At 44.1% G+C, this 230,686-nt stretch carries 200 protein-coding genes, 7 tRNA genes, 1 other RNA gene and 1 pseudogene (2 of these 209 running past the window's edge); 110 read left to right on the plus strand and 99 right to left on the minus strand.

Going from position 1 to position 230,686, the window contains the following annotated elements; all coding sequences use genetic code 11:
* From F7R58_RS10330 to F7R58_RS10360, 7 genes are all read right to left on the minus strand, one after another.
* Window positions 1-654, minus strand: the 5' portion of a protein-coding gene (locus F7R58_RS10330; protein ID WP_158064842.1) for a TatD family hydrolase. The gene continues 114 nt to the left of window position 1, outside the view; 654 of the gene's 768 nt are visible here — the first part of the coding sequence; its start codon is at window positions 652-654; the stop codon falls past the left edge of the window.
* A gap of 4 nt (window positions 655-658) precedes the next feature.
* Window positions 659-1,630: a GSCFA domain-containing protein gene (locus F7R58_RS10335; RefSeq protein WP_158064843.1), complete on the minus strand. Its 972-nt coding sequence runs from the start codon at window positions 1,628-1,630 to the stop codon at window positions 659-661.
* Window positions 1,631-1,656: 26 nt separating this feature from the next.
* The gene (locus F7R58_RS10340; RefSeq protein WP_158064844.1) at window positions 1,657-2,628 is read right to left on the minus strand and encodes a polyprenyl synthetase family protein; all 972 of its coding nucleotides are present in this window, start codon (window positions 2,626-2,628) and stop codon (window positions 1,657-1,659) included.
* Window positions 2,629-2,739: 111 nt separating this feature from the next.
* A complete protein-coding gene (locus F7R58_RS10345) occupies window positions 2,740-3,882 on the minus strand; it encodes an inorganic phosphate transporter (RefSeq protein ID WP_158064845.1) in 1,143 nt (380 codons plus the stop codon).
* A 23-nt stretch (window positions 3,883-3,905) separates the two neighbouring features.
* Window positions 3,906-4,544: a DUF47 domain-containing protein gene (locus F7R58_RS10350; protein WP_158064846.1), complete on the minus strand. Its 639-nt coding sequence runs from the start codon at window positions 4,542-4,544 to the stop codon at window positions 3,906-3,908.
* An 88-nt stretch (window positions 4,545-4,632) separates the two neighbouring features.
* Entirely contained in the window at window positions 4,633-5,352 is a 720-nt protein-coding gene (locus F7R58_RS10355; RefSeq protein WP_158064847.1) for a DUF2490 domain-containing protein, read from the minus strand.
* 156 nt (window positions 5,353-5,508) lie between these two features.
* Window positions 5,509-7,242, minus strand: coding sequence for a DEAD/DEAH box helicase (locus F7R58_RS10360; RefSeq protein WP_158064848.1), 1,734 nt, complete (start codon window positions 7,240-7,242; stop codon window positions 5,509-5,511).
* A 148-nt stretch (window positions 7,243-7,390) separates the two neighbouring features.
* Between F7R58_RS10360 and F7R58_RS10365 the strand changes: the two genes are divergently transcribed.
* A complete protein-coding gene (locus F7R58_RS10365) occupies window positions 7,391-8,062 on the plus strand; it encodes a DUF2461 domain-containing protein (protein WP_158064849.1) in 672 nt (223 codons plus the stop codon).
* Between the two features lie 9 nt (window positions 8,063-8,071).
* On the opposite strand, the gene F7R58_RS10370 is transcribed toward F7R58_RS10365, so the two are convergent.
* From F7R58_RS10370 to F7R58_RS10380, 3 genes are read right to left on the minus strand one after another with little or no spacing between them, the layout of a single operon-like run.
* Window positions 8,072-8,623 carry a TlpA family protein disulfide reductase gene (locus tag F7R58_RS10370; RefSeq protein ID WP_158064850.1) on the minus strand — a complete coding sequence of 184 codons (552 nt, stop codon included), beginning with the start codon at window positions 8,621-8,623 and terminating at the stop codon, window positions 8,072-8,074.
* A 19-nt stretch (window positions 8,624-8,642) separates the two neighbouring features.
* Window positions 8,643-9,320, minus strand: a complete 678-nt coding sequence (gene trmD / locus F7R58_RS10375; RefSeq protein ID WP_158064851.1) for a tRNA (guanosine(37)-N1)-methyltransferase TrmD — start codon at window positions 9,318-9,320, stop codon at window positions 8,643-8,645.
* Complete coding sequence (locus F7R58_RS10380; protein WP_158064852.1) at window positions 9,317-10,579, minus strand: NAD(P)/FAD-dependent oxidoreductase; 1,263 nt, start codon at window positions 10,577-10,579, stop codon at window positions 9,317-9,319. Before F7R58_RS10380 ends, trmD begins: the two co-directional genes overlap by 4 nt.
* Before the next feature lie 169 nt (window positions 10,580-10,748).
* On the opposite strand from F7R58_RS10380, the gene F7R58_RS10385 reads away from it, so the two are divergent.
* From F7R58_RS10385 to htpG, 14 genes are all read left to right on the plus strand, one after another.
* The gene (locus F7R58_RS10385) at window positions 10,749-11,612 is read left to right on the plus strand and encodes a glycoside hydrolase family 25 protein (protein WP_158064853.1); all 864 of its coding nucleotides are present in this window, start codon (window positions 10,749-10,751) and stop codon (window positions 11,610-11,612) included.
* A 65-nt stretch (window positions 11,613-11,677) separates the two neighbouring features.
* Window positions 11,678-13,564: an ABC-F family ATP-binding cassette domain-containing protein gene (locus F7R58_RS10390; RefSeq protein ID WP_158064854.1), complete on the plus strand. Its 1,887-nt coding sequence runs from the start codon at window positions 11,678-11,680 to the stop codon at window positions 13,562-13,564.
* Between the two features lie 251 nt (window positions 13,565-13,815).
* On the plus strand, window positions 13,816-16,047 hold the full coding sequence (locus tag F7R58_RS10395; RefSeq protein ID WP_158064855.1) for a TonB-dependent siderophore receptor: 2,232 nt from the start codon (window positions 13,816-13,818) through the stop codon (window positions 16,045-16,047).
* Between the two features lie 33 nt (window positions 16,048-16,080).
* Window positions 16,081-16,608 carry a hypothetical protein gene (locus F7R58_RS10400; RefSeq protein WP_158064856.1) on the plus strand — a complete coding sequence of 176 codons (528 nt, stop codon included), beginning with the start codon at window positions 16,081-16,083 and terminating at the stop codon, window positions 16,606-16,608.
* A 78-nt stretch (window positions 16,609-16,686) separates the two neighbouring features.
* The gene (locus tag F7R58_RS10405; protein ID WP_262714087.1) at window positions 16,687-18,036 is read left to right on the plus strand and encodes a hydroxymethylglutaryl-CoA reductase, degradative; all 1,350 of its coding nucleotides are present in this window, start codon (window positions 16,687-16,689) and stop codon (window positions 18,034-18,036) included.
* Complete coding sequence (locus F7R58_RS12970) at window positions 18,036-18,206, plus strand: hypothetical protein (protein ID WP_187695231.1); 171 nt, start codon at window positions 18,036-18,038, stop codon at window positions 18,204-18,206. Before F7R58_RS10405 ends, F7R58_RS12970 begins: the two co-directional genes overlap by 1 nt.
* Window position 18,207: 1 nt before the next feature.
* Window positions 18,208-18,594: a DUF423 domain-containing protein gene (locus F7R58_RS10410; protein ID WP_158064858.1), complete on the plus strand. Its 387-nt coding sequence runs from the start codon at window positions 18,208-18,210 to the stop codon at window positions 18,592-18,594.
* A gap of 146 nt (window positions 18,595-18,740) precedes the next feature.
* Window positions 18,741-18,998 (plus strand): hypothetical protein, encoded by a 258-nt coding sequence (locus F7R58_RS10415; protein ID WP_158064859.1) that lies wholly within the window; start codon window positions 18,741-18,743, stop codon window positions 18,996-18,998.
* 284 nt (window positions 18,999-19,282) lie between these two features.
* The gene (sucC, locus tag F7R58_RS10420; RefSeq protein ID WP_158064860.1) at window positions 19,283-20,479 is read left to right on the plus strand and encodes an ADP-forming succinate--CoA ligase subunit beta; all 1,197 of its coding nucleotides are present in this window, start codon (window positions 19,283-19,285) and stop codon (window positions 20,477-20,479) included.
* 223 nt (window positions 20,480-20,702) lie between these two features.
* Window positions 20,703-21,689 carry a 6-phosphofructokinase gene (gene pfkA, locus F7R58_RS10425; protein WP_158064861.1) on the plus strand — a complete coding sequence of 329 codons (987 nt, stop codon included), beginning with the start codon at window positions 20,703-20,705 and terminating at the stop codon, window positions 21,687-21,689.
* Between the two features lie 57 nt (window positions 21,690-21,746).
* A complete protein-coding gene (gene gap / locus F7R58_RS10430; RefSeq protein WP_158064862.1) occupies window positions 21,747-22,751 on the plus strand; it encodes a type I glyceraldehyde-3-phosphate dehydrogenase in 1,005 nt (334 codons plus the stop codon).
* 274 nt (window positions 22,752-23,025) lie between these two features.
* Window positions 23,026-24,231, plus strand: coding sequence for an oxygenase MpaB family protein (locus tag F7R58_RS10435; protein ID WP_158064863.1), 1,206 nt, complete (start codon window positions 23,026-23,028; stop codon window positions 24,229-24,231).
* Window positions 24,232-24,303: 72 nt separating this feature from the next.
* A complete protein-coding gene (recA, locus tag F7R58_RS10440) occupies window positions 24,304-25,305 on the plus strand; it encodes a recombinase RecA (RefSeq protein ID WP_158064864.1) in 1,002 nt (333 codons plus the stop codon).
* A gap of 128 nt (window positions 25,306-25,433) precedes the next feature.
* The gene (gene htpG / locus F7R58_RS10445; RefSeq protein ID WP_158064865.1) at window positions 25,434-27,329 is read left to right on the plus strand and encodes a molecular chaperone HtpG; all 1,896 of its coding nucleotides are present in this window, start codon (window positions 25,434-25,436) and stop codon (window positions 27,327-27,329) included.
* Window positions 27,330-27,404: 75 nt separating this feature from the next.
* Here the strand turns inward: htpG and F7R58_RS10450 are convergent, their stop codons facing one another.
* Entirely contained in the window at window positions 27,405-27,710 is a 306-nt protein-coding gene (locus F7R58_RS10450; protein ID WP_158064866.1) for an MGMT family protein, read from the minus strand.
* 52 nt (window positions 27,711-27,762) lie between these two features.
* Between F7R58_RS10450 and F7R58_RS10455 the strand changes: the two genes are divergently transcribed.
* Window positions 27,763-28,737, plus strand: a complete 975-nt coding sequence (locus F7R58_RS10455) for a deoxyhypusine synthase family protein (protein WP_158064867.1) — start codon at window positions 27,763-27,765, stop codon at window positions 28,735-28,737.
* 71 nt (window positions 28,738-28,808) lie between these two features.
* Here the strand turns inward: F7R58_RS10455 and F7R58_RS10460 are convergent, their stop codons facing one another.
* The 3 genes from F7R58_RS10460 to F7R58_RS10470 form a co-directional block, all read right to left on the minus strand.
* Entirely contained in the window at window positions 28,809-29,189 is a 381-nt protein-coding gene (locus F7R58_RS10460) for a GreA/GreB family elongation factor (protein WP_158064868.1), read from the minus strand.
* A 317-nt stretch (window positions 29,190-29,506) separates the two neighbouring features.
* On the minus strand, window positions 29,507-29,902 hold the full coding sequence (arfB, locus tag F7R58_RS10465; RefSeq protein WP_158064869.1) for an alternative ribosome rescue aminoacyl-tRNA hydrolase ArfB: 396 nt from the start codon (window positions 29,900-29,902) through the stop codon (window positions 29,507-29,509).
* Entirely contained in the window at window positions 29,886-30,944 is a 1,059-nt protein-coding gene (locus tag F7R58_RS10470; protein WP_158065469.1) for an AMP-binding protein, read from the minus strand. The genes arfB and F7R58_RS10470 overlap by 17 nt, the downstream gene beginning before the upstream one ends.
* Window positions 30,945-31,039: 95 nt before the next feature.
* Between F7R58_RS10470 and F7R58_RS10475 the strand changes: the two genes are divergently transcribed.
* Window positions 31,040-31,110 (plus strand) — tRNA-Gln (locus F7R58_RS10475).
* 133 nt (window positions 31,111-31,243) lie between these two features.
* Here the strand turns inward: F7R58_RS10475 and argS are convergent.
* The 3 genes from argS to F7R58_RS10490 form a co-directional block, all read right to left on the minus strand.
* Window positions 31,244-33,007, minus strand: coding sequence for an arginine--tRNA ligase (argS, locus tag F7R58_RS10480; RefSeq protein ID WP_158064870.1), 1,764 nt, complete (start codon window positions 33,005-33,007; stop codon window positions 31,244-31,246).
* Window positions 33,008-33,100: 93 nt separating this feature from the next.
* Window positions 33,101-34,690, minus strand: coding sequence for a SusD/RagB family nutrient-binding outer membrane lipoprotein (locus tag F7R58_RS10485; protein WP_158064871.1), 1,590 nt, complete (start codon window positions 34,688-34,690; stop codon window positions 33,101-33,103).
* A 5-nt stretch (window positions 34,691-34,695) separates the two neighbouring features.
* Entirely contained in the window at window positions 34,696-37,620 is a 2,925-nt protein-coding gene (locus F7R58_RS10490; RefSeq protein ID WP_158064872.1) for a SusC/RagA family TonB-linked outer membrane protein, read from the minus strand.
* A gap of 175 nt (window positions 37,621-37,795) precedes the next feature.
* Between F7R58_RS10490 and F7R58_RS10495 the strand changes: the two genes are divergently transcribed.
* Window positions 37,796-38,446 (plus strand): ribonuclease HII, encoded by a 651-nt coding sequence (locus tag F7R58_RS10495; RefSeq protein ID WP_158064873.1) that lies wholly within the window; start codon window positions 37,796-37,798, stop codon window positions 38,444-38,446.
* A 58-nt stretch (window positions 38,447-38,504) separates the two neighbouring features.
* On the opposite strand, the gene yidC is transcribed toward F7R58_RS10495, so the two are convergent.
* Together yidC and F7R58_RS10505 are read right to left on the minus strand one after the other, a co-directional pair.
* Entirely contained in the window at window positions 38,505-40,301 is a 1,797-nt protein-coding gene (gene yidC, locus F7R58_RS10500) for a membrane protein insertase YidC (RefSeq protein WP_158064874.1), read from the minus strand.
* Between the two features lie 153 nt (window positions 40,302-40,454).
* Entirely contained in the window at window positions 40,455-42,059 is a 1,605-nt protein-coding gene (locus tag F7R58_RS10505; RefSeq protein ID WP_158064875.1) for a CTP synthase, read from the minus strand.
* Window positions 42,060-42,316: 257 nt separating this feature from the next.
* On the opposite strand from F7R58_RS10505, the gene F7R58_RS10510 reads away from it, so the two are divergent.
* From F7R58_RS10510 to F7R58_RS10530, 5 genes are all read left to right on the plus strand, one after another.
* Window positions 42,317-43,120, plus strand: a complete 804-nt coding sequence (locus tag F7R58_RS10510; protein WP_187695232.1) for a phosphatase PAP2 family protein — start codon at window positions 42,317-42,319, stop codon at window positions 43,118-43,120.
* 102 nt (window positions 43,121-43,222) lie between these two features.
* Entirely contained in the window at window positions 43,223-44,569 is a 1,347-nt protein-coding gene (radA, locus tag F7R58_RS10515) for a DNA repair protein RadA (protein ID WP_158064877.1), read from the plus strand.
* Between the two features lie 72 nt (window positions 44,570-44,641).
* Window positions 44,642-44,833 carry a hypothetical protein gene (locus tag F7R58_RS10520; protein ID WP_158064878.1) on the plus strand — a complete coding sequence of 64 codons (192 nt, stop codon included), beginning with the start codon at window positions 44,642-44,644 and terminating at the stop codon, window positions 44,831-44,833.
* A gap of 177 nt (window positions 44,834-45,010) precedes the next feature.
* Window positions 45,011-46,177 carry a zinc-dependent metalloprotease gene (locus F7R58_RS10525; protein ID WP_187695233.1) on the plus strand — a complete coding sequence of 389 codons (1,167 nt, stop codon included), beginning with the start codon at window positions 45,011-45,013 and terminating at the stop codon, window positions 46,175-46,177.
* 94 nt (window positions 46,178-46,271) lie between these two features.
* Window positions 46,272-46,850, plus strand: coding sequence for an ACP phosphodiesterase (locus tag F7R58_RS10530; protein WP_158064880.1), 579 nt, complete (start codon window positions 46,272-46,274; stop codon window positions 46,848-46,850).
* Here the strand turns inward: F7R58_RS10530 and F7R58_RS10535 are convergent.
* Window positions 46,847-47,347: a DUF6702 family protein gene (locus tag F7R58_RS10535; RefSeq protein ID WP_158064881.1), complete on the minus strand. Its 501-nt coding sequence runs from the start codon at window positions 47,345-47,347 to the stop codon at window positions 46,847-46,849. The genes F7R58_RS10530 and F7R58_RS10535 overlap by 4 nt on opposite strands.
* 53 nt (window positions 47,348-47,400) lie before the next feature.
* Between F7R58_RS10535 and F7R58_RS10540 the strand changes: the two genes are divergently transcribed.
* Window positions 47,401-47,979: a HupE/UreJ family protein gene (locus tag F7R58_RS10540; RefSeq protein ID WP_158064882.1), complete on the plus strand. Its 579-nt coding sequence runs from the start codon at window positions 47,401-47,403 to the stop codon at window positions 47,977-47,979.
* Between the two features lie 87 nt (window positions 47,980-48,066).
* On the plus strand, window positions 48,067-50,433 hold the full coding sequence (locus F7R58_RS10545; protein WP_158064883.1) for a M1 family metallopeptidase: 2,367 nt from the start codon (window positions 48,067-48,069) through the stop codon (window positions 50,431-50,433).
* A 53-nt stretch (window positions 50,434-50,486) separates the two neighbouring features.
* Here F7R58_RS10545 and F7R58_RS10550 read toward each other — a convergent pair whose 3' ends face one another.
* A complete protein-coding gene (locus F7R58_RS10550) occupies window positions 50,487-52,601 on the minus strand; it encodes a hypothetical protein (RefSeq protein ID WP_158064884.1) in 2,115 nt (704 codons plus the stop codon).
* 446 nt (window positions 52,602-53,047) lie between these two features.
* Here F7R58_RS10550 and groES point away from each other — a divergent pair, with 446 nt between their 5' ends.
* Window positions 53,048-53,326, plus strand: a complete 279-nt coding sequence (gene groES, locus F7R58_RS10555; RefSeq protein ID WP_158064885.1) for a co-chaperone GroES — start codon at window positions 53,048-53,050, stop codon at window positions 53,324-53,326.
* 109 nt (window positions 53,327-53,435) lie between these two features.
* Window positions 53,436-55,061: a chaperonin GroEL gene (groL, locus tag F7R58_RS10560; protein ID WP_158064886.1), complete on the plus strand. Its 1,626-nt coding sequence runs from the start codon at window positions 53,436-53,438 to the stop codon at window positions 55,059-55,061.
* Window positions 55,062-55,736: 675 nt separating this feature from the next.
* Here groL and ssrA read toward each other — a convergent pair.
* Together ssrA and F7R58_RS10570 are read right to left on the minus strand one after the other, a co-directional pair.
* Window positions 55,737-56,134, minus strand: a transfer-messenger RNA (tmRNA) gene (ssrA, locus tag F7R58_RS10565).
* 97 nt (window positions 56,135-56,231) lie between these two features.
* Entirely contained in the window at window positions 56,232-60,617 is a 4,386-nt protein-coding gene (locus F7R58_RS10570) for a choice-of-anchor L domain-containing protein (protein ID WP_158064887.1), read from the minus strand.
* A gap of 196 nt (window positions 60,618-60,813) precedes the next feature.
* On the opposite strand from F7R58_RS10570, the gene rpsU reads away from it, so the two are divergent.
* From rpsU to rplL, 16 genes are all read left to right on the plus strand, one after another.
* Window positions 60,814-61,011 carry a 30S ribosomal protein S21 gene (rpsU, locus tag F7R58_RS10575; protein ID WP_158064888.1) on the plus strand — a complete coding sequence of 66 codons (198 nt, stop codon included), beginning with the start codon at window positions 60,814-60,816 and terminating at the stop codon, window positions 61,009-61,011.
* An 81-nt stretch (window positions 61,012-61,092) separates the two neighbouring features.
* A complete protein-coding gene (locus F7R58_RS10580) occupies window positions 61,093-61,968 on the plus strand; it encodes a tyrosine-type recombinase/integrase (RefSeq protein ID WP_158064889.1) in 876 nt (291 codons plus the stop codon).
* Between the two features lie 41 nt (window positions 61,969-62,009).
* Entirely contained in the window at window positions 62,010-62,303 is a 294-nt protein-coding gene (hpf, locus tag F7R58_RS10585; protein ID WP_158064890.1) for a ribosome hibernation-promoting factor, HPF/YfiA family, read from the plus strand.
* Between the two features lie 100 nt (window positions 62,304-62,403).
* A tRNA-Thr gene (locus tag F7R58_RS10590) sits at window positions 62,404-62,477 on the plus strand.
* Window positions 62,478-62,495: 18 nt separating this feature from the next.
* Window positions 62,496-62,578, plus strand: a tRNA-Tyr gene (locus F7R58_RS10595).
* Between the two features lie 84 nt (window positions 62,579-62,662).
* Window positions 62,663-62,735, plus strand: a tRNA-Gly gene (locus F7R58_RS10600).
* Between the two features lie 107 nt (window positions 62,736-62,842).
* A tRNA-Thr gene (locus tag F7R58_RS10605) sits at window positions 62,843-62,914 on the plus strand.
* Between the two features lie 322 nt (window positions 62,915-63,236).
* On the plus strand, window positions 63,237-64,424 hold the full coding sequence (gene tuf / locus F7R58_RS10610) for an elongation factor Tu (protein ID WP_158064891.1): 1,188 nt from the start codon (window positions 63,237-63,239) through the stop codon (window positions 64,422-64,424).
* 52 nt (window positions 64,425-64,476) lie between these two features.
* Window positions 64,477-64,547 (plus strand) — tRNA-Trp (locus F7R58_RS10615).
* A 13-nt stretch (window positions 64,548-64,560) separates the two neighbouring features.
* Window positions 64,561-64,764, plus strand: a complete 204-nt coding sequence (gene secE / locus F7R58_RS10620; RefSeq protein WP_158064892.1) for a preprotein translocase subunit SecE — start codon at window positions 64,561-64,563, stop codon at window positions 64,762-64,764.
* A gap of 19 nt (window positions 64,765-64,783) precedes the next feature.
* A complete protein-coding gene (nusG, locus tag F7R58_RS10625) occupies window positions 64,784-65,326 on the plus strand; it encodes a transcription termination/antitermination protein NusG (protein WP_158064893.1) in 543 nt (180 codons plus the stop codon).
* Between the two features lie 74 nt (window positions 65,327-65,400).
* On the plus strand, window positions 65,401-66,579 hold the full coding sequence (locus tag F7R58_RS10630; RefSeq protein ID WP_158064894.1) for a hypothetical protein: 1,179 nt from the start codon (window positions 65,401-65,403) through the stop codon (window positions 66,577-66,579).
* Window positions 66,580-66,758: 179 nt separating this feature from the next.
* Window positions 66,759-67,202, plus strand: a complete 444-nt coding sequence (gene rplK, locus F7R58_RS10635; protein WP_158064895.1) for a 50S ribosomal protein L11 — start codon at window positions 66,759-66,761, stop codon at window positions 67,200-67,202.
* A 12-nt stretch (window positions 67,203-67,214) separates the two neighbouring features.
* On the plus strand, window positions 67,215-67,907 hold the full coding sequence (rplA, locus tag F7R58_RS10640) for a 50S ribosomal protein L1 (RefSeq protein ID WP_158064896.1): 693 nt from the start codon (window positions 67,215-67,217) through the stop codon (window positions 67,905-67,907).
* A 13-nt stretch (window positions 67,908-67,920) separates the two neighbouring features.
* Window positions 67,921-68,502 (plus strand): 50S ribosomal protein L10, encoded by a 582-nt coding sequence (rplJ, locus tag F7R58_RS10645; protein ID WP_158064897.1) that lies wholly within the window; start codon window positions 67,921-67,923, stop codon window positions 68,500-68,502.
* A gap of 48 nt (window positions 68,503-68,550) precedes the next feature.
* Window positions 68,551-68,919 (plus strand): 50S ribosomal protein L7/L12, encoded by a 369-nt coding sequence (rplL, locus tag F7R58_RS10650; protein ID WP_158064898.1) that lies wholly within the window; start codon window positions 68,551-68,553, stop codon window positions 68,917-68,919.
* Window positions 68,920-68,997: 78 nt separating this feature from the next.
* Here the strand turns inward: rplL and F7R58_RS10655 are convergent, their stop codons facing one another.
* From F7R58_RS10655 to hutI, 3 genes are read right to left on the minus strand one after another with little or no spacing between them, the layout of a single operon-like run.
* Entirely contained in the window at window positions 68,998-70,290 is a 1,293-nt protein-coding gene (locus F7R58_RS10655) for an aldehyde dehydrogenase family protein (RefSeq protein ID WP_158064899.1), read from the minus strand.
* 60 nt (window positions 70,291-70,350) lie between these two features.
* Entirely contained in the window at window positions 70,351-71,280 is a 930-nt protein-coding gene (gene hutG / locus F7R58_RS10660; RefSeq protein WP_158064900.1) for a formimidoylglutamase, read from the minus strand.
* A complete protein-coding gene (gene hutI / locus F7R58_RS10665) occupies window positions 71,273-72,505 on the minus strand; it encodes an imidazolonepropionase (protein ID WP_158064901.1) in 1,233 nt (410 codons plus the stop codon). The genes hutG and hutI overlap by 8 nt, the downstream gene beginning before the upstream one ends.
* A 127-nt stretch (window positions 72,506-72,632) precedes the next feature.
* Here hutI and ruvB point away from each other — a divergent pair, with 127 nt between their 5' ends.
* From ruvB to coaE, 5 genes are all read left to right on the plus strand, one after another.
* Window positions 72,633-73,655 (plus strand): Holliday junction branch migration DNA helicase RuvB, encoded by a 1,023-nt coding sequence (gene ruvB, locus F7R58_RS10670; RefSeq protein ID WP_158064902.1) that lies wholly within the window; start codon window positions 72,633-72,635, stop codon window positions 73,653-73,655.
* Window positions 73,656-73,704: 49 nt separating this feature from the next.
* Window positions 73,705-74,337: an FMN-binding negative transcriptional regulator gene (locus F7R58_RS10675; protein WP_158064903.1), complete on the plus strand. Its 633-nt coding sequence runs from the start codon at window positions 73,705-73,707 to the stop codon at window positions 74,335-74,337.
* Window positions 74,303-74,527, plus strand: a complete 225-nt coding sequence (locus tag F7R58_RS10680) for a GxxExxY protein (RefSeq protein ID WP_229723806.1) — start codon at window positions 74,303-74,305, stop codon at window positions 74,525-74,527. Before F7R58_RS10675 ends, F7R58_RS10680 begins: the two co-directional genes overlap by 35 nt.
* A gap of 84 nt (window positions 74,528-74,611) precedes the next feature.
* Complete coding sequence (locus F7R58_RS10685) at window positions 74,612-75,478, plus strand: MBL fold metallo-hydrolase (protein ID WP_158064904.1); 867 nt, start codon at window positions 74,612-74,614, stop codon at window positions 75,476-75,478.
* Window positions 75,479-75,547: 69 nt separating this feature from the next.
* Window positions 75,548-76,183, plus strand: coding sequence for a dephospho-CoA kinase (gene coaE, locus F7R58_RS10690; protein ID WP_158064905.1), 636 nt, complete (start codon window positions 75,548-75,550; stop codon window positions 76,181-76,183).
* A 143-nt stretch (window positions 76,184-76,326) separates the two neighbouring features.
* On the opposite strand, the gene F7R58_RS10695 is transcribed toward coaE, so the two are convergent.
* From F7R58_RS10695 to F7R58_RS10705, 3 genes are all read right to left on the minus strand, one after another.
* Entirely contained in the window at window positions 76,327-80,721 is a 4,395-nt protein-coding gene (locus tag F7R58_RS10695) for a GEVED domain-containing protein (protein WP_158064906.1), read from the minus strand.
* A gap of 342 nt (window positions 80,722-81,063) precedes the next feature.
* Window positions 81,064-84,003, minus strand: coding sequence for a reprolysin-like metallopeptidase (locus F7R58_RS10700; protein WP_158064907.1), 2,940 nt, complete (start codon window positions 84,001-84,003; stop codon window positions 81,064-81,066).
* Window positions 84,004-84,227: 224 nt separating this feature from the next.
* The gene (locus F7R58_RS10705; protein ID WP_158064908.1) at window positions 84,228-86,261 is read right to left on the minus strand and encodes a M43 family zinc metalloprotease; all 2,034 of its coding nucleotides are present in this window, start codon (window positions 86,259-86,261) and stop codon (window positions 84,228-84,230) included.
* Window positions 86,262-86,396: 135 nt separating this feature from the next.
* On the opposite strand from F7R58_RS10705, the gene F7R58_RS10710 reads away from it, so the two are divergent.
* Window positions 86,397-86,867: a hypothetical protein gene (locus F7R58_RS10710; RefSeq protein ID WP_158064909.1), complete on the plus strand. Its 471-nt coding sequence runs from the start codon at window positions 86,397-86,399 to the stop codon at window positions 86,865-86,867.
* On the opposite strand, the gene F7R58_RS10715 is transcribed toward F7R58_RS10710, so the two are convergent.
* From F7R58_RS10715 to F7R58_RS10735, 5 genes are all read right to left on the minus strand, one after another.
* Window positions 86,868-87,527: a DUF6048 family protein gene (locus F7R58_RS10715; RefSeq protein ID WP_158064910.1), complete on the minus strand. Its 660-nt coding sequence runs from the start codon at window positions 87,525-87,527 to the stop codon at window positions 86,868-86,870. It lies immediately after the preceding gene.
* Window positions 87,493-87,966, minus strand: coding sequence for a DUF6452 family protein (locus F7R58_RS10720; protein ID WP_158064911.1), 474 nt, complete (start codon window positions 87,964-87,966; stop codon window positions 87,493-87,495). Before F7R58_RS10720 ends, F7R58_RS10715 begins: the two co-directional genes overlap by 35 nt.
* Entirely contained in the window at window positions 87,966-90,476 is a 2,511-nt protein-coding gene (locus F7R58_RS10725) for a zinc-dependent metalloprotease (protein WP_158064912.1), read from the minus strand. The genes F7R58_RS10720 and F7R58_RS10725 overlap by 1 nt, the downstream gene beginning before the upstream one ends.
* Window positions 90,477-90,552: 76 nt before the next feature.
* Window positions 90,553-91,965: a 23S rRNA (uracil(1939)-C(5))-methyltransferase RlmD gene (gene rlmD, locus F7R58_RS10730; RefSeq protein ID WP_158064913.1), complete on the minus strand. Its 1,413-nt coding sequence runs from the start codon at window positions 91,963-91,965 to the stop codon at window positions 90,553-90,555.
* Window positions 91,966-92,153: 188 nt separating this feature from the next.
* Window positions 92,154-93,134: a tyrosine-type recombinase/integrase gene (locus tag F7R58_RS10735; protein ID WP_158065471.1), complete on the minus strand. Its 981-nt coding sequence runs from the start codon at window positions 93,132-93,134 to the stop codon at window positions 92,154-92,156.
* A gap of 524 nt (window positions 93,135-93,658) precedes the next feature.
* On the opposite strand from F7R58_RS10735, the gene F7R58_RS10740 reads away from it, so the two are divergent.
* Together F7R58_RS10740 and F7R58_RS10745 are read left to right on the plus strand one after the other, a co-directional pair.
* The gene (locus F7R58_RS10740) at window positions 93,659-94,816 is read left to right on the plus strand and encodes an ImmA/IrrE family metallo-endopeptidase (protein ID WP_229723807.1); all 1,158 of its coding nucleotides are present in this window, start codon (window positions 93,659-93,661) and stop codon (window positions 94,814-94,816) included.
* Window positions 94,813-95,388, plus strand: coding sequence for a DUF4411 family protein (locus F7R58_RS10745; protein ID WP_158064914.1), 576 nt, complete (start codon window positions 94,813-94,815; stop codon window positions 95,386-95,388). Before F7R58_RS10740 ends, F7R58_RS10745 begins: the two co-directional genes overlap by 4 nt.
* A gap of 164 nt (window positions 95,389-95,552) precedes the next feature.
* Here F7R58_RS10745 and F7R58_RS10750 read toward each other — a convergent pair whose 3' ends face one another.
* On the minus strand, window positions 95,553-97,088 hold the full coding sequence (locus F7R58_RS10750; RefSeq protein WP_158064915.1) for an IS1182 family transposase: 1,536 nt from the start codon (window positions 97,086-97,088) through the stop codon (window positions 95,553-95,555).
* Between the two features lie 260 nt (window positions 97,089-97,348).
* Between F7R58_RS10750 and F7R58_RS10755 the strand changes: the two genes are divergently transcribed.
* Window positions 97,349-97,846 carry a hypothetical protein gene (locus F7R58_RS10755; protein WP_158064916.1) on the plus strand — a complete coding sequence of 166 codons (498 nt, stop codon included), beginning with the start codon at window positions 97,349-97,351 and terminating at the stop codon, window positions 97,844-97,846.
* Between the two features lie 236 nt (window positions 97,847-98,082).
* Here F7R58_RS10755 and F7R58_RS10760 read toward each other — a convergent pair whose 3' ends face one another.
* Window positions 98,083-98,373, minus strand: a complete 291-nt coding sequence (locus tag F7R58_RS10760; protein ID WP_229723808.1) for a transposase — start codon at window positions 98,371-98,373, stop codon at window positions 98,083-98,085.
* Between the two features lie 92 nt (window positions 98,374-98,465).
* Between F7R58_RS10760 and F7R58_RS10765 the strand changes: the two genes are divergently transcribed.
* A complete protein-coding gene (locus tag F7R58_RS10765) occupies window positions 98,466-100,868 on the plus strand; it encodes an alpha/beta hydrolase family protein (RefSeq protein ID WP_187695284.1) in 2,403 nt (800 codons plus the stop codon).
* Between the two features lie 848 nt (window positions 100,869-101,716).
* Here F7R58_RS10765 and F7R58_RS10770 read toward each other — a convergent pair.
* The 5 genes from F7R58_RS10770 to aspS form a co-directional block, all read right to left on the minus strand.
* Window positions 101,717-103,312 (minus strand): TlpA family protein disulfide reductase, encoded by a 1,596-nt coding sequence (locus F7R58_RS10770; RefSeq protein WP_158064918.1) that lies wholly within the window; start codon window positions 103,310-103,312, stop codon window positions 101,717-101,719.
* 135 nt (window positions 103,313-103,447) lie between these two features.
* Window positions 103,448-104,215 (minus strand): succinate dehydrogenase/fumarate reductase iron-sulfur subunit, encoded by a 768-nt coding sequence (locus F7R58_RS10775; RefSeq protein WP_158064919.1) that lies wholly within the window; start codon window positions 104,213-104,215, stop codon window positions 103,448-103,450.
* A 22-nt stretch (window positions 104,216-104,237) separates the two neighbouring features.
* A complete protein-coding gene (locus F7R58_RS10780; protein WP_158064920.1) occupies window positions 104,238-106,250 on the minus strand; it encodes a fumarate reductase/succinate dehydrogenase flavoprotein subunit in 2,013 nt (670 codons plus the stop codon).
* Between the two features lie 56 nt (window positions 106,251-106,306).
* Window positions 106,307-106,969: a succinate dehydrogenase cytochrome b subunit gene (locus F7R58_RS10785; RefSeq protein WP_158064921.1), complete on the minus strand. Its 663-nt coding sequence runs from the start codon at window positions 106,967-106,969 to the stop codon at window positions 106,307-106,309.
* A gap of 107 nt (window positions 106,970-107,076) precedes the next feature.
* Window positions 107,077-108,837 carry an aspartate--tRNA ligase gene (gene aspS, locus F7R58_RS10790; RefSeq protein WP_158064922.1) on the minus strand — a complete coding sequence of 587 codons (1,761 nt, stop codon included), beginning with the start codon at window positions 108,835-108,837 and terminating at the stop codon, window positions 107,077-107,079.
* A 153-nt stretch (window positions 108,838-108,990) separates the two neighbouring features.
* On the opposite strand from aspS, the gene F7R58_RS10795 reads away from it, so the two are divergent.
* From F7R58_RS10795 to F7R58_RS13070, 3 genes and pseudogenes are all read left to right on the plus strand, one after another.
* Window positions 108,991-109,170 carry a thermonuclease family protein gene (locus tag F7R58_RS10795; protein WP_158064923.1) on the plus strand — a complete coding sequence of 60 codons (180 nt, stop codon included), beginning with the start codon at window positions 108,991-108,993 and terminating at the stop codon, window positions 109,168-109,170.
* Window positions 109,171-109,230: 60 nt separating this feature from the next.
* Window positions 109,231-109,482: a thermonuclease family protein gene (locus F7R58_RS13175; protein ID WP_158065475.1), complete on the plus strand. Its 252-nt coding sequence runs from the start codon at window positions 109,231-109,233 to the stop codon at window positions 109,480-109,482.
* A gap of 59 nt (window positions 109,483-109,541) precedes the next feature.
* Window positions 109,542-109,616, plus strand: a pseudogene (locus tag F7R58_RS13070) (30S ribosomal protein THX); the annotation flags it as partial.
* Window positions 109,617-109,821: 205 nt separating this feature from the next.
* On the opposite strand, the gene F7R58_RS10810 reads toward F7R58_RS13070, so the two are convergent.
* The 3 genes from F7R58_RS10810 to F7R58_RS10820 all read right to left on the minus strand — a co-directional run bounded on the left by F7R58_RS10810 (window position 109,822) and on the right by F7R58_RS10820 (window position 112,274).
* Complete coding sequence (locus F7R58_RS10810; RefSeq protein ID WP_158064925.1) at window positions 109,822-110,427, minus strand: DUF937 domain-containing protein; 606 nt, start codon at window positions 110,425-110,427, stop codon at window positions 109,822-109,824.
* 77 nt (window positions 110,428-110,504) lie between these two features.
* Window positions 110,505-111,758, minus strand: coding sequence for a glycosyltransferase family 39 protein (locus F7R58_RS10815; RefSeq protein ID WP_158064926.1), 1,254 nt, complete (start codon window positions 111,756-111,758; stop codon window positions 110,505-110,507).
* Window positions 111,759-111,764: 6 nt separating this feature from the next.
* A complete protein-coding gene (locus tag F7R58_RS10820) occupies window positions 111,765-112,274 on the minus strand; it encodes a DUF2480 family protein (protein ID WP_158064927.1) in 510 nt (169 codons plus the stop codon).
* A 42-nt stretch (window positions 112,275-112,316) separates the two neighbouring features.
* Here F7R58_RS10820 and lpxB point away from each other — a divergent pair, with 42 nt between their 5' ends.
* Both lpxB and F7R58_RS10830 read left to right on the plus strand, forming a co-directional pair.
* Complete coding sequence (lpxB, locus tag F7R58_RS10825; protein ID WP_158064928.1) at window positions 112,317-113,453, plus strand: lipid-A-disaccharide synthase; 1,137 nt, start codon at window positions 112,317-112,319, stop codon at window positions 113,451-113,453.
* Between the two features lie 57 nt (window positions 113,454-113,510).
* On the plus strand, window positions 113,511-115,259 hold the full coding sequence (locus tag F7R58_RS10830; RefSeq protein ID WP_158064929.1) for a ComEC/Rec2 family competence protein: 1,749 nt from the start codon (window positions 113,511-113,513) through the stop codon (window positions 115,257-115,259).
* A gap of 43 nt (window positions 115,260-115,302) precedes the next feature.
* Here the strand turns inward: F7R58_RS10830 and F7R58_RS10835 are convergent, their stop codons facing one another.
* Together F7R58_RS10835 and F7R58_RS10840 are read right to left on the minus strand one after the other, a co-directional pair.
* Window positions 115,303-115,638 carry a DUF3276 family protein gene (locus F7R58_RS10835; protein WP_158064930.1) on the minus strand — a complete coding sequence of 112 codons (336 nt, stop codon included), beginning with the start codon at window positions 115,636-115,638 and terminating at the stop codon, window positions 115,303-115,305.
* A 115-nt stretch (window positions 115,639-115,753) separates the two neighbouring features.
* Window positions 115,754-117,415 carry an ABC transporter ATP-binding protein gene (locus F7R58_RS10840; RefSeq protein ID WP_158064931.1) on the minus strand — a complete coding sequence of 554 codons (1,662 nt, stop codon included), beginning with the start codon at window positions 117,413-117,415 and terminating at the stop codon, window positions 115,754-115,756.
* A 132-nt stretch (window positions 117,416-117,547) separates the two neighbouring features.
* Here F7R58_RS10840 and F7R58_RS10845 point away from each other — a divergent pair, with 132 nt between their 5' ends.
* From F7R58_RS10845 to yajC, 3 genes are read left to right on the plus strand one after another with little or no spacing between them, the layout of a single operon-like run.
* On the plus strand, window positions 117,548-118,453 hold the full coding sequence (locus F7R58_RS10845; RefSeq protein WP_158064932.1) for a transcription antitermination protein NusB: 906 nt from the start codon (window positions 117,548-117,550) through the stop codon (window positions 118,451-118,453).
* Window positions 118,454-118,466: 13 nt separating this feature from the next.
* A complete protein-coding gene (locus F7R58_RS10850) occupies window positions 118,467-118,976 on the plus strand; it encodes a DUF1573 domain-containing protein (protein WP_158064933.1) in 510 nt (169 codons plus the stop codon).
* A 10-nt stretch (window positions 118,977-118,986) separates the two neighbouring features.
* A complete protein-coding gene (gene yajC, locus F7R58_RS10855; protein ID WP_158064934.1) occupies window positions 118,987-119,316 on the plus strand; it encodes a preprotein translocase subunit YajC in 330 nt (109 codons plus the stop codon).
* Between the two features lie 52 nt (window positions 119,317-119,368).
* On the opposite strand, the gene F7R58_RS10860 is transcribed toward yajC, so the two are convergent.
* The 11 genes from F7R58_RS10860 to F7R58_RS10910 all read right to left on the minus strand — a co-directional run bounded on the left by F7R58_RS10860 (window position 119,369) and on the right by F7R58_RS10910 (window position 130,049).
* Window positions 119,369-119,444: transfer RNA gene (locus F7R58_RS10860), tRNA-His, on the minus strand.
* A gap of 34 nt (window positions 119,445-119,478) precedes the next feature.
* Window positions 119,479-120,198, minus strand: a complete 720-nt coding sequence (gene bshB1 / locus F7R58_RS10865; protein ID WP_158064935.1) for a bacillithiol biosynthesis deacetylase BshB1 — start codon at window positions 120,196-120,198, stop codon at window positions 119,479-119,481.
* Between the two features lie 67 nt (window positions 120,199-120,265).
* Window positions 120,266-121,939: a tetratricopeptide repeat protein gene (locus F7R58_RS10870; protein WP_158064936.1), complete on the minus strand. Its 1,674-nt coding sequence runs from the start codon at window positions 121,937-121,939 to the stop codon at window positions 120,266-120,268.
* Between the two features lie 97 nt (window positions 121,940-122,036).
* Complete coding sequence (locus F7R58_RS10875) at window positions 122,037-122,906, minus strand: PstS family phosphate ABC transporter substrate-binding protein (protein WP_158064937.1); 870 nt, start codon at window positions 122,904-122,906, stop codon at window positions 122,037-122,039.
* Entirely contained in the window at window positions 122,896-123,093 is a 198-nt protein-coding gene (locus F7R58_RS10880; protein WP_158064938.1) for a C4-dicarboxylate ABC transporter, read from the minus strand. The genes F7R58_RS10875 and F7R58_RS10880 overlap by 11 nt, the downstream gene beginning before the upstream one ends.
* A 69-nt stretch (window positions 123,094-123,162) precedes the next feature.
* On the minus strand, window positions 123,163-124,002 hold the full coding sequence (locus F7R58_RS10885; protein ID WP_158064939.1) for an energy transducer TonB: 840 nt from the start codon (window positions 124,000-124,002) through the stop codon (window positions 123,163-123,165).
* 23 nt (window positions 124,003-124,025) lie between these two features.
* Complete coding sequence (locus F7R58_RS10890; RefSeq protein WP_158064940.1) at window positions 124,026-124,589, minus strand: ExbD/TolR family protein; 564 nt, start codon at window positions 124,587-124,589, stop codon at window positions 124,026-124,028.
* Window positions 124,590-124,593: 4 nt separating this feature from the next.
* Complete coding sequence (locus tag F7R58_RS10895) at window positions 124,594-125,199, minus strand: ExbD/TolR family protein (RefSeq protein WP_158064941.1); 606 nt, start codon at window positions 125,197-125,199, stop codon at window positions 124,594-124,596.
* A gap of 81 nt (window positions 125,200-125,280) precedes the next feature.
* The gene (locus tag F7R58_RS10900) at window positions 125,281-126,150 is read right to left on the minus strand and encodes a MotA/TolQ/ExbB proton channel family protein (RefSeq protein WP_158064942.1); all 870 of its coding nucleotides are present in this window, start codon (window positions 126,148-126,150) and stop codon (window positions 125,281-125,283) included.
* 259 nt (window positions 126,151-126,409) lie between these two features.
* Window positions 126,410-129,436 carry a leucine--tRNA ligase gene (locus F7R58_RS10905; protein ID WP_158064943.1) on the minus strand — a complete coding sequence of 1,009 codons (3,027 nt, stop codon included), beginning with the start codon at window positions 129,434-129,436 and terminating at the stop codon, window positions 126,410-126,412.
* Window positions 129,437-129,596: 160 nt separating this feature from the next.
* Entirely contained in the window at window positions 129,597-130,049 is a 453-nt protein-coding gene (locus tag F7R58_RS10910; RefSeq protein WP_158064944.1) for a lipocalin family protein, read from the minus strand.
* Between the two features lie 187 nt (window positions 130,050-130,236).
* On the opposite strand from F7R58_RS10910, the gene F7R58_RS10915 reads away from it, so the two are divergent.
* Window positions 130,237-130,848 (plus strand): deoxyuridine 5'-triphosphate nucleotidohydrolase, encoded by a 612-nt coding sequence (locus F7R58_RS10915; protein WP_158064945.1) that lies wholly within the window; start codon window positions 130,237-130,239, stop codon window positions 130,846-130,848.
* Here the strand turns inward: F7R58_RS10915 and F7R58_RS10920 are convergent.
* The 5 genes from F7R58_RS10920 to F7R58_RS10940 all read right to left on the minus strand — a co-directional run bounded on the left by F7R58_RS10920 (window position 130,837) and on the right by F7R58_RS10940 (window position 134,838).
* Window positions 130,837-132,072: a 3-deoxy-D-manno-octulosonic acid transferase gene (locus F7R58_RS10920; protein ID WP_158064946.1), complete on the minus strand. Its 1,236-nt coding sequence runs from the start codon at window positions 132,070-132,072 to the stop codon at window positions 130,837-130,839. The genes F7R58_RS10915 and F7R58_RS10920 overlap by 12 nt on opposite strands.
* Before the next feature lie 14 nt (window positions 132,073-132,086).
* Window positions 132,087-132,545: a DUF1648 domain-containing protein gene (locus tag F7R58_RS10925; protein ID WP_158064947.1), complete on the minus strand. Its 459-nt coding sequence runs from the start codon at window positions 132,543-132,545 to the stop codon at window positions 132,087-132,089.
* A gap of 9 nt (window positions 132,546-132,554) precedes the next feature.
* Window positions 132,555-133,268 carry a C40 family peptidase gene (locus F7R58_RS10930; protein WP_158064948.1) on the minus strand — a complete coding sequence of 238 codons (714 nt, stop codon included), beginning with the start codon at window positions 133,266-133,268 and terminating at the stop codon, window positions 132,555-132,557.
* Between the two features lie 12 nt (window positions 133,269-133,280).
* Entirely contained in the window at window positions 133,281-133,928 is a 648-nt protein-coding gene (locus tag F7R58_RS10935; RefSeq protein WP_158064949.1) for an O-methyltransferase, read from the minus strand.
* A gap of 73 nt (window positions 133,929-134,001) precedes the next feature.
* Complete coding sequence (locus F7R58_RS10940; protein WP_158064950.1) at window positions 134,002-134,838, minus strand: flagellar motor protein MotB; 837 nt, start codon at window positions 134,836-134,838, stop codon at window positions 134,002-134,004.
* Between the two features lie 79 nt (window positions 134,839-134,917).
* Between F7R58_RS10940 and tilS the strand changes: the two genes are divergently transcribed.
* Complete coding sequence (gene tilS / locus F7R58_RS10945) at window positions 134,918-136,213, plus strand: tRNA lysidine(34) synthetase TilS (RefSeq protein ID WP_158064951.1); 1,296 nt, start codon at window positions 134,918-134,920, stop codon at window positions 136,211-136,213.
* Between the two features lie 58 nt (window positions 136,214-136,271).
* On the plus strand, window positions 136,272-138,350 hold the full coding sequence (locus F7R58_RS10950) for a protein-disulfide reductase DsbD family protein (protein WP_158064952.1): 2,079 nt from the start codon (window positions 136,272-136,274) through the stop codon (window positions 138,348-138,350).
* A gap of 35 nt (window positions 138,351-138,385) precedes the next feature.
* On the opposite strand, the gene F7R58_RS10955 is transcribed toward F7R58_RS10950, so the two are convergent.
* Window positions 138,386-138,748 (minus strand): rhodanese-like domain-containing protein, encoded by a 363-nt coding sequence (locus F7R58_RS10955; RefSeq protein WP_158064953.1) that lies wholly within the window; start codon window positions 138,746-138,748, stop codon window positions 138,386-138,388.
* Window positions 138,749-138,867: 119 nt separating this feature from the next.
* On the opposite strand from F7R58_RS10955, the gene F7R58_RS10960 reads away from it, so the two are divergent.
* From F7R58_RS10960 to F7R58_RS10975, 4 genes are all read left to right on the plus strand, one after another.
* On the plus strand, window positions 138,868-139,794 hold the full coding sequence (locus F7R58_RS10960) for a YeiH family protein (protein ID WP_158064954.1): 927 nt from the start codon (window positions 138,868-138,870) through the stop codon (window positions 139,792-139,794).
* Between the two features lie 61 nt (window positions 139,795-139,855).
* The gene (locus tag F7R58_RS10965; protein ID WP_158064955.1) at window positions 139,856-140,353 is read left to right on the plus strand and encodes a hypothetical protein; all 498 of its coding nucleotides are present in this window, start codon (window positions 139,856-139,858) and stop codon (window positions 140,351-140,353) included.
* Between the two features lie 46 nt (window positions 140,354-140,399).
* Window positions 140,400-141,182, plus strand: coding sequence for an alpha/beta fold hydrolase (locus F7R58_RS10970; protein ID WP_158064956.1), 783 nt, complete (start codon window positions 140,400-140,402; stop codon window positions 141,180-141,182).
* A gap of 42 nt (window positions 141,183-141,224) precedes the next feature.
* Entirely contained in the window at window positions 141,225-141,590 is a 366-nt protein-coding gene (locus F7R58_RS10975; RefSeq protein ID WP_158064957.1) for a DUF1304 domain-containing protein, read from the plus strand.
* Between the two features lie 29 nt (window positions 141,591-141,619).
* Here the strand turns inward: F7R58_RS10975 and F7R58_RS10980 are convergent, their stop codons facing one another.
* Complete coding sequence (locus F7R58_RS10980; protein ID WP_158064958.1) at window positions 141,620-142,627, minus strand: DHH family phosphoesterase; 1,008 nt, start codon at window positions 142,625-142,627, stop codon at window positions 141,620-141,622.
* Window positions 142,628-142,929: 302 nt separating this feature from the next.
* Between F7R58_RS10980 and rpmH the strand changes: the two genes are divergently transcribed.
* Both rpmH and F7R58_RS10990 read left to right on the plus strand, forming a co-directional pair.
* The gene (rpmH, locus tag F7R58_RS10985; RefSeq protein WP_076385307.1) at window positions 142,930-143,088 is read left to right on the plus strand and encodes a 50S ribosomal protein L34; all 159 of its coding nucleotides are present in this window, start codon (window positions 142,930-142,932) and stop codon (window positions 143,086-143,088) included.
* 139 nt (window positions 143,089-143,227) lie between these two features.
* Window positions 143,228-143,938 (plus strand): cell division ATP-binding protein FtsE, encoded by a 711-nt coding sequence (locus F7R58_RS10990; protein WP_158064959.1) that lies wholly within the window; start codon window positions 143,228-143,230, stop codon window positions 143,936-143,938.
* Between the two features lie 20 nt (window positions 143,939-143,958).
* On the opposite strand, the gene F7R58_RS10995 is transcribed toward F7R58_RS10990, so the two are convergent.
* The 3 genes from F7R58_RS10995 to F7R58_RS11005 are packed head-to-tail and all read right to left on the minus strand — an operon-like array spanning window position 143,959 to window position 146,697.
* Window positions 143,959-144,660 (minus strand): tRNA1(Val) (adenine(37)-N6)-methyltransferase, encoded by a 702-nt coding sequence (locus tag F7R58_RS10995; RefSeq protein WP_158064960.1) that lies wholly within the window; start codon window positions 144,658-144,660, stop codon window positions 143,959-143,961.
* On the minus strand, window positions 144,660-146,114 hold the full coding sequence (locus F7R58_RS11000) for a sensor histidine kinase (RefSeq protein WP_158064961.1): 1,455 nt from the start codon (window positions 146,112-146,114) through the stop codon (window positions 144,660-144,662). Before F7R58_RS11000 ends, F7R58_RS10995 begins: the two co-directional genes overlap by 1 nt.
* On the minus strand, window positions 146,104-146,697 hold the full coding sequence (locus F7R58_RS11005; RefSeq protein ID WP_158064962.1) for a riboflavin synthase: 594 nt from the start codon (window positions 146,695-146,697) through the stop codon (window positions 146,104-146,106). The genes F7R58_RS11000 and F7R58_RS11005 overlap by 11 nt, the downstream gene beginning before the upstream one ends.
* A gap of 97 nt (window positions 146,698-146,794) precedes the next feature.
* Between F7R58_RS11005 and pdxA the strand changes: the two genes are divergently transcribed.
* The 11 genes from pdxA to F7R58_RS11060 all read left to right on the plus strand — a co-directional run bounded on the left by pdxA (window position 146,795) and on the right by F7R58_RS11060 (window position 156,852).
* Window positions 146,795-147,886, plus strand: coding sequence for a 4-hydroxythreonine-4-phosphate dehydrogenase PdxA (gene pdxA, locus F7R58_RS11010; RefSeq protein ID WP_158064963.1), 1,092 nt, complete (start codon window positions 146,795-146,797; stop codon window positions 147,884-147,886).
* Window positions 147,887-148,027: 141 nt separating this feature from the next.
* Window positions 148,028-148,549: a YceD family protein gene (locus F7R58_RS11015; RefSeq protein WP_158064964.1), complete on the plus strand. Its 522-nt coding sequence runs from the start codon at window positions 148,028-148,030 to the stop codon at window positions 148,547-148,549.
* Between the two features lie 26 nt (window positions 148,550-148,575).
* Entirely contained in the window at window positions 148,576-148,779 is a 204-nt protein-coding gene (rpmF, locus tag F7R58_RS11020; RefSeq protein ID WP_158064965.1) for a 50S ribosomal protein L32, read from the plus strand.
* Window positions 148,780-148,904: 125 nt separating this feature from the next.
* Window positions 148,905-149,390 (plus strand): acetyl-CoA carboxylase biotin carboxyl carrier protein, encoded by a 486-nt coding sequence (gene accB, locus F7R58_RS11025; protein ID WP_158064966.1) that lies wholly within the window; start codon window positions 148,905-148,907, stop codon window positions 149,388-149,390.
* 84 nt (window positions 149,391-149,474) lie between these two features.
* Window positions 149,475-150,827: an acetyl-CoA carboxylase biotin carboxylase subunit gene (gene accC / locus F7R58_RS11030; RefSeq protein WP_158064967.1), complete on the plus strand. Its 1,353-nt coding sequence runs from the start codon at window positions 149,475-149,477 to the stop codon at window positions 150,825-150,827.
* A gap of 245 nt (window positions 150,828-151,072) precedes the next feature.
* Window positions 151,073-152,311 (plus strand): ornithine--oxo-acid transaminase, encoded by a 1,239-nt coding sequence (rocD, locus tag F7R58_RS11035; RefSeq protein ID WP_158064968.1) that lies wholly within the window; start codon window positions 151,073-151,075, stop codon window positions 152,309-152,311.
* A gap of 3 nt (window positions 152,312-152,314) precedes the next feature.
* A complete protein-coding gene (locus F7R58_RS11040; RefSeq protein ID WP_158064969.1) occupies window positions 152,315-153,064 on the plus strand; it encodes a glycosyltransferase family 2 protein in 750 nt (249 codons plus the stop codon).
* Window positions 153,061-154,029: a hypothetical protein gene (locus F7R58_RS11045; RefSeq protein ID WP_158064970.1), complete on the plus strand. Its 969-nt coding sequence runs from the start codon at window positions 153,061-153,063 to the stop codon at window positions 154,027-154,029. The genes F7R58_RS11040 and F7R58_RS11045 overlap by 4 nt, the downstream gene beginning before the upstream one ends.
* A gap of 79 nt (window positions 154,030-154,108) precedes the next feature.
* Window positions 154,109-155,140 carry a hypothetical protein gene (locus F7R58_RS11050; protein ID WP_158064971.1) on the plus strand — a complete coding sequence of 344 codons (1,032 nt, stop codon included), beginning with the start codon at window positions 154,109-154,111 and terminating at the stop codon, window positions 155,138-155,140.
* Window positions 155,130-155,963: a glycosyltransferase family 2 protein gene (locus tag F7R58_RS11055; RefSeq protein WP_158064972.1), complete on the plus strand. Its 834-nt coding sequence runs from the start codon at window positions 155,130-155,132 to the stop codon at window positions 155,961-155,963. The genes F7R58_RS11050 and F7R58_RS11055 overlap by 11 nt, the downstream gene beginning before the upstream one ends.
* Window position 155,964: 1 nt before the next feature.
* On the plus strand, window positions 155,965-156,852 hold the full coding sequence (locus F7R58_RS11060; RefSeq protein WP_158064973.1) for a glycosyltransferase family 2 protein: 888 nt from the start codon (window positions 155,965-155,967) through the stop codon (window positions 156,850-156,852).
* 16 nt (window positions 156,853-156,868) lie between these two features.
* On the opposite strand, the gene F7R58_RS11065 is transcribed toward F7R58_RS11060, so the two are convergent.
* Window positions 156,869-157,810: a glycosyltransferase family 90 protein gene (locus F7R58_RS11065; protein ID WP_229723809.1), complete on the minus strand. Its 942-nt coding sequence runs from the start codon at window positions 157,808-157,810 to the stop codon at window positions 156,869-156,871.
* Window positions 157,811-157,830: 20 nt separating this feature from the next.
* A complete protein-coding gene (locus F7R58_RS11070; protein WP_158064974.1) occupies window positions 157,831-158,187 on the minus strand; it encodes a phosphomannose isomerase type II C-terminal cupin domain in 357 nt (118 codons plus the stop codon).
* A gap of 88 nt (window positions 158,188-158,275) precedes the next feature.
* Between F7R58_RS11070 and gltX the strand changes: the two genes are divergently transcribed.
* Window positions 158,276-159,787, plus strand: a complete 1,512-nt coding sequence (gene gltX, locus F7R58_RS11075; protein ID WP_158064975.1) for a glutamate--tRNA ligase — start codon at window positions 158,276-158,278, stop codon at window positions 159,785-159,787.
* Between the two features lie 43 nt (window positions 159,788-159,830).
* Window positions 159,831-160,787: an acetyl-CoA carboxylase carboxyltransferase subunit alpha gene (locus F7R58_RS11080; RefSeq protein ID WP_158064976.1), complete on the plus strand. Its 957-nt coding sequence runs from the start codon at window positions 159,831-159,833 to the stop codon at window positions 160,785-160,787.
* 85 nt (window positions 160,788-160,872) lie between these two features.
* Here F7R58_RS11080 and F7R58_RS11085 read toward each other — a convergent pair whose 3' ends face one another.
* Window positions 160,873-161,466: a DUF6759 domain-containing protein gene (locus F7R58_RS11085; protein ID WP_158064977.1), complete on the minus strand. Its 594-nt coding sequence runs from the start codon at window positions 161,464-161,466 to the stop codon at window positions 160,873-160,875.
* Window positions 161,467-161,609: 143 nt separating this feature from the next.
* On the opposite strand from F7R58_RS11085, the gene tsf reads away from it, so the two are divergent.
* From tsf to F7R58_RS11110, 5 genes are all read left to right on the plus strand, one after another.
* Window positions 161,610-162,431 carry a translation elongation factor Ts gene (tsf, locus tag F7R58_RS11090; RefSeq protein ID WP_158064978.1) on the plus strand — a complete coding sequence of 274 codons (822 nt, stop codon included), beginning with the start codon at window positions 161,610-161,612 and terminating at the stop codon, window positions 162,429-162,431.
* Window positions 162,432-162,535: 104 nt separating this feature from the next.
* Complete coding sequence (locus F7R58_RS11095; RefSeq protein ID WP_158064979.1) at window positions 162,536-166,684, plus strand: T9SS type B sorting domain-containing protein; 4,149 nt, start codon at window positions 162,536-162,538, stop codon at window positions 166,682-166,684.
* A 78-nt stretch (window positions 166,685-166,762) separates the two neighbouring features.
* The gene (locus tag F7R58_RS11100) at window positions 166,763-169,852 is read left to right on the plus strand and encodes a T9SS type B sorting domain-containing protein (RefSeq protein WP_158064980.1); all 3,090 of its coding nucleotides are present in this window, start codon (window positions 166,763-166,765) and stop codon (window positions 169,850-169,852) included.
* Between the two features lie 123 nt (window positions 169,853-169,975).
* A complete protein-coding gene (locus tag F7R58_RS11105; RefSeq protein ID WP_158064981.1) occupies window positions 169,976-173,089 on the plus strand; it encodes a T9SS type B sorting domain-containing protein in 3,114 nt (1,037 codons plus the stop codon).
* Window positions 173,090-173,198: 109 nt separating this feature from the next.
* Entirely contained in the window at window positions 173,199-176,621 is a 3,423-nt protein-coding gene (locus F7R58_RS11110) for a gliding motility-associated C-terminal domain-containing protein (RefSeq protein ID WP_158064982.1), read from the plus strand.
* A gap of 47 nt (window positions 176,622-176,668) precedes the next feature.
* Here F7R58_RS11110 and F7R58_RS11115 read toward each other — a convergent pair whose 3' ends face one another.
* Both F7R58_RS11115 and F7R58_RS11120 read right to left on the minus strand, forming a co-directional pair.
* Window positions 176,669-177,235 carry a DUF2892 domain-containing protein gene (locus tag F7R58_RS11115; protein WP_158064983.1) on the minus strand — a complete coding sequence of 189 codons (567 nt, stop codon included), beginning with the start codon at window positions 177,233-177,235 and terminating at the stop codon, window positions 176,669-176,671.
* Between the two features lie 52 nt (window positions 177,236-177,287).
* Window positions 177,288-177,797: a dihydrofolate reductase gene (locus tag F7R58_RS11120; protein WP_158064984.1), complete on the minus strand. Its 510-nt coding sequence runs from the start codon at window positions 177,795-177,797 to the stop codon at window positions 177,288-177,290.
* 80 nt (window positions 177,798-177,877) lie between these two features.
* Between F7R58_RS11120 and F7R58_RS11125 the strand changes: the two genes are divergently transcribed.
* The 3 genes from F7R58_RS11125 to F7R58_RS11135 are packed head-to-tail and all read left to right on the plus strand — an operon-like array spanning window position 177,878 to window position 179,718.
* Complete coding sequence (locus tag F7R58_RS11125) at window positions 177,878-178,486, plus strand: LemA family protein (RefSeq protein WP_158064985.1); 609 nt, start codon at window positions 177,878-177,880, stop codon at window positions 178,484-178,486.
* Between the two features lie 7 nt (window positions 178,487-178,493).
* Complete coding sequence (locus tag F7R58_RS11130; RefSeq protein WP_158064986.1) at window positions 178,494-178,922, plus strand: TPM domain-containing protein; 429 nt, start codon at window positions 178,494-178,496, stop codon at window positions 178,920-178,922.
* Complete coding sequence (locus tag F7R58_RS11135; RefSeq protein ID WP_158064987.1) at window positions 178,903-179,718, plus strand: TPM domain-containing protein; 816 nt, start codon at window positions 178,903-178,905, stop codon at window positions 179,716-179,718. Before F7R58_RS11130 ends, F7R58_RS11135 begins: the two co-directional genes overlap by 20 nt.
* A gap of 1,140 nt (window positions 179,719-180,858) precedes the next feature.
* Here the strand turns inward: F7R58_RS11135 and F7R58_RS11140 are convergent.
* Complete coding sequence (locus F7R58_RS11140; RefSeq protein ID WP_158064988.1) at window positions 180,859-182,691, minus strand: T9SS type A sorting domain-containing protein; 1,833 nt, start codon at window positions 182,689-182,691, stop codon at window positions 180,859-180,861.
* 255 nt (window positions 182,692-182,946) lie between these two features.
* On the opposite strand from F7R58_RS11140, the gene F7R58_RS11145 reads away from it, so the two are divergent.
* The 4 genes from F7R58_RS11145 to F7R58_RS11160 are packed head-to-tail and all read left to right on the plus strand — an operon-like array spanning window position 182,947 to window position 187,387.
* Window positions 182,947-183,471 carry an NAD(P)H-dependent oxidoreductase gene (locus tag F7R58_RS11145; protein WP_158064989.1) on the plus strand — a complete coding sequence of 175 codons (525 nt, stop codon included), beginning with the start codon at window positions 182,947-182,949 and terminating at the stop codon, window positions 183,469-183,471.
* Complete coding sequence (locus tag F7R58_RS11150; protein WP_158064990.1) at window positions 183,472-185,364, plus strand: monovalent cation:proton antiporter-2 (CPA2) family protein; 1,893 nt, start codon at window positions 183,472-183,474, stop codon at window positions 185,362-185,364.
* 53 nt (window positions 185,365-185,417) lie between these two features.
* On the plus strand, window positions 185,418-186,311 hold the full coding sequence (locus F7R58_RS11155) for a DMT family transporter (protein ID WP_158064991.1): 894 nt from the start codon (window positions 185,418-185,420) through the stop codon (window positions 186,309-186,311).
* On the plus strand, window positions 186,308-187,387 hold the full coding sequence (locus F7R58_RS11160; RefSeq protein ID WP_158064992.1) for a PorV/PorQ family protein: 1,080 nt from the start codon (window positions 186,308-186,310) through the stop codon (window positions 187,385-187,387). Before F7R58_RS11155 ends, F7R58_RS11160 begins: the two co-directional genes overlap by 4 nt.
* 14 nt (window positions 187,388-187,401) lie before the next feature.
* Here F7R58_RS11160 and ygiD read toward each other — a convergent pair whose 3' ends face one another.
* On the minus strand, window positions 187,402-188,229 hold the full coding sequence (gene ygiD, locus F7R58_RS11165; protein WP_158064993.1) for a 4,5-DOPA dioxygenase extradiol: 828 nt from the start codon (window positions 188,227-188,229) through the stop codon (window positions 187,402-187,404).
* 77 nt (window positions 188,230-188,306) lie between these two features.
* Entirely contained in the window at window positions 188,307-188,816 is a 510-nt protein-coding gene (locus F7R58_RS11170; protein WP_158064994.1) for a YceI family protein, read from the minus strand.
* A 202-nt stretch (window positions 188,817-189,018) separates the two neighbouring features.
* Here F7R58_RS11170 and F7R58_RS11175 point away from each other — a divergent pair, with 202 nt between their 5' ends.
* The 3 genes from F7R58_RS11175 to F7R58_RS11185 are packed head-to-tail and all read left to right on the plus strand — an operon-like array spanning window position 189,019 to window position 192,598.
* Window positions 189,019-189,735 carry a phosphatase PAP2 family protein gene (locus F7R58_RS11175; protein ID WP_158064995.1) on the plus strand — a complete coding sequence of 239 codons (717 nt, stop codon included), beginning with the start codon at window positions 189,019-189,021 and terminating at the stop codon, window positions 189,733-189,735.
* Between the two features lie 46 nt (window positions 189,736-189,781).
* Window positions 189,782-191,923 (plus strand): S9 family peptidase, encoded by a 2,142-nt coding sequence (locus F7R58_RS11180; RefSeq protein WP_158064996.1) that lies wholly within the window; start codon window positions 189,782-189,784, stop codon window positions 191,921-191,923.
* A 48-nt stretch (window positions 191,924-191,971) separates the two neighbouring features.
* A complete protein-coding gene (locus tag F7R58_RS11185) occupies window positions 191,972-192,598 on the plus strand; it encodes a DUF4919 domain-containing protein (protein WP_158064997.1) in 627 nt (208 codons plus the stop codon).
* 39 nt (window positions 192,599-192,637) lie between these two features.
* Here the strand turns inward: F7R58_RS11185 and F7R58_RS11190 are convergent, their stop codons facing one another.
* Complete coding sequence (locus F7R58_RS11190) at window positions 192,638-194,779, minus strand: M3 family metallopeptidase (protein ID WP_158064998.1); 2,142 nt, start codon at window positions 194,777-194,779, stop codon at window positions 192,638-192,640.
* 74 nt (window positions 194,780-194,853) lie between these two features.
* Here F7R58_RS11190 and F7R58_RS11195 point away from each other — a divergent pair, with 74 nt between their 5' ends.
* From F7R58_RS11195 to trmB, 4 genes are all read left to right on the plus strand, one after another.
* Window positions 194,854-195,663: a GIN domain-containing protein gene (locus F7R58_RS11195; protein WP_158064999.1), complete on the plus strand. Its 810-nt coding sequence runs from the start codon at window positions 194,854-194,856 to the stop codon at window positions 195,661-195,663.
* A gap of 123 nt (window positions 195,664-195,786) precedes the next feature.
* The gene (locus F7R58_RS11200; protein WP_229723810.1) at window positions 195,787-196,584 is read left to right on the plus strand and encodes a hypothetical protein; all 798 of its coding nucleotides are present in this window, start codon (window positions 195,787-195,789) and stop codon (window positions 196,582-196,584) included.
* Between the two features lie 59 nt (window positions 196,585-196,643).
* Complete coding sequence (locus tag F7R58_RS11205; protein ID WP_158065000.1) at window positions 196,644-197,543, plus strand: DUF6759 domain-containing protein; 900 nt, start codon at window positions 196,644-196,646, stop codon at window positions 197,541-197,543.
* A gap of 74 nt (window positions 197,544-197,617) precedes the next feature.
* Window positions 197,618-198,301, plus strand: a complete 684-nt coding sequence (gene trmB / locus F7R58_RS11210; protein ID WP_158065001.1) for a tRNA (guanosine(46)-N7)-methyltransferase TrmB — start codon at window positions 197,618-197,620, stop codon at window positions 198,299-198,301.
* A gap of 77 nt (window positions 198,302-198,378) precedes the next feature.
* Here the strand turns inward: trmB and rpsB are convergent, their stop codons facing one another.
* From rpsB to F7R58_RS11230, 4 genes are all read right to left on the minus strand, one after another.
* The gene (gene rpsB / locus F7R58_RS11215; protein ID WP_158065002.1) at window positions 198,379-199,140 is read right to left on the minus strand and encodes a 30S ribosomal protein S2; all 762 of its coding nucleotides are present in this window, start codon (window positions 199,138-199,140) and stop codon (window positions 198,379-198,381) included.
* Window positions 199,141-199,319: 179 nt separating this feature from the next.
* Window positions 199,320-199,706, minus strand: coding sequence for a 30S ribosomal protein S9 (gene rpsI / locus F7R58_RS11220; RefSeq protein ID WP_158065003.1), 387 nt, complete (start codon window positions 199,704-199,706; stop codon window positions 199,320-199,322).
* A gap of 5 nt (window positions 199,707-199,711) precedes the next feature.
* Complete coding sequence (rplM, locus tag F7R58_RS11225; protein WP_158065004.1) at window positions 199,712-200,167, minus strand: 50S ribosomal protein L13; 456 nt, start codon at window positions 200,165-200,167, stop codon at window positions 199,712-199,714.
* 171 nt (window positions 200,168-200,338) lie between these two features.
* Window positions 200,339-200,671, minus strand: coding sequence for a hypothetical protein (locus F7R58_RS11230; protein WP_158065005.1), 333 nt, complete (start codon window positions 200,669-200,671; stop codon window positions 200,339-200,341).
* Between the two features lie 75 nt (window positions 200,672-200,746).
* On the opposite strand from F7R58_RS11230, the gene F7R58_RS11235 reads away from it, so the two are divergent.
* Window positions 200,747-201,121: a hypothetical protein gene (locus tag F7R58_RS11235; protein WP_158065006.1), complete on the plus strand. Its 375-nt coding sequence runs from the start codon at window positions 200,747-200,749 to the stop codon at window positions 201,119-201,121.
* Window positions 201,122-201,214: 93 nt separating this feature from the next.
* On the opposite strand, the gene F7R58_RS12975 is transcribed toward F7R58_RS11235, so the two are convergent.
* The 7 genes from F7R58_RS12975 to F7R58_RS11270 all read right to left on the minus strand — a co-directional run bounded on the left by F7R58_RS12975 (window position 201,215) and on the right by F7R58_RS11270 (window position 211,929).
* Window positions 201,215-201,610 carry a type ISP restriction/modification enzyme gene (locus F7R58_RS12975; RefSeq protein WP_229723811.1) on the minus strand — a complete coding sequence of 132 codons (396 nt, stop codon included), beginning with the start codon at window positions 201,608-201,610 and terminating at the stop codon, window positions 201,215-201,217.
* 206 nt (window positions 201,611-201,816) lie between these two features.
* On the minus strand, window positions 201,817-204,309 hold the full coding sequence (locus F7R58_RS11245) for a T9SS type A sorting domain-containing protein (protein ID WP_158065007.1): 2,493 nt from the start codon (window positions 204,307-204,309) through the stop codon (window positions 201,817-201,819).
* A 4-nt stretch (window positions 204,310-204,313) separates the two neighbouring features.
* Window positions 204,314-206,707 carry a T9SS type A sorting domain-containing protein gene (locus F7R58_RS11250; RefSeq protein WP_158065008.1) on the minus strand — a complete coding sequence of 798 codons (2,394 nt, stop codon included), beginning with the start codon at window positions 206,705-206,707 and terminating at the stop codon, window positions 204,314-204,316.
* A 62-nt stretch (window positions 206,708-206,769) separates the two neighbouring features.
* Window positions 206,770-207,225 carry a hypothetical protein gene (locus F7R58_RS11255; RefSeq protein ID WP_158065009.1) on the minus strand — a complete coding sequence of 152 codons (456 nt, stop codon included), beginning with the start codon at window positions 207,223-207,225 and terminating at the stop codon, window positions 206,770-206,772.
* 81 nt (window positions 207,226-207,306) lie between these two features.
* Window positions 207,307-209,193 carry a hypothetical protein gene (locus tag F7R58_RS11260; protein WP_158065010.1) on the minus strand — a complete coding sequence of 629 codons (1,887 nt, stop codon included), beginning with the start codon at window positions 209,191-209,193 and terminating at the stop codon, window positions 207,307-207,309.
* Window positions 209,194-209,287: 94 nt separating this feature from the next.
* Window positions 209,288-209,926, minus strand: coding sequence for a response regulator (locus tag F7R58_RS11265; RefSeq protein ID WP_158065011.1), 639 nt, complete (start codon window positions 209,924-209,926; stop codon window positions 209,288-209,290).
* A complete protein-coding gene (locus F7R58_RS11270) occupies window positions 209,923-211,929 on the minus strand; it encodes a sensor histidine kinase (RefSeq protein WP_158065012.1) in 2,007 nt (668 codons plus the stop codon). Before F7R58_RS11270 ends, F7R58_RS11265 begins: the two co-directional genes overlap by 4 nt.
* Before the next feature lie 194 nt (window positions 211,930-212,123).
* On the opposite strand from F7R58_RS11270, the gene F7R58_RS11275 reads away from it, so the two are divergent.
* Complete coding sequence (locus F7R58_RS11275; RefSeq protein ID WP_158065013.1) at window positions 212,124-215,486, plus strand: methylmalonyl-CoA mutase family protein; 3,363 nt, start codon at window positions 212,124-212,126, stop codon at window positions 215,484-215,486.
* A 222-nt stretch (window positions 215,487-215,708) separates the two neighbouring features.
* Here the strand turns inward: F7R58_RS11275 and F7R58_RS11280 are convergent, their stop codons facing one another.
* Entirely contained in the window at window positions 215,709-215,933 is a 225-nt protein-coding gene (locus F7R58_RS11280) for a four-helix bundle copper-binding protein (protein WP_317132560.1), read from the minus strand.
* A 240-nt stretch (window positions 215,934-216,173) separates the two neighbouring features.
* On the opposite strand from F7R58_RS11280, the gene F7R58_RS11285 reads away from it, so the two are divergent.
* Complete coding sequence (locus F7R58_RS11285; RefSeq protein ID WP_187695235.1) at window positions 216,174-217,268, plus strand: serine hydrolase domain-containing protein; 1,095 nt, start codon at window positions 216,174-216,176, stop codon at window positions 217,266-217,268.
* 15 nt (window positions 217,269-217,283) lie between these two features.
* Here F7R58_RS11285 and F7R58_RS11290 read toward each other — a convergent pair whose 3' ends face one another.
* From F7R58_RS11290 to F7R58_RS11320, 7 genes are all read right to left on the minus strand, one after another.
* Window positions 217,284-218,267: a lipoate--protein ligase gene (locus F7R58_RS11290; RefSeq protein ID WP_158065016.1), complete on the minus strand. Its 984-nt coding sequence runs from the start codon at window positions 218,265-218,267 to the stop codon at window positions 217,284-217,286.
* 94 nt (window positions 218,268-218,361) lie between these two features.
* Entirely contained in the window at window positions 218,362-218,970 is a 609-nt protein-coding gene (locus F7R58_RS11295) for a DUF1989 domain-containing protein (protein WP_158065017.1), read from the minus strand.
* Window positions 218,970-219,650 carry a guanitoxin biosynthesis heme-dependent pre-guanitoxin N-hydroxylase GntA gene (gene gntA / locus F7R58_RS11300; protein WP_158065018.1) on the minus strand — a complete coding sequence of 227 codons (681 nt, stop codon included), beginning with the start codon at window positions 219,648-219,650 and terminating at the stop codon, window positions 218,970-218,972. Before gntA ends, F7R58_RS11295 begins: the two co-directional genes overlap by 1 nt.
* Window positions 219,651-219,835: 185 nt before the next feature.
* A complete protein-coding gene (locus F7R58_RS11305; protein WP_158065019.1) occupies window positions 219,836-220,756 on the minus strand; it encodes an MBL fold metallo-hydrolase in 921 nt (306 codons plus the stop codon).
* Window positions 220,757-220,788: 32 nt separating this feature from the next.
* Window positions 220,789-221,514, minus strand: coding sequence for a hypothetical protein (locus F7R58_RS11310; protein ID WP_158065020.1), 726 nt, complete (start codon window positions 221,512-221,514; stop codon window positions 220,789-220,791).
* Window positions 221,514-222,221 carry a hypothetical protein gene (locus F7R58_RS11315; RefSeq protein WP_158065021.1) on the minus strand — a complete coding sequence of 236 codons (708 nt, stop codon included), beginning with the start codon at window positions 222,219-222,221 and terminating at the stop codon, window positions 221,514-221,516. Before F7R58_RS11315 ends, F7R58_RS11310 begins: the two co-directional genes overlap by 1 nt.
* A 3-nt stretch (window positions 222,222-222,224) precedes the next feature.
* Window positions 222,225-222,548 carry a PadR family transcriptional regulator gene (locus F7R58_RS11320; protein WP_158065022.1) on the minus strand — a complete coding sequence of 108 codons (324 nt, stop codon included), beginning with the start codon at window positions 222,546-222,548 and terminating at the stop codon, window positions 222,225-222,227.
* An 86-nt stretch (window positions 222,549-222,634) separates the two neighbouring features.
* Between F7R58_RS11320 and ruvC the strand changes: the two genes are divergently transcribed.
* Both ruvC and F7R58_RS11330 read left to right on the plus strand, forming a co-directional pair.
* Window positions 222,635-223,189, plus strand: coding sequence for a crossover junction endodeoxyribonuclease RuvC (ruvC, locus tag F7R58_RS11325; RefSeq protein WP_158065023.1), 555 nt, complete (start codon window positions 222,635-222,637; stop codon window positions 223,187-223,189).
* 286 nt (window positions 223,190-223,475) lie between these two features.
* Window positions 223,476-224,561, plus strand: a complete 1,086-nt coding sequence (locus F7R58_RS11330) for a DUF4407 domain-containing protein (protein WP_158065024.1) — start codon at window positions 223,476-223,478, stop codon at window positions 224,559-224,561.
* A 53-nt stretch (window positions 224,562-224,614) separates the two neighbouring features.
* Here the strand turns inward: F7R58_RS11330 and F7R58_RS11335 are convergent, their stop codons facing one another.
* From F7R58_RS11335 to F7R58_RS11350, 4 genes are all read right to left on the minus strand, one after another.
* Window positions 224,615-225,028 carry a DUF6759 domain-containing protein gene (locus F7R58_RS11335; protein WP_158065025.1) on the minus strand — a complete coding sequence of 138 codons (414 nt, stop codon included), beginning with the start codon at window positions 225,026-225,028 and terminating at the stop codon, window positions 224,615-224,617.
* A 1-nt stretch (window position 225,029) separates the two neighbouring features.
* Window positions 225,030-226,490, minus strand: a complete 1,461-nt coding sequence (gene guaB / locus F7R58_RS11340; RefSeq protein WP_158065026.1) for an IMP dehydrogenase — start codon at window positions 226,488-226,490, stop codon at window positions 225,030-225,032.
* 129 nt (window positions 226,491-226,619) lie between these two features.
* Complete coding sequence (locus F7R58_RS11345) at window positions 226,620-227,780, minus strand: GlmU family protein (protein WP_158065027.1); 1,161 nt, start codon at window positions 227,778-227,780, stop codon at window positions 226,620-226,622.
* A gap of 94 nt (window positions 227,781-227,874) precedes the next feature.
* Window positions 227,875-228,126, minus strand: coding sequence for a type B 50S ribosomal protein L31 (locus F7R58_RS11350; RefSeq protein WP_158065028.1), 252 nt, complete (start codon window positions 228,124-228,126; stop codon window positions 227,875-227,877).
* 180 nt (window positions 228,127-228,306) lie between these two features.
* On the opposite strand from F7R58_RS11350, the gene F7R58_RS11355 reads away from it, so the two are divergent.
* The 3 genes in view from F7R58_RS11355 to F7R58_RS11365 are tightly spaced (at most 19 nt apart) and all read left to right on the plus strand, a layout consistent with a single transcriptional unit that may run on beyond the window.
* The gene (locus tag F7R58_RS11355; RefSeq protein WP_158065029.1) at window positions 228,307-229,707 is read left to right on the plus strand and encodes a hypothetical protein; all 1,401 of its coding nucleotides are present in this window, start codon (window positions 228,307-228,309) and stop codon (window positions 229,705-229,707) included.
* A gap of 19 nt (window positions 229,708-229,726) precedes the next feature.
* On the plus strand, window positions 229,727-230,062 hold the full coding sequence (locus tag F7R58_RS11360; protein WP_158065030.1) for a nucleotide pyrophosphohydrolase: 336 nt from the start codon (window positions 229,727-229,729) through the stop codon (window positions 230,060-230,062).
* A protein-coding gene (locus F7R58_RS11365; RefSeq protein WP_158065031.1) for a hypothetical protein crosses the window boundary here: on the plus strand, window positions 230,062-230,686 show its 5' portion. 611 nt of this gene lie beyond the right edge of the window; 625 of the gene's 1,236 nt are visible here — the first part of the coding sequence; it begins with the start codon at window positions 230,062-230,064; its stop codon lies off the right edge, out of view. The genes F7R58_RS11360 and F7R58_RS11365 overlap by 1 nt, the downstream gene beginning before the upstream one ends.

Raw genomic sequence — 230,686 nt, forward strand, 5'->3', positions numbered from 1 at the left:
TTCATTCCTTTTGCCGCGGAAAGGCACCGGCGCCAGGTACGGAGAGTCAGTTTCCAGCACGATATTAACCAGGGGAATTTCATGCAGGAACTGATCAACCTTTCCGTTTTTAAAGGTGACCACTCCACCGATTCCAAGCAGGAAGTTGAGCTCGACGGCATGGCGGGCCTGTTCCAGATTTCCGGAAAAGCAATGAAAGATTCCGCGCAGTCCCGGATGCTTTTTCCTTTCCAGGACTTCAAAAACCTCATCAAAGCTTTCGCGCGTATGGATGACGATGGGCAGATCGCGTTCAATTGCCCAGTCTATCTGTGTTTCAAAAGCTTTCACCTGAATATCCAAAGTTGTCTTATCCCAATAAAGGTCAATGCCAATCTCCCCGATGGCCGGAAAGTTTCGCTTATTCAGATATTCCTCTACAATTTTAAGTTCGTGCTCCCAGGTTTCGGGTTTTACATAACATGGGTGCAGACCCATCATGGAAAATATCCGGTCCGGATAATCCTGTTCCAGCGCCAGCATTTTATCATGGGTTTCGGAGTCAATTGCGGGCAGGTAAAACTGACTCACGCCTTTTGCGACAGCGCGGTCAATTACTGCCGCACGGTCTTCGTCAAATTCTTCAGAATACAGATGGGTATGGGTATCAATCATTTTGTTATTGTTGAGGAAATGCGTCTGAAAAAACCGTGTGCTTTACAACGGTTTGCTGCAGGGCAATCCTGCCTTTCAGATTCTCCAGGAAATCCTGGTACCTTGGGTCAGTTTCGTCTGACGGTCTGTGGGCAAGTGCGCGGCTGATCCTAAAGTTTTCTTCCACAAAATCCATGGTTTGGTCGCTGAAATACGCGCTTCCAAATTTTTCCCAGATATATTGGACCGCCCGGTTGCTGGGGTGAATTAGGTCGTCTTTATAAAAACGATAGTCCCGGAGGTCATCCATCAGTATTTCATAAGCAGGTAAATAATGGCAGTCATCAAACTGCTCTGTGACTTCATGTACCGCAGTAATAAGTTTGGCCTTGCTGAGTGTATTTTCTTCCATCCCATCCCTGGTGTGACGTACCGGAGAAACGGTGAAAAGGATCTGGACACCCTCAGGACAGATGTCTTTCAGATGGGTCACGGTTTCATACATCGCATCCGCCAGCTCCAGATTGGTAAGCAGTCTTTTTTTAAAGAATTTTCCGGGAATTTTGTGGCAGTTGGCCACAAGTTTATTTTTTGGAAGAAATTCGTAGACGAATGAAGTTCCATAGGTAATGATCACCCATTTTGTATTCTGCAAGAATAAGTTAGCCTCCTCTATCCCATGGTTAATAAGCTCCAGGGTCTGATGGGCATACCTTGAGTTGAATTTGGTATGATGGTCCAGCGAGATTACCTGATCGTCATAAGCCACCAGATCCTCCTGGTCGTAAAAGGCGGAGTCGTGCAGCCTTTGCACCGCCGTCTTAATTGAATATGGATTAAAGATGGTGCCGAACGGATTGCTCAGCGTCTGCAGCTGACCTGTGGCCAAAAGCGCTGAAATTTCTTCGGAAAAGCAGGAACCAATTGCAAAGATGCGGTCTTCAGGCTCTATCTTAACGGTGGAATCCTTTATATTAACCTCTGTTCTGAATTTCATAAACAATGTAACGCGGATAAGACGGTTTAGCTTTCTCTTCTGAGCAGATAGTTGGCCAGTTCAATAAAAGGTTTTTTCTTCTCATCCGAAATGTCAATCTTCATCAGATAATCGTGAGCGATCTGATTATGCTTCTCAACCAAACGGAGTGTTTTCTCATCGACCTTGGTTCTGCGGAAAATTTTCTCCACACCATAGACTTTATCCACATTATCCGTTTTCTTGCTATACCAGAATTCCAGTTCCTTACGCTCTTCCGGTGTACTGTGTTCCTTAGCGAGAAGATAGAGGACCGTTTTTTTGTTCTCGTAAATATCGCCGGCATGCTTCTTACCAAAATCTTTCTGGTTACCAAACACATCCAGGTAGTCATCCATAATTTGGAATGCAATACCGATATGCTTACCGAAGTTGAAGATATTCTTTGCATCCTTAAATTTCGCTCCTGCAATCAGTGCTCCAATTTCAAAAGACGACGCACTGAGGACGCCCGTTTTGTAAGTGATCATGCGGATATATTCCTCGTAGGTCACATTGTCCTGCGTTTCAAAGTTGATGTCGTACTGCTGACCTTCGCAAAGCAGAAGTCCGGTATGAGTAAATACACGTACACAGGCTTTATAAAGATTGGGTTCCAGGTCTTCAAAGAATTTATATGCCTTAAGCAATAGTCCGTCACCGGAAAGGATGCCCGTGTTAAGGCCGTACACAGTATGTATGGTGGGGACATTTCGCCGCAGCGGTGCCTCATCCATAATATCGTCATGAATAAGTGTAAAATTATGGAAATACTCTATGGCCAGTGCAGGTTTTACCGCTTTTGATAACTCACCGCCAAAGAGGTCGCAGGCCATCAGTACCATAATGGGACGGAGTCGTTTTCCGGCGTTGGAAATGATATAATTCATAGGCTCATACAGCTCCTGAGGTTTATCCCTGAAGGAATATTTTGTAATGGCCTCCGAAACGATTTCCTGATACTGATCTAAAAATTCCATACTTTATTCTTTGATGCAAAAATACGGTTTTATAGATGTTTTAGGTAAGGTTATAAACAAAAAACCACTCCAAATAAAGGAGTGGCTTGTCTATATAATGAAACTAATTTCTTAAATCATCTTCACTAAAAGGTAAGTGATACCTGCCACCATGGCCGAAATAGGAATTGTTAAGATCCAGGCCCACAGCAGGCTTACTGTAATTCCCCAGCGAACGGCTGAAACTCTTTTGGTAAGACCTACACCAATAATGGCACCTGTAATGGTGTGCGTGGTGGAAACCGGGATACCCAGATGATCGGTCAGGAAAAGGGTAATGGCTCCGGCAGATTCTGCGCTTACTCCTTCCAGTGGGGTAACCTTGGTGATACGTGTACCCATGGTTTTTACGATTTTCCAGCCACCACTCATGGTTCCCAGAGCGATCGCAAGGAAGGAAACAAAAGGTACCCAAACATAATCCGTAGTAAAATGCTTGAAACGCTCAGATGAGTCCATCATTGCATATTCGTCGGTGCCACCAATCATTACCACGTGGTAATAAATTACCGCGGCACCAATGATACCCATAACTTTCTGCGCATCATTAAGACCGTGACCTACGCTGAAAAGTGCAGATGAAACCAGCTGCCATCTCTTGAACTGCTTGTCGGCCTTACGCGGGTTACTTCTTCTTGCAAAGTAAACGATGGCGAGTGTAATAAGTATTGATACCAACATACCGATGAAGGGTGCCATGAAAATGAAGAGGAATATAGGAATCACCTTTTCATATTTTACCACATTTTGGGTAAACAGCTGCTGGAAAGCCAGCTTGAGTGTATCCCAAATTCCCAGGTGAGGCATACTGGCCACCACATGCTGATAATCCATTACGAGCGCATTCATAAGAGCGGCACCCAGGAAACCTCCGATAAGGGTGTGCGATGAAGATGATGGGATGCCGAACCACCAGGTAAGTAAGTTCCAGAATATCGCTGCTACCAGACCCGCGAGAATCACCTCCAGGTTAATGAAGTTTTCATTTACAGTCTTGGCGATGGTGTTTCCGATCTTAAACTCGCCAATGACATACATGGCAAGGAAAAAGGCGGCAAAGTTCCAGACAGCAGCCCAAAGTACAGCCTGGAACGGCGTTAGAACCTTAGTAGACACGATGGTTGCAATTGAGTTTGCAGCATCGTGAAATCCGTTAATATAATCAAAGATCAGCGCGAGGACAATGATTATTATGAGGAGAATTGGTAATTCCATTCTTTCGTAAAAAATTATTGCACTTACGCGTACTTGATAATAATGTTCTCAATAGTGTTGGCCACATCCTCGGCCTTGTCGGTCACGATCTCAAGATATTCAAGAACGTGTTTGGTCTTGATGATGTTGATGGCATCTCCCGTCTCAAAAAGTCTTACCAGACCCTGGGACAGCACATCATCAGCAATATTCTCAAAAGAATTGATCTTGATGCATGATTCCTTCACTTCTGCAGGGTTGGTAAATCCTTTCAGATGCTGGATCGCATTTTGGATCTCGACGCAGGATTTGTGAATAAGCAGGGAAAATTCAGAGAATTCCTTTACATCCGGTGTCTTGTAGAGGAAGATGTATTTGGATGAAGCATAAATGTAATCCGCAATATCGTCCAGGCCGGCTGCAAGCATGTTGATGTCCTCGCGGTCAAAAGGCGTGATAAAGTTTTCGCCCAGCTGTACAAAGATCTCATGAGTAAGATCGTCCATTTTATGTTCATAATCACTCATCTTTTTAAGGAGTGAATCGTCATTCAGGTCGAAATCAAGCATTCCGTCGTGAAATTCCTGAGACATCTGCACAAGAGTGTCTGCTACCTTTTCGAACAGTACGAAGAAGACTTTGTCTTTTGGCTGAAATGCCTTGAAAATGTTACCAATTCCCATTTTGTCTGTTGTTTAATTTAGAGTTGCAAATATCCGGATAACCGGGCACAAGGTTTTTATGTTTTATATTAAGTTTTGTTCACATTTGTCAGTCCGCTACCGGATAGGACTGCGGCACATCTTTAAGCCTGTCCAGCGTGAAGTTAAGTGCAAAATAAAGGAAATGGAGATTCCGGGTATTGTCTGCGGTGAATTCGCGCTGCCACATATAGGCCAGGTTGGCACTCACATTGTGGTTGTACACGTATCCAATTCCAGTCAGAAACCTGTTTCTCTTGAAGGTGGGTTCTTCAGGGCCCACAAAAACTTCGTTGAAGGCATTTACAAAGAAGGTATTGGCTTCCAGTTTTTCCCTGTTAATCGGCAAGGTGGCGGAGAGCCTGTAACGGTAACGTTCTGTATTGGCTTCCGTATCCGTTTGAGGGTAATAATAGAGACGTTTTTCGGCACGAACCCTATGATCCAGTTTCAGGCGGTCCAGGTTGTGCGAGTAGGTGTATTGCAGCCACAAACGGGTTTCGCGCTGATAAAAATCGCTGTTTCTGTAAGTTCCGTAAGTTCCGATTCCTACAAAAGGTTGGTGTTTGCCTATATTGTAACCCAAACCACCTTTAACTTCATAATAGTCGATCTTTACAAAATCCTCGATGCCGCGTGTCTGAAGTTCCAGATACGCCAGCCAGTTCTTGTCATGTTTATAGGAGAACGACATCATATTGAATGATGAAATATGTTCGCGCGGATTGGTCTGCGAAAAACCTGCGGTAAAAGTCAGAAGGAGTACCAGTAAGTTCAGCGATTTTTTCATAGCTTGATTTAAGCGACAAAGGTACTAAACTTGAAATGTTAACAATGTTAATTTAATATTAAGTTAATTGATGTGTAACATCAGAAGGTGCACAGAATTTTTGGCATAAAAAAAGCACGGCTGACCGTGCTTCAAATTATCTCTGCAAAAGAAAGTTTAGTTGGCCTCTTCAGCTCTCATTTCCTTTCCTTTAAACTTCTGGGTTTTCAGGCCTTTTATAACCTCATCCTTGAAGGATTTCTCAACTTCAAAGAAGGAAAACTTCTCCATGATTTCAATATCACCGATGTCCGGACGTTTTTTGGATTTTGCGGTGGCCTTGTTCAGGATTTCAAGCATATCCATTTTTTTCAGGTGGTCTCTTTTTCCAAGGTTGAAGAAAAATCTCACCATATCGCCGTTACTTCTTTTCGGTTTCCTGTCCCGGCCAAAATCACGGCCACCGTCTCTGCCACCGTCACGGAAACTGTCCCGGCGGTCATTACCACGGTCACGATCACCTCTTCCCCTCTCATCGCGGTCGCGGCGGTTACGGTCGCGGCGGCTTTCACCACGGTCGTCACTGCTGAATTTCTGGTCTACCATGTCGTTCTTATCCTTATAGAACATCGCCAGGTCCCTTAGCTGCAGCTGCAGAAGTTTGTGTACCAATTCTTCTTTACTGAAATCGGAAAGATCCGGAATCAGAGCATCATCAAAAGTGAAAAACTCCTCGTGCTCGGTAAACAGTTTTTCGAAAACACCACCTACCTGTGCTTTAATGATTGCGTCACCTGTAGGAATTTTCTTTTCAATGATGTCAATTTTGGTGGACATCTTTATCTGCTTCAGTTTTCTGGACTCCTCAGGCTTGATAAGCGCCATGGAGATTCCGTCTTTTCCGGCACGTCCTGTCCGGCCGCTACGGTGTACGAATACTTCTGGATCGTCCGGCAGTGAATAATGGATTACATGGGTAAGGGAATTCACATCAAGACCACGGGCAGCCACATCGGTAGCTACCAAAATGTCAATATTTTTCAGTCTGAATTTCTTCATCACCGTATCCCTCTGTGCCTGGCTAAGGTCGCCATGAAGTGCATCTGCGGCATAACCGTTCTGCATCAGGAAATCTGCAACCTCCTGAGTTTCCATACGGGTACGGCAGAAAATGATGGAATATTGATTTGGGTTGGCGTCAATAAGTCTTTTCAGCGCTTCTTTCTTATGACGGTAACCTACCACATAATATTCATGCTGAATGTTTTTCTTCACCTCATTTATTGAACCCACAGAAATGCGGTGAGGTTCTGTAAGGTAGTTTTTAGAGATCCTCTCCACCTCCTTGTTCATCGTTGCCGAGAAAAGGTAGGTATGTTTGGTTTCAGGGGTCTCTCTCAGTATCGTTTCCAGGTCATCTTTGAAACCCATGGAAAGCATTTCATCAGCTTCGTCCAGAACAAGCCACTGTATCTCTGAAAAATCAAGTGCTTTTCTGTTGATAAGGTCGATCACACGCCCCGGTGTACCCACAATAATCTGTGGTTTATCACGCAGGGAGCGGATTTGGTCGGAAATACTCGATCCACCATAAACCGCAGTGGTCTTGATGTCTCTCATGTATTTCGAATAATTTTTAATGTCTTTGGTAATCTGCAAACAAAGTTCTCTGGTAGGACAAAGCACCAAAAATTGGATTTTGCGACTCCCGTCGTCAATCATATCCAAAATCGGAAGCGAAAATGCTGCTGTTTTGCCTGTTCCTGTTTGCGCAAGTGCGATGAGATCGCGTATATCTGTAGAGATAAAAGGAATAGTCTGTTTTTGGATTTCTGTTGGGCTTACAAAGCCCAGTTCGCCAACTGCCTTCAAAATTTCAGGACTTAAGTTGGTCTCCGTAAATAAATTCATGTAAAAGATCGTCTATAATTCTGCCGCAAAGATACTTATTTTATTTTTGATAAAAAATAACTGCTTTTATTAAATAAGTGTTAAAGATGTAAAGCATACTAAGTTTAGCGGTAAATTCTTTTTGTATACTTTTATGTAAAATATTTTTATGGCTGATGCATTATCTAAGGAGACATTAACCTTCCTTACAGACCTTAACAAAAACAACAACCGCGAATGGTTTACTTGCAATAAGTCACGGTATCTGGTTGTGCAGGAAAATATGGTAAATTTTGTTGATGCCCTTATTCAGGAAATTTCGGACTTTGATGAAGCTGTCCTAAAAATTGACGCTAAGAAGTCCATTTTCCGAATTTACCGCGACACGCGCTTTTCCAAAGACAAAACGCCGTATAAAACCAATTTCGGTGCCGGACTGGGCATGGGCAAAGGTTCAGAGATTGCGGGCTACTATCTTCACATCGAACCGGGTAAGTCCTTTCTGGCGGGAGGTGTCTATCAGCCTGACAGCAGTATCCTGAAAGAAATTCGCAGGGAAATTTCCGTGAACGCTGATGAATTTTTGGCCATCATCAACGGCAGCGAATTCCGCAAATACTTTACCGGACTCTCTGAGGAGGATAAGCTCATACGGGTTCCGGCGGGATTTGACAAAGATGACCCCATGGCTGAAGTACTGAAACTAAAAAGCTACATCGCAGTTTACAACTTAACAGACAGGGAAATATTGGAAAAGGACGCAGTTAAAAAATTGGCAGATATGTTCAAACAGGTTAAACCTCTGAATGATTTTTTAAGTGCCCCGTTTAAAAAGCAGTAGGAATAAAATTTACCTTTGGGTAAGCTTTTTAACTGTGGCCAAAAGTTCAGGATCGTCAGGGGTGATTGCGTAATAATCAGCAATTTTACCGCTTTGATCAACCAAAATAAAACGCGGCACCCAGTTCAGCTCAATATAATCGTTGAACTTGTTTTTCCAACCCTCATCAAACCAGTAATTGATCCCGCCGGCGATTCCGTATTTATCCAGACCGCGCTTCCATTGGTCATGTGTACGGTCCAGTGAAAAATAAATGACAACCAAATCGGGATTTTCTGATTTAAGCGCATTGGTTTTGGGCAAGGCAAGTATGCAGTCCCGGCACCAGCTGGCCCAGAAATCGATCAGTACCACCTTCCCTTCATAAGGTTTCAGCACCTGCGCTACGGTTTGCTTCTTACCGTCCGCGCCAATGAGCTTTTGGCTGAGGACATCGGCTGTAAATTCGGATTTGATATCCTTCACCGGTTTCTGCGCATAACTCAGACTGAAAAAAAGAAGTGCCAGCAGGCAAACAAGTTTCTTAGTTAGAAACTGATCATTATGTAATAGAGCCTTCATATACAAATTATCATTCGGGTTAATCTTTCAGCAGATCAGGGCGGCGTTCCTGGGTAATCCGGACCGCTTCGTCGTGACGCCACTCCTCAATTTTGGCGAAGTGACCGCTCAGCAGAATTTCGGGCACTTTTAAACCTTTATATTCTTCAGGTCTCGTATAAATAGGTGGCGACAGCAAATTATCCTGGAAGGTATCGGTAAGCGCACTCTGTTCATCATTCAGCACACCCGGCAGCAGGCGGATTACAGAATCTGCAAGTACACAGGCAGCCAGTTCGCCGCCGGTAAGCACATAATCACCGATTGAGATTTCTTTTGTAATATGCAGGTCCCGCACGCGCTGATCGATCCCTTTATAATGTCCGCACAGAAAGATAAGGTGTTTCTTTATGGAAAGTGAATTGGCCATTTTTTGATTTAGGGTTTCGCCATCAGGAGTCAGGTAAATCACCTCATCATAGTCACGCTGGGATTTCAGTTCAGAAATGCAGAGATCCAGAGGCTCCACCAGCATTACCATTCCGGCACCACCGCCATAGGGTTCATCATCCACTTTCCGGTGCTTCCCCACACTCCAGTTCCGCAGCTGATGGAAGTGTACCTCGGCTAGGCCTTTCTGCATGGCTCTTTTCAGAATGGAAGTCTGGAAGGGACTTTCCATAAGTTCCGGCAGCACACTTATTATGTCAATTCTCATTGTTCAGTCTTGTTTTTTTTGTTTGGGACGATTATCAGGCGCAAAGATGAATCTTTATTCACATAACTCCACATCCAGTTAAAGAAAATTGCCAGTTTATTGCGCACCGAAAGGATGAGCATAAGGTGCAGGAACATCCAGAAGTACCAGGCCAGGAAACCCTGAAACTTAAAACCGGGTAAATCCACCACGGCCCTGTGCTTCCCGATGGTGGCCATACTGCCCTGATCCACATATTCATACTCCACCCAATCAGCTTCATTTTTCCTGACTAAATTCCGCGCAAGGTTTTTACCCTGATTTATGGCTACATTGGCAACCTGGGGATGGCCCTGCGGATATTTTGGAGTTTCCATATGTGCAATGTCGCCAATCGCAAAAATATTTTCTGTTCCCTTCACCCTATTGTAGCGGTCTACAATATATCGGTTGCGCAAAATCTGGTTCTCGCTTAATCCGTCTATAATATTGCCCGTAACACCGGCTGCCCAGATTACGTTGTTAGCGGGTATTTCTTTACCGTTGGCCAGCAGCACACGGTCGCCGTCATAAGCGGTCACAATTTCGCCCTTCATGAAAATAACGCCCAGTTCATTCAGATATTTCTCGGACATTTTCTGCGATTCCGCACTCATATTGGAAAGGGGCGTCTCCGTAGAACTTACCAGAATAATGTTCAGATTCTCAAAGTTCATGTGCGGATAGTCACGTGGCAGAATTTCACGTTTCATTTCGGAAAAGGCTCCGGCCAACTCCACACCAGTGGGTCCGCTGCCTACGATTACGATGTTCCAGTTGCCGTCGTCACTGCGTTTTCTTTCTATGATAAGTTTCTCAAATGTAAGCAGCACATGGTTCCTTATGGCTATGGCCTCCTGGGTATTCTTCATGCCAAAGGCCAGCTTCTCCATCTCGGCATTTCCAAAGAAATTGGTCTTGCAGCCTGTCGCAATTACCAGTTTGTCATAGGTAAATTCGGAATCTTCTGTAATAATCTTGTTCTGCTCGGGTACAATGCGCTGTACTTCCGTCATGCGGTACTGGATGTTCCTGGAGCGCTGAAAAATCTTGCGGAAAGGGAATGAAATATTGCTGGGCTCAATCCTGCCGCAGGCTACCTGATAGAACAGCGGCTGAAACATATGATGGTTTACTTTATCTATCATAAACACCTTCTTGTTCTTGTTATTGAGCGACCTGGCGAGCTGAAGCCCTGCGAAACCTCCGCCTACGATTACAATTTTCTCCCGTGTTTCCATAGTACAAATTTACCTAATTAATAATTGATACCCTGCAGGTCCGCCTCACTACTGTGAATTGAATCCGGCAGGGTTGCGATGATTAGTTGGGAACGAACATTATACCATACCGAAATCAAAAGCTGTAAAATTCGTTATTTATACTTCTTAAAGTTACTTTTGCAGTATAATGCCAAATAAGAAAACCAGAGGGAAGGTCCGTAAAAGAATCCACGAAAGCCGGCGGCGCAAAATCATAGTTCGCAGAACGGTTTTGCTGATTGTACTTGCTTTAAGCCTTATGGGCACCGGTTATTATCTTAAGGAAAAAATCTCTTTTTATTACGCCATGCATTTCCGACCTTTTAAGCATAAGAAACTCACCAATTCTGAATTTGAGGAGCAGCGGATTAACAGGATCATTGGCGATTATGCTGATAAAACTTTTGGAATAGACATCTCCCATTACCAAAGGCCCGAAGATATTACGTGGGACAGCCTCAGCGTCGGCAACCGTTCCATCCCCATCCGGTTTGCCGTGCTTCGTGCTACCATGGGTAACCGAAACACTGATAAGCATTTTGATGAATACTGGAAACTGGCTAAAAAACACAATCTGATAAGGGGTGCCTATCACTTTTACCGTGCCGATGAAGATCCTGTACGTCAGGCCAATAATTTCCTGGAAAATGTAAAGCTGGAGTCCGGTGACCTGCCGCCGGTGCTGGATATCGAACGTATTCCGAAGCGGAAAACCAACGCCAAACTGCTTGAAGACTTAAAAATCTGGTGCAGGATCGTAGAAGAAGCCTACGGCCAGAAACCCATTATCTACACCTATTATCATTACTACAAAGATTTCCTGGACGGTGAGTTTGAAGAATATCCGCTTTGGCTGGCTAATTACAACGATGTTCCTCAGCCAACTCCTACCGGACGCTGGGATTTCTGGCAGTTCACCGAAAACGGCATTGTTTACGGCATCAACACCAAGGTGGATGTAGACGTTTATAACGGAAGTTTGTGGTCACTGAAAAGGCTCACGCTGGATTAAGATCATTTATCGTATTTTTGCTGGTTTAATCTCACGCCTTACACCGCGTACAAAATCCCGTTTCCATGAACTACGTCAGCGCTGAAAATCTCACCAAATCATTTGGCATGAAGGTCCTTTTTAAAAACATTTCATTCAATGTGAATGAGGGGGACAAAATTGCCATTGTGGCCAAGAACGGCAGTGGGAAATCTACGCTTCTTAAAATCCTAATGGGAAAAGAGATCGCAGATTCGGGTAATGTTGTCATCAACAAAGACATCCAGGTGGTACTTTTTGATCAGGAAATTGAATTTGATTCAGATCTTACCGTAGAGGAATTTATGATGACACTGGATTCAGCACCTATTGTAGCAGTAAAGAATTACCACCACGCATTGCACACCGAGAATCCCGACGATATGGAAAAGGCTCTGGCCGAAATGGAAATCCATAAAGCCTGGGACCTGGAAAACGAGATGAAGCAAATCCTTTCGCAGCTAAAGATCACCGATCTTGAAGCCAAAATGGGCACGCTTTCCGGTGGGCAGATCAAACGTGTGGCCCTGGCAAAACTTCTTACTGAAACGCGCGCTGAACACCGCCATATCCTCCTCATCATGGATGAACCTACCAATCACCTGGATGTGGAAATGGTGGAATGGCTGGAAAATTATCTTTCCAAGGCTAAGATCACGCTCCTGCTTGTTACTCACGACCGCTACTTCCTGGATGCGGTTTGCGATCTGATTTGGGAGATGGAAGACCAGAACCTCTATGTTCACAATGGAAGCTATGCGACTTACCTGGAGAACAAAATGATTCGCGAAGACAACCTGAATGCTACAATAGACAAGGCGAACAACCTGTACCGCAAGGAACTGGAATGGATGCGCCGCCAACCCAAAGCCCGCACCACGAAATCCAAATCGCGGATCGACGATTTCTACGAAACCGAGAAAGTGGCCAAAACGGACACCCGCAAGGAAAAACTGGAACTCGATTTCGAAATGAAAAGGCTGGGCAATAAAATCCTGGAGCTACACAATATAAGTAAAAGTTACGGCAAAAAAGTCCTCCTGAAGGATTTCTCCTACCAGTTCCAGCGTGGCGAAAAAGTAGGAATCGTGGGCAAAAACGGTGCAGGCAAATCCACCCTGCTTAATATCATCCAGGGTCTGGAACCTTATGACAGTGGCTCCATAGAAACGGGCGAAACCATAAAATTTGGCTATTTTTCGCAGAAAGGTCTTAAATATAAGGAAGAAGAACGCGTAATTGATTTCATAAAGGATATTTCTGAGAATTTCCCGTTGGCCAACGGCCGTACGATTTCGGCGTCACAGTTTCTGCGTCTGTTTCTTTTTGATGACCAAACCCAGTACAGCCCTATTTCAAAACTTTCCGGTGGCGAAAAAAGAAGACTTCACCTGATGTACGTACTTTATCAAAATCCTAACTTCCTTATTTTTGATGAACCAACCAACGACCTGGACCTTCCAACACTTACCGTTTTGGAGAATTTCCTTCAGCAGTTTCAGGGCAGTTTGATTATCGTATCGCATGACCGTTATTTTATAGACCGCGTTGTAGATCACGTATTGGCATTTGAAGGCGAGGGCAAAATCAGGAACTTTGTGGGTAATTTCTCGGAATACCGCGAGATGAAAAGCCAGGAAAGCAAAAAACTGGCTGAGCAACCCTCAATGCAGGCACCCAAAGTGGCAGAAATTGCACAAGCCGTTCCCAAATCTCCTTCGGCACAGCGCAAACTCTCCTACAAAGAGCAGCGCGAACTTGAGATGATTGACAGGGAACTACCTGTTATTGAAGAAAAGCGTGCAGCTATTATGCAGCAACTTACTACAGAAACCGAGTATGGAGTGATCTCCAATTTGTCCGCCGAACTGGAATCGCTTACTTCCAAACTGGAAGAAATGGAACTGCGCTGGCTGGAACTCCAGGAAATTTAAGTACTTCTTATCCTTCAAGCGGAGATCTGCCCAAAGAACTTCCTGTATTTTGGGTATGAAGATGTGACGGATTGTCGCGCATACAGTGTTACATGACAAATCTCATTTCCGCGCTACCAGCAATGCTTTCAGGAAGTTAACACATTTCCATTAAAACTATTTAGAATAATTAAAAATAAGCTTGCAGAAAAGAGCAGGCTTTATTACATTTGCGGTCGTTATTTTAATTCATTCTAAATAAAGACTAGGAAATGAAAAGAAGACTTGTTTCTGTTGGCCTTTTGGCCCTTACTCTTCCCGCATATGCTCAAATGAAATTTGTAGAGGATTCCGACACCCTTCGGGTGCAGCAAATTGAGGACATCAATCTGCATAAGACAGGAAACCCGAATAATGCGCGAACACTCACTACAAAATCCAATCTGACAGTCATGGAGAATCCGCAACCCATAGCCATCGTAACCCACGAAATCATAGAGCAACAGCAGGCGAAGCAGTTAAGTGAAGTACTTCAGAACGTAAACGGTCTTTATATTACCTCAGCACGCGGAAATTCCCAGGACAGTTTTGGTGGACGCGGATTCAACTTCGGAAACGATAATATTTTTAAGAATGGCGCCCGTGTAAACAGTGGTGTTTTCCCTGAAGTTACAGGTCTGGAGCGTGTGGAAGTACTGAAGGGTGGAAACGCGATGCTTTACGGAAATGTAGCCGCTGGCGGAGTGGTTAATCTGATCACCAAAAAACCACGTTTCAGTTTTGGTGGCAGCATCGGCATGAACGCCGGCAGTTGGAACTCTTATAAACCTACAGTTGATTTTTACGGCCCACTGAGTAAAAATGTTGCTTTCCGCGTGAACGGCACCTACGAAACTGCCGAAAGTTTCCGCGATGTGGTAGAGTCCCAGAAGTATTATTTCAATCCGTCTGTACTGTTTAACATTGGCGAAAAATCTCAGCTTATAATAGAAGCCGATTACCTGAAACATGACCTAACGCCCGATTTCGGCATTGGCGCCATTGAAAATAAAGACAAATCTTACGCACTAAACACCTTCCTGCCAAGAAATGCGTTTGTTGGCACCGACTGGCAGTACCAGAATGTAGAGCAGGTTACTGCAGGACTCACCTTCAATCATCAGTTCAATGATTTATGGACATTGAATACGGTGGCTTCTTTTCAAAACTACACCAAGGATTTCTTTTCCACTGAACGTGTTACCTGGTCTTACGACAATGCAAACCGCCTGAAATGGAACAGACCTCTGAACAAGACTTACAACGAGCAAAATTACACTTCACTTCAGCTAAACCTGAACGGGGAACTGAATACAGGCAAGCTGAACCATAAAATCCTGATCGGGACCGACGGAGATTACGGCGTAGCCGACGCTTACACCTTCCGGAATCCGGAAACCGGCAAAAACTTCGGAACGTCTTACACTTATGGCAGTAATGGAGGAACCGGCTTGCTGTATATGGATGATCCTTCCACGTGGGCCGGAGGCGCCATGCCAATGTCTGAAAATAAGGACAGAACACGCATACCTACACAGCGTTTCGGGATTTACGCTCAGGACTTCATCAGCCTTAACGAGCAGTTCAAGGTACTTGCCGGCTTAAGATGGTCTTATATTGAAAGTGAGAGTACCAAAAGCGATTATCTGGACAATACGGACAGCCCGGGCGGCAAAACGGTAGACCGTGCATTTTCGCCAAAAGCAGGTATCGTTTATATGCCGAATGACAATCTTTCTGCCTTTGCAACTTACACCAATTCTTTTGTAGCCAATACCGGCCGCGATATTTACGATAATGTGCTGAAACCATCGATTATAGATCAGTTTGAGGTGGGCATGAAAAAGAATTTCTGGAATAATGCTGTAGCACTCAACCTGACGGTTTATCAGATAGATAACCGTAACTTCTACCAAACAGCTGAATTCACAGCAGAGGGAAATCCTAATTCGGATACCACAGTTAAGGATTTTGCAGGTAAGATGCGCAGCCGTGGTGTAGAACTTGATATTACCGGCAACCCGCTTCCAAACCTGTCCATCATTGCCGGGGCATCCTATAACCATTCTGTATATCTGGATACACCGGAGACCTTCGGTTATGTAGAAAATCAGCGGTTGGTCCGCACACCTGCCACAACGGCTAATGCATCAGTATTTTACACTTTTGCCAAATATGTGAAAGGCCTGAAAATCGGCGGCGGCGTTTACTTTGTGGGAGACCGTATCGCGGGCTGGAACGATACCAAAGAACTGCTGGACAGCCGTAACGGCGTCTCCCGTATGCTTGAGGTGGGCGACTATGCCACCGCATCACTAAGTTTCGGATACGAATGGAAAAAATTCTCCCTGATGGGAAAAATAGGAAACCTGTTTGATGCTGTGGAATACAATTACCATGAGAATTACTCGGTGAACCCCATCACGCCGCGCAATTACTACCTCACCCTTACCTACAAACTTTAAGAAATCTACTGCATTCAGCTATAAAAACAAACTATGGAAAAAAAGAAAAAAACAGGCAATTTAACGTCCACCATGCGTATCCTGCACCGCTACCTGGGTTATTTTACAGCCGGCATCATGGCGGTGTATGCCATCAGCGGCGTACTGCTCATTTACCGCGACACCAATTTCCTGAAAAAGGAGAATAAATACGAGGTCGTTCTGAAGCCAAATCTAACAGAGAAGGAACTTGCAAAAGAAATTAAGGTACGTAATGTTGAATTTGAATCTGAGGAGGGAGCTGTCAGGAAATTTAAGGACGGCACCTATAATTTAAGTACAGGCGAAGCGAAATATTCCAAAATGCAGCTGCCATTTGTGCTGGAGAAGTTCAATGAACTGCACAAATCCACCTCCAAACACAGATATGCCTCACTGAACACCCTGTTTGGGCTTGTGCTTTTCTTCTTTGTAATCTCTTCCTTCTGGATGTTCAACTTTAAATCCAAAGCATTCCGGCGCGGAATGATGTATGCGGGTATCGGCTTCATCCTGGCCCTTATCATGGTATTTTTCCAGTAAAGTTCCGTAGTCATCTGTCTTAGGACGCTTGCCTTTTTATAAACCCTCCCCGTTATTGTAGCTGCAAAATCCATATCTTTGGAATTCAAATCATCTTACATGAATCAGCAACCGGTGGAGGGTTTTTCCAAACTTTCGAAGCAGCGCAAAATAGACTGGCTAATTAAAGAATACCTAAGCGGTGACCGCAGTTACGAGCAAATTCTGCAGCAGTACTGGAACGGTGACGCTGTTTTACAGAAACTTCATGAAGAGTTCTCGGAGAATACCATCTCTAATTTTTATATGCCCTACGGCATTGCTCCCAATTTCCTTATAGACGGCAAACTGCTGGCACTTCCCATGGCCGTAGAAGAGAGTTCGGTAGTAGCCGCTGCCTCCAAAGCCGCAAAATTCTGGATTGATAAAGGAGGTTTTAAGACGACCATCATCAACACCAAGAAACTGGGGCATACCCATTTCATTATTAATGTTGAGCCGCATAAACTGCAGCACTTCTTCAACTTCAAACTCAAGAAAAGGCTTTTTGAGGCTACTGAAGAGATTACGAAGAACATGCGTAACCGTGGTGGCGGCATACTGAACATCCGTCTTATTGACAAAACCGCGGATCTGGAGAATTACTTCCAGCTTAAAGCCAGTTTTGATACCGTGGATTCCATGGGCGCCAATTTCATCAATTCCTGCCTGGAGCAGTTTGGCAAAACTTTAACGGAAGAGGTAGCAAAAGATGAAACCTTTACCCGGGAGGAAAAAGAATCGCTGCAGATTGTGATGAACATCCTGTCCAATTTTACGCCCGACTGTATTGTAAGGGCTGAGGTTTCCTGCAAGATTGAAGACCTGAAAGATGACAGCGGTATATCGAATGAAGAGTTCGCCACCAAATTCAAACGTGCCGTCACCATTGCTGAGATCGAGCCTTTCCGTGCGACCACGCATAACAAAGGAATTATGAACGGTGTAGACGCGGTGGTGATTGCCACCGGCAACGATTTCCGTGCTACAGAAGCCTGCGCACATGCCTACGCCGCAAAAGACGGTAAATATTCAAGTTTAACACACTGTACCATTGATAACGGAATTTTCAGATTCTGGATAGACCTGCCTATCTCGGTGGGAGTTGTAGGTGGCCTCACCAATCTGCATCCTTTGGTGAAATTTTCCCTGGCGCTGCTGGGCAAACCGTCAGCACAGGAACTGATGAGCATCCTGGCAGTTTCGGGACTGGCGCAGAATTTTGCAGCCATCCGTTCACTTGTTACCACCGGTATCCAGAAAGGCCATATGAAAATGCACTTACTGAATATCCTGAATCAGTTAGGCGCTACAGAAGAGGAGAAGAATCATTTTGTCACTTATTTCAAGGACAAAACGGTGACACATCACGAGGTGATCACTCAATTTAACAGCTTAAGGGCAAAATAATGTTCGGAATCACTTTGGCTGCGCTTCTGCTGGCATTCGGCATTTTCCTGAAGACTACGGACGATCCCGGATTTGCCTCAACAAAGAAGTTTTCCTGGCTGCTGATCGCAATTGGTGCCATTACACTGGCGGGGAAATTAATTATCATGTATCAAAAAGGAGAAATATAATATGAAGACATTTACATTGGTTGTTGGTGCAGTTTACGGACTTTTGTCTGTAATTTTAGGTGCATTTGGCGCACACGCACTGAAGAAGATCATTTCTGCAGAGAAGCTGGTAAGTTTTGAGACCGGCGTAAGGTATCAGATGTACTCTGCCCTATTCCTGCTCATCGTGGGGTATATCCTGAAATTTGAAAGTCCTTCTGAAAAATGGATTTCCATCCTGATGATTGCGGGAACTTTTATTTTCTCATTCAGCATTTATTTACTCAGTATGAGTGAGGCCTGGAATATGAATTTCAAATTCCTGGGACCCATTACCCCAATTGGAGGACTCATGATGATAATTTCCTGGGCCATGCTAATCTTTTATTTTCTGAAAAACCGGGTTTAAGATGGCAGATGGCAGATATCAGATATCAGACGTGAGATTTTTGATTCTAGATTTTTGATTTTTGATTTAGTGGGAAAATGATAAAATGTCTGAGATCTGATGTCTCATGTCTGATATCTCATGTCTAACCTCTAATTTCTAAAAAAATGTTTTTCATCTTCGGACTGAACAGGAAACCGGTAGGTAAGGAAACCCGCACCATCCGCAAGGGTGGCTTTGATGTGAAGGCCATTATAACCGTTTACAAACTGTATGTAGAGCTGTTCTTTATTCCGCTGATACCCTTGGGCAAAAGGTACAGCATTTACATTCCGCATAGCGATGAGTATTATGAGCAGGGCTTCCGCTCCAAAATCCCGGATGAGTACCTGGACGTTTGTAAGGATGTGGGGAGGTTGTACTGAGGAAGAACCGAAATGAATAGGCCCGTCCCGCGCCCCGGATTGAACGGCCTGTTTGAGCTCTTTTTGTTAGCTTCGGCCCCAAGGCAGGCACAAAAAAGCGAGTAGTGAAAGCCGGAATTGGCGCCCATAATTTTTCGTTTAAGAAGAAAATCCGCAGGATGCAACATCAAATCATCGCTTAAACTTATGCGCTTTAAAAAACTTAATGGTTTAGGGCTTTCTACTTAGTGCTTTTTTCATAAATTTGTAAATCCTTAAAAAAATAATAAATTTAATTCAATACTATGAATCTTCACGAGTATCAGTCCAAAGAGATTTTAGCAAAATACGGCGTTAATATTCAGCGCGGTTTTATCGCCAATAATGTAGAGGAGGCAGTAGATGCAGCCAACAAATTAAAAGAAATGACCGGAGGTGCCGAAGGTTGGGTGGTAAAAGCGCAGGTTCACGCAGGTGGCCGTGGTAAAGGCGGCGGTGTAAAATTCTCTCCAAACGTTGAAAAACTGAAGGAAAATGCAGAGAACATCATCGGTATGCAGCTGATAACCCCACAAACTTCTGCTGAAGGTAAGAAGGTGAACTTTGTACTTGTTGCTGAAGATGTATATTATCCCGGAGCTTCTGAAACCAAAGAATTTTATGTTTCTATCCTTTTGGACAGGGCATTAGGCAAAAATACAGTGGTATATTCTACTGAAGGTGGGATGGACATTGAGCATGTAGCCGAAGTTACCCCACACCTTATCCATAAAGAAGTGATTGATCCTGCATTGGGTCTTCAGGGTTTCCAGGCTCGTAAGATTGCTTTCAACCTGGGACTTAGCGGTAACGCGTTTAAAGAATTCACGAAGTTCATCACGAATCTTTACAATGCTTATGTAGGTATTGATGCTTCTCTTTTCGAAATCAACCCTGTTCTTAAGACTTCTGACGATAAAATTATCGCGGTAGATGCCAAAGTAACCCTGGACGGTAACGGACTTTTCCGTCACAAAGACCTGGAAGCACTTAGAGATACACGTGAGGAGGATCCAACTGATGTTGAGGCTGGCGATGCCGGACTGAACTTCGTTAAACTGGACGGTGATGTTGCCTGTATGGTAAACGGTGCCGGTCTGGCAATGGCAACTATGGACATCATCAAGCTTTCCGGCGGTAATCCGGCTAACTTCCTGGACGTGGGTGGTACAGCTGATGCGGAAAGAGTTCAGAAAGCATTTGGAATCATCCTTAAAGATCCAAATGTAAAAGCCATCCTTATCAACATCTTCGGTGGTATCGTACGTTGCGACCGTGTTGCACAGGGAGTTGTAGATGCCTATAAAGCAATGGGAAGCCTTCCTGTTCCTTTGATCGTAAGATTACAGGGAACCAATGCTGTAGAAGCAAAACAACTTATTGACAATTCCGGTTTACCTGTACATTCTGCAATCACACTGGAAGAAGCAGCCAATAAAGTAAAAGAAGTTCTGGCAAAATAACCTTCAGACATTTAAATATCGGACAGCTTTCGAAGGGAAGCTGTCTTTTTTTGCCCTTTGTTTATTGCTTAAAACACGTTGCATTTTGAGCTAAAAGTAGGCTCAAACAGTCACTAAGAAGTCAGGTGGTTAGCTTTGAGAATCTGAATATTATGATATCCGCAGGCACGGCTCTTTCTTTGCCATAATTTTCGTAAATTTGCGCCACGTAACGACTCCGGATATGGCAGAGCATCACATTAAGAAACTAGCGGTTTTAACATCGGGCGGCGACGCGCCGGGAATGAATGCCGCCATTCGTGCAGTCGTACGGACTTCCAACTACTTCGGACTGGAGTGCTACGGCATCCGCGAAGGTTTCAATGGTCTCATAGCCGGAAACATTACCAAGATGGGGCCGCGATCGGTGAGCAATATCATCAATCTGGGCGGTACCATCCTTAAATCTGCCAGGTCGGAAGAATTCAGGACTGAGGAAGGCCGAAAGAAAGCCTTCGAGCAGTGTAAAGAGAATGGAATTGACGCCCTGGTTTGCATTGGTGGCGACGGTACTTTTACGGGCGCCAAGATTTTCAACGAAGAATATGGGATACAGACTATTGGTGTTCCGGGCACCATAGACAATGATATTTTCGGTACAGATACAACAATAGGTTACGACACTGCACTGAATACGGCCATGGACGCTATCGATAAGATCCGCGACACGGCCACTTCCCACAACAGGATATTCTTTGTAGAGGTGATGGGCAGGGATGCCGGTTTTATCGCCCTGAATTCCGGAATCGCCACGGGTGCGGTAGACATCCTTATACCCGAGCAGAAAGACAGTATGGAGGAACTCTTCGACACTTTTGACAAAGCTGCGAAACGCGGTAAGAATTCGAGTATCGTTGTAGTGGCCGAGGGTGAAAAACTCGGAAATGTGTACGACCTTTCTGAACAGACCAAAAAGAAATATCCAAATTACGATATCAGGATCGCTGTGCTGGGACATATACAGCGCGGAGGCTCGCCCAGCTGTGCCGACCGTGTTTTGGCCAGCCGCTTAGGTTACGGTGCTGTAACCGGACTTATGGAAGGGCGTAATAATGTGATGGCAGGTATGCGGAGCAATAAACTGGTCTTCACCCCTATAGAAGAAGCTATTAAAAAACACAATACCATCAACAAAGACCTGCTGAAGATCTCCGAGATCCTCGCGCTTTAAAAGTCAGGTGCTTATTGGTAAACAATGGAAAATCATTAATTATAAATCTAATAAATTATGTCAACAATCAAAGTAGGAATCAACGGATTCGGTAGAATTGGCCGCCTGGTCTTCAGAGCAATGACCGAAAGAGACAACATCGAAGTTGTAGGGATCAATGACCTAATCGATGCTGAGTATATGGCGTATATGCTGAAGTATGATTCTGTACACGGCGAGTTTAAAGGCGAAGTTTCCACAGAAGGAAACGACCTTATCGTAAACGGAAAGAAAATCCGCGTAACTGCCGAAAAAGACCCTAACAACCTGAAATGGAATGAAATCGGTGCTGAATATATCGTTGAATCTACAGGATTATTCCTTAGCAAAGATTCTGCACAGGCTCACATCAATGCGGGCGCAAAGAAAGTAATCCTTTCGGCACCTTCTAAAGACGACACGCCAATGTTCGTTATGGGTGTAAACCACATGGACCTTACAGACGATATTAAAATCTTCTCCAATGCTTCCTGTACAACCAACTGTCTGGCTCCGCTTGCAAAAGTAATGCATGACAATTTCGGTATTGTTGAAGGTCTTATGACAACTGTTCACGCTACCACTGCTACACAGAAAACCGTAGACGGACCTTCTGTAAAAGACTGGAGAGGCGGGCGTTCTGCACTTAACAATATCATTCCTTCTTCTACAGGTGCTGCAAAAGCCGTAGGAAAAGTAATTCCTGAACTGAACGGTAAGCTTACAGGTATGTCTTTCCGCGTACCAACGGCTGACGTTTCCGTAGTGGACCTTACAGTGAGACTGGAAAAAGCTACTTCTTACGAAGAGATCTGTGCAGCAATGAAAAAAGCTTCTGAAGGTGAACTTAAAGGAATCTTAGGTTATACAGAAGATGCAGTTGTATCTCAGGATTTCGTAGGCGAAAAGAGAACCTCAGTATTCGACAAGGATGCCGGTATCATGCTTTCTCCAAACTTCGTGAAAGTAGTTTCCTGGTATGACAACGAAATGGGTTATTCCAACAAACTGGTAGATATGCTTGCACACTCTGCAACGCTTTAGTCAGAGCCACTGATCATACAAGCCTCCGGAATTTTCGGAGGTTTTTTTTTGGGCAATCCCCTCGCCGCGCTCAGGCAGCCGCGCCGGGTCGCTGCGTCCGCTGCAAGTCCTCGTTTTTTGGCGCTCGCTTCGCTCGCGCCAAAAAAACTCCGGGCTTTCCGCTACCATCGCTATTGCGGGGTCCAGCGGTGCTTCCATATAAGCCCGGTTAAATGGAGCGCGGCATCATTTCTGCTGCTAAGCATCCCAAATTTCAAAAGTTACCTTTAAAAAAATGAAGGCTAAGCCACAATTCTATCAAAGTCCACATTTTCAGTCATTCTGGACCACCGGAAACGGCCGGGATCTGCTGGACTGGTCCGGGGCAAAACCCGATATTGCACAATTTGACAGGTATTCCCACCTGTACCATGAAGTGGATGCATTGGGCGATGCGGCGGTTCAGGAAACCTACCTGAAACTCCCCTATCATGAAGCCTCGGCGATCGTGGAGAAATATTCAGCATCGCCGGTTTCAAAGGATGATGAAGCGCCTGAAAATTTAAAAAAGCTCTTTCTCCAGATGCAGCAAGTGCCGGAATGGTTTAACGCCGACTTGGCGAATGCCGGTGCGCGCTTCTGCATGAGAACAGGAACCAACGGCCTGATCATCCTGCGCGATTTTACGCTGATGGGTGGCTACGACTTCGCTTTCCTGAACAAACCTCTTGTCTTTACCGGCGCCCTGAAACGCGGAGCCGTGAAGAGGCTAAAGGATACGCTGGAATTTTGGGTAAATGTAACCCGCGAAGATGCCATGCAAATCAATTCGGAGGCTTACAGACTCATCGTGCGCACGAGGCTGCTGCATTCCTACGCCCGGCTGAAGATTCGCCAGAAAAGTGAGGACTGGGATTACGAAAACTGGGGCACACCCATTAACATGTGGGATATGGTGGCCACCTACACCGGTTTCAGTCTTGTATTCATGCAGGGTTTACGAAAATTGGGTATTATTATTAGTGATGAGGAGCAAAAAGGTGTTTTTCACCTTTGGAAATATATCGGCTACCTGCTGGGAATCCCCGAAAAATATATGCCTGATAATAAAAAAGAAGCTGTGGAGCAGTTTTACCTTTGGACTGCTACGCAGGGCGCCGGCGACAAAGATTCGGCCTATCTGGCAAAGGCGCTTCTGGATGAGAACCTGGAATCTACTATCCTGAGATATCATTTCCAGCGTAAGAATCTGCGCTATCTGCACATATGCTGTAACTGGTATTTACTGGACGAAAACATAAACGAAAGACTTCAGATTCCTAAAGTTCCCCTGCCGGCTGTTTTCCCCTCACTTATAAAAAGTGCCAATGCCGTTACCCAGAAAATTTTCCCGCTACAAAAACCGGAAAGTTACCGCAAACTTGTGGATATCGGTCACAAACAGCAGATGAAAGTCCTGGACGATTACCTGACGCATACGCCTAAAGATTTCCATTATTAGACCTATTTTTGGCAAAACATTATAAGAAAAAGAGCGGAAAATTCCGTATTTTTGAACAAACAAATATTACAGATGAGCAGTAACGAAGATAAGAAAAAAGCACTTTCATTAGTGCTGGATAAATTAGATAAAACATACGGAAAAGGTACGGTGATGACCCTGGGTGATGCGTCTGTTGATGATTCCATTGAGGTTATCCCTTCCGGTTCGCTGGGCTTGGATCTGGCTTTAGGTGTAGGCGGTTATCCGCGTGGCCGGGTCATCGAGATCTACGGTCCGGAATCCTCAGGTAAGACCACCCTTACGCTTCATGCCATTGCTGAAGCACAGAAAACGGGTGGAATTGCGGCATTCATTGACGCCGAGCACGCCTTCGACAGACATTATGCTTCCAAACTGGGTATCAACCTGGACGACCTGATAATTTCGCAGCCGGATAACGGTGAGCAGGCACTTGAAATCGCTGATAACCTGATCCGCTCAGGAGCTATTGACATCGTAGTCATTGACTCCGTGGCAGCTCTTACACCTAAAGCTGAGATAGAAGGTGAAATGGGTGACTCCAAGATGGGGCTGCACGCACGATTGATGTCTCAGGCTTTGCGTAAACTTACAGCTACCATTTCCCGTACAAAATGTACCGTTATCTTCATTAACCAGTTAAGGGAGAAAATCGGCGTGATGTTCGGAAATCCTGAAACAACAACAGGTGGTAATGCGCTTAAGTTCTATGCATCCGTAAGGATTGACATCAGAAAGGCCAGCGCACCCATCAAGACCGGTGATGAAGCTGTAGGTAGCCGTGTGAAGGTTAAGATTGTGAAAAACAAAGTAGCACCTCCGTTCAAGATGGCAGAATTTGACATTATGTACGGCGAAGGTGTTTCCAAAGTGGGAGAAATCCTGGATATGGCAGTTGAAACGGGAATCGTGAAGAAAAGCGGATCCTGGTTCAGCTATGAGGAGACGAAACTTGGCCAGGGCCGTGATGCGGTCCGGGACATGCTGAAGGACAATCCGGAACTTGCCGAGGAACTGGAAGCTAAGATCAAGGAAGAGATCAAAAACAAATAATTAAGTTAAGAATATTGGAGCAGCCCCGGGGCTGCTTTTTTTTGCAGTAACAGTTGGGTGCCAAAATGTCACTAACCGCCGCTTGGTATTCATTTTGAAAAAATCAGATCAATAAAAATTAAATAATTATGACTAAAGGAAATATCAATGTATCGGTGGATAATATTTTTCCGCTTATTAAGAAGTTTCTCTACAGTGACCACGAAATATTCCTGAGGGAGCTCATTTCCAATGCCACAGATGCGACGCTGAAGCTAAAGCACCTCATCAATATCGGTGATGCCAAAACTGAATATGGCAATCCGACCATTGAAGTTAAGATTGACAAAGAAAACAGGAAACTTCACATTATAGACCAGGGTCTGGGAATGACTGCTGAAGAAGTTGAAAAATACATCAACCAGGTGGCCTTCTCGGGTGCTGAGGAGTTCCTGGAAAAATATAAAGATTCTGCCAAAGATGCCGGAATTATCGGTCACTTCGGTTTAGGTTTTTATTCTGCCTTTATGGTAGCCGAGAAAGTGGAGATCCTGACAAAATCCTATAAAGAAGGTGAAGCGGCCGTGAAATGGACCTGCGACGGAAGTCCTGAATTTACACTGGAAGAAACGGATGAAAAAACAGACCGCGGTACTGAAATCATCCTTCATATAGCCGAAGATTCCACAGAATTCCTGGAGGAATCCCGAATCCGTGAACTTTTGCTGAAATACAACAAGTTCATGCCGGTTCCAATTAAGTTCGGCACCAGAACAGAAACCCTGCCCCTGCCTGAAGATGCAGCTGAGGATGCAAAACCTGAAACGCAGGAGGTTGACAATATCATCAACAACCCTACGCCAGCCTGGACCAAAGCGCCCACTGAACTGAAGGATGAAGATTATAAGAACTTTTACCGCGAACTGTACCCCATGCAGTTTGAAGACCCACTTTTCCATATTCACCTGAATGTTGATTATCCATTCAACCTTACCGGTATCCTGTTTTTCCCGAAACTGGCGAACAACCTCAACATCGAGAAAGATAAGATTCAGCTTTATCAGAACCAGGTTTTTGTTACCGATGAAGTAAAAGGTATCGTTCCCGACTTCCTGATGCTGCTTAGAGGGGTGATTGACTCTCCGGACATTCCGCTGAATGTTTCCCGTTCCTACCTTCAGGCTGATGGAGCTGTGAAGAAAATTTCTTCCTATATCACGAAGAAAGTTGGAGACAAGATGGCTTCACTCATCAACGAAAACCGCGCAGATTACGAGAGCAAATGGAATGACATTAAAGTGGTCATTGAGTACGGAATGATTTCCGAGGACAAATTCTACGACAAGTCAGACAAATTTGCGCTGTACCCGAATGTGGAGGGCAAATATTTCCTTTGGAATGAATTGGAGGAAAAAATCAAGGCCAACCAGACCGATAAGGACGGTAATCTGATCATCCTTTATGCAAGCAACGAGCATGACCAGCACAGCTATGTACAGGCCGCACAGGATAAAGGTTATGAGGTACTGTTACTGGACTCTCCTATCGTACCGCATTTGATCCAGAAATTGGAAACGTCCAAAGAAAAAATCCGTTTCGCACGTGTGGACGCAGATCACATCAACAATCTGATCAGGAAAGACGAACCGGTTATTTCCAAATTGAACGAAACGGAGAAGGAAACACTTAAGAAAACGGTTGAAGCAGGTATTTCAGATTCCAAATTCACTGTACAGCTGGAGGACATGGAAAGCACAGACGCGCCTTTCATCATCACTCAGCCGGAATTTATGCGCCGTATGAAAGATATGCAGGCTACAGGCGGCGGCGGTATGTTCGGTATGGGCGGCTTCCCGGAAATGTATAACCTGGTGGTGAATACCAACAGTGAAGTTGCGGGTAAACTGCTTAGCGAAGAGAATGGCGAAGAGAAAAACGCGCATATCAAACACGCTTTGGATCTGGCTAAACTTTCGCAGAACCTTTTGAAAGGAAAAGAACTCACTGAGTTTATCCAGAGAAGCTATAAGGAACTGGCGAAATAAACTGAAAGATTTATCAGGATACCGTTTCGGCGGCGGCTTCGCCGCCGCCGAAACTTTATAAAGCCCTGCCCTGTCCTATAATTCCTCCAGCGGATCCCAGAAAACATTTCTGAAATGCTGAATCCTATTCCCCTCCACTTTTATCCCTTCTGCAGACAGTTTTTTAGTGAAATCTTCCAGACAACTGGCAGTAATGTGACCTGAGGAGTTGCAAACCCGGTGTGCCGGAAAATCATCATCATAATGCCGAAGTGCATTGCCTACATGCCTCGCATGATTGGGGTATCCCACGGCTTTTGCAATGGCACCGTAACTTGTGACCCGCCCGCCCGGAATAAGCCGGATCACCTCAAAAACCTGTTGACGGAAAATCTCATCCATACATCAAAATTAAGATTTATTAAATCCTTATCTTTGCTAAAAGTAAAAAAGCATGAACAAACCGATTACCGAATTTATAGAAAAATATTATCTCCATTTTAACTCAGCTGCACTCGTTGACGCTTCCAAAGGCTATGTGGCCCATTTGAAAGATGGTGGAAAAATGATGATTACCCTGGCCGGAGCCATGTCTACGGCAGAAATCGGGAAAATTCTGGCTGAAATGATCCGTCAGGATAAAGTGGATATTATTTCCTGTACCGGTGCCAACCTTGAAGAAGACCTTATGAATTTAGTGGCTCACTCTCACTACGAAAGAGTGCCGCACTACCGTGACCTTACAGCACAGGATGAATGGGCATTGCTGGAGCGCGGGCTGAACCGTGTTACTGATACCTGTATCCCTGAAGAAGAGGCATTCCGCCGGTTACAGAAACATATTGTAGAGATCTGGAAAGATGCTGAAGCCAAAGGCGAAAGGTATTTCCCGCATGAGTACATGTATAAGATGATTCTATCAGGAGTTCTGGAGCAGTATTACGAAATCCCGAAGGAGAATTCATGGATGCTTGCGGCCGCGGAAAAGAACCTGCCGATCGTGGTTCCGGGCTGGGAAGATTCCACAATGGGAAATATTTTCAGCAGCTACTGTATTAAAGGCGAACTGCAGGCTTCTACCATGAAGTCCGGTATTGAATACATGATGTTCCTGGCAGATTGGTACCCAAAAAATTCCGGTGGCAAAGGAGTTGGTTTCTTCCAGATTGGAGGTGGCATCGCCGGTGATTTCCCAATCTGCGTGGTGCCTATGCTTTACCAGGACATGGAAATGACCGACATTCCGTTCTGGTCTTATTTCTGCCAGATTTCAGATTCTACTACTTCTTACGGATCATACTCCGGAGCGGTTCCAAATGAAAAAATCACGTGGGGCAAACTGGACATCACAACGCCTAAATTTATTGTTGAAAGTGACGCTACCATCTGCGCACCACTTATGTTCTCTTATATCCTGGAGAATTCTTAAGAATATATTTAAAAGGAAAAAGGCCGTTTCACCATTTGTGAAACGGCCTTTATTTTTGACAGGTGCTCAGTTTAATTTTGCCAGTTTTCCACCTTAAGGATCTCAATTTTCCTTTCGCCATCGCGGAAAGGCCATTCTATGACATCGCCTACTTTGTAACCTACGGTAGCAAGTGCCATATCGGAAAGGATTGAAAACTTTTTCTTTTTTGGTTTGGCTTCTGCTACTCCCACAAAAATCAACTCCTCTTCCCTGTCCAGCGTATGGTCTTTAATCGTTACTTTTCTGTTCACGGTAACCACCTCAGGCGGCAGCTCCCTTCTGCGTACCTGCTGCGCCCCTTTCAGCTCTGCCAAAAGCCGGTTTTCTTCTTCAATGGTTACTTTCTTTCTCCTTAAATGATCTTTAATTACGTCGTAAACTCCGGTTGTTAAAATGATATTCTCAGACATCTTAATTATTTTTTTTTGAGGGATGACTGTGTTACAAACGGCCCTGAGACACTGCATACCGCGAGGCACCATGTCTGCAGTAACACATCGAAAAATGAAAATTAATAAACGGAAAGTTCCCGCCAGGACCCGACGGGTCTAGTAGATGAACTCTTTGGAACTTTTCAGAAAAGAATCCGTGTGAAGATAAAGCAATGAAGACAAAAGTCTTTGCGAACGAACACTGTCATATTTTAAAATGGAAGTGACCATAATTGCTTTGTTTAATTACAAACATACGGATTAAAAAGCTATAAAACAAATCGTTAGTATGAATATCAAATCCTGAAGCGCCTGTTTTCCTTCTTTTCCGAAATCTGCTTCTTGGCTTTTATCCTTTTCTCCACCTGCCGTTTTGAAGGCTTGGTAGCTTTTCGCGGTTTTGCTTTGACCAAACACCTGTTAACCATTTCAATCACCCTTTCCGTAGCTATTTTCTTATTCTGAAGCTGGGTACGGCTTTCGGAAACCGTAATCTGCAGAAGGCCCTCCTGGCTGATCCTGTTCTTAAGTTTGGTACCAATCATTTCTTTCTCCTCTAGACTGAAGAATTGACTGTCTCCCACATTCCAGATGGCAGTCACCGCGGTTTCCACCTTATTTACGTTCTGTCCGCCGGGACCTCCACTTCTGGCGGTCCTGTAGTTCAGTTCTTTGCTAAAATCCCTTTCCATCCGCATCGTTCATTAAATTTTTTATACTCCTGCGGTCCGTCTTACCGTTGGGCAACCTGGGAAAACTGCTTATAAAACGTATTTCCCGAGGCACATGGTTTTTAGACAATGCTGCTCTGATTTCATCATATGCTTTTACCAATCCCGAGTGCAGTTCCACCGTTTCCCTACCTTCAAATGCCAACACCAGTCTCTGACCCAATAAATCATCGGAAACGCCGGTCACTACAGCCTCGGAATCCACATACTTTTTAATGATGCCTTCCACCTGTTCAGGCTGAATTTTTAATCCGCCGGAGTTAATAATACTATCGGCCCGCCCGATGAACTTAAACTGATTTTCGCCCAGCAACTCTATCACATCATTTGTTTGAAGCAGTGTGGGATTAAGTTGCGGAGCATTGATGATGAGGCATCCACGGGAGTTCTGAGAGACCGTCACCCCTTCAATTACGGTAAAATACTCAGCTGCCTTCGGAAAGATCTGTTTTAAGGCGATATGGGAAAGCGTTTCAGACATGCCGTAAGTTTCAAATATGCGGGTGTATTCCGAGTCCGGCAAACTACTGCTGATTTTTCTCCTGAGCAATTCCGAGACCTGTGCCCCACCAATGATCAGATTTTTTATGAGGTGAAGTTTATCCAATGAATTTTCCACCTGCAGTGGCGACATGGCACAGAAGTCTACCGGTTCATTCCAGTCCTGTAAGGGTTTGGACGACGGATTCACCACATGCAGTTTAAGTTCTGCTTCCAGCGCGCGTACGACCATCATTTTGCCCGAGATATACTCCACGGGAAGGCAAATAAGCGCGGAATCGCCTTGCTTCAGACCAAGAAATCCGCAGGTCATTTGTGCAGACCAGCGCATTCTGATTTTCTCTACCTCAAGAACTTTCGGCACCCCTGTAGAACCGGAGGTCTGCACCTTAACAGTTTCTGACGGTGACTGCCAATCCCTGATGAAACTGACGACTTTTTTTTCAAAATCAGACTCAGGGTTTAAATTATTCATATTGAAGGTGTTAAAATCAACCGTCATCATAAGGAAGAATTTTATCTAAATTTTTCTAAATTTTATTGCCTAAAGATTTTGGAAATTACAAAAATTATTCTACATTTGCACCACAATAATTGAGACCCATGGTGTAACGGTAGCACTTCGGTTTTTGGTACCGCCTGTCGGGGTTCGAATCCCTGTGGGTCTACAATTTTCAATAAACGCGCTGATTTTCAGTGCGTTTTTTGTATTTTATTGTTTTTCATCATATGTACTAAAATAATGGGAAAACAAAAAAATCAGCCTTTAAAGACTGATTTCTGTTTTAGTTTCATTTTGAATTACATCCGGTTCACAACACCAATTCCCAGCAGTTCCAGAGATTTCTTAATCGTCTTAGCTGTTAAAGCGGAAAGTTCAAGTCGGACTTGTTTTGCCTCCTCATCATGCTGTTTCAGGATAGGATTATTCTGGTAGAATGAATTATACGCTTTCACCAGGTCATATACATAATTAGCCACCAGCGCCGGACTCAATGCCGTCGCTGCTTTAGATACCGATTCGCGGTAATTCGCTAACTGTGTGATCAGTTCCTTTTCGGATTCATTTAACTTATAACTTGCCTCAATTTTTTGAGGGCTGTAAGCTGCTTTCTGAAGTAAAGACTGGATCCGTGCGTAGGTATACTGGATAAAGGGTCCGGTGTTACCGTTGAAATCGATACTTTCGGCCGGATTAAAGAGCATCTTCTTCTTTGGGTCTACCTTCAGCATAAAATACTTAAGTGCGCCCAGACCAATTACTTCATAGGATTGTTCCTTTTCATCCTGCGTCAGCGTTTCCATTTTACCCAGTTCCTCAGCTTTTTCGCGTGCGGTCACCACCATCTCTTCCATAAGATCGTCGGCATCAACCACAGTTCCTTCGCGGGATTTCATCTTTCCTTCCGGAAGTTCTACCATACCGTACGACAGGTGGTATAGGTTATCCGCCCATTCGTAGCCCAGTTTCTTCAATATTTTGAATAGGACATCAAAATGGTAGTCCTGCTCGTTACCTACGGTATAGATGAGTTTCTGAATATCATTCTTTTTGAAGCGCTCCACTGCCGTTCCCAGGTCCTGGGTCATATACACCGAAGTACCGTCGGAACGCAGCAAAAGTTTATGATCCAGGCCTTCCTCCGTAAGGTCACACCATACAGAACCGTCCTCCTTGCGGTAGAGAACTCCTTGAATCAGACCTTCCTGAATAAGGTCCTTTCCTAAGATATAGGTATCACTTTCATACTGTACCTGATCAAAATCTACACCCAGTCGGCGATAGGTTTGATTGAAGCCTTCGTATACCCATGAATTCATTTCAGCCCAGAGGCTTCGTACTTTCTCATCACCTTTTTCCCAGTTCAGCAGCATTTGCTGAGCTTCCAGCATAATTGGCGCCTGCTTTTTAGCTGTATCTTCATCTGCACCGCCGGCCATCAGTTCAGCGATCTCCTTTTTATGCTGTTTGTCGAAAGCTACATAATAATTGCCCACAAACTTGTCTCCCTTTATTCCGCTGCCTGCAGCCGTAGTTTGCTCTCCAAACTTCTGCCAGGCAAGCATTGATTTACAGATGTGGATTCCGCGGTCGTTGATGATCTGGGTCTTGATTACGTTATACCCGTCAGCTTTCAGGATTTGAGCCACGGAAAATCCGAGAAGGTTATTCCTGATGTGACCCAGGTGTAGCGGCTTATTTGTATTTGGAGAAGAATATTCGACCATGACCGTTTGCTCCTTGGGCTCCACCTTATCTATAGATTCAGCGATGGATGAAAAATTATTCATAAAGTGAGCATCGCTGATTTTCACGTTCACGAAACCTTTAACAACATTAAAACTTTCAACAAAATCAGTCTCAGTAGTCAGGGCACTGCCCAACTCCATCCCAATCTGTTCCGGACCTTTTTTCACCAGTTTCACAAGTGGGAAAATAACAATGGTAAAGTCGCCGTCGAAGGCTGTTTTATTTTCCTGAACTTCGAGCTTCAGATCGTAAATCTGGAATACGTTCTGGATGATTTCGGTAATTTTATGCTGCAGATTATCTTTAATATTCATTTTCGGAAATTGAGTTACAAATATAGGCAAATAAAAAAACCACTCCGGAGAGTGGTTTCATAATGAATGTAAAAAAAGAGTAGTACTAAAATATTAATTGTCCCAAATGAGTTTGGTATTCATCTTATCACCTCCAATAGCAGCTGCTGCCGTTGCATAATTCTCAGGATTCAGCGTCTGAATAAGCGTTGGATAAAGCAAGCGCGAAGGAATATCTGTCAGACCGGGTACCAGCGGAGTAAAGGTGTAGGTAGTCTCTCCAGTTACCGGGATTGGTACCAGTAGAGGAGCAGTTTCCCCCGGAAGCAACAGTATACTTGTATCCGGATAGCCAGTTCTTCTGTATTCGGCCCATGCCTCATAAGGCTGCATGAACAGTGCGACATACTTTTGTGTAAGAACCGTGGCAGCAGAAGCCGGTGGCAAAGTAGCCACAAAAGCGTCAGCAGCGGCAGCAGTTATGCCCCATTTCAGCATAGAAGCTTTTACGCCATTCTGGTAATTAACCTGGCTCCAGCCGTTAGCCTCACTAAGTAAGAACTCTACCTCAGAATATTCCATTAAAATCTCTGTATAATCTGTACGGTACACATACTTGCTGAAGAAATTGTTTCCTACTGCCGCCTGGGAAGCCTGGAAATCTTCCGGCAGTCCATATGGCATACCTATAAATTTGGTTGGATCGGTAGTATCCGCATACGTTCCATTAAGAATAGAGGCTTTGCTGACATCATTTGGTGCTGCATATCTGAAAAGTCTTGGATCAAGGCCAAAATTCCCAGTGTTTCCTTTAAGGAGATCAATCAATGTTTTTGAAACAGAAAAATCTGATCTCGTTCTGAAATCATTATACATTGGCGATGGATTAGTCAGGTTCGCTTCATACTTCACGCCGACATTGTCCGCATTTGAAGTCATCACGCCAGATGCGATAGCATCGGTAATGTGCGTCTGCGCACTTGGAATTACACTTTTAACGCGGGTAGCCACCCTAAGTCTGAGTGAATTGGCAAACTTTTTCAGCTTCACAGGGTCACCTCCGAACAATCCATCTGCCGGACTGAATACAGGTTGGCCAGTTTCAATCATTTCAGAAGCCTCCTTCAACTCCTTCAGTATATCAGAATAAACTTTTTGTTGAGAAGCGAATTTTGGTTTTATGAACTGATTAACATTAAGAGCCTGAAAATCGGGGTCACTGTTTCCATAAGAATAGTAGGGAATGTCGCCGAAAGTATCGGCCAGATTCAAAAATACGTATGAAAGCATGACACGTGAAGCAGCAATCTGGTTAGCGTTTGAGCCGTAAGCACTTGCCCCCGGTGCCGTTTCCGGATCGCTGTTCATATCGATAATCTTCTTATAGTTTGAAGCTGCTATATATAACTGACGCCACAACGCGTCGCCACTCGTTGAGCGGTATGCATATTTATCCTCATCGTTATAAGCAGTCTGCGAAGAATACTGCATCCAGGGTAACGTCACACGGGCACTTTCAAAGGAATTCCGTGTACCGTCTGTAACCACTCTGTTGGCATAGTTAAAGACCCCGTAAGTTAGCGGGGATTCGGGATTATTGGGGTTCTCATTGAGTTCCTCAAAACCCTCTGTGCAACTTACCGCTGTCCCCAGGGTCAGGAGTGAAGCTGCAGCTATTACAAATACTTTTTTTATGTTTTTCATCTTTATTAAAATTTAAAGTTCACATTCACACCAAATTGTCTTGTGGAAGGCAGTGAGCCCCCTTCAAGCCCCTGGATATTTCCTGAACCGTAAGACGTATTCTCAGGATCCATACCTTTCCAATCCAGATTCCAGGCGAGCAGATTTCTTCCAAAAGCAGAAATTCTCACACCCTCCAGCAAGCTTCCAATCATCTCCTTGGGCAGGTCGTAGCTTAAGGTTACATCACGAAGCTTGATATAACTTGCATCGAAAACATTTAACGCGTCTACGCCTCCATAATGCATACCTCCAAATTCATTAGCTGTGATTCTGATATCATTTGGACTGCCATCTTCGAGTACACCGTCCAGAATGACGCCTGCTTCTCTGTTACCGCCAAAGCCCGTTTCCTCTAACATACCGCTGTACATACCCCACATATGTGTGGTAGAGAAGTATTTACCTCCTTTCTGCATATCGAACAGGAATGACAGCGCCAAATTCTTATACTTTAACGAGTTTCGAAGACCCATATTGTAATCCGGCAAAGTAGAGCCAAGATTTTGAACAGTTGCTGTCGGAACATAAAGTCCGTCCTCACCTACAATCTTGTTACCGTTCGCGTCATATGTAAAGTCGAATCCATAAATTGCTCCGTATGGCTGACCCTCTACTGCCAACAGTCTGGCCCGGAAGGGGGCATTGGTAAGCTGGTATGTAGCTACACCCTCGTAAAGTTTAACTATTTCATTTCTGTTCTGTGCAAAATTCCAGTTCATAGTCCAACTGAAATTTTCATTTTTTACCGGTGTTACATACACCATTGCTTCCACCCCTTTATTGGTGATCTGTCCCGCATTAATAAGATTATTATTAAATCCTGTTGCAGGATCAACACTTAACGGCAGGATCGCATCAGTGATATTCACATCATAATAAGTGACATCAAAACCTAAACGGTTTCTCAAAAAGTTCATTTCGAGACCAATTTCTTTGGTTTCCTTTAATTCTGCTTTGAGATCGGGGTTGTTATTCTGCGTAAACAGTCCATAGCGGGGCTGCCCGTTAAAGTTTGTAAATTGCACAGAATAGTTCGAAAGCTGGTATGGATCTGTATCTGATGCAACACTGGCCCAACCTGCACGTAACTTACCGAAGGACAACCAATTGGCGTCTATCAAGTTAGAGAATACAAAACTACCTGTAATTGAAGGATAAAAACGATCCTCTTTAGTAGTAGAGAACCAGTCGTTTCGGCCGGTAGCCTCTATGAAAACAGTTTCTTTAAAGCCTAATGACACTGAACCAAATGCGCTGTTTACTCTCTTCTCATATAAAGAATTGGTTGCAAGAGGGTCATTTAAACTATTCTTAAGGTTATAAAAATTAGGAATAATTAAACCACCTCTTGTTGCCCCATTCAGATCACTTCTTTTTAAATTTCTCCTATTTACTCCTACAAAGGTTTGCAAAGACCAGTTATCAGAAATTTCAGGATTCCAGTGCACCCGACCTTCGTAATTGTACTCAGAAAAATTACGTTTGAAGATCGAATAGCCGGAAACTGCCTGTGAACCAATTGCGACTCTGTTGTCATTATCCTGACTGTACATGTCGGCATATACTTTACCAGTCGCGTAAAGGTTAGGTAGGATGTTATATGTTAAACCTGCAAATCCATAGAAGCGGTTTCTCCTGTCATTGGTTACGTTTTCGTAAATGGTCCAATACGGGTTATCCGAATAGTAGGGCTCCGGATCATTCCAGGCTGTTCTGTTCCAGGTACGCTGCTGACCATTTGCCAGTTTGTAATCCCGAAGTTTTGACATATCCAGTTGGCGCTGACCCCATTGATAAAATTTCTGTGCCACCGAATTATCACCATAACCCTGCTCCGGCCTGTTAAAACCGCGGGTTTGCACAAAATTGAATCCTGTTTCTACCTTTAGTTTATCATTTAACTCACTGTTGGCATTAATTGCAAAGTTATGACGGTCTATGCTACTTGTAGGAATAATACCGGTAATGGCAGTATTTGTGTAGGACAGACGGACATTTGATCTTTCAAAAGATTTTGCGACCGCAAAGTTGTTGGTTAATGTAATACCGGTATCAAAGAAAGAATCAACATCATGCTTTGGAGCAACCCATGGAACTGGCTTCATATAGTCATTAGGGAATTCCTCCTGGTCAAATGCATACCAGGGCAAATAAAGTAAATTAGCGTCGTAACGCGGACCCCACGATTCATCCATCCTGTATTCATTCAGGTTGTAGGTTTGACCATTAATGACTTGGGTGGGTAGGGTAAGTTGGGAACCTCCACCATAGTAATTTTGGAGTTTTGGTCGGATATAAATGTTTTCAAAAGCGATTCCGGAACTGTACTCAATATTAGTCCGTCCTCTTTTAGCCTGTTTGGTAGTGTAAATAATTACACCATTTGATGCTCTTGAGCCATACAGGGCTGCAGCCGGCCCACCCTTCAGTACGGTTACGGATTCTACATCGTCGGGGTTAATATCAAATGCTGCATCACCATAATCCCTACCACCAGCACCACGCTGTGTATTTGTATCATTGATGTTACTGTTATCCAGCGGTACCCCATCAACGATAATTAAAGGTCGATTCTCACCAATAATGGAGCTAACTCCACGCATTGTAATCCTTGTGGAGCCTCCCATTGATGAAGGTGCAGTAACCTGTACACCGGCCACATTCCCGGATAACGCACTTAGCGCATTGGACTGACCAGCTTCCGAAATGGTTTCACCCTTCACTTCCTGCGCGGCATAGCCAATTGATTTTTTCTCCCGCTTGATTCCGAGAGCTGTAACAACAACTCCTTCAATCTCCTGCGTTCTGAGGGTGTCCTGCTGCGCACTTACTACTGTAAATGAAGCAGTTAGGACCACTGCTAAAACACTTGCTGTTAATTTTTTCATATCAGTTTTGATTTTACGATAAACAAAAAAAGCTATAAAATTTAACATAGCCAAGAGATTTCTTAATATTTAGTTAATATTTTTATACGCTATGCATGGAATTGCATGAATACATGCATAATCAATATATACAAATTTGCGGGAAAAATGTAACTTTGCGCAAGAGGAATTCTGTATGGAAAATTTAATGGTAAGTTGGTCTGAGACGGCGGTTGAAGCCGGTTGCGACGAAGTGGGAAGAGGTTGTCTGTGTGGCCCCGTGGTTGCGGCCGCTGTAATACTGGACAGGAATTTCGGGGAAACTTTGGTTAATGATTCCAAGAAGTTAACCGCCCGGTTAAGGCAGGAACTGGACACCTACATTAAAGAACATGCAGTTGCTTACGCTATTGCGGAACTGCCGCCGGCTTTTATAGACGAACACAACATCCTCAACGCAAGCATACATGCCATGCACCTCGCGCTGGACCAGCTGCACATTCGTCCTGAACTGATTCTGGTAGACGGTAACCGTTTTCATCCCTATAATTACATCCCGCACCAGTGTGTTATTAAAGGGGACTCAAAACTGCTCTCCATAGCGGCAGCTTCCATCATAGCCAAAAATTACCGGGACCGCAAAATGGGGGAACTCCACACCGAATTCCCCGAATACGGATGGAATACAAATATGGGTTACGCCACCCGGGAGCACCGTGATGCCCTAAACAGATACGGACCAACTATTCATCACAGACGCTCATTCAGGCTCGATTACCGGGATGGATCTGATGAATCACCTTTTGTATTGGAAATGAGCGACAGTGTACAACTGGAACTTAAATAAAAAAAAACGGAAGACTGCTCTTCCGTTTTTACATATTGTTAGATAGTAAGTTTATTCTTTACTTTTTCTTACCAGTCTGTTTCTGCTGTTGCTTCTGTTGTTCCTGAGCCTGCTCCATCATCTCGCGCATACGCTTCTGGAACTTTCCTTCAGGCTTGGGTGCTTTGGTCTTGTTTTCCTGGATCATTGCATGAATCTTTTTCTCATCAAGAATCAGATATTTGATGGCCAGGATAATGAAGATATTAAGCGCATTGGATACGAAATAATACCATGACAAACCGGAGGAAGATGTATTCAGGAAGAAGAAGAAGGTGATCGGGAAAATGTACATCAGCACTTTCATATTAGGCATTCCCTCCTGCTGTGGCTGCTGGATGTTTCCGGACGTCATCACCGTGTAGATCAAAATAACAACCGTACACGCCAACGCGAATATACTGATGTGGTCCCATCCGAATACGGGTACATTAAATGGAAGCTTTATCACATCATCATAAGCGGTAAGGTCTTTCGCGAACCAGAAGCTCTGCCCCCTAAGATCGATGAAGTTTGGGAAGAATCTGAAGAGCGCATAGAAGATTGGGATCTGCACCAGCGCAGGCAAACAACCCGCCATCTGGTTTACACCGGCTTTACGGTAAACCGACATGACTTCCTGCTGCTTCTTCAACGGGTCCGCATCTTTATATTTGGCATTTACCTCATCAATTTCCGGACGGATCACACGCATCATTGCACTCAACTTGTGCTGTTTGAACATGATAGGAGAAAGGATAAGTTTTACGATAATCGTCATCAGGAAAATCACCCATCCAGCTGTAAGTCCCCAACTAGCGATAATATTGTACATAGGCATGAAAAACCATCTGTTCATCGTACCGATAAAGGACCATCCCAGAGGCAGCAACTCGTCAAAATTCTTTCCGTACTCCTTTAAGAGTTTAAGATCAAGTGGCATAAAGTACCATTTGAAGCTCTGGTTGAACTCGCCACCGGACATCGCTGTCTGCGCACTGAAATTAAACTTCTTTAAAAATTCGCCCTCTTCAATATTCTCCTGTGAACCAAAAGAATTGGTGAAACCATTCTGAGGCTCCAGAACCGCAGTGAAGAACTGCTGCTTTATGGCAATCCAGTTCAGCGTTTCTTCAGTTTCCTCCATGGTGGTCCTGCCATCATAATCGAAACTTCCGTAGTTATCAAACGCATAGTTAAACTCTGTATGGGTCTGTTCCTGAGAACGGCCTTTCTCCATCTGGCGGGCACTGTGGTCCCAAACAAACTCAGCGTTCTGTCCGGACACCAATTTGGAAAGCCCCTGGGTTCTCACATTGAAATCTACGGTATACTTATCCTGAAGGGTATAAATAAACTGGATTACGGCACCGTTTATACTTGCCTGCATCGTCACAGAATTACCGTTTTGCTTGGGGGTAAATACAAGGTCACGGGTGTTTAGCAGTTTCCCGGTCTTGTCTTTGAAGCGGAAACCGTATGCTGAATTATTCTTATCGAAAAGCAGCAGGTTCTTGTCGTTTTTGTCTGAAGCCTTGTTATACGCTTTATACTCATTAAGCTCTACAGTGGAAATCTGCCCACCCAGCGTAGAAATTACCAGCCTGAGCTGTTCATTCTTAAGCTCTACCTGACTGATGGCCGCCGTTTTCAGACTGTCATTCAGATTCGACATTGCGGCGGGCATATTAGCCTGAGAAGTCTGGCTTACCTGCGCGGAAGCAGCTGTAGGCTCCTCAGGTGCCGGCTGAAAATAGAACATTGCGCCCATCATGATCAATGAGAACAACATAAACAGAATGATCTGATTTCGGTCTAAACCGTTATTTTGCTGCATTTTAAATATTTATTTCAATGTGTTTCAGCACACGGAAACGTTCCATGAAGCCGCTGAAATTAAAGGTCACAAAATTACTGATTTTTTTTGGAAGGAGGTTTCTTTTTTAGAGAGTAAAAAATACCCGCTTGCAGCGGGTATTCAGAACAGATTTTATTTAGATGCTGCACGGATAAACGCCTTGAACAGCGGATGCGGTGTAGCAACAGTACTTTTATATTCCGGATGATACTGTACTCCTACATAAAACGGATGATTTTCCAGTTCCAAAGTCTCCACCAGACCGGTATCAGGATTTACACCGCTGGGGATAAGTCCGTTGGTTTCATATTCTTCCTTATACTGGGAATTGAATTCATAGCGGTGACGGTGTCTTTCGGAAATATTTCTGGAACCGTAAATTTCCATTAACCGCGAATTAGGCTTCAGTGCGCATTTCCAGGCACCCAACCGCATGGTTCCGCCTTTATTTTCCACACTTTTCTGCTCTTCCATCAGAGAGATCACGGGCTCCGGAGTTTCAGGATCAAATTCCATGGAATTTGCTTTTTTGTAACCCAGCACATTTCTGGCAAACTCCACCGTCATGATCTGCATACCCAGACAGATTCCCAAAAGCGGAATATTGTTCTCCCTTGCGTATTTAGCCGCCAGGACCTTGCCTTCAATGCCGCGGTCTCCAAATCCCGGGGCAATAAGCAGCCCGTCTACACCCTGAAATGTATCTTTTAGGGTATCTTCGGAAACATCACCACTGTACACCCATTTCACACGCACTTCTGTATCCAGATCTGCTCCGGCATGAATGAAAGCTTCGGCGATGGATTTGTAGGAATCCTGCAGAGAAACATATTTCCCAACCAGGGCAATCTCTACCGATTTCTTAGGATTCTGATATTTTTTCAGGAAATGCTTCCAGTCTTTCAGGTCAGCCTCCTTATCTGATTTCAGATCAAGTTCTTTAAGTACTACATCATCAAAATTCTGTTTCTGAAGGTAAAGGGGAACCTCATAGATTGTTTCCAGGTCTTTACATTCGATGACATTTTCCAGAGACACATTGCAGAACTGGGCCAATTTTGCACGCTGCTCCTTTGGGATTTTATGCTCCGTACGGCAAACAAGGACGTCGGCCTGGATACCGCTCTCCATCAACTGGCGTACGGAGTGCTGTGAAGGCTTGGTTTTAAGTTCACCGCTCGCTGCCAGATAAGGCAGAAGGGTAAGATGAATGACCATGGAATTATTATCGCCCAGTTCCCATTTTAGCTGTCGTACACTTTCTATATACGGCAGTGATTCAATGTCGCCCACAGTACCTCCGATCTCCGTAATAATAATATCGTAGTTCTGTTTGGCCAGAATTTTAATCCTGCGTTTTATTTCGTTCGTAATATGCGGAATAACCTGAACAGTCTTGCCTAAGAAGTCGCCTTTTCTCTCTTTCTCAATAACAGTCTGGTAGATCTTACCTGTCGTAACGTTGTTGTTTTGTGAAGTGTTGGAATCCAGGAACCTTTCGTAATGGCCTAAATCAAGATCGGTTTCGGCGCCGTCTTCAGTTACATAGCATTCGCCATGCTCATAAGGATTTAAAGTTCCGGGGTCAATATTGATATAGGGATCAAGTTTTTGGATAGTTACATTAAATCCCCTTGATTTCAGCAATAAACCAAGCGATGCCGCAACAATTCCTTTCCCCAAAGAGGAAGTCACACCCCCCGTGACGAAGATGTACTTCGTGTTCTTTTTACTCATTAGATTAGGTTTGCGCAAAGTTAGGCTAAAAAGTTTAACAGGGCAATTTGCGCATTTCAAAATTTAATCTGCTTCAGATATTATATATGGTAAAATGAAGCATCAGCCTATCAATTCTTGAGACGATAAAAGAGGATCAATATTGTATTTCATGCAGGTGACAGTTTCTGCAGGCAGGATTTTTGATATGCCGGTAACTGCACCTCATCCGGAACCCAAACTCTCTGATTCCGGGACATCAGTCAAATATGAACAGAATGAATAACAGATACCGGGCACTTGTTATCTTTACCGTGACCTTTGCACTGGTTTACAATTTTTCGCTTTGGTATGCGTCCCAACTTTCAGATGTAAGCTCTGTTATACTCTCTGTTGAGAAGCATATTCATTTCCTTCCGTGGACCATTGTTCCGTACCTTTCGAGTGGTGCATTTTTCTGGATCACATTTTCGTTACTGAAAAATAATGACCAATTGGAGGTTTTCCTGAAGCGCGTACTTTTTATGACTGTTGCTGCAGGTTTGATATTTGTTGCAGCCCCCTTAAAATATGCTTATCCCCGACCTGAAATTGAGAATCCACTCTACCGTGGACTGTTTTGGCTGCTGGAAGGTGTGGACGATCCCTACAACCAGTCACCTTCGCTTCACGTAGCTTTTTCCTTTGCGTTCTGGACTGTCTTCCGTGAAGTAAAATCACGGTGGCGGCCGCTTATTGCAGTCTGGCTGGCCATGGTAGCCCTATCCACTCTCACCACCTATCAGCATCACCTTATTGATGTTTTTACAGGCAGCATTCTGGCCCATTTCACCTTCCTTCTGTTTCCATCCGGGCCTGTGCAAAATTCTTCACGCAACCTGCATACCGCCAATTTTTTCTTCCTGGGCGCATGGTGCACACTTGCCGGTGCCTTTGTTCTGGCCGACTATCTGAGTCCAAACTGGATTTCACTTTTGGTACCTTCTACCCTACTTTTTCTGCTTGGTCTGCTGTTCCAGCTTAGGCTCCTGGGATATATTAGACGGCAAACAGTAAGAGTGAATAACGTTCGTGAACGGTAGTAAGCGTTAATTTACAATGCGTCAATCGCAAATCTTTACGATTTGAAGCTGAAATATGGCGACTTGAAATATCATGTCATTTTTTTTCAGGAAATTCGCGGCATGGCAAAACTCAAAACTGCATATTTCTGTCAGAATTGCGGAACTCAGTATCCTCAATGGTTAGGACAATGCAAGAATTGTGGCGAATGGAATACCCTTGTGGAGGAAATAGTAGAAAAATCTCCGGCCAGGACCACAGGCAGCAAATCCAAACAGCATATCATCAACATCATTGAAGTTGAGACCAGTGAGGAACCGCGCATTACAACACCTTCCGAGGAACTGAACCGCGTACTGGGCGGCGGTATCGTGCTGGGCTCAGTGACCCTCATAGGTGGCGAACCGGGGATTGGCAAATCCACGCTTCTACTGCAGCTTGCCCTGAAGATGAAGAAAAAGATTCTTTATGTGTCCGGCGAGGAGAGTGCGTCACAGATTAAAATGCGGGCCGACAGGCTTACAGAACTTCAGAACCCGAACTGCTACCTTTTCACCGAAACGTCAGTGGAAAAAATCCTGCACGAAGCAAAAAAACTGCAGCCCGATTTTGTAATTATCGACTCCATACAGACGCTGCAAAGCCAGCTTATTGAAAGTTCGCCCGGCACGGTTTCACAGATACGGGAATGCTCCAATGAGATTATTAAATTTGCCAAAGACAGCAATACACCTGTTTTTCTGGTAGGCCACATCACCAAAGACGGTCAGATTGCAGGGCCCAAGGTGCTGGAACATATGGTAGATGTAGTACTTAATTTTGACGGAGACCGCAACCATCTTTTCCGCCTTTTGCGTGCCAATAAAAACCGTTTCGGATCTACGTCAGAAATTGGAATTTACGAAATGGTGGCGCAGGGACTTAAGGAAATAAAAAACCCTTCAGAAATACTGATTACAAAAAAGTTTGAGGAACTCTCGGGCAATTCGGTAGCCGTTACGCTGGAAGGCAACCGGCCGATGCTTATCGAGATTCAGGCTCTTGTAAGTTCTGCGGTATACGGAACACCGCAAAGAAGCTGTACAGGATATGATTCCAAGCGTCTGAATATGCTGCTGGCAGTTTTGGAAAAACGTGCCGGGTTTCAGTTGGGAGCCAAAGATGTATTCCTGAACATCACCGGAGGCATCAAAACCGACGATCCGGCGCTGGACCTGGCCGTAGTAGCGTCTATACTTTCAAGCAATGAGGACAGCGCGATTTCGGAACACTTCTGCTTCGCCGGTGAAATTGGTCTGAGTGGCGAAATCCGTCCGGTAGCACAGATTGAGCAGCGTATTTCTGAAGCCGAAAAGCTGGGCTATGAACAAATATTTGTTTCCAAACTGAACAAACTTCCCAAAAGAAAGTCCGGGATTATTGTAGAGGAGGTTAGCAAGGTGGAAGAATTTCATGACCGTCTTTTTTAAATTCACCGAGCCATCATGCGGAAGATATTTATAGTTATATTTGGTAAAACTTACCATTAAAACACAAACCGCATGAAAAGGAATCTCGCCCTTCTTTACTCATTCTGTACTGCCCTGTTATGTGCTCAGACCTCCTTATTTCAGAATCCGGTGAATCCGGCCCACCTTCTGCCTAACCAAAGACTTCATGAAGACCTGTCGGCTTCCTATACATCTACAACTTATTACCTGCAGCCCGCTTTTAACACTGAAACTGATCTGTAAATACAGCTCCCAACTGGAAAGAAGCTCCGTGCCAGCCTCACCAAAACGTTCAGATATACCAACAAAAGTACATCATTTGCGTACGCAATTGAAAACGAACCGGAATCCGAGCTTGTGTTTTCGCGCTACGGCAATATGCTTTCGGGCATGTATGCCTCATCTGAAGGCGAAAAAATAATGTTCCAGCAAACAGATGACAAGATCATTGCAGTTTCACTGATTAATGAGGCATACATCAACAGCCGGGATTCCAGTATGGATTTCCTGATTCCGGCTGCGGCAAGCCATAAAACAAACCAGAACATCTGCCTTTCACAGACACCTGCCTGCGGGGCCACGACCATTGATGTCATGGTGGTGTACACCTCAGCTGCCAGACTGGGCTGGGGAAGCGTGGCACAAAGTAATTCGCAGATTGCTACTGCCATCACCAATTTCAACCTGTCGCTTATTAATTCGGGAATACCGGATACTACAATAAATCTGGTCTATGCCGGCGAAATAGATTACACCGAGAGTGGAAACATTAGTACCGACCTAAACAGACTGCGTTTGCCGGCAGACGGATTTATGGATGATGCACACACACTGAGAACCACATACGGTGCAGATTTATGTGCTTTGATTACAGCAACACCTACCAACACCTGCGGCCTGGGTTATCTAAACACCAATCCTTCCAACTACAGCAATAGCGCGGCGTTTTCGGTTTCGTTAAGGAACTGTGCTGTATCGAATTATACTTTAAGCCATGAAATAAGACACAATATGGGTCTTAACCATGACTGGTATGTGAACCAAAGCAATAACCCCTGCTCCAATATGCACGGCTATGTAAATCAAACTGCAGTTACACTTGGCACAGCCAGTTCCACGTCACAGCGCTGGCGTACGCTCATGGCTTATAATGACGAATGTGCCGATGCGGGCATCAACTGCTCCAGAACCAACCGGTGGGCCAACCCGTTGGTTAATTACAATGGTGAACCTACCGGAATAGCAGCTCCGAATCCCACACCGTCTGATGAAGCTTTCGGTTTCGCACGTTTTGCATGCGTGGTTGCCGATTTTATGCCAACTGCAAACATGAACACTGTAGAATCGGTTATTGACACCAGGAATGAATTGACTGTATATCCAAATCCGGCTTCAGAGGAAATCAATATCAGCACCGGAAACAGTGAGGCCAATACCTTCCGGATCATCAACATGGCAGGGCAGGTTGTACATACAGGTAAGAATAGAACGGTAAACATACGGCATTTGAGTCCGGGCGAATACATCCTGACGGTTTCGGACACTGACGGAGCGTTTAAGGGCTCAGCAAAATTCATCGTAAAATAACCCTGCACTAAAGGTTACTGAAGCTCTTTTCAGGCAACAGCTCAATAAGCAGGCCTCATAAGGTCTGTTACTGCCAATTTATATAAATTAGCAGATGAATTTTTTGGCACATTCCTACCTGGCATTTTCGGACGGACATATCGTGGGACAGTTCCTGCAGGATTTCATCCGGAACAAAGACCGGTTTTCGTTTCCGCCTGAAATTGTGGAAGGGATACTGCTGCACCGCGAGATTGATACCTTTACGGATGCGCATCCTGAGATCCATGAGGCCAAAAAGGTTTTCAGTCCACTCGTGCGGCTCTATTCGGGCGCGTTTGTAGATGTAGCGTTTGACTATTTCCTGGCCAACCACTTACCTGAAGAAACTTTAAAACTGCATGCAGAAAGGGTTTACGGAGTTTTGGGACACCATCTGCATCTTTTCCCGCCCCCATTTCACCGAATGCTTGAGGGAATGGAAAGAGATAACTGGCTTTATCATTACCGGGAGGAGCAGGGCATTCATTTTTCATTCCGTAACGTCCTGAACAAGGCGAGATATCTGGATAAAAACCTGGCTGTTTTCGAGGTCTTCCTGAACAACAGACCTCAGCTTGAAGCTCATTTCATGAAATTTTTCCCCGACCTGGTGAGACATGCTGAAACTTTCAACAGCCGCTTTCGCATCTAGAAATTCCGGTAAAGGTAACGGTCCGGATAACTGAGTTTATGGCTTTGCCTGTTGCCGTTTACGATAATATGAATGATGTTGATCTGATCGTCAAAAAGATTATAAAGCACACTCACGGCGGCTTCTACCTTTTTGGGAGAATCAAGTTTCTGCGATTCCAGGTAAATATTCACCGCTTCACTGTCTTCTTCAAATCCGAGATAAGTCAGATTTAACACCTTATTGTCTGCTTTCAGTTTCAGATGGCCGGAAAGGTAATTAATAAGTAATGTGTTTATTTTTGGCTGATACGACTCATTATTAAAGTGCAGTGCCTCGCCATATTTTTCCTTTAGCGCGTTTTCCAGATCATCCAGGAAAAACCTGGCGCTGATCTCAAAGGTTTTGGATGATGCATTGTATCTGAATTCAACCGAACCTACATGATAGGGGTGTATTTCGCTTGCGGGAAGAGCCGAAAACAGAAAGAGGGATATCAGGACCAGCAGTTTATGCATCTGCCAAAATTAGAAATAAATTTTGTATTATCGCCAGCTTAAAACAACGGCCGATGCAGGATTTTCTATTTTATCTGAGTTTGGGTTGGGAGCACATAATCTCCCTTGACGCCCTGGATCACCAGCTCTTTGTACTGGTACTGGTTGTGGTTTTCAGCATGAAGGACTGGAAAAAAATCCTCTGGCTAATTACCGCATTCACCATAGGCCACTCCATCACATTGGCACTAAGTGTATTGGATTTGGTAAAGGTACCGGGCCAATGGGTAGAGTTCCTGATACCACTCACCATTTTTATCACGGCTGCAGACAATATCCTGATGAAAAACAGACAGCAGAATCTGATGAAAATGAACCATTATCTGGCGATGATTTTCGGCCTCATCCATGGAATGGGTTTCGCAAACACCGCGCGGATGACAATGGCCAGTGAGCAGGATCTGTTTTTACCTTTACTGGGTTTCAATATTGGCCTGGAACTGGGACAAATTCTTGTAGTTGCGCTCATTCTCGCACTGCAATGGCTTATTTTGGCGATTTTTAAAGCCAACCGCAAAGACTGGATACTTTTTGTTTCGGCAGGAGTTTTTGCTTTGTCTCTGCAGATGACGCTGGAAAGGCTGCCCTTTTGATTACATTGATTACTCATTTATCTGGATTTAGCAGAATTCAGTAACATTTTGCTAAATTTAAACACTACTTCATTAAATCCGTTTTATATGAAACTTTTTAGTCTGCTGCTCGCCATGCTGTTGCCCATGAGTTTTTGCGCTCAGAATATCCAGAATAATCCGGGAAGCAACCATGGAAACAAATTTGAACAGCTGGGAACCATCCTGCCCACTCCCAATGTGTATCGGAATGCCTCCGGCGCGCCCGGGCACCAATATTGGCAAAACCGCGCAGATTACGAAATTACGGCGTATCTGGATGAGGAAAAAAGAAATCTGCGGGGATCGGAGACTTTGACTTATTATAATAATTCACCGGACGAACTGGAATATCTGTGGCTGCAACTGGATGAAAACCAGCAGTCCTCAGTAAATAATGCAGGCTATGATATGGAATCCACCCTGCCACGTCAAATTACAACAGACCGCCTGAAAGTGACCGATCTGCCGGCAAAGGATAACGGCTACGGTGTAAATCTGGAAAAAGTTACTGATGCCGCGGGAAATCCCCTGCCCTACACCGTGAATAAAACCATGATGCGGATAGACCTGCCCAGACCGCTGAAAAGCGGAGAAAAATACACGTTTAAAATAGACTGGAATTACAATATTCCCAACCGTATAACAATGGGCGGCCGTGGTGGCTATGAACATTTTCCTGAAGACGGTAATGATCTGTACACCATAACACAATGGTTTCCCCGGATGTGCGTATACAGCGACTTTAAAGGCTGGCAGCATAACCAGTTTACGGGAAGAGGTGAATTTGCGCTCCCCTTCGGCAACTACAAAGTCTCCATGAATGTTCCCGCTGACCATATTGTTGCTTCAACAGGTGAAGGAAAGAATTTTGAAACAGTTCTGACACCTACTCAGCTTGCGCGGTGGAAAAAAGCCCAAACAGCTTCAGAACCAATTGAAATAGTTACTTTGGAGGAGGCCAAAAAAGCCGAAAAAACCAGGTCAAAACAGAGAAAAACCTGGTTTTTTGAGGCCGAAAACGTGCGCGATTTTGCGTGGACATCTTCCCGGAAATTTATTTGGGACGGTATGAAGGTTGTAATTCCTGAAAACAACAATCAGGTGATGGCCATGAGCCTCTACCCAAAAGAATCTTATCATCTTTACCGTAAATTTTCAACCCGGGCAGTTGCGCACACCATCCTTACCTACAGTGAATTCACAATTCCGTACCCCTATCCGGTGGCGCAGTCGGTGGAAGCTGCCAACGGTATGGAATATCCTATGATTTGCTTCAATTATGGCAGGACAGAAAAAGACGGGACTTATTCTGAGGGAATCAAGAACGGAATGATCGGCGTGATTATTCACGAAGTCGGACACAACTTTTTCCCAATGATTGTAAATTCAGACGAAAGGCAGTGGTCCTGGATGGATGAAGGTCTGAATACTTTTGTAGAGTACCTTACAGAGGAGAGATGGGACAATAAATTCCCTTCCCGCCGAGGACCGGCACACACGATCGTAGATTATATGAAGTTACCGAAAGACCAGCTGGAACCCATCATGGTGAATTCAGAGAACATCATCCATTTCGGCCCGAATGCTTATGCCAAACCTGCCACCGGCCTGAATATCCTGCGCGAAACAATAATGGGCCGTGAAATATTTGACAAAGCGTTCAAAACCTATTCAAAAAGATGGGCGTTCAGGCATCCCGAACCTGCAGATTTCTTCCGTTCAATGAATGATGCCAGTGCCGAAAACCTGGACTGGTTCTGGCGGGGCTGGTTTTACGGTACCGATCCGGTGGATATCGCTATTGATAAAGTAACTGTAGCTGCACCGGACCTGGACGCCACTCCGCAACCTTTTCGTGAGGTTTATAATGTAGACGCCCCACTTCTCAATTCATTTGATGACATTTCCAAAATCCGTAACCGTAATGATAAAAGTATCACCTTTTACACCGATAAAGACAGGGAAAGTCAGGATTTTTACTGGCGTTACGCACGTGGCCGGGAAAAAGTAAATACGAAGCGTGAATATACTGTTGAGCGCGAAACAATGGAGAAGGTAGCCGCCAAAGATAAGCGTGACCTGCAAAATATATTTGGCTATCAAATTGATTTTGTTAATAAGGGCGGGATGGTAATGCCCATCATTCTGGAGTTTACTTTCGAAGACGGTACAAAACTCACCGATAAATCCTCTGCCCAAATCTGGCGAAAGGATGAGAACAAAGTGTCCAAAACCTACTTCTTCGACAAAAAATTAAAGTCAATTCAGCTTGACCCACTGCGTGAAACCGCCGACATAGACATCAGCAATAATTTCTGGGGTCAGATTCCGGCTCCGGTCACAAAGTTTGAAGTCTTTAAACAAAAAGCAGGAAATGCGGTGCGCGGTGCAGCACAGGAACGGATAAATCCCATGCAGGCTGCGGGTAAATAAAAAAAACAGGAGTTGCGGTGCAGCTCCTGTTTTGTTTTAGTATTATAAATGAATTAATCTTTCAGACAGAATGCCTGATTGGTATACGTAGGACTTGCCATGTAAGCACTGTCCACCACGTTTTTCTGTTCAATTACCAGAACTATGTTTCCACAGTTTTTGTCTGTTGCAGTCGTTACTTTAAATTCGCCGTTCACTACATTCACTGTTCTGGTAAATGAATTCACCTCGCCGGGAGCAATGACCTGATTTACGCCTTCAAAATCCATGTCGGTAAAGCGGCCACCGGAAACAGAAAGTGTGAATTTATGGATGAAATTGTCGGTAGCGCTGAACTTACCGAGAATTACATCACCTTTTTTGAAATGAACGCATTCCCCTTCATCATTGATCTTCATCATAGGTACAGGATAGGTGTTATCCATTTGGATACGGTGAGAATCTGAACTTCCGTCTTCATGTTCAATCACAATGTTCAGTCTGGCATTTGTGCCCGGGCTGAAAAGTGCCAGCTGACTCATAATATTGAGCTGATAAGGCTGATAGGTATAATAATTAGTAGCCGGTTCCGGATTGATGGTAGTATGAATTACGTTGCCGGAAGAATCATAACCTACCAGATGCAGCGGATCATTCACATAATTCATAGCTCCGGTTTCCAGGTTAATCACCTTAATCCGGTATTTCATACCTGCAAATGGCGATGAAACGCCGTGGATACTTATTTTGCCCATAAACCGGCTGCCATTGATCACCGGATTCTGGTTAATTTCAAATTTTGCTGCAGGCAGCGTAAGACCGGTGGTGTCATCAATATGATCAACTGAAATTCCGCCTAAAAGAATCATCTTTGGTGACTTGCCGTTCCAGCCTTTAGGCATGGGCGGAATCTGAACATATGCCTCCTTGAAATTACCCCAGTAAGGAGTATCGAGGCCTGTGGGTGGCACATTCCAGGAAAGCACTGCGCGAACTTTTATGACCCTTGGCGCATCGCATTTGGTTTTAAACTTCGTAAGGTCATAGGGCAGGATGGCAGAGTAAGAAAGACCGGCGTGTCCGGGAATATCATGGAGAACAACCACCTGGGTACCTACCCTCACCCACTGGCAGTTTGTGGATGAATCCTTGATCCAGAAAGTCACATATTCTTTAGAACCCGCCGTGCACAGGCCACCACCATAGCCATAGTGTTTCTTCGCCCGGAATGTGGCCACAAAGGCTTCCTTGTGATAATCCAGTCCTACACAGCCAATTTCCTCATAGGTCGTATTGCCTGTAGATTTGATGAGATCCTGCAGACTTTTTGTAAAATCAAGCTGATTGGCCTTAAACAGCGAAACTATATTGCTTTTAATAACCGGATCATTGCTGGTCATGGCTTCTACCAAAAGTTTGGCACCAGACCGATGGGGTTCTACACTGAGATTAGCATTTTTATAATCGCTTACCAGCTGGGAGAAATTAACTTTATCTGCCGCATATTCTTTTTGTGCATCACTAAGACTCTTCGCGGCCGCAGGATTATTCGCTGTAAGATCTTTCAGGGATATAGCAGGATTTAAAATGGCTTTCTCAATCAGAGAACCGATATTCACAAAGGGAATATTGATTTTTATGGGCTTAATCTGAATCTGGTCTTCCTTCACGTTTCCCCAAACGTAACCTGGCTGGGTTAAATTTGGATCGTTTGCCGGCGGAATAGAATTCCAGAGAAGGACAGCTTTCACCTTAGGCAAAACAGGTTGCGAACAGACTTTCTGCTTAGGGTCAATTTTAAGGCGTAGTGCGAATTCCATGGGTTTTTCAAGCTGTTGGTCACAGTCTTTTAAATCCGGGATATCATGAACATTAGCACCCACATATCCTTCATCTACCCAGCCGCCACCGTAATTTACATAAAACCTTACATAAATATGAGAACCGGCACTGCACAGATTTCCGGAGTATCCGTAAGCTCTCTTAATTTTCACAATCGCGGTCAGCTCTTCACTGTCCGGATTATAGCCTACACAACCCAATTCTTCAAAGGAAGTATTGAAGTTTTTTTCAAAAAACGCCAGGGGTGTATTTAATTTCAGGGCAGATTTTGAGCTGATGTTGGCCAGATAAAGCTGAGATTCATTTCGGGCAAGCATAAGCTGCTTTTCGTTTAATTCGTTAGGCATGACTATTTGTTTTTATGGTTTCCCTACTGTTAAGCGTTTCGGGTTTCGCTTTGTCCAACTGCAATGTTTTCAGTTAAATGATATCAATCAGACTTCGTAAAATTATTCCTAATCTCGTAGTAAATTAAAGGTAAATCACCCATTTTTTAATTTAAACAGATATTTTATATGAAAATATTCATCACAACCCGTTAAAACTTTAACAACCTACACGCAACATCATTAGCGCCCCTCACAAAAGCAGCGAACCGACTGCTCCAAATTGGATACATGATTCCCATCCAGGGATTGCCACTAACAGATTCGATATACTGCCAAAATTTCACTTTTCGCTCTTCAAACTGTGCCAAAAATTACAGACAGTGACATCAAAAGGTCGGCGGCGCTTCTTGGCAAAGTTTTGGAGAAAAAGATGACAAGTAAAATCTTAACTAAAATCAAATAATATGTCAGTAAATTTCAAACCATTAGCAGACCGCGTTCTTATTGAACCAAACGCTGCGGAAACAACAACTGCATCAGGTATCATCATTCCCGATACAGCTAAAGAAAAACCACAGGAAGGGACAGTAATCGCTGTTGGAAACGGTAAAAAAGACGAACCAATGACCGTTAAAACGGGCGACAGAGTGCTTTACGGAAAGTATTCAGGTTCAGAACTTAAACTGGATGGTAAAGATTACCTTATCGTAAAGGAATCTGACTTATTGGGAATTCTGGGATAGACATCAGAATAAAAGACTGGAGAGTGGAGACTTTTCTTTCGAGTACTTTATTTATACAGTGAGCTTCTAATATCTCACATCTAAAAATCTTAAATTTAAAATCTAAACAATGGCAAAAGAAATAAAATTCGATATCGAGTCCAGAGACGCACTGAAAAGAGGTGTTGATGCTTTGGCAAACGCAGTAAAGGTGACTTTAGGTCCAAAGGGACGTAACGTAGTTATTGAGAAATCATTCGGTGCACCGCACGTAACCAAAGACGGTGTTTCCGTGGCAAAAGAAATCGAGCTTGAGGACCGTGTAGAAAATATGGGTGCCCAAATGGTAAAGGAAGTAGCTTCCAAGACCAACGATATTGCCGGTGACGGTACTACTACGGCAACTGTTCTTGCGCAGGCTATCGTTCGCGAAGGCCTGAAGAACGTAGCTGCAGGCGCTAACCCGATGGATCTTAAGAGAGGGATTGACAAAGCTGTAAACGCAGTTGTTGAAAACCTGAAATCACTGTCTCAGGAAGTGGGTGATTCTTCTGAAAAAATCAGACAGATCGCTTCTATCTCTGCAAACAATGACGAAACCATTGGTACCCTGATCGCTGAAGCATTCGGAAAAGTAGGTAAGGAAGGTGTGATCACTGTAGAAGAGGCTAAAGGTACAGATACTACTGTTGATGTGGTAGAAGGTATGCAGTTTGACAGAGGATATCAGTCACCCTATTTCGTGACCAATCCTGAGAAAATGATCACCGAACTGGAAAACCCATATATTCTTTTGGTTGAGAAGAAAATCTCTTCAATGAAGGAACTTCTTCCGGTATTGGAGCCGGTAGCACAGGCAGGTAAATCACTTCTTATCATCTCTGAGGAGGTAGACGGTGAAGCTTTGGCAACATTGGTCGTAAACAAACTTAGAGGTTCGCTTAAAATTGCTGCGGTTAAAGCTCCTGGATTTGGCGACAGAAGAAAAGCAATGCTTGAAGATATTGCTATTCTGACGGGCGGACAGGTAATTTCTGAGGAGAGAGGCTTCACAATGGAAAACGCTACCCTGGAAATGCTGGGTACTGCAGAAAAAGTAACAATTGATAAGGATAACACCATCATCGTGAACGGTGCCGGTGAGGAAAGCCAGATCAAGGGCCGTGTAAACCAGATCAAGGCACAGATGGAGTCTACAACTTCAGATTACGACCGCGAGAAACTTCAGGAAAGACTAGCCAAGCTGGCAGGTGGTGTAGCAGTACTTTATGTAGGTGCAGCCTCTGAAGTGGAAATGAAGGAGAAAAAAGACCGTGTAGATGATGCTTTACATGCTACAAGAGCAGCTGTGGAAGAAGGTATCGTTCCCGGTGGAGGTGTAGCTTTGGTAAGAAGTATTTCAGTACTTAATTTCGAAGGATCCAACCAGGACGAAACTACAGGTATCAAGATTGTAAAAAGAGCTATTGAAGAGCCTTTAAGACAAATCGTAGCCAACGCGGGTGGTGAAGGTTCTGTAGTTGTAGCCAAAGTTTCCGAAGGCTCTGCTGATTTCGGTTTTAATGCGAAGAACGACGAATATGTAAATATGTTTGAAGCCGGGATCATCGACCCGACTAAAGTTGTACGTGTAGCGCTGGAAAACGCAGCTTCCGTGTCCGGTATGCTTCTTACAACCGAGTGTGTAATTACAGAGGTTAAAAAGGATGAGCCTGCAATGCCTATGGGCGGCGGGGGTATGCCGGGAATGATGTAAGTAGTGCCGTAAGCCATAAGCTTTAGGCGATATGCTTTTAAGCTTACGGCTTACAGCTTAATGCAATAACGCTCCGTTCAGATTTTTCTGAGCGGAGTTTTTTTTTGGAGCCGGAAACCTGCTCTCCGCTATTACTCCTCGTTCAGCCGCTCCCGGCTCGTTGCTCGCCGTCCGCAGCTTCACTATGGGGTAGCCGCTGCGATCAGGGCTAAGGGTTTGGGTTCCCGAATGCCATGCGGTCTGAATCAACAGTTCGGGCCGATCTAGTCTGATGCACTTTGCCCAATGCAACCTTGTCAAGGTTCAGAACCTTGACAAGGTTTACATTTCACACTGGAAAATACCGCGTTTGTATCTTTCGGCATGTTTGCCAACCGGAAGTGTTACTTCAAATGCAAATCATAGAAGCCAATGGGTGGTTATGGAATCCCGGGAAGGTGGTAAAAGCAATTGGTTGATTGCGTTTAGCTAATAGCTCTCTGCCAATAGCCATAAACATCAAGCTCTGTGAAGGTTTTCCTGACCAAATTTTGTATTTATTACTTACTTGCACCTCAAATAAGAAATTGCACTGCAGCTAAATTTAAAAAATACATCGATAAAGATTATTCTAAACTTAAACCAGGGAACTATAAAAAAAACAACCACCTGATAAACAGATGGTTAAGAATCAACTTGTGGAGTTGGAGGGATTCGAACCCTCGTCCAAACAAGCAACACATAAGATTTCTACATGCTTATTCTGCTTTTGGTTTTCGACCGGAAACAGAGAACAGACACCCAATTTCCGACTTAGCTTCTAAATTTTTCGTGCTCTGGCCGAAGCTTCCAAAGCCTTATTTCCGCATTTCTATACCCCGGACTCAGACGTCGCGAAACAGAACTTCTGCGGGATATCTTGCCTCCTTACTGTCTTCGGGAGAACGCTAATCTTACTATAATTCGGATTAAGCAGCAAGAGCAAACTCTTGGTCGCCAGTTAAAATTGTGTAGCAAGGGATTAAAGAGATCGCGCTACGGTTCTCTGCATGCTTACTTACCCATTGATCTTGCTGTCGAAACCAGTCAACCCCAGATAAGTCTGCAAAGATATGAAAATTTTATTCCAAAATAAGAATCTGACATTAAGGCATGAAAAAGCCGCGTCCAGGCGCGGCTCATTTAAACAATCTAATCTCTGTTCTTTACCAGGATCCAGCCGGTCCGCAGCACCGGTTTCTGAGTGATGGGATCGGTCCAGGTTACTTTGTACCAATAGGTATCCGTACTTACCTTAAAGTTGGTATAGTTACCTGTCCACACTGTTTTGGAAGGAGACGCGCGGAAAACTTCCTTACCGTACCTGTCGTGAATGGAGGCACTGAAGTTCTTATACTTGCTAACACCCGTAAAATCTATGTGATCATTTATGCCGTCGCCGTTAGGAGTGATGGCATTTCCAATAAAGAATGTAAGGTATTCCACTGTTCCGAAGCAGGTTTGACCCTTATAACGCACCGAAATAAAGTAAGTGGTATTCCGCAGGATGTTTGCGAAAATATTGGATGACTGCCAGGTGAGACCGTTATCAATGGAGAATTCAAGATCCGGACTTGGATCATCAACAATAACAGTCAGCGTATTGTTTTCGTAAACGATTTCCTTCACCTCCACAGGCGGTGTAAATGAAGCATTGGCGCTGAAGGTTTGCGAACAGACTCCGTTATTGATGGTAACCGTATAAGTTCCCGGTGTATCCACCGTAATGGTCTGGCTGGTGGCACCGGTACTCCATAGGTAAGTATAGTTCGGTCCTGAACCGGCGTCCAGCACATCGCTGAGACCTTCACAGAACTGAACATCTTCCAGTGTTGACGTGATGGCCGGTACTACGGTGATTGTAATATTTGCCACCGTACCCTGGCAACCGTTGGCTCCGATGCCGGTTACAGTATAGGTGGTTGTTACAGTTGGCGAAACAACCTGCGTGTTTCCGGAGCCGGGCAAACCTGTCCAGGTATAGTCCTGAGCACCTGAGGCGGTTAAAGTAACAGTTTCACCGGCGCAGATATTCATGTCGTTGGCCGTAAGCGTGATTACAGGAGGAAGGTTATTCTCAACCACGGTAACTGTCTGCTGCTGACTGCAGTTATTGCCGAAATTATTGGTGACAGTAAGTGTATAATTCCCTCCCTCATTAACCACAGGTGTCAGCGTATTGGCTCCCGACACAATGTTTCCGCCTGCCGAGGCCGTCCACAATATGGTTGCTCCCGCCTGGAAAGTGGAGGCGGATGCATTCAGCGTAATCGAGGGATTGGTACAGGTGATCTGCGCAGGCTGGGCTATGTTAATGTTGATGGGTGCATCAGTTGTTACTGTAGCACTTGCTGTATACTGACAGCCCGCCGGTGTAGTGACCGTAACCGTATAAGTTCCGGCCGTATTCACTACCGTGGACTGAGCTGCAGAACCATTAGACCACAGGAACGTATATCCCGTACCTGTTACATTGGCGGTAAGCGTTGTATTGGCACCCGGACAGAAAGAAAGGTTGCCTGTAATCTGGACATTAGGATCATTGTTCTGAACAATGTTTACCGAAACAGGCTGACTGGTGCATGTTCCGTTCGCTACTGTCAGTGAATAAGTTCCGGGCGTTGTTACGGTGATGGACTGCGTAGTTGCTCCTGTAGACCAAACATTACCGGTGGCATAGTTGGATGTAAGGACAACCGGTGTAGTACCGCAAATCGCCGGTGCCGACTGGGTAATCACAGGCGCCGGTGTTACGGTTACCGTAAGCTGAAGCTGTACCACCACCGCACAGTTTGCATTGCTTACACGAACATAAATAGTGGCTGTTCCCGAATTATAAGTTGCAGGTGTCGTAATATTGTTGGTATTGCCCGCATTGGCATCAGCTGCATTGGTATAGTAGGTAAATGTGACCCCGGGCTGAGTACTCATCGACGTTTGGGCCGAGGTAAGGTCGAAGGTAAAAGTGTTGGTGGGTGAACAGGTGCTCAGCGCGGCATTCTGGGCTACCGGCACCGGATTTTGAGAAACAGTTACCGACTGGCTGAACTGACAGTTACCCGGTGTGGTTACTGTAACAGTATAGGTGCCGGCAGTATTTACCGTTGTGGAGGCCGTAGTAGCACCGTTGGACCAAAGGAAAGTATTGCCTGTTCCGTTTGCTGTAGCTGTTAATGTTGTTGAACTGCCCGCGCAGAAAGCAGTATTTCCGGTAATCTGCACATTAGGATCCGGATTACCTGTAATGGTTACCGAGGCCGGTGCACCGGTACAGTTTCCTGAAGTATTTGTCAGCGTGTAGGTACCGGGTGTAGTTACGGTAATGGACTGCGTGGTTGCTCCCGTAGACCAGGTGTTTCCGGTGGCAAAATTGGAGGTAAGCGTTACACTTCCGGTTCCGCATATCACAGTGGAAGATGCAGTAATTGTGGGAACTACCGTTTGACTCACCGTCAGCTGAAGAGGTACAACTACAGCACAGCTTCCGCTCGTTACCCGCACATAAACCGTGGCCGTACCGGACACATAAGCCGTGGGGAGACCAATGGTGTTGGCATTTCCGTTATTAGCATCTGTTTGGTTCACATAATAGGTAAACACGACGCCCGGTGTAGTGCTGATACTTGGCTGCGCCGATGTCAAATCAAAGGTACCGGTGGCTGCCGGCGAGCAGATACTGAGACTGGAGCCCTGCGCCACAGGCGGCGTGTCTGCCTGAACCGTTACCGATTGCGTATACTGACAGTTCTGTGAAGTTGTTACAGTAACCGTATAAGTTCCCCCGGTGGAAACAGTGATATTTGGTGTAGTAGCCCCGGTGGACCAAAGAAAAGTATTTCCCGTACCGCTGGCTGTAGCTGTAAGTGTAGTTGAACCTCCCTGACAGAAGGCGAGATTTCCGGTGATCTGCACATTAGGATTCGTGGCCGCCGTAATTACAACCGTAGCCGGAGCACTCGTACAGGCCCCTGAGTTGTGGGTCACTGTATAAGTTCCCGGAGTGGTTACGGTAATGGTCTGCGTCGTTGCACCAGTAGACCATGTATTTCCTGTAGAATAGCTGGAAGTTAGCGTCACTCCTGATGATCCACATATAAATGTCGAAGATGCTGTGATCACAGGTGGCGCAGGTGTTGGATTTACTGTTAAAGTAAGTTCAGCAATATCGCTGCACTGTCCGCTGGTTACGCGTACATACACCACTCCTCCGGACGAGGTGTGCGCAGCCGGGTTCGGTATTGTATTCGTATTTCCGGCAGTTGCGTCTGCCAGTGAAAGATAATATTTAAAGGTAGCACCCGGAGTATTACTGATAGCGGGCTGCGCCGATGTCAGGTTGAACACTCCGTTTGCCGTGGCTGAGCATACGCTCAGGGCTGCATCCAGGGCCTGCGGTTGCGGAAGAGTGGCAATTGTAACCTCTGCGGAACCCGGACAGGTAGAGCCGGGAACCAGCACTTGCACGGAGTACACACCGGCCTGAGTCGCCGTATAGGAACTTGCTGTAGCACCGGCAATAGGACCTCCGTTGAGATACCACTGATAAGTAGCTCCCGCAACAGGCACAGTAGCATTTAATACCTGTGATGATCCTGCACAAATACTGATATTGGATGGTAATGGATTACCGGAGGGGTCAGTAAGCTGCACACCAATATTGAAGGAACCTGCCTGGAAAAATACACCGGTATCATATTCAGTATCGTTATAATCTGCCAACACCATCTTGAAACGGTAGGTTTCACCCGGAATCACCGGGGCTGTAGCGGTGAGCGGGATGGTCCGGCCGGCAAAATTGGTCTCAATATTTGCCGTGTTGTTTCCGGCATAGTACTGCTGGTTTATGGCAGGACAGGAAGCTGATACAAAGGGATGAATATTGGTAACGCTCACCGGTCCGCCACCGGCGGGTAACACCGCCATATTGGTATAGGTAGGATCGCTTACCTTCTTCAGCAACAGCGCAAACCCGTCTGTGTAATTACAAGCAAATCCTCCGGAATACTCTTCGGAGGCAAAAATATAATTAAAGGTAATTTCACTTGTTACGGGTACAAAGTCAAACTGGATATAAGTAGCATCCCGTAGGTTACTGTTAGGTACTGCAATGGCTGTAGCAAGGTCAGGGTCTCCCAGCGTACCCAATGTTCCGCTCAGGTTACCCGCAATAAAGGAATTTCCGGCCTGACTGGCCTGACCGGTCATAAGCACAAGACCCTCATTGAAAGGAAAAGCGGTTGTACCTTTATTGAAATAACCCCAGGACCGTGATGGATTTGTAGCAGATAAACCGGGTGAAACTACCACATTGGTTACACTCGCCGCACAGTTGGCACCCCCACTGATCAGTACATTTTCAATAAGTTGCTGTACAGTGTATGAACTTTGAGGATAACCGGGCGTGTTTACATCGATAAATGCACCAGCCAACATGCTCTTAGCCGTGGGAGTCGCTGCAACACTTCCCTGTCTCTTACTTTGGCCGGATAAGAATGCGCAGACGGACAGGACATATAACAGTAGAAAAAGTTTTTTCATAATAAGAAATTGTAAAAGGCGGACCTGAACCGTCACAGTATGCTTTAGAGCAGGCAAACCACTGAAACAATGTTGTAAGCTTCATTTATATCGGATAAAATTACTAATTAATTTTAAAATATCATTTTATCATACGTTTAAGTTTGCCAGTTATAAAAAAAATTCTATTTTTGCAGTCCAAAATGAGATGTAAATTATGTTAATTATCCCAGTAAAAGACGGCGAGTCTATAGACAGAGCACTTAAGAAATACAAAAGAAAATTTGATAAAACAGGTGTTGTTAGAGCTTTAAGAAGCAGACAGCAGTTCATCAAGCCTTCTGTAACACTAAGACAATCTAAACTGAAAGCTGCCTACAAACAAAGAGAGGCCAGCAAAGAAGATCAGGCTTAAAAATTTTTACTTACAAAATACTAAATCACTTTCCAAACAGTTATATTTGGAAGGTGATTTTTTTGTTTTTAATATCCTGGCATGATCAGTAAATTCCTTGAACATATTACGCTTGAAAAGCGGTATTCACCCCATACCCTTACCAGCTACCAAAAAGACCTTACGGACTTCCGGGAATTTTACCTCCGAACCGAAGGCAGTGCGCACACGTCGCAAGCGGACAGGAAAGTGATCCGCAATTTCATGGTGAGCCTCAGTGAAAGCGGTATGTCCAAACGCAGCATCAACCGAAAACTGTCCGCGCTTCGCTCCTATTTCCTTTTCCTCCTTAAAATTGGCGAGATCCAGGTCTCCCCTATGGAAAACATACAGTCACTCAAATTCTATCCTGAAAAACAGATTCCAATGTCTCAGGATGAAATGCAGGACTTCCGTACACTCACACCGGACCTGCCGGACCTGCTTTCCCATCTTATTGTTGAAACACTTTACCAAACCGGAATGCGTAAGGCAGAACTGTGCAGCCTGCTGTACAGAGATGTAGATCTGGCCACTGCCGAACTCCGCGTCACAGGAAAAGGCAACAAAGAAAGAGTCATTCCCATCTCCCCGGCATTGGGCGAAAAAATGCAGCGCTACCTGGAAATAAGAAAGCCCCTGATTCAAAATGAAATATATTTCTTTGTTAACTCCAGGGGAAAAAAACTGGGCGAAAAGTTTGTATATTCAACGGTTAATAGATACCTTGGTATGGTAACTGCTAAGAAGAAAAAGAGCCCGCACATCCTCAGGCACAGTTTTGCTACACATGTACTGGATAACGGCGCGGAAATCTCAAAAGTGAAGAAATTGCTTGGCCATTCTTCACTGGCGTCTACGCAGGTTTATACCCAGGCAAATATAGAACAGCTTAAAAAAGTGTTTAACAGCACACACCCGAGAGCGAAAAAAGAATGAGTGAACATAAGTTCAGATGTATAATTTAAAAAAATGTTATTATGAAAATTTCAGTACAGTCTATAGGACTGACACCCCACGCACCGCTTGAAGACCATATTGAAAAGAAACTTAATAAACTTGAAAACTACTATGACAAAATTATAGAGACCAATGTGTTCCTGAAAGTGGAAAATAAATCCGACAAGGAAAACAAAACAGTAGAGCTTATCTTAGGCGTTCCGGGTGATGATATCGTAGTAAAGAAGACCACATCCAGTTTTGAGGAAAGTTTGGACCTTTGTGCTGAGGTAGCTAAAAAGCTGCTAATCAAGAAAAAAGAATTAGCGTCATAAATTTTATTAAAAGTTTTTAAATAATTACTTGTAGGTTTCAAAAAAACTACCTTATATTTGCACTCGCAAAAAGAGATCAGCGTTCTTTTGAAATCTATTTGCCTCCTTAGCTCAGTTGGCCAGAGCACGTGATTTGTAATCTCGGGGTCGTGGGTTCGAATCCCTCAGGAGGCTCAGTATTTTTGTAAAATTGGGGAGATTCCAGAGTGGCCAAATGGATCAGACTGTAACTCTGCTGTCTTACGACTTCGCAGGTTCGAATCCTGCTCTCCCCACATTTTATAAAAAATATCTTGCAATTTTAAATTTAAACCTTAAATTTGCAAACCGTTTACCAACACTATTTGTTAAACACAAATGCGGAAGTAGCTCAGTTGGTAGAGCGTCAGCCTTCCAAGCTGAATGTCGCGAGTTCGACCCTCGTCTTCCGCTCTAAAAATCACAACCAAAATAAGGCTTGTGATTTTTTTTTAAACAGTTGCCGACGAAGTCTCGTCTGGAGACGAAACATTTCCCTGGCAAGGAAAAAAAAACAAATTGCCGACGTAGCTCAGGGGTAGAGCGTTTCCTTGGTAAGGAAGAGGTCGTGAGTTCAAATCTCATCGTTGGCTCTATAAAAGCAAATCTCTCAGAAATGGGAGATTTTTTTTATGCCGAAAACACCAATATTAAAACTGTAAACAAGTTTGTAATGCATGCACAGGACATTGTGCCGCAATGGTAAAGCAAGCAACACCATTATTTTACTTACATATTTTCTGAAACCGGAAAATTTTATATAAATTTGCAGTCCTAGAATTTAATGTCCCCATGTGGCAAATGCCTGGATTTGAATGTTGAAACTTTTTTTATTGCAAAAAGGTTTTGATTTTCAAAAAATCACTATATTTGCGCACTGAAATTTTAAAAAGTAATTAAATAAATATTTAAATCATGGCAAAGGAAACGTTTAATCGTAACAAACCGCACTTAAACATTGGTACCATCGGTCACGTTGACCATGGTAAGACTACTTTAACTGCAGCAATTTCTAAAGTATTATCCGATAAAGGATACGGTGAAGCTAGAGACTTCTCTTCTATTGACTCCGCTCCGGAAGAAAAAGAAAGAGGTATTACTATCAACACTGCTCACATCGAGTATGAAACTGAGAACAGACACTACGCTCACGTAGACTGCCCAGGTCACGCCGATTATGTAAAGAACATGGTAACTGGTGCTGCCCAGATGGACGGTGCTATCCTGGTTTGTGCTGCTACAGACGGACCAATGCCACAAACAAGAGAACACATCCTTCTTTGCCGTCAGGTAAACGTACCTAGAGTTGTTGTTTTCATGAACAAAGTGGACATGGTTGATGATGCTGAGCTTCTTGAACTTGTTGAACTTGAACTAAGAGACCTTCTTTCTTCTTACGAATACGATGGAGATAACTCTCCGGTAATCCAGGGTTCTGCTCTTGGTGCACTTAACGGTGAGCCAAAATGGGTTGCAACTGTAGAAGAACTGATGGCTGCTGTAGATTCTTGGATAGAACTTCCTGTAAGAGATCAGGATAAGCCATTCCTTATGCCAATTGAAGATGTATTCTCCATTACTGGTAGAGGTACTGTAGCAACCGGTAGAATTGAATCAGGTATCATCAACACTGGTGACGCTGTAGATATCGTAGGTATGGGTGACGAGAAACTTACTTCTACTGTAACAGGTGTGGAGATGTTCCGTAAGATCCTGGACAGAGGTGAAGCTGGTGATAACGTAGGTATCCTTCTTAGAGGTATTGAAAAAACCGATATCAGAAGAGGTATGGTAATCGCTAAGTCAGGTTCTGTTAAGCCACACAAAAAATTCAAAGCAGAGGTTTATATCCTTTCTAAAGAAGAAGGTGGACGTCACACTCCATTCCACAACAAATACCGTCCACAGTTCTACGTAAGAACTACTGACGTAACAGGTGAGATCTTCCTGCCTGAAGGAGTGGAAATGGTAATGCCAGGTGATAACATCACTATTACTGTAGAATTGCTTCAGCCAATCGCTCTTAACGTAGGTCTTAGATTTGCGATCAGAGAAGGTGGTAGAACAGTTGGTGCAGGTCAGGTAACTGAAATCCTGGATTAATCATCCACTAATCATAAAGTTCCGCAAGGAAACTTGCGGAACTTTTTAATCTACGGGCATCGTCCAATGGTAGGATACCGGTCTCCAAAACCGTTGATCAGGGTTCGAATCCTTGTGCCCGTGCTAAATTTTAGAAATGAGCGTAGCCAATTTTATTAAAGGTTCTTATCACGAGTTTAAAGATAAAGTGGAATGGCCAAAATGGCCGGAGCTTCAGTCTTCTACAATTGTTATCACAGTTGCTACCGTAATACTTGCAGTTTTTGTATTCGGAGTAGATGAGCTTTTCTCAAAAGCCATCCAAAACATAATTGACTTGCTTTCAGGTCTTTTCATCTAAAAAATAATTTCCCCGGGAAATGAGTGATTTGAAATGGTACGTGCTGAAGTCAATCAGCGGTCAGGAAAATAAGGTAAAAAACTATATTGAGAACGAGATGAAGCATCATGGCTTCGAACAGTACGTTACTCAGGTAGTTATTCCTATGGAAAAAGTTATCGTAATGAGAAACGGTAAGAAAGTTCCTAAAGAAAGACCTTACTACCCGGGCTATCTGATGGTGGAGGCCAACTTAATCGGCGAAATCCCGCACATCATCAAGAACATCCCTGGTGTTATCTCTTTCCTGAGCCTTACAAAAGGGGGAGATCCTGTACCGATGAGGAAGTCTGAAGTGAACAGGATGCTTGGACGTATGGATGAGCTTTCTGAATTCGCTACCGAACTGGAAATCCCATATGTAGTTGGCGAGAATATCAAAATCATTGAAGGGCCGTTTAACGGATTTAATGGTACCGTTGAAAAAATTCTGGAGGACAAAAAGAAACTTGAAGTTTCCGTCCTTATCTTCGGGCGTAAAACACCAATGGAACTTAGTTTCCTTCAGGTAGAGAAGGTGTAAGACTTTACCTTAAAAAAAACACAGAACCGTTCATACTGAGCGGTTTTTTTTATATTTAACAAAATAAATAATTGATGAAAAAAATCTATTTCTTGTGTTTACTAGCAGCGACACAGCTTGCCATTGCGCAAATTAAATTTGAAAATGCCTACCTGATTGACCAAACAGGCAACAAAAAAGACGTATTGATCCGTAACGGCGACTGGTTGGAGAATCCTGTCATCATTCAAGTTAAAGATTCGGAGGCATCAAAAGAATACAGCCTAGGCCTGAACGAGGTTCAGGAGTTCGGCTTTCAGGATGACACCGTATTCCGCAGATTTACAGTGGACATCAGTAACTACGAAAAAGACCTCGGCAAAATTGATCAAAATCCCGACTTCAGTCCGCAGAAACAAACCGTTTTTCTGAAACAGTTGTCGGAGGGAAAACTAAACTTGTATTCTTACTATAAAGGTACACCGAAATATTTCTATGCTGCTCCCGGCGAACAACCGAAACAGTTACTTTACCGCAGATATTACAATGATAAGAATGATCTACAGACTGTAAATACATACCGTGAGCAACTTGCCAGTTTACTGAATTGCTCAGGAACCAATTATAACACCGCCCAATACAGTACAACATCCCTAAAGCAACTTTTTGACACATACAACAATGACTGCAACAAAGTGGAATCTTCCGGAACGAGAAAATCCAGATTTGCAGTTAACGTTGTAGCGGAAGCGCATATGTTAAAAACCTCATTTAACAGCCCAATCTACTACCTGGATAATATTAGTATGGAGTCTCAACTGGTTCCGAAGTTCGGTATTGAACTGGAATATTTCCTGCCCTTTAACAAACAGTCCTTTTCCATAATCGCAGCACCTAAATATTATCAGTATAAAAATGAATTTGTGCGGGTGTACGATGTTGCACCACACACACAAACTATTCAGCTTTCAACTTCAACACTGGAGATACCCCTTGGTTTCCGATATTATAATTACTTCAACAATTCCAATTCAATGTTTGCCACACTTGCTTATCAGATTAAGACAGACTTTGAAGGCAGCCTGGGCGTGAATTCGCAAGAGCGCGAGCTGCAGTCAGGTTCTGCAACTTCATTTTTGTTAGGCGTTGGTTACCGCTATAAACGACTTATGGGTGAATTGGTTTATGCACCTTTCCGCTCGAGTTCAACCACCTATTTTACCGACATCAAAACATCGGATGTAGGATTATCGTTAAAATACAATATTTTCTAATTCCAGTGAAAATAGAAGAGCGCAAAATTCTTTCTTCAAATCAACAGTTTACGCTTGCGATATCAAAAATAATTCTTAATTTTGCAGTCCGAAATGTTAAGTGGTTTTGTGAGACAACCGCTTAGCGGATTTATAAATGCTTCCACATTCATAAATTACTAATTTTTTAAAAACAAAAAATGGCTAAAAAAGTCTTTAAAATGGTAAAGCTTCAGGTGAAGGGTGGCGCAGCTAACCCGTCTCCACCAGTAGGTCCGGCTTTGGGTTCTGCAGGTGTGAACATCATGGAGTTTTGTAAGCAGTTCAACGGTAGAACTCAGGATAAGCCGGGACAGGTTTTGCCTGTTGTAATTACAGTTTTCGAAGATAAATCCTTTGAATTCGTAATTAAAACGCCTCCTGCAGCCATCCAGCTGATGGACGCAGCAAAAGTGAAGTCCGGATCCGGAGAGCCTAACCGTAACAAGGTTGGTTCCGTAACATGGGCTCAGGTACAGAAAATCGCCGAAGATAAAATGTCGGATCTAAACTGTTTCACAATGGATTCCGCAATGACTATGGTAGCGGGTACAGCTAGGTCTATGGGCTTAAGAGTAACAGGACAGAAACCAACAAACGCTTAATACTTACTGAAAATGGCAAAATTGACTAAAAAACAAAAGGAAGCGTTTAGCAAAGTTGAAAAGAACAAAATCTACAACCTGGAAGAAGCATCTGCTTTGGTAAAGGAAGTAAATACTGCAAAATTTGATGCATCTGTGGACATTGCTGTTCGCCTGGGAGTAGACCCAAGAAAAGCAAACCAAATGGTAAGAGGTGTGGTATCCCTTCCACACGGTACCGGTAAGGATGTTAAAGTTCTTGCTCTTGTAACTCCGGACAAAGAAGCTGAAGCTAAAGAAGCAGGTGCAGATTATGTAGGTCTTGACGAATATTTACAGAAAATAAAAGAAGGCTGGACAGACGTTGACGTTATTGTAACTATGCCGTCTGTTATGGGTAAACTGGGACCTTTAGGTAGAGTACTTGGACCAAGAGGTCTTATGCCGAACCCTAAATCCGGTACAGTAACAATGGATGTAGCCAAAGCTGTTGCAGAGGTTAAAGCCGGTAAGATTGATTTCAAGGTAGACAAGTACGGTATCGTACATGCAGCCATCGGAAAAGTATCTTTTGAGCCTGCTAAGATTAAGGAAAATGCGGTTGAACTGCTTCAGACGCTTATCAAACTTAAGCCTACTGCAGCCAAAGGTGTTTACGTGAAGAGCATCTATATGTCTTCCACTATGAGCCCCGGGATTGCAATTGATACTAAATCTGTAAACTAAAATCTGAAATACAATGACTAAAGAAGATAAAGTATTAGTAATACAAGAAATAAAAGACCTTCTGCAGGACGCGAAAGTGGTTTATGTAGCAGATCTTGAAGGCTTGAATGCTGCAAAGTCGTCAGATTTTAGAAGACAGGCATTTAAGAACAACATCAGCGTGAAAGTGGTGAAAAACACACTTCTGCAGAAAGCGATGGAATCAATGGAAGTGGACTTCTCTGAAATGTTTCAGACATTCAAAGGAAACTCCGCTCTTATGGTGGCCGAAACCGCTAACGCACCTGCAAAGCTGATTAAGGATTTCAGAAAAAAGGATGCAACTCCTGCCCTTAAGTCTGCTTATGTACAGGAAACTGTTTATGTAGGTGATGAAAACCTGGAAACCCTGGCAAACATCAAATCCAAAGAAGAAATGCTTGGAGAAATCATCGGATTGCTTCAGTCACCAATTCAAAGACTTGTTTCTGCATTACAGAACAAAGCTGAAGGTGCTGATGCTGCTGAAGAAACTCCTGCTGACGAAGCTCCAGCCGCTGAAACTGCTGCTGCTCCGGAAGCTGCAGAAGGAACTGATGCTCCTGCTGCTGAATAATACACACTCAAAACAACATAATCGTTCAACATTTAAAACATTATCACAATGTCAGATTTAAAAAACTTAGCGGAAACGCTTGTAAACCTTACTGTAAAAGACGTAAATGAATTAGCTGCTATCCTTAAGGATGAGTACGGAATTGAGCCAGCTGCTGCTGCTGTAGTAATGGCTGCAGGTGGTGCTGCTGAAGCTGCTGAAGAGAAAACGGAATTCGACGTTATCCTTAAAGCTGCGGGTGCTTCCAAACTTGCTGTAGTTAAATTGGTAAAAGATCTTACAGGTGCTGGTCTTAAAGAAGCTAAGGATATGGTAGACGGAGCTCCTGCTCCAATCAAAACCGGTGTTTCTAAAGACGAAGCTGAAGCTCTTAAGAAGCAACTGGAAGAAGCAGGTGCTGAAGTAGAACTTAAGTAAGTTTACAATTTACAATAAACAGGAAAGCGTCTTTTTTAAGACGCTTTCTCTTTTTTATATATGTATGCTTCCGGTCAGCTACTCTCCTACCACCGTTTTAACAGTTACAAACTCCTTCAGCGCGAGCAAAGAAAGTTCTACTCCATAACCAGAAGATTTGGCGCCGCCAAAGGGCAGCCTCGGATCCGAACTGGTTTCCCGGTTTATGCTTACGGTACCGGATTCCAGGTGATCTGTGAAGAATTTCTGTCTTTTCCGGTCTGCTGTCCAAACAGAGTTCGCAAGTCCGAAAGGGATATCATTGGCAAGCTCTAATGCTTCTTTGTCGTTTTTCGCTGTCATAACCATCCCCAGTGGCCCAAAAAGTTCCTGTTGCAGCACCGGATTACCGGTCTTCACCTTAATGAGACCGGGCATGAAAGCGGTCTCTGAAATTCTTTCTAATGGCAGAATGATCTCTGCCCCGTTTTCCAATGCGGTTGTGTACTGCTTCTCCAGTTCATCAGCAAGATCCGGCCTGGCCATTCCTGCGATCTCAGTTTCAGGATCCATAGGGTCTCCCGGCACATACTTTCTGTACTCATTAATAAAGAGTGGCATAAAATCTTTTTCAATTTTTTTTTGGATGATGAAGCGCTTACCTGCATTACAGGCCTGACCACAGTTGGCCAACCTGGCCTTTGCAGCACTGACCGCCGCGGATTCCAAATCTGCATCGTCCAGCACTATAAAGGCATCCGAGCCGCCAAGTTCCAGCAGTGATTTCTTAATATACTTACCAGCAGTAGCAGCAACCTCAGCACCGGCACCCTCACTGCCCGTAAGACTTACGGCCTTTACGATACTGTTTTCCAAAAGTTCCTTCACGACCTCATGACCAACCTCCAGATTCTGAAAGACAGCTTTAGGAAAACCTGCCTCCAAAAAGAGCTTTTCAATAGCTTTACCACTGCCGAAACAGATGGACGCATGTTTAACCACCACTGTGTTGCCCGCCAAAATCGTAGGTACGGCAAACCGGAGAACCTGCCAAAACGGGAAATTCCACGGCATTACTCCCAGAATCACACCTTTCGGCGCATAATGGATTTCAGATATCCGGAATTCGGTCTCTACCTTCTCCGGCTTCAGGACATTCTCAGCGTTTGCATAGTAACGCGTCATCAGAGCACACTTTTCCACTTCGGCAACCGCCTGTGAGATAGGTTTGCCCATCTCCTCAGTGATAATTTTTGCCAAATCTTCCGAATCCCTGTCCAGAAGTTTCGCAAGTTTCTTAAACAGTTTTTTCCGTTCACTGAAGGAAACTGTTTTCCAATCCTGATAAGACCTCTCGGCACTTTTCAGTTTATTCTGTATTTCTTTTGTCATTTTTTTATTTTGCTGGTTCAGCTGTTCGTCAGCGATCAATTATGCTTCAAAACTGATGCCTTAGCTCATCAGCCATTCATTTACGAGCGAAGCAGCAAGCCGCGCTGTTCTCTGATCAGGATCCAGTGCCGGATTCACTTCAGCAACATCCAGCGCAAGCAGCTTTTTATTTTGAAGTATATGTCTGTAGAAATGCATGAACGCAGCATCAGCAAAAATTCCGCTGTAAGCCAGAGCTGAAACTCCCGGTGCTATTGCCGCATTAAAGACATCCATGCAGATAGTGAGATAAATGACATCTGTACTGTTTGCCAAATCATCAATTCTCTCATAAATACCGGGCAGGTTTTCGAAGAAAATTTCGTCTGCTGTTATATAACGCATGCCGTATTGGTGAGCGGTATCAAAAAGTTTCAGTGTATTGGAATTTCGCTGTATCCCGATATGAAGTGAATGGATTGCGCCTTCCTGAGCAATTTGCCAGAAACCTGTCCCCGAGCTAGGGCCTACACCAGCCTCCGGCTCCCGGTTATCAAAATGGGCATCGATATTTATAATGCCGATCTTTTTATCAGGAAAAGCTTTTCGCAGGCCGGAAAAATGGGCATAGGTAACCTCGTGTCCACCGCCCAGTACGACGGAACGTCCACCGTTTACCAAAACAGAAGATGTCTTTGCTGCCAATTCAGACTGGGCTGCTTCCAGGGTAGAATCACATGCAATATCACCAAAATCCTTTAACGAAAAATCGGGTTTTACCACCGGGAAATTGCCCATGTTTCTACGTATAACTTCCGGTGCCAATGCGGCTCCAACCCGACCCTTGTTACGTCGAACACCTTCGTCTACCGCAAATCCATGCAAAACGAAATCTTTAGGTGAAATCTCATCATAACTGTTCTGAAGTGAAACCCGCTGCCAGATCCTGTGCTGCAGGGCTTCATCGCCATCAAGGCGTCCCTGCCAAATACTGTTGTTTTGCTTAATCATTCCCAATCCTTTTTCCGTTCACAAATACAGTTTCGGCCTCTAAACTTCCCTGGCGGTAAAGTACATTCTGAAAATTATCTGTTTTGTAGGTCACAAAATCAGCTTTCATCCCTTTTTCCAGCTTTCCACGGTCTTCAAGACCCAATGCATAGGCAGAGCGGAAAGTCATGCCGGCTAAGACTTCGGCGGTAGACAGTTTTTGAAAGGCGGCTAATATGGACGCCTGAGTCACCAGATTACCCATGGGCGCAGAGCCGGGATTCCAGTCGGAAGCGATGGCCAGGATACCGTTTGCATCAAGGATCTTGCGGGCTGGTGTGAATTTTTCACCCAGGCCAAGACTGGCACCAGGCAGCGCAACTGCTACCGTTTCAGAATCTGCCAAAAATGCAATGTCGTCATCAGCAGTAGCTTCCAGATGGTCTGCGGATTTTGCACCCACTTCAACTGCAATTCTGGAACTGCCCGGCGTAAACTGATCCGCATGAACCGTGATATCGAACCCCAGTTCCTTCGCTTTTAACAGGAAATCACGCCCTTCTTCCGGCTGGAAGGCCGATTTCTCAATAAAGATATCTACACGCTTGGCGAGTTTTTCCTCCTTAACCAACGGTAAAATCGTATCTGTAATATAATTTAGGTAATCTGAATTGCTGCCCTCAAAATCGCGCGGCTTAAGATGCGCGGCCAGGCAGGTTGGAATAAGCGTAGCTTCAGTCATTGCCTGAACTTTCCTGATGACACGCAGCATTTTCAGCTCATTTTCTGCATCCAGACCATAACCTGATTTGATTTCTATCGTAGTGATGCCGAGTGACAGCAGAAAATTCACTCTTTCCAGTGTGCTTGTTATCAATTCCTCTTCCGCAGCTGATCTGGTGTGCTGAACGGAACTCCAGATTCCGCCGCCACTTTCAGCAATCTCAAGATAGCTTTTGCCTGCGTTACGCATGGCGAAGTCATTGGCGCGGTTTCCGCCAAAACAGATATGCGTATGACAGTCGGCAAAGGCCGGCAGACAAACCTGTGTGCCTGCTACGGGCTCAATTTCAGCATCCGGAAATTTTTCGGACAGGTCGTGAAAAGAAGCCACCTCCTCCACGACACCTTCCTTCACCAAAATCCCTCCGTTTTCTATAATCTGCAGTTGCTCATCAGCCAGTTTTCCACGTAACGGGAGGTTGGCCAGGGTGATGATCTGTTTAAAAGGTCCAATAAGTTTCATATCTGTAAATTTAAGACTAATAGACAAGCCGGCAAAGATTTTAGGAAGAACAAGCCATGACGGACGCCCCAATGTTTAAGAGATTCCACCTAAAATCATTATCTTTGAAGATATACAAAACTGAGGTATGCCCGATTTTTTACATCCTGATAAGGATAATTTTTCAGATGATGAACTGCTGCAGGAGGAGAAAATCCGGCCGCAGAGTTTTCAGGACTTTGCCGGGCAGCGAAAGACACTGGACAATCTGGAAGTCTTCGTAGCTGCAGCCAAAAACCGTGGTGGAGCGCTGGACCACGTGCTGCTTCACGGCCCGCCGGGACTGGGAAAAACAACGTTGGCAAATATTATAGCAAATGAACTTGGAGTAGGCTGTAAAATCACCTCCGGACCCGTGCTGGATAAACCGGGAAGCCTGGCGGGACTGCTGACCAATTTGGATGAAAATGATGTGCTTTTCATTGACGAGATTCACCGCCTTTCCCCTATCGTTGAAGAATATCTGTATTCAGCAATGGAAGATTATAAAATAGACATTATGCTGGAAACCGGGCCCAATGCCCGCAGCGTACAGATCGGCCTCAATCCCTTTACTCTCGTCGGTGCCACCACAAGAAGCGGAATGCTCACCAAGCCAATGCTTGCCAGATTTGGCATACAATCCCGGCTGGAATATTACACGATTGAACTGCTGGGAATGATTATTGAAAGAAGTGCCCGGGTGCTTGGCGTGAAGATTTATGAAGATGCAGCACTGGAAATAGCCCGCAGAAGCCGCGGAACTCCCAGGATTGCCAACGCTTTGCTCAGAAGAGTGCGGGATTTTGCGGAGATAAAAGGCAATGGTGAGATAGAAATTGAGATCACAAAATACGCGCTCAATTCATTGAATGTTGATGAATTTGGCCTGGATGACATGGACAATAAAATAATGCGGGTGATGATAGAGAACTTTCGCGGAAAACCGGTAGGTATTTCGGCACTGGCTACATCAATCGGCGAAAATCCGGAAACCCTGGAAGAAGTTTATGAGCCGTTCCTGATTCAGGAAGGTTTTATGATCCGCACACCGCGCGGACGCGAGGTGACAGAGAAAGCCTATAGACATCTGAACATCCGCCTGCCCAAAAGACCGGACCAATTGTTCTAGTTTCTATAGCAATTACCTGCAATAATCTTTCAAGACCTGTAAATTAATAATGTACATCCCAAAGATATATAAGAGCGAAGACCGCGAACTGATGAAGCAAATCATCAGCGATAACGGCTTCGCTATGCTTATTTCAAACAAAGAAAAGCTTTGGGCAACCCATTCCATGTTTTTACTTAACGAATCAGGAAAGGATTTCTATCTGGAAACGCACGTATCGAATGGAAATCATCAGGCAAAAGTGTTAAGGGACGGCGATGAAGTCCTATGTGACTTTTTAGGCGCAAATGCGTATATCTCCTCATCATGGTATGACCACATAAACGTATCCACCTGGAATTATGAAGCCGTACAAATTCGCGGAACTGTAAAACTGATGACCGATGACGAACTTTACCTTCATCTGCACAAACTTACCTACAAATACGAGAAACAGCAAAAATGTCCGATGTTTGCTGAAAACATTGGCGAGGCAAGTATTCGAAATGAGATGAAAGGAGCGTTCGGAATCAATATCTTTCCCACCGAAATTCATATCGCTTCTAAATTGTCGCAAAACAGAAAAGAAAATGATTTTAAGAATATCATTAAAGAACTGCAGGAGTCTCCGGAAGAAAGTTCAAGAAAGGTTGCGGAGAAGATGAAAGATGCTAAGCCTGTTTACTCGCAAAGACCACAATGATAAAATTAAAGCAGTACCCGAAATCAATAGTTATCATGATTTTCAGTTACTGAACTACCTTAGAATTACGGGCTGCAAATTAGGGCTGATACTCAATTTTCATCCATCTCTGGTTAAAGATGGTATGAAAAGAATTGAGACAGGCTATAAGATAGCCTCTGCTAAGCGCCGGCACCTTTCCGGTCTCTGACTTTAGTCAGAACTTTTAAAACAGTTGTAATCTTTGCGTTCAGAATATTGAAAAATTGTATTTTAGAAATTATAAAGTAAAAGAATGAAATTATATCCTATACAGTGCGGAAAATTTAAACTGGACGGCGGTGCTATGTTTGGCGTCGTCCCAAAGTCCATTTGGCAAAAAACCAACCCCGCCGATGAGAATAACCTGATTGAGCTTGGCACCCGTTCGCTGCTTGTAGAAGACGGTAAAAAACTGATCCTGATAGACTGCGGCCTGGGTAATAAGCAGGATGAGAAATTTTTTGGTCATTACTCACTTTGGGGAGATGATACCCTTGATAAAAACCTGAAGAAGTATGGTTTTGTTCGTGAAGATATTACCGATGTGTTCCTCACCCACCTGCACTTCGACCATTGTGGCGGCGCCATAGAATGGAATGATGAGCGCACGGGCTACCAGCCTGCCTTTAAAAACGCCGAATACTGGACCAATGAAGAACACTGGAACTGGGCTACAGAACCTAATGCACGCGAAAAAGCCAGCTTCCTGAAGGAAAACATCATGCCCATGCAGGAAAGCGGTCAGCTGCGTTTTCTGCCTACTCCCACCAGCGGCAACTACGGTTTCGCACCGGACCTTAAAATGGATGTCATCTTTGTGGATGGGCATACGGAAAAGCAGATGCTCCCTGTAATTCAATACCAGGAAAAAACAATTGTCTTCGCCGCAGACCTTATTCCTACCGCCGGACATATACCGCAGGTATATGTTATGGGCTACGATACACGGCCCCTGCTGACGTTGGAGGAAAAGGCTAAATTCCTGCAGAAATGTATAGATAACGAATATCTTCTATTTTTTGAACACGATGCCCATAACGAATTGGCCAGCTTAAAGATGACCGAAAAAGGGGTCCGTCTGGATGAAACGTTTACGATGAATGATGTATTCGGATATTAAGCAGCCTGGTTAGTTCCGGCTCAACAAAATCAGAATTGTATATCTTTGAAATAATTTAAAAGCAAATTTATGGACACTAACGATGGCGGTACCGCCTCGCCCGAACCCGAGCCCCAGATCATTGGCCTTACCGGCGGTATTGGTTCCGGTAAAAGCACAGTAGCGAAATTCATTGAAGGATTGGGTTACCCTGTATACTACTCGGATATCCGCGCAAAGGAAATCGTAAATGACGACCCTCAACTTAAGGAACAAATTATAGAACTGCTGGGTCCCACCGCTTACGACAGCGACAGCAGGTACAACCGCAAAGTGGTTGCCGGCAAGGTATTCGGCAACGACACCCTGCTTGATGGCCTGAACGGCCTGATTCACCCTGCCGTTCGTCTGGATTTTGAAACGTGGAAAGGCCGGCATCACAGCCCGCTCCTCTTTAAGGAAACGGCCCTGCTTTTTGAACTGGGACTGAATAAAGAATGCGACAGTACCATACTGGTTACCGCAGAAGACAACATCAGGATGAAAAGGGTAATGGACCGCGACGGAAAAACCTACCGGGAAATAGAAGCCATTATGGACCGGCAGCTCCCGGAAAAGGACAAGCTAAAACTGGCTGATTTTGTAATACATAACAATGACGGTTTAACAGAGCTTGAAACCGAAACAGAGAAGGTGATATCACAGCTGGCAGAAGCGAAATCATAGTAAAAGAGTTTATATTAAAAGAAGGAGATGACCCTTGGTCACCTCCTTCTTATTTTTTAAAACGTAAAAACCAATTCCAGGCTACACACTTGACCAATAAAAAAGCCCTCATTTCTGAGGGCTTCACTTATTAGGACCAGCAGTTATTCTTTAATGAATTTTTTCTGTACTGCCTGTCCGTTGGTGTCGGTGATGTCAATCACAAACACTCCATTAATCAGTTTACTTACGTCTATCTTGTTACCGATAACGATACCGCTCTGTATAAGCTGCCCGATTGCGCTGTACACATTGTACTTGGCACCGTCCTTCACCTTAGTTATGAAGAGTGTATTTTTAACAGGGTTAGGATAAACATTGATCTGGTTAGGATCCATGATGTTGGTAGGCATCGCCTTGGTAATCCTTACACGGTAATCTTCCACTTCACCATTGGCAAAGGTTGAACACATCTCTGGAGATCCGTCTCTGCTCATTGCTACCCTCATCACAACATATTTGTCATTTGTAAGGCTTACATAAGCATCTGCCGGTACGGAGAATGTGCCTGTAACCGGCGTATTCTGGTTGGCCGGAGCAATAAGGATTCTTTCACTGTTGGAGAATACTCCGTCTCTGTTGAAATCAATCCAGACAGTAACAGCTTCGTTATACTGGGTATTTGCCCATTCCTTGCTGATGGAAATCCTGTTACCGGTAGATCCCTGAACCAGGAGGATATGTCTTGTGATGTCATTCACATAGCTTGTATAGCCTGATGCGTCAGAATCACTGTTCATTTCTGTTCCGCCTGCAGGTCTCACGTTAACATTTGAAATATGTTCCGCAGCTGAACTTGCAGCTGTCATATCGCAGTACATCAGTCCTGGAGTTGTAAATACATAAGGATGTGTGAACTGTTGGGTAGTTCCGCCACAAAAGTTTGCAATCTGAACTTCATACTGAGTTTCTTCAAACAGTCCTGTAATGATGTATGTATTGACAGTAAGGTTTTGTGTATTCCATCCTGAAGAACCAACCTTTCTCCATCTTAGCACATAGGTTGCTCCCGGATACGCGTTCCAGTCTACCTGCGCCTGTGTCATTGTAATATTGGTTACGGTAAGACCGATTGGCGCCATTTCACAGGTTGGCAGTGTAGTAAATACCTGTGGAGTTGTATAAGGATTAACTGCACCTGAACATTCTGAAGCAACACGTACTTCATAAGTTGTGTAAGGATTCAAACCTGTCAGTGAGTACGAGGTACCCGTCACGTTTACTGTGGTCCACGTCGCAGCACCTACTTCACGGTACTCCAGTACATAGGAAGCAGTCGGAACCGGATTCCATGAAACTAACGCACTGTTTGGTGTTATTGAAGTTACAGTAAAGTTAGTAGGTGGCTCAGGATCACACTTGGTTTCAAAAGGAAGTTCTGTTGGTGCTCCCGGAACGTTATCACAAAGTGCCACCACCTGAACAATATACTGTGTAGAAGGTGTCAGGTTAGGAATGGTATAGGTACCTGTAAGGAAAGTTACAGGAATCTGACCAGTCCAGTTAGCTGCACCTACAGGCTTGTACTGCACGATGTAAGTAGCACCACCCTGATCCGGAGTCCAGGTTACTGTAGCGGAATTATGGGTTATTCCCGAAACCACTACATTCTGAGGAGCTGCATTGTTACACGGAATAGGTTCAACAAGATGGACAGGATAATCTTCAACTTCACCGAAGTTAAAGGTTCCACAAGCCGTCGGCACAGTGGTAAGTCTGGCAATAACCCTCATTTTGGTATTGTACGGACTTGCATAGCCTACTGCAGGCACATCAAATGTAGTTGATACCGGAGTGATCTGGCTTGAAGCAGTGTTCAGAACAAGTTCTGCAGTATCAAAGATGCCATCTCTGTTAAAATCAATCCAGGCAGAAACAGCTACGTTTGACGGTGCATTAACCCATCCTTTTTCAACTGAAATAGTGTTTCCTGTAGATCCAAGAACAAGAGTTACCAGTTTGGCAGGATCAAAATAGTAGTCAGTATAAGTACTTGGTCCGGAGTTGTTCACCATTGGTGCACTGATCGGGAAACCTGTAGGTGTCACTGTTACATTCGTAATATGTTCATCAACAGGTGTTGTGGTTGACCCTGCAGTACACCAGTTCAATGGTGGTGTTAAAAACTGGAAAGGTGCACTCCAGGCACCCTGGGTTCCGCTACAAACATACGCTACACGGAATTCGTAGGTTTTCTGTTCCTGAAGACCGGTAAGGACATGGAAACTGTTTACCGGTGCCGGAGTAACAGGGATCCACGGTGATACAGGGTTAGTTACTTCTCTCCACTCAAGAACGTAAGCTGCTCCTGATGCAGGAATCCATGAAAGTGTTGCAGAAACAGGCCCTACATTACTTGCTGACAGACCTTGTGGCGCTGCCGAAGTACATGGGATTGGTTCCACCAATTCCACATTGTAATCTTCAACTTCTCCCCAAGTAAATCCACCGCAGGCATTTGGGTTTCCGCTTTCCTGAAGAATGACACGCATTCTTGTCTTTAATGGTCCAACATATGATCCCGGCGGGTTTGGAACAGTAAAGGTTGCATTTACAGGTGTAGTAGTATTCGCAGGAGAATTAAGGACACGCTCTGAGGCTTCAAAGGTTCCGTTTCTGTTAAAGTCAATCCACACCCCGGTTCCTGCATTATACTGGAAGTTAATCCAGGATTTGGAAACTGAAACCGTATTACCTGAGGTTCCTATAACCAGTCTTACAAGACGCGTAGGATCATTGGTGTAGTCTGTATAAGCGCCACCGGTACCCGTAGAGTTGGAAACCATAGCCGGTGCTCCGATGGCATTTACGGTTACATTGGAGATGTATTCATACGGTGTCGTACTGGTTGGAGCTGCAGAGCAATAACTGATTGCCGGAGTAGTGAACTGAACAGGACTGGAAAATGCACCCTGCGTACCACTACACACGTAAGCTACCCGGAATTCGTATTGAGTCTGCTCTGTTAATCCTGAAAGAGCATAGAAACTGTTTACAGGCGCTGGAGTAACCGTATTCCACGCAGAAGCAGGTGTAGTTACAGGCCTCCACTGAAGTACATAGCTGGCACCTTGTGCCGGCATCCACGACAAGTTAGCTGTGGTACTTGTCAGTCCCGTAGCTACAGCATTGGTAGGTGCGGCTGCTGTACACGGAGGTAACGGTTCGCCTACGAGCTGCAGTTGCGGTATTACAGAATATCTTGAACTTGCCGTAGGTGGTGAAATCGGATCGGGATTTGTACCGTCACTGTAATATAACATACCCCGGTCAGTACCGGCAGTGTAACCGCCCCACGTGGCAGTACAGGAGTAGTTCGTAGCATTTTCATCAACAGCAATTACAAGATTGTTTACACCGTCCCAAATAAATGGAACATTAAGTGTAAGTTCAACCCAAGTACCGCCTACCATATTCGCAATTGTACCACTATAAACCTGCATTAGCTGGCTGGAAGGCACCCATGATGTGGTAGTGGCAAAGTTGGCCTGCGTCGTATTTCCCATATATACTACCCATTCGTTATAAGTGGACTGTGTAGAAGCGGGTGCAGCAACTTTAAATCTGATTTTTGTAATTACCTGGTTAGCACCGATTGCACCGGCTACTTCAGCCGCGGTATATATCTGTTGGGAGTGATTATAACCAAAGCAGGAATACACCGGAAGGTTACTTGTAGTGGCAGTACCGGCGCCAATCTGTCCCGGTGTGAATTCCGGACCGGCCACCCAGAAACTGCTGTCGGTTGATGAGCATATCGCTCTTACCCACCAGTAGTAAGTTGTTCCCGGGATAAGGGTTGGAAGATTAACACTTGTACCTGGAGCTGCAGTACCTACTGTGGCTGCAGTAGGCGGAACCCCGGTGGTATTATAGAAATATTCGTAACCCTGTGCCGGTGCCGGTGTGGGGGCGGTCCAGGTTAAGGTTGCTGATGTAGGAGTTACATTTGCAGCTAAAGCACTCGGTGCCAGACAGGTGGGAGGTGCCGTAATTACGACGGTGTAGTCATGTGCTTCACCAAAACCGGCTGTATTACACGGTACTGGTTGCGAGGAGTAACGGTTTCCAACCCTCATCCGGTATGTGCCGGCGGTAGTTCCAAGCGGAATTACAAACGTACCGTCAGTAATGTTAGCGCCGCCCACATTCGCGCTGCTGTGTGTAGCAATGAGCTCAGGAGCTGCATCCGTAAACACGCCATCATTATTCAAATCTATCCAGATTCTAACATTTTGACTAGAAAAATCGTGAGTAACCGAGTAGGTATAATTAATTGCTGGAGATAAAGTGATAGTGTGTGTACCTGTATAATTACCATAGGCTCCGGGTGAACAACCCGTGTTCAGATGGTTAAAACTGGCAAGCGGAATAGAAAAACTGTCAATCAAATCGCCGCTAGCACATCCGCTAGCGAAAGCCGGGATGCAGTAGGTCTGGGCGTTAAGATGGGACAAAGACCAAAAAAACATGGCCATTAATAAGTAGTATTTCTTCATAATTCTATATTTAAGGGCGTTCTAAATCAAATTAATGTAAATAATAGGCACTATTAACTCATTCACTATTAGCGGCATTGCACAACTAACTTTAATATACAAATCTAAATAATTTTTATGATTTAAATAACTAAAAATCCACAAAAATTTGCTTATTCAATATTGATCTTATCAAAATACTGACGAAATAAAAAATCCGGCAACGCTAGATGGCTTACCTGACGTAATTACGCGGTATGCAATGCATAAAATTCCAGTTTGGTAAGTGCAAATTTTTTTTGAATATATCTATAAAAAAATCCCCAAAAAAATTGGGGATCTGTACTACTATAAATTTTGGTGTTATTTCTTAATAAACTTCATACTGGTTTTAAAATCACCATCAGTTACACTGATGATATAGTTACCAATAGTAAGACCCGAAACGTTAACCTGGTTACGTTTAATCTGACCACCGCTTACAAGCTGTCCGGCCATATTATGAATCTGGTAAACCGCACGGTCTGAAACCTTTGTAATGTTCAGTACATCAGTAGCAGGGTTAGGGTATATTTTCACTCCGGAATCCTGTACTTCACTTGTAGCCATTGAACCTGTTACAACTACGTTATAATCTTCTACTTCACCCGTAAAGCCATTAAGTTGACAAGGATTGTTAAATGGTTGACCCGCATTGGAAGCGCTCATATAAACATTAATTATCCTCATTCGGAGTGGTTGGTTTTCAACTGCAGAGGCTGGCACCGTAAATGTAGAAGTGACTGGAGTTAATGTACTGGTCAGTGAGGTCATAACCTGCTCGGACTGTTCAAAAGTACCGTTCATATTAAAATCGATCCATGCAGATACAGCATCATAGTCCGGATTATTGTCCAGCCATGCTTTTGAAACTGAAAGCGTGTATGAGTTGCCTTTAATTAAATTAACCTGTAAAGCGGGATTGGTTGTATAATTAGTATAAGTACTGTTAGCAGAGCTGTTATTAACATTAGCTAAAGTAACATTCGAAATATATTCAAAATTTGAATTTTGACTTCCGGCGGCACAATAGTTTACAACAGTAGTAGAGAATGTTGAGGATGGTGAATAGGGTCCCGGGGTTCCGCTGCAGGTAGCATTAACCTGAACCTCATAGTTTGAATTCTGCTGCAGTCCCGAAAGGGTTACTGTTGGATTGGAAGTTGTTACCGTAGTCCATGTAGGTGACCCTACAATTCTGTAGCGTACTTGATAAGTAGCCCCATTCATGGCCCCCCAAGTAACTGTAGCACCAGAGCCGGACACACCTGATACACTAACACCGGTAGGTGCAGTTCCGTCGCAAGCTGCTAACGGGCCAATCTGTAACGAACCTACTGCATAAAATACATTATTAAGAGCACTTACACGAACTTTTACGTTGGAGCCCGTAGGGATACCGGTAAACACAACATTTTCCGAACCGTCATTAGGTGTGGAAGCCAGCAGAGTTACCCATGTGGTTCCATCATTTGTAGTATAATCAATTTTTACATTGGCTACATTATATGGAGCCGCATTGGTAGACGCTACGTCCCAGGTTAACGGACCAGCTGTATTGTTGTAGCCGGTAACCGATGTCACACGGAAAGGTCCTGCATCCCCAACGGTAATACTTTGCTGGGCAAACTGAGTTTGCTGCTGGTTGGATATCGGATGGTTATCGCGAACTGTCACACGGAAGGTTTGAGGTCTCGCAACCGTGGAGACAGCTTCCCAAAGGTTGTTACTGTTGTTCAGAACTCCTGCAAGTACAGACGACAGTCTTGGAAAGTATCTTGTAGGACTTGTTGTAGGAGGCATGGAGCGGAACGAAGGCCCGGTGGTGAGTGTACCAAGGTTGGCAGCTGTGGTTGCGGATGAGCCATTATCAAACTGCTCCCAGGTATAATTCATTGGGTCATTTTCCGGATCAGTGGCACTCGCCGTAAGAACAAACGCTGTTCCTTTAGGAATGGTATAAGACGGCAAAGCAGCGATCACCGGCGGATTATTGGCAATATTGGTCTCAATATCACAGGCTTTGGACATCAGGTTGTTCTGGATCTGCTGAATGGAGATTGCATGGAAATAAGGATCAGACTGGTTCTGAACATTTTGGTTAGTGATTCCGGCATAACCCATAATGGTAGATCCGGATCCCGGCTCCATGCTGCTTCCACCACCCTGAATCTGATGGGTGAATGTGTGTGTTCCGGCAAGCTGATGTCCCATTTCATGGGCTACATAATCAATGTCGAATGCATCTCCCATAGGTTGGCCGCTTCCAGGTGAGGTGTACGCGGATCCTTTACCGTTAGGCACAGAAGCAGTTGGATTGACGCAGATACAACCGATGCACCCTGCATTTCCACCACCTCCGGTCTGTCCGAAAAGGTGACCGATATCGTAGTTGGCATTGCCAACAACATTAGTAAGTGTTTGCTGTAACTGCCCATTCCAGGCATCCATACCGCCCGGTGCAGGAGCATTCCAGTTGTCATACGGATCTGTGGCAGGATTGGTATAGATAAGCTGAGGATAGTTTTGCAGAAGTAACCTTAACGCCAGATCTTTTTCAAATACAAAATTTACCCTTGTAAGAGTAGCATTCATCTGTACCAGCGCCTGGCTTACTCCACCGAAATAATTAGTGTATTCTGCAGTTACAGAAAGTGCCAGTCTCAGCGTACGGAATTTCTTATCGGAACTTTTGGCAAAATCCCCAGGATTATGTGTAAAAGATTTTCCTGAACTGATTAACTGTTCCATCTGCTTCTTCACCATCGGGTTTTCCTCAGTAGTACAAAGGAAGCTGTCAGTCCCGGCTTTTCCGGTCTTGGAATGAACCTTAAACAGTGATTGTGACTTGTCTGCCGGAGTTATAAACTGGTAATAGCCATTGGCCTCGATTGAGGACTGAAAATCGTCTCCTGCCACACTGAATCTGATCAGTTTGGAAGGATCATCAATACCTACACCTGCATAAGAACCAAGACCGTACTGGTCCGCAAGTTCTTTCACAACTACCGGTGCGCTGTATACATTAAATCTTTCGGTCTTTCCACCCAAAACCGGAATGGAAATAACAACCGGCTTAGCATAATTACCGGATTCCTGCGCATTTACTAACTGCGATTTAATCTGCTGCATATCCAGCACATAAAATTCCTCCTTTGTCTGTGCATTTATTACTCTGTCTCCTTTGATTGGTGCCTTCTTCCACTGCGCAAAAGTTCCGGAAGACAAACCCAGGAGAACCATAAACGTAAATAGTTTCTTCATGATTCCATTAAATAATTTGAACAAAATTAATTATTTTTTTACAATTAGGCGCATTTAATCCAGTAAAACTTTAGCATAAAACCACCTCATTTCCAATACTTCTACACAGTCAGGAAGTCTGCATTATTGTCCCGCCTGCCTTTAGGCAAAAGCTGATACCCGATAATTTACAAAAAAAATATCCTCAAAAAAATTGAGGATATTACTATTGGAAAGGAAGTTATTTACTTCTTGATAAACTTAACGTTTCCTGAAAACTCACCGTCGTTCACGGTAATGATATAAGCACCTGTAGCCAGGCCGGAAACATTTACTTTATTATCCTGTACCTTACCCTTTGCCACTACCTGCCCGATGGAGCTGTATATAGTGTAAAGCGCACGGCTGGAAACCTTGGTCACATTCAGCACATCTTTTGCCGGATTAGGGTAAACTTCAAACTGGGCCTGCTCTGTTTCGGATGTCGCCAGGTTTGAACTAAGCTTGAAGGTAACGCTCTCTTCATCCTCAAATGAACCTCCACTGTATATAACAGTGGTACCGTCCTGAGACTTCAGATCAAAATAGCCTGCACCATATCCACTGTTGATGCCGTCGCCGAAGCTGTCCGTAATCTGGAATGTATAGCAGTTATCTAAAGGAAGGTTCCAGGTCTCAGTAATTAGAGCCGGAATGGACGGGGATGTGTCTGAATATGGGCCACCGGAATAAAGGATGGCACCGGAACCGTTTCTCAGCTCCCAGCTGGTTTCATCACCATACATATCCTGCTGAAGTCTGAAAACTACTGTGCTGAAAGGATAAACAGGTGCTCCGAAGGACTTGGTAGCAGTATTGTTGGAAGCGCGCTGATCAGCAACTCCGTTTACAGTCTGAATACTAGCTGAAACATTACTTAAAACAGTGCCGGCTGGGACAGTTATCGTTATCGTGCTAAACTTATCCTGCAGCAGTGAGCCTGTCCAGTTATGTACCTGGCTTGCACCACCATTATAGCTGTAATTAATTGCTGCTGAAGTAAGCGGTGAAGTTCCACGGTTATAAATGGTAAGTTTGAATTGATTCACCACTACATCACAGGCAGTTCCTCCGCATACATTTTCAATTTTAATTTCAGCGTCATTTGGGAACAGTGCAATAGGAACATCCTTTGTAGACGTTTTCAATGACACTCTTCTTGGGGAATTGTTCATTACTGCCACAATTCTGGCCTTCTGGTCATTGGTAAAGATATTCATACAGAAGTCATTGGTATAGTTCATATAGTTACGAACCATATCCAATCCCGGACTGGAGGGACAGGAATCCTGGAAGTCATTGCAGTTATATTGAGCGTTTCCGGCACTGGAGGAGTTTGGTGTATCGTTGCAGAAATCATCTACCGTACAGCCGCCATCGCCCCACAGGTGTCTCAGTCCCAGAAAGTGACCTACCTCATGAGTCATGGTACGGCCCAGATCTGAACCTTGCATAAGGTTAAAGCTTCCGTCATTATAATCTGAACTGCCAAACGCTCTGTAACCTGCAACTACACCGTCAGAATCGGCGGCACCTCCGTTGCCTGGCATACCAGCCAGTCCCGAACCGCTCGGAAACTGCGCGTAACCCAAAAGACCCTGGACTGAAAAGTTGACTGTCCACATATTAAGGTAGGAGTTAGGATCCCATATTGTTTGAGGTTTCACTCTGGTATCTACATCATCAGGATTCCACGAAGTCTGACAAAGGTTTACGCGGTCTATACCATTGGTAGGGTTTCCGTTCGGGTCTACCTTTGCCAGGGCGAACTGTATCATTGTATCTGCACCTACCGGGTCAAAATTTTCACCTCTGGTCCCAAAAACCTTCCGGAAATCGTTATTCATAGCCTCAATTTGTGACATCACCTGATTGTCACTAATATTTGCCTGGAAGCCAACCTGCTGACCACTATGGATTACGTGAACAACTACCGGAATGGTAATGATTCCGTTATTCTGGGATTTATCTGCTTTTGCCTTCTCCACCAGGGGCGCCAGCCAGGCTTCAAACTGTGCATCATTCATCCTGTTGGGATCACTGGACTGCAGTCTGGCTTCATATTCAGTAGTAGCACACTTTATCACCGCCGGATTTTCCTGAATCTCTTTATTGGTGTATTTTTTGCCAAAAATAACTACATCTGAATCAGCTTTCGTCCGCTTCTGACCTTGCGTCGCTGTAGCACCCATGAAAAGTGCTGACAGAAAGAATGATTTCAGTAAAGACCTTTTACTCATAATTTGTTGTACTTTTATAAAAAATTAAATTTATTTTTAAGATTTGCGAAAATACAGCTTTTTTTTAATGTTAAGACACACAGTTTAAATAAAACAGCTATTTTTTGAATAATTTTATATAAAATCTGAATTTTTATGACTTACCTAAAAACCAGCCTCCTCCTTGCTCTTTCGCTGATAACGCTTCAGTGCAGTGCCCAGAAAAAGAAGACTGAAAATAAAGATAAAACAGCAGTAAGCACTGCTGCAAACAGGTTGAATATCCAGAAAATTGAACTCGAGGAAATGACCCGCGGCTCCCGAAGGATGGTGACCATCACCCCTACCAACAAAATAGTGGAAATAAACAGACAGGTTAAAAATGAAAAAATGTCCGCTGCGGAATGGAATGCCATTATCAACCATCTCTCCGCTGAGAAACTGTCAGGACTCGACAGTTATAAATCACCCACTACCAAGCGCTTTTATGATGGAGCTTTTTCTGCGGACCTTAAAATAACTGCAGGGGGGAAAGTGTACAGCAGCCAAAGTTTTGATTCCGGAACTCCACCCAAAGAATTCGCCGATCTCTATTTTGCTGTTGCAAAGAGCTTCAAAGACAAATGATCAGAAAGAATAGGCAATATTCCACATATATCCCACATTAAATTTGCCGGAACTGCGGCCGAAGCCGGGGATGATCATGGGTTTAATATTTTCCTGTGTAGTTGAATACAGGACATATTTTGGCTGCACATTTACATCAATATAAAAATTACTGTCAAACAGCTGCACCCGTCCGCCGGCATAACCCTCAATCCAATAAGAGGATTGCGATGATGGCGGGAAAGCCACGGAAGACGAACTTCCGCCGAAACCCCTCACAGGCACGGACCGGTATTCCTGTCTGTAAAATGAAGCTGCGGCCTTTCCCCCGACATAAAAACCGTTCAGAGCGTTTTCAGGATCCTTCATCAGCCTGTATAAGGTGCCGAGTTTTATGAAAGGACCACTTACCTCAGCATCGTAACCGTTCTTGATGTAGCTGTTTGTTTCAAACCCTGCATCGGCTACCGCATGAAGTTCCTTATTGAGCCTTGACGATACAAAACCCTGAAACAGCTTTCGGTCGCCGAAGAATGAAAGACCGGCACCCAGCACATCAACCCCAACAACAAAATTGGGACTGTACTTCCATCCTGATTTTTCCACAGGTTCCGCCATCTGCGCAGAAATAGCGAGTGAACAAAGACTAAAAAAGAAGGAAAAGGTGAGTTTTGCTTTCATTTACTATTTCATTTTGAGCAGTTTCAACTCCCAACACAGGATCGGGTTGCTGAAGGTCGGCAGACAGGCCAGTATATAATCTCCTTATTCCGCAGGCCGGCGATACATATTCAGTGCTCGTTGTATAATTGAGCCGTACACGCGACACAGGACCCGTCCTGGATGTTGCTACGAAGACATCGGTAAAAGGCAGGTCCTCCACGCGAAGCGGCAACAGCAGGGAGTCTGTCTTAACCGTATTCTGAACTACAGTCACAGGACCGGAACCGTAATCCACCGCCACAAACACGGAATCAAGTGTGCGGGGCTTGCCCGTGGCAAATGTCTTGAATTTTATCTTTACCCTGGGAGTTCCTTCACCTCCTGTACACACGTCATCATCTGTACTGCATGAAATCAGCAGCAGTAAGGAAGTGAGTACTGTAAGAAAAAACTTCATCAGCTTCGTGGATTAAGGGCTTTTTCCAAACGGAATACCAGGTCATCATAATGGTATTTGGTAATGGTATCTGCTCCTGATTTTGCAGTAAGTTCGTTTTTCAGCTCGTTCAGTACACCGCGAACAACCGCTTTTACATCGGAATTATCTGAAACAGCAACTGATCTGCCGGGTCTACCTGCACCGGACGAGGGTTTGGCATTCAGCAGTGCAACCATGGATTCCACATAATTACGCTGCAGATTCCTGCGGTAAAGATCCGGTTTGCCGCGGAACACTTCAGCTTTAAGGTCATTCATATATTCCGCCACAGGATAGGCATTATTTTCCACAGCCTGTGTCTGGTACATCATCTGGAGTACGCTTGTACTCAATATCCTGTTCAGCACAGAATTTTGAAGCCGCTCCACTACTTCTACCGGTGAGGTGCCTGTCCTGTCGAATATGTCATTCCTCAGCAGCCACTCAGGTGTTTCAAATATGTTTCTGCTTAAGAAATTCAGAGCTTCCTTTTGGTCTTTACGCGGTACTGCTTCATAAACAGGACCTTTCTGCTCCACCGATTTAGGCGTTTCCATCTGTCCGCCTATATATTTTGAAACGTGCCCCAGATATCTGCTGAACTGCGAAGTCACCTGATCGTACATCATGCTGAGGTCGTTATAACCTTCATTAGGCGTAGCGGTCCATTCATCCAGGTTTTTAACAATTCGGCCCAGGTTTTTAATACCATAGGTTCCGGCCAGCATAGGATTATCCCCAATCTGCTCACTTTGCAGACGCGGATCGAAGGGGTTGCTTTCGGTACCGAACCAAAGCCTTGGATTTTTCATTTTATCCATGACCCATTTGTTCAGATATTCCTTTTCTTTCTCCGGCGAATCAAACTGATAAAAACGACGGTAACCCCATTCGATGGCCCAGTCGTCATAGTCGCCGATGCGGGGCATGATACCACTGTCCGGAATCCTGTCTTCCGGCTGTGCTACATAGTTGAACCTGGCATAATCCATAATGGAGGGGGTATGGCCATTCTCTTCCAGCCATTTTTTGTCCCTGAGTTTTTCTACCGGTACCGCCGCACTTGAGATGAAGTTGTGTCTCAGTCCCAACGTGTGACCTACCTCATGAGCTGAAACAAAACGGATCAGTTCTCCCATAAGCTCATCATCGAAATTCATTTTGCGCGCACGTTCATTATTTGGCGACGCCTGGATGAAATACCAGTTACGCAAAAGGTTCATTACATTATGATACCAATTGATGTGGCTTTCCAGAATCTCACCGGTACGAGGGTCGGAAATTGAAGGCCCTGAGGCATTGGGAACATCAGAGGGTTTGTAAACAATAGCCGAGAAACGCGCGTCTTCCAGACTCCATTCCGGGTCTTCCTTTGCATTTGGAATCTTAGCATACACGGCATTTTTAAAACCTGCCTTTTCGAAAGCCTTTTGCCAGTCGTTTACGCCCTGCATAAGGTAAGGCACCCACTTCTTCGGTGTGGCCGGATCAATATAAAATACAATAGGCTTGGCAGGTTCCACCAACTCGCCTCTTTTATATTTTTCGAGGTCCTGAGGTTTAGGCTCCAGTCTCCATCTTTTGATCAGCGATACTCTCTTTACTCCCTGCGGGTCCAGGTCGAAATCTGTATAGCCCACGGTAAAATATCCAACGCGGGGGTCGAAGTATCGGGCCTGCATCTTATTTTCAGGCAGCATAACAAGAGAGGAGTTAATCTCAACCGTATAGTTTCCGCTTACTGTAGGTTTCTCTACGCCCGGCGGGAATGTAACATCGCCCAATGTTCTTGCGAATGTCTTGGTCGTATTTATTTCCAGGTTGGTGGGGAAGGATTTTATGAAGTTGATGAATGATTTATCTTTCTGAAAAGCTCCTACCTTAAACCTCTTCTTCATGCCAGCATCAAAGGAAACAAGTTCATTGTCCGCGTTCACCAAATCGGTAACCTCTACAACGAAAGATTTTTTGTCCTTACCGTAGGCTTTAATGTCGAAGGCATGTATGATTGCCTGCATATTGTTACGCATTACCGAACTGTACATCTGGGAAGTGGAGTCAGCAGCGTAGTCGGCATAGGAAATTGAGCGTACAAAAAGCTTGTCCTGCGGACCTTTTTCAAAAGTGATCAGATTCTGTGCGATCTGGTCGCCGGCATAACCTGTGGTTCCGGAACGCATACCTGCGGCAGCCTTGGTAAGACGGGTAACCAGAAGAAATTCTTTTGCAAGAACCTTATCCGGAATTTCAAAGTAATATTTCTCATCTACCTTATGAACGGTGATGGCTCCGGCATCCGAAATGGCTTTAGAGGTAATGACGTCCTTATATGGTTTTACAGTTTCTTTCTTTTTGTCCTTTGCAGCAGTATCCGGCTTTTTTACGGCAGCGGTGTCTGTTTTCACTACAACAGTATCCCGTTCCTGCGCGCCTGAAAACGAAAAGGCTGAAGTTACAAGGGTGAGTATGAATAAGTTCTTAAGAATCATCAAATTTTTTATCTGGCTAAAGATAGAAAATAATACTAAAACAGCCGGCTTTGAAACCGACTGCAAATGCTGACATTTATATACGCTCCAGGAGGGCAATATTCTCTACATGGTGCGTCTGCGGGAACATATCTACCGGAAGGATCTTCACCAAACGGTACTGGTCTTTCATAAGGGCAAGGTCCCGGGCCTGGGTGGCCGAATTACAGCTTACGTAGACAATACGCTGAGGAGCAAGTTTCAGGATCTGCTCCACCACCTTCTGGTGCATACCGTCGCGCGGCGGGTCGGTAATAAGTACATCTGCCGGTGGATGGTTGGCCAGGAATTCATCATTAAAAATATCCTTCATATCTCCGCAGTAGAAGGTACAGTTGGAAAGCCCGTTCAGTTCCGCATGCTCCTTTGCCGCAGCAATAGCTTCGGGTACGGACTCAATGCCGATGACCTGTTTTGCATTGCGGGCCACGTACTGAGCAATGGTTCCGGTACCTGTGTAAAGGTCATACACTACTTCATGGCCCTGCAGGTCGGCAAATTCAAGAGTCTTGCGGTACAGCTCAAGCGCCTGGCGGTAATTGGTCTGGAAAAAGGATTTGGGCCCAATCTTGAACTTCAGGCCGTCCATTTCTTCCATTATAAAGCCGTCACCAAAGTAGGTTATGACTTCCTGGTCATAAATGGAGTCATTCTGCTTACTGTTTATGGTATAAACCAAAGTTTTAATCTGGGGAAATTCCTTGAGCAAAAATTCGAAAAGCTTTTCGCGGTTTTCCTTTTCCTCACGGAAGAGCTGGAAAAGTACCATCCACTCCCCCATCGAGTTTTGGCGCAGCATCAAGGTCCGCAGGAAACCTTCCTGACTTTTTACATCAAAAAAATCCAGACCGTTGACAGCGGCATAGTTGCGGACTGCCAACCGGATGTCGTTGGAAGGTGGTTCCTGAAGCCAGCATTCCTTCAGGTCCAGGATTTTGCTCCACATTCCGGGGATATGAAAGCCCAGGGCATCGCGGCTGCCGAAATTCTCTTCCGAACTTATTTCATACTGGGTAAGCCAGCGCGCATTGGAGAATGAAAACTCCATTTTGTTGCGGTAAAAATATTGCTCGGCGCTGCCCAGAATAGGCAGGGTTTCGAAATCTTCGAGCCCACCAATCCTTTTAATATGGTTAAAGACCTCATCCTGTTTAATGTCCAGTTGCTTCTCGTAGGACAGGTTCTGCCACTTGCACCCACCACATACGCCGAAATGAATACACTTAGGCTCCACACGGAAAGGGGAAGGTTCCAGTATTTCTACGGTTTCGGCTTCAAAGTAGTTGGATTTCGCTTTTTTCACGCGCGCATTTACACGGTCGCCGGGAACTGCGCCCGACACGAGCACGGTTTTGCCCTCGGCGGTACGGCCTATGGCCACGCCTTTTGCACCGGCGGAAACAAGCTGAATATTTTCGAGTATCTGATTTTTTCTTCTGTTTTTAGACATGCAGCAAAAGTACGCTTTTGGAATAAAAAAACCGCCGGGTGGCGGTTTGGAATTATTTTGTAATGAAGATAAGTTATCACAAGTGTCTTTCTCTCATTCTTGGTAAGATTTACGGAGTACAAATCCGCAACAGCGGGTTTTATTACTTCTATACCCTATTGCTCCGAAGAACTCATGGTAAAAACGTGTCACAAATAGTCCAGCGGGCTTTTGATCTGCGCTTTGGAAAGGTCGGTAACGTGTGTATAGATTTGGGTGGTCTTCAGGGAACTGTGCCCCAGGAGATCCTGGATGAATCGGATGTCGGTGCCGGTTTCCAGCAGATGGGTGGCAAAGCTGTGGCGTAGCCCATGGATGCCTATTTTTTTCTTTATTCCGGCTTTCTCCAGGGCTTTTTTAAAGACGGCCTGTACCGACCGCGCAGCATACGCAGCGCCCGCCTGCCCTTCAAAAAGGTAGACTTTGGGCCGGTACTCCAGGTAGTAGTTCCGCATATCGGTAAGCAGGCTTTCAGGCAAAAGGGTCAGACGGTCTTTTTTGCCTTTTCCCTGTTCTATGCGCACCAGTTTTTGGCTGCTGTCAATGTCCGTAAGTTTAAGCGCCACGACCTCGCTTACGCGCAGCCCCATTCCGTAGCACACCTGCAGTATAAGCCGGTGCTTGGGGTTTTCTGTGACCTCAATAATTTTTCTTACTTCTGTTTTGGTGAGCATTTTTGGAAGGGCCTGCTTCTTTTTAGGCCGCGGTATGTCAATAAACATACGTTCACGGTGCAGTACCTGTTCGAAATAGAATTTCACAGCATTGATGCGGGTGTGAATTTCGCTTTCTGAAAGCTTAAGTTTCCCATGGCAGTAAAGGAAGTAGGCGCGCAGCCGCTCCGGGGTAAGGTCTTTCACAGGATGACTTTTGAGAACATAAAGCAGTTGAGCAAATGCGGTGCTGTAGGTGCGGGCGGTATTCAGGCTGTAACCCTTAAGCAGAAGGTGCTCCTGGAAGCGTTTGTATTCCGGAAGATTGAGGAGATGAATTTGGGTGAGTACCGCTTTTCCGGTAATTTCCAGGGGCATATTGAACAGCTGGCGGTGGAAGCGGTTATCAGTCACATACCATTTTTTATTGGAGGCCGACCAGCGTGCCTTGGTGTGCGACCGCAGACAGGCAATCATTTCAGCGTTTTTTTCGAACTGGATCCAAATCACCTTTTTCCCATTGTGGGATCATTCTGAGAAATGATATCTTTTGTCTGAAAAGTCCATATATCCTATGCGCATTCTGGATATGTTAAAATAAACTAAAAAACCGGTTTATTCAATGTTTACAATTTAAAATGCGCATTTCAAATGTACGCATAAAGTTGTAATAATCTGACGGTTATTACAAAACATTGAATTTATAACAAAAAACTTTACAGCATCAGATAATATACATATATTTACGTGATGTGCAAAAGTTTCCGCTCCGCTCCAACTTTTGCACATCGGAGCGCGGATTACATCCGCAGATGTGTTCAAGCGTTTTCGCTGCCGCAAAAACCTTCAACACATCTACAGATTAGCAAAATTCCCTCAGGAAAGCAAGCTTTCAGAGGAAACTTCGCCAATCCGCGCTCCGTTAGGCGTAAGTTTATTGACAGCTAGCATTAAAGAAAATTAAGTTGTAACTTTGCACCATTAAATATTTATATAAATTCTTGAAAGTAGAACAAAACATAAAAAGACTTAATTACCTTCTATCTTTATTCAATATAACGATAGATGAGCTTCTTATGTTAATTAGTGAAGGTTTACAAAAGCCAATTACTAAAGAAGAAATTCTTACTGAAAATATAAAAGTAAGTCATTTAAAAAGAATTGATAAAGTTTTTAATAAGGGATTACATTTCTATTTGGACCCTAAATCTCCTGAAGTATCAAAAGATGCAAGTATATTTTTTAGAAAGACAAAATTTGATGCAGATTTAAATATTGGAGCAAAAAAAATAGTAAATCAATTTGAGGAATTTAAAATTTCTCTATCAGCAATTTCAAAATTAGCTGAAATAAACACAGATAGAGTTTTACCAATTTTCAAACCTAGTGACAATCCTAAAAATATTGCTTTTGAAATTCGTAAAATATTATATCCTGAATTTCAAAACAATCTTAGAGATTTTTTAAAATCTTTGATTTCAAAATTTGCAGAAAAAAACATCTTAGTTTTTGAATTCATTGAAACTCATAATAAAAAAGAAAAAGCTAATATTGATGGTTTTTTCTTAAATCCTAACGTAATTGTATTAAAAAGGCAACAAAGTTCTTTTAGACGTGAAATATTTACTCTTGCTCACGAATTAGGACATTACCTTTTAAATATTGAAGAAGTTGATAATCTAGATATCGCAGATTTGGCTAATCACAATTTATCAAAAATTGAAAAATGGTGTAATGATTTTGCATTCTATTTTATCGCAGGAGAATATGGAAATGTAATCGATAAACTTGAAAAAGCAAGTAGTTCTAATGATTATCATTTCGAGATTATTGAAGAAATTTCTAGGAATACTCATTTAAGTCAAATAGCAATATTCACAAGATTATTACTGAATAGTCAAATTTCACCTAGAGATTATAACAACGTTAAAGCTGACTTTGACGAACAGTTTAGAATAAATGAATTAGAGAAACAACAACAAAAAGAATTAGAGAAACAAAATGGAGTAAAACAACGAGGCTCTGTACCTAAACCAATAAATTCACCATTATTAATTTCTACTATTCAAACAGCTTTTTATGAAGGTATAATTAATGAATATGATGTTTGTAAATCTTTAAAAATAACACCAGATAAATTAGATAAATATATTCAATGAAAGTAATAATAGACACTAACTCACTTTTGTCGTTGGTACGTTATTACTTACCATTTGATAAAGATAAAATCTTATATAATTTTATTAAAAATAAAATACAATCGGGTGAAATTATTATCATTGATAAAGTTCATCAACAATGTAGCTTTATCTCAAAAGGAATTATTCTAAAAGAATTAGATTTTTTAGATGATAAGGATTTTAAAAAAGCATCAAAAATTCCCTACAACACAGAATTAACACTTGCTCCAAATACGAAAAAATTCTTTCATTTATTAAATTCAGTCTTTGTAAATTCTGTTGTTAAAAAAGCTAAGAATATAACTGAAGTGGAATTTGAAACTTTAAAGACTTCCCATCTTAAAGACGCTGATATGAAACTTGTCTTACTAGCTTTAAATTTCAATACTGAAGAAGACGTTTACATAGTAACGGAAGAAACCTCCGAAAGCAATGATAACAAATTGTTTGTGAAGATCCCTGCAATGTGTAGAGAATTAGGACTTAAATGTATTACACTACCAGCACTTATTAAGTTGTATCAAGACGACTTCGAACTACACTTTAAATAATAAAACCTACGCCTAACAAGGGTAGCTGTTGCACAACCCTCTTTTTCCGGCGTTAGGTTTCCAAATGCTATAAAAAACAGCCTCTTTTAAAGCGATTTAAAAGAGGTTTTTGTTTTCAGCGGTAAAAGTTTTCCGGATTGTCGGATGGCTTAAATGGAAGCTGGTCAAGTCAGGGGAAAGCGGTTTCGCCAAAACCAAAACTTCCCTTTTGGAAGGTTCATGATTTGAGCATTTCGGTACGCTTTTCGGGTAATGAACTTCAGGTATTTTTTCAGATTGTAAGTGAGCGCAGCCATCAATACGTGTTTGTTGGCGTTTTTTATCCCTCGTGCATTCACTTTTTTCATGTTGTGGTGGTTGATGAGCGTTCCCAGAACCGGCTCTACTCGCGAACTTCGACGTTTGGTAAGGAAACGTGTGTAATTGGGATCGCGCCGCAGTTTTTCGTGCATTTCATCGTACAGCGGTTTGTGGATGCTGTCTTCTATCTTCTTGAACTTCGTGACCTTGCCGCAACACTCCGCTCTCAGCGGGCATTCACTACAGGCGCGCTCGCTGCTGCGATAACTCTTCTTTCGGTAACCCTTGCTGTCGGTCAGGATTTTTTTGAAGGGTAAAATGGCATGGTTCCCGCCTTTTTGGGTGCAGCAGTAATAATCTTTTTCTTCACTTTCTCCTTTTACAAATTCAAACCCTTCCCGCTCGGGCTTGTATTGGCCGAAGTTGGGGATGTATGCGTTAATGCCTTTTTCCTTGCAATACTTCAAAGACTCACCACTGCTGTAGCCTGCATCTGCAAGCACTTCTTCGGTCTGCATACGGTTCAAAGACAGATTCTCAAGCGTCTGATCCATTATTTCAGGAAAAATCACCGAATCTTTGCTGCCCGAAGTACTCGCGCAGGCGCCGGTAATTACATGATGCGCATCGTCCACAGCCAGCTGTCCGGAATAATTTAACTGGCGTGCTTTACCGGGTTTTACCGAGATTTTCGCATCGGGATCGGTTGGGCTGTAATGGGTGTGGTTGCTCAGGTATTTGGGGCGGATGGTATTGCCGTCCTCGTCTTTTCTTTCGCTTCTATTGTTGCCGGGCATGCCTTTGTAGGCTTCTTCTTTCCAGGCGTGGTGCTGTTCTACGAGTTTCTTTCGGGTGGATGTGGTTTTAAATTCGCTGTTTTCTTCCAGCTCATCCACGAACGCCGAAGCATCCTCCAGAACTTCTTTTTCTACCAGGGAGTCCATGCTTGCATTGGCTTTGATGAAGGCCGAGTCTACGGCCTGCCGTTTGCCCCGCACCATTCCTTTCTCCACACAAAGCGAAAGGACTTTCCTGAAGAGTTCCAGAAAAAGCTCCTCACCAAAAAGCTGCCGTGTACGGCTCAGCGTGGAATGCCAGGGAAGTTCCTCGTCCAGGTCATACCCCAGAAAGAGGCGCACATCCAGGCTGTTGCTGCAGTAGCGAAGCAAAGCCCGATCGCTCTTGATGTTGTTGAGATAGCCTACCAGCAGGATCTTAAAGAAAACCACGGGATCAATGCTGGCCTGACCTTCTTTCCCGTAATAGTTTCTGGTGGCTTTGTAGAGAAAATCCAAACCGAGTTCAGACTGGATTTTCCTGTAGAAATTATCTTCCGGCACCAAGGCGTCCAGACTGAGCTGATAGAAGATCTTCGGTGTGAATTTTTTCTTTCCCTGCATGACTAAAAATAGGAAAAATATTCTTTATACACAACTGTTATTCAGCTTTTTACAACAATACAATTGCGGTTCAAACTGCAGTCCACCCTTTTTAAGTATATTTGATTGACGTTGTGCAACAGGCACACGGGTTTTGCAACAGTGGGCGGAAAGTTATTAGTTCACGTTTTGTGCATCGGTTTAAATTTGTATTTTAGTTGAAGCTTTTGGCTTTGAAATGCCCGCAGTCGCCAAGCCCCGAAACGTTAAAAAAAAATAACATGCGAAAAAGAATTCTATTCATTTTATTCATTTTATTCACCACAAAAGTTTTGTATAGTCAGCAGTCTAATATTGTCAAAAATTATATTGATCCATCAAGTACAATAAACTTTAAAGAAAAAAATAACTGTATTGTTTCAAAAGATTTTCCAAACACTTTGGTTTGTCATAAAAAAGTGGATGACATTTCATATAAAGTATTTCTATCCTTAAGTTTGGATACGCTGAAAAAAATTAATGAAAATATCAAACCAAACGACAATGAAATTTATTACTTTTTTCAACAGATGGAAAATCGTGATTATGATTTTGACAAAGAAGAGCGACCTAAAAGATTTATGGCATTTTCTATTCCAGATAAATTAAGAAAAGAGTTTAAACAGAAGAAAGTTTATGATTTAAATGTAATCGAAGTTTTAGAACATAAATTTTGGAATGTAAATGACTTCTCTGGAATGACAGCTTTTAAGTATTTAGAAGAGGAAATAGCAAAATAAAAAAACTACGCATAATAACTAGGCTTTCGTTGGGCTTGAAAAGCGAACAATGAAAGCCCGTTAAATGGAACCTTCGGGAACTTTTTAGCCGTCTATGGATTTGTCGTTTTTGAGTTTAGAGATACGAAGCAGTTTTTTACAAGGACTGCTTTTTTTATGGCATCTTTTAAGCCGTTGGAAGTGGTTTTCTGCGGGTTTTCTTCGCTGCAAAACACAAATTCCCTTACCCACAAAGTTTAGTTCGCAGACAAAGGTTGTTGGATGACGAAAAGATATTCTTGCGGCGGACCGCGCTGACCAAAGACCGCAATGGTGACCAAGGTTCCTTCCTTACAACACCGGCATTTATTGAGCATTATTTTTGGTGCTGCTTCTATTTTCCGGACCTTTAAATCTGACTGCAGGTTTTGCAACTCCCCACGTTTCCAGCTGCTGCTCAGGATGCCGTAATGGCGGACCCTTACAAATCTTTTGTGCAGAATAAGCATCGAGAACCTCCTGAAAAACTCCCTGTTTGCAAGCGTCATTGACTTTTTTAGAGAATTTTTATTACTTTGGTCCTTGTACGCCGCTTGCTTCGGCAACCCTCAAAACACCAATATAAACCAGCTATAATATGATGAAAATTAAAACTGCCGTCATCGCACTTCTGTTTGCGGGACTGACCTTTGCTCAGGAGAATATCACCTACAGGCAGCCCTCTGCAGAAATCCTTCAACTTGCCGATTATCAGCGCGCTCCGGGCGTGATCATGAACAGCAAAAAAAACTGGATGGTCTTTACCTACCGGAATACATACAAATCACTGGACGAACTGAACCAGCCGGAAATGAAACTGGCTGGCTTGCGTGTAAACCCGGTGACGAACATTGCGAGTACTGTTACGTACATTACTAATCTGAAGGTAAGGAGGCTAAAAGACAAGGCAGAAACACAGATAAAAGGTCTGCCTGCCAATCCAAAAATAGCATACATAAGTTTTGCGCCTAACGAACAAAAGCTGGCCTTCACCAACACAACGTCAAGGGGAGTAGAACTTTGGGTAGTGGATTTGGCTACGGCAACCGCCAAAAAAATAAGCAGTGACAACCTGAATGCCAATGTGGGTACGCCCTATGTGTGGATGAAAGATTCCCAGAGTCTTTTGGCAAAAAAAATCCCGGCAAACCGCATTGATTTAATCGACCCGACAAAAGAAGTTCCGGCAGGACCAACGGTTTCTACGGCCGACGGTAAAGTTTCTCAAAACAGAACCTATCAGGATTTGCTTAAGAACCCCCAGGACGAACAGAATTTTGATACCCTTGCTACTTCTGAGCTTGTGAAAATTACCCTGGACGGCAACGAGAGTAGTTATAAAGGTGTGGCCATTTATACCGGCATGAGCTTATCACCCGACGGTAATTTTGTGATGCTTACCACCATTAAGCGACCCTATTCGTACATCGTGCCGCTCAGCCGGTTTCCCATGACCAGCACGGTTTACGATCTGAACGGAAATTTGGTGAAAACCGTGAACGAGGTGCCTTTAACAGAGATTATGCCTAAAGGTTTCTCATCCGTCCGTACCGGAAAACGAAGCATGTCCTGGCGTGATGATGAGCCGGCGACTTTGGTTTACGCGGAAGCATTGGATGGTGGCGACCAGTCTAAAACTGTTGAGTTCCGGGATGAAGTATTCTTATGGCAGGCGCCCTTTAATGCTGAGCCAAAGTCTTTCTTTAAAACCAAACAAAGATTCAATAATATTGAGTGGTCCAATGCAGATTTTGCCGTAATTAACGATTCCTGGTATGACACACGCAACACAAAATCCTACCTCATTAATTTCAAAGACAATACCCACCGCATAATTGATGACCGGAATTACCAGGATGTATACACAGATCCGGGATCATTTAGTCAAACTAAAAATCAATTCGGCAGAACAGTTATTGATACCAAAAGCAATAAGGCATATCTTGTGGGCGAGGGCTTCACGAAAGCCGGGCAGTTCCCGTTCATAGACGAAATAGATGTGAACACCCTGACTAAAAAACGCATTTACACTTCCAAAATTAAGAACTCAAAGGAAAATATCATCGATATTATTGATGTCAAAAAAGGTGAAGTCCTGGTGGTGGAACAGTCGGCGGGCAGGTATCCGAATTATTTCATCCGAAACATCAAAAACGGTAAAGCAACTGCACTGACTACCTTCGCAAATCCATTTGAAAGCATAAAGGATGTTTATAAGGAAGTCATCAAATACAAACGGAACGATGGCGTAGAGCTTAGCGGCACCCTATATTTACCTGCAGGATTTGACAGAAAAAATCCGAAAGAAAAATTACCACTGCTGATCTGGGCCTACCCGGCTGAGTATAAAGACAAAAATACAGCGGGTCAAAATACACAGAATCCGAATGATTTTACATTTCCCAGCTATGGTTCATTTATATATTGGGTTACTAAAGGTTATGCAGTTTTGGATGATGCTGCTTTTCCGATAATCGGTGAAGGAAAAACAGAACCTAATGACACATTTATTCCGCAGCTCGTGGCCAACGGTAAAGCGGCAATTGATGCAGTGGATCAGTTAGGTTATATTGACCGGTCAAAAGTTGCTGTTGGCGGTCATTCGTACGGAGCATTTATGACCGCTAATCTGCTTACTCACTCTAACGATTACGCATGTGGAATTGCGCGAAGCGGTGCATATAACAGAACTCTTACGCCATTCGGTTTCCAGTCAGAACAGCGGAATTACTGGGATGTGCCGGAAGTTTACAACACGATGTCGCCATTTATGAATGCTGACAAAATGAAAACACCGATGCTTCTGATACACGGCGAAGCCGATAATAATCCCGGCACATTTACCCTGCAGACAGAAAGATACTTCCAGGCACTGAAAAATCTGGGCGCACCGGTGCGGATGGTTTTGCTGCCGCTGGAATCCCATGGTTACGCGGCCCGCGAAAGTATCCTGCATGTATTATGGGAACAGGATCAGTTCCTGAAGAAATGCTTTAAAAAATAAGATTCAGGTCTTCCGTTTTGGAAGACCTCTTTTTAACTTACTGTCAGATCCTGAAGGAGCTGTACCCTATTTGCTGCAGAAGGGCAATGCAGCCAAATTTTAGTTTCTGAGGTTTAATAATTTATCTGCTCAACATAAATGCTTTCAAAGAAACCAGCTATAAGTAAAAAGTGTTTGAATCGGAGCTTCAACCTTGTCAAGGTTTGGAACCTTGAAAAGGTTCGGCGAACTTCTACATTAGCAAAATCTCCTACTTTGGCTTTTCACTAGAAGGACGCCAGTGGGTGGTTTAAGCCGGGGATTAAAGGAAATCGTTTTGTATGGTGTTAAAGCCCGACGACGGTTTGGATTATTATTCAGTGAAAATTAGACCACGATCCAGCGCATTTAAAACCGTGACTGCCAACTCCAGCGGCGACCGCCATTTCTAAACCTTTGCCACCAACTGATCGCGACTACTCAAGTATAAGATGGTCACCACACTTCCAAAACAAAACATGCCTATAATCCAAAAGAGGGAATTTCTGAACGAATGCTTAATAATATCGTAAAACACCATCACCCAGGTAAACATGCCCGGCACGATTCCTATAGTTAAAATAATGTTTGCCGTAACGGGTCCTACTGTAAAATGTGTGATTTTAAGCCAGGCCCCTATCAATATCAGAATAAAACTGAAGACAGCTAGAAAAAGCAAAAACTTTCGGTCAATAATCATCGGTGATGGGTTCATAAAGGTTCGCTTAGCGTGTTGGTATTAATTTCATTTTCGGACGGTTCGGTGACCAGTGTTAAAAATAACAAAAAACCTCACCCGAAGGCAAGGTTTAAGAGTATAATAATAAGTTTTACTTAGTTGCAGGTGCAGGCGGTGGCGGAGTGCTTCCTTCTGCCGGCTGCAGCTCTCCTTCAGGGGCAAACAGGTCGTTCTGCAGTGAGGCCTCAGGTGCTACCTGTGGTGCTTTCAGTCCGGACAGCTGATCCAACAGCGCTACCAGTTCAGGATCGCCTAGATTGAAGAAGTTACGTCCGGCAATCTTACCGTCTTTATCCAAGACAATGAAACTTGGCGTCAGTTTAAAACCGTAGATGCCGTACTTTTTGGCAAAGTCGGAGTTAAGGCCGCCTTCAGCATAAACATTGGTTCCGGGAATACCTTTCAGCATGGCTGAGCTGGTCTTGTTGAACTGCTCTTTGGTATCGTCAAAATTCACAAACACGAAATTCATTTTCTGCTTGTAGAAATCTACCACCTGGCTCAGGATTGGAACTGTAGATTCGGTAATGTAAGGTGTCCAGGAGGCGTAGAACATCATTACAGTAGGCTTACCCTTACTGTCAGCAATTTTGTACGCTTTACCGTCCTGTTTGATCAGAGCAGCTTCGGGCGCCGCCTCACCTTTCTTAAGACCGGAAAGAACGAAAAGAACTTTCTTCAGATCCTTTTTAATTTCGGCATCTTTAATATCTTTCTCGATGATGGATGTTACCTTATCAGTAGTTTCCTTAGTGGAAGAAGGATTGATGTCCGACTGTGCCATTACAAACGCCAAAAGGTAATCCTTGGCAGTTTGGGAAAGATCCTTGCGCTGCTTCAGATAGCTGCTGAAAACTTCGGAAGTGATCATATCTGTTTTTCCGGCAGTCTGCGCGGTGGCATATTTCTGGAAATCCTCACTCATTTTACCTAAAAGATAGTTGCGGTACAGTGGATGTTCCTTCACCATGGTATCTTTATCTTCCTGAAGCTTCAGCTCATAATCCTTTAAAGCTTTGGAATTGGCAAAAGCCGGGTTCGCGGTCATCTGCTTGCGGTACATTTCGTATTGTGGAATAATGGACATAATCCCGGTGCGCACATCGTTTTTCTTCCAGGAAATCACTTCCTTATCGGCGCCGGTTTTCTTGCCCACCTCATCAATATTCTTTTCAAGGTCGGCCTGGATTTTCTGAAGAGCTTTCAGGAAGGCACCTTCATCCTTGTTCATATTGTCCTGCATATTTACCTTCTGGGTATATTCAGTCATATACTTCTGGGTCTGCTGCAGGAAGTCGTTGTTCCCTTTAGCATCGCCGGTTATTTTAAATTCGGTCGGGAAAGTGGCCGCATCTCCGGTGATGTTCAGGCTCTGTCCCGTTTTCAGGTAAATCAGGTTTTGCTTTCCGGCATAGGAAATGACATACATACCGCTTTTAGGTGCTTCAAAGTCACCTTTGAAGTTTCCGTCCTTATCAACACCCATATTGATCACAGGCAAAGTAGCCACACCTGAAGCTTCGGTAAACTCTATTCTTTCCAGTGGCGACCCCCCGGTTACTTTACCCGTTACTTCAACTTTCTTAGAACAGGAAACGGCCAGGAAAGCCAGAACCATCATAAACAGATATTTACCGAGTGAACTCAGTGCTTTTTGCTGTAATCCGTGAATTTTCAGTTTATTCATTATTCATTTAATTTGGGCAAAAATAACGCATTGATACTGTAGAATAAAATTAAATATCACAAATTGTGAAGGTTTAACAAGAAAAAACCGTCTCCAAATAATGGAAACGGTTTTATTATAATATTAAAATACAGTTTATCCTCTGTCCAGGTTGGCCGCCATGAACTCGCGGTTCATCCTGGCGATGTTCTCCAGGGAAATCCCTTTTGGACATTCCACCTCGCAGGCACCAATATTGGAACAGTTACCGAAACCTTCTTCATCCATGGCTTTCACCATGTTCAGTACCCTTCTCTTCGCCTCAACACGGCCTTGCGGCAACAGGGCATACTGAGAAACCTTGGCTCCTACGAACAGCATTGCAGATCCGTTCTTACATGTCGCCACACAGGCTCCACAGGAAATACATGCAGCAGCATCCATGGCCTTGTCGGCATCTTCCTTAGGTACCGGAATCGCGTTGGCGTCCAGCGTATTTCCGGAAGTGTTTACGGAGATAAATCCACCGGCGGCCATAATTCTGTCGAAGGCGCTTCTGTCTACCACCAAATCCTTGATTACAGGGAAAGCAGCACTTCTCCATGGTTCAATATGAATGGTCTCTCCATCCTTGAACATCCTCATATGAAGCTGGCAGGTCGTGATGCCCGTATCGGGACCGTGTGATCTTCCGTTGATGTACAGGGAACACATACCGCAGATTCCCTCGCGGCAGTCATGGTCAAAAGCGATTGGGTCTTTACCTTCGTTAATCAGGTTCTCGTTGAGCATATCCAGCATTTCCAGGAATGAAGAATCTGTGGATACATCTGAAATCTTATACGTTTCAAACTGCCCTTTTGATTTATTGTTTTTCTGTCTCCAAATTTTCAGAGTCAGGTTTAATCCTTTTTTTGCACTCATTTCTATTAAATTTAATTGGAGATTACTTGTAACTTCTCTGTTTCACCTCGATGTTCTCGTACACAAGTTCTTCCTTGTGCAAAACCTCCTGATTGATGTCCGCGCCCTGGTATTCCCAGCATGCGGCATACTTATAGTTTTCATCGTCACGCTCAGCTTCACCGTCCGGAGTTGCGTGATCCCAGCGGAAATGCCCTCCGCAGGATTCGTTTCTCTCTAAAGCGTCCTTGGCCATAAGCTGTCCCAGTTCCAGGAAATCTGCAACACGGAAAGCCTTCTCCAGCTCAGGATTCATCTCCTCATTGGTTCCGGGTACCCTAACATCTTTCCAGAACTCTTTGCGAACTTCTTCAATTTCTGCAATGGCTTCTCTAAGCCCCTCAGGCGTTCTTCCCATACCCACTTTGTTCCACATAATGTGGCCAAGTTTTTTGTGGAAGTAATCTACGGAGTGTTTTCCGTTATTATTGAGGAAGAAGTTGATCTTGTCGCGAATTTCCTTTTCAGCAGCATCAAAATCCGGAGTATTTGTCGGTATCGCACCTGTACGGATATCAGCTGAAAGATAATCTGCAATGGTGTAAGGCAATACGAAATAGCCGTCGGCAAGACCCTGCATCAGTGCAGAAGCACCCAACCTGTTTGCTCCGTGGTCGGAGAAGTTGGCTTCACCAATAACAAAACATCCGGGAATGGTGGACTGCAGGTTATAATCTACCCAAACGCCACCCATGGTATAGTGTACCGCAGGATAAATTTTCATTGGCGTTACGTATGGATTATCTGCTGTAATCTTCTCATACATTACGAAAAGGTTACCGTATTTTTCCTCAACCCAGGCCTTACCTAAATCATAGATTTGCTGCTCGGTTGGATTGGCAATATTTTTTTCGATAGCGGCTTCCCTACCTTTCTTTGTAATCTCTGTAGAGAAATCCAGGTACACCCCTTCTTTTGTGTCGTTATTTTCAATACCGAAACCGGCATCACATCTTTCCTTGGCAGCTCTGGAAGCCACATCACGCGGAACCAGGTTACCGAAGGCCGGATATCTTCTTTCCAGATAGTAATCACGGTCTTCTTCTTTAATGTTTTCTGGTCTCAGTTTGCCTTCGCGGATCGCTACGGCATCTTCAATTTTCTTAGGCACCCAGATACGCCCGGAATTCCTAAGTGATTCAGACATCAGTGTCAGTTTAGACTGCTGGGTTCCGTGAACAGGAATACACGTAGGGTGAATCTGCACATAGCATGGGTTTGCGAAATAGGCTCCTTTCTTATGAATCTTCCAGGCGGCAGATACGTTGGATCCCATCGCGTTGGTCGAAAGGAAATAAACGTTTCCGTAACCTCCGGAAGCAATTACAACTGCGTGTGCAGAATGTCTTTCGATTTCTCCAGTGACCATATTTCTGGCAATGATACCTCTGGCTTTTCCGTCTACAAGGACAAGGTCCAGCATTTCGTGACGGTTGTACATCTTGATACGGCCCTTACCAATCTGGCGGCTCATAGCAGAGTAAGCTCCCAAAAGCAGCTGCTGGCCTGTCTGACCTTTAGCATAGAAAGTACGTTTCACCTGTACACCACCGAAAGATCGGTTGTCCAGCTGGCCACCGTAGTCGCGCCCGAAAGGAACACCCTGTGCCACGCACTGGTCGATGATGCTGGCAGAGACCTCAGCAAGACGGTAGACATTCGCCTCACGTGCACGGTAATCTCCCCCTTTAATGGTATCGTAGAAGAGACGGTAAGTTGAGTCACCGTCGCCCTGATAATTCTTAGCCGCGTTAATACCACCCTGTGCAGCAATCGAGTGTGCACGTCTCGGTGAATCCTGATAGCAGAATGCCTTTACATTATAACCCTGCTCGGCCAAAGTAGCAGCTGCTGACCCTCCGGCCAGACCTGTTCCTACTACGATGATGTCGATCTTGTCGCGGTTGTTGGGCGCTACAAGATTCATGTGATTTTTATGGTTGGTCCACTTTTCGGCTAACGGCCCGTGTGGAATTTTAGAATCTAATTTGCTCATTTGTTGAAATTTTAAATTTTGAATTTTAGATAGGTTGTAAACTAAAACTTAAAATCTTATTGAGTGATATAATGATATACTGCGATAATGATAAAACCGGCCGGGATAAGGATGGAATACCAGTTACCGATTGCTTTAATCATGGGTGTGTACTTTGGATGTCTGGCACCTACCGACTGGAAAGATGACTGGAACCCGTGTGCCAGGTGCAGACCCAACAGTATAAAAGCAATAATGTAGAAGATCACTCTTACCGGATTTGCGAAACGTTCGTGCAGTTCGCCCCAATATCTCAGATTATCGGCCTCATTACGTTCAATATACTTAAAATTAATCTCATGCCACCAGAAATCGTACATGTGAAGTCCCAGAAATGCCAGTACTACCAACCCCGAGATAATCATATTACGAGAAGTCCAGGTGGAATTAGCCGCACCGTTATTTACTGCATATTTTGTAGGTCTGGCATTACGGTTTCTGATCTCCAGGATAAACCCCATAACGAAATGAAAAATCACCGCAAAACCTAAAACCGGCTGCATAATAAACTGAATCAGTGGGTTGTAACCCATGAAATCTGACGCGGTATTGAAAGCATCAGGACCTAAAACGGAAAGAAAATTCACCGTGAGGTGCATAATAAGGAATATGAGCAAGAACATTGCAGACAATGCCATTGCGTACTTCCTACCGATAGTAGAACTTGTTAATCCTGCCATAATGTATATTTAAAATTTGAAATTTGACAAAGTTAAAAAAATGTTAAGGTATGGGCGAATGAGAAAAGTCACCTATATATAGTTTGTAACTGTTCTAAATAGTGCACTTATTTTTCTGAGGGAGCATTCACCTTCAAACTTAATTCAGTAAGCTGTTCTTCTGCAATTGCACTTGGCGCATCAATCATCACATCTCTTCCGGAGTTATTTTTGGGGAAAGCGATGTAATCACGTATGACTTCATTGCCGTCCAGAATTGCCACCAGCCTGTCGAATCCGAAAGCCAGACCCGCATGCGGTGGTGCACCGTATTTAAACGCGTTCATCAGGAAACCGAACTGCGCTTCTGCTTCTTCTTTAGTGAAGCCTAGGAGATCGAACATACGTGACTGCAGCTCTTTATCAAAAATCCTCACCGACCCGCCGCCGATTTCATTACCGTTCAGTACCAAATCATAAGCATTTGCTCTGGCTTTACCGGGATCGGTTTGCAGCAGGGCAATATCTTCAGGCTTCGGCGAAGTAAAGGGATGGTGCATCGCATGATAGCGCCCGGACTCGTCATCCCATTCCAGCAACGGGAAATCCACTACCCAAAGTGGTGCAAATTCTTTCGGATTTCTTAAACCCAGACGGTTACCCAATTCCATCCTAAGCCCGGATAGTTGAGTTCTTACTTTATTTTCAGTTCCGGACATCAGGAAAATAAGGTCTCCTGCCCTGGCCCCGAATTTTTCTGTAATTTTTCTTAAATCCTCTTCAGCGTAGAATTTGTTTACGGAGGAAGTGATGGTACCGTCTGCCTGGAATTTAATCCAAACCATGCCGGAAGCCCCTATTTGAGGACGTTTTACCCAGTCGATAAGTTCGTCTATCTGCTTACGGGTATAGTCGGCGCAGCCTTCTGCATTAATTCCGACCACAAGCTCCGCCTCATCAAAAATCTTGAAATCCTTACCCTTCATCAGATCATTTACCTCAACGAACTTCATCCCAAAGCGAACATCCGGTTTATCGTTACCGTAAGTTTTCATGGCCTCATCGTAGGTCATTCTCGGGAATTTAGCCACATCAGTTCCTGTAATGTCCTTCAACAGAGAAGCAGTCATACCTTCAAATATTTCCAGCACATCTTCCTGTTCCACAAAAGCCATTTCGCAGTCGATCTGGGTAAATTCCGGTTGGCGGTCGGCACGCAGGTCCTCATCGCGGAAGCATTTTACAATCTGGAAATAGCGGTCCATTCCACCAATCATTAACAGCTGCTTGAAGGTTTGCGGCGACTGTGGCAGGGCATAAAACTGTCCCGGGTTCATGCGGCTGGGTACTATAAAATCCCTTGCACCTTCGGGTGTTGATTTGATAAGTACAGGCGTTTCCACCTCAATAAAGTTTTGGTCAGAAAGATAGTTGCGAACCTTTTGCGCCATCTTGTGGCGGAAAATAAGTTTTTCACGCACTGGATTTCGGCGAATATCCAGGTAGCGGTATTTCATACGGAGTTCCTCGCCGCCATCAGTTTCATCTTCAATGGTAAAAGGCGGAAGTTCCGCTGCATTAAGTACGGTAAGTTTTTCAACCAATATCTCAACATCACCCGTAGGGATTTTTGGATTTTTGGAAGTTCTCTCAATTACCTTACCTGAAACCTGGATCACAAATTCGCGGCCCAGTTTTTTCGCATCCTGCAACAACTCTGCAGAAGAGCGGTCCTCATCGAACACCAACTGTGTAATTCCGTAACGGTCACGCAGGTCAATCCATATCATGAATCCTTTGTCGCGTATGGTCTGTACCCAACCTGAAAGTGTAACATTTTCATTGAGATTACTAAGCGAAAGTTCGCCGTTGGTGTGCGTTCTGAACATTTGTAGCTGAAATTTGAAATGGTTTACTGAGAATTTCGGCAAAGATAGGACATTCAGGGAAAAATCCGCCGACCGGAGATTTAATTAAAATGGTATCTGACACTTCAGAAAAATCAAAGCTGCAAATTGAGTTTAAGTTATATTTGTACCTCTATGAAGAAATTGATACCCATTTTATTTTTTACAGCATTTTCTTTTTTACTCTTTGCGCAAACCCATTCGGGAAAAATCATTGCCATAAAAGATGGCGACACCGTGGTGATGCTTGTTAAGAATAAGCCGCAAACCATAAGGCTGGCGCATATAGATACACCCGAGAAAAAGCAGCCCTAGGGTACCGCCGCAAAGATATTTTTGTCCGAGCGGATCTACGGACGCTAGGTCCAGGCAGTAATTGCCGGAAAACCTGACCGTAACGGCCGCTGGATTGCAGAAATCTTCAGCCAAAACCAAAACATCAATAAGGAACTAGTACGCAACGGCCTGGCCTGGCATTATAAGCAATACTCCAAAAATGACAATTACGCTGCCCTGGAACGCATTGCCCGCCAAAAGAAAACCGGGTTAGGGAAGGACCAGGGACCCACAGCTCCGTGGCAGTGGCGAAAAATGAAAAAAGGAAAGTCTGCTAAAGTGAATTTGTGACCTTTGGCAGAGTTTAAAAAGTTTTCCTAAATTTGATCTACACCAAAATTTAAATTTTTATGGGAAAAGGAGACAAAAAATCCAGACGCGGTAAAATTACCGCCGGCAGCTACGGCAAAAGAAGAAAAAGAAAATCCGGATCTGTAAAAAACATTCCGGTTAATGTGCTGGATGCGGACGACAGCAAGTCTTCCAAAGTGAAAGTAAGACAGGACGTAGGCTACCCTGCCAATGAATCGGAGAATGCGAATGTGGAAAATGACCCGCTTCCGAAAGCGACCAAAGACAAAAAAACCGAAGGATAATCTTCGGTTTTTTATTTGATAATGAGTTCGGTTATCATCTCCCGCCGCCCAAAATGCTGCCTAAGATTCCACCGAGGCCACCTTGCTGCTGTTGCTTCTCTCCTCCGCCGCCCAGAACACTGCCCAGAATATCGTTCAGGGGGTTTGCCGGCTCGTTCTGCGCCTGATTCTGCGCGCCTCCCAGAATTCCACCCAGCAAATCCCCAAGACCGCCGCCGGAGTTAATGCCGCTGGACTGCTTTTCTTTGCCAATGAAGCCCATAATCAAGGGCGCGATCATGGCCAGGATAGGTCCTATTTTATCTATTGATATTCCCGTATTCTGCGAAAGCTGGTTCTCTACCTGGGATTTCTGCCCGCCAAAGATATGGTCAAGGATAGAGCCTCCCTCCTGTTGTCTGGCTTCAACCTGTGAAGGATCATCCAGAATGCTTCCATCATGATCTTTGTCTAACGCATTATTCAGTGCCTCAGCTTCATTAGGATCGTCCTGAGATTTTTTTCTGAGGTAAGAAATTACAAGTGGGGCTGCCACGGCCATCAGGGAAATAACCTGATTTTTGCTGATGCCGAATTTATTTTCAGCCTGAGAGGCTACCTGCGTGCCTGCATTTCCGGTAATGAGATCAATTAAATTCATAGTCTTAATATTTATTTGGTGAAAAAATGTAACCAAATTTACCAAAAACTATTCCCGGAACAGCATTGATTACTGAATTATAATTTCTTTAACTGATCATCGGTTAATCCATCTTCCTTTTTAAGCCTGATAAATTCCCGGGCGCTACTTTCCATCCATTGCATTGGATCCGGGGACTCACGGCCTTCCAACACAAATTCCAGGATTCCGACATTATTATTCATCCAGGGCAACAGATAATAGGATAGGCCACCTTTATACAACTTCCGGGCATGAAATTCAGAACCTGTGGATGTAGCGGCCGCGATCTGAAAAGCGGCCAGGTAAAAGAAGGGAATGAGCGTGACACTAAATATAGAATAACGGACTATTCTCTCCTTCTTAAAACGGCAGATTCCCAGTCCACAAAGCAAGGCGATTATAAAGTTAAAAGGCAGAAAGAATATATAGCTGTCCGAAACTCCAAAAATTACCCCGAAAGCAAACACCGGAAGTCCTGACACAACCAGAAATACGGGAAGTCGCTTTCTGTCGCGCCAGAGCCGGGAAAAACCTGCAAAAGCAAAGAGAATAAAGAACCAGAAATTATATACCAAATAACCCAGCGCAGATGTAAATCCTTTTGCAATTCCTTTAATACTCAGAGAATCCAGTACAGTACCTGCCGAAAAGACCTTTGACACCGGCTGATCAGTTAGCAGCGGAACCGCAATCAGCAACAGAACAAAGAAAAGAAACACCGCCAGCGAAACAGTAGCTTTTTTTCTGTATCCTGCATAAAATAAAAGCAGCAGGAGCGCCGGCACCATCAAAATATTCTGAATATGACTAAAAAGACTGATTCCCAGAAACAGTGAAGCCAGCGAGAGGTCCGCCGGTTTTTCACTGCGGAGAAACCTCAGCGAATACTGAAGAAAAAGTGCAACCCAAAGAAGGTTGAAGGTATAGATTTCAATGATTTCTGAATTTCTCCAAAACGTAAAACTCAAACCTAAAAGTAGTGTACTGAATATTGCTGACAGGCGGTGGCCCGTAGCTTCAAGGACCGTCCGGTAAAGAATCAGCAGGGCTATACACGAGGAGATGATGACCACAAACCGGCCGATTTCCTGACTTTCCACAAAAGGCAACAGCCTCTTGAAAAAAACGAGCGTATTGGTAAACAGAAAATGCGCATAGGTTGATGTGGAAAGCACAAAATCTCCTTTTTCGGTATCCGCTACAAATCCAATACAGTCGCCAAACGGAATTTTGGAGAAACTTCCCGCATAATAGAGCGCAAAGAATCCAAAAAACAGGAAAAAAGGTATGACAGTATTTTTTACCGGCACCCTTTATCAGTTCTTAAAGATCGGGACATTCGAGCAGGCCTCACCAAACATCAGGGATTTCACCAGAGGTTTAAGCTTTTCTACCAGTTCTATATAGGCATTCTCCGGTATCTGGACATCGGAACATCCTTTCACCAGTACCCTTTTACCCATAAGTTCACTGAAATCATAGGTCTGTATCGCATTATGCATAAGCAGAACTTCCAGGTCCCCGCGGCTGCCGTAAACCACTTTGGTGGCTGCCTCGGTAATGCGCGCGGTTAGCAGGAAATAAGCCCACAGAGGAACTATAGCATCTGCGGAGTTGTAAATGTAAACAAAGGCATCGCGATACTGTTCTGTATCCAGCGCGGCTACTTTTTCGCGGAAATCTTTTTCCTTCAGGATAATCCCTTCAAAAAGAAAGGAACTTAGGTCCACGCCAATCCGCTGACCTTTAGGCATAAGTGCCGCGATATCAAAGTTGATAAGGCCACTGTCGGCCACTTTATTTTTTATCTGAAATTCTTCTGACATTATTATTTTATCTTTGAACAAATTTACAATTTTTTACACCAAGTGAAGTACTACATCATCGCAGGAGAAGCCTCCGGAGACCTGCACGCCTCCAACCTCATGAAATCCATCCTGAAGAAGGACCCGGCGGCGGAGTTCCGTTTTTGGGGTGGCGACCTGATGATGAAGGTAGCGGGCAAAAAACCGGTTAAGCATTATAAAGATCTCGCTTTTATGGGCTTTCTGGAAGTTGCCAAAAATCTGCGGACGATCTTTAACAACCTCGCCTTCTGCAAAAAAGACATCAGCCGGTTCAATCCGGATAAACTGATACTTGTGGATTACCCCGGTTTCAATCTCAGGATTGCAGAATTTGCCAAAACTGCCGGCCATGAGGTTATTTACTATATCTCTCCGCAACTTTGGGCCTGGAAAGAAGGCCGTGTGTCCAAAATAAAAAAGTTTGTGGACGAAATGCTGGTCATCCTTCCGTTCGAAAAGGATTTTTATGAAGGCCATGGCATACACGCGCATTTCGTAGGCCATCCTCTGCTGGATGCGCTCTCGGATCTTCCATCCCTCGATTCACTGCAGTTTCGTAAGGAAAACAACCTGGACCAAAGAGAAATTATTGCTCTATTGCCGGGTTCGCGTGAGCAGGAGGTCACTAAAATGCTCAGTATCATGCTTTCCGTACGGCCACATTTCACTGAGTATCAATTTGTAATCGCAGGCGCACCCAGTTTGCCGAAAACTTTTTATGAAAAATTCACAGATGAAGATGTTCATTTCGTCTCCAATCAAACTTACAGCCTGCTTCGCTGCGCACGTGCAGCACTTGTAACATCGGGAACCGCCACGCTGGAGACAGCACTGCTGAATGTTCCTGAAGTAGTTTGCTACCGCAGCTCCCGGATTTCCTACGAGATCGGAAAGCGTGTTGTGAAAAACATCAAATATATTTCCCTGGTAAATTTAGTAATGGATCGCCCTGTGGTAAAGGAATTGATCCAGCAAGACCTTAACACCGGGAACCTGGTTGATGAGTTAAAGAAAATTCTGGATGGCGAAGCGCGCGAAAAAATGCTCAGCGAATATTCGGAACTCAGAAAAAAACTTGGCGGTGAAGGTGCCAGTGATCATGCTGCTGAGATAATTACAGGTAAGCATAAGGTGCTTCACCCATCTGCGGAAAAATAAAATTCGCTACATTTATAGGTAAATCCTATCCCGGTGCATAAACAGCCTCTGTTTATAATGTGCATTTGCTTTATCCTGGGCATTATTATCCAGGAATACCTTGCACTGCGCAACTGGACTTCTTATTTAGCGTTGCTGATAGTGGCAATTACAATGTTTTCTTATCTAAGCCGCTCGCTTTTTTGGGTTGCACAAAGAAAATATCTTCTGGTATTAGTTTTCGGCGTACTTGGAATTTGGCTGCACAAACTACATTCAGAAATTCCTCCACTACCGGAACTGCCACCTAAGGAAGAAATGCTTTTCAAGCTAAATAAGAAACTGAATTCAAATGAAAAGAACCGGAGGTACGAAATAACAGTAAATCCCGGTGAAGCTGAGGTTTCCAGTATACTTTCTGTGCCGAGAGGCTTACCTGAACTGGATTATAAGCATCTGTACCGCGCTGAAATATATATCAGCCGGGTTCAACCACCAAAAAATGACTACCAGTTTGACTACTCAAAATATCTGAGGCGAAACCGGATTTATTATCAAAGTTATGTGCCGGGCAAGCTGGAATCTGCTGAAGTAACCAATCTCACTGTTGCCGACCGGATCCATCAGAAAAGACTGGAGATACTGCAAAGGATTGATTCGGTGTCCATAAGTCCTAAATCGCGGGAATTTATGAAAGGTATCATCCTGGCCGACAGGACAGAGATGGACCGGGAAACAGTAGCGGATTTCACGAAAACCGGTTTGGTACATATCCTGGCTATCTCCGGATCTCATATCATCGTAATTTATGGTCTGTTCTTCTGGCTGCTTATCCGGATCTTCCCATTGAGACACAGACGTACCGCTATCATTTGCAGCCTCATTCTGATCTGGGTCTTTGCCGTTTTCATTGGCTATGGCAATTCGGTAGTTCGCTCCTGCATTATGATCACTGTCTACTTCATCTATATTATTCTGCAGCGAAAACCCGATTTACTGCATGCTATGGCATTTGCGGCTCTTATTATACTGATATCAGACAGCAACCAACTTTTTGATGTGGGCTTTCAGCTTAGTTTCATGGCCGTCTTTGGAATCTACTGGCTTAACCAGCCCATCCTCAAACATCTGCCGCCGGCCAACAGTTTCGTAAAAAAAGTGCTGTTCAACACTTTCTCCATTTCCATGGCGGCACAAATCTCCACCTTACCGGCTGTCATTTATTACTTTCATCAGTTCTCACTCATATCCATTGCCGCGAATCTTGTTATTATTCCGCTTTCACAAATCATCATAATCTTCAGTTTGATGATGACATTAACTATTGGCAGCAGCTGGTATCCGCAGGCACTCCTGCTCTTTTACGATCACTTCATAAGAATAGTTCTGTACACTATTCACTGGTTTTCCGGTTTTGACAGGTTTATGTACAGCAACATACCTATGACCCTGGCCGAGACGGCTATTTTATGCACAGTCATTTACTACCTCCGTTTTTTGATTTTACGGTTCAACATCAGAAACCTGCTGCCTCTGCTGGCTTTAATCACATTGTATTTCGGGTTATACCACGGACTGAACATCTACCATGAACAGAAAAATGAAGTTCTGATTCATCATCACTTCCGGGAAAAATATTTTTCAGTGAAAAAAGGAAATAAAGTGGAATTCTGGCTAAATGCTGACGCTGATCAGGCAAATGTAAAAAAGTACATTATAGATCCATATCTGACTTCACGCCGTGCTTCCGCATATCAAATCAAGACGCTTCCACACAAAGCCACTTCGGTGCAGTACAACGGAATCACTTATCCGCTGAAGGATTAACAGACAAAAAAAAGCTTCCTGTGAGGAAGCTGGTATCAGAATATTAAATATCGTCGTCGGAATCAATTGTGAAGGATTTTGATTTAAAATCCTTGTCATGCTTTTCGGAAATTACATCTTCACCTTTTTCATTGATGATGAAGTCTGTGCTGTCCCTGAACATTTCGTGAAATGCAGCGAAATCCTCTTTGTAGAGATATATTTTATGTTTTTCGAATGAGGCTTCACCATTCTCTCCGAAATTCTTCTTGCTTTCGGTAATAGTAAGGTAATAATCGCCAGCTTTGGTTTCCCGCACATCAAAAAAATAAGTCCTTCTGCCTGCTTTAAGTACCTTCGTAAAGATTTCATTTTCGTGGCGTTCCTTATAATCGCTCATGGTTCCGTCGTTTTTGTGTCTTAATTAACAAATATATAAGATTTCTCCGAACCTCAAAATATTTTATTAATTATTTCTCAACCAAAATCTATTATCGATACCAAAAAGCGAAAATCTATGCAGACCGTTCTTTATCTACCGCCGTGAGATTCAAGATTTTATCGGCTCTTTTGGCACTGGACTCCCGGTGGGTGAAGATAACCGAAGTACTGTTATGAATATATTTTTCAATATTTCTCAAGATGTTTTCCTCGGTTTCGGTATCAAGAGCCGACAGTGAATCATCAAAAATAAGGATTGAAGGTTCCTTAATAATCGCACGGGCAATACAGATACGCTGTTTCTGACCGCCGGACAGCATGACACCACGTTCACCCACCTTGGTTTTGTACTGGTCTTTAAATTTCACAATATTCTTGTGTACATCGGCCATCTTTGCAGCGGCGATCACCTTCTCAAGACTGGCATCATCTACAGAAAAACCTATATTGTTTTCAATTGTATCCGAAAAAAGATAGCTTTCCTGAGGAATATATCCCAGATGCCGCCTGTAATTATACATACTGTGCTCATTCAGGTCTTTTCCGTCGATTAAAATCTTTCCCTCCGTAGGTTGCAGCAGTCCGGCCAGAAGGAGTGCCACGGTAGATTTTCCGCTGCCGGTCTTACCCATAATTGCAATGGACTGCCCCGCCTCTACCTTAAAACTCAGGCTATCCAAAGCTTTAATACCGGTATTGGGATAAATATAGGATACATTACGGAATTCTATAGATCCCCGTATGGGATAAACTGGCCCTTCCGTATCCACCACTTCTGACTTTAACGCAAGAAATTCATTAATTCTTGCCATTGACGCCTCTGCACGTTGGTTGATGGATGTTACCCAGCCAACCATGGAGAAAGGAAAAATAAGGATGTTGATGTACATGAAGAAATCCGCGATCTTCCCCACAGAAAGTTCATTGCTGAGGTACTTGTTTCCACCGATATACAGTACTACAACATTAAGCAATCCAATGACGAAAAGGATGATGGTAAAGAAGTACGCTTCGGTCCTGGCCAGATCCAGGGCTTTATCCTGGTAATCCCTTACTTTCAACCCATAATTTCGGGCAATGTACCGCTCGCGGGCGAAAAACTTCACCACCCGTATACCGGAAAAACTGTCCTGCACAAATGTTGAGATGGCCGACTGGCTTTTCTGCATCACCTTGGATTTCCGGTTGATGACGGAACTCACCCAATAGATGAGAAACGACAGAACAGGCAGCGGAATCAGGGTCCACAGGGTCATAGATACATCGGTACGCACCATATAGATACCCGTGATCAGCACAAGGATTAACAGATTCACGATGTACATTACACCCGGGCCAAGATACATACGTACCGCTACAACATCCTCGCTGAGGCGGTTCATCAGGTCTCCGGTAGTGGTTCTTTTGTAATCGGTAAGGGACAGCTCCTGGTACTTCCGGAAAATCTTGTTTTTAAGCTCGTACTCAATCCTGCGCGATGCAACAATAATGGTCTGACGCATCATAAAAGTGAAGAAACCAGTCAACAATGAGGAAGCTACAATTATGCCCACATAAATAAGTACCTGCCGGTTAAAACCCAAATGTCCGGAGGCAGCAATCTGATCTACAGATTTACCTACAAACTGAACCTTAAAAATATTAAAGAAATTACTGGCAATAATGAACAGAAACCCCCAAAACAGGAGTATTCGGTGTTTCCAGAAATAAGAGTTCAGTGTCTTAAGCGCTTTCATAGGTATAGTGATGCAGAAAATCACTGCATTAGCCGGCGCAAAAGTACAAATTTGAAAATTGTAAGCAGCGGCCGAGCCTCCCCTGTGTCTGCAAAAATTTCCTATCTTTGCACGCATAAAAAGCTCTTTGAAATGTTAGGAAGAAGACAGATCCGTGAAAAAGTGGTGGAAACCCTTTATTCATACTACCAGAACCCCATAAAGTTTGACGTTCTGGAGAAAAATATGCTTACCGAAATAGAGAAAATTTACCACCTCTACATCTACCAGCTTAATTTCATGGTCGCCTTAAAGGAACTTGCAGAAATGCAGATTGAGATTGGCCGCAGGAAATACCTCAAAACTGAAGAAAACCTTCACCCTAACCAGAGATTTATAGAAAATCTGGTGCTGAAGAAGATTGAGGACAACACAGAAAGAAGATCTTTTACCTCCAAACATGCCGAACTGAACTGGGACATGCACGATGACCTGTTGGTGAAAACTTTCCAGCGTATTATTTCGGGTAAGAGATACCAGGATTATATGAAGGAGGAAGAGCATTCTTTTGAGCAGGACCAGAAATTCATTGGAAAACTTTTCCTTAGGTATATTGCTGAAAATGAAGATTTTCATGAGCATCTGGAAGAGAAGGAAATGAGCTGGGGCGATGATTTCCATATCTCGAACTCAATGATTCAAAAAACCATCGGATTTTTTAAGGAAAACGAAGAATCGCACACGCTGATCCGTATGATCAAGGACAGTCAGGATGAAAATTTTGCGCGCCGGCTGCTTAGGGAAAGTCTGAATCACTGGGAAGAAAATGAAAAAAAACTTGAAGCGAAGCTGGAGAACTGGGACCTGGACAGGGTTGCTCTTATGGACAAGATTATCCTGGTAGCAGCTATCACCGAACTGGACCGCTTCCCCCTAACCCCTGCCCGGGTAATCATTAATGAATATATAGAGATTTCCAAGGTGTATGCCACAGACAGATCCAATATCTTCGTTAACGGTATCCTGGACAAATACACCAAAGAATTAAACAGAATATAAATTTATAAAAGGTATGAAAAAATCAATCGTTGTTCTGTCGCTTTTTGTTGCGGCATTGGGAGTTACCTCCTGTGAAAAGAAAGAAAATACAGAAGTAACCACTGAAGACACTGTGGTTGCAGAAGACAGCGTGGCAGCAGTGGATATGTCTGCAGATCCTGCAGCAGCAGCCGATCCTCAGGCTGAACTTATCAAAAAGGCTCAGTCCTACCCGCTTACAAGCCTGGCACTTTCAGAAAATCATTTTGATTTCAAAGATGTGAAGAAGGGTGAAAAAGTAAAACACGTATACGAAGTAACCAATACCGGCGAGAATCCACTGATCATCTCCCAGGTGAAGCCCGCTTGCGGATGTACTGCTCCTGACTATACCAAGACTCCTATCCTACCGGGACAGAAAGGAAGCGTTACACTTGAATTTGATTCATCAAGTTTTGACGGTCTTCAAAACAAGCAGGCAGAGATCTTTGCTAATGTAGAGAAACCTGTTGTACTTACATTTTCGGCAAACGTTGTAAACTAATTGACCTAAGATGATAAGTATATTTTTACAGGCCCCGGCAGCAGGTGGCAGCAGTATGACAATGATGCTGATGATGGGCTTGATGTTCGTCGGTTTTTATTTTCTGATGATCCGTCCGCAAATGAGAAAGGCGAAGCAGGAAAAAAATTTCCAGGAATCACTGAAAGTGGGACAGCGTGTGGTAACCACAGCTGGTTTACACGGAAGGATTGCGCAGATTATGGAAGACGGTGTTGTTATTGAAACACTTTCCGGCAAACTGAAATTTGAGAAATCTTCCATCTCCCGCGACTATACTCAGGCTAGATTTCCTGACACCGCAACTGAGGAAGCCAAATAATAAACATCCACAAAAAACAAAAACGTACTGAAATTCAGTACGTTTTTTGTTTGGGTGAATGAGGGGTCTCGAACCCCCGACCTCCGGAACCACAATCCGGCGCTCTAACCAACTGAGCTACAATCACCGTTTGAGGTTGCAAATATAGCGCTTTTGGCTAAACTACAAAATAATTCCGTCAAAATTTTTCAGTGCCAGAAGCCTTTCAGTGGTAAATCCCTCTGCAAACTGCACGCCGGATAACCTGCCCAGGTCCTGAGCCCGGTAAGTCAGGCTCTCCTGGAAATCTTTAGTCGCGATCGGCGTCATAGGTTCATTCGATTTTGGATCATAAAACTGAGTTTTGTAAGCCATACAGGCCTGCAGCTTCAAGTCCATAAAATCAGAGATATCTACAACAAAATCAGGCTCTAAATTCCTCCATTGAATATAATGGAAAACCTGCTTGGGTCTCCAGGCTTGCTGAGGTTGACCCTCCAGCTCTGTTTCAATCTTAATGAGCCCAGCAAGAAAACAGGCATCGGAAATGAGTTTTGCCGCCTTTCCATGGTCTGGATGACGGTCATCTACCGCATTAGCAAAAACAATATCCGGCTGATATTTCCGGATCATCTTTACGATCTGCAACTGGTGCTCTTCATTATTCAGCAAAAAGCCATCTTTCATACCCAGGTTTTCCCTGGCAGAAATCTTAAGGATAGCTGATGCTTCCGCGGCTTCCTGCGCACGTGTGATGTTGGTCCCGCGTGTTCCCAGTTCTCCCTCCGTAAGATCAATTATTGCCACCTTTTTTCCTTCGGATATAAGTTTGGCTACGGTTCCGCCACAACCGAGTTCAACATCATCAGGATGCGCTCCTATCGCTAAAATATCAACTTTCATATTATGATTAAAGGGTAATAAAAAAATCCCGGCCTGCATTAAGGCCGGGAATACAGAATCCTGTATATTATTTATTCAAATTTGCGTTCAGGTTCACAGCATCTTCGTAGCCTGGATTAAGCTGTACCGCTTTGGCAGCATAATCTTTAGCTTTAGCCAAATCTTTAGTCTGGTTAAAGTAGGCTACAAGATAATAAGCATACGATAACGTCTCCTTTTGAGCAGCCTGCTCCTCCGGCTTTTGTGCCAAAACTGTATCAATGAATTTCTGATATGAAGATTCGGCCATTGCCTCATTTCCTAACTGCTGGTAGGCAGCTCCTTTCGCATAGTAAGAGTAAGCCCAGGTAGGCGAAAGTGCGATCATTTTATCCCATGTCAGGATGGCTCCATTCCAGTTCTGGGCTTCCTGATAAGCGCTCCCCAGTTTTACCAGGGCATCGGCATCATTGGGGTTGGCTGCAGTCTGCTTTTTCAAAGCCTCAATCGCAGGGTTCGTAGGTCCAGCGTTTGCTGCGGCAGTACTGGCTCCTCCTCCCTGGATCTTAAGAAGTTCATTGTCCCAGTTCAGCGTCTCATCCTTGGCATTTTTCGCAATGGCGATTTTCTGCTGAGATTCAATCATCATTGAGGATTTCTTAGCCGCATCTTTTTCGTCCTTTGCAAGACCTGCCAAAATAAGTCCTTCCAAACCACGGTCGGCAGGGTAGATTCTGGATTTATCTGTCACTGTGTTGATGAAGGTATTCAGATCCGTCTGTGCCTGTGTATATTTACCGTCAGCATAATCAAGATAAGCCCTTAATTTATACTTAATAGGATCCTGAACTACATTAAACACTTTATCCAATACAGCGCGCGAATTTGCGTAATCCTGGTTGGTAAAATACAGTTTTGAAATTTCCAACTGCGTTCCCGGATCCTCATCGGCATATTTAGCATAGTTCACAAGCGCCTGAGTGGCTGCCTGTGGCTGCTGAAACTTCATTTCATAGCCGGCCAGAGCACGGTAGGCCGGTGCATAGGTAGGATCGGTAGCGATGGCCTGCGTAATTCTTTCCTTTGCCATCTTCCACTGGTTGGCTTGCATCCACAATGTACCCATACGTGTATAAACTGACGCTTTGTTTTTGGCCAGTGGTAAGGCTTTTTCGTAAGCGGACATTGCTTTACCCGCTACCTGTGGGCTGTTGGTGAGCTGCAGGCGGTAGGCATCGCCCAGCGTATAGTAGTAATTTGCAGGGATACCGGATTTCATAGCACGCTCAATTGCCTTATCAAGATATTGAATGGCCAATTCGGGATTACTGTTCTTTTCAAAAAGTGTAAGTGCCTGCCCTGCGCGGAAAAGAACTTCTGCATCTTTCTCCTTGGAATCCTTTACAATATTCTGGATTTCGGTAATGGCGGATTTATCCCCTTTACCAAGTTTTATAGTAGCTAAACCAAGTTTATTCAGGTTACTCTTACTGTCTGCAGCAAGACCTTTTCTAAAATTCTGTTCAGCGGCTGCCCAGTCGGGTTCGTTTTGAGTAAGGAAGGTATTACCCAGGTAAAAATAGTTCTCGGCTGATGGAGATTTGCTAACCATCTGTTCGAAATTTTGTTTTGCCTTTGCATACTTATGACTGTCTATACTGGTAATGCCATCCTGAAGAGTCTGACCAAAAGTAAAATTCGCGAAAAAAGCTGCCGCGACGGCGAACACTGCTTTTTGGGATAATTTCATATAATTTTTCATTTATTTATTTTTCGATTATATTTAATTCGGTTAATGTTACACAATATCCATTCCAAAAACGGAAATTGAGCATTAATCGTACTTTCAGAAGGAAAAATTAGTACATTTTAACTTCCCTTTGGTAAAGGTTGTATTTTTGAAGTCCTTCTTTATCCACGATCATCTGTCCCAAATGGGTACAGGAAAAACGTATAAAGCCGTGCGCGATGCCGAAGGTGCGTTCATTGACGAGAAAATACAGCACACGTGTGAAGGGGTAGGACATATTGGCAAGACTCTGTGTATCCGGAGTGGTAATTTTCCCGTTATGGCTTACCGGAAGAATCTTCACCTGCGACCTTAAACTGTCGGCTTCCTGTGAGTAGGGTCTGCTTAATGTATTGAGACCTATGACACCGATCTTACCCGGATACTTTTTCAGTTCACCAATGATATTGCGGTTTCCGCTGATAATGGAATACTGTAAATCCGAGGCTTTTTTTCCAAGTTTCTGTGCAATGAAATTCAGATTACTGGCATTTGTTCCGTCAAAAATAAGTTGTTTATCCGGAGATTCCATGGCTGCAGAAATCTCTTCCATCGTAAGGGCAGAGCGTTCAGAATCCTTCGGCACAATAAATACCAGGGCATCCGCCGCAAATTTTGCGGGTTCATACTTAGACTCGGTCACCCTTTCAAACTCATCTATCTCGGCTGGCGAAAGGTCTCGGGACATTACAGCTACTTTTGCCCTGCCCTGAAGCAAATCCAGAAACCCTAAATCTTCTTTACGCACCTCTACCTTTACTTCGGTATCGGGATAATGTATCATGTATCCGTCTGCCAGTGCTACTGTCACGCTTTGAAATGATTCATCTGTGAACACCGTCAGCTTGCCCTCATGATAGTTCTGAACAGTAGGCTCTGCCTTCTTCTTGCAGCCAAACAACATGGCGGACAGCATTATGATAAATATATTAATCCTCATTACGGTCCTGTCTTAATCTGTGAACAGCTCTGAAAATCCTGAAACCACCATACACTATGAGTAAGGCTCCAAGCGCATAGGCGATATTGGGTTCGAGCGGAATGAAAAACCAGAATTTCAGTATTACAAATACACCAAGAATAATGTAGAAAATCCCGGCGAGAATGGATAACCAGTTGAATAACATATTACAAAAATATAAAAAATAAAAAAGAGAAGCGATTGCTTCTCTCTTATTTGATTATAGAATAAAATACTATTCGAATGCCATCGTTAACGGCAGCCTGTATCTTGAACGTACACTCTGTCCGTTTACCTTGGCAGGTGTCCACTTGTTCTTGATAGATCTGATTGTTCTCTCAGCCTCCGCATTAAAGTCTCTGTTTGGACCTTTAGCTACTACATCAGTGATGGATCCGTCCCGTTCAACTACGAAAGTAATGTCGGCCTTGATTTGTCCACCTTCACCTTCGAAGTCCGATCCGTCAAAGTTACTCATTACCTTCTGTCTGAAAGCCTTGAGACCGCCGGGGAACTCAGAAGACTGGTCTACCGTATCATAAACTTCCGTTGTACTCACTTTCGGTGCTTCAATCGTCGCAGCCTTAGTACCGGTTGATGGTGGTGGCGGCGGCGGCGTGTAGCTTGGTGTTTTCACCCCTTCCTGATTCTGAAGACCTGTGGTTGTTTCCAGCTGCTTTGAAATTGGCGGCGGTGGTGTTTCTACCTTCGGCGCTTTTTTCGGTTCAGGTACAACGTTCTGGATTACCTCCTGCTTAGGTTCCTCTTTTGGTGGCGGTGGCGGTGGTGGTGGTTCTTCCTCCTTAGGTTGTTCCAGAATTACATCTTCCTGAATAATTTCAATAAGTTTTGCATCTACTTCCTGTTTAGCTTCAGCATTCATCTCCTGAATTTTAAGGATGACGAATGGAGTTAAAGCTAAAACAAGAAAAAGAACGGTACCTCCTATAAAGGATCTGGTGAGTACTTTCCTGTAACTGTTACGCAGATCGTAGGCACCATACTGTTTATTTCTGTTCTCAAATACAATCTCATCTAAGGTTAGATTAGGACTGTAGTTGTTATCATCTGCCATTTCTTTTCTTTTTATGGTTAGATTTAATTGTTCGCTGCAGGTGCTGCTGAGCCACCTACTTTTCTGTCATAAACAGCCTGCTCCCAGGGTTTAACGTCGGTAACACCGTACATCTCACTGTTGGTGATGGCCATTTCATCCAGAATATCAACAAAGTTCTTATAAACCGCATCATCGGTAGGTTTTATAATAACTGTAAATTTACTCTGGTCTGCTGCTCTGGCTTTTGCCTGCTTAATGATATTCCTTATTCCTTCGCGGTCGAAAGAAGTTTCATTAAGTGTTGCGTCTGTCAGACTTGTATTATCCTGCTGATGCCAGAAAATCCTGTTGTCCTTGCCAATTAGCAGAGAAATTGAATTGGATAATTTGATTTCCGTATTAGGCTTTGGCTCATTTACTTTCGGCTTAGCCGGAAGTCCCAGGTCCATTACATTCGGTTTATTAAAAGTTGTAACCAACATGAAGAATGTAATCAAAAGGAACGCCAAGTCCACCATTGGGGTAAGATCCACGTGAGGTACCTGCTTCTTGGAGCGCACCTTGCCGCCTTTCCCGCTACTGTCTTTTACTTGTACTTCTGCCATTTCTTTATTCTTGTGCTGTTTCCTGACTCGTTATTAACCAGAACTTCAAGAAGTCTATATCTCTCAATCCTTCAAACAGGGCTTTCACCTTCGGATATTTGGTCTGGGTATCTCCTTTAATCGCTAACTTATAGTCCGGGTTTACAGCCAAACTTTGCTGCACCCAGTCAATAAGCTGTTTATTCGTACTGTCCATCGGAATTCCGGTGGGGCTCTTATAGGCCTTACGGTCCTCAGCAGACAGATTCAGGAAACCTTTAAGCTGATTCATTGGTACCCCGATGGCCTGAACCTGTGAAAAGGCGGCTTTCTCCGGGTCCGTGAATTTCATACCATACTTCTCTCCCATATTATCCAGCAGCTGCATTCTCTCGCTGCCGTTTTCCACAGGTGTAAAATAGAACTTTCCGTCTGGTGTGCTCAGAATAGTCATTAAACTGGCATCCGGAAGAAGTTTTTCAGATATAGAAGATGGCGTGGTTATCGTCTCAACATCAGGTTTCGCAAACTGAGCCGTGAGGATAAAGAACGTAAGGAGTAGAAATGATACATCGGTCATCGCCGTCATATCCACCCTTATATTATGTCTTTTTGGTTTGACTCTCGCCATTATATTTTATTTTATTATTAAACTTCACCTAAAAGGACCATTAAACTTTGGGTACAATGGTCCCCCAACATCTGGAATCTCTTAGTGAAATTCAGCAAATGACTGCTGGATAGACATAGCGATTTCATCGATCTTAAATGTCAGTCCGTCAATTTTGGAAGTAAAATAGTTGTAAAGAATAATCGCAACAGCAGAAGTACCAATACCTAAAGCAGTATTAACAAGTGCTTCGGAGATACCGATAGAAAGTGCTGCTGAATCTGGCGTACCACCACCGGAACCCAGCGCATCGAACGCCTTGATCATCCCGATTACCGTACCAAGAAGTGCTACAAGCGTTGCAACTGTACCCAGTGTAGAAAGGATCATCATGTTCTTCTCCAGCATTGGCATCTCAAGAGTTGTAGCTTCTTCGATTGATTTGTTAAGAGCTACCATTTTCTGCTCTTTATTCATTGTCGTATCGTGTGAAAGCGCTTTGTAAGTTGTAAGACCCTCCTTAACAACGTTACCTACGGAACCCTGCTGTCTGTCGCATTCTTCAATAGCTTCATCAATTTTATTCTGGTTAAGCAGCCTTCTAACAGTAAGTACAAAATTATCAACGCTAGAAGCACCTGAAGCTTTTCTTAAAACCAAAGCCCGCTCAATAGCGAATACAATAACGATAATCATAAATGCGATCAGAATTGGTACGATTGGCCCCCCCATGTAGATAATCCCCATAAATCCGTCACCAGGATGAAGCTCCTTAGTTTCCAAACCGGAAAATGCCACTGAAGGAAGTCCTTCCAGCCTTGGATCTGCTTTAAAATTACTTGGATTTCCAAGAACAAATAGATAAATGGCAACACCTATCAATAGAAGGATAGGAATAATTAATGCAGGATTTAAACCTCCTACTTTTTTAGCAACTACTTGCTCCCCATTGTTTGAAACATTCATTTCCATATTTAACTAAATTATAATTGTTATTTTTTTTAAAATTTATGCCGTAAAATAAAAGCAAATATTATTATCACGCAAACTTTTTAGCCTATCACCACGATAGAAAAGCTAATGTTAATGATAATTAATATTGTCAAATTATTAATCTGAAAGGCAAAAAAGCGGGAAATTTAGTCCCTACGCCCAAAATCGTTAAAAAATACGAAATATTAATTCATTTTTTTATTGATTTCGCAACAAATTACTGTCCTTATTACAGAAATCAGACGACAATATTAACTATTTTATTCCGAACAATAATTACTTTTTTGGGCGAATTACCGCCGAGTTGCTGAATGGTTCTTTCGTCCTTCATCACCTCAGTCTCAATTTGCTCTGTATCCAAATCGGTACCAAGACTTATCTTAAACCTCATCTTGCCGTTAAAACTTACTGGATATTCAAAATTGGCCTCAGTCAGATATTCTTCCTTCAGATCCGGAAAGGGAACAGTTTCAATGGAATCAGTATGTCCCATTACACTCCACAACTCTTCGCAAATGTGTGGTGCATAGGGGGAAATTACAACTGCCAAAGGTTCCAGGATTTTACGTTTGCTGCATTTAAGCTTCTGCAATTCATTTACAGCGATCATGAAGGATGAAACGGAAGTATTGAACGAAAAATTGTCCAGATCGTAAATTACTTTCTTTATTAAAGTATGCAATACCTTGTATTCTTCCTTAGTTGGCTCGTCCTCAGACACATCTATATCGTCGCCATTGAAATACAGGTTGTAGAATTTCTTCAGGAAACCATAGACACCAGTCAGTCCCTGAGTATTCCACGGTTTACTCTGCTCCAGTGGACCCAAAAACATCTCGTAGAGACGCAGACAGTCGGCACCGTACTCTTCGCAGATTTCATCCGGATTCACAACGTTATATTTGGACTTGGACATTTTCTCCACTTCACGTTCGGTTATGTACTTCCCATCTTCCAGAATAAATTCAGCATCCGCAAACTCGGGACGCCACTTTCTGAATGCCTCAACATCCAGTTCATCGGTGGCACCTTTCAGAAGGGAAACATCCACATGAATCTTCTGAAAATTATGGTGATAAACATTAGGATTTACGTCGACCGAACGGTATCCTTTCTTCTGTGCGTAAGCATCCAACTGTAATATTGTATCGTACAATTGACGTTCCTCATCTGTTAAACCTTCGTTGTTGTTACCTTTAATCTTAATCGCTAACAAATTTTCCCAATTCCTGTCATATAATTCCTTAATTTGTCTACTGAAAAGAATACCACAATCGTTATGTACAGAGATTGTTCCTGAACCATCTTCCATCACGTACAAAGGAGCATACCTAAATACAAATGCACTCATTCCCAGAATCATTCCCTGGTTAATCAGCTTTTTAAACGGTTCTTCATGGCTGATATAGCCTCTGTCCTTCAGGAACATATTCCAGAAACGGGCGTAAAGCAAATGGCCGGTCGCATGTTCGCTTCCTCCGATATAAAGGTCTACCTGACCCCAATAGTCTGCTTTTTCCTTATCCACAAATACATCTTCATTGGCTGGGTCCATATACCGTAAGAAGTACCAGGAACTTCCGGCCCAACCGGGCATGGTAGACAGTTCCAGCGGGAACACGGTGCTCCCGTCTATGCGGTTGGTGGCCACTACTTCCTGATGAACCTCATCCCAGGCAAAGATTCGGGCATTTCCCAATGGCGGATCACCGTCTTCGGTGGGCAGATATTTCTCCACTTCCGGCAGTTCAAGCGGCAATGCAGAAGTGGGCAGAGTATACGGCATTCCGTCCTTATAGTACACCGGTACGGGTTCACCCCAATAACGCTGACGCGAAAAGATAGCGTCACGCTGCCGGAAGTTAATCTTGCCATGCCCTATACCACGGTTTTCAATCTCATCAATGATCTTTATTTTGGCCAAATCGTAAGTCAGGCCATTCAGAAATTCGGAGTTGACGCATACGCTGTCTTTACTGTCGTAGCTTTCAACCTGAATATCCTGATCATTTTGAATCACATTTATAATTTCGAGGCCAAACTTCACAGCAAAACGGTGATCGCGCTCGTCATGAGCCGGTACAGCCATCACTGCGCCGGTACCGTAGCCCATCAGAACGTAGTCCGAAATGTAGACAGGCATTTTCTTATCGGTGAAAGGGTGCCGCACATAACTTCCCGTGAAGGCACCGCTCACATTCTTAACATCAGTCATACGGTCACGCTCCGTTTTCCTGGAAGTTTCCTCCCGGTAGTTATTTACTTCTTCTCTCTGCGAATCAGTGGTCAGAAGATCAACCAGTGGATTTTCCGGAGCGAGGACGATAAAAGTAGCACCAAATATTGTATCCGGACGGGTGGTAAACACCTCAATGGAGGTATTTGCAGTTTCCGTCTCAAATCTTAGTGATGCACCCTGCGATTTACCGATCCAGTATTCCTGAGAATCCTTAAGAGGCTGTGGCCAGTCAATATTCTGTAAACCCTGCAGCAGACGTTCAGAATAGGCGGTGATGCGCATGCTCCACTGCATCATTTTTTTCTGGAAAACCGGAAAACCGCCGCGTTCCGATTTACCGTCCTTTACCTCATCATTGGCAAGTACGGTACCCAGGCCCGGACACCAGTTTACTGTAGTTTCGGCGCGGAAGGCCAAACGGTAATTCAGCAGAATTTCCTGCTTACGGACTTCGGAAGCTTCCTGCCAGTCAGCAGCGGTCAGGCTTAGATTTTCATTCTGAAACGCAAAAAGCTGATCTGTCCCATGATTATTAAGATGTTCAATAAGAGTGGAGATGCGCTCGGCTTTATCTGTGCTGCGGTTATACCAGGAGTGGAAGAGCTCAATAAAGATCCACTGTGTCCATTTGTAATAGGAAGGTTCGGAAGTTCGTACTTCACGGCTCCAGTCAAAGGAAAAGCCGATTCGGCGCATCTGTTCCTCATAGCGTGTTATATTCTGCTCTGTGGTTACTGCCGGATGCTGGCCGGTCTGTATGGCGTACTGTTCCGCCGGAAGACCAAAACTGTCGTAACCGATAGGGTGCAGCACATTGAAACCCTGATGCCTTTTATATCTTGCGAAGATATCGGACGCAATATATCCAAGTGGATGACCTACATGTAGACCTGCTCCGGAGGGGTACGGAAACATATCCAGGGCATAGAACTTAGGCTTGCTGCGGTCTTCCGACGTTTTATAGGTTTGATTTTCCTGCCAGTATTTTTGCCATTTACGGTCGATCTGCTGATGATTGTAAAACATTATTCCTTATTATCAATGAGTTTGCAAATTTAAGGCATTGCAGGCAAACTACACCCATAACCGCGACTGAAAGCGCTCAGCTCTCTATAATAAACCAATTTGGCTGCAGCGCATAAAAAAACCCTTCCGAAGAAGGGCTTCAGTGCGGTTATGAAATTATTTACTGAACACGCACCATGGTGTAAACCTGGGATTCGTAAGTATCCGCGTTCAGGTCTATCTCCTCAATCTTAAGGTTCATAGTGGTATCGGTAAGATCAGAAATCTTGCCTGTGTCCTGTCCGGTAAGGTAATTAATTACAATATCACCGGTTTTAGGATTATACTGATAATTGATGGTGCTCTGGAATGCGATATGACAGGTTGTGAACGTATCGTCTTGCCTAAGCACACTTCCGGTATTATCTTCATTAAAAGTCCAGCGGGAAAGTTGCTGGCAATCCGTATACCAGTAGGTCTCGGAGTTGGAGCCGGTACTGTCTACAGTAGTTTCCACCATCTTTACAGGTTTCCAGACACCGGTAATCCTGGACTTTACTACCTCATCATCATCACAGTTCATCAGGAAACTAAATGCGAAAAATGCAGCAATTAATAAAAATATCTTTTTCATGAAATTTATTTAAGGCGTTAAAAGTAATAAATATTTTAAAGATTCAAATGTTTTTATTCGGGTTCCGGTCATTAAAGGTGTTATTTTTACGCTAAATTCATTTGCAGGACTTTAAAGTGGTAACACCGACCGTTCCATCTAATCACCTGCAAGCAAATCAGCAACCACCTTTTCCGAAAACAGGCACATGGAATACTCAAAAGAATTTAAACAGGCGCTCAGTACCTTTACACCCGCCGAAAAGGACAAACTCATCTTCCGGCTCCTGAAAAAGGATAAAATCCTTTCGCAAAAACTGTACTTTGAACTAATTGATCCTGAAAACACCGACGACAAACGTATAAAGATGGAAACCTACATTGTACAGGCGGTAGCGCAGGCAGCTAAAAATCACCGAAATCCGAAACTGTTCCTGCAGTTAATACGTAAGATAAGCGCAGCAATCACCGAACATGTAAAAATTACAACGGATAAATTTGGGGAAGTTTCCCTTAATCTTCTGCTCATCTCCGAGGTGCTGAAACAACCACAGCGTTATGGCGACACCCATAAACTGCATATTTATCTGCTGAACAAAATACTCAGGATGCTTACGCTGACAATAAAACTTGACCCTGATTATTATATTGACCTGGCGGAACTGTACCGGCTGATCAGGGATCAATTAACAGCAAATACTCAGCTCAATTCACTCAGTAATCGTATAGGCCTTAATCCCGATTGGCTGGAACCGGACTTCATTCCGGAAAATATTGCGGACACTTACAGAAGTATAAAAAACCGCGGACTACTCCGATAAAATTTTGTCTATTATCAACCGGGTGGCATCTGGCTGCCCGCTTACAAATTTGGCTGCATTCTCTCCCATTTCGCGGGCCATGGCAGGATTTTGAAGGAGTTTTATCAGGAAATCTGAGGCCTGCGTCTCATTTTCAAATGATTTTCCGCCATGTTTTTCCAGCAACTGATCGGCTTCGGGGTTTTTGGTGTATTTATTTCCGAAAAGCACGGGAATACCAAATGTAGCAGCTTCCAGAATATTATGAAGTCCCTTCGAATGGAACCCACCGCCCACCACGGCCACATCGGCATAGGAATACAGTTTTGAAAGGAGGCCGATGCAATCTATGATAAGTACATTCTGATTTTCCCGCAGGGGCTGTCCGGAAACTAATTCCGAATAAAGGACTGCCTGTGGAAACAACTGCTGCAGAGTCCCCGTACGCGACAGGTCATGTGGCGCAATAATTATCTTGACATCGGGCTCATGATACGCGACGAGCAGCGCAATCTGCTCTTCCGTTTCCCAGGAGGAACCCAGAACAATCAGACTCTTGTCCTCTTTAAACTGCTGCACAAAAGGCACAAAATTATCTCTGTCTCTAATTTGCTTCACCCTGTCGAAACGGGTATCTCCGGCAATGGATGAATTATTAAGCCGAATCGTCCTGGCTAATCCGTAGGATGTGGGTGTCTGATGAAAAAACCAGCTGACATTCCTTCGAAGCTGTTTCACGAACCAACCGCCGTAAGGCTGAAAGAAAACCTGACGTTCATAGAACAGGGCGGAAACCACATAAACCTTTACATTGTTGCTTTTGAGGTGTGCCAGCAAATTATACCAGTACTCATACTTTACGGTAAAGAAAATTTCGGTATTAAAACCAGAAGTAAATTCCCCTATCCACCTCGGTGTGTCAAATGGAAGGTAGCAAACAGCATCGGCAATATTAGTTTTATGAATGACGTTATCGTATCCGGAGGGTGAAAAGAAGGTGATAAGGATTTTATGCTCCGGAAAATTCGCCTTCAGTTTTTCCAGCACCGGAATGCCCTGTTCATATTCGCCCAGACTTGCGGCGTGCATCCAAATGACGCGGTCCTCCGGCGAGAAGGCTTCTTTTACAATATCACAGCTTTGCCTCCTGCCCGCCAGTCCTTTTTTCAGCTTGTAGCTGAAAAGCGCACCTACCTTCATAGCAAAGATCATCAGCGAAATAAAAATATTGTAAAGAGACCTCATAGTTTCAGGCTTTGTTAATGCTTGACAGTTTCGTTTGCCTTCCCCAAATAAATAATCATCCCAATGATGCCGACATACAGCAAGCCAATTATAATTCCGGGCGACATGGAAAACCGTGCAGTATTATCCAGCGCCACCTGTACTGTTTGATAGGACATCCATGCAAAAATAAGCAGAACCAAAGTACACAGGACAGAGATAAATTTTTGGATGGCATGGGTATTTTTTTTGAAATCTTCCGGAAGGTTAATTTTGGAAGGATTAAAATAAACATAGGTGCAAACCCCAAAAAGCAGCGTGGCGATTCCGGCCCCCAGCCATATCATATAGCGGCTGCCAAAACCGTCAGGTGTTCCGTCGCCTGAAAAATGGACAGGGATGATTTCGGGAAGTTGGTTATAGTTTACAGCAGGGTAGATCCAGATAAAGACCAATAAGATAAGATTGACACCTGTTAAAAATTTTTGCAGCATATCCACAATTTACAGTAAACGTCTCACAAACCTAAGTCTGTGCGTATGTTTGTTTAAATCTACATTAAAGATACCGGAAGAATCCAGCAAATCGATCCTTACTTTACCGTATGCATGGATAATGCGCTGATCTTCAAGCATCATTCCTACATGTACAATATTTCCTTCTTCATCTTCAAAAAAAGCAAGGTCGCCCGGCAAACTTTCTTCAATAAAATCCAGAACGGTACCTTCTCCGGCCTGCTTGTGGGCATCGCGTGGCAGCAACAGCCCGTGTATCTTAAACACAATCTGCATGAAACCGCTGCAGTCTATGCCGAAAACACTCCTTCCACTCCATAGGTAGGGTGTATTCAGGAAAAGAATTGCGGTGCGGGCAATACTTTCATGGGTCGCCGGTATAACCTCCGCTGGGTGCGGTGACGCAATTTCGCTGCCCATTGAGATCATGACAGAGCCGCTTCCGGAAGGGACATAACCAAATAAATCAGTAAAAAAAGCAGTGGGCCGGGAAGAAAATTCTTCATCGGTAATGGCTGAGAGTTGGGTGTAATGAACAAATCCCTCATAACCGTCATAATCCATACGTACTTTCAGAAAATGACCTGCTGTTCCCAACACATCGGCACTTTCGCCAAAAAGCATCTGCGAGACCATTTCAGACCGGTGATTCGGCTCCCTGCGGAGCGGTGCTGCAGAAGTATTGCACACTGCCTTTCCCATGTACGTTTGAAGTTACTTTTTCCTTATTAAATTAATACCGTCGCGCAAAGGTAAAATAAGATTCTCAAAATCTCCGTCACGAGCCACCAAATCGTTAAGTTCGATAATCTGCTTTGTTGCTTGATCTGCAGGTTCGTCCGTCAAAACTTTACCATACCACAGCACATTATCCAAAAGAACTACCGAGCCGGAGCGCAGTCTGGGCTTTATAAGGTTCCAGTAACTTACATAGTTTTCCTTATCAGCATCAATAAATACCAAGTCAAAAACCTCATCAGTTTGCTGCAGAAATTCCAGAGCATCCTCAATTACAAAATTTATTTTTGCTGAATGCGGACTTTCCTGAAAGTATTTTCTGGGAATATAAGCCAGTTCCTCATTAACATCAAGCGTAGTAATCTTTCCGTCGGGAACAAGTCCTTCGGCCAGGCAAAGGGTGGCATATCCCGTGAAAGTACCTATTTCCAGGATATTGCGCGGGCTCAGCATCTTTGAAATTATTGTAAGTAACCGTCCCTGCTGATAGCCGGAGAGCATATGTGGCTGTGTGGTCTTCTGATAGGTCTCGCGCCGTAATCTTTTCAGATGTTCAGGCTCCCGGGAAGCATTACTCTCCAGGTAGCGGTCCATTTCCGGACACTGTTCTTCAAAAAAACTCATATAATTAAACTTTGGAAAAATAAATAAACAAAAAAATCCCGAATAAACGGGATTTCAGAGGTGTAAAAAATACTTAGTTCTTGACGGGAGCAATATCCATCAGCTTCATAAACTCATCCAGTTTAGGCATGATGATGATTTCTGTCCTGCGGTTCTCAGCTCTGCCGGAAACCGACATATTGGTCGCCTTTGGATTGTATTCGGAACGTCCGCCTGCCGTGATCCGGGAAGGATCAACACCAAACTGGTTTTGCAGCACACGTGCCATGGAGGTAGCTCTCAGCGCGGAAAGATCCCAGTTGTCTTTCGGAAGATTTGCCGAATTTAATGGAACATTATCCGTATTACCTTCAATCAGTACGGAATATTTATCATAGTCATTGATCACTTTTGCCACTTTACCCAGAACTTCCTGCGCAGACGGCTGAATATTATAATCGCCTGTCTTATAAAGCATCTTATCTGACAGTGAGATCATTACCACACCTTTCAGTACCTTAATTTCAACATCCTTGTCCGATACATTATCCAAGGATCTTTTAAGTCTGTTGGAAAGTGCCATGTTCAGACTGTCGTTTTTGGCATTGGTAGAAATCAGACGCTTGATATAGGAATTGGACGCGTTGATTTCGCCAATCAGTTTGTCAATGTTTGCAGAGCCTTTGCCGGTATTGGAAAGACAGGCGTCCAGTGATGATTTAAGCGCATCGTTCTGACTCTTCAGAAGGTTGTTCTCACTGGCGAGTCCTGAATTTACAGACTTCAAATCCTGGATTTCACGCTGGCGGTCACCAATATTGGTGATGCACTGGTTGTAATTTTCATTTAAAGCATCAAACTGTTTCCTGCTCACACAGGACGTGATGGTAACAGCAACTGCCGCAGCCACAATCATTTTTCCTATTTTCATAAGTAGTTGTTTTGTTAGTTTCAAAAGTACCGCTTATCGTCCGAAGATAAAAATTATCTTTGCTAAACATTTCTTAAAAGTGCTTACAATACAGACTTTTCAGGCCCAATTGGACCGTTTCGATGTCTCATTTTCGGAAGACCGCTTTCTTCTTGCAGTAAGCGGTGGCGCAGATTCCATGGTCCTGCTTCATCTCTTTCAGCAGACAGGCGTCAACTTTCAGGTGGCACATGTGAACTACCGGCTGAGAGGCAACGATTCGGATGCTGATGAAGAGTTGGTACGGAATTACTGTTCAGCGAAAAATATTAGATTTCACCTCTATACGGTTTCGGATAAAGATGAAAAACCTGAAGGCTCCGTACAGCTTTGGGCACGGGACCTTCGTTACCGTTTCTTCCGGCAAATTCAACAAAAGGAAAACCTTAACTATCTGGTCACCGCCCATCATCTGAATGACCAACTGGAAACCTTCCTCATCAACCTCTCCCGCGGCACCGGAATAAGGGGTCTGTGCGGAATCACGGAGTTTTCAGACGATATCCTTCGTCCACTGCTCCACTTTTCGAAAGAAGATATCTACCGTTTTGCCGGAGAAAATAAGATTCCGTTCCGTGAAGACCGGTCAAATGCAAAAAATGACTATCTGCGGAATATGATAAGGAACGAAGTTATTTCAAAACTGACAGATGCGCGACCGGACTTTCTGGAAAACTTTGACAAAACCATCAGCTACCTTATTGAGGCTAATAATTTTGTTGATGACAAGATTGCTGAGATCGAGCGTGTTTTAATTCAGGTAAACTTTGGGGGATTCAGTATTGATAAACCCGGGCTTCAAAAAGAAAGTGATTTTGCTAAATTCGAAATCCTGCGAAAGTTTGGATTCTCAAACAAGAACGAAATTTCAAAGATATTTTCAGCCGAAAAAGGCAAAGTATTCCGTTCTCCAACATACGAACTGACCGTGGACAGAGGAACGCTGGTACTGCAGGCCTTACAGGAAACGAAGTCTACGAAGCCTCAAGAATTCATTCTGAATATCCAAGAAGACGAAATCATCCTTCCGGATACCTTCAAAATCACTCGACGGAACAGCAATCGTCTCATGTGGCTTATTGACCGTGAGAAAGTGACCCTTCCGCTTAAACTACGGAAGAAGAAAAGCGGTGATGTGTTTTACCCGATCGGTATGATAGGCAAAAAGAAAATCAGCAAATTTTTTAAGGATGAAAAATTGCCTATTTTAGCCGCGCAGGAAATCTGGCTCCTTTGCGACTCCAGGGATGAAATACTGGGTGTGCTGCCTTTGCGTCAGGACAGGAGGTACGCCTCAGATGCGAAAACAAGCAGTATTATAACCTTAAAATTATAAGGATACCTTTCATTTTCTGCCCAAACCTATCCCCTAACTGATAAAAATATATTGGGTAATGAAGTTGATCAAATTTCTGTTTTTCACTTTCCTGTTCATTTTCGGAACATTTTCCGCACAGATAAAAGATCCTGTAAAACTTAGCTACGAAGTTCTGCCGCTGGGCGATAATCTTTACGAGGCCGTAATTACAGCAAAAATGGAGAGCGGCTGGCATATTTACTCCAAAGACCTGCCTCCGGACAGCGGTATTCCCACAGAACTCATCATCTCCTCAGCCGAAGGAATAACTCTTGTAGGCGGAATTGTGGAAGTCGGCAAAAAGCATGATGAATTTTCCGAAGCTTTTGGAGCCCAAATTGTTTATTATTCCAATTCGGCGAAGTTCAAGCAGAAATTCAGGCTTAAAAATCCGGTGCAACCGGCAACCATCGCTGCAGAGTTCACCTATCAAACCTGCGACGACCGTGTTTGCCTGGCGCCCAACACTCTGGAATTTGCAAAAAAAGTAACTCCGGATGGAAACGTGGCTGCGGCCGAGGTTCCGGTGATTGCTGCTGAACTGCCAAATGACAGTGCCAACATGACAACCGACACACTGGCAGCTACTGCAATCAGCCAGCCGGAAACCGGGACCTTAACCCAACTGGACCCTAATAAACTTAAAATAGAAAGCCTGGACTTTAACAACCCTCTTACAGATTGCGGTGAGGAGAAACAGGAAAAGAGTGAAAACTATCTCACATATCTCTTTCTGGGCTTTCTGGGAGGAATGATTGCCCTGCTTACACCCTGTGTTTTCCCGATGATTCCGCTTACAGTATCTTTTTTTACAAAAGGAAACAAGGACAGATCCAAAGGAGTAAGGGATGCCTTAATGTACGGTTTCTTCATCTTTGCCATTTTCACAGCTTTAAGTATTCCGTTTCATCTTATAGACGGAATCGCAGGAAATATCTTTAACCAGATTTCAACATCAATTTGGCTGAATCTTTTCTTTTTCGCCATCTTCATGTTCTTTGCGTTCAGTTTCTTTGGATATTTTGACATTACCCTACCCAGTGCGATAGCAAACCGCTCTTCACGTGCCGAAGAAGCCGGAGGCATGGTTGGTATCTTCTTTATGGCGCTTACACTCGTAATCGTATCTTTCTCATGCACAGGACCCATCCTGGGATCCTTGCTGGGGAGTGCAGTTACGGGAGCCGCCAATGTTCCCATGCTGCTTACTTTCGCCCTGGCGGGGTTCGGACTGGCCTGGGCCATCGTTTTTGGCGTGCTGGCTCTGTTTCCGCAGGCATTGCAAAGTCTGCCAAAGTCTGGCGGCTGGATGAATACGGTAAAAGTCGTTCTGGGGTTTGTAGAACTGGCATTGGCACTTAAGTTCCTCTCTAAGGCCGACCTTGTTTCGAAAACCTTTATGCTGAAAAGGGAGCTCTTTATCGTTTTGTGGATCCTGATTACGATTGGGCTTGTTCTCTATCTGTTCGGAATTATCCGTTTCCCGCACGACGATAAAAAAGCTAAGATTTCAGCCGGCAGAAAAGTCTTCGGTGTATTAGGAATCGGCTTCCTTGTTTACCTGATCCAGGGACTTGTGCCGGCAGACAGACCAAAGCTGCAAATGCTTTCAGGCATTTTGCCACCGCTTAATGTGAGTTATTTCCATGATGTGGAGGACGGTATCCTGGGCATGAAACCCGAACATGATTATTTTAAAGCCGTTGAGACCGCGCAAAAAGAGAACAAACCTATTTTATTGGATTTCACCGGGTATGGCTGCGAAAACTGCCGTAAAATGGAAGAATTTGTCTGGAGTGAGCCCGACATCCTGCCCATCCTTCAAAACGATGTGATACTGACTTCGCTTTATGTTGATGATAAGGAGGAACTGCCGGCAGACCAACAGACAAGGATTGACATGGGTAATGGCCAGGTGAAGCGGATTAAGACGATAGGCGACCGCTGGAGTATGTTCCAACAGATCAATTTCAACGATAATACACAGCCTGTTTATGTTCTAATTACCCCGGACGGCAAAGTGATTAACGCACCGTTCAAAGGATACAACAGCGACAAGGAAGTCTTCAAGAAATTCCTGGAGTGCGGTATCGGTTACTATAAGAATTCAAAATAGACAGAGTTCCGGCCTGCGGCCGGAACTTTTATTTTCTACTTCAGCGCTTCTTTCATTTGCGGAACATTTATTCCGTTGGTTACATTGTGAATTCCGTTTTCCTCCAGAATTTTAATTGCCTGGCCGCTGCGGTTTCCGCTTTTGCAAAAGACGATTACAGAAGGTTTACCGCGGAACTCATCCACCCGGCTTTGCACCTGATCCAGCGGGATGTTAATTGCACCGTCTATGCTTCCTTCTGCAAATTCTTCAGGGGTACGGACATCTACAAGCATAGCGCCTTGCCGAACCTGTTCTTTAATACCAGTCGGTTGCGTCTTTACTTCCGCAGGTTTGGTGGTATTACACTGCAGGTTAAAGAACAGCAGACCAATAAAAAGGGACGATATTATTTTCATTACTTAAAATTTTTATACAGTTTCAGAAAAGATATAAAAGGTAAATGTAAGGCTTTGTAACCTATATTACACAAAGAGTGATTCTCTTTAAATAACTTTGCAGGAATCAGTAAAAGACTATGGGTAAAAACAGGAATTTAGGGAAAGTTGTATTTTTTGTTCTCGCAGCCGTTTCTCTGCTTCCTTTCACGTCGGCGCCCGTTGCTTTGCTGCTCGGTGTCTTCTTCATCAATATTTTTCAGACCAAAATAGAGCGATTGCCGGAATACACTAAAAAAGTGCTGCAATACAGTATTGTGGGTCTCGGTTTCAGCATTAACCTGGGAATGGCCATAGAGGCCGGAAGCAAAGGTTTTCTGTTTTCTGTATTTACAATTATTCTGGTATTTGCGGCCGGCCTGCTCTTGGGAAAAATGCTGAATATTGACCGCAAAATCACCCAACTCATTTCCGCGGGCACTGCCATTTGTGGTGGCAGCGCCATTGCCGCCGTATCGCCAACAATCAATTCCACCAACAGCCAGAATTCAATAGCGCTGGGAATTGTTTTCCTGCTAAATGCTTTTGCATTACTCATCTTTCCCTATTTAGGGATGTATTTCGGACTCAGCCAGCAACAGTTCGGTATCTGGGCCGCAATAGCAATACACGACACAAGTTCGGTGGTTGGAGCAGCCAGTAAGTTTGGAGACGAGGCGCTGCATATCGCAACCACGGTGAAACTGGCGCGCGCTTTATTCATCATTCCCGTAGTGATTCTGTTTTCAATTGTTTACAAAAAGGAAACAAAGGTCCGGTTCCCACTCTTTATTGCGTTCTTTATTTTGGCGATACTGTTAAATACCTATTTGCCTTTTCTGAAGAATATCACACCCTACATCGCGGAAATATCGAAAGCAGGTCTTAAACTGGCCTTATTCCTTATAGGCACAGGGCTTTCAATTTTGAATTTGAAGTCGATTGGCCCAAAGCCATTTCTGCTGGCGATTTTGCTTTGGATTCTGATAAGTTCGGTATCACTTTTCGCAGTACTGAAATTTTTATAAAGTTACGACAGGTCGTCATTCAGCAGAAGCAATTGATTAACTTTGTTAAAACATTGAGACTTTGAAAAAACTGATACTGCTTCTTTCACTTTCCCTGATATCCTGCAATAAGAACATTGAAAAATACGAACAGAAAAAACTGGCCGATACCCTTCGCGTAATAGATTCTATAAACGCGGCGCGTACGGTTTACAATGACAGTATACGCGCGTTGAACAGCCAGAACAGATATCGCGACCTGACAGGCCGCCATAGATTTACGCACAGCGAAATTCCGGCTTCAGGAACAGTCCATTTTATCAAAAACGGACGTGACCAATATAAAGTGAGCGGCAAGGCTTCCTCCGGAAATGATTTTGTGGAAATAAACGGCGATTTAAAGGTGGTTACAATGCAGTATCTCAATTTTGAAGGTGTAATAAAACAAAAAATTAACGGAACAGCATTCAGACGGACATCAAAAACCTCATTTAAAGATGAGAAAAAGGGACCGTACTGGAGACTGCAGAATAAAAAAGGCGGCGAAGGTTTTGTGGAGTATATAGACATCCATTTCTAATATACTGCACTTTAGTTTCTGTTGAAAAAATTTTATAATTTTGATTATGCTTCACTACGAAATATCCAGTTCCGGCACCGAAAACCTTGTATTACTGCACGGCTTCATGGAAAATCTAATGATATGGGAGGAAATGGAGGCTTTTCTGTCCGAAAAATTCCGACTGGTAAAAATAGACCTGCCCGGCCATGGACTCTCCAAAATACTGGATGAAGTCCATACCATGGAACTAATGGCCGAAGAGGTGAAGAAGGTAACCGACAAACTAAAAATCGACAGGTTCCATTTGCTTGGCCACTCCATGGGCGGGTACACTTCGCTGGCATTCGCAGAAAAGTTTCCCCAAAGCTTAAAGTCACTGACCTTATTCTTCTCATCTTTCTATGCGGATGATGCCGAAAAAAAGGAACAGCGACGAAAAAGTTACAGGATTATCAAGGAGTCATTCCCAAATTATGTGAGAGCCGGAATCCCAAATCTTTTCAGCGAAAATGAGAAGGACATACTGGAAGGCAAAATCGAACTGGCTAAGGAGATTGCCCTCTCCACAAAAAGCGAGGGAGCCCTGGCCGCCGTGAAAGGAATGGTGGAAAGAACGGACAAAGTTTCAGTTATGGAAAATTTTGAGGGTAAGATCCTGGTGATTGCCGGAAAATACGACAATGCGGTTAAAACCGAAGTAATTCTAAAAAACCTGCCGGACCGTACCAATATTAAATCCTATTTACTGGACTGCGGACACAACGGGCATTGGGAGAAACCGGAAGTATGCGCTGCCATCCTCAATACTGAACTGCTACATAATTTGCCTAAAAATCTCGTCTTCTAGTAAGGAAGGTAATCAGGTTAAATTTCAACCCAAAATCACAATATGGAACTTCTGTCAGAGATTCTTATCGCAATCGTTGGCATAGAGCATCTTTACATCCTTTATATGGAAATGTTTGCCTGGGAAACACTGGGCCGGAAAACCTTTAAAGGCGCACTACCTGATGATCTTTTCACACCGACTAAAGGCCTGGCAGCCAATCAGGGGCTGTACAACGGTTTCCTGGCAGCCGGGCTTATCTGGTCTTTATTTATTGCCGATGAAATATGGTCGCAGAATGTGGCACTGTTCTTTTTGGGCTGTGTGGTGGTAGCGGGGGTTTACGGAGCACTCTCGGCCTCACGTAAAATATTCTTTGTGCAGGCGTTGCCTGCGATCATTGCCATTGCCGTTCTTCTGCTGAAATAAATGACCACCAGCCATAAGCACGAAGTTATTTAGAAGTCCTCCGCCTCAATCTTCTCTTTAAAGTCTGCGATAGTTTCTTCAATGGTTTTCATGTATTTCCCGCCGGCCGCGTTAATATGCCCGCCACCGTTGAAGTGATTTCTTGAAAACTGGTTCACATCCACATCATCCTTGGAGCGGAATGAGATCTTGATGAAATCTTCATACAGATCTTCCATAAAAAACGCAGAAACCTGTGTGCCCATTATGCTGAGACCGTAGTTTACAAATCCTTCGGTATCGCCTTTCTGGAAACCGTATTGCTTCAGTTCGTCACGTTTCAGCCAAAGGATTGCTACTTTACCGTCTTTCACTACTTCTATGCGGCCCAGGATAAGCGCGAGCAAATGCAGTCGCGAAACGGTATTCGTATCCCAGGTGCTGGAGGTAATCATGGCAGGATCGGCACCCTTTTCAATCAGGTTGGCGATAATCCGGTGCGTGGTCGCACTGGTGGACCGGAACCGGAATCCGCCGGTATCGGTCATGATGCCTGTATAAAGACACTGTGCGATGTCCAGGTTCACCTTATCTTCTTCTTCCAAAGCCTGAATGAAATGATAGATCATCTGCGAGGTTGCAGGAACCGTAACATCAGAATAGACAAAGTCAAAGTCATCCGGCTGCTGGTGATGGTCTATAAGAATTTTTTTTGCTCTGGCCTTCTCCAGCCACGGACCCACCAGATTGCCGCTGCGGTGTGCGGCATTGAAATCGAGGATGAAGATTACATCTGCATTGTAAATGGCTTCACCCGCAATTTTGCGCTTATAATCGGCAATGATTATTTTTTTGGATTCCGGCATCCACTTCAGGAATTTCGGGAAATCGTTCGGTACAATTACATCAGCCTCCAGACCCATCTGTTTCAGAAAATGCTTCAGACCCAAACTGGACCCAACAGCGTCGCCATCGGGGTTATAGTGAGTGATAATAACAATTTTATTTTCGGGAACAAGAAGGTTTTTAATCTCTGAAATTTCTGAAGGAGTGAACATGTACCAGTGTAAATTTAGGGCACAAATATAAGGCTTTTAGCTGCACCATCTTGGAGAACTGTCACTAAAACTGCTACGCGAAGTGGCTTAATCTACTACGGCAGCATAGTACTGAAGAAAGTATTCATTGATAACATGAAATAATCACAAGTATAATTGGTCAGAGATTATATAGGTGGGACAGTAAACTTATTAAATAGGCAACCAAACAAACTTTTACAAATTAATTTGCAGACAATAAAAACTTTCATATCTTTGCAATCTGAAAAATAAGAGATAGTATTTACTAAAAATATTTAGCGATGAGCAAAAGAACATTCCAACCATCAGAAAGAAAGAAAAGAAACAAGCACGGTTTCAGAGAAAGAATGTCTACACCTAACGGCAGAAGAGTACTTGCTGCAAGGAGAGCGAAAGGCAGAAAAAGCCTGACAGTTAGTGCTCAGCGCGCTAAGAGATAATTTTTACATCTCTACATCATATATATGCTTGAAAAAGAAATTTTTCAGGCATTTTTTGTTGTTAAACTTTTCCTAAAAATTTAGGATTACAGTACAGGATTATTTATTTTTGAAAATTATACAATTCAACTAAAGACCAATGCCGCACAGACACGAAACCGGAGAGAACATCATCAACCTTAGTAATGCTACCATTGCACAGAAAAACTTTACTGTTCTCAAAATGGTGGATCTTCACATAAAAAAAGGTAAATTCTGTTACCTGATCGGCAAAACAGGTTCCGGTAAAAGTTCTCTGCTGAAAACACTTTACGGACACATCCCCTTAGCCGCAGGCGAAGGCAGCGTGGCAGGTTTTGACCTGGCTAAACTGCGTACCTCACAAATCCCGGACCTGCGCAGACGTCTGGGCATCGTATTTCAGGATTTCCAGTTGCTGCCTGACCGCACGGTTGAAAAGAACCTGAAGTTTGTACTGCAGGCTACAGGCTGGACGGATAAAACTAAAATGGACGACCGCATCAATGAAGTTCTTGAAAGCGTGGGTATGAAAACCAAGAAACACAAAATGCCGCACGAGCTTTCCGGTGGCGAGCAGCAGCGTGTAGCGATTGCAAGGGCTTTACTGAATCATCCGGAACTTATCCTGGCCGATGAGCCTACAGGAAACCTGGATCCCGAAACGTCCAATGAGATTATGACGCTTCTGAAGAAAGTAGCGGTTGAAAACCATGCTGCCGTGGTAATGGCCACGCACGATTACCACATGATACAGAATTTTCCGGGTGAGGCTATTCGCTGTGAAGATGGAAACGTTTCAGTGCTGGACACTGCTGAACTGTTTGAATAATCCGGCCGGCTAATTTCTATTTAGCTTCCATTACCGAATACATGAAAGTCCCGGGTGGCTTCCAGATACTGTTCTGAATAAACCCTGGGGCCTTTTTCAATTACAAATTCCTGCTCCGTAGCAGGAATCTCTTTTTTGGAGAATTCCAGTACATTCCTTTTGACAGGGCCACCGGCAATTCCGAAAATATTTATCCTCCGTATCAAATGCAGTCCCAGTTGCCGGGCAATGTGTTCCAGGCCCGGGGACTGACCCGAAGGGACAATTAAGGAAATAATTCCACCGTCCCGAAGCAGGCCTACGCCGCGATGCAGAATTACAGCTGCGTCCATTTCTATAGTTTGCCGGGCGAAAACATCTTTAGCAGATTCATTAACTTCAAAATACGGTGGATTGGAAATGATAAGGTCAAATTCCGAATCGCTGCTGAATGATTTAAAATCAGCCTGCAGTGCCCGCAACCTGTCGCGATAAGGAGAATTCTGAAAATTACTGTTTGCAAGCGCCACTGCTTCGGGATTAATATCGAGAGCAGTAACGTGCAGTTCAGGATTGCGCTGTGCCAGCATTAAGGAAATAAGACCTGTTCCGGTGCCCGCTTCCAAAACCTTTTTTACACCGTCCAGATGCGACAGCGCTCCCAGGAGCACCCCGTCTGTACCTACCCGGAAAACATCAGCCTGCTGACTAATTTCAAAATTTTGGAATCGGAAAGGTTTCATTACAGATTTGTAGGCAGCGAAATGGTGAACTTAGCTCCCTTGCCGGGTTCGGATTTAACGGTGATCACCCCACCGTAATCTTCCACCATCCTGCGCACCATAGTAAGTCCCAGACCCATACCTGATGATTTGGAAGTAAAACTTGGCTCAAATATACGCTCAATCATACTGCCGTCAATTCCCACCCCGTTATCATCTACAGAGATAATTACCCTTTTGTTTATCTGCTCCAGATCTACATTAATAATAGGTTCGGCCACGTCTTCAACAGCCTGCTTTGCATTGGTAATTAGGTTGGTGATGATCCGGTTCAGATAAATGCGGTCCATTTTAATAAGGATATCTTCTCTGTTACTGTGAACAAAAATGCGGTCGTCATTAAAAATCCTGAGAATGGATTCCACCTCTGCATTCAGATGAAAGGTCTCATTATTTTTTTCCGGAAGCTGCGCAAACTGTGAAAAAGCCGTAGCCACCGTGGCTACCATATCGATCTGGTCTATCACAGATGAACTCATTTTTTTCAGCTTTTCTTTTATGTCAGGATCCGCCGGGTCAAATTTCCGTTCAAAATTCTGGATGGTAAGCTTCATGGGCGTAAGCGGATTCTTCACTTCATGTGCCACCTGTTTGGCCATTTCGCGCCAGGCTTTTTCCTTTTCACTGAAGGCCAGGCGGTCCTTATGGTCCTGAATCTGAAGTATCATCTTATTATAGGCTTTCACCAAAGCACCTAACTCATCGTTCTGATAATACGATATGGGCTGCATTTCCTTATCAAAGATAGTGATGCGGGTAATTACCTCTGAAAACCTGGAGATTGCATCTGTAAGATGTCGAGAAATAACCCAACTTAACCAAATACTGAAAACAATTACAAGCAGATTGACCAAAAGCATGTACTTAAGATACTTATTCAGAATATCCAAATACGCACTTTCGTTATGGTAGAAAGGAAAATAAACTATAGCGATAGGCTCCAGCGAGTTATTCTGAAAAATGGTATAAGAGGAGGTTTTATTAGCACCCACGGTGGCGTCGTATTCCTGCACATCGACCCTTTTGTTACCGGCAATTACGCCGTGTAAAATATTCTGTGGTATTTTTTTCTGTGCCACCAAATTTCTTTCCCGGTTGGAAAGGAGAAAATTACCGTTCAGATCATAAATTATAATATCCTGTTTAGTGATATCGGCAATTTCCAGAATCTTATCTTTCAGGACCTCGGGCAACTGCTCCGTACTTACAGGTTTCTGGCTCACGGCGTAGTCCAGTGCAGCCATAAGGCTGTTGGTCTTGTTCTGCATATCCGTACGGCTTTGCTCCTTGGCATTGTTCTTCAGCAGAAAATAGGAAAGTATAGACGAACCCGCCATGCTCAGAATACAAACTACGATAAAACCCCAGAAAACCCGGTTCCGAAGACTGTAACCTTTATATTTACTAAGTGGCATGCTTGGCTGTGAGTTTGGCTATGTATTTTCCGATGATGTCAAATTCAAGATTAACCTCATCGCCGACTTTTAAGTTTTTCATATTGGTAAAATTCCAGGTGTAAGGAATCACGGCCACCGAAAAACGGTTGTCGCCGCTCTCGGCAACGGTTAGGCTGATTCCGTTTACTGTTATGGATCCCTGCGGAACTGTTATAAAATCACTTTCCTCTTCATAGGAAAAGGTAAGCACATAACTTCCGTCCTTCTGCTCCATAGCAATAAGCCTGCCAGTCAAGTCTACATGTCCCTGCACAATATGCCCGTCCAACCGGCCGTTCATCTGCATGCAGCGCTCCAAATTCACCTCTGTGCCTACTTCCCACCTACCCAGATTTGTTTTTTTCAGCGTTTCGTCTATTGCAGTTACCACATAACCGCCCTCCAGCAACTGCACCACCGTGAGACAGCAACCATTATGCGCAACGCTTTGGTCTATTGATAATTCGTGAGCAAATGCACAGCTCATGGTAAAATGGATATTGCGGCCCTGTGTTTCTATTTTCTCCACGGTGCCGGTAGACTCAACGATGCCTGTAAACATAAAATAAAGTGTTATGGATGATGTTCGGTTGACTGTATATTAATACAGAAAGTTATTTATAAATTTGTAACCTTTAAACAAATTCAAAGATAGTGATATGAGTTCAAAACAACATAAGGTGAGGGTGGGAATTTCGGTTGGTGATTTTAACGGCATCGGCCCCGAAATCATAATGAAGACCCTGAACGACAAAAGCATCACTGACTTTTTCACACCTGTCATCTTTGCATCCGGTAAACTCTTCACTTATCAGAAAAACATCTTCAAACTCCAGCAAAGTTTCCATTATGTAAATGAGGCCTCCGAAGCTCAGGGCGGCAAAATTAATATGGTGAACCTCTGGAAGGACAATGTAAATGTAGAATTGGGCAAACCCACAGAAGAATCTACCAAAATGGCGATTGATTCTCTGGAGGCCGCTACGTCCGCATTACTAAATAACGACATCGATGTACTGGTAACCGCACCCATCAACAAGGACGAAATGATGAAGCAGGGTTTCGCTCATGCCGGCCACACCGGTTACCTGGAAGAGAAAGCCGGCAAAAAAGGACTCATGTTCCTGGTAACAGATGACCTTAAGGTCGCAGTATCCACCCACCATATTCCGGTGTCGCAGGTGGCCGCGAGCATATCAAAAGAAAAGATAAAGAAACAGATCAAACTTCTGAATCAGTGCCTTATAGAGGATTTCCAGATCCAGAAACCCAAGATTGCCGTATTGGGTCTAAACCCACATGCCGGTGATGGCGGTCAGATCGGAAGGGAAGAAATTGAAATCATTCAGCCTGCTGTTGCCGAAATCTTTGACAATGGCATAATGGCTTTCGGTCCCTTCCCGGCCGACAGTTTTTTCCAGCCGGAGAAGTACCGGAACTTCGATGCTGTACTGGCCATGTATCATGACCAGGGGCTTGCTCCCTTCAAGACCCTGGCGTACGCAGACGGAGTGAATTATACCGCGGGCCTGCCATTTATACGTACTTCACCGGATCATGGTGTCGCTTACGATATAGCAGGACAAAACACCGCCGATGAACAGAGTTTTCGTGAAGCAGTTTTTGCGGCAGTGCGGATTTTTAAAAACCGATCCGAATATCAGGCATTAATGGAATCCCGACTCAAACCAAAGCGAGCTGCAGCAGACACTGGTGTGGATGAAGATTTGCCTAAAGATTCAGCAAGGTAACATGACCATTTTTTGGTTCATGCAGATAGCGCGTTACCTTTTTAATTCTGAATGCGTTACCAAAGAGCAGCCAATTACTGAACATTGGTTGAAATATATTTGCTAATTAAAAAATAATGCATATTTTTGCACACTCATTTTATGGAGAAGCTAAGAAAATATGAAGTTGTATTTTCCGGCCTTAAAAACGGAAAGCATAACTTCCGGTTTGAGATAGATAAGGAGTTCTTTCAGCTGTTTGATACAGAGCAGGAGTTTACAGACCCCAAACTGGTTGCTGATGTTTTAATGGAGAAACACACTACTTTTCTGGAGTTCTGGATAACTACTTCAGGAACTGTAAACCTAACCTGTGATATTACGAATGATCAGTTTGACCATCCTATATCCAGCGAGATGCGGCTACTTGTACAGTTCGGTGAGGAGTATGATGACAGTGAAGAGGAAGTAATAACCATTCCGCGGAATGATCATGCCTTCAATGTAGCACAGTTTATTTATGAAGAGGTGATGCTGGCGATTCCGATGAAGAAGATTTCACCAAATATTTCCGATGAGGATATAGAGAACCTGGAGAAATACAAACCGCAGGTAGAAACAGATAAAGAACCGGAGGCAGATCCCAGATGGGACGCCCTTAGAAAATTAAAAGATAAAAATTAACATAGAATAATTAATAATTATTAGCAATGGCACATCCAAAGAGAAGACAGTCGTCTACAAGAAGAGATAAAAGAAGAACGCACTACAAGGCATCAGTTCCTCAGCTTGCTAAAGACGCTGCGTCAGGTGAACTGCACCTGTACCACAGAGCTCACTGGCATGAAGGAAAACTTTACTACAGAGGAAAGGTAGTAATGGAAAAAACGATAGAAACTACAGAAGAAGCTTAAGATCATTTCTTAACGCAAAACTTCCATTTCACATAAAAAACCACTCGATTACAATACTTTCGGGTGGTTTTTTGTTGTGTTTTCTTAAAAATTGGTATCTTTGAAACCTTAATTAAATATCAAATATGGACATTAGAGAAATACAGAACCTCATTAAATTTGTATCAAAAGCAGAGGTTTCCGAAGTGAAGTATAAAACGAAGGATTTTGAAATTACGATCAAGACTCCTCTGGCAGGAAATGACACAGTAAGCTATATCTCACAACCTGCTATGTACCAGGGCCAGGCACCTGCACCGCAGGCAGCTCCACAGGCCGCACCTGCTGCTGCAGCCGAGAAACCTGCTGAAGCTGCATCTGATGACAGTAAATACCTTACCATCAAATCTCCAATGATTGGTACTTTCTACAGAAAGCCAAGTCCAGATAAAGATGTTTTTGTTAATGTAGGCGATGAAGTATCCAACGGAAAAGTGGTTTGTGTTATTGAAGCGATGAAGCTATTCAACCAAATCGAATCCGAAATCTCAGGAAAAATCGTTAAAATCCTTGTGGATGATGCTACTCCTGTAGAGTACGACCAGCCTCTGTTCTTAGTTGACCCTTCCTAGTCATTTTAAATTGTAAATTATAGTTTCGGACATTATTTAGCCGGAATAATTTAAAATTCAGAATTTAAAATTTAAAATCAAAAGATGTTCAAAAAAATATTAATTGCCAACAGGGGCGAAATCGCTATGCGTATACTCCGCACCTGTAAGGAAATGGGCATTAAGACCGTTGCAGTATACTCTATTGCCGATAAGGACAGCCTCCATGTAAGATTTGCAGATGAAGCCGTATGTATAGGTCCGGCCATGAGCAAGGATTCCTATCTTAAGATCCCAAACATCATTGCAGCTGCTGAAATTACAAATGCAGATGCCATCCACCCAGGTTACGGATTTCTATCCGAAAACTCCAACTTTTCCAGAATCTGCCAGAAAAACGGTATCAAGTTTATTGGTGCCACACCCGAACAGATCGACCGTATGGGAGATAAAGCGAATGCGAAGGCAACGATGAAGGAAGCGGGTGTTCCCTGTGTTCCGGGTTCCGACGGTCTCATAGACTCTTACGAACATGCACTTCAGCTAGCTAAGGAAATTGGTTATCCTGTAATGATTAAAGCTACCGCAGGTGGTGGCGGAAAAGGGATGAGGGCCGTCTGGAAGGAAGAGGACCTTAAGGATCACTGGGAATCTGCCATACAGGAAGCTGTTGCCGCATTTGGAAACGGCGGCATGTACATGGAAAAACTTATAGAGGAGCCAAGGCATATTGAAATTCAGATTGCCGGCGACCAATATGGCAAAGCCTGTCACCTTTCCGAAAGGGACTGCTCCGTACAGAGAAGAAACCAAAAACTTACAGAAGAAACTCCATCACCGTTCATGACCGATGAACTTCGTGAAAAAATGGGGGAAGCAGCTGTGAAAGCGGCTGAATATATCGGGTATGAAGGCGTAGGAACCATTGAATTCCTGGTGGACAAACACAGGAATTTCTACTTCATGGAAATGAATACACGTATTCAGGTAGAGCACCCGATTACCGAGCAGGTGGTGGATTATGACCTGATCCGTGAGCAAATCCTTTTGGCTTCAGGCTCACCCATCAGCGGTATCAACTATTATCCAAAACTGCACTCTATTGAATGCCGTATCAATGCGGAAGATCCTTACAACGATTTCAGACCATCACCGGGAAAAATTACAGGTCTTAATATTCCTGGAGGACACGGAATCCGTGTAGATACTCACGTATATGCGGGTTATACCATCCCATCCAATTATGATTCCATGATTGCCAAGCTGATAACGACGGCGCAAACCCGCGAAGAGGCCATCTCCAAGATGAAACGTGCTCTGGAAGAATTCTATATTGAGGGAGTGAAGACTACAATTCCATTCCACAGACAACTTATGGAAAATGAAGATTACCTGGCCGGAAATTACACCACGAAATTCATGGAAGATTTTGTGATGGATAAGAAATTTGACCATTAAATAATCAACACTTATCGATACAGGAATCCGTCTCATTACTGAGGCGGATTCTTTTTGGTTTTATCCGGACCAGCCGTACCCAATTTTCTACCTGCAATTCCGCCAGGTATTGTCACAATACTTTTGCTGTGCACATTTTTCACGAGGATCCGATAATTCAAAATAGAAACGGGTGCAGCTGTCATAATTATTCCACCACGGGCAACTGAAAATATTTCCCTATTTTTGCTTCAAATCATGGATCAATGAATGCAATGAACAGCAGTGAATATATACAGCTTGAAGAAAAATACGGTGCCCATAATTATCATCCGCTACCGGTAGTACTGGATCGTGGCGAAGGTGTGTATGTTTGGGATGTTGAAGGGAAACAGTATTTTGATTTCCTGTCGGCCTACTCTGCTGTTAACCAGGGTCACTCACACCCAAAAATCGTGGAAGCACTTGTAAACCAGGCTTCAAAACTGGCGCTTACGTCCCGGGCCTTCTACAATTCCAAACTGGGCGAATACGAAAAGAAAATCACTGAACTTTTTGGTTTCGATAAAGTGCTGCCAATGAACTCAGGTGCGGAGGCAGTGGAAACCGCAGTGAAGATCGCCAGAAAATGGAGCTATGAAGTTAAAGGCATTTCGGAAAACCAGGCACAGATCATTGTGTGTGACAACAACTTTCACGGGCGTACTACTACAATTGTCTCATTCTCCAATGATCCGGACGCAAGTACCAATTATGGTCCCTTTACACCCGGATTTGTGAGAATTCCTTACAACAGCCTGGAAGCACTGGAGCAAATACTCCGGGAGCAGTCTGCCACAACGGCGGCATTCCTTGTGGAACCCATTCAGGGCGAGGCCGGCGTTTATGTTCCGGACGAAGGTTACTTAAAGGGAGCTTCAGAACTCTGCAAAAAATACAACGTCCTTTTTATTGCTGATGAAGTACAGACCGGTATAGCACGCACCGGTAAGCTGATTGCCTGTCATCATGAAGATGTACAACCCGATATCCTGATTCTGGGCAAGGCACTTTCCGGCGGCATGTATCCGGTATCTGCAGTTCTTGCTGATGACCACGTTATGAACGTTATTAAGCCGGGGCAGCACGGTTCAACTTTTGGCGGCAATCCGCTGGCCTGCGCAGTCGCCATGGCTGCACTTGATGTGGTTGAAGAAGACGGACTTTCTGAACGAGCTGAAAGACTGGGGAAAATGTTCCGTGCCGAAATTGAGAGAATCATTGCCAAAACCGACCTCATCGTCAGTGTACGCGGCAAAGGCTTGCTGAATGCCATCATCATCAATGATACCCAGGACTCTCCTACAGCCTGGAACCTTTGTGTGGACCTGATGAAAAACGGTCTTCTGGCCAAGCCAACGCATGGAAATATCATCCGTCTGGCACCGCCATTGGTTATCACTGAGGAACAGCTGATGGAGTGCGTTCGGATTATTGAGAAGACGGTGTTGGAATATATGAAATAGCATATGCCGGAGAAAATCAGCGGATTAATCATCACATTTAATGAAGAAAAAAATATTCAGGAAGTCCTGAAATGTTTTGACTTTTGTGATGAAATAATCGTCGTTGATTCATTTAGTACTGATCAAACAGTACAGATTGCGCGGCAAAACCCTAAGGTTAAGATTGACCAACACAAATTTGTTGATTATACGAAACAACGTAACAGAGCGCTTTCCCTGGCCGAAAATGACTGGGTTTTTTTTCTTGACGGTGATGAAAGAACCACACCGGAACTTCAAAATGAAATCATCGAAACAATAAGCGCCAAGAATGCAAAAGATGCTTATTATATTCGCAGAATCTTTTTTGTTGGGAATAAAAAAATAAAATTCTCAGGAACCCAAAATGATAAAAACTTCCGCCTGTTCCGGAAGTCTAAAGCCAAATACGCAGAAAACAAAAAGGTACATGAAACCTTAGCGGTCAATGGAACCACCGGAATACTAAAAAATAAACTCTTTCATTACTCTTTTGAAAATTTTGAAAACTTTAAGAAGAAAATGCTTTATTATGGTTTTTTGAAAGGGAAAGAACTTACAGAAAAAGGGGGAAAATATTCAGTAGTCACTCATTGGAGCAAAGTAGTTTTTAAATTTATCAAAATGTATTTTCTGAAATTAGGCTTTCTGGATGGTATAAATGGTTTACGAATAAGTTACTTGCAGGGTCTGTACGTCCATGAAACTTATAAAACTTTAAAGCAGAAGAAATGAAAATATGTGTGATAAGCTTTGACTTCTGGCATTATGATGAGCACATTGTACGCAAGCTGAATGAACGTGATATTAAGGCTCACCATATCAATATTGGAGCTTTCTCGCATAAACATTTGGGGAGCAAAATTTCGAACGCTTTCAGTAAAATATTATTTGGAAAGAACCTTAAACATCAGAAACGGCAACGGTTTGTAATAGAATCCCTTGAAAAAATCGGTTTTCAGGATCAAATTCTGGTATTAAATCCGGACACTTTAGATTCAGAGACTTTGAAGTTTATCAAAGAACGAACTTTTCGCTGCATCACCTATTTATATGATAGTTTGGAGCGCTATCCTGTGCAGGACAAACTGCATTTTTTTGATAAAATCTTTTCTTTTGATGACAAAGATGTACGGGAATTCGGTTTTGAAAAACTTACCAACTATAATTATCTTGAATACCTTCCGGCAGAGGATCAGAATCCTCAACTGGATTTGTACTATATTACTTCTTACGATAAAAACAGAAACGCCATTTTGCGGAAACTGGCTCCTGTATTGCATAAAAAAGGAATTTCGCATCGTTTTTTAATTGTGGGAAAACGAATTTGGAAAGAGCAGATTAGAGCCAGTGAACCACTGAAAAATTATGCAGTTCTGAAACGTAAAACTATTCCCGCAGCGGAAACCATCAGTGTTTATAGAAATACGAAAGCTATACTTGAGTTGATGCGGGCCGGACAAACAGGCTTAAGTTTTCGTTTTTTTGAAGCTATGGCACTGGAAAAAAAAATTATTACCAATAATCGTGAGATACCAAATTATGACTTTTATACTCCGGAAAACATTTTGATTCTGAAGGACGATTTCAGCAATCTGAATAAAGATTTTTTTGAGAAACCCTACCGCAAGTTATCCCAGGATGTTTATGACTATTATACGTTAGACAAATGGGTAGATCGCGTTTTTGATTTGAAATGAAGAAACTTCAACATATTAATCTTCACCAAAGAACTTCACCATCCGTTAATTTCAAAAAGCAAGGGAACGGGAATTTAAAATGAAATCAAATAAAAAGAACATACTTGTTTTACTGCCTTCCAACTATCAGCTATATTCACTAATAGAAAAAAATCTTTTGGAAAACGGTTACGATGCTAATGTGCTTACTCCAGATTCAGAGAAATTCAGATACAGGAACTTAAATCAGAAAATTACTAACTTCTACCAGAAGACTTTTCTTAACAATAAAGAATATAAAAGGAAACTTAAGGAGGAATTTGCAACTCAGATGCTGATAAAAGCGATAGACAAACATTCATCTTATGACTATGTGCTGGTAATAAGGGCGGATTTTTTTTCGTTAGAAATTCTAAACCATGTCAGATCGAAAACTCAAAACTTTGTAAGCTATCATTTTGATGGTATTAACAGATACCCAAAGATTTTTGAAAGGATATCAATTTTTGACAGATTTTACGTGTTTGACCGTGAGGATATAGATCAGCATCGTAATCTTGAGTTGTTACCCTGCACCAATTTCTATTTTGATTACCCTGAATTACCGGATTTAAATATTAAATTTGATTTTTATTTTTTAGGTTCCTATCACGAAAGTCGGAATGAAATATTACTGGATTTTCAAAAGTTTAGTGAAAAACACCAAATGGTGGCTAAAATGGAAATTGTTTACAATAAAGAAGATAAACCCAGTATTGATATTCAGGCTAAATTTGACTGTATACCCCACTATATCAGTTTTGAGAAGTACCTTCTGAATATACAGAATAGCAAATACATCCTTGATATTTTGATATCGGAACATAGTGGATTGTCTTTCAGGGTATTTGAAAGCCTTAAATACAAAAAGAAGTTGATTACCACCAACAAAACCATTGTGGGCTATGAATTTTACCATCCTAATAACATTTTTGTTTTAGATAGTAATTACGATCAGCTGCTGGAGTTTCTTGAATTGCCGTATGTTGAAATGGATGACTCCATTATAAAGACATATAGTTTTACAAATTGGCTTAATTATCTTTTCAAAATAGAACCTTATAGAAATATTGATTTACCCGATGTTAGTTAGTATTATAATTCCCTGCTATAATAATGAGGAGGTTATTGCAGAAACGATAGATTCTGCGCTTTCCCAGAGCTATTCGTCAGTTGAAATCATTGTCGTTGACGATGGTTCTACGGACCAATCCGCTAAGGTAGTTCAGGAAATCTGCTCCAAACATCCTAACATCATCTTTCATTCAAAGGAAAACAGAGGTCCATCTCATACCAGGAATTTCGGTGCTCAGATTTCTAAAGGAGACTATCTGGTATTTCTTGATGCTGATGACAAGCTGCATCCAGATTATGTAAAGAAATGTATTGCTGAGTATCAAAAAAATCCGGAATTAAACATTGTTTACTCAGGTGCGGAATTTTTTGGCAGCAAATCGGGTGTTTGGAAGCTGCCGGATTACAGGCCTGCCAGTTTCCTTATAGATAATTGTATTCCCATTTTCGCGATGATAAAACGGGAGGTTTTTTTTGATGTCGGTAAATTTGATGAAAATATGCATTTTATAGAGGATTGGGAACTGTGGATCAGGATACTGAAAAAATATCCGGGCGTTTACAAAATTCCTGAAACACTCTTTTATTACAGGAAATCCGGCGCAAAGAATTCTTTAACGGATTTAAATGAGAAACAGAATGATATTTCAGATAATGCACGACTCTATCTTTATAATAAACATTATTCTTATTACAAAGAAAATGGTCTTTCAATAAGCAAGCTGATCACCTCCGTGCGCGACAATTTAAAGTTCAAAGAAAAATATTATAACGTTTGGTACAGAAAGTATTTTTATAAATATTTTAAACCATCCAAATACAGGAGTTTTTACCTTAATTAATATGAAAGTATCAATCGTTACTTCTTATTACAACAGAAGGAATCTTTTTATTAAGACGCTTGAGAGCATCAGCAGACAGGTAAATGCTAATAACATTTCTTTAGAGGTAATTGCTGTAGATGACGGGAGCGATGCAAACGAAAGGCTGGAAGATCTGACATCCGTTTTTCCTTTCCTGAAAATCATTCGTATCGAAAAAAAAGACAAGTGGTATACTAATTCATGTATCCCCTTTAATATAGGATTTACTCATGCAACTGGCGAAATAATAATCCTCCAAAATCCGGAATGCTTACATTATGGGAATATTATAGATTATGCTTTAACCAATATTGACACAAATATCTACTTAAGTTTCGGTTGTTACTCATTAGACGAAGAACCAACCGACAATATCGATCATTATCTAAGTCATCCAAAAAAACTTGAAAGATTAATTTCTGACAATAATGTTGAGAATACCCGTGATGGAAGCAATAGCTGGTACAACCATTCTGTCATTAGACCCTGCGCTTATCACTTTTGCTGTGCGATTCTGAAAGAAGATTTATTGGATCTGGGCGGATTTGATCCGCTTTACGCCAATGGAGTTGCATATGACGATAATGAACTTCTTCACCGCATAAAACTGAAGAAAATGAAAGTAGAGATCATTGATAATGAGATCGTGCTTCATCAAAATCATTACAAAAGGAAATCTTCTTATAATAATCCCGTAATTCTAAACACAAAAGAACTCGATAAAAGGCAAACGCTCATTGAGAAAAACCAAAAACTGTTTGAGGAATACACCCTTAACAAAACCAACTGGAAAGTAAATGGGATTCCGGTATATACAGCAAAAAGGCCTTTTAAATTTTTTCTTGGTAAATTATTCAGAATAAAATAAAGAACAGTCCAGCATATTATTCCCCAGTAACCAAATACTTCTCGAGCACCTTCAAACTGCACAAATCTTCCACTTTCCGGTTGTAAAACTGCTCGCAGTGGCTGTGTGCATTTTCCAGAATGAACCGGCACTTGTCGGGATGGGCGAGATAATGCTGAAGCTGAGTTTCCAGATCCGAATAATCGTCCTTTATTTCAATATAATGTACGCCACCCACCAGCGAACCCTCCATAAACCATGTTTCCAGCGTAGGCTTTGGCATTACCGCAATGGAGTTGGAGGACATGACCCACTTCAGGTTGGTAGCCACGTCATTTCCCTGTAAACACAGGATGAATTTATAGTTCAGGTGGTCAACTATTGAAATTTTCTTTTTTATCCAGAGCGGATTTCCGCCCTGCGCATTCACCTGTCCCAAGTCGCAAAGCGGATGGCCGAAATACTGGCTGAAAAAATGATAGCGGTGCTCCTGAAAAACAGCTCCCCGCCCGATAAGAACATCTTTTTTAGTTTGGAAAGGCTGGTCGTTGCGAACCCATACAAAATGACGCGCTTTATCTAGATTCAGCAGTACACTGTTATGGTTATCTGCTGCAACAGGGCGGCTTTTTACAATACTTGGCAAATCGGGCACAGTAGTCACATCACCAAAAACAAAATTGATGGGAAGTTCTTCCGGAAAAAAGCGGGCGTATTCGTAGGTGTCGTGATAGTAGGTTTTAGGTGTTACCGGACTCCGCAGGTCCTTCAGCGTGCAGCAGGGTGAAGATGTTGAACTTTTAACTGAAGAACGGCAGTAATAATCGACCCGGGAAGCCACCAATTCCAATTGCGATGCGCTTAGCGAGCGCTCCAGTTCCTTAATTTTTACGCTGTATGAGGTTGTGGGTAAAATACGGCGGAGGTAGGCCTTTATATAATAAAAGAATTTAACCTGTTTTTCAACTTTTGCCATCATAACGAAATCATGCGGGAGAATTAGGATTTATCTCCGTTCCGGGCATAATCGTCCTGAAGTCTTACAATGTCATCTTCACCAAAATAAGTACCTGTCTGTACTTCTATAAACTGTAACAGTTCAGAAGAATTATTTTCAATTCTGTGTTTGGAAAACTGTGGAATGAAGATGCTCATTCCGTAACTTAGCTGGTGGTTCTCGCCATCCAGTACAACCGTAGCTTCACCCTGTATTACCGTCCAGAATTCTTGACGGTGATGGTGATACTGATATGAAAGTCGGTGCCCCGGCAGAACCTCAATTCTTTTGAGTTTGTATGTAGGTTCGTCGGCGAGCACATAATACTTTCCCCATGGTCGTTCCCCTATTTCGAGCATTGATTCATATTTGATGCAAAACTAAATAAAATATTACATTCCTGCACCAAAAGTCATTTTTTGGCTAAATTTGCCCAAATTTAAATCTATGAGTAAAGTTAGAGTTCGTTTTGCGCCCAGTCCCACCGGTCCGCTGCACCTGGGTGGTGCCAGAACGGCCTTATATGATTACCTTTTTGCAAAGAAAAACAACGGGGATTTTGTACTCCGTATTGAAGATACTGATACCGCCAGATATGTGGAAGGTGCCGAAGATTATATCATGGATGCGCTGGAATGGGCGGGCATTACGCCGGACGAAAGCCCAAGGCATGGTGGCAACTACGGACCCTACCGTCAGAGCGAAAGACGGGATATTTATGACAGGCATATCGCGGAAATCCTGAAGACGGACTATGCTTATATGGCTTTTGATACCCCCGCCGAACTGGATGATATCCGTAAGCATTATGAAGAAAAAGGCGAGGTTTTCTCCTATAATAATATTACCAGAAACCAACTCAAAAACAGTTTGGCCCTGCCTGCAGACGAAGTGCAGAAACTTCTGGACGAAAAAGCGCCCTATGTAATCCGTTTTAAAATGCCCGTGAACCGCATTTTGAACCTGGAAGACACCATTCGCGGTAAATTTGCCGTGAATACTGATACACTGGATGATAAAGTACTCGTTAAGAACGACGGTATGCCTACCTATCACATGGCCAATATCATAGATGACCACGAGATGGAAATCAGCCACGTTATCCGTGGCGAGGAGTGGCTCCCCTCTATGGGGCTTCACGTACTTCTTTACGAAGCAATGGGTTGGACCGCTCCGGAGTTCGCACACCTGCCACTTATCCTGAAGCCCGAAGGTAAAGGAAAACTGAGCAAAAGAGACGGGGCCAAATTTGGCTTTCCGGTGTTCCCGATGAATTTTACAGACCCGGAAACCAAGGAGGTTTACCCCGGTTATAAAGAACACGGCTATCTGCCGGAAGCCTTCGTAAACTTCCTGGCTCTCCTGGGTTGGTCGCCTGCAGAGGACAAAGAGATACTGAGCCTGGAAGAAATGGCGCAGGAATTTGACCTTCATAAAGTACATAAGGCAGGGGCACGCTTCAGCAAGGAGAAAGCAGACTGGTTTAACCATCAGTACCTTCAGAAAAAAAGCGATGAAGAGGTTCTTCTGATGCTGCAGGAACTGGAACCCGAAAGAACAAATGCTCTTGCTAAGGACAAACTTCTGAAAATCGTTTCCCTGATGAAAGAACGCGCCACCTTTGTAAAGGACATCTACGAAAGCGGAAAATTCTTTTTTGAAGCGCCGGAATCTTTTGATGAAAAAGCGGTAAAAAAAGCCTGGAACGACCAAACGGCGGGCATCATTACACAGTTTTCTGAAACCTTAAATGCTGATGATTTTAATGCTGCCAATCTTAAGGAAGCCATCAAAAATTTTGCTGAAACCCAAAACCTGGGCATGGGCAAGGTCATGATGCCTCTCCGCCTTGCGCTTGTAGGCGAGCTTAAAGGTCCTGATGTACCGGATATTATGGAAATAATTGGTTTTGAGGAGACTAAATCGCGTATTTCAAATGCGGTAAATAATATCGGATAAGTCTCTGCAATTTTCACTAATTTTGAAGGATAATTTTCAGGATATGCAATATTTAGAATTTGAAAAGCCAATTGAAGAACTGATGGAGCAGTATCAAACCTGTTCAATCGTAGGCGAAGATGCCGGAGTAGATGTGAAGTTGGCCTGTTCTCAGATTGAGGACAAAATCATTGAAAAGAAAAAGGAAATATATCTGAACCTTACACCATGGCAGCGCGTGCAGCTCTCCAGACATCCGGACCGCCCTTACACACTGGATTTCATCAATGGAATTGTAGATAAAGACAGCTTCCTCGAGCTTCATGGCGACCGTAATTTTGCTGATGATCCGGCAATGATCGGTGGTTTGGCTACGATAGACGGTCAGAAAGTGATGCTGATCGGAACCCAAAAAGGGCGTACCACCAAGGAAAGACAGCACCGCAGATTCGGCATGAGTAATCCCGAAGGTTACCGTAAAGCTTTACGCTTAATGAAACTCGCTGAAAAATTCCGCATTCCTGTTATTACGCTAATTGATACACCGGGAGCCTATCCCGGACTTGAAGCTGAAGAAAGAGGTCAGGGTGAAGCCATTGCACGTAATATTTTCGAGATGACGATGCTGAAGACGCCTATCTTCTGTTATATCATCGGCGAAGGTGCCAGTGGCGGTGCCTTAGGAATCGGCGTGGGTAATAAGGTTTACATGCTGGAAAATACCTGGTATACCGTAATCGCACCGGAAAGCTGCTCATCCATACTGTGGAGAAACTGGAATCATAAGGAAGATGCGGCAAATGCATTGAAACTGACTCCAAGCGATGCTTTGGAACATAAATTCATTGACGGCATTATCCAGGAACCGCTGGGTGGAGCGCATTACGAACCGCAGGTTGCCTATGACCACCTGAAACAGTCTATCCTTCAGAACATCAAGGCCTTTGCTTCATTTTCAGGCAAGGAACTGGAACAGCAAAGACAGGATAAGTTTATTGCGATGGGCCGCTTCAAAGGGTAAAAGTTATTAGAAATATAAAATAAAAAGGGCTGTCACCGTACCGGAGACAGCCCTTTCTGTTTAATTTGAAATCAGTTCAGTTTTCTTACCTCCTCGAATTCAAAGTAATAGCAATATCCTTATTGATATTCTTGGCTGATGAATATTTGGCATCACAGATACTCGTAGTCACCAGATAATTGCCTTTATCGATCAGGATATAACTTTGATTGTTGGCCTTTACATCAAGGTTATAATAATTACCTCTCCCACTGAATTTTACGATCAGGTTACAGGCCGAACGGTTGACGATCTGTACATAGGCTTCCCTCTTGTTGGGACTGTTGTCAAAGAGGTGGTTCAGGACCTTAGCGGCCATCTTACTTTTATCGTTCACGCCATCTTTAAGGTCGCTCTTTACTTCGCGCACCAATTTTCCTTTTGTAAGCGGTTCCACTTTCGGTTTGGCAGCAATATCATTAGCTGGAGTAATAAGCTGTACCAGTTTGACCCTTAAATCTCCAATGGCGGGATCGCTGGGATTATCTTTTATAAAGGCTGCGATTACTTTCGGGTCGTTACTCATCTGCGCCTGTGCAGCCGTCATTTTTGCGGCAGGAGCCTTTACAGAGGTTTTTTTCTTCTGTGCCATAGCGAGACCGCAGATCAGGATCAGAAAAAAGATATACCATTTTTTCATATTATAATTGTGATTGTTAATACATTGGACGCCTACTATAACGTAAAAAAACTATGTTTTAGTTTACATTAAATTTATTTATCTTTGCATCGCTCAAAAAAGATTCTAAACTTAACTCTTTTTTTAAATACAAAAATAAATATATGTACACACCGGTAGCTGCAGACGTAGCGAAACTTAGAAACACGACAGGGGCAGGTATGATGGACTGCAAAAAAGCTTTGGTTGAGGCAGAAGGAGACTTCGAAAAAGCAATTGAAATCCTTAGAAAAAAAGGACAGAAAGTTGCTGCCAACAGAGCCGACAGGGAATCTACTGAAGGTGCAGTTATTGCAAAAGTGAATGACGATAAAACAAGAGGGGTTATTATTGCCCTGAACTGTGAAACTGACTTCGTGGCTAAGAACGAAGAGTTTGTAAAACTTGCTCATGACCTGGCTGAAATGGCTCTTGGAAAAACCAAAGAAGAGCTTTTGGCTTCAGATTATAAAGGCATTACCGTTGCTGATAAACTGATCGAGCAGACAGGTGTTATTGGTGAAAAAATTGAAATCGGTTCTTTTGAAACCATTGAAGGACCTTTCCTGGGCGCATACATCCATGCTGGAAACAAAATCGCTGCCATCACTTCCCTTTCCGCAAACGTAAACGGATCTGAAGAGGCGGCTAAAGCAGTTGCAATGCAGGTTGCAGCGATGAACCCAATCGCTCTGGACGAAACAAAGGTTTCTCAGGAGACCATTGACAAAGAACTGGAAATTGAAAGAGACCTTCTTATCAAGGAAGGTAAACCAGAGAACATCATTGACAATATCCTGAAAGGGAAAATGCAGAAGTTCTACAAAGAAAATACCCTTGTACATCAGGCATTCATTAAGGACGGAAATATGTCTGTAAGTGATTACGTAAAATCCATTGACGCTGACCTTAAAGTAGTTGGTTTTGTAAGAGTTAGCCTTACCTAATAACCACCTATATCCCGATACATTCTCCCTGATTTTTCAGGGAGATTTTTTTTATAAGTAATCCACAATTATTGAGTAATTTTGTCACCATTTTTACATGGATTATGAAAAAACTTTTATTTGCTTTCCTTCTTTTTTTCAGTTTCTTAGGATTCGCACAACTGGACACCGACCACTGGTTTGCGCCCATGGCTGCAAAAGCAGGTAATTCCGGTGCGGAAAGCTATGTATATCTTTCCACTAACGAAACTACACCTTTCACTGTAAGCATTTACAATAATAATACCCTGTTTACCACTGCCACCATCAGTAAAGGGAATCCGGCGCAGGTATATATTCCGGAAAGTTTCATGATGGGATTAAACCAATCCCAACTTTTCACTCCCGTAAGCAAGGGAATCTTTCTGCAGGGTCCTAAAAAATACTTTGCCAACTACCGTTTCTCGGTAACCAATCACGCCGAGATCATCACTTCCAAAGGACTGGCAGGGCTTGGCACCACTTTCTATGCAGCCATGGCACCCCTTACCGGTACAGGAACTTACATTAACTCCACCATAGGGGTTATGGCAACAGAAGACAATACGACGGTTACCGTTTCGGGATATGACCCCACGGTTGTCTTTTCAGACGGAAGTTCCAGTGCAACTAAGACGTTCACACTCAACAGGGGGCAGTCTTACATCCTGGACGCTGTAAGTACGGCGGGACCCGGGAATCTGGACGGCCTTATTGGTGCACGGATAGACGCCAACCACCCGGTATCAGTTACCAACGGTAACTTTAACGGTATCTATACCAATTTCAATTTCACCAACAATGACATCCTGATGGACCAGGCTGTTCCCGTGGACAGATTAGGCAAAAATTTCGTTATGGTGAAGGGAAATGCGCCGGTAACGTCGGGCATGGAGACGGCACTCATAGTAGCTACTGAAAATAATACCAGCGTCACTGTGAACGGGAGCCCGACGGGCATCGTACTTAATGAAGGGGAATATACCATGATAGACGGGTTCAACTATACACTGCAGGGCACTACGCACTATAACATGGGTATCAGCACGAATAAAAACGTCTATGTATACCAGTTTCTGGGGGGAACTTCCAGCGGCAGTGTTTATGCGGCCGGAGGATTCAACTATATACCACCCTTAAGCTGTTTCCTGCCGAATAAAGTAGATGAAATCGGAAACATCAACAGTCTTGGCTCTGCAACTTACAGCACCAAACTCAACATCATTACGCAAACCGGCGCCAATGTCACCATTAACGGCACTCCGGTATCTCCGTTGAACGGACCGTTTCCCGTTGTAGGTAATCCGGACTGGGTTACCTATTCGGTATCCAATGTTTCGGGCAACATAACGGTGAATTCTACGAAGTCAGTCACAGCGGGCATTGCTGCAGGCAGCGGAGCCGTAGGCTACGGCGGTTATTTTGCCGGCTTTTCCTCCGTACCCGTAATTTCAAAAACCGGCGACTGTTATGCCGGAATTCTGCTTCAGGTTGATAATTCCTATGATGCGTACCAATGGTTCCTGAATGGCGTAGCCATACCCGGTGCGACAACCTTCTCCATTAACCCTGATCTTTACGGATCGGGAACCTACACGGTTCTGATCACAAAAAACCTCTGCGAATCCAAACTCACAGACCCTTATTCCTATACCGCGTGTCCTCCCATCAGCACAAGCATCCAAAATATTGGGTCCTGTAACAACCTCACAGTTACACCTGCTTTCACCACTTCCGGTCAACCAATTAATCCGTCACTAACCCAAATAATTGCGGCGCCGGCTTCCGGTACAGCAACGGTGAACGGTGTTACTGGAGTCATAACCTATACACCTGCTGCCGGACTCACCGCAGATACACAGGTGCAATTTGTTTATTACCTGCAGGGTACAGGCAATCCGGCAGATTTTGAATACTTCCGCGTGACAGTCAATATCGACGTGCTCCAAACTACCAATGCCTCATTGGTTTCATGCGCGGGTGCGAATGGTAACGCTAATTTCAACCTTACCTCAGTAAGCAATTCACCGGATGCGGGAACTACCGCCCAATATTTCACCAATGCGAACCTAACCGGGGCGATAGCAGATCCAACCAACTACTCAGCCCCCACGGGATTGGTGTACGTGCAGGTAACTTCGGCCTCGGGGTGTGTAGCCACCGCTCAAATTCAGCTTACAGCGGTAGCAGCACCCAATATTAACCCCACCGCGTATAATACAAGTATTTGTGACAGCGATCTGGACGGCATAATAAACGTAAGTTTCAGCGATGTTACGCCTGTAATTGTAAATAATTCCGGCCAGTTTAATGTCCGGTACTATTTAAATCAGGCAGATGCCGCCGCCGGAAATAACAACACCCTCGGGAATGCCTGGACTTTCAGTACACCTACTACTGTATATGTGCGTGTTGATGCTATGAACGGCAACTGTGCACCTGCACTGGACCAACTGAATTTCGCAATCGGCCCAAAAGTTCCGGTACTTACCTCTAACCATTCAGCAACGCTATGCGACCCGGACGGAAACGGCTCGGAACCAGCTAACCTGAACAATTACACAAACGCATTTACGGTGGATCCTGCCGCAACCTTCACTTTCCACGGTACACTAGCAAATGCCAATGCAGGAACGAATGCCGTAAGTGCGAACCAAACCGTAACCGGCACCGGTGTTTATTATATCGTGATCCAGCATCCCGGTTTTTGCCCTATGGTGGTTGAATTAAACCTCACACTGCAGTCCCTTAACGTTAATCCCGCTACGCTTTCCTCATGTGCGAATGCGGCAGGTACAGGTACCTTCAACCTCACAACAGCAAATGTAACCGGCACACCGGGTGTTACACTGGGATACTTCTCCGATCCGGCACTCACTGTCACGATACCCGATCCTACAAATTATACCGCCGCACCGGGCAATGTATATGTTCAGGTTTCCGCAGCCAACAACTGCTCAGCGGTTGCTGTTGTAACACTTAACGTAATACCGCTGCCTAACCTTAATACTGCCGGCTTCAACGGAGCACTTTGCGATGAAAATTTTGACGGCACGGTTCAGGTAAACTTCTCTGCTGTTACCCCACAGATTGTAAATAATTCCGGAGCTTTCAATGTTCGCTATTATCTGGTGCAGGCCGATGCCGTTGCGGGAAATAACAACAACCTTCCGGCTAACTGGAGTTATGCGGCTACAACAACGGTTTATGTGCGCGTGGACAGTAACACGGGGAACTGTACGCCCGCTCTGGGACAGATTATCTTCAGCATTGGAAACCGGTTAACACTCATTTCCGGCACTGGCACAGCAGAAGTATGTGACAACGATCTTAACGGTTCGGAGCAGATAAATCTAAATTCTTACAGTTCTTTATTTACAGTAAACCCCGGCGTAACTGCTTCATTTCACAATTCACTGGCTGACGCTCAGAACGATGCAAATGCACTGGCGGGCACTCAACTTATCACAGGCACCCAAACTTTTTATGTACGTTTTGAGAGTAACAATGCGTGCCCCAACACAGCTCAGCTCACCCTGACGATCAAATCACCAAAAAAATCTGATGTCTTAAAGGATATAACCATCTGTACGGGAGCTTCAACACAACTGGATGCGGGCCCGGGTTTTACAGCATATCTTTGGAGCAACGGTGCGACTACCCAGTCCATCAATGCAACTGTTGGCAACTACTATGTTGACTTAAGTTTTAATGGCTGTACCTACAGACAATATGTAAGTGTTCTAGCGGCCCAGGAACCGGTAATTACAAGTATTGAGGTGAAAGGAGACGTTGTAACAGTCAATGTTTCCGGCGGAACTCCGCCCTACCAGTATTCTCTTGACGGTATAAACTGGCAGTCCTCTCCGGTTTTCATGGGAGTTGCAAAAGGCACGCAGACCGCCTATGTTCTGGCCGCTGAAAAATGCCGCCCAGTTACGAAGGAATTCCTGGTTCTGGATCTTATCAATGCCATCACACCGAATGGGGACGGCATCAATGATGTGCTGGATTATTCGGACCTTCAGAATAAGGAAAATGTTTCTATAGCAGTGTACGACCGTTATGGTGCTTTGGTATACCAGTCCAAGAGTAAAAACTACATCTGGGACGGCCGTGTAGGCGGAAGGGTGATCAGCAGCGGAACCTACTGGTACCTTATTAAATGGACAGATCCGGAATCCGGCGAACACATGGAATACAGCGGATGGTTGTTGCTGAAAAACCGCGACTGATGCTATTTATTTAAAAATAATATTCCTGAATACAAATTTTATTATAAATTTGTTAAATTGATTAAAAATACCAGAAATATGAAAAAACATCTACTTATTTTGGTGCTCATGCTTGTTACCGCCTCCAGCCTTTGGGCCCAGAGAGATACCGAGCATTGGTTTGCGCCTATGAGGGACCGTGCAAGTTCGACGAGTTCGGTTCAAACGCTTTTCCTTTCTACAGATTCCGTGACCCCGTTCCCGGTAAACATTTACAACAATAACGCTGTAATTGGAACTGTTACAATAAGCAAAGGAAATCCAGGAACCTTCATTGTACCCAAGACGGCAATCGTTGCAACCACCGACGCGGAATGTATGACAACTTCTACAAAAGGTCTTTACCTGCAGGGTCCAACTCCATTCTATGCCAGTCTCCGTATCTATATTTCTTCTCACGGCGAATTCATTGCATCTAAGGGAAAAGCCGGAATCGGCACATCCTTCCGTGCAGTTGTAACGCCTAACAATTATGTAACCAGTATTACCAATTTCGTAACCAGCGTTTTGGCTACTGTAGACAACACCACCGTTACCATAAACGGTTACCAGCCAACTGTAGAGTTTGCCGGTGGAGTTACAGGAGCAGCTTTGCCGAGTATCACGGTAACCCTGAATAAAGGTCAGTCCTATATTGTAGAAGGACCGGGAAATATAGCCGGAAATGCCAATGCATTTTCAGGCGCACTGATAACTTCAGACAAGCCCATTTCCGTAATGAACGGTAATATGAACGGTAATTACGCACTGGGATCTTTTGGAGGGTCAGATATTATCATGGACCAGTCCGTACCCATTGAACGTCTTGGGAAAACCTTTGTAATCATCAAAGGAAATGCGAACATAGGCACCAATATGGAAGGAGCACTGGTTACTGCAACTGAAGACCAGACCGACATCTTTATTAACGGGTCACCTACAGCCGCTGCCACTATCAATGCAGGACAGACTTTCCGTGTAATGGACACTAACTTCGTGGACCAGGGAAGCGGACATTTCAACCTTTATATTTCCACTACGAAGAATGTATATGTATATCAGCTAATTGGTGGCCGACCGACAGATAACGCCACAGAAGGCTGGAACTATATACCTCCACTGAGCTGTTACCTGCCCAGGAAAATTGATGAAATCGGTATGGTAAATTATATCACACCTACAAACAACAGTACAAATCTCAGCAACTGGCTGCTGAAGCTTAATATCCTTACAGAAGCAGGTGCGACCGTAACCATAAACGGTACTCCTCCGCCCGCAGGATCCGGCCCTTTCAACGTTACGGGAACTACAAACTGGGTAACTTATTCTGTGCCTAATCCTACAGGAAACATCGCTATTAATTCAAACAAGGCAGTGACCGCGGGAGTTACCGGTGGCTATTCTACAGCAGGTTTCGGTGGTTACTTTGCAGGATTTTCATCAGTTCCGGCCATCGTGAAGGAAACTGGAGAATGTATTCCCGGAATTGTGCTGGCCGTAGATGATATCTATACTACTTACCAGTGGTTCCTGAACGGCAATCCAATTGCAGGTGCCAATACATTTCAATATACTCCTACCGTTCCCGGCGTATATACCTGTACCGTAAGTATTCCCGGATGTGCTCCGGTTACTACTCCAGCGTACGAAGTTTTCCCTTGTCCTACAAATACGACACAAACGGTTAATGTGTGTGGTGGAAGACAGTTTACAGTAGCTTTCACAAACTCTACACAACCCCTGGATTTAAACTCGATTACCATAACCAACCAACCTGCTAACGGTACGGTAACAGTGAACAATGTTACAGGTACAATTTATTATGTGCCTGCAGCAGGATATCTGGGCCCGGATACCTTTACTTATGAATTCCAGAGTACTGTACCGACCTTCTTCGACAGCGAAATTGTTACTGTGAATATTAATGTGGTGCTTTTGGAAACAGATGATGATACAATCACTGCGTGTCCGTACAACGGGGTAGCTACTTACGATCTTACGACAGCTGATGTTTCTGACTATCCATTGGCGACGTTCAATTATTACCCAACCCTTACAGATGCACAGAACGGAACCAATGAAATCCTGACTCCGGCGGCCTACGTTTCCGCAGCAGGCAGCGTTTTCGTGAAGGTCACCACTCCTGAAGGATGTGTGGATTATTCAAAAATTACCCTACTGTTCTATGCACAGCCACAGGTAAATGATGCTACATTACAGTCCTGCTTTATCCCTGCAGTACCTACCACGGCTATCTTTGACCTTACTACAGCAAATGTAGGCGGCGGTTTGGGCGCGGTGAAAAACTATTTTCCATCCCTGGCTGATGCGGAAAACAATACCAATGAGATACAGAATCCTTTCGTATACAATTCCACCAATAATGCGGTGTACGTAAGGGTATATAACAATAACGGATGCTACAGCATCGCAAAGATTACATTAACGGTAATTCCTCCTACCTACTCTACAGTTCTACAGGACAAAGAAATTTGTGTTGAGGACCGTACCACTTTGGATGCAGGACCCGGATTTGATGCCTACGAATGGAGCAACGGCGCTACTACACAAAGTATTTCCAATGTGTCGGTTGGAGAATATTGGGTAATCCTGACCAAAAATGGTTGTGAAACTTTACAGAAAGTAAAAGTGACCAAAGTGCCTGAAGTAGTTATTACCAATATTGACATTACCAATAATACAGTAACACTAACGGTAAAAGGAGGAAAACAGCCTTACCAATATTCCGCTGACGGAATTAACTGGCAGGACTCCAACGTATTTACCGAAGTACCGCGCGGTCAGAACATTTTCTTTGTAAAAGACGCCTTCAACTGCGAACCGGTAACTGTTGAAATTACTATCCCTAACCTTATCAACGTGATTACACCTAATGGCGACGGTATCAATGACTATATTGACTATTCTGCGCTTAGGTACAAGCAGAACCTGACCTTCTCTGTTTATGACAGATATGGCAACAGGGTTCACCTTGCCGACAAGAATAACTTCTACCGTTGGGACGGCAGATTTGCCAGCAAGAAGGTAATTACCGGAACTTACTGGTACCATATTACATGGAACGAACCAGACGGAACACAAGCTCCGGTCATGTATAAAGGCTGGATCCTTGTGAAAAACAGAGAATAAATTTTATTCAAAGAATTCATTTTAAACACGGCAATTTTGCCGTGTTTTTTATTGCCGGTGAGAGAACAGGCGGAAACTTCGCATAAAATTTCTAAATTTGTAAATATTTAAAATCCAGTAAAAATGAAAAAACAATTACTCCTTTTCTTTCTTCTGGTACTTTCGTTAGGGAATCTCCGTGCACAGTTTGATACTGATCATTACATTGCGCCCTATTTTGCAAGTACCACCGGCTATACGCACGGACTTTACTTTTCAACAAAATCAACTACGCCATTTAACGTAGAAATCTATAACAACGGCACGGTAGTGCACACGATTACAGGTTTGAGCAAAAACAATCCTCAGGTCTGGATTATGACTACTGCACAAGCTCAGCAATATATTTTTGCAAGTGCAGACGCAGATGCACTGGTTGTTACCAACCGCGGACTTTATACAAAAGCAGTGGGCACAGCCAATGATATGCGCTATTTTGTTTCGTTGAGACTCAGACAGTCAGCGCATGGTGAATTCCTTACCTCAAAAGGAAAAGCGGGACTTGGTCTTCAGTTTTATGCGGCACCTGCCCCACTGACTTACAACTCGTCTTCAATGAACTTTACTGCGGGAGTTCTGGCTACGGAAAATAATACAACTGTTACCGTAAGCGGATATAATGCGGGCATTAGGTTTGTAAACGGACCTGCTGCCAATACACCACCTTCTTATACATTTACACTGAACAAAGGTCAGTCTGTTCTTATTGCCGGAGAAGCTAATTTCGCCGCAAACCAGACAGGCTTCATTGGTGCCAAAATTACTGCGGATAAACCTATTTCCATGACCAATGGTAATGCCAACGGCATGTTCGGTACCGCCAATACCACTTCAGGTTCCGATCTCATCCTGGACCAAAGTGTCCCGGTAGAAAGGCTGGGTAATACCTTTGCCATGGTGCGGAGTTTAACTTACCTGGCAGACGCTTCAAACGTAGAAGGCGGACTTGTAGTAGCTAAGGAAGACAATACACAGATTTTCCTGAACGGCTCGGCTACAGCAGCGGCAACAATCAACGAAGGTGAGTATTACCGAATCCTAAGCAACAACTACATTAACCAGGGTAATAATCATTACAATATGTACATCAGTACTTCCAAGCCGGTTTATCTTTACCAGCTTTTGGGAACAGGTACTTCTGCTGCCGGTACCAATACGGCAGGATATAACTATATACCGCCATTGAGCTGCTATATGCCGCGCGAAGTGGACGAAATTGGCTTCATTAACCAGATGCCGAGTCATACCGGCTCCATCAATATGAAACTTAACATTCTGACGGAATCAGGTGCTACAGTAACCGTGAATGGTGTTACACCAACAGCTGTTCAGGGTCCTTATCCTGTTACAGGGAATCCTAACTGGGTTTCTTATGATGTTCCCAACGTAACCGGAAATCTTACGATCGTTTCCAACAAGGCGCTTACTGCCGGTATCAACGGAGGATATTCTACGGCCGGATACGGAGGGTATTTCGCTGGGTTTTCTTCTGTACCTGCTATTGTAAAGCAAACAGGCGAGTGTATACCGGGTCTTATTCTTGCTGTAGATGATATTTATGAAACCTATCAGTGGTTCCTGAACGGAAACCCTATCGCAGGTGCAAATACTTTCCAGTATAGCCCTACGGTACCGGGTGTCTATACCTGTACAGTAAGTATTTCGGGATGTGCTCCTGTAACTACACCTGAGTATGAAGTTTTCCCATGTCCTGTAAATACAACACTTGATGTTAATGTTTGCGGCGGAAGGACTTTTGATGTTGAATTCAGCAGCTCTACACAAACAGTGGACCTCAATTCCATTGTGATTACCAGCCAACCGGCAAACGGTACCGTGGCTGTTGATAATTTAAACGGAACCATCACCTACACGCCAAATGCGGGTTATTTAGGGCCGGATACTTTTACTTACGCTTTCCAAAGTACAGTTCCTGTTTTCTTTGACAGCGAATCTGTAACAGTAAATATCAATGTCGTTCTGCTGGAAACAACAGATGATGCGCTGATTGCCTGTCCGTTTAACGGCGTGGCAACCTATGACCTTACCACCACGGATGTTACCAATTATCCGGGAGCTGCATTTAATTACTATCCGACTCTTACAGATGCGCAGAACGGTACGAATGAAATCCTGGTACCAGCTGCCTATGTGTCAGCAGCAGGAAATGTTTTTGTTAAAGTAACCACACCCGAAGGATGTGTGGACTATGCCACAATCACACTGTCATTCTATGACCAGCCCGCATTAAATGATGCGGTAATGGAGTCATGCTTTATTGCGAGCTCACCGGTTACAGGAGAATTTGACCTTAGTACTGCGAATGTCGGAGGCGGAATTGGAGCTACCAAACACTATTTCCCATCCCTGACCGATGCACTTAACAACACCAATCAGATCCAGAATCCGTTTGTTTACCTGAGTTCAAGCACAGAGGTCTTCGTACGGGTTTATACCGCCAACGGCTGTTACGGAATCGCCAAGATTACTCTTAATGTAATTCTGCCAAACTACTCCTCCGTACTTCAGGATAAAGTGATCTGTATTGAAGATAAAACCACACTAGATGCAGGCCCCGGTTTTGAAGCTTATGAGTGGAGCACAGGTGCTACAACACAAACAATCTCCAACGTGGGTGTAGGTGAATATTGGGTAATACTCACCACGGACGGATGTAAAACCAAGCAAACCGTTAGGGTTCATAAGGCTCCGGAAGTAATCATCAATAACATTGATATCAATAACAATACGGTAACCTTAACAGTGACAGGCGGGCAGCTTCCATACCAGTATTCTGCTGACGGGATAAACTGGCAGGATTCCAATATCTTCACTGAAGTACCGAGAGGTCAGAATACTTTCTATGTGAAAGATGCGCTGGATTGTGTACCGGTTGCAGTGGAAATTACTGTTCCTAATCTGGTGAACGTGATTACGCCAAATTCAGACGGCGTTAATGATTATGTGGATTATTCAGCACTGCGTTATAAGAAAAACCTGACTTTCTCCGTATATGACAGATATGGAATCAAAGTTCACGAGGGAAATAAAAATAACGACTACCGCTGGGACGGACGTGTGGCCGACAAGAAGGTTAGCACAGGAACTTACTGGTACCATATTTCATGGACTGAGCCGGATGCCACCTCTGCTCCGGTAACTTACAAAGGATGGATACTTGTAAAGAACAGAGAATAAATTAATCATTTACATTATAAGAACACGGCAGACTTGCCGTGTTTTTTTTGCTTAAAACATTGAGAATGATATATATAATTTCTAAATTTGTATGACATCCATCATTTCAATGAAAAAAATTCTATCTCTTTTCCTTGTATTTCTGATGTTTTCATCTGTATCTGCCCAGCTGGACCGGGAGCACTGGTTTGCTCCGATGGTAGACCGGACCGGTAATCCTAACCCGTTTCAAAAGCTGTATTTATCAACCAACAGGACCATACCATTTCCGGTAAGCATCTTCAATAATAATGTTCTGATAGGTACCGTAACAATAAGCAAAGGCAATCCACAGAAATTTGATGTCCCCAGGAATTTTATTATAACAACCCTTCAATCCGATCTTTTTACACCTATAACAAAAGGACTTCATGTTTCAGCAGAATTTCCTTTCTATGCCAACCTTCGCTTCTCCGTGTACAATCATGCCGAGATTGTAACCTCAAAAGGAATCTCATCCACAGGAACAACATTCTATACTGCAACAGCACCCATCACTGTACAGAATCCGATCCTCAATTTTATGACGAGCATCCTGGCCACTGAGGACAATACAAGCGTAACTGTCTCGGGCTATGCGTCCACAGTTCAGTTTTCGAACGGTACCACGGGTGCCGCAAACCCAACGATGACCTTTGTGCTGAATAAAGGCCAGTCCTATATCATTGAAGGGAAAGGCGAGATTTCTTCAAATTCCGACTCTTTCATCGGCAGCAAGATTGTAGCATCAAAACCTGTGAACGTGACCAACGGTAACTTCAACGGACAGTATGCGGGCGCACACCCTCTCAGTTCAGATATACTTATGGACCAATCCATTCCCACCAATCAGTTGGGCAATAATTTTGCGCTCGTGAAAGGAAACGGTACCATTGGGTCCAACATGGAAGGCGCCCTGGTCATCGCCACTCAAAACAATACGCAGGTATTTCTGAATAATGAAACTGTGGCCGCAGCCGTGCTGAACGAAGGTGACTACTACGTTGTACCGGATACAAAGTATGTTCTGCAGGGAAACAATCATTACAACCTCTATATCACTACTACGCAAAATGCCTATGTCTATCAGTTGCTTTCCGGTATCGACAATGGGGGCAATACCGTAGCCACCGGAGGCTTTAACTTCATTCCGGCATTAAACTGCTATCTCCCCAAACAGATTGATGAACTTGGGTTTATTGATGAAAATGAAGTATTCTCCAATGCTAATCCGGCCGGTATTCTCAATGTACCTACAAAACTCAACCTTATTACGGAAACGGGTGCCAACGTGCTGGTTAACGGTACAGCTCCGCCCGCAGGCACGGGACCTTTCCCAATGACCGGCACCACAAACTGGGTAACCTACGGAATCCCTAACGTAACCGGAAATATTACAGTAAATTCCAACAAGGCCATCACCGCCGGAATCAATGCCGGCAGTGATGCTGTAGGATACGGTGGTTTCTTCGCAGGCTTCCCTACACAACCGGTTATACTCACTTCCGGAACCAGTTGTATCCCCGGCCTTGTTCTTACCGTAGACCCCGTAATATATGACTCGTACCAGTGGCTCCTGAACGGAACGCCCATACCTGGTGCCACCTCACCCTCCATTTCACCCGTGCAGCCGGGTTACTATACGGCGTCCGTAACCATGGGAAGTTGCGTACCTCTGGTGACCACCCCCTATAAAGTGGAGAAATGTATGGTGAACTCGTCTGTGGTCTATAATATATGTTCGTCGCAAAATATTACACCTGCTTTTTCCGCGGTTACGATTCCCCAAACTGTGGTTGCGGCAACAGTTGCCGTTACAGTTCCTCCCACCTTGGGTACGGTAAGCATTAATGCTGCCACCGGCCAGCTTACCTATACAGCTAATAATCCGGGTGTTACAGCAACTGATACTTTTACTTATACATTCTGCGGAAGTGATCCGGATTTTCCGGAGTGTGAGACCGTCACAGTAACCATAAACATCGCCCAGATCCCGGTAAATAATGTTACCCTGAATGCCTGCAGCGGTCCAAACGGGCTGGGCACCTATAACCTGACGCTTGCACAGGTGACCACGCAGTCCCCGGTAACCGTTACGTACTATCCTACCCTGGCCGATGCACAAATCGAGAATGCCGCCGCGCTTATTTCGGATCCAACTAATTACAGCTCAGCTGCGGGCGTCACCGTTTATGCAGTAGTAAGATCTCCGGAAGGCTGTAAAAGTATTGCAAATATCATCCTGGGACTTTTCCCCCTGGCCACCGTTGCAGACTATACCGGAACTTTTTGTGATGAAAATCTGGACGGTATCTTTGAAGTAAATCTAAGCACCGTAACTGCACAGGTTCTTCCGAATGCAGCCTATTTCAGTGTGAGTTACTACGCCTCTCTGGCTGATGCAAACGCAGGTGGAGCTAACAGTCTGCCGAATAACTGGACTTATACCTCAAATACAACAATATACATCCGCGTGAACTCCCCCGACGGTTGCCCACCGGTGATCAAGGCACTTAATTTTATAGCCGGTACACCTTTGCCGCTGCTAATCAATTCAAACCTGCAGACAATCTGTGATGACGATTTGGATGGTGCGAAAGATATAAATCTCACGGCCTATCTCCCCAACTTCACGACCGACCCACAGGTCACCGCTACCTTCCACTCCACTCTTGCGGATGCCCAGAATGACAGTAACGCACTACCAATTCCTGTGACGGTGACGGGCACTCAGACTTTCTACATACGGTTCGAAAAATCAGGTGCCTGTCCCGCAACTGCTTCCCTGACCATTACCGTCAAAACACCCAAGACATCGGACCAGCTTGCAGATGCCGTAATTTGTCCAGACGGTACCACGGTACTGGACGCAGGTCCCGGCTTCGACAGCTATCTGTGGAGCAACGGTGCTACCTCTCAAACTATTACAGTAGGCACAGGAACCTATTGGGTAGACCTCACCTTCAACGGCTGTGTTTACCGCCAGACCGCAACAGTCACTGCTTCAGAACTGCCCGAAATTACAGGGATAGACATCAAGGATAATACGGTGACCATTACGGTAAGCGGCGGTACGCCACCTTACCAGTACTCACTGGACGGTCTGACCTGGCAGACATCAAATGTTTTTAACGGAATCAGCAGAGGAACGTATACCGTCTATGTGAAGGATGCTTTGGACTGCGGAATAGTGACCCGACAGTTTGCCTTCATCAACCTAATCAATGCAATCACGCCAAATGACGACGGTTTTAATGATGCCATCGATTATTCCGAACTGCTGACCAAGGAAGACCCTGTCTTCAGAATCTTTGACCGTTATGGTGCAGAAGTTTTCCGCGGAACCCCGGCTAACCGTTTCCGCTGGGACGGTAAAACCTCACCTACCCGTCACGTGAGCACGGGCACCTATTGGTATATTTTGCAGTGGCGTGAATTCGGTTCTCCCACCACACTTCATTACACCAGCTGGCTGCTGGTAAAAAACAGAATGGGTAACATCTTCAAAGAATAAAGCAAAAGAAAAAGGCACCTCTGTGGTGCCTTGCCTGTATTAAAACCTTAAAATTTGCCCCGCTGTCTCATGTGCGGGTTATGCATATGTTTCTGCATTGAAGGCATTTTCATCTGGTCCTTCATCATCTTAATTTGGTCTGTCATCATTCCCGCAGAATCCAGTTTCTTAGCCTCTTCCAGTAAACGCTGTCCTTCCTGACGTCTGCCTCTTGAGATTGCCGAAGCAGCGAGGTTAAGCGTAGCCATAGCACGGTCCTGTTTCATATTAAGGCCGTACTCCAGCGCCTTTTTCATATAAGGCTCCACTTTGGAGGGGCTGTCCTGAGCCAGTGTCAACCCTGTAAGATAATGGAAATATCCGTACTGGGTCCTGTGAAGCTGTGCTGGATAATTGGTAACCCTTGCCAGCCAGGAGGCCGCTTTCTCCATGTTCTGTTTCCGCAGATGCCAAAAAGCCATCAGGATCATCTCATTTTTAAAGTAAAGCAGGATCGGAAAGGAGGAAAGGAGGAATACCACTACTCCCCAGCCAATGTTCCGTGTGAAGAACATCATATAAATTCCGGATATAATCAATATTGCCGCAAGTGCAATTTTAATGTTTTTGTTCATGAATGAAATTTTAAGACTGCAAAGATAGGTAATTTGCCTAAAAATTACAGGTTTATACCTGCTCCGCATTCAGCGGGATAATCCGCTCAAAAGTCTGGAACTTCATATCAAACCTGTTCTTTTCATCGCTTGCAAAGTTCACCTCATCAGTCATCTGCCATATTTTCATATCAATCTCCGGGAAAAAGGTATCCGCATCGCACTCTGCATTCACACGGGTCACTTCCAGTTTATCGGTAAGATCCATAGTCTGTTCGTAAATATTACCCCCACCGATAATAAAGATGTTTTCGTCAATCTTTTTAGCAAATTTCAAGGCTTCTTTAATGCTCCCAACAATCAAAATGCCCTCCTGAAACCAGTCTTTTTTCCGACTGATAACGATATTGGTGCGGTTAGGCAGAGGTTTGCCAATACTTTCAAAAGTCCTGCGGCCCATAATCACCGGATGACCCGAAGTAATGCTCTTAAAATGCTTCAAATCTGCAGGCAAATGCCAAAGCATTCGGTTCTCCAGCCCAATTCCGTTTTTCCGGTCCATCGCTACAACAATAGTGGTCATCTTTTAGGTATTTCAGCAAAAGTAGCACATAATTTGTATATTTGGTTAGCGAATTTTTTTTAAAAATAAATTAATAAACTATGAAAAACAAAGGTTGTTTAAGCGCCGGAACACTCGGGATTGCATTACTTGTCATCTTAGGTCTTGTGCTTTTATGGGGCGTACCAAAATACAATAATCTGGTCGCTCAGGAACAGACGGTAAATACCAAATGGAGTAACGTGGAAACTGTTTATCAGAAAAGGGCTAACCTGATTCCAAACCTGGAAAGAACCGTGAAATCGTATGCACAGTTTGAGCAGGAAACCCTGACCAAAGTGATAGAAGCCCGTTCCAAAGCTACTTCAATTAATGTAGATCCTACTAATATGACCGAGCAGGATATGGCCCGTTTCCAGGCTGCACAGGGGGAACTTACAGGTGCACTGAGCCGACTTATGGCAGTAGTAGAGCAGTATCCTAACCTGAAGGCAGACCAGCAGTACACCAATTTCCAGCGGGAATACATCGCTATTGAGAACAGCATACGTGCTGAAACGGTGGTCTTCAACGGTGCTGCGCAGGAATTCAACACCAGCATCAAGACTTTCCCGAACAATATCCTGGCAAACTTCACCAATTTTAAGGAGAAGCCCTACTTTAAGGCTGCGGCCGGTGCCGAACAGGCTCCTGAAGTATTTACCAATTAAAAAGGTAATGAGTAATTTCCTAAGCAATACACAGATGGCTTCCCTTGTGGAAGCCATTAAAACAGCCGAAGACCATTCTACAGGTGAGATCCGGGTGCATATCGATTCCAATACGGAGGATGATAATGCCGGTGTGGCCTTTGAGGTGTTCAAAAGGCTTTGCATGGAGAAAACGGCAGAGCGTAACGCGGTACTCTTCCATATCAACTTTGAGCAAAGGTATCTTACCATTATAGGTGACGAAGGTATACATAAGAAAGTACACCAGCAGTTTTGGGACAAAATGCATGATGATATTACGGCTGGCTTTGCAAAAGGCCGTTTCTTTGAACCACTGCAGAAAGCGATACTTGATACGGGTACTGAACTAAAAAAATATTTTCCTGTGACGGGAGAAAACAAAAACGAACTCTCTGATGAGATTAGCTTCTCTTAAATTTTTTACTGTCTTTTTATTTTGCTGTGCCTGGATTCAGACTCACGCCCAGTACAAAATTCCCCAAAAACCGGCTGTTTTATATCCTGTATATGACGTAAGCGGCATTCTGAGTGAAAGTGAGAAAGACCTGCTGAACCAGAAACTTATAAAATTCGAGGACAGCACTTCAACTGAAATTGAGGTAATCATCATACCCTCTACACAGGGCGAAGACGTCAATTTTGTAGCCTGGGAATTCGGTGAAAAGTGGAAGATAGGCAAGAAAGGCACAGACAACGGAATTGTTTTTCTTATTGCCACGGACGACCGTACCATGTCCATACAGCAGGGCCGCGATGTTGAAAAATACCTCACCGCCTCTGTGGCCGGGCAGATCATTGATTATGTGGTGGCTCCCAACTTCAAACAGGGACGTTGGTACGAGGGCATAGATCGCGGTACCAGCGCACTGATGGAAGCCGTACAGGGCAAATACAAACCCATAGTAAAAAAAAACACCGAAGGCAGCGGCATTAGTTTCTTTGAAATCATTCTCATTGCCTTTTTTGTAATTTTCATACTGAGTTTCCTTTTCAAAAACCGTGGCGGCGGAAACCGGCATGACGACGATGATGAAATCCTTACACGGCGCGGCAGACGGAGCTATCCTGGAGGTTTCTTCCCTTTCCCAATGGGTGGCGGCTTCGGCGGCGGTGGCTTTGGTGGCGGAAGCTTTGGTGGTGGCGGCGGCGGCTTTGGCGGCTTTGGCGGCGGCGGAAGTTTCGGCGGCGGCGGTGCCTCCGGCGGCTGGTAATACAGGGAATAAAACACAAAAAAGGATGTCCTGATAGCAGGCCATCCTTTTTTTAATTTAAGTTCACCTGGCAGTACACATAATATGCTAAAATTCAGCAGCCTGTTTGTCATTCCGCAGGAATCTGACTGGCATAATGAAAGTCTTTTATGACCATTTGTTAAATACAAACAACTGGAATACAGTAAATTATCAAAGGGATGCTTTTCTTGATAAGAAGATACATCTCTGGTGACAAAATAAAACCCTGGCAGCATGCTTCTGGTGCACGATTCCATGGGTAATGTGCAGGCTGGTGACCCAGGGTAAATTTACCCGCAACTACAGTATTGACATGACCGGTATGACCATGGGCGTGTATTATGTAAAAAGTACTGGGCGAAGGTTTTGCCACTACCGGGAAAGTGATTAAAAAATAAAGTTTTTATATAATGAATTGTTCCGTCACTTTTTTCCTTGATGAAAAAAGTAACAAAAAAAATCAAGACTTGGACCTTTTTGCTAAAAAAATAACTACGTGCCTAAAAGTTCTAAACTTGCGCGAATCGACAATAGGGTATTTAATGTCGTTTTGTGGTCGCGCTTCAAACAGAAGATTTTTTTTACGGCACTCCTTTATTTTTTTTCTTGACGCAAAAATCTCCTAGGTCCGTATTTGTGATATAGATAGCTGGTTTAGATTTATCAGGAGCAAAGCATGGATGACAAAAAATAAAGTTTCTTCATAAGAACTCTGCACATGGCGGCCAAAGCGGCCGCCGGCCTGCAGGGGACCGGCAGGAGATTACTGGGGTACCTGCATATTTGTCTTCAATATTCTGCTAAAATTCATCAGCCTCTTTCTCATTCCGCAGGAATCTAACTGGTTTAATAAAAGTGTTTTAAGATTATTTATTAAATACAAACAATTGTAATACAATAGATTACCAATGGAATGCTTTGTTAATAAAAAAGCATCTCTTGTGACAAAATGAAACCCTGGGCAACTGGTAATATTTGCTATTACTGTAGCTGTTCAAGACTGCACAAAAACACTGCATCATGATCTTTTTCCAGAAGTAATGGAAAGATAGCAACTTCCTGAGACTGCATCTTCAAATGCTCATATTAGACTGACCAGTATTACCAGACGAATATATTCTATTTCTTCACCGTCATTTTAAAGGACTTCAACTGCTCCCCGAATTTTTTGGAAACCGAAAGTACATAATTTCCTGAAGTTAGGAGGTGTCCCCAACTGAAATCCTGCTTTTGCTGGCGTGAAAGCTCTTCTTTCTTCACCAGTCTGCCGGTGGAATCATACAGTGCCAGAACGGTGGCTTCTTTTGCCAAAACAGAACCTGATAAAGTGAAATTACCGTTGTTGGGATTGTTATACAGTTGTATGTCCGCTGAAAAGCCTGCGGTTTCGGAGGTTCCCAGTTCATCTTTAAATACAAACCGCGTCACAAAACCGAACGGAAAGCCCGGATAAGGGTTGGTCATGGACTGATAAGGTGCGCCTTCAGTTCCGATTCCGGTCGTGGCACCCGTTGTACCCCACAGTACTAAAGTACCATCGTTCAATAACTCGGGATTTATATGTTCCTGATACATATTACTTCCGGCACCTCCAAAATAGGAGCACCACAATCTGCTGCCGGAGCTGTCAAACTCCGCAAAAAACATGTTTGTAAGGCTGTTTGATGTGTTGGAAGGAGTGGTAAGATGCGCACCCGGGGTAGAAATATTAGAAACCGCACCGTACTGGCTTCCTGCGATAATGATGCGGTTACCCAGTATTGTTAATGTACTTCCAAAAACATCCTCGTAGCCGTCACTGCCGAAGTAAGTGCTCCATATACGGTTACCGTCATGGCTGAATTTTGTTAAAAACAAATCTGCACCACCGGTGAGCTGACCTTTAAATGCGCCCGGTGTGGCGAAATATGTTGGGTAGTCCGTGTCTTCATTATGGCCGCTCACATAAAGTCCCGTGCTGTTCACTTCAATATCCCAAATTCCGGCACCGGTGAAAGCGGTGGCATTGTGTGGCGTACCGTAAAAACTGCTCCAGATTCGCTGTCCGGTAGCGGCATCAAATTTCCCAAGCAAATTCATAGCCGGCCCTGTGGGCTGAAATGTTCCCGGTGTGGTGAGCTGGCCGGGCATATTCGGATCGTACCCACCACTGGCATAAAGGCTACCGGCATGATACTCGAAATCATTGATTCCCTGAACAGCATAAGTAGCCCACATTTTTTGACCTGCGGAATCCAGTTTTACAATATATCCGTTTTTTCCAGGCTGACCACTGACAGTCTGATACGAAACAAAATATTCCTGATAGACCCCCGCGGTCCCGAGTCCGGCAATAGATTCCGCTGTTGAATTTGTAATAAAGAGATTATTATTTTCATCAAATCGGAGGGCAAATGCAGCACCTCCCGAATTGGGAAGATAAGTAGTCCATATCAGATTGTTTGCACTGTCGTATTTGGAAAGAGTATACGTATACGCCCCTGAACCGACATTCTGTGTGAGCCAGGCTCCGGGTGTAGAAAGGTTAGGAATATTGCCGGGCAACTGCTTTAGCATGAATCTATTATTGACAGAGTCTATTCCTATTAATCTGTCGTTTGCAGCGTTATTAATACCATTATAACCTGCAGATAACTGTTGCCCGGTCACCGATATTGATACAGAATAACTATTTTGCAAAGGAAATACAGAGGGGCTACCCCCGCCTGCTATAAATTGGTCATAATACGTATTGCTGTAGCTTGGTGCAAAAACAGTAGTACCAGACATATACAGATTGTTTTGTGAATCAGAATTGAAGGAAGTATCCGTCAAATGCGTATCAAGCAAATGGGTTCCTGTTCCGCCAACATAAGTACCCCACTGCTGCTCATAGGGAAATACACCCTGAGCAGATAAACCAGTTCCCGATGTTATAGTAACAAGGAAAATAAAGTGTTTAAGAATTTTCATATTTAATAGATTTGGACATAAATAATATTTGTGCGATGGAATACTGTCATGGTAATTGTCTACTAATATATATATATCCACACAAAATAATTCTCAATAAAAATCAAATATTTTTATTAAATCATACACATCACCTGTTCGCGAGCTCTCTTTCCTCAAGTTTTTAACCTGTCAGAAAATGATTGTGCAGGTTTAGGAAGAAAGTAAAATACCGGAACAGGCTATTTTTTTTATATTTACAAAAACGGACGTCTTGTGGAAAACACCCTGGTTTTATTTGCCCATCCCTATCTGGAACATTCAAAATCCAACCGGGAACTCATTAATTTCTATGTACGGCATCAACACTACACCTTTCGGGACCTTTATGAAGAGTTTCCGGACTTTCATATTCCAGCATTTCGCGAACGCAAGAGAATTGGCAATTACGACCGTATTATATTTCATTTCCCACTGATCTGGTTTGGACTTCCGCCATTACTTAAACTTTGGATTGATGAGGTTTTTGACCTTAAATGGCAGGACGAAGGCAGGGAAAATCCGCTGGAAGGTAAAGAAGTGGTAGTGTTGGTTACCACCAATTATCAGCAGGAACAGTTTGGTGAGCAGGGTTATTTTCAGTATTCAATAGAAGAGCTTATCTCCGGACTTTTTGTTGTACTGAAACAAAACAGACTTAAACTCAAGGAGTTTCTGTGCATTTACGATATAGACCAAATGGATAAAAAGGAAATCATCAGACAAAAGCAGTACTTCATGTCAATTTTAAACGGTGAATAAATGGAGGGGAAATTTGCAATGACCATTCTAATATTCCTGGGTGCCGCTATTATTATGGCTCCGCTGGTAAAAAGACTGGGGCTAAGTTCGGTGATAGGCTATATTGTAGGAGGAATCATTATAGGTCCGTTTATCCTGAAACTGAGCGGTAAGGAAACAGACAATATCATGCATACCACAGAATTCGGTGTGGTACTGCTTCTGTTTCTGGTGGGACTGGAACTGGAGCCTAAAAAATTCTGGGCCATGCGGAAGAAAATACTGGGCCTTGGTCTCAGCCAAATGCTGATAACCATCGCACTTCTGTTTGGCATTTTCTACCTGGCAGGCTGGCAACCCGACGTGGCCATGGCGGTAGCCATCTGTTTTGCCCTGTCGTCTACCGCCATCGTCCTTCAGACCTTGCGTGAAAAAAACCTCTTCACCACTACGTCCGGCGAGGCTTCGTTCTCTACGTTAATCCTGCAGGATATTGCGGTAATTCCCATTTTGGCTCTGTTGCCGTTACTTGCGCATTATAATCCACCGGAAGAAGAAACCGCGGTAACACTGCTGTTACAAGAACTTCCCGAGTGGCTTCAACCCTTCTCAATACTCTTTGGAGTTGGACTTCTTATTGTTTTGGGACGCTATGTTTTTGTCCCATTCTTACGTTTCGTTTCCAAATCCAATCTTACCGAACTGCTGACCGCTGCTTCCCTGTTTTTAGTTATTGGGGTGTCTGAACTGATGATTGCGGTGGGGCTCAGTGCCGCCCTCGGTGCCTTTATTGCAGGACTCATGCTGGCCAACAGTGAATTCCGGCATGAACTGGAAGCGCAGGTAGATCCGTTCAAAGGTCTGTTTCTGGCTGTATTTTTTGTGAGCGTGGGAGCAAGCATCAACTTCTTAGTTATTGAAAAAGATCCACTGTTCATCTTCAGCACCGTTATCGCGGTCCTTTTGGTTAAGTTTGCAGTGCTGTACGGAATTGGCAGATTTTATAAATTTTCCGTTGACCAGAATTTCATTTATGCATTTGCACTTTCGCAGGTAGGTGAATTTGCTTTTGTACTGCTGAATTATTCGTCCAAACTTTACTTGTTAACCCCCGAGATGAACGACCAGTTAATGGCCGTAACTGCCATAACGATGTGTATCACGCCTATTCTCCTGATCATCAATGACCGGCTGATAGATCCGCGGCTGAACAGTCAGTCTGAAGACCATAGCTCATTGGGCCTGCCGGAAAATATTGAACCGCGAAAGATCATCATTGTTGGTTTCGGTCATTTCGGAAGTACCGTGGGCAGGCTGCTGCGTGCCAATAAAGTAAAGGCTACCGTGCTGGACCATGACGCAGACAGGGTAAAGTTGTTACGCAGCCATGGGTTTAAAGTATATTACGGTGATGCCACACGGCTGCCTATCATGCGTACAGCCGGTGCTGCTGAAGCGGAAATTCTGGTTCTTTGCCTGGACGACCCCGAAGCCAATAAACATATTGCAGAGATGGCAAAAGAGCAGTTCCCGCAGCTCAAAATATTTGTAAGGGCAAAAAACCGGCTGGATGCCTACTCGTTCCTCAATAATGGAATCGACAATATTTACCGTGAAACCCTGGGTACCGCGGTAGATATGGCTGTAGACGTACTGCATGCCAGCGGCATGCGTAAATACACGGCCAGACGGCTGGGGAAACGCTTCGAAATGATCGACAAAGCTTCGGTTCGTCAGCTGGCTAAGGAACAGATGAAGGAAGTGATGACTTTCACCACTCAGGAAGCACTCCAGCGCGAAGCCGAGCTCCTGAGCCTGGACAGCGTTTCAATTGAAAACTCTGAGTGGCTGGATCATGAAGGCGAAGGTAACGACAAAACTGACCTACAGCAAAGTGACACCGGAAAACAGTAGTTTGCAATAAGGTTTTTATACCTATTTTTGCGACCGTCTTATCTGCATAAAAAATGAAAAATTCTGCCCTGTTCCGTCTTCACCTCATTGTGTTTCTGTGGGGTTTTACGGCTATCCTGGGTAAACTGATTACTGCGGAAGCTCAGGTTCTGACCTTCTTTCGAATGGGGATTGCGGCACTCTTCCTTTTTATTTACATCCGGGTCATCAGAAAAGACAACCTCAACGTACCCCGAAAGCTCCTCTTCGGACTGGTAGGCGTGGGGGGATTCATGGCGCTGCACTGGCTCTGCTTTTTTCATTCCATCAAGGTTTCCAATGTATCCATTGCTCTGTGCTGCCTGTCGCTGTCCACCCTCTTCACCTCTATTCTGGAACCCATTGTGTTCAAAAGGAAAATAGATGTCTCGGAAGTGATTATGGGAATCGTCATTGTAGCCTGTATGGCAGTTATCTTCAACATCGAACTGCGGTATAAGGAAGGTATTTTCTTCGGCATTTTCACTGCACTTTTCGGTACTGTATTTTCGGTATTCAACGGAAAACTGTACGGAAAAACCAGTTCCGGGAACATTATTTTCTACGAAATACTGGGCGGATTTATGCTGATTTCCCTCTTTTACCTGCTCACCGGGCAAATCTCTGAAGTTGCAGACATCACCACCCGCGACCTTGCCCTTATCACCATTCTGGCAGGTGTATTTACAGCCTACCCGATGCTGGAATCGGTAAGTCTGATGAAGTATATTTCACCCTTCACACTGGTACTTACCGTAAATTTAGAACCGGTGTACGGAATTATACTTGCTTTTTTTATCTTTGGTGAATCAGAACAGATGAGTCCGGTCTTTTATGTAGCTTCATTTGTGATGATTACGGCCATCATCATTAACGGGGTCCTGAAATCCCGTAAGGCCAAACAAACAATTAATCCTAACACTCCATGAGGAAGCTAGTCTTTTTATTCGTTTTTGCATCTGTTTGCACGCAGGCCCAGATCATAAGGAAATATTCCAACGAATTCCTGAATATCGGCGCGGGCGCCAGAGGCCTGGCCATGGGCGGTGCCGTTTTAAGCAGCCAGGACGATGTATACGCACCAATGTGGAACCCTGCCGGACTTATGGGTGTGGAGCGCGACTGGCAGGGTGCGGCCATGCACGCTGAATATTTTGAAAGTATTGCCAAGTATGATTATATCGCCTACGCCAAACCTTTAGACAGCAAAGGTGGTGTTTTTGCGGTATCGGTAGTCCGCCTTGGGGTGGATAATATCCTGAATACCACTCAGATGATCGACAGTGAAGGTAATATTGACTACGATAAGATCACTAAATTTTCCCAGGCCGATTATGCTGCCCTAGTTTCCTACGCCTTCCATCCCGGTGGTAACCACAAATTATCGGCGGGGGTAAATGCGAAGCTGGTGTACAGAAATGTTGGTAAATTTGCCAGCGGATTTGGATTTGGGTTTGATGTTGGGGCCCTCTACCACGCCGACAGTGGCTGGAAGTACGGAGCTATGCTGAGAGACGCCACCACCACGGTCAATTTCTGGAATGTAGATCAGAAGGAACTTTCGGCTATTGTAAACGGTGAGGAATTTAACCCGGCACCGGCCGATAAAATGGAGATTACAATGCCCAAACTGAATGTAGGCGCCAGTAAAAACTTTGAGGTGAGCCAGAATATTTCCATATTGCCTGAAGCAGGTCTGAATATTGACTTTGCTAGAACCGCCGCGCTGGTATCAACGGATTTTGCAAGTATTACTCCATATGCGGGTGCAGAGATGAACTATAATGATCTCGTATTTGTTAGGCTGGGTGTAAACAGGTTTCAGTCCATCACCGATATTGAGGACCTCAAACGTAAGGTTTCCTTTCAGCCCAGTGCGGGAGTGGGAATCAAATACCGGGGACTTACTTTAGATTACGCGATTACCAATTCGGGGATCGGTGGCAGCAACTTCTTCTCCAATTTCTTCTCGCTGAAATTCGACATGGGAGAATTCCGGAATTAAGGGCTTCAGTTTCATTAACCGATTTTTACACTGGTCATACTCAGGCTTCCGCCTATGAGTTCATCATTGAACAGTGAAAGTTCATCAGATTTATTCTTCAGACCTAAGGAATAAATTAGTGGCAAATAGTGATCCGGCGAAGGAATGGCAGCCTGGAGGGCCGTTCCATGTTTTTGATATTCAATCAGGTTACGGAAATTGCCGTCCAGGATCCAGTTATTGGTTTTTTCACGCGCCTCAATCGCCCAGTCCCAGCCGGCACCGACCGTGTTGATATTCTGCCAGTCAATCATCCTGAGATTATGTACGATGTTGCCACTGCCAATAATTAATATTCCTTTCTCCCTTAACTTCTGCAGCCTGCCGGCGAGTTCAAAGTGATACTCCGGAGGTTTCGTATAATCAATACTCATCTGCACTACCGGAATATCTGCATCGGGATAAAGATGCCGGATAACCGACCACGCGCCATGGTCCAGTCCCCAACTGTGATCTTCCTGGACCTCAGCCGGTAACAGCAGTGTGGCTGCTTCCTGTGCCAGATCGGGGCTGCCGGGAGCGGGATACTGCACAGCGAAAAGTTCCTCCGGAAAACCTCCGAAATCATGGATAGTGGGTGGCAGATCCATGGCGGTAACTTTAGTACCACGCGTAAACCAATGTGCCGAAATACAAAGTATGGCACTGGGTGTGGGAATCTCCCGTGAGATATTTCTGAAGCCCTGCACGAACTGATTCTCTTCAATGGCATTCATTGGTGAACCGTGACCCAGAAAAAGCACAGGCATCTTTTGGGTAGTTGGGAACAAGGCTGAAATATTGGTCAAATCATTCAAATTCATTATAATACTTTTTAATAAAAAAACCTGAAAATTATAAGCATAATTCCCAGGTTTTCAGGTTAATCGTTTAAACGCTGTTATGCTTTAACAAACTGCAGCTCGCCTGCAATTTTAACTTCATCGGAAACCATTACGCCGCCAGCTTCCAGCGCTGCATTCCAGTTAAGTCCAAAGTCACTTCTTTTAATCTTTCCTTGAAATGAAAAGCCTGCTTTGGTGTTGCCCCAGGGATCTGCATTAATACCACCGAAATCTACGTCCAGTTTTACCGGCTTGGTAACTCCATTAACCGTTAGATTTCCTGTGATCTCGTCGTTCAATGCATCACTTTCAAAAGTTATTGTTGGATTAACAGCAGCATTGAAAAACTCCTCGCTTTTCAGGTGATTGTCACGGTCTGTATTGTTAGTGTCAATAGAATCGGTCTGGATGGTTGCAGTAACTTTCGCATTGCGGAAAGTATCATCTTCCGCTTCCATCTCAGCTGTAAAGGTCTTGAAAGAACCTTTTACATTGGAGATCATCAGGTGCTTTACTCTAAAAGTTATTTCACTGTGGGTTGGGTCTAAATTCCATTTTGTTGCCATAATATTCTGTATTTATTGGTTTGTTAAAAATTTCTGATACAAAGGTAGCTGTTTGGCCAAGGCTGTGCATTGATGTAAGTTAAGAACGTAATCCTCTGTACTGCTGGAGTAAATTTATCCATTTTAATTCATGCACCCGGTAAATTATAAGGTATTTCTAATTTGGGGAAAATCTTTTTTTTAGCTTTATAAAAATATCCGCATGAGCAAAAGTGTCTATTTATGCCTGCTCTTCTTCGCCTTTAATACGGTCCAGGCCCAGATTACAGACAGCCTTCAGCCCCGGAGTTATCAGGTAGAATTCAGATATATCCAACTTTACATTCCTGCAGGACTGATGACCGCAGGTATTATATTGGATAGCAACAGGAAAGAATCGATAAAAAATGAAGTGGTTGAGGAAAGGAATGAACACCTATTCGCTTTTCAAAATCATTTGGACGATTATGCGCAATTCGCGCCGTTAGCAGCAGTATATGCATTTGAACTTGCAGGAATGGAAGCGCGCACCGACTGGAAGAACCGAACCGCCATTTTGCTGAAAGGCCAGCTGATTAACTTAGGTCTGGTGTATATCCTGAAAACATCACTGAAAAATATCCGGCCGGACGGAACCGCCTACTCATTTCCGTCCGGACATACCGCCAATGCCTTTGCCGGCGCTACTATCCTCAGCATTGAATATGGCAGGCGCTACAAATGGGTTCCCTACGCTTCCTATGGTCTCGCCACGGGCATCGGCGTTATGCGGATGGCAAACAATAAACATTATATTTCAGACGTTATTTTCGCGGCCGGACTCGGAATCCTCTCAATGAAAGCTGCTTACTGGTCACATCAGTACAAGTGGAACAAGGCCCCAAAAGCCGCAGACCCGATGCAGATGATCTATACAGCCGCCGCATTAACAAATCCTTAACACCTTCAATTATATTTCTTATTTTTAAGGCCTTAATGCTTAAATAATGAAATTTTCAAAATTATCCCTTTTATTCATAGCTCTGAGCAGTTTAACATTTGCTCAAAACCAGAAATACACGATGGCTGAAGCCGTAAACGGACTTCGGAGCAACCTGGCGGTAAAAGGTATATCCCAGTTCTCCTGGACAGATGATGCCAAAGCCTACATTCAGGGGAGCAAAAATGCCTATCTGATCACTGAAGTTCAGAGCATGAAATCAGACACCCTGGTTTCCCTGAGCCGCATCAACAAAAATCTCAGTACTGCAGACCGGCTGAAAAGCTTTCCAATGGTGAAATTCATCAGCCGAAATAAAGGTTATTTCACAAGGGACGGCAAGTACTTCTGGCTGGAACAGTCGGCAGGCAACTGGAAAATCAGTGAATGGACCGCACTGGACAAAGGCGCCGAAAACGTGACTGTTCTTTCTGATAACAAAAGCATAGTGTACACGGTTAAGAACAACCTGTACCTGAACAGAAACGGTAAGACGGTGAGCATAACAGATGATGCCGATGAAAACATCGTAAACGGTCAGTCTGTGCACCGTCAGGAGTTCGGCATCAGCAAGGGGATCTTTGCCGCACCTTCAAATGAAAAAATTGCCTTTTACAGAATGGATCAGGGCATGGTTACCGATTACCCGGTCATTGACTGGTCGGTAACACCGGCTCAAAACCGAAATATCAAATATCCAATGGCCGGAGGGGCATCTCACCATGTTTCGCTGGGGGTATACGATATCAAAAATGATAAAAAGATCTTCCTGGAGGTTGACGGTGATAAGGAGCAGTACCTGACCGCAGTGACCTGGAGCCCGGATTCGAAATACATTTTCATAGGCGTACTGAACCGAGACCAAAATCATATGAAAATGAACCAGTATGACGCGGCTACCGGTAAACTGGTTAAATTGCTTTTTGAGGAAAAATCCGATAAATATGTGGAACCTCAGCACGAACTATTATTTTTCCCCAATTCCAATACCGATTTCATCTGGCAAAGCCAGCGTACAGGCTATAACCATCTTTTCCACTACAATCTGGACAAAGGTCTGGTAGCGCAGTTAACGAAAGGTGACTGGCTGGTAACAGACATCCTGGGTTTCAATGAAAAAAGGAAGGAAATCTACTTCACATCCACAAAAGAAACGCCGCTGGAAAGACATCTTTACAGGGTGAACTGGAACAATTTCAAAATGCAGAGGCTGGACACCGCAGAAGGCATGCACACAGGCATTCTGAGCAAAGACGGTACACAGCTGTATGATATTTATACCAATGCGTCTACACCGCGCAGTGTGAATATCATCAACACAGGTACACTCAAGTCCAGAAACATTTTTACGGCCGAAAACCCTCTGAAGAATTACCTGAGACCCGAAATTAAGAACGTTACACTGACGGCAGACGACGGAACCCCTTTATACGGTAAGATTATTTTACCAACTGAGTTTGATCCCACAAAAAAGTATCCTACAATCGTTTACCTGTACAACGGTCCGCACCTGCAGTTGGTGACAAACAGCTTTCCCGCTTCAGGTAACCTCTGGTATGAGTATATGGCTCAGAACGGTTACGTTGTCTTTACGATGGATGGCCGGGGATCTTCTAACCGGGGACTTCAATTTGAACAGGCGGTGTTCCGCAACCTGGGTGAAACTGAAATGAAGGATCAGATAAAAGGTGTGGATTACCTGAAATCGCTTTCCTATGTTGATGTGGAGCGCATGGGAGTACACGGCTGGAGTTTTGGCGGATTTATGACAACCAGTTTAATGCTGAAACACCCGGAAATCTTCAGGGCAGGTGTTGCCGGTGGACCGGTCATAGACTGGAGTATGTATGAAGTGATGTATACCGAGCGGTATATGGACACTCCCCAAACCAATCCTGAAGGTTACAGACAGTCCAATCTGCTGGACAAGGTACAGAATCTGAAAGGTAAGCTCCTTATGATTCACGGTGCGCAGGACGATGTGGTGGTATGGCAGCATTCCGTAAACTTCCTGAAAGCCGCTGTAGATCATGGCATCCAACTGGATTATTTCGTATATCCCGGCCATGAGCATAACGTTCTCGGCAAGGACCGTGTGCATCTTATGCAAAAGGTCACCGATTATTTTGACCAGCATCTGAAAAACTAAAATTAATCCCGGCTCCGGTCGGGATTATTAGTCAAATTAAATCTGCATATGTTCAGGACCTTACTTCTGTTTTTAATGATTTCCGGAACTGCTGTCCAAGGTCAGGGAAAACCCGGAATGGCGGACATTGAGCATAATGTCCAGGATTCTGCTTCCGTATATTTCCACGAAAGACTGCTTTTCCGCTTCTTAACACTACCGTCACTTTTAAGTACTGAGGAAGGGCGTCATCTTTACTATGGACAGTACAAAATGCGGAAAAGAAACCCTGCTGAAGAAGAAAGAGCATTCTTTGAGCTGGTTTCGGCCAATAAATGCAGGGAAGCCATTGCCGCAGGTGAGCAGTTGCTGAAAACTGACCCCGTGAATCTGGAAATTTTGGGCAGGATCCTGCAATGCTACAGCACAGCCGACCGGGAAAATCCTCAGGGACCACACCGGTTCACTCAGTTCCGGATTCTCCTGGACGCGGCCTTAAGCAGTGCCACAGGACCCGAAACACACAAAACCTATACGGTAATGAACGTGGTGGATGAATATATTCTTGCCGGTACACAAGGTATAGATCTCATGCAGTTCAGGCGCCGTTCGCAGGCTGTTCCGGAAGGAATGATGGACCACTGGCGGAAAGGCCGCAGGAAAATTTCATTTCTTGTGATATATTCTGAAGAATGAATAATAAAAGACCGCTCAGTAATATGAACGGTCTTTTTTTTATTTGATGAAACCTTTGTTTATGAGTAATGGATTAAGGTCAGGATCCTTTCCTGTATAGTCCTTAAAGGCTTTGTTAAGGTCCACAGAATTTCCAACGGACAGAATATATTCGCGGAAACGGTCACCATTAGCACGTGTCATACCACCGTTCTTTACAATATAATCCCAGGCTGCGGCATTCAGGACGTCACTCCACATATAAGCGTAGTAGCCGGCGCTGTAACCACCGCCCCAAATATGGGCGAAATACGGTGAATGATATCTTGGCGGCACCTGCGGAAGGTTGAATCCATACTGGTTAAGGACCTTTTTCTCAAATTCAAGCGCCGGCAGAAGTTGGCTTTCATCAGTTACCGAATGCCAGTTCATATCCAGTGTCGCGGCGGACACCAGCTCGGTGGTCGAATAGCCCTGATTGAAGGAAGATGCCTTTTTTATCTTATCCACCAGGGTCTGTGGCATCGGCTTTTTTGTCTGGTAATGGATAGCATAGTTTTTTAGCACGCTGGGTTCCAGGGCAAAAAATTCGTTGATCTGCGAGGGGAATTCCACAAAGTCACGCGGTGTATTCGTTCCAGACACTGAAACGTATTTCTGATTGGCAAAAAGTCCATGTAAGGTATGGCCAAATTCATGGAACATGGTAGACACATCGTCATAAGAAATGAGCGAAGGCTTGCCCGGCGCAGGTTTCTGGTAATTGAAGACGTTGGTAATAACTGGCTTCTGGTTCAGCGCATGGGACTGATCTACAAAATTGCCCATCCAGGCGCCACCGCTTTTGTTGCTTCGGGTGTAGAAGTCCAGGTAATAGATGGCCAGCGATTTACCGTCGCGGTCGAAAACTTCATATGTGATAACATCCGGATGATAAACCGGCAGATCAGTCCTTTTCTTAAAAGTAATTCCATAGAACTGTTCCGCAGCGTAGAAAACTCCTTTTTCCAGCACAGTGTTCACTTCAAAATAAGGTTTGATTTCATTTTCATCCAGGTCATATTTGGCTTTCCGAACCTGTTCTGCGTAAAAATTCCAGTCCCACGGCGCTACGGTGAATCCACCCTTTTGTTTGTCAATAAGGGCCTGTATCTCCGCACTTTCCCGCTTGGCTGTTTCCACAGCAGGTGCGGCCAGTTGGGCCAGCAGATTCATAGCGGCGGCAGGATCCGGTGCCATCTGGTCCTGAAGCTTCCATTCGGCAAATGATTTTTTGCCCAGGAGCTGTGCTTTCTGAAGCCTCAATCGCGCCTGCTTTTCCAGAATGGCCCGCGTGTCATTGGCATCACCTTTTTCCGCACGTGTCCAGGAAGCTTTAAAGAGCTTCTCGCGCGTGGAGCGGTTTTTCAGATTCTGAAGCAGCGGCTGCTGCGTGGTATTCTGCAGTGCGAGAAGGTATTTTCCCTCATGACCGGCTGCCTTCGCGTCGGCCGCTGCAGCGGCGATTTCATCCGCCGACAGTCCGTCCAGTTCCTTAACATCAGAAATCACAAGACCACCCTGCTTCCTGGCCTCCAAAAGTTTGTTGCTGAACTGTGTGCTCAGCGTTGCCAATTCTTCATTAACCTTTTTCAGCTCCTCTTTCTTTTCGGGCGAAAGATCCGCACCGGCAATTTCAAATTTCTGGATATAATATTCGGCCAAACGCTTATCCTCTCCCGTCAGCTCATTAATATTTATAGCCTTTATCCTTTTATACAGCTTATCATTCAGGTAAATCTGATCTTCCTGTGCCGCAAATTTAGGCGCAAATTCTTCCTCCAGTTTCTGTAGCGTGGGATTGGTATTCGCACTGGTAAAATTAAAGAAGACAATTGACGCCCGCTTCAGGACTTCCCCGCTGTTTTCCAGTGCTGCCAGCGTATTCTCAAATGTAGGCGCTTGCGGATTTGAGGTAATTTTGTGAATTTCAAAAAGCTGCTGCTTCAAACCATATTCAAAAGCCGGGCGGAAATGTTCGTCCTTTATCTTATCAAATTCAGGAGCCTGATACTGCAGTTTACTTTTCGTCATAAAGGGGTTGGAGGCCAGTGCGGCATCCATCACCGGAGCTTCTATCTGGGTATTCTTATCATTCATCGTAGTACATGCTGAGGTTACGGTAAGTGCTGAGACCAGCAACAAACCAGGTAATCTGTTCATTTTCATAATATTTTACTGTGTGATATAAAGATATATTCTTTTTTTTAAATTTGAGTAAGCTAAAAACCAAAACCATGAAAACCATTATCCTGCCAACAATATCTGTTTTGCTGATGATTACCTCATGCGCGAAAATTAAAGTAGAGATGCCCGACAGCACTATAAGTACCGCGTCCGGAGAGAGAACCCAAAAGACCTACAATTATTCCTTTGATCAGTTAAAGGTATCAACAGGAATCACCGCCGACATTATAAAAGCGGAAAATGAAAAAATCGTTATTGAAGCCCCTGAAAAACTGATGGACAAGGTAAAGGTTGTCCAAAAGGACGGATTGGTAAGCATATTCATAGAATCCAACGGGATTTTTAAAAATATTTCGGCCGACGGAAATGTTCACGCCACTATTTATGCCAGAGATTTCTCTGCCGTCACTGCCGAATCTGCTGCAGATATCACGGTCCGGGACAAATTCCTTCAGGAAAAAATGGCTGTTGATGTCTCCAGTTCCGGATCTGTGAGCGGACATCTGGAAGCCAACGAATTCAGGATCAAGGCAGCCTCGGCAGCAGAATTTACCGGTCAGATCTGGGCACTTAACCTGGAAGCCGACCTTAGTTCGGGCGCCACGGTGAGCACCAAAGGCAAAGTGACTAACGCCAATGTGTCCGTAAGTTCCGGCAGCAGCTTTGAAGGCAGCAACACCTCCCTGCAGGAAGCGGACCTGGATGCTTCAAGCGGCGGAAGCGTGGTGGCAGGCGTTGTAAAAAGAGTTACTGCCAGGGCAAGTTCCGGAGGCAGCATTCAGATCAGGAAGCAAGCTGCGGATACCGAGGTGAACCTGAAGGAGAGCAGCGGTGGCAGCGTATCGGTAAGCGGTGACTGACAGGAAGTTAGACACCCATGTTCATGATTTAACATACAGCGGCAAAACTTTAACCTAACTTTAACCGCCCGAACCCATCCAAGGTCCGCCATGATGGGTATTTTCTCTTTATTTTTGCGGGATATGTTTAAAAAAGCTTGTCTGCTTTGGTTGATGATCACTGCAGTACATGTGATGGCCCAGTCAGTTAGCGGTGAAATCCTGATGAGGGATAACTCATCACTGTACCTGAATCAGATTTATGTGACCAACGTGAATGATCAGCGGAGCGTCCTGTCTGATGTAAACGGCAATTTCACAATTGCGGCGAAACCGGGCGATATCATCAGGTTTACTTCCATTGTGACCGAACGCAAAGATATTAAGGTTACCGACAACATGCTTCAGGGTAAACCTCTGCTGATTGAGCTTAAGATTGCTTATTATGAGATAGAGGAAATTGTCCTTAACCGTTTTAAACCTTCGGGAAACCTGAAGAAAGATGTTCTTGCGCTAAAAACCGGTGAAAAGGAAATGAAGCTGAAGGAAATGATCGGACTTCCGGAACCAAAAGGTGATGGTACGCCGCCTCAGCTGCCACTGCTGGGCATGGCCGGTGGGGGAATATCTTTAAGCGTAGACAGTTTTTACGACCTTATTTCCGGCGAAAAGCAAAAGAAGGAAAGACTTCAGGCCTATGAACGCATGTCCAGAAGCATTTCGAATATAAAGGAATATTTTGGACCTCAATATTTTGCTGAGCTTAAAATACCACCTCATCTGACAGATAATTTCCTTCAGTTTGTTTACAGTTCAGACAATCTGTATCCGTACGTCCTGGCCGGAAACTATGAGGGTACCAAAATCTATATTGAAAAATATCTGCCTATTTATCAGCGCCGGCTGAAAAACTCCAACCTGATGCAAACCACGCTGAACTGAATACTATAACGGAAACTTATCCGTTATTATACCTTTCTAAACAGAACCTCCCCTTGAACATGAAGAAATCACTTCTCTTTTTTACCCTGCTGCTTTTCTGTGCACTACCGGCACAAAAACGGATGAAGGACTACTCCAACATCATGAAAAGCACTAATATTTACGAAATAGATGCTTTCCTGAGAGACGCCCACGAGGACGATCCCCGGCGCTCCGTATTGAAGCCACGGCTTATGGATATGATCAGGGATTATATAAAGAACGCTCACCCAGACGACACCCGTGTAAAAGATATGCAGGAAAAACTGGCTTTGCTGAAGAGAAGACCTTCCACAAAAATAACCTTTGCGGAGATGAACGCAAACATCAGACAAAAGCAGATCAGGTTTTACCAGGAAGCCCTGGCCAGAGCGCAGCGCGCAGCCGCCAACCCGGAATTGGGCGCTCAGGCCAGAATCAAGGTAGAGACACCTGAAATTGACCGAAGTTTTGCAGTGGCGAAATCCCGTAGTTCAGCCGAAGCTGCTGCCATACGTGCCGCGAACAGAAACACATCGGGCGACGTAGCCGTAGCTCCAACAATGCCGACTAAGAGTATATCTACTGAGGCCGTAGCAGCCATAAATTCGGAGAAAGAGGAATTTGATCTGTTAATGAACCCCACCGTGCAGGAACATAAAAACCAAACGGTGAAGATCCTGAACGCGCTTTTTGACAATGATCCTACCAGCAAGGAAACAAGTGTGATGATCAAGAACAACTCCGACTGCGATATCATCATGCGGATGGAGGGTACAGGAAATACAAAATACAGGCTTGCCATTCCTGCGCGCAGCGAGAACACCATCGTCATACTGAAAGGTCAGTATCTCTTCTCCAGCCTGGTGTGCGGTGCGCAGTACGCCTCTCAAAAAACCGTACAGAAGGCCATTATGGTAACATTAGGTTCCTCGTCCTAAAGCCACGGCCAATAGCGCTTAAACTGCTTTCCTTTTTTGCTGTGGAAATGATTAAATTTGCACGATTTTAAATTATGGGCAAAAATAAACTCGCAAGATTCGAGGAGAACCGTATTCTCCCGAACGTTATACAGCCAACGCGCGCTGAAGCACTGGACAATTTTCATCTGAAAGGGAAATGGCGTTCTGAGATCTTTAAAAATGAAAACCCGATCGTAGTGGAACTTGGTTGTGGTAAAGGTGAATATTCAGTTGGATTGGCCAAGGCATTTCCGGAGAAAAACTTCATCGGAATTGATATTAAAGGTGCCCGGTTTTGGTTTGGCGCCAAAGAGGCAACAGAGAAGAATATGAAGAATGTAGCCTTTCTGCGCACACAGATTGAACTTCTGGACTGCTTTTTTGAGGAGAATGAGGTTGATGAGATCTGGATTACCTTTCCGGACCCGCAAATCAAATACAGAAGGACCAAGCACCGTATGACCCACCCCGACTTTCTGGAACGCTACAGAAAGGTACTGAAGCCTGAAGGCATTGTGCACCTTAAGACCGATTCAGAATTTCTGCACGGTTATACACTCGGAATCTTACAGGGATCAGGACACGAGATCCTGACCGCTCATCATGATATTTACGGCGCGCCGGAATATGAACCCAACACCGAACATCTGCGCGAAATAAAGACCTATTATGAGGAGCTATTTTCCTCCAAAGGAAAAACCATCACCTATATCAAATTCAGGTTCAGGCAGGACTGATATTCAGTCAGAACTGCATCAAAAAACAAAAAACCCGGCTCCTAAGAACCGGGTTTAAGTTTATATAAGACAAAATCTTATTCAGCGTCGAAATCCGCATCAGCATCAGCTGATACTTTTTCGCCTTCTTCTTTTGATTTTTCCTTATCAGCTTTTCTCTGGGAAAGACCGTCTTTGATGGATTCTGAAACTACGCTCAGGATCATGTCGATAGATTTGGAAGCATCATCATTTCCAGGAATCACGAAGTCTACTTTTCTTGGGTCAGAGTTCGTATCTACGATAGCAAATACCGGAATACCCAATTTCTTAGCTTCAGTTACTGCGATGTGCTCTCTCATGATATCAACAACAAAGATTGCAGAAGGAAGCCTCACCATGTCTGAAATAGAACCTAAGTTCTTCTCCAGGTTCGCACGCTGGCGGTCTACCTGAAGTCTTTCTTTCTTGGATAAAGTTTCGAAAGTACCGTCTTTCTTCATTTTATCAATGTGGTTCATCTTCTTAACAGCTTTACGGATAGTTACGAAGTTCGTAAGCATACCGCCTGGCCATCTTTCAGTGATGAAAGGCATATTAAGTTCAGCAGCGTGTTTAGCCACTACTTCTTTCGCCTGCTTTTTAGTAGCTACGAAAAGAACTTTTTTGCCTGCAGAGGTGATTTTTTCCAAAGCGGAGCACGCTTCGTCCAATTTCACTGCTGTTTTATGTAGGTCTACGATGTGAATACCGTTTTTCTCCATAAAGATGTATGGAGCCATATTTGGATTCCACTTGCGGGTCATGTGACCGAAGTGTACACCTGCCTCTAAAAGGTCTTTAACATTTGCTTTTGCCATGTCGCTTTTTTGTTTTTAGTTTACGTTCCGCTTTTGTGCAATCAACTGGTCTTTAGATGGGAGAACAGTTTGGGTGCTAAACTAAACGGGCATTTTTTGAATTAGATAATAGATTAACAGACATGAGACACAGGATAAAAAAATCTCCAATCTCCTGTCTCCAAATCTCGCGTCTTGAATTAACGTTTTGAGAACTGGAATCTCTTTCTTGCTTTCTTCTGACCTGGTTTCTTTCTTTCCACCATTCTTGCGTCTCTGGTAAGCAGGCCGTGAGGCTTAAGTGCCAACCTGTGCTCTGCGTTGATTTCGCAAAGAGCTCTGGAAACTGCCAGTCTGATCGCTTCTGCCTGACCTGTATTACCGCCACCGAAAACATTTACGGTAACATCATACTGTCCTGCAGTTTCTGTCAAAATGAAAGGCTGGTTCAGTTTATAAACCATTACATCTGTAGAGAAGTATTCTTTAGCATCCTTACGGTTTACAGTGATGTTTCCGGTACCCGGCTTCACGTAAACTCTGGCTACTGAAGTTTTTCTTCTTCCAATTTTATGAACTGTAGACATATTAATTATTTAAATTCGTTAATATTAATAGTTTTTGGCTGCTGAGCTTCATGTTTGTGTTCAGTTCCTTCATACAGATAAAGGTTCTTGAACAGCTGAGATCCCAGTTTGTTCTTTGGAAGCATACCTTTAAGGGATTTTTCCAGAACCTTCATCGGATCTTTTTTCAATAGCTCTTCAGCTGTCTGCGACTTCTGTCCACCAGGATAACCTGTATGCCAGATGTAAGTCTTGTCAGCCCACTTGTTTCCGGAAAGAGTAATCTTTCCAGCATTCAAAACGATTACATTGTCTCCGCAATCTGCGTGAGGTGTAAAATTCGTTTTGTGCTTACCTCTCAAAATCTTTGCAACCTTGGAAGCTAATCTTCCTAAAGGCTGTCCTTCAGCGTCTACCACAACCCATTCTTTATTAGCGGTAGCTTTGTTAGCTGAAACGGTTTTGTAACTTAATGTATTCACACTTTTTCGTTTACGATTAAACATAATTTTCCCCAAAAGGGTGTGCAAAGGTAAAGAATAATTTTCAAATTGGAAATCTTTTCAGAAAGATTGTGTTAAGCTTTTGAAAATGTTAGGTTTATTAGCAGCAAACAACATGATGTTTTGTTAATTTGCTCATGCTCTGAATACCTAATTTCTCAGCGATTTGCTGCTCCTGAAACTTGCGATCAGATAATAGGCAACAAAAACCATGGAAAATTTAATGACGGAGGGAACCGCCATTTCTACATTAAAAAAGAGCAGTCCTACACCAACCAGTACAGCAATTCCTAAAAATGAAATCCCCAGCTTTTGCGGAAGGGTAAATTTCAGGTCATCCAGAAAATAAGCCATTCCCCAGGCAGAACCGAAGGCAGCACCGTAATAAAGGTCAAGTTGCCAACCCTGACTTCCAAGCAGATAGTGGTTCAGTAAGAAGCTTATTGCGGTTCCGGCAATGAAATATAAAAGAGCACGCTGCATGAGATTTTGTTTCCGCAAAAATAATTAATTAATTGCGAACAGGCTATTTGTTTATATTTGGCAAAATTCGCTTCCATGAAACTTCGCCTATTTGCATTTGTGATCCTATGTTTCGCTTTAACTTCCTGTCAGCAGATTATTGATAATTACTGGGACCGAAAGGAGGAGGAAAACTTTACTTCCTCCTATATGGGCATCTATAAAGGAAATTATTCCGGAGATGAAACCGGTACACTAACCATAGAGGTCTCGGATAAGGGCTACGTGACCCTCACCAAGGTCTCTCCCACCGGAAGCGAAACCCATACGAGCGGGATAGCCCGCGAAGATGGTGCACTGCAGTCTGTTGCATTGCCATCCGGGTTTACGCTTTACGGTAACCTCATTACCAAATCCGGAACTTGGAAGACGGGAATTTTGAAGGGTAATTGGTCTGTGGTAAAACAATAAGAAACCGCTCAGCTCCATACAGCAGCCTTCTTTTTAAACTATGGTCGAACAACACCTGGTGCGCCATAGCCACCCGGGTTTTCGGTAGCCATCTTAGATCACTCCCGCTTCATCAATCTCCTCCATCAGCCTTTCCGTGTTGCTCACTGCATAAATCATTTTTTGGTAATGCAGCACATCCTGGAAATCCAGTGTGCGGCGTTTGCGGTCTTTGAGCCATTTCTGCGCGGGTTGGTAACCGCCTATGTAGAAGTTCTGAGCATTTTCGGGAATGTTATCGAAGTATTGAGCGGCGCTGCTGTACACGCGGCCGACGGCTTCAAGAGCCTCAGTCACCGTACCCTGCGCTGAACTGCGCTCGGACCCTGTGGCCTTCAAAGGGGTCGGGAGTTTCTCCACCACATTCTCCTCTTTTGAAAAAGCTACAACGCTCCGCGGAAAATACCTTCTTCGGGGTCTTGCACTGGAGTTATTGCCGCGCTTCTTCACGAATGAAGGTTTTATGGCATCCCTTCCCCAACGAACCGCGACCACCGCCTCACCAACACCTGGATCTTCAACACGAAAAAGGCGGGCTGAAGTGGATCAGCCGGCCTTCAATATTAAAAAACGCTAAGCACTTGTATACAATACTTTGGCACTATTGCAGTTGCGGCGCTTTCTGAAGAAGTTGTTTGCCTCCGCTTGCGCTGCCTCTACCTTTTAATAACCTTTCCCACAGACGTGACCGTACCGGCGCTGTTTTTTATTTGGTACAGGTACACGTTGGCAGGCAGGTCAGATTTGTCGACTGTGTTCACTCCTTTCACCAGGAAATGAGTAGCGACCAATTTACCCGACGTGTCGTAGAGCTGAAAGATGCCGCTTTCCAGGACAGAAATATGGAGCGCATCCCTAAACGGGTTCGGATAAACGTTCAGGCTTTTCATGGCCGTTTCAGCCGTTGCCAACGCTCCGAAATTCATTACCGAAAATGGCGAGAAAGTGGTGATACCCGTAGCAGTGATGGCAAACGGACCGCTGCCGGTTACACTGCTGCTGTTTTCCTGGTTCCATTGTCCGTTGTAGTAATGTCCGACCTTTGCACCGGCCGCACTGAAGGTGGCATTCTGCTGCGCAGCATTCCAGCCGAAAGTGAGGTTTACATTACTGCCGCCCGCTGTACCTTCAGAAATATCCCAGGTAGCGTTTACGGCACCGTTTGTCGTATTCGCAATTCCCTCGGAGACTCTGGCCGAAAATGTATCCGAGGTTCCGGAGTTGGAAACCGTGATGGGATTGTAGTGGTTTGCCGTTCCTATGGGCAAGGAAACCGTCCCGCGTGCTGCGTTCAGATTATGCACATTTACCGTGCCGGCGCCGTTGGTTACCATATACTGCGACGGACCCCCGTTGGCCACTTGCGCAGCAGGCCCCAAATTAACGGAGTTGGCATTGAGGGTAATGTTTGCACCCAGGTTAAGGGTGCCTCCGATGTTCAGATTTCCGGAAGAAAGAATCAGTGGCGAATTCAGAGTCAGGTTACCTGCATAGGCGGGGGCGTCTGCAACAACAGTAAACCCTGCAGGTACATTTACAGGATCTGTAAAGCCCGGCACGGTGCCCGCATTCCAGTTGGAAGGGTTGCTCCAGTTACCGTTCACAGAGTTGTTAAAGGTGTAGTCTCCCTTGAATTTATACAGATTCTTCGGGCTTTCTGTCACAAAATAAAGGCTGTCGCCCAGGGTGAAGAAATTCGTAGGTTTTGAAGAGTTGGAGACGGTATATGAGGAAACCGTAGTTGTACCCGGCAGCACGTCTAAAAGTCGCGCCGTATTTCCCACGGTACCGTCGCTGCGCCAGACTTCCATATTGTCGGCCACCTGATTAGAAAAATAAGGCACCATCTGGTCAAAGTCCTTATAATAGGCCGCTCCCTGATACAAAGCAAAGCTGGGACGGTTGGTATTTTTGCTGGATACCACCGTGGTGCCTGCGGCAGTACCGTCGGAGTGAACCAATCTGAAGGTTGATGGCGACTGTATGAACTCTTCGAAAAAAATTTGCCCGTTGGATACTATGGTATAGTCAACCAGATAGTTGGTGGCATCCCGGATCTTTTTGGTATTCGACAGCGTTCCGTCCGTTGTCCACACTTCATTCTGCTCAATATTGGCAGGATCCTGTTTCAGCATAAAATAAAACTTCTGGCCATCGTTCACAAAATCGAGTACATTACCATAATAAGGTTTTTTGGAATCTGCGCCACTGGCCGTCTCATAGAAAAGCTGTGTCCCGGCGGCAGTTCCGTCGGATTTCCAGATTTCGTAATTCTGCTGGTTCCAGGATGGGCCCAGATTATCCGTAGCCCAGAACAGGAATTGTCCGTTGAGGGGTTTACTGAAGTGAGAACCCACAAACCAGTTGACAGCAGCTGGATTCACCTTCACCGTACCGGCAGCCGTTCCGTTGGTCCTGTACAGAAAACCGCCAAGATCAGTTGACACCTGGCTCCGGCCGCCGAAAAAATATTCATTGTTAAGTCGGGTTCCGCCCGTTCCCCCGCCATAAATCTTTTCGCCGGTTGCGGTTAAAAGCGGCTGTGTTCCTGCCGGGGTACCATCAGTCACCCAGGCAATCTGATTGCCGTAGTAAACGGTGGCGCTTGCGGGATCGTACGCCGTGAAAATCAGCTTGTTCCCGGCAAAATTATCGTTCAATTCCTGTACTCCGCCGCGTCCAAATAAAGAAATGGGCGATACTGCACTGTAATTGATCACCGGTGTGGTTTTGTTCATGAGCTTTATGGTTCCTGCCGCGGTGCCGTCTGTGACCCACAGTTCCGTAGTCATTTCCGTGGGCGTACCCCCAGCAGAAGGATTAAGGTGTTGTGAGCGAAGAAAATAGAGCCGGTCTGCGGTCTGATTAAAAGATCCTATGGTACTGTAGTTTCCGTTTCCGGTGGTGTAAATAGTTCCCAGGTCTTTTAACAGCTGGGTACCTGCTGAGGTTCCGTCGGTTACATAAAGTTTACATTCCTGCGGGTTGGCCGGCTTCCCGATATAATACATTTTATTGTTAAATATCTGTGGTAGTTCTACATCTTCATATTTGGGAACTTCAGCATTGGACAACTGTTTCACCAAGGTAAGCTGCGCGTTTGCGGCAGTGAATACGGCCAGGGCGATCAGTATATATATGTTTTTCATGGTTTTAGTTTTTAAGCAGTTTACCGGAAGCTATGGTTCCTCCTTTCAGATTTTTCAAAGCATAATAATAGAGTCCGGCAGGCATCACGCCCATCTCCAGCTTGTTGTTGCCTTTTTTTACCATGGCAACATCTATCACTTTTCCAGAAGCATCAAAGAGCGTGAGTGTGCCATTTTCTTCCGTTTCGACCTGAAGGTAATTACTAAACGGATTGGGATAAACGTGTACTGATGAATTGCGGACCTCCGCCGTTGCCAACGCTCCGAAATTCATTACTGCAAATGGCGAGAAAGTGGTGATGCCCGTCGATGTAATCGCAAACGGACCGCTGCCGATCACACTGCCGCTGTTTTCCTGGTTCCACTGTCCGTTGTAGTAATGTCCGACCTTCGCACCTGCCGCAATGAAGCTAGCATTCTGCTGCGCCGCATTCCAGCCGAAAGTGAGGTTTACATTACTGCCGCCCGCTGTACCTTCAGAAATATCCCAGGTAGCATTTACGGCACCATTTGACGTATTCGCAATTCCCTCGGAGACTCTGGCCGAAAAATTGTCGGGAGTTCCGGAGTTGGAAATCGTAATGGGATTGTAGTGGTTGGCCGTTCCTATGGGTAAGGAAACCGCCCCGCGTGCTGCGTTCAGATTATGCACATTTACCGTGCCTGCGCTGTTGGTTACAATGTAATTGGCTGCACTGCCGTTGGTGATCTGTGATGAGGCACCCTTCAGGTTGATGGACCCCGTGTTCAGGGTTACCGGTGCTCCCAGGTTCAGGGCCCCGTTGAGGTTCAGATCGCCGCCGGTGAAATTAAGGGGCGAATTGAGTGTCATGTTATTCGCAAAGGCGGGTGCACTGATGACCGGGTTGAATGCCGCGGGAACAACCGCATCGTCAAACTGCAGTGGAATCATCTTACTGACCCAGTTCATGGGTGTGGACCACTGGTTATCTCCCGTACTGTTGTTAAAGGTAAAATTGTCATCAAACCGGTACAGGGCATTGTAGAGAACACCCAGATAGCTGGAAAAGGCGTAAAGATTGGTTCCGAGCCTAAAAAAGTTGGTGGCATAACTGAAGGAATTGGTGGTGGCCTGCGTGGTACCATCGGTACCGACACTTCGCCAGGGAGTGTAAAAAGCGGTATTGTAGGTGGGTTTGTTGGCAATCCACAGCGTGCCGTTCCGAACGACACCAGCGTCGGTATTATAGAAAGGTTTAGTAATCGTGGTTTTTTCCAGCGTAGACATATTAACCGCAAAAGAACTGTATACATTGGTATCGTTGGAAGCCCGCAGGAAGTACGCCATCTGGTCGTCTACATAAAAATGGGTAACCGGGTACACGCTGCCGTTATAAAGATTTATGAAGTTGGTACTTCCATCCGTTACAAGTATGTTGTGAAGCAAATTGTCATTGGTCCGGATAAACATGTAATTGGCAGTTTTGTGAAAGGTAAAATGGTCCTGTTCATTCACACCGTTTCCCGCATTGTCGCCGGAGAAATTGTAAAACACGGAGGTTCCGGCCGCGGTACCGTCAGACTGAAAGATTTCCCTTTGGAAATAGCCGGAGTTTGGTACAAATTCCTGCGTCGCCATGAAATAAATTTTATTCTTGAAAACGGTTCCCATCCGGACTGCGTTTTGGTAGGAGCCCAACAGTTGGGGTACACCTACCTGCAGTTTGTAAAATTTTGCACGTACCGTATTAATTCCGGTGTCCTGTGCCAGGAAATAGTAAGACCCGTTGTAGGCAAGGCCCACATCCCAATATTCATCGGTCATACCGGTTTCATAAGGAAGGTGCACGCCGCTCGCTCCCGCCACAGGCTGGGTTCCGGCCACAGTCCCATCTGACTGCCACAGATAAAGTGAGGTTGCATATACATTGTCTGCACCTTTCCAGAAATAAAATATGTTGCCTACATGTGAAGCCTGATAAGGTCTCTGGTAATTCTGTACCGAAGTCAGATTATGCAGTCCACTGATGTTGATACGCGCATTGGTGACCAGTTTATAGGTATTTGCCGCCGTGCCGTCGGAGTACCAAAGCTCATCATTCTGCAGGAAAGTAACATTGTCATAATAGCTGAATTTAATATACATCCCGTTCGCGCCTTTCTTGAGACTGGCCAGGTACCAAGAAGAAGCATCAGCTGGCTTGGGCATATTGGCCACCTGAAGGGTACCTGCCGCAGTGCCGTCGGTCACAATAAGATCGAAAGAACTGTTGGACCCATTTTTCAGGTAAAACAGTTTGCTGTTCCAGGTATTGTATTCATTCGCAGCAAGTGGAGCCGGAGGATTTAAATTGGCGGGAAGATCCATCACCTTGGTGAACTGTGCATTGGCAAGAATAGTTGCCAATAGGAGCGATACAAATAAAAATGGTTTCATAATCTGTGATTTTAAGGTAAAAAACCCGCCGGAAATTCTCGGCAGGGAAGTAAAATTTAATGTCAGTTTACCGGAATGTTGGTAAAGGTGCCATAGACAGCCGTAATTCCGCCACCGGACCAGGTCGCCTTAAAAGTTCCTGTGGCTTTACCTGCAGCGTTGGAGGTGATCACCACTTCACCACTTACCGGCGTGGCAGGATTTCCGTCAAAATAAAATGCATTGCTCGCATTCACCGGATAGGTGCCGGGTGTGACGCCCGTAAGGTTGAATTCGAACAGCGTTCCCGATGTGGGCGTGGCGCCCGTAAACGCAAAGATGGATTTGTACTGCGTGCGGACTTCGGAAGAGCCGGCTGTTTTCAGTGGCGCGGTAGTTGAGTTTTCACGCCAGGTGAACCCGTTTACTGCGGGTGTTGGAGGATCTGCAGGATCATCATTTGCAGGGGTACAGGCAGTAATGCCGGCAAACAAAAGTGCGAACAGCATAACGTAAAAGAAAATTCCTGATTTTTTCATGATATTGATTTTTAGGTTTTTTAAAGGAAGGAAAACCACACCTAGCCTGCAGGCAGACGCAGGTGCGGAAATCACAGATTATTACTGACTTACATCCATCCGGGAAACCAACAGACGGTCACCGTTGGGAGTTTCACTAAAGAAATAGAGATAATCTCCTATTTGGATGCGGTTATGTTTACTGTACAGGTAGTATTTTTTCTTTTCCAGATCCCCCAGCGTTCTGAATTCTGATGATTTGCCGGTTGCAAGGTCCAGTTTGCCATATTCTATGCTGTAGAAAGGAGAATAGGATTTGGTGGTAGTGGTAGTAGATGTACCTGCGAAAAAATTGCTGAAGGTGCTAACATCAGTATCCACATCAATGGCTTTCACCATTTCCATAATCCAGTTCACGGATTTTCCGTCTTTACTTTCGATCAGATAACCCGTTGCCGGAAAATTATCGGCGGTCATGGGCGAGTTATTGAAGAAGCCTTTCTTATTTTTCTGGTCCAGCTGTACCGTATAGTTCCGGACAAGATTTCCTTCGGGTGAAAAATGGAGCAGATACATGCCTTTGTACACGCGGTCATAATTGTCGCCGCTTTTGCTGCCGGAAGCCCCTGCCAGCGCACCCAGCATTTTGCCGCCGGGTATTCCTACACCACTCCCTTCGGGTTTATAATCCTGTACACTCAGCATCATAGATCCGTCTTTCAGTATTTGAAAATTATTGGTGATAAACTTCTTGCCATCAAACTGCAGTGGTTTTTTAATATCTGCCCCGGCTACCGCTTTCTGATTCAGTTCTGCCATAGGCGTCGCCTTCACGACCGATGCAGTCTGCCCGCTGATCTTTACAATGATAAAGTCATCATACTTTTTATCATCGAGCAGATTGTCAATGGACTGCTGAGAGGGCGCCAGATCTTCCTTACCCGAAATCATATTGGCCATTTTGCCAATGCTGCCGAACATGCCACCGCTTGTAGAAGCCGCAGCCTGCTCTTCATCATCCATACTGGTAGGAGATACCGTACTTCCCAGAATCTCATCAGCAAATTTCCCGTCTTTGCGGATGCCCATTCCGTAAAGAATTACCTCTTTTCCTGTTGAGTAGGCATTGAGTATGCGGAAGCCTGCCGTAGGGGCTGTAAAACTTATCTGCTCCTTCACCATTCTTTCCGGGGAAATACGCAGATAGCTGAGTTGATTGGGCTGTCCGGCGCTGCCTTTTCCGAAAGGCTTACTGGGCGCCAGTACCACAATCCAGTCCCGCGGGAAATCATCGTTGGAAACGTCGCGGCTGTTTTCATCCAGCAAAGGTTTGGAAAATAGCGGACGCATGGCGTGAGGTGTAGGTATGTTGGAGATTTTCCGGGCCTCGCCAGTGTTGGAGATTTTCAAGAGATCCAGTGAAGTCAGCGGCGCTCCTTTCGTGTATGGATAGGCCAGCGCATAGATCGTGCTGTCTCTTTCCACTTCATAGGCGCCACCGAACAGGTATTCGCCACCGGATTCACTGGTCAGTTTCTGCCGGTCCAACAGTTTTATTCTCTTCACATAGTCACCCGCGAACCAGTTGTATTTTGCTTTAATTTCACGCTTCTTGAACATCATTCTGCCGGTGAGGTTCGTACTCACCGCTGCGGCAGTTGTTGTGTATTCGTCGCCTTTGAAGTTAAAGAACTTCCACTTTTTCTTCACCCTGTCCACATCCCATTCATCCTTCAGCGTATTGGTCAGGTTCGCGTCCCGGTCAAAGGAGTAGGTTTCAATCTTCACTTTTTTTCTTCCGGAAGGGAGGAAATAGACCATTTCAAACCCACCGTCAGCCAGTGGCTCCACGCCACCCAGGTATCCTTTTTTGGCCTTGCGTGAGATCTCGTAATCTTTTTCCAGAACCGAAAAGGTTGCCTGCTGGGCCTGCACCAAGGCCATACCCAGGGTAAGGCCTGCGATCAGCGTTAATTTGTTTTTCATCATCTGTGTTTTTTGTGGGATAAAGGTATTACACTCCCCTACTCCCATGTATACCCTCCAGAGGGTATTTTTACAGATTATGGACCAAATGATGAAGTTACTCCCGCAGCAGATCCAGGTCGTGCACAGCCTGCATAAGCCGTGGGACAGAATTGGTTTCCGTCTTGCGGTAAATATTCTTGCGGTGCGTTTCTACCGTACTTTCGCTGATGCAGAGACGGGCCGCAATTTCGCGGTTCATCAAACCCTCAATCATGAGCCTGACCACCTGTTTTTCCCTGGCCGAAAGGATGGTAACCGGCGAATCAATAATACGGTGGCGGAATTTTGTAAGTGCTTCAGCAGCTTCATCAGAGAGATGCAGGTCGCCACGGCGGGCATCGTGCAGCGCCTGCACCAGTTCGGCACGGTTGATTTTCTTGGACAAATAGCCGTCTATTCCAATCTTATCCACGAGCTCGTAAATGGTTTTGGGGTCACAGGTCATTGAAAGCACAATCACTTTTAAGGCAGGAAATTCCTTCTTCAATATCCGGGCACATTCGTAGCCGGTGAGATTGGGCATGAGAAGATCTGTAAGAATCAGATCGGCAACCACCTGTCCGCTGCGCAGATCTTGCAGTAAGTCCGTCCCATCCGTGTAGGTTCTTGTAATATGGATGTCGTTTTCAAGCCCGAGGAGCATTTCTATGCCATCAATAATAATTTGATGATCGTCTACAATGGCAATTTTCATGGTTTTAGCGGGATTTCCACATATATTTCAGTTCCTTTTCCAGCTGAACTTTTAATCCAAGTCTGCCCTTTCAGGAAATCAATACGGGTCTGTATATTCTGCAGCCCTATACCCCCGTTGCGACGCTTCATAGCCTGCAGATCAAAACCTGCCCCGTTGTCTGTAATTTTAGTGATAACTTTATCTGAGTCCTGTACTACCAGAATATCAATCTTGGTGGCCCGGGCATGTTTAAGGGTATTGTTAATACATTCCTGTACCGTTCGGTATAAGACCATCTGTATATTTTCGTCCAGGTCATTATTAAGATTCTCAATCTTAAGGTTAATTTCAATTGTGGGCGACGATGTATTTTCAATCAGTTTTCTTAAGGCCTCAGAAAGTGAATTTTTAAGGAGCATATGAGGCATAATCTGATGTGAAAGGGTGCGTACATCGCTAATTGCATCCGAAAGAATCTTACGGGTTTTGTCTAATATGAGTTCAAAACGTGCCGGATCTTCCTTATAATCATTGAGTACACTTACATTCATGCCTGCCGCTGTGAGCAGCTGTCCTATACCATCATGCAGGTGCGTAGCCATTCGTTTTCTTTCATTATCCTCAGCTGCCATAACTGCCCTTGCGGCCAAATCCTGCTGTTCCATAACTGTTCTCTGTAACTTCGCCTTCTGGCGGTGCTGGTAATTTCTGTAATATACAATTCCAATAAGTAAAACTCCCAGTAGGGCAAACAATGCAACGTTCCGTTTAAACAGCGTTGATTTCTGCTTCTGAATCTCACTGTCTTTCTGTAAAGTCTGGTATTTCTTTTCAAGTTCGGCACTGGCTCTGCTAACCCCTGTGTTCACCAGTTCACCGTCCAGGGCGATATATTTTTCAAAGAAATGATCAGCGCTGTCTGGCTGTGCCGTGTGGTGATAGATGTTGGTGAGCAGTTTGTATGTAGAGAGCTGGTTTTCCTTGGAATTTTCCCGTTCAAAAACCGGCAGGGCTCTTAGAAGCAGGTCTTTAGCCTCGTGGTATTTTCCCTGAACAATGTAATTCTGCGCCACATCAATCCCATTGCTCTCAGTATCTATTCGGGAATTAAACGCTTCTCTTGCGAGCTGGGATGTCTGCAGATTAAGCACCGCGAGGGAATCCTTCCGCTGAAGCGTATATAAGTTACCTAAGTTTCTGGAAGCAAAGGCGATACCCTGTGTGTTGCCCACCTTGCCGCAAATTTCACTGCTTTTCTTATATTGTATCTCTGCCGCCGCGTAGGATTTCTGCATCTGCAGGGCTTTGCCCAGATTAAGGTAATTTTCACAAAGTTTGTTTTCTATTTCTGTGGTCCTGTCCTGGCTTTCAAAATAGGCAATGGCTTCCGAAATGTACTTCACCGCCCTGCGATTGTCCTTCAGATCTACATACAGCAGGCCGATGTTGGCTTTGGTGATGTTGATGTTTTTCACATCATTTTTCTCCTCAAAGTATTTAAGGGCTTCAAGGTACATTTTCATGGCTTTGCTGTACTGAAAATTGCTTTGATACACTGAGGCCAGGTTGTTGTTGAGTTTTGCGATGCCCGCGGCATTGTTCTGTTTCTTCCGGATCTCGTAGGATTTCAGGTAGTTTTTCTCGGCATTTCTGAAGTCATTATTGCGGAAGTGTACTGCTCCCAGGTCACTGTATACCTGTGCCAGAAGCACCGAATCCTTCAGTTTGCCGGTGGTCGAAACAGCACGGCGGCCATAGGCCAGTGCAGAATCTACCGAAACGCTGGCATAATACCAGGTTAGATCGGCGTAAATTACTGCCTTTCTCCTCTCATCCGGATTATTCTTCAGATCCCCTTTCAGATTGGAAATAATTTCATTCAGGTTCTGAGCACTTACCGGGCGTGAAAAACCGGTAAGAATAAGCACTAAAAAAAACAGGAAAAGCTTTTTCCCTATAATTTCGGATTTTAACAATGAATAGTCATTCGTCGAAAGGAAAAAAAATCCGATTTGTTTCATATCTGTTTAGTGCATCAATACTAAATATAAAATTAATAATTAACCTTAAAAAAACCTCAGCAAAAAGATATTTTAGATTAGATTTAAATAATATTAGATCTTAGAACAGTCGGTCATCCTTAGACACTGCAGCGTTTCCATCACCTGACAAATCTAGATAAATTGCTATCTTTGGGCACATTGAAAATTCATCTATGGAAACCCAAAAATATTCTCCTAAAAACAAAATACGGATTGTAACTGCTGCTGCGCTTTTCGACGGGCACGATGCGGCCATAAATATCATGCGCCGCGTGATCCAGGCCACGGGCGTGGAAGTGATTCACCTGGGCCACGACAAATCTGCTGAAGAAGTAGTGAACTGTGCGGTGCAGGAAGATGCCAACGCCATTGCGCTAACTTCTTACCAAGGTGGACACAACGAGTATTTTAAATATATCTACGATCTTTTGAAGGAGAAAAATGCCTCACACATCAGGATATTCGGCGGTGGTGGCGGAGTAATCCTTCCGGAAGAAATCAAAGATCTGATGGATTATGGGATTACCCGAATTTATTCGCCTGATGACGGCCGTGAACTTGGTCTGCAGGGCATGATTGACGATCTGGTTCAGAAATCCGACTACGCGACGGGAGAAAATGTTACCGTAGAAAATTTAGATAAAATAAGCTTTGAAGATGCCAGGTCGATTGCTGAAGTGATTTCAGCAGTTGAAAATTTCTCCGAAAGCAAAACCGATTTGGTTAAAGAAATAGACGCCAGAGCTGAAAATTCCACAATCCCGATTATTGGCATCACCGGAACCGGAGGTGCAGGGAAATCCTCATTAACCGACGAACTTGTTAGAAGATTCCTAAGGTCCAACCCTGAGAAAAAGATCGCCATTATCTCCATAGACCCGTCCAAGAAGAAAACAGGCGGTGCATTGCTTGGCGACAGGATCCGGATGAATTCCATCAACGACGCGCGCGTATACATGCGCTCGATGGCAACGCGTGAGAATAATGTTTCAGTTTCGCCGTATATCCATTCGGCTTTAAATGTCCTGAAAATTTCAAAACCCGATGTCATCGTCCTGGAAACTTCAGGTATTGGACAGTCCGGTTCGGAAATTACTGAAATCGCTGATGTTTCGATGTACGTGATGACGCCGGAATATGGCGCCTCTACCCAGCTGGAGAAAATTGACATGCTGGATTATGCCGATTTAATCGCTTTGAACAAGTCGGATAAACGCGGTGCTCTGGACGCGCTTCAGGCGGTGAAAAAACAGTTTCAGAGAAATCACGTTCTGTTTGAGCAACCTTTGGAAGAAATGCCGGTTTATTCTACAAAAGCCAGCCAGTTCAACGATTGGGGAACTACAGAGCTTTATAACGAATTGATTAAAAAAGTAAATGCAAAGTTCGAAGGTTTAAATTTCAGCGAATACGAGGAGCAGAATGTTTCAGAGGAAACGACCATTATTCCGCCGAAAAGAGTCCGCTACCTGTCTGAAATAGTGGACACGAACCGTGCATACGATAAAGAAGTAGAAAACCAGGCACTCATCGCCAAGAAGATGTACCTCGTGGAGGGCGCGAAAGCACTTATCCAGGACGACCAGCATACGCATGACAAGCTTGAAAAAGTTTTCCTGAAAACCAAAAAAGAACTTTCCGAAGAAAACGCAGCCTTCCTGCACGGCTGGCATCATTTCAAAGAAGAACTGGAAGCGGATACTTACTCTTACTTTGTGCGCGGAAAAGAAATTAAAGTTCAGACCAAGTCTGAAACGCTGTCGCACCTTAAGATTCCAAAGATCGCTTTGCCAAAATTCCAGGACTGGGGCGACCTCATCCGTTGGAAAGGTCAGGAAAATGTTCCCGGATCCTTCCCTTTTACTGCGGGAATCTACCCTTTTAAAAGAACAGGTGAAGACCCTACAAGAATGTTTGCCGGCGAAGGCGGACCGGAAAGGACCAACCGCAGATTCCATTATGTTTCGGCGGAGATGGACGCCAAAAGGCTTTCCACCGCATTTGATTCGGTGACACTTTATGGTCAGGATCCTGCCTTGCCACCGGATATCTACGGTAAGATCGGTAACGCGGGAGTTTCCATCGCTACGCTGGATGATGCCAAGAAACTTTACTCCGGTTTTGATTTGGTGAATGCCATGACTTCAGTATCAATGACCATCAACGGTCCGGCGCCGATGCTGCTCGCATTTTTCATGAATGCCGCCATTGACCAGAACTGTGAGAAATATATTGAAGAAAATAACCTTTGGGATAAAGTTGAGGCCAGACTCAAAGAAAAATTTGACGATAAAGGACTGAACCGCCCAACTTACAGCGGTGAACTTCCGCCATCCAATAACGGCTTAGGGTTAAAATTACTTGGTTTGACAGGTGATGAAATTCTTGAGGCTGACGTTTACGCTAAGATCAAGGCGGAAACCATCGCTACGGTTCGTGGAACTGTTCAGGCGGATATCCTGAAAGAAGACCAGGCTCAGAACACGTGTATTTTCTCAACGGAATTTGCGTTGAGACTGATGGGTGACGTTCAGGAATACTTCATTAAAGAAAAAGTTAGGAACTTCTATTCGGTTTCCATTTCAGGTTACCATATTGCTGAAGCGGGTGCCAACCCAATTTCGCAGCTTGCCTTTACTCTGGCCAACGGTTTCACTTATGTGGAATATTACCTGAGCCGAGGCATGGACATCAATGATTTTGCGCCGAACCTGTCGTTCTTCTTTTCCAACGGTATCGATCCGGAATATGCGGTAATCGGGCGTGTAGCCAGAAGAATCTGGGCCAAGGCGATGCGCGAAAAATACAACGCCAACGAAAGAAGCCAGATGCTGAAATATCACATCCAAACTTCCGGTCGTTCGCTGCACGCGCAGGAAATTGATTTTAATGATATCAGGACTTCTTTGCAGGCGCTTTACGCCATCTATGACAACTGTAACTCACTCCATACCAATGCTTATGACGAAGCCATTACGACGCCAACTGAAGAATCGGTAAGACGTGCGATGGCCATCCAGCTGATCATCAATAAAGAACTCGGTCTGGCGAAAAATGAGAATCCACTTCAGGGCTCATTTATCATTGAAGAACTAACTGATTTGGTGGAAGAAGCTGTCTATGCTGAATTTGACAGGATTACGGAAAGAGGCGGAGTGCTGGGTGCTATGGAAACGATGTACCAGCGTTCCAAGATCCAGGAAGAATCCATGCATTACGAATGGCTGAAACATACTGGTGAATATCCGATTATCGGTGTAAACACTTTCCTTGGGAAGGACGGTTCGCCAACTGTTCTGCCGGGTGAGGTAATCCGTTCTACCGAAGAAGAGAAGCAGATGCAGATCAAAAACCTGCACAATTATCAAAGTGCAAATTCCGACAATACGCAAAACGCACTGAAATCGCTTCAGCACGGCGCCATCAACCAGCAGAATTTATTTGAACTCATGATGGAAGCGGTAAAATACTGTTCATTGGGTCAGATTACCAATGCACTGTTTGAAGTGGGTGGTATGTACAGAAGGAATATGTAGATGGTTAGAAGTTAGAGGTTAGAAGTTAGAAGTTAGAAGTTAGACAGAAGACTTTAGATGATGTAGTTCATACAAAAAAACAGTGTCGGGCAAAAGCCTGACACTGTTTTTTATTTAGCCCTGATTGAGCGGTTTGTTTGAGCTCTTTTCCCTGGTGCGGCGGCTTCGCCGCCGCACCAGGGAAAAAGCGAGCCGCGAAAGCAGGTTCCCGGCTCCCAAAAATCAATTCATAAATGACCGGCAAGCTTCCGCACATTCGCGGCAGGCACGTGCACATTCGCGGCAGTGATCGTGTTCGTGCTTCTCACACTCTGCTGCACATTCGTCACAGATCCGGATGCAGACTTCAAGCAAATCAACCATGTTGGTGTATTGCGTAGCCGCCACCTGATGCACCGCCGTACATATTGCCGCGCAAACGCGGTCCGTACGGATACAATTGACCATATGTTGTACATGTTCTTCCTCGAGACATGCATCTGCGCAGTGATTACAAGCGGCAATACAGGCTGCCAGCTTCTCTAATAGCATCTCATTTTTCATAATTCTGATATTTTGGTAGTGTAAGCTGCAACAAGTTTCCTGCCATGATGCAGAAATAATATTCAAACCTGGAAATATTCGTGCTTATAATTGCTTTTCTGCCACGGTTTTTGCTGTATCACTTCAAACAATTCTACTTTTATTTTGAACCGATATCTACCTGTCTTTTTCCTGTGCTTCCTTTTCTCGTGTAAACCCGATGTACCGGCCACTCAGGACCTTTCAGCTACACAAATTCCTGCCAAAGATACCCTTATCAGCTTGGAACAAAGGAAGACCCTGATTCCACTGCTCGACTCTGTTTTTGCGGAGACTCAGTTTAACGGCATTATTTCGGTGTACCGGGAATCTGAAAAGTTTTATGAGAAAAGCCTCGGATTTGAAGATTTCAGAACCAAAGAACAGTTGGACAGCAATTCGGTATTCGCCATAGGATCAGTAAGCAAACAGTTTGCAGGCGCTATTATATTGCTTTTGGAGGAAAAAGGAAAACTGAGAACCTCGGACAGAATATCGAAATACTTGCCGGAATACCGAAGCAAGACATTTGAAGATATTACCATTCATCATTTACTCACGCATACTTCCGGAATCAGTGATCTGGGGCCAGGTTTGCAGTCTGAACCGGGTGTAGAGTTCAATTATTCAAATAAAGGGTACCGCTTACTCGGGGAGATTGCAGAGGCAGCATCCGGCAAGTCTTACGATACAAATGCCCGTGAGCTTTTTGCGAAAGCAGGACTTACCGCGACATATACTGCTGAGAACTTTACCGGAAAAAATCTGGCCGGCGCACATACTGGTGCCAACAGCAATACCACCCCGGTGCCGAATATGCCACAACGACTGGCCCATGGTTCCATCTCCACGGCAGCTGGTGGACTGCTGTCCACAGTATCCGATCTGCACCGGTGGAATTATGAGTTGTATTCAGGCAAAATCCTTGCTCCCGTGTCTCTTCAAAAGTTTCTGAAACAAAGCGCAAAAATGAATCATCCTGTTCTGGGTTCTGTAGGTTATGGCTATGGAATCATGCTTAGCGCTGCGCCAAAGACCTATCTTCACTCGGGCTATGTAAAAGGATCTCCTTCACTCACACTATATTATCCGCAAAGCAGGACCTCGGTGGTTATCCTATCTAATACAGCCGATACAGGAAAAGGCAAGAAAGCAATTTTCCGGCCCCATACGAGGGTGAAGCAGATAGTGGACAGCCTGGAAGTGACGTGGAAACATTAATGGTCTAAAGCCTGTTTAGAAGAAGGCTTCTATAATTTCATCAGCACTCACCTTACCAAAATAGTCAGTCAGGTTCAGTTCTGAAAACAGTTCCCGGAGATCATTTGCCTCATGTTTCTTACCGATCAACCTGTTTTCCAGTTCTTCAATTGGGTGGGCCGCGAAAAAGTCGCCAAAAATTTTGGCTTTTTCTATTACACCTTTCACCACATCAAGATGGACTTCAATAAATCCTGCCGGAACTTTAATGGCTTTCCGGTAATTGTAATTGGGCGAGAAGCCGAAATTCCAGTCCCAGGTTTCATATTTCTCCGCCACCAGTTTTTGGATCCGGGCCACATCGTCCTCCGTAAGACTGTACCTTTTGGCACCTGGATTATTTCTGAGGATTTCTTCGGTAAGAAGATTTTTCATTTCCTCAGTGCCGGTTCCCCCTGGTAAATATTCCTTCAGGTTCACCACACGTGCGCGGTTGGACTTGGTAGCTTTATCAATAAATTTGAGTGGATTGACCTTCAGCGCCTGGGCCAGGATTTCCATCTCTGAGTCAATGAGTATTGTTCCGTGCTGAATCATCTTTCCCTGGCGCGCCAGTTTGGCATTACCGCTGAACTTCCGCCCGTCAACGAGTAAATCGTTGCGGCCCTGCAGCACGGCGGGAACACCTAATCTGTTCAGTAGCGTAAGCACGGGTTCTGTAAAAACAGAAAAGTCCATAAAGTCGTGCTTACCCAACGCAGTATGAAAACTGAAGTTCAGGTTTCCCAAATCATGATAAACTGTGCCGCCACCGGACATCCTGCGCACCACTTTAATTCCTTTTTCCTTTACATAATCCAAATTGATCTCAGCCAGGGTATTCTGGAATTTTCCCACGATGATGGACGGAGCATTTACATAAAGCAGAAAGAGATCCTGTGTCGGAAATCTTGTTAAGAGAAATTCTTCTGCAGCAATATTAAAATAAGCATTGTTGGATGGTGAATCAATAATGTACATGCGGAGTGTTTGCAGCAAAATTACTTATTTTCGGGCAGCTGACTGCAGATGTCGAAAGCCAAAAAAGGCCGCCTGCGTTGCAGCAGCCTTTATTTTACAATTGGGAATATGAAGATGATGGGGTGACAGAATATTGTATAGGCTTAAATGATCCGCCATTGCTGTCTTCTGCAGAACAGGCGGTTAGACAGACCAAAAGATCCATCATGGCCTCAAACTTTACATAATCGCCGGGTTTGGATGTCGGCGGAAGTACGGAAATCTTACCTTTTGCATCAAACTGAACATTCATAAAGATATTGAAGGCGGTAGGGATCTCATCCTGTGACAGCCCCATTGGTTCCAGGTTTTTTGTAAGATTTTCCAGACAGCTGGGATGATAGCCCTCATGGCTGTACATGATTTCAAAAGTTTCCTTACTGCAGGGCGCGAGCAGAAAATCATTGCGGCCATTGGTATCTTCCAAAATCTTCATCATTTTACGTGACCGGTTGCTCCAAAGATAATTTCCTGTTGTCAGCAATATGCTTTCCTCAAAATCGAGCGATTTTCCGGAAGAAATCTTTTCGCCGTGGTCATGGCGGTTAAACAAAACCATATCACTTACCTGCATTCCCATTGGGTCGGTAACGGTAAGTATATCCCCTTTATTAAGTATAAATGCTTTCCCTGTCTGTTTTTCAATAGTGTGTGTATGTTGCATTATTTGCTGTGTTTATGGTGAAAAGGACATTTCCAGCTGTCTTCCACGTGGCGGCCACTGTACTGTTTGGTCTCCGCATCTTCACCGAAATCTTTCAGTACAGGGTTAATGCTGCCCTGGAGTTTTTCATCGTTTTTACGAACCATATCTCTTACTTTATCGTACGTTCCCATTTCCCGAAGTTTCTCAAACTGAGAATGGAGATTAAATACTAAAGTGGTATAAGGTGCCTGCCGTGCCATGCGCGAACTTGCCGGATGCAGACCAATCACATAAAATGCGTGGCCTAAAAGGCTGAAACTGAAATTTGAATCGTTAGGGTCGCTGCTTACGTTACTGTCCCAGTTTTCAGGATCTTTATCATGAAGCATTTGAAGGAGCTGCCAAAGTGCGTTTTCGTAAGTCAGCTCGTCACGGAAAGAGTCATTTGGAAAAACAGCCACAAAGGAGCGGAAATCCGTAGTTCCAATTTTTGTGCACTGTATGTAATTTTTTAAATCGTCGATAATATGTTCGGCAGTTTCACTGCTTAGCATTTCTCCATAAGCATGAAGGTCATAATTGTTCATTTTGAAGAGTGACTTTGCCATAATGCAGGGATGATCACTTTTTAAAATGAATTCCTGATAAGCATTATCTATCTGTTGCAGGTCAATGCCTGAGGGTGTTAAGACTTCCATAAAACTATATTTTAATGTTAAGATGGTGCGGCTGTTTTAGCCCTGAGACTTTTTACCATACAAGTATAATACCATTGCACATCAAATACTTACACTTCAAAAATACCGGGAATTATGACTTTTGACAACGCAAAAGAGGCGGGCTATTATTAGCCAGCCAGCGAGACTGCAGTACAAAATTTTGATTATCCGCCCAAGGTCTGCCGTATCCCCTCAAGAAATGCCTTGTACCGGTCAGGACTGATTCTGTTGGCAAATCCGGGAACATGCGGACTCTGCTTCAACAGATCTTCTGTAGATCTGTTTTCTTGAATTGCTTTTTGTACATATTGGGTGGACGCTTCCAAAAATCCGGCCATCTCTGCGAGGTCAGCCTTACGTCCCACGGTTAATTCCGGGGTATTGGCATGTCCAAATATAAATATGGTGTCATTATCAAATTTTGACTGTGCCATTTCAAGCACGCGTACCCAATTGCGGGAATCGGAACCGTCGGCAGTTCGGTACACCGGAATCATATTGATGAACATAAGGTCGCCCATGTGAACTACGTTATCATTTTCAAAATGGTACATGGCATCGCCGTAAGTGTGTCCGTTGCCGAAGTGATAGGCTGTAATCCTCTCCCTTTCGGCTTTAATACTGTGCTCCTTATCAAAAAGAACTGTTGGGTAACGCTGTTCCGTTAGTTTATTGCTTTTTTCAGCGGCCAGGCGCTGCAGTTCAGGGACGCGGCGGTGCGCCACGATTTTGGTGTCCGGATCTTTAAAAGCAAAATTTCCGGAAGTATGATCGCCATGGTGATGGGTATTGCAGAGGTACAGAACCGGTTTGCCTTTGGCTGAAATTCCGTCCAGAATGGACTGTATGGCATCCGGAAACTGGGAATCTATTACAATAAATCCATCTTCAGTTTCCAACAGGCCCACGGTACCGCCACGGTTGGTGAACCGGCTAACGTTCCCGCGCACTTTTTTAAGGCTACCTGTAGTTGGCACAAAGGGTTCATAAACTGTACGGGAGGCAGCACAGCTAAGAAATCCGGGCATGATGGCCAAACCCAGTCCGGCAGAGAAGGTGGTGGCAAGAAACTGTTTACGGTCCATGGGATAAATTTTAGCTAAAATTAGCCAAAAGTTTAGGCCTGAGGTTTCAGAAAAATAAGAAAAGGTTTCACTTTTTGGATTTGAGTGAGATATTTTTTCTGGGTAATGAATATCAAAGCATTTCCGAAGACCAGAAAAATTATTACAATGAAGGTAAATAAAAACCTATCCGTTGAATATTCCGGCTGCATGAAGCGGAAAACAGAAAAAACGGTAGGAGAATTATTAAATATCCTGTCAATATTTGGAATTAACACTGCAAAGGAGCTGAAGAATATTGCCGGAGAATGCTGATAATAGGTCAGAACATATTTATTGTATTTTTTAGCCAGATCAAAATCATCACGATGGCGCAAATACTGTATTGGAGGTAGGAACGTAAAAAGCACCATTGCCGCGGTGAATAAATAGCTGAAGAGTTCCGCACTGGTCAACTGTGCCATTAAGAACAAGGAAATCAGCACCATGCCACCGTATATAAACATTTGTTTCAGCACGCCCAAATTAATACTGAGATACATTTTGCGGAGAAATTTACTGTTGTCGTTCAGATTCCAGCTGCCATCCCAATATAGTTTTAATTCATCTTTCCAGCTGTCTTTCACTTGATCGAATGCTTCCTCAAAGGTCAACCCTTCCTCTTTCTGCAACTCTGATATCTGGGTTGTGAAATGATCGTAAACCTCCACCAGGATATCGATCGGCAGTTTTTTATCTAAAAGATAGGTGCTGATTTGGGTGAGTTGCAAGCTGTTCATCAAACATTAAGATGCTTTAAAAATGGTTTTACTTTTTCAATGGTATGGAGAAATTTTCTCTGTGAGTAGTAAGAAACTAAACTTATCACTAAAACCGCATAAGTGATTACAATTCCAAAGATTGTACTCTTAAGATTAGCGTCTACTGCTGTTCCTGAAAACATTTTTGCAATTGTACCGGCTTCCGTAAAGAATTTAAAATAAAAATAAAGGCACGAAAGGCTTAACAATGTATACTCCTGAAAAGAAACAAGGACATACTTTTTGTATTTCTTATTTAGAGAAAAATCTTTGAAGTTCTTAAAGTAAACATAAAAAGGAAGCAGCAATATGAGACCTGTGGCTATGACAAAAATATATTTATAAACATGGAAGCTAAATAAAAAAGAAAACAACATCAGAGCCAGCACAATTACAGAAGCTATGTAAAGCGCCTTGCCAAGGAAGGCACGTAAGTTTGCGGTGTTGATTTTCCGCAACAGTTCACTCCTGTCTACCAGGTCCCACTCCCCTTTCCAGGAAGGCTGCAATTCTCCCTGCCAACTTTGCTTTACTTTTTCAAAAGCTTTGTCAAATTCCAACCCTTCCTCTTTCTGCAACTCTGATATCTGGGTTGTGAAATGATCGTAAACCTCCACCAGGATATCGATCGGCAGTTTTTTATCTAAAAGAAAATTGCGGATTGAAGTAAGATCAGCTGCAGTCATTATTTAAAAATTAAAAATGGCATTTAAATTAAAAAGATAGGATTTCATTTCAGCTTCCTGAGCCTGTTGCTGCTTCCTGCCTTTTTCTGTCAGCAGGTAGTATTTGCGGTCGCGCCCGTTTACGTTCTGAATTTCCGAATAAATGATTCCATCATTTTCCAGTTTATGCAAAAGCGGATAAAGCGCTCCTTCAGTCATTTCCAGCTCACCTTTTGTAAGTTCCTTTGCGCGCTGGGTAAGCTGGTAACCGTACATCTTCACCTCTGTAACCAGGAGTTTCAGGATAATGTTCTGAAGTGTACCTTTATAAAGCTGATTTCTCTTCATACCTAATTTAACTATGCATAACAAATATATACATCATTTTCTTATGCATCCAAATTTTCGGCGTTTAATTTTTTACATTTGCATCAGTGAAAAACGAAAAGATTATCCTGGGTATTGATCCCGGTACCACAATTATGGGTTTCGGAATTATATCCGTAACCAAGGGTAAAATGGAGATGATTTCCATTCATGAACTGATTCTGAAAAAATATCCGAATCACGAAACCAAACTGAAGTATATTTTTGAAAGAACCCTGTCGCTGATAGATGAATTTCATCCGGATGAAGTGGCCCTAGAGGCGCCTTTCTTTGGCAAAAATGTGCAAAGCATGCTGAAACTGGGGCGAGCACAGGGCGTGGCAATGGCCGCAAGTCTGTACCGCGATATTCCAATCACTGAGTATTCACCGAAGAAAATTAAGATGGCGATCACGGGAAATGGCAACGCTAGTAAGGAACAGGTTGCAGCAATGCTCCAAAATTTACTGAAGCTGAAGGAGTTTCCTACAAAGTATCTGGATGCCTCCGACGGTCTGGCGGTGGCGGTGTGTCACCATTTCAATTCCGGTAATGCCGTATCGGAAAAAAGTTATTCGGGATGGGAAAGTTTCCTGAGGCAGAATCCGAACCGTGCCCGGTAAAAAAATATGGTAACCGTGACTTGCATCGGTTACCACATTCTGAATAATCCAGTGTTAATGTTTTATTTCTTAATAGAATTTTAATGCATCAGCCACTGAATTACTGCTTTATCATCTGTGTTTTTGTTTAAACAAAGATATGTTCTCTAACTAAATTTGTTTAGATTGCTGCGGGTAAATACCTACGTCATTTTACGTATTTTACTATTCTTTGCATATCATATTTATACTGGGTAAAACCTAATACCATCTGTAACAATGTTATTAAGTGCATGACTTATCCTGTATGAAGACGCAACAAACTTTACAGCGCCCGGAAAATCATACGATGAATTGGTTTCAGCATTTTCTGCTCCTATGCTCCGGAGGCAATATACATATTTTACGAAAAACGCCCAGTGAATGGAATAAATTTGCCGGCATTGGCGGAATCGTTCTGTTTACTGCGGTATTTGCAACCCTGTCCGCCGGCTATGCCATGTATACCGTTTTTGATGATCTGTGGGTGTCGGTAGCCTTCGGTGTAGTGTGGGGCCTGATGATTTTTAATCTGGACCGCTATATTGTTTCGTCCATAAAAAAGACAGGTTCGTGGGGTAACCAAATCCTTATGGCCGTACCGCGGCTTATCCTGGCGGCATTTCTGGGTATCATCATTTCCAAACCTCTGGAACTGAAGATATTTGAAAAAGAAGTTAATAAGCAACTGAATACCATTATCCAGCGAAACAAAGCCAAACTGCAGGCCGAGATGAACACCCGGATTCTGCAGCAAAGCACACCATTTGAACAGGAAAAGAAGCAAATTCAGGAGAAAACAGCCATGTATCAGGCGGCTTATGATTCGGCAGCTGTGGAGCTTGAAAAAGAAATCCTGGGTAAACAGTCCGGACTGACGAGCGGCAAGGTAGGATTCGGCACCAATGCCAAACGGAAAGCTGAACTTAAGGAACAGCGCCGTATGGATCTGGAAAATCATCAGAAAAGCAGTTCGCCACGCCTACAGTATCTGGACCGGGAGATTTCCAAGGTATATACGAATATTGAAACTGAAAGAGAGAAAACGGAAACCACTGAAGACCGTTTCAATGGGCTTGCGGCCCGTCTTCAGGCACTGGATGAACTCGGCAAAAATTCCGCAGTGATGGCACTGGCAGCTTCATTCATCATGGGACTCTTTATCTGTCTGGAAATTGCTCCTGTACTGGTTAAACTGATTTCATCGGCAGGGCCTTACGATTACCTGCTGGACAAGACCGAGAACGACTTCAGGATTTATGCGGACGAAAAGATTCAAAAAGGTAACGCTTCAAGCGATTACAGAATCAGCAGTTATAAACGTTCGCTGGGTGACGAGAACGAAACCCTTTAGCAAAAAGAGCCTTCCACTCATTGCGGAAGGCTCTTTTTATCAGTTAGAATGATTTATTCTGACTCGGAGAGAGTTAGTGTACTGCTGTCCATTAAAGTCTTGCGTACCGCGTAGCGCGTGGAGCATAAATTTGAGGTTACGGTATAGTTACCTTTTTCCAGCACCACAAAATTTCTGAATTTCCTGCGTACAGGAACATTATACGTGGTATCGCCTGCAAACCGAACTATAATATTGCATTTGCTGTTATTGTTGATAAGGAGAGAAACATGGTTATCCAGGGGGCTGCCGTTCAGAAGCAGGTCCAGCGATTCGGCAGCCGTATCCAATTTGTTTATGGAATCCTGTATCATAAGCTGTCCAAATTCATATGCTTCAGCCCGTTCAGCAATAGGTGTTTTATCCTCCTGAACTGCACAGGAAGTCATAGTAATTACGAGGGCAGTTATGGACCACAGTTTATTCATCTTACAGCGAATAGTTAGGAGCTTCCTGTGTAATGATCACATCATGCGGATGCGATTCTTTAAGACCACTTCCGGTAATCATCACCATTTTACCGTCGCGCTGCAGCGTTTCAATATCAGGAGTTCCGCAGTAACCCATACCCGCTCTTATACCACCTGTAAGCTGGAAAACCACCTCTTCCAGTTTCCCCTTATGCGGCACACGGCCTTCAATACCTTCCGGTACGAATTTTTTGGCCTCGGTCTGGAAATACCTTTCCTTGCCGCCACGTCGCATGGCGGAAAGTGAGCCCATTCCCTGATAAGCCTTGAACTTTCTGCCCTGGAAAATAATCTCCTCACCGGGAGCTTCGTCAGTTCCGGCCAGTAACGATCCTAACATTACAGCATTTGCGCCTGAGGCCAGGGCTTTTACAATATCACCGGAAAGTTTCACACCACCGTCGGCAATTACCGCGACATTGCGGCTTTTAGCATATTCAAAGACATTATAAATGGCTGAAAGCTGCGGTACACCAACTCCCGCAACTACTCTTGTAGTACAGATAGAACCCGGACCTACACCTACTTTCAGGATATTGGCACCAGCGTCTATGAGGTCTTTAGCAGCATCGGCAGTTACAATATTACCGCCTACGATATCCAGATCGGGAAAGTTGCTTCGGATTTCAGTAATCTTTTCCAAAACACCTTTGGAATGGCCGTGAGCCGAATCCACAGCGATAATATCAACGCCGGCTTTTACCAAAGCCGTTACACGGTCTATCGTATCTTCACCAACACCAACACCGGCTCCCACAATCAGTCGGCCGTCCGCGCCCTTATTAGCGTTAGGATATTCCATTTGGTTATCAATATCCTTGATTGTAATAAGTCCTACAAGTTTAAATTTATCGTCAACAATCGGCAGTTTTTCAACCCTGTTCTTCAGCAGGATCTCTTTGGCCTGCTCCAGGTTGGTTTGTTTGTCGCTGGTGATTAGTTTATCCTTAGTCATGAGCTCCTCAACCTTAACCTCCAGGTTTTCCTGATACTTCACATCGCGGTTCGTAATGATGCCAATTAGCGTGTTTTCAGCGTCCACTACAGGAAGCCCTGAAATCTTGAAATTTGCCATCATTTCCTTGGCTTCAGCCAGTGTATGGTCTTTAGAAAGCGTCACAGGATCGGAAATCATTCCGTTTTCCGAACGTTTCACCCGGTATACCTGAGCGGCCTGTTCCTCTATCGGCATGTTTTTGTGGATGAAACCTATTCCACCGACTCTTGCAAGTGCAATGGCCATTTCACCTTCGGTAACTGTATCCATAGCTGCGGACACAATAGGAACATTAAGGGTTATTTTATCGGAAAGCCGTGATTTTAAAGATACCTGATTAGGCAGTACTTCGGAGTAAGAAGGGATAAGAAGAACGTCATCGAAAGTGATGGCTGTCTCCACGATTTTGTTGTGTATAGACATCTTTACTTTCTTTGCAAAATTAAGGTTTTTTTACTTAAAATGAAAGTGTTCTGATAATTAAGTCTTTTAAAGTTGATTTAACTGCTGTTCCTTAAACCGTCTGCAAAAGACACCGCAGGATTCGGGCACCTAATAATTGAGATGCAGATGGCTGAAAATAGCTTCGTCCGCGCCGGTGAGTTCCACCTTACGTCTGGCCATTACTTTTCCGGCAACCTCAACTGCTTTATCCAGTCTGAATTTTTCATCACCAGTCATCCCGCCCCAACTGAAGGAGGGTATATGATTGGGTGGGAAGCCTGCTTTGAAGATATTGGCAGCTACACCAACTACCGTTCCTGTATTGAACTGGGTATTGATGGCGGCTTTGGAATGATCGCCCATTATAAGTCCGCAGAACTGCAGACCCGTATCTTCCATGGAATCACTGCTGTACGACCATAGTTTAACGGTGGAATAATTATTTTTCAGATTAGAAGAATTGGTATCGGCGCCCAGATTGCACCATTCACCGATAACGGAATTCCCTATGAAACCATCGTGCCCTTTATTGGAAAACCCGAAAATGACCACATTATTTACTTCTCCACCTACCTTGGAATGGGGACCAACGGTAGTATCGCCATAAATTTTGGCACCAAGGTTAAACTTGGATCCGTCACAAAGAGCAATCGGACCTCTAAGGTTACATCCTTCCATCACTTCCGCATCTTTACCTATATAGATCTTTCCGCTGCGGCAATTGATGGTGGAGAACTCAATAGAGGCTCCTTCTTCAATGAATAAATCTTCCTCCTTTCCAAGAAACCCATTAGTTGGCGAAAGCGGTTGCGAGGTACGGCCATTGGTCAACAGATTAAAATCGAAATCAATTGCCTCGGAATTATAGGAAAATAAATCTGTTGGTTTGCGGAAGAAAACCAGCTCCTCCGTAATATCCGTCATCTTTTCAATCTGCGAAAGCGAAAAGTCTTTAATATTTACTCTTGCAGCAAGCAGCTCGTCTTCATACACCAGCGCCTCACCTTTTTGGAGGCTGCGTATTTGGTGCAGGACGTCTTTGGTAGGCAGAAAATTAGGCACCAGAAAAAGACTTTCCTCCGGTTCGGGCGCCTGAAATTTGGGCTGCAGGAACTCTTCAGTAAAATAAGATAGCGTATTGCTTCCCAGTAACTTTTGCCATCTTTCGGCAAATGTTAATATACCGCAGCGCATTTCGGCTACAGGTCTTGTAAAAGTTAGCGGCAGGAAATTCTGCCAGTATTGGGCATCAGAAAAAACAAGTTGCATGGGGTGGAATTTATCAATGAGAAGGGCTTCAAATATAATAAAAAAAGTCCTCCAAAAAATTTGGAAGACTCTTAATATGGTTAAGATCCGTAAATTACTTTGCGAATTTCTTATACTTGTTCATGAACTTGTCTACACGTCCTGCTGTATCAACCAGTTTGGTTTTACCGGTGTAGAAAGGGTGTGAAGTTGAAGAGATTTCCATTTTGATCAGTGGATAAGTCTCACCTTCATACTCAATAACGTCTTTAGTCTCAGCAGTAGACTTACTTAGAAACATCTCGTCGTTACTCATATCTTTGAAAACAACAAGTCTATAATTTTCAGGGTGGATACCGTTTTTCATAACTTATTAAATTTAAATTAATTACAAAAAATTAGCGTTGAAATAAGTAATGGATCTTTCTCTGCTGAATTTTAGAGTGCAAAAATACTAATTATTTTCAAACCTGCAACATAGAGATCTCATTTTTTGCAATTTAATGTTCCGCTTTTTTCGTTAAATTTGAAATCTATTAGTGAGGATATGAAATTAAAAATAATTGCAGCAGTGTTCTTCTGGGCAGCCCTGCTTATGATGTCCTGCAACAGGGATGAAATTAGTTTTGAGGCTCCTTCTCAGGAACTTCGCTTTTCAGCAGATACTGTGTTTTGTGATACCGTATACCATCAGGTCCGTTCCGAATCTTACGCTGTGAAGGTATACAATACCGAGGACAGGGATATTATGATCCCAAATATTGAACTGGGCCGCGGTGCCTCTTCACTATACAGGATAAATGTGGATGGTAAGTCCGGATATTCTTTTAATAATGTACCACTCCGGAAAAAGGACAGCCTCTATATTTTTGTAGAAATCGCACCTACGGCATCATCGCCCGAGGCCATTGCAGAAGACCGAATCTTTTTTACCACCCCTGCCGGCAAGCAGCATGTGACACTCTTCTCTGTAGTTCAGGACGCTGAATTTTTTGTTGAGACAGCCGGCAATCCCAATATCCTTTCCGGAAACATTACATGGAATGACGGTCGGGCTAAAATTATTTACGGTGATCTAACTGTTGCCCCCGGAAGCACACTGAATATTGAGCAGGGTACTAAAGTTTATTTCTTTAGGAACAGTGGTATGAAGGTGGCAGGCGGAGCTACCGTAAATATCAACGGGGATCTGGATGATGAGGTAATTATCCGCGGCGACAGGAACGATCCAAAATACGACACTATTCCCAAAAACTGGAACTCAATGCGGTTTGAACCAGGATCCACAGTAAATATGAATTACGCCAGAGTTTTTGGCGGAATACGTGGTCTGGATTTACGTGAAGCTGCTGCGACTATAAAAAACTCCATTATACACACCTTTGATGAATATGGCATTTATGCTGTAAACTCAACTGTAAATGCTGAAAATTTGGTGATGAATAACTGCCAGAATGCCGATTTTGGTATTTTTAAGGGCGGAAATTACAACATCATCCATTCAACGCTCGCTAATTACTGGCAACTTACCGGCACGGGAAGCGGCTTGGCGATGTATGCGGCCAACGAATGGATAAACAGCAGCGGCCAGACAGAAACCGCACCACTCAGCCTCAATATCGGAAACTCCATTCTCTACACCAAAAGCGCCAATGCCCTTCAGCTTAAACCTGTAAGCGGCCAAACATTCAATTATCAGGTCCGCAACTCACTGCTGAAATACGATGTAGGTGCCGGTTTTAATTTTGATACCAGTCCGGGAATCATTAACTCCTTTAAGAATACAGATCCGGCATTCCTGAACTACTATACTGAGAAAATGAATTTAAGGGTTGCTGCAGACTCTTATGCCAAAGGGAAAGGTTCCGCGGGTATTGCAGCAACCGTGCCCCTGGATATCGTGAAAATCTCACGCACATCGAACCCCACACTCGGTGCGTATCAGTAAATTAATCAGCACAGAATCTATGGAAAAGGAGATAACAGTCCTCCAAAAGCAGGTGGACGCCTGGATCAGAACTGTAGGTGTCCGCTATTTCAACGAACTGACCAATATGGCCATGCTTACCGAAGAGGTTGGCGAAGTGGCGCGGATCATTGCCAGAAGATACGGCGAACAGAGTGAGAAAGAATCCGATAAAGGGAAAGATCTGGGCGAAGAGCTGGCGGACGTTTTATTTGTTACTTTGTGCCTGGCCAATCAAACAGGTACTGATTTACAGGCTGCTTTCGACAAAAAGATGAAGCTGAAAACCGAGCGGGACGCCACCCGTTATCATAACAATGAAAAATTAAAACCTTAATGCACAAATTTCTTATAGCTTTCCTTATAGCTCTATCCGGTGTTTCATGGGCGCAGGTTACTGTTCCCTATAGGATAGGCGACAGGTTCGGCATCGCCGACGAAAACGGGAAGATGCTTATTCCGGCAACTTTTGATGTGATTGACGTACATGCGCCCGGGGAATTTACCGCCACAAAAAGAAGTGCAAACGGTTTTAAAACGACTTACATTACTGATAACAAGATCAGGCTAAGTGATACAGATTACAATTATTTCAATTTGGATTCTTCATTCATAACTGCGGTTAAGTTGAAAAACACAGGGGATTTTGGTGCAGATGATTCCCGAAACAGCGTCACAGATGTTTATACCTTAAGCGGTAAAAAAGTCTTCGAGCAGTCTTACCGTTTTGTGAATTTTATTGAAGATGAGAAAAAGCCCGCATTGAAGGATGAAATTTTAATCATAACCAATGATCTGAACGGTAAATACAGTTTGCTTTTGCTTAGTAAGAAAACCATGAAGGTGACCAGGACCTTTTTCGAGAATGCCGTTGATGTGGATACTGATTACGACCGGTTCCCTTCAAGCTTCAACGTAAAATATGTCTTGGCGAGAGAAACAACCTTGAATCAGCTCACTA

Source organism: Chryseobacterium sp. (assembly GCF_008831505.1).
Taxonomy (GTDB): domain Bacteria; phylum Bacteroidota; class Bacteroidia; order Flavobacteriales; family Weeksellaceae; genus Marnyiella.

Excerpts from the sequence above, each read along its gene's own strand:
- F7R58_RS10335 (WP_158064843.1), bottom strand. The coding sequence starts at position 1,630 with ATGAAATTCAGAACAGAGGTTAATATAAAGGATTCCACCGTTAAGATA.
- F7R58_RS10340 (WP_158064844.1), bottom strand. The coding sequence starts at position 2,628 with ATGGAATTTTTAGATCAGTATCAGGAAATCGTTTCGGAGGCCATTACA.
- F7R58_RS10345 (WP_158064845.1), bottom strand. The coding sequence starts at position 3,882 with ATGGAATTACCAATTCTCCTCATAATAATCATTGTCCTCGCGCTGATC.
- F7R58_RS10350 (WP_158064846.1), bottom strand. The coding sequence starts at position 4,544 with ATGGGAATTGGTAACATTTTCAAGGCATTTCAGCCAAAAGACAAAGTC.
- F7R58_RS10355 (WP_158064847.1), bottom strand. The coding sequence starts at position 5,352 with ATGAAAAAATCGCTGAACTTACTGGTACTCCTTCTGACTTTTACCGCA.
- F7R58_RS10360 (WP_158064848.1), bottom strand. The coding sequence starts at position 7,242 with ATGAATTTATTTACGGAGACCAACTTAAGTCCTGAAATTTTGAAGGCA.
- F7R58_RS10365 (WP_158064849.1), top strand. The coding sequence starts at position 7,391 with ATGGCTGATGCATTATCTAAGGAGACATTAACCTTCCTTACAGACCTT.
- F7R58_RS10370 (WP_158064850.1), bottom strand. The coding sequence starts at position 8,623 with ATGAAGGCTCTATTACATAATGATCAGTTTCTAACTAAGAAACTTGTT.
- trmD (WP_158064851.1), bottom strand. The coding sequence starts at position 9,320 with ATGAGAATTGACATAATAAGTGTGCTGCCGGAACTTATGGAAAGTCCC.
- F7R58_RS10380 (WP_158064852.1), bottom strand. The coding sequence starts at position 10,579 with ATGGAAACACGGGAGAAAATTGTAATCGTAGGCGGAGGTTTCGCAGGG.
- F7R58_RS10385 (WP_158064853.1), top strand. The coding sequence starts at position 10,749 with ATGCCAAATAAGAAAACCAGAGGGAAGGTCCGTAAAAGAATCCACGAA.
- F7R58_RS10390 (WP_158064854.1), top strand. The coding sequence starts at position 11,678 with ATGAACTACGTCAGCGCTGAAAATCTCACCAAATCATTTGGCATGAAG.
- F7R58_RS10395 (WP_158064855.1), top strand. The coding sequence starts at position 13,816 with ATGAAAAGAAGACTTGTTTCTGTTGGCCTTTTGGCCCTTACTCTTCCC.
- F7R58_RS10400 (WP_158064856.1), top strand. The coding sequence starts at position 16,081 with ATGGAAAAAAAGAAAAAAACAGGCAATTTAACGTCCACCATGCGTATC.
- F7R58_RS12970 (WP_187695231.1), top strand. The coding sequence starts at position 18,036 with ATGTTCGGAATCACTTTGGCTGCGCTTCTGCTGGCATTCGGCATTTTC.
- F7R58_RS10410 (WP_158064858.1), top strand. The coding sequence starts at position 18,208 with ATGAAGACATTTACATTGGTTGTTGGTGCAGTTTACGGACTTTTGTCT.
- F7R58_RS10415 (WP_158064859.1), top strand. The coding sequence starts at position 18,741 with ATGTTTTTCATCTTCGGACTGAACAGGAAACCGGTAGGTAAGGAAACC.
- sucC (WP_158064860.1), top strand. The coding sequence starts at position 19,283 with ATGAATCTTCACGAGTATCAGTCCAAAGAGATTTTAGCAAAATACGGC.
- pfkA (WP_158064861.1), top strand. The coding sequence starts at position 20,703 with ATGGCAGAGCATCACATTAAGAAACTAGCGGTTTTAACATCGGGCGGC.
- gap (WP_158064862.1), top strand. The coding sequence starts at position 21,747 with ATGTCAACAATCAAAGTAGGAATCAACGGATTCGGTAGAATTGGCCGC.
- F7R58_RS10435 (WP_158064863.1), top strand. The coding sequence starts at position 23,026 with ATGAAGGCTAAGCCACAATTCTATCAAAGTCCACATTTTCAGTCATTC.
- recA (WP_158064864.1), top strand. The coding sequence starts at position 24,304 with ATGAGCAGTAACGAAGATAAGAAAAAAGCACTTTCATTAGTGCTGGAT.
- htpG (WP_158064865.1), top strand. The coding sequence starts at position 25,434 with ATGACTAAAGGAAATATCAATGTATCGGTGGATAATATTTTTCCGCTT.
- F7R58_RS10450 (WP_158064866.1), bottom strand. The coding sequence starts at position 27,710 with ATGGATGAGATTTTCCGTCAACAGGTTTTTGAGGTGATCCGGCTTATT.
- F7R58_RS10455 (WP_158064867.1), top strand. The coding sequence starts at position 27,763 with ATGAACAAACCGATTACCGAATTTATAGAAAAATATTATCTCCATTTT.
- F7R58_RS10460 (WP_158064868.1), bottom strand. The coding sequence starts at position 29,189 with ATGTCTGAGAATATCATTTTAACAACCGGAGTTTACGACGTAATTAAA.
- arfB (WP_158064869.1), bottom strand. The coding sequence starts at position 29,902 with ATGGAAAGGGATTTTAGCAAAGAACTGAACTACAGGACCGCCAGAAGT.
- F7R58_RS10470 (WP_158065469.1), bottom strand. The coding sequence starts at position 30,944 with ATGACGGTTGATTTTAACACCTTCAATATGAATAATTTAAACCCTGAG.
- argS (WP_158064870.1), bottom strand. The coding sequence starts at position 33,007 with ATGAATATTAAAGATAATCTGCAGCATAAAATTACCGAAATCATCCAG.
- F7R58_RS10485 (WP_158064871.1), bottom strand. The coding sequence starts at position 34,690 with ATGAAAAACATAAAAAAAGTATTTGTAATAGCTGCAGCTTCACTCCTG.
- F7R58_RS10490 (WP_158064872.1), bottom strand. The coding sequence starts at position 37,620 with ATGAAAAAATTAACAGCAAGTGTTTTAGCAGTGGTCCTAACTGCTTCA.
- F7R58_RS10495 (WP_158064873.1), top strand. The coding sequence starts at position 37,796 with ATGGAAAATTTAATGGTAAGTTGGTCTGAGACGGCGGTTGAAGCCGGT.
- yidC (WP_158064874.1), bottom strand. The coding sequence starts at position 40,301 with ATGCAGCAAAATAACGGTTTAGACCGAAATCAGATCATTCTGTTTATG.
- F7R58_RS10505 (WP_158064875.1), bottom strand. The coding sequence starts at position 42,059 with ATGAGTAAAAAGAACACGAAGTACATCTTCGTCACGGGGGGTGTGACT.
- F7R58_RS10510 (WP_187695232.1), top strand. The coding sequence starts at position 42,317 with ATGAATAACAGATACCGGGCACTTGTTATCTTTACCGTGACCTTTGCA.
- radA (WP_158064877.1), top strand. The coding sequence starts at position 43,223 with ATGGCAAAACTCAAAACTGCATATTTCTGTCAGAATTGCGGAACTCAG.
- F7R58_RS10520 (WP_158064878.1), top strand. The coding sequence starts at position 44,642 with ATGAAAAGGAATCTCGCCCTTCTTTACTCATTCTGTACTGCCCTGTTA.
- F7R58_RS10525 (WP_187695233.1), top strand. The coding sequence starts at position 45,011 with ATGTTCCAGCAAACAGATGACAAGATCATTGCAGTTTCACTGATTAAT.
- F7R58_RS10530 (WP_158064880.1), top strand. The coding sequence starts at position 46,272 with ATGAATTTTTTGGCACATTCCTACCTGGCATTTTCGGACGGACATATC.
- F7R58_RS10535 (WP_158064881.1), bottom strand. The coding sequence starts at position 47,347 with ATGCATAAACTGCTGGTCCTGATATCCCTCTTTCTGTTTTCGGCTCTT.
- F7R58_RS10540 (WP_158064882.1), top strand. The coding sequence starts at position 47,401 with ATGCAGGATTTTCTATTTTATCTGAGTTTGGGTTGGGAGCACATAATC.
- F7R58_RS10545 (WP_158064883.1), top strand. The coding sequence starts at position 48,067 with ATGAAACTTTTTAGTCTGCTGCTCGCCATGCTGTTGCCCATGAGTTTT.
- F7R58_RS10550 (WP_158064884.1), bottom strand. The coding sequence starts at position 52,601 with ATGCCTAACGAATTAAACGAAAAGCAGCTTATGCTTGCCCGAAATGAA.
- groES (WP_158064885.1), top strand. The coding sequence starts at position 53,048 with ATGTCAGTAAATTTCAAACCATTAGCAGACCGCGTTCTTATTGAACCA.
- groL (WP_158064886.1), top strand. The coding sequence starts at position 53,436 with ATGGCAAAAGAAATAAAATTCGATATCGAGTCCAGAGACGCACTGAAA.
- F7R58_RS10570 (WP_158064887.1), bottom strand. The coding sequence starts at position 60,617 with ATGAAAAAACTTTTTCTACTGTTATATGTCCTGTCCGTCTGCGCATTC.
- rpsU (WP_158064888.1), top strand. The coding sequence starts at position 60,814 with ATGTTAATTATCCCAGTAAAAGACGGCGAGTCTATAGACAGAGCACTT.
- F7R58_RS10580 (WP_158064889.1), top strand. The coding sequence starts at position 61,093 with ATGATCAGTAAATTCCTTGAACATATTACGCTTGAAAAGCGGTATTCA.
- hpf (WP_158064890.1), top strand. The coding sequence starts at position 62,010 with ATGAAAATTTCAGTACAGTCTATAGGACTGACACCCCACGCACCGCTT.
- tuf (WP_158064891.1), top strand. The coding sequence starts at position 63,237 with ATGGCAAAGGAAACGTTTAATCGTAACAAACCGCACTTAAACATTGGT.
- secE (WP_158064892.1), top strand. The coding sequence starts at position 64,561 with ATGAGCGTAGCCAATTTTATTAAAGGTTCTTATCACGAGTTTAAAGAT.
- nusG (WP_158064893.1), top strand. The coding sequence starts at position 64,784 with ATGAGTGATTTGAAATGGTACGTGCTGAAGTCAATCAGCGGTCAGGAA.
- F7R58_RS10630 (WP_158064894.1), top strand. The coding sequence starts at position 65,401 with ATGAAAAAAATCTATTTCTTGTGTTTACTAGCAGCGACACAGCTTGCC.
- rplK (WP_158064895.1), top strand. The coding sequence starts at position 66,759 with ATGGCTAAAAAAGTCTTTAAAATGGTAAAGCTTCAGGTGAAGGGTGGC.
- rplA (WP_158064896.1), top strand. The coding sequence starts at position 67,215 with ATGGCAAAATTGACTAAAAAACAAAAGGAAGCGTTTAGCAAAGTTGAA.
- rplJ (WP_158064897.1), top strand. The coding sequence starts at position 67,921 with ATGACTAAAGAAGATAAAGTATTAGTAATACAAGAAATAAAAGACCTT.
- rplL (WP_158064898.1), top strand. The coding sequence starts at position 68,551 with ATGTCAGATTTAAAAAACTTAGCGGAAACGCTTGTAAACCTTACTGTA.
- F7R58_RS10655 (WP_158064899.1), bottom strand. The coding sequence starts at position 70,290 with ATGACAAAAGAAATACAGAATAAACTGAAAAGTGCCGAGAGGTCTTAT.
- hutG (WP_158064900.1), bottom strand. The coding sequence starts at position 71,280 with ATGATTAAGCAAAACAACAGTATTTGGCAGGGACGCCTTGATGGCGAT.
- hutI (WP_158064901.1), bottom strand. The coding sequence starts at position 72,505 with ATGAAACTTATTGGACCTTTTAAACAGATCATCACCCTGGCCAACCTC.
- ruvB (WP_158064902.1), top strand. The coding sequence starts at position 72,633 with ATGCCCGATTTTTTACATCCTGATAAGGATAATTTTTCAGATGATGAA.
- F7R58_RS10675 (WP_158064903.1), top strand. The coding sequence starts at position 73,705 with ATGTACATCCCAAAGATATATAAGAGCGAAGACCGCGAACTGATGAAG.
- F7R58_RS10680 (WP_229723806.1), top strand. The coding sequence starts at position 74,303 with ATGCTAAGCCTGTTTACTCGCAAAGACCACAATGATAAAATTAAAGCA.
- F7R58_RS10685 (WP_158064904.1), top strand. The coding sequence starts at position 74,612 with ATGAAATTATATCCTATACAGTGCGGAAAATTTAAACTGGACGGCGGT.
- coaE (WP_158064905.1), top strand. The coding sequence starts at position 75,548 with ATGGACACTAACGATGGCGGTACCGCCTCGCCCGAACCCGAGCCCCAG.
- F7R58_RS10695 (WP_158064906.1), bottom strand. The coding sequence starts at position 80,721 with ATGAAGAAATACTACTTATTAATGGCCATGTTTTTTTGGTCTTTGTCC.
- F7R58_RS10700 (WP_158064907.1), bottom strand. The coding sequence starts at position 84,003 with ATGAAGAAACTATTTACGTTTATGGTTCTCCTGGGTTTGTCTTCCGGA.
- F7R58_RS10705 (WP_158064908.1), bottom strand. The coding sequence starts at position 86,261 with ATGAGTAAAAGGTCTTTACTGAAATCATTCTTTCTGTCAGCACTTTTC.
- F7R58_RS10710 (WP_158064909.1), top strand. The coding sequence starts at position 86,397 with ATGACTTACCTAAAAACCAGCCTCCTCCTTGCTCTTTCGCTGATAACG.
- F7R58_RS10715 (WP_158064910.1), bottom strand. The coding sequence starts at position 87,527 with ATGAAAGCAAAACTCACCTTTTCCTTCTTTTTTAGTCTTTGTTCACTC.
- F7R58_RS10720 (WP_158064911.1), bottom strand. The coding sequence starts at position 87,966 with ATGAAGTTTTTTCTTACAGTACTCACTTCCTTACTGCTGCTGATTTCA.
- F7R58_RS10725 (WP_158064912.1), bottom strand. The coding sequence starts at position 90,476 with ATGATTCTTAAGAACTTATTCATACTCACCCTTGTAACTTCAGCCTTT.
- rlmD (WP_158064913.1), bottom strand. The coding sequence starts at position 91,965 with ATGTCTAAAAACAGAAGAAAAAATCAGATACTCGAAAATATTCAGCTT.
- F7R58_RS10735 (WP_158065471.1), bottom strand. The coding sequence starts at position 93,134 with ATGATTGCCTGTCTGCGGTCGCACACCAAGGCACGCTGGTCGGCCTCC.
- F7R58_RS10745 (WP_158064914.1), top strand. The coding sequence starts at position 94,813 with ATGAAAGTAATAATAGACACTAACTCACTTTTGTCGTTGGTACGTTAT.
- F7R58_RS10750 (WP_158064915.1), bottom strand. The coding sequence starts at position 97,088 with ATGCAGGGAAAGAAAAAATTCACACCGAAGATCTTCTATCAGCTCAGT.
- F7R58_RS10755 (WP_158064916.1), top strand. The coding sequence starts at position 97,349 with ATGCGAAAAAGAATTCTATTCATTTTATTCATTTTATTCACCACAAAA.
- F7R58_RS10760 (WP_229723808.1), bottom strand. The coding sequence starts at position 98,373 with ATGACGCTTGCAAACAGGGAGTTTTTCAGGAGGTTCTCGATGCTTATT.
- F7R58_RS10765 (WP_187695284.1), top strand. The coding sequence starts at position 98,466 with ATGAAAATTAAAACTGCCGTCATCGCACTTCTGTTTGCGGGACTGACC.
- F7R58_RS10770 (WP_158064918.1), bottom strand. The coding sequence starts at position 103,312 with ATGAATAAACTGAAAATTCACGGATTACAGCAAAAAGCACTGAGTTCA.
- F7R58_RS10775 (WP_158064919.1), bottom strand. The coding sequence starts at position 104,215 with ATGAGTGCAAAAAAAGGATTAAACCTGACTCTGAAAATTTGGAGACAG.
- F7R58_RS10780 (WP_158064920.1), bottom strand. The coding sequence starts at position 106,250 with ATGAGCAAATTAGATTCTAAAATTCCACACGGGCCGTTAGCCGAAAAG.
- F7R58_RS10785 (WP_158064921.1), bottom strand. The coding sequence starts at position 106,969 with ATGGCAGGATTAACAAGTTCTACTATCGGTAGGAAGTACGCAATGGCA.
- aspS (WP_158064922.1), bottom strand. The coding sequence starts at position 108,837 with ATGTTCAGAACGCACACCAACGGCGAACTTTCGCTTAGTAATCTCAAT.
- F7R58_RS10795 (WP_158064923.1), top strand. The coding sequence starts at position 108,991 with ATGAAGAAATTGATACCCATTTTATTTTTTACAGCATTTTCTTTTTTA.
- F7R58_RS10810 (WP_158064925.1), bottom strand. The coding sequence starts at position 110,427 with ATGAATTTAATTGATCTCATTACCGGAAATGCAGGCACGCAGGTAGCC.
- F7R58_RS10820 (WP_158064927.1), bottom strand. The coding sequence starts at position 112,274 with ATGTCAGAAGAATTTCAGATAAAAAATAAAGTGGCCGACAGTGGCCTT.
- F7R58_RS10830 (WP_158064929.1), top strand. The coding sequence starts at position 113,511 with ATGTGCATTTGCTTTATCCTGGGCATTATTATCCAGGAATACCTTGCA.
- F7R58_RS10835 (WP_158064930.1), bottom strand. The coding sequence starts at position 115,638 with ATGAGCGATTATAAGGAACGCCACGAAAATGAAATCTTTACGAAGGTA.
- F7R58_RS10840 (WP_158064931.1), bottom strand. The coding sequence starts at position 117,415 with ATGAAAGCGCTTAAGACACTGAACTCTTATTTCTGGAAACACCGAATA.
- F7R58_RS10845 (WP_158064932.1), top strand. The coding sequence starts at position 117,548 with ATGTTAGGAAGAAGACAGATCCGTGAAAAAGTGGTGGAAACCCTTTAT.
- F7R58_RS10850 (WP_158064933.1), top strand. The coding sequence starts at position 118,467 with ATGAAAAAATCAATCGTTGTTCTGTCGCTTTTTGTTGCGGCATTGGGA.
- yajC (WP_158064934.1), top strand. The coding sequence starts at position 118,987 with ATGATAAGTATATTTTTACAGGCCCCGGCAGCAGGTGGCAGCAGTATG.
- bshB1 (WP_158064935.1), bottom strand. The coding sequence starts at position 120,198 with ATGAAAGTTGATATTTTAGCGATAGGAGCGCATCCTGATGATGTTGAA.
- F7R58_RS10870 (WP_158064936.1), bottom strand. The coding sequence starts at position 121,939 with ATGAAAAATTATATGAAATTATCCCAAAAAGCAGTGTTCGCCGTCGCG.
- F7R58_RS10875 (WP_158064937.1), bottom strand. The coding sequence starts at position 122,906 with ATGAGGATTAATATATTTATCATAATGCTGTCCGCCATGTTGTTTGGC.
- F7R58_RS10880 (WP_158064938.1), bottom strand. The coding sequence starts at position 123,093 with ATGTTATTCAACTGGTTATCCATTCTCGCCGGGATTTTCTACATTATT.
- F7R58_RS10885 (WP_158064939.1), bottom strand. The coding sequence starts at position 124,002 with ATGGCAGATGATAACAACTACAGTCCTAATCTAACCTTAGATGAGATT.
- F7R58_RS10890 (WP_158064940.1), bottom strand. The coding sequence starts at position 124,589 with ATGGCAGAAGTACAAGTAAAAGACAGTAGCGGGAAAGGCGGCAAGGTG.
- F7R58_RS10895 (WP_158064941.1), bottom strand. The coding sequence starts at position 125,199 with ATGGCGAGAGTCAAACCAAAAAGACATAATATAAGGGTGGATATGACG.
- F7R58_RS10900 (WP_158064942.1), bottom strand. The coding sequence starts at position 126,150 with ATGGAAATGAATGTTTCAAACAATGGGGAGCAAGTAGTTGCTAAAAAA.
- F7R58_RS10905 (WP_158064943.1), bottom strand. The coding sequence starts at position 129,436 with ATGTTTTACAATCATCAGCAGATCGACCGTAAATGGCAAAAATACTGG.
- F7R58_RS10910 (WP_158064944.1), bottom strand. The coding sequence starts at position 130,049 with ATGAAAAAGATATTTTTATTAATTGCTGCATTTTTCGCATTTAGTTTC.
- F7R58_RS10915 (WP_158064945.1), top strand. The coding sequence starts at position 130,237 with ATGGAATACTCAAAAGAATTTAAACAGGCGCTCAGTACCTTTACACCC.
- F7R58_RS10920 (WP_158064946.1), bottom strand. The coding sequence starts at position 132,072 with ATGAGGTCTCTTTACAATATTTTTATTTCGCTGATGATCTTTGCTATG.
- F7R58_RS10925 (WP_158064947.1), bottom strand. The coding sequence starts at position 132,545 with ATGCTGCAAAAATTTTTAACAGGTGTCAATCTTATCTTATTGGTCTTT.
- F7R58_RS10930 (WP_158064948.1), bottom strand. The coding sequence starts at position 133,268 with ATGGGAAAGGCAGTGTGCAATACTTCTGCAGCACCGCTCCGCAGGGAG.
- F7R58_RS10935 (WP_158064949.1), bottom strand. The coding sequence starts at position 133,928 with ATGAGTTTTTTTGAAGAACAGTGTCCGGAAATGGACCGCTACCTGGAG.
- F7R58_RS10940 (WP_158064950.1), bottom strand. The coding sequence starts at position 134,838 with ATGAAAATAGGAAAAATGATTGTGGCTGCGGCAGTTGCTGTTACCATC.
- F7R58_RS10950 (WP_158064952.1), top strand. The coding sequence starts at position 136,272 with ATGAAGTTGATCAAATTTCTGTTTTTCACTTTCCTGTTCATTTTCGGA.
- F7R58_RS10955 (WP_158064953.1), bottom strand. The coding sequence starts at position 138,748 with ATGAAAATAATATCGTCCCTTTTTATTGGTCTGCTGTTCTTTAACCTG.
- F7R58_RS10960 (WP_158064954.1), top strand. The coding sequence starts at position 138,868 with ATGGGTAAAAACAGGAATTTAGGGAAAGTTGTATTTTTTGTTCTCGCA.
- F7R58_RS10970 (WP_158064956.1), top strand. The coding sequence starts at position 140,400 with ATGCTTCACTACGAAATATCCAGTTCCGGCACCGAAAACCTTGTATTA.
- F7R58_RS10975 (WP_158064957.1), top strand. The coding sequence starts at position 141,225 with ATGGAACTTCTGTCAGAGATTCTTATCGCAATCGTTGGCATAGAGCAT.
- F7R58_RS10980 (WP_158064958.1), bottom strand. The coding sequence starts at position 142,627 with ATGTTCACTCCTTCAGAAATTTCAGAGATTAAAAACCTTCTTGTTCCC.
- rpmH (WP_076385307.1), top strand. The coding sequence starts at position 142,930 with ATGAGCAAAAGAACATTCCAACCATCAGAAAGAAAGAAAAGAAACAAG.
- F7R58_RS10990 (WP_158064959.1), top strand. The coding sequence starts at position 143,228 with ATGCCGCACAGACACGAAACCGGAGAGAACATCATCAACCTTAGTAAT.
- F7R58_RS10995 (WP_158064960.1), bottom strand. The coding sequence starts at position 144,660 with ATGAAACCTTTCCGATTCCAAAATTTTGAAATTAGTCAGCAGGCTGAT.
- F7R58_RS11000 (WP_158064961.1), bottom strand. The coding sequence starts at position 146,114 with ATGCCACTTAGTAAATATAAAGGTTACAGTCTTCGGAACCGGGTTTTC.
- F7R58_RS11005 (WP_158064962.1), bottom strand. The coding sequence starts at position 146,697 with ATGTTTACAGGCATCGTTGAGTCTACCGGCACCGTGGAGAAAATAGAA.
- pdxA (WP_158064963.1), top strand. The coding sequence starts at position 146,795 with ATGAGTTCAAAACAACATAAGGTGAGGGTGGGAATTTCGGTTGGTGAT.
- F7R58_RS11015 (WP_158064964.1), top strand. The coding sequence starts at position 148,028 with ATGGAGAAGCTAAGAAAATATGAAGTTGTATTTTCCGGCCTTAAAAAC.
- rpmF (WP_158064965.1), top strand. The coding sequence starts at position 148,576 with ATGGCACATCCAAAGAGAAGACAGTCGTCTACAAGAAGAGATAAAAGA.
- accB (WP_158064966.1), top strand. The coding sequence starts at position 148,905 with ATGGACATTAGAGAAATACAGAACCTCATTAAATTTGTATCAAAAGCA.
- accC (WP_158064967.1), top strand. The coding sequence starts at position 149,475 with ATGTTCAAAAAAATATTAATTGCCAACAGGGGCGAAATCGCTATGCGT.
- rocD (WP_158064968.1), top strand. The coding sequence starts at position 151,073 with ATGAATGCAATGAACAGCAGTGAATATATACAGCTTGAAGAAAAATAC.
- F7R58_RS11040 (WP_158064969.1), top strand. The coding sequence starts at position 152,315 with ATGCCGGAGAAAATCAGCGGATTAATCATCACATTTAATGAAGAAAAA.
- F7R58_RS11045 (WP_158064970.1), top strand. The coding sequence starts at position 153,061 with ATGAAAATATGTGTGATAAGCTTTGACTTCTGGCATTATGATGAGCAC.
- F7R58_RS11050 (WP_158064971.1), top strand. The coding sequence starts at position 154,109 with ATGAAATCAAATAAAAAGAACATACTTGTTTTACTGCCTTCCAACTAT.
- F7R58_RS11055 (WP_158064972.1), top strand. The coding sequence starts at position 155,130 with ATGTTAGTTAGTATTATAATTCCCTGCTATAATAATGAGGAGGTTATT.
- F7R58_RS11060 (WP_158064973.1), top strand. The coding sequence starts at position 155,965 with ATGAAAGTATCAATCGTTACTTCTTATTACAACAGAAGGAATCTTTTT.
- F7R58_RS11065 (WP_229723809.1), bottom strand. The coding sequence starts at position 157,810 with ATGATGGCAAAAGTTGAAAAACAGGTTAAATTCTTTTATTATATAAAG.
- F7R58_RS11070 (WP_158064974.1), bottom strand. The coding sequence starts at position 158,187 with ATGCTCGAAATAGGGGAACGACCATGGGGAAAGTATTATGTGCTCGCC.
- gltX (WP_158064975.1), top strand. The coding sequence starts at position 158,276 with ATGAGTAAAGTTAGAGTTCGTTTTGCGCCCAGTCCCACCGGTCCGCTG.
- F7R58_RS11080 (WP_158064976.1), top strand. The coding sequence starts at position 159,831 with ATGCAATATTTAGAATTTGAAAAGCCAATTGAAGAACTGATGGAGCAG.
- F7R58_RS11085 (WP_158064977.1), bottom strand. The coding sequence starts at position 161,466 with ATGAAAAAATGGTATATCTTTTTTCTGATCCTGATCTGCGGTCTCGCT.
- tsf (WP_158064978.1), top strand. The coding sequence starts at position 161,610 with ATGTACACACCGGTAGCTGCAGACGTAGCGAAACTTAGAAACACGACA.
- F7R58_RS11095 (WP_158064979.1), top strand. The coding sequence starts at position 162,536 with ATGAAAAAACTTTTATTTGCTTTCCTTCTTTTTTTCAGTTTCTTAGGA.
- F7R58_RS11100 (WP_158064980.1), top strand. The coding sequence starts at position 166,763 with ATGAAAAAACATCTACTTATTTTGGTGCTCATGCTTGTTACCGCCTCC.
- F7R58_RS11105 (WP_158064981.1), top strand. The coding sequence starts at position 169,976 with ATGAAAAAACAATTACTCCTTTTCTTTCTTCTGGTACTTTCGTTAGGG.
- F7R58_RS11110 (WP_158064982.1), top strand. The coding sequence starts at position 173,199 with ATGAAAAAAATTCTATCTCTTTTCCTTGTATTTCTGATGTTTTCATCT.
- F7R58_RS11115 (WP_158064983.1), bottom strand. The coding sequence starts at position 177,235 with ATGAACAAAAACATTAAAATTGCACTTGCGGCAATATTGATTATATCC.
- F7R58_RS11120 (WP_158064984.1), bottom strand. The coding sequence starts at position 177,797 with ATGACCACTATTGTTGTAGCGATGGACCGGAAAAACGGAATTGGGCTG.
- F7R58_RS11125 (WP_158064985.1), top strand. The coding sequence starts at position 177,878 with ATGAAAAACAAAGGTTGTTTAAGCGCCGGAACACTCGGGATTGCATTA.
- F7R58_RS11130 (WP_158064986.1), top strand. The coding sequence starts at position 178,494 with ATGAGTAATTTCCTAAGCAATACACAGATGGCTTCCCTTGTGGAAGCC.
- F7R58_RS11135 (WP_158064987.1), top strand. The coding sequence starts at position 178,903 with ATGAGATTAGCTTCTCTTAAATTTTTTACTGTCTTTTTATTTTGCTGT.
- F7R58_RS11140 (WP_158064988.1), bottom strand. The coding sequence starts at position 182,691 with ATGAAAATTCTTAAACACTTTATTTTCCTTGTTACTATAACATCGGGA.
- F7R58_RS11150 (WP_158064990.1), top strand. The coding sequence starts at position 183,472 with ATGGAGGGGAAATTTGCAATGACCATTCTAATATTCCTGGGTGCCGCT.
- F7R58_RS11155 (WP_158064991.1), top strand. The coding sequence starts at position 185,418 with ATGAAAAATTCTGCCCTGTTCCGTCTTCACCTCATTGTGTTTCTGTGG.
- F7R58_RS11160 (WP_158064992.1), top strand. The coding sequence starts at position 186,308 with ATGAGGAAGCTAGTCTTTTTATTCGTTTTTGCATCTGTTTGCACGCAG.
- ygiD (WP_158064993.1), bottom strand. The coding sequence starts at position 188,229 with ATGAATTTGAATGATTTGACCAATATTTCAGCCTTGTTCCCAACTACC.
- F7R58_RS11170 (WP_158064994.1), bottom strand. The coding sequence starts at position 188,816 with ATGGCAACAAAATGGAATTTAGACCCAACCCACAGTGAAATAACTTTT.
- F7R58_RS11175 (WP_158064995.1), top strand. The coding sequence starts at position 189,019 with ATGAGCAAAAGTGTCTATTTATGCCTGCTCTTCTTCGCCTTTAATACG.
- F7R58_RS11180 (WP_158064996.1), top strand. The coding sequence starts at position 189,782 with ATGAAATTTTCAAAATTATCCCTTTTATTCATAGCTCTGAGCAGTTTA.
- F7R58_RS11185 (WP_158064997.1), top strand. The coding sequence starts at position 191,972 with ATGTTCAGGACCTTACTTCTGTTTTTAATGATTTCCGGAACTGCTGTC.
- F7R58_RS11190 (WP_158064998.1), bottom strand. The coding sequence starts at position 194,779 with ATGAACAGATTACCTGGTTTGTTGCTGGTCTCAGCACTTACCGTAACC.
- F7R58_RS11195 (WP_158064999.1), top strand. The coding sequence starts at position 194,854 with ATGAAAACCATTATCCTGCCAACAATATCTGTTTTGCTGATGATTACC.
- F7R58_RS11200 (WP_229723810.1), top strand. The coding sequence starts at position 195,787 with ATGTTTAAAAAAGCTTGTCTGCTTTGGTTGATGATCACTGCAGTACAT.
- F7R58_RS11205 (WP_158065000.1), top strand. The coding sequence starts at position 196,644 with ATGAAGAAATCACTTCTCTTTTTTACCCTGCTGCTTTTCTGTGCACTA.
- trmB (WP_158065001.1), top strand. The coding sequence starts at position 197,618 with ATGGGCAAAAATAAACTCGCAAGATTCGAGGAGAACCGTATTCTCCCG.
- rpsB (WP_158065002.1), bottom strand. The coding sequence starts at position 199,140 with ATGGCAAAAGCAAATGTTAAAGACCTTTTAGAGGCAGGTGTACACTTC.
- rpsI (WP_158065003.1), bottom strand. The coding sequence starts at position 199,706 with ATGTCTACAGTTCATAAAATTGGAAGAAGAAAAACTTCAGTAGCCAGA.
- F7R58_RS11230 (WP_158065005.1), bottom strand. The coding sequence starts at position 200,671 with ATGCAGCGTGCTCTTTTATATTTCATTGCCGGAACCGCAATAAGCTTC.
- F7R58_RS11235 (WP_158065006.1), top strand. The coding sequence starts at position 200,747 with ATGAAACTTCGCCTATTTGCATTTGTGATCCTATGTTTCGCTTTAACT.
- F7R58_RS11245 (WP_158065007.1), bottom strand. The coding sequence starts at position 204,309 with ATGAAAAACATATATATACTGATCGCCCTGGCCGTATTCACTGCCGCA.
- F7R58_RS11250 (WP_158065008.1), bottom strand. The coding sequence starts at position 206,707 with ATGAAACCATTTTTATTTGTATCGCTCCTATTGGCAACTATTCTTGCC.
- F7R58_RS11255 (WP_158065009.1), bottom strand. The coding sequence starts at position 207,225 with ATGAAAAAATCAGGAATTTTCTTTTACGTTATGCTGTTCGCACTTTTG.
- F7R58_RS11260 (WP_158065010.1), bottom strand. The coding sequence starts at position 209,193 with ATGATGAAAAACAAATTAACGCTGATCGCAGGCCTTACCCTGGGTATG.
- F7R58_RS11265 (WP_158065011.1), bottom strand. The coding sequence starts at position 209,926 with ATGAAAATTGCCATTGTAGACGATCATCAAATTATTATTGATGGCATA.
- F7R58_RS11270 (WP_158065012.1), bottom strand. The coding sequence starts at position 211,929 with ATGAAACAAATCGGATTTTTTTTCCTTTCGACGAATGACTATTCATTG.
- F7R58_RS11275 (WP_158065013.1), top strand. The coding sequence starts at position 212,124 with ATGGAAACCCAAAAATATTCTCCTAAAAACAAAATACGGATTGTAACT.
- F7R58_RS11280 (WP_317132560.1), bottom strand. The coding sequence starts at position 215,933 with ATGGTCAATTGTATCCGTACGGACCGCGTTTGCGCGGCAATATGTACG.
- F7R58_RS11290 (WP_158065016.1), bottom strand. The coding sequence starts at position 218,267 with ATGTACATTATTGATTCACCATCCAACAATGCTTATTTTAATATTGCT.
- F7R58_RS11295 (WP_158065017.1), bottom strand. The coding sequence starts at position 218,970 with ATGCAACATACACACACTATTGAAAAACAGACAGGGAAAGCATTTATA.
- gntA (WP_158065018.1), bottom strand. The coding sequence starts at position 219,650 with ATGGAAGTCTTAACACCCTCAGGCATTGACCTGCAACAGATAGATAAT.
- F7R58_RS11305 (WP_158065019.1), bottom strand. The coding sequence starts at position 220,756 with ATGGACCGTAAACAGTTTCTTGCCACCACCTTCTCTGCCGGACTGGGT.
- F7R58_RS11310 (WP_158065020.1), bottom strand. The coding sequence starts at position 221,514 with ATGAACAGCTTGCAACTCACCCAAATCAGCACCTATCTTTTAGATAAA.
- F7R58_RS11315 (WP_158065021.1), bottom strand. The coding sequence starts at position 222,221 with ATGACTGCAGCTGATCTTACTTCAATCCGCAATTTTCTTTTAGATAAA.
- F7R58_RS11320 (WP_158065022.1), bottom strand. The coding sequence starts at position 222,548 with ATGAAGAGAAATCAGCTTTATAAAGGTACACTTCAGAACATTATCCTG.
- F7R58_RS11330 (WP_158065024.1), top strand. The coding sequence starts at position 223,476 with ATGAAGACGCAACAAACTTTACAGCGCCCGGAAAATCATACGATGAAT.
- F7R58_RS11335 (WP_158065025.1), bottom strand. The coding sequence starts at position 225,028 with ATGAATAAACTGTGGTCCATAACTGCCCTCGTAATTACTATGACTTCC.
- guaB (WP_158065026.1), bottom strand. The coding sequence starts at position 226,490 with ATGTCTATACACAACAAAATCGTGGAGACAGCCATCACTTTCGATGAC.
- F7R58_RS11345 (WP_158065027.1), bottom strand. The coding sequence starts at position 227,780 with ATGCAACTTGTTTTTTCTGATGCCCAATACTGGCAGAATTTCCTGCCG.
- F7R58_RS11350 (WP_158065028.1), bottom strand. The coding sequence starts at position 228,126 with ATGAAAAACGGTATCCACCCTGAAAATTATAGACTTGTTGTTTTCAAA.
- F7R58_RS11355 (WP_158065029.1), top strand. The coding sequence starts at position 228,307 with ATGAAATTAAAAATAATTGCAGCAGTGTTCTTCTGGGCAGCCCTGCTT.
- F7R58_RS11360 (WP_158065030.1), top strand. The coding sequence starts at position 229,727 with ATGGAAAAGGAGATAACAGTCCTCCAAAAGCAGGTGGACGCCTGGATC.